Raw genomic sequence first — 227265 nt, forward strand, 5'->3', positions numbered from 1 at the left:
AACCACTTTCAGCGGCTCTGACGATCCTGATTCCGCAGAAGGAGTGTTGGATCTGAGAGTTCGACAGGCAACTAAGCTGACGCTGACAACCAGCAGAGCAAACCAAGAAGCAGAGCGCGGCATTGCTGCATCATTTCACTTTTGTTTCATAATAATCTCATGATTGTTTCATGATGTGCGCCCATGTCCCAGGCTTCCGCTCCTAACCCGCCTACGCTGCAGGCGCATCATCTGAGTGCTAGCTATCGCGATCGCGAGGTGTTGCAGGACGTTAATCTCCAGTTGCGAGCTGGCCAAGTGGTCGGCATTGTGGGGCCGAATGGGGCTGGTAAGAGTACCTTTCTTAAGGCGTTGCTGGGACTTGTGCCTCACCAGGGTGAGGTTTTTTGGCGTGGGCTACCTCTCGCAAGTCGGCTACCACATGTCGCCTATGTTCCCCAGCGGGCTCAGGTGGATTTTGATTACCCAGCAACAGTCTGGGATGTGGTCCTCATGGGGCGAGTGGCTCAGACGGGCTGGCTCCGGCGGTTCTCTGCTGCCAGTCAACAAGCAGCTAAGGCTGCGTTAGATCGTGTGGAATTGTGGGATTTGCGATCGCGACCAATTGGGGAACTGTCTGGCGGTCAGCAGCAGCGGGTTTTTATCGCGCGATCGCTCGCTCAAGAGGCCGAGCTATTCCTGTTGGATGAGCCCTTCGCTGGCATCGATCGCCGGAGCGAGGGCTTACTCTATGAAATTTTGCGGGATTTGGCACAGCAAGGACATGGCGTTGTGGTCGTGCATCATGATTTAGGCCAAGCCATTCAGCAATTTGATGAACTGGTGCTGCTGAATCAGCGTGTGATTGCTCAGGGGCATCCGCGCTTGGTCTTGCAGCCTGACCATTTAGCTCGAGCCTATGGAGCGCGCTTGGATATAACTCGGTACGAGGCAGCCTAGATGGAGGTCTTGTTGGAACCGTTGCAATACGCTTTTATGCAGCGATCGCTCGCGGTTGCGCTGCTGATTGGCATTTTGGGAGCCATGGCAGGCAGTTATTTGATGGTGCAGCGTTTGGCGTTGCTCGGTGATGCAATCAGTCATTCTGTCTTAGCCGGTTTAGCAGCTGCCTTTGCTATGGGATTACCGCTCGCTTTTGGCGCATTCGTTGCAGGGCTATTGAGTGCTGCTTCGATTGATCTAATTCGGACACGATCGCCACTCAAAGCAGATGCTGCAATGGGGATTGTGCTCTCAGCTTTCTTTGCCTTGGGTGTGACTTTAATCACCCTAATTCAGAAGCAAAACAAGATTGATCTCAACCATTTCCTGTTTGGCAACTTACTGGCAGTTAGTCCGGCGGATCTCCGTGATACTGCTATCGTGGCTGGACTAGTAGCGATCGCGATTGTGCTCTTTCATAAGGAGCTGCAGTTCTATTGCTTCGATCGGCTAGCTGCCCAAGCAGCAGGTCTGCCTGTGCGCTGGTTTGACTTAGGCCTCACGGTGATTTTGGCAATGACCATTGTGGTCGCCATGAAAGCAGTTGGAGTTCTGCTCGTCATTGCGATGCTGATTACTCCACCGGCGACGGCTTACCTGTGGGTGCGGCGCTTTGTGCCAATGATGCTGTTGGCGATCGCGATCGGGAGTGGTTCCAGTCTCGTCGGTCTTTACCTCAGCTTCTTCTGGGATTTGCCCTCGGGGCCAGCCATTGTTCTGGTGGCTTCCGTCGTCTTTGTGGTCACCCTCCTCATCAATCCTCGCCGCAATTCGCGCAAGCAACGATAGGAGCCTCTGCGCTTAAACTGGAGTACGGACTGAAGTACGGAAACCCCTCCCCAGCTTGCATTGAAGGCGTGAAAACGGGTGTCTTAAAATGCACCCAAGCAACCCCTTTAGTTGCCTTGTTGCATTCTGCCGATCGCTATGGGATTCTTCGACTCCGAAATTGTCCAAGTAGAAGCGCGGCAGTTGTTTGAAGACTATCAGTCGCTGATTCAATTAGGCAGCGACTACGGTAAGTTTGACCGTGAAGGTAAGCGTCTTTATATCAACCAAATGGAAGCGATCATGGATCGCTATCGGATCTTTATGAAGCGATTTGAGTTGTCCGACGATTTTTCAGCCAAGATGACGGTTGAACAACTCAAAACCCAACTAAGTCAGTTTGGAATGACGCCGCAGATGATGTTTGAGCAGATGAATCAAACTCTAGAGCGAATGAAAGCTCAAATTGAGCCCTAGAAGATTGATTTTGCTGCGATTCCCTCAGCCTATTAAGCATTCTTTAGGCTGGAACAGTGGCTCATTCAAGAGCTTTTGGTTTAGGGCTTTGGAAACGACTCAACTGGCTGTTGGGCGAGGGCTTGTTGCATAAATTCTCGCCAAATCGGTGCGGCGATCGCGCCGCCGGTTGCCCCGCCCCCAATTTTGCTGTTGTCATCGTTGCCCAACCAAACAGAAGCCGCAAGATCTGGGGTGTAGCCCACAAACCAGATATCCCGTTCATCAGATGTTGTGCCAGTTTTGCCAGCCACGGGGCGATTGAACTGAGCCGCTCTGCCCGTACCGCTAGTGACCACGGCCTGCATCATCTGATTGAGCTGGGCCACTGCCTTCGACTGCAGTTCTGGCTGAGGCCGAGGCGTATGGTCCAGTAAGCGTCGACCTTGGCTATCGCGCACTTGCAGGATGAGGGTCGGTGGCGCGTACCAACCCCCGCTAGCCAGCGTTGCATAAGCGTTCGTCAGTTCTAGCGGCGTGACCCCGATCGCCCCGAGGGGCAGAGAGACGACTGGCTGCATCGGGCTACTAATGCCAATACGGCGACAAATTTCGATGACGCGATCAAGGCCGACTGTTTGACCGAGGCGCACAGCGGGAATATTGCGGGACTGCGCCAGAGCACTGGTCAGACTCATGTTGCCGGCAAAACTGCGATCGTAGTTCTGAGGGGAATAGGTTTCTGCCCCTAGCTGATAGGTGACAGGGGTATCTGCGATCGAGCTATTGGGCCTATATTTGCCTGTGGCGAGGGCTGCGTAGAAGACAAAAGGCTTAAAGGCAGAACCGGGCTGACGACGCGCTTGGGTCACACGGTTGTACTGACTGGTGCGGTAGTCCACGCCACCCACCATGGCTTTGATGAAGTGGGTACGTGGATCGATCGCGACAAGAGCCATTTCGTCAGCCCGTAAGCCTGCACGGCGATTGCGCTGATAGTTTTCCTGAATGACCTTTTCGGCCAGTCGCTGCATCCGCAGGTCGATCGTGGTTTGGACACGCAGGCCTCCTTGAACCACTGCACTGCGGCCAAACTGTTGGGCGAGTTCCTGAATCACTGCATCGCTGACGTAGGGAGCGCTGCTCGGTCGAAAAGAGCTGATTTCACCAAATTTCAGGGGTTCAGCAGCTGCAGCACTAGCGGCACTGGGGCTGAGCTGGCCGATCTCAACCAGTCGCTGCAACACCAGCCGTTGTCGCTCTTTGGCCCGTTCGAGTCGCTGGGGACTGAGGCGATCGCGCTCATCAAAGGGGGTGTAGAACTCTGGAGCCGCAATCAAACCGGCTAAGAAGCTCGCCTCTGCCCAATCCAAGTTGGCGGCAGACTTATTGAAATAGCTGCGGGATGCCATCTCCACCCCGTAAAGGTTGCGCCCCCAGTAAACCTGGTTGAGATAGAGTTCCAGGATCCGGTCTTTGCTGATGACTTGCTCGAGGCGCAGCGCTAATACCGCTTCACTGAGCTTGCGGCCAAAGTTGCGATCGGGCGTTAGAAACAGGTTTTTGACCAACTGCATGGTTAAGGTTGAACCGCCCTCGACCACGCCCCCAGAACTAAAGTTGGCGACGATCGCGCGGCCAATGCCGATCGGGTTAATGCCGGGATGGTCATAGAAATTACTGTCTTCGATCGCGAGAACCGACTGCTGCAACTTCGGCGAAATTTGGTTGAGTGGGACTGTCTCCCGATTGGCTTCGTCGTGGAGCGCAGCGATCAACTCACCGTTGATGTCGTAGATGTAGGTGGTCTGGCTGGGCACGTAGCGCCGCAGCAGCCGTACGTCAGGCAAGTTCCGAAAGCTGAGGGCTAGTCCCAGTACAGCCCCGATCGCGATCGCACTGCTGCCATAGACAAGGCGCAGCGGCCATTTTCGCCGCGATCGCGGTCGGGGTAATTGTGGTGTTGTCAGGCTGCTCATCGCCCGTCAAACATTTTCCTTTCAGGATAAGCCCCGCCGTATAATCACGGAGTTCAGCAGACTGGAACCGTGACCGATTCTTGGACTTGGCTGCAGCGCGGCACACACGAAATATTCCCTGATCAACCGGAGAGTGCCGATCCGGATGTGTCGTTGTTGGCACGCCTGCAACAGGGCGATCGCCCGCTGCGGATCAAGCTGGGTATTGACCCGACCGGCAGCGATATTCATCTCGGTCACAGCATCATTTTTCGGAAACTGCGTCAGTTTCAAGATGCCGGTCATACAGCGGTTTTGATCATCGGGGATTTCACGGCGCGGATTGGCGACCCCACCGGCAAATCGGAGGTGCGGCGACAGTTGACCGCCGAGGATGTGCAGCGTAATGCCGAGACCTACCTCGATCAACTGCGCCCGATCCTCGACTTCGAGACGCCGGGACGCCTGGAGATTCGCTACAACTCTGAGTGGTTGGCTGGCCTTGATCTAGCGAAAATCCTAGAGCTACTAGGCACCATGACCGTCGGTCAAATGTTGGCCAAAGAAGGATTTTCAGAGCGCTACGACAAAGGAACACCGGTTTACCTGCATGAGTTTCTCTATCCGCTGATGCAGGGCTACGATTCTGTGGCGGTGCAATCGGATGTAGAACTGGGTGGCACAGACCAAAAGTTCAACATTGCTGTGGGAAGAGACTTGCAGCGTCACTTTGGTCTACAGCCTCAATTCGGCTTACTGCTGCCCATTTTGATTGGCTTAGATGGCAGTCAAAAAATGTCCAAATCCTTGGGCAATTATGTCGGCCTTAACGAAGATGCCTTGAGCATGTACTCCAAACTGGAGAAAGTGCCAGATGCTTTAGTGGCTGACTACTTTGAGTTGCTAACTAGCCAAGATTTAGCAGCTCTACCGGAGAATCCTCGCGATCGCCAAAAACTGCTGGCACTTGATGTTGTTAGCCAATACCACGGGGCTGAAGCAGCGGCAGCGGCTCAAAAAGCAGCGCAAGAGCTCGTTCAAGGCAGTGCGGTGCAGGCAGAAGCCGTGCCGGAGTTTCCGCTCAGTCAAGTTAACTTTCCTGCTAAGGCTTTTTACTTAGTCAGTGCTGTGGGCTTGGGGCTGACCAGTTCGGAAGCGCGTCGGCAAATTCAAGGCGGAGCCGTGCGTCTTGATGGCCAAAAATTAGATGATCCAAACCATATTTTCGAAGCCCCTACCGCACTGAAGGGTCGGGTCATTCAAGTTGGCAAGAAAAAGTTCGTCCGTTTGGTGCTGTAATAAATGACTGATTTGGCAGCTCGCGATCGCATCATTGTACCACTGGACGTACCGGACGTTGAAGCTGCGATTACTCTGATTGATCGCTTGCCAGAAGCTCAGTTCTTTAAGGTTGGACTCGAACTGTTTGTGGCAACCGGATCAACGGTTCTAACGATTTTAAAAGAGCGACAGAAAAAGATTTTTCTCGACCTTAAGCTACACGACATTCCCAACACGATGGCCGGAGCTTGTCGCAGTGCGGCTCGCTATGGCGTGGACTTGCTGACCATCCATGCGACTGCTGGTAAACCCGCGCTGGAAGCGGCGCAGGCAGGTGCGATCGCTGGTGCAGCAGCAGCGGGCGTTCAGCCTCCTACCCTGCTGGCCGTCACGGTCTTGACTAGTTTGAGCCAACAGCAACTCACGGAAGAGCTGCATGTGCCGGAAGCAGTCCCCAACTACGTCCAGCATTTGGCCCGTCAAGCCGAAGCCTGTGGCATTGGCGGCTGTGTCTGTTCACCACAGGAACTCGTAGTACTCAAGACCGCCTGCAGTGATGACTTTGTCCGTGTGACCCCGGGGGTGCGGCCCACCTGGGCGGCGGCGGGCGATCAACAACGGGTAATGACGCCTCAGCAAGCGATCGCAGCAGGGGCCACCTACCTTGTGGTTGGCCGGCCGATCACGGCTGCCGATGATCCGGCGGCAGCTTTCCAGCGGGTCTGCGAGGAACTGACCCCATGATCGTCGCTGGGATCGTCGTGGCCACCGTGCCCTGCCAAGCCCCTCTGACTACGATCGCGCCCCAGCTCTTGCAAGACTTACCCGCCTACGCCAACCGCAGCATTCCCCTGCGAGCCGATCAACAACTGCCAGGATCGGTGTTGACGGCGGGACAACTCGATCTAAACTCGTTACCGCTGCCCCTCGGGTCGCCTCCTCCGAGCCAGACCCAGCAGCTGTTTTTTACGACGCTAGAGCGGAGCTTTCTGGGGCAACAGAGCAGTCTCGCTCAAGGATTTCACTGGCTATTTGTGACCCCGAGCGATCGCGGTTGGCAATTTGTCAGCCTCTATTCCCAGTGGGGGCCTTATCCGTTGGCCGATCGCCCTATCACCCCGCCCCAAGAGAGTAGTGGTGGCCGGATTGGGCAAGCGGTTCAGGCTTGGCTACGAGACTGCCGTGCCAATTTTTTGAGTTCAGGATTGCTCTGAAGCTTACATCTTCAATGGGTTGTGAAATGCTGAAAGCCGCGATCGAGACTCAAAATTTCCGTGCGATCGCTCAGTCTTAGCTGAACAACTGGTTTCTCGGTAATCTGGCCGATTACCTGTGCCTGCTCGCCTAGAAGCTCAAGCAGCGCCTGCGCCCAATCTGGCGAGAGGCAGAGCACTAGCTCAAAATCCTCGCCGCCGTAGAGTGCGGCCTGAATCAGGCGATCGCGATCAAAACTCGTTGTGGCTGGCAGCGGTAAAGCCTCGATCACTGCTCCAACCTGACTGGCGCGGCAAATTTGTAAAACAGCATCCGCCAACCCATCACTGCTGTCCATTCCAGCGACTCGCCAAACAGTGCCCGCTGGTTGCGATCGCGCTAGTAGCGGCACCACATCCAAGCGTGGTTTCGGCGCTTGATGGGCGGCGATCGCTTGATCTCGCAGCGGTTCTGCCAGCGTCCATTCTCCTAGTAGATGCCCGAGGCCAAGTCGGGACAGACCATGGGTTCCTGTTGCCATAATCCAATCACCGACTTGAGCTGTCGATCGCCGAATCACGCGATTGGGATTGACCCAACCGAGTGCCGTGACGGCCAGCGTTGCAGTTGGCGATCGACTTAGATCACCGCCAATCAACGGACAGTCGTATTGCTTCAGGCAGCGATCGAGCCCTTGATAAATCTGCTGGAGCCAACTCAGCCGGCGATCGCTCGGGAGTGCCAAGGCTAAGGTGATCCCTGCAGGCGTGGCACCCATGGCTGCTAAATCTGAGAGATTCGCGGCCGCCGCTCGCCAACCGATCGCTGCTGGCGGTGTGGTGGCCTCACTGAAATGGATGCCTTCCACCAAGACATCACTGCTGACGACCAATTGTTGCCCCGCCGGTGGCGTCAGAATGGCTGCATCATCACCGCGCTGTTCGGCTGGGCAAAACGCTTGCAGAAGTGGTAGCAAGCCCTGCTCACCTAGCTCTGAAAGGCTGCGATCGCTCACTCGGAGGCAAGTCCTAGCTGGGCTGAATCAGGTTCTCGGCACCGGAGACTACGGTTGCCTTGAGGATTTTGTCTTCGGGACGCAGTTTTTCCAGCACATCCTTGCCGTCAACCAAATAACCAAAGGCGGCATAGCGACCATCGATCAGGTTGAGGCCAGCTGGCGTCAGCTCAGGCTCAAACAGGAAGAAGAAGAACTGCGAGGAACCACCGTTAAGGTTGTCGCTGGGACGAGCCCAACCCAAAGTGCCAAAAGCGGAGAATGGCAAGACCGGGTTATCGGTATAGCGGCCGAGTTCCTCCAGGGTGGAACCGTAGACCGGCTCGCGATCGCCCTCCACGAGGATTTCCAATGGAATTTGGCGCTCTTGCTTGGTCTTAGGATCGATGAAGCCCGTCTCAGGGCCAACGGGATCACCAATTTGCAGCACGTAAAAATCTTCAGCACGGGTGAAAGGCAGGCCGTTGTAGAAGCCCCGCTGCACTAAATCAACAAAGTTACCGGCAGTGATCGGAGCGCTGTAGCCGTCGACCACAAGGGTCAAGTCACCTTGGGTCGTTTCAACCGCGATCGTGGCCCGACCTTCGAGGCGAGGTAGATTGCGATATTCCTCGGGCACCTCAAAGGGGAAGCGCTCGACCATCAATTCTTCAATCTCACCCACCACTGCAAGGAAGTGGTTGCGAGCTGCTTGAACGTCAGGCTTATTCTTCGCAGCGGTAGCTTCTTCCAGCTTGCTGAGGTCTGTTTTCAGCTCGGCCAAGAGCTCTTCTGCTTGCGATCGCCGCTCTTCTGGCACAGCCGCCAAAATATTTTTCGGGCGCAGATTCAGCACCTTCGACACATGCTTGAGGTTGCGCTCAATCGGTGCCCAGCGCTTAGCGCGGAGGTTATCCGACAGCCCCTCGATGTCTTTTTGGATCTCGCGAATGTCTGGGCTATCGATCGGCAGGGAATAGCGCAGTAAGGCCCGTCCATCGGTGATCGCGTTGCCCGGCGGCAAACCCGCGATCGCGGCGGGGGCGACAGCCAGCATCGGCAACAGCAAAGCGAGGCTGAGAGCCAACAACCCGGGTAGCCAAGCCGCAACGCGACGTGCCAAAGACAGCATGATAGAGCCAGCGAAAGCGTCCAATTCTCTCACTATGCCACAGGGCCTTCGGCCTCCTGCGTCAGAAGCGATCGCCCTGAGCAGTAGAATGTGTTGCGTTCGTTCTCCGCTCTTTCACAGCCGCACGTCATGATCTCTAGCAACGACTTTCGGACCGGAACCACGATCGAAATCGACGGCGCGGTGTGGCGGGTGGTGGAGTTCTTGCACGTCAAACCGGGTAAGGGTTCAGCCTTTGTCCGAACCAAGCTGAAAAATGCCAAAACCGGCAACGTCGTCGAGAAAACCTTCCGCGCTGGCGAAACCGTACCCCAGGCAGTCCTAGAAAAAAGTACGCTGCAGTACACCTACAAAGACGGCGACGATTTTGTGTTCATGGACATGGAGACCTACGAAGAGGGTCGCCTGACTGCAGCCACCATTGGCGATCGCGTCAAGTACCTGAAAGAAGGCATGGAAGCCAACGTAATCACTTGGAATGGTCAAGTGATCGAGGTAGAACTGCCCAACTCGGTGGTCTTGGAAGTAATCGAAACTGATCCAGGTGTCAAAGGTGACACGGCGACCGGCGGTACCAAACCTGCCAAAGTTGAGACTGGTGCTCAGGTGATGGTGCCCTTGTTCATCTCGGTGGGTGAGCGGATCAAAATCGACACTCGCAACGATTCCTACCTCGGTCGGGAGTAAGGACCGATCGCTGTCATCCGAACTGAGAAGGGAGTATCACTGTGCAACTGAACTTCAGCCAACTGCAAGAGCTGCTGACCGTGCTGAGTGACTCAGACATCGCTGAGTTTGACCTCAAAGGTACGGATTTTGAGTTGCACGTGAAGCGCGGCTCGACCGGCGACCCGATCGTCATTGCGGCTCCCACCACGCCCGTTGCTGTCGCTCCCGTGCCCGCTCCCTTACCCGCTCCAACCCCTGCGGCAGCACCGCCTGCTGGACCTCTGGGTGGCGAGAAGTTCCTTGAGATTACGGCGCCGATGGTGGGCACCTTCTATCGCGCTCCAGCACCGGAAGAACCGCCCTTCGTCAATGTTGGCGATCGCATTCAGGTGGGACAGACCGTCTGCATCCTCGAAGCGATGAAGCTGATGAACGAGTTGGAGTCGGAGGTGACGGGGGAAGTCGTCGAGATTCTGGTCCAGAACGGCGAACCGGTGGAGTTTAATCAGCCCCTGTTCCGGTTGCGGCCTCTCTGAGTGCTGTGAGCTGCGACTCCTGGTTCTGTAAAACCACGTGCCAGGTGTCGGCCGCGATCGCCTTCACGCTACTGTCTGCCTCACAAATTAGTCCCTGATCTAGTTCTTCCGTCAGCGCTGCGGTCAGGGCGTTTTTTTGTTGCGGATTAAGCGAACTAAACGGGGCATCAAGGATCAGTAACCTGCTGGAACGATCGGGCTGCTGAGCCAAGAGCTGCACTAAGCTGAGCCGAATGGCGAGATCCAGAAGCACGGCTTCTCCGTCTGCACAGGTGTTGATGCTGCGATCGCCCTGATCGGTCTGGAGGCGAAGCTGCACGCCCGGTGCGCCGCTGGCAGGACTGACGACTTGCCAGAGCAGCTGGCCTTGCTCCCAGCCCCAGCGATCGAGCCAATGCTGGCAGCGCAGTTGGAGATGCCTCAGCCATTGGCGCATCAAGGGAACCGTGAAATCAGCGCGATCGACGAGTGTGGCGAGCTGTTGGGCGGGCTGTTGTTCCTGCTGAATCTGTTGCAACTGCTCGTCTAGACGGGCAATTTGGGCGTGGATCGCCTCAAGATTGCGGCTGGGCGGTAGTTGGGCGATTGCCTGCTCCAGGTTTGTCTGTGCCGCTTGGATTGCTTGTAGCTGGGCTTGGCAGTCTGCGATCGCTTGCTGCAACGGCTGGCGATCCTCGGCAGTGGCGATCGCAGCTTGTTGGGCCAGACTGGCGGTCAAGATTTTCTGCAGTTGCTGAACCTGCGCCTCTAAATCAGCTTGTTCTGCTTGAAGGCGAGGCATGGCCTGTTCAGCTTGCAGGAGTGCTTGGTAGCGTTCGGCAACCTCAGCTTGAGGTGGGGCGGCTTGCGGATCGGTCAGGCCACGTAGACTGGCCTCCACCTGCTGGAGCTGACGCTGTAGTTGCTGGCGGTGCTGGCCGAGGGGACTGTCTGAGAGATGGTTCAAGGCTTGTTGCAGGTCCCGCAGTTGCGTTTCGAGGCGAGGGCGCTCCTGATCCCAGCGCTGCTGCTGGGCCTGGGCCGCTTGCAAGGCGGCATAGCGCTCGGCAATTGCCTGCCACTGGTCAACGGTCTGCTGCGCCAAATTGAGGTCGCGATCGCGGTAGCCTAGCTCCTGAATCTGGCGATCGAGCTGCCGCACCCGCCGTTGCAGATCTGGTGCAAAATCGCCGGCGGCGAGGCTCCGTTCTAGCGTTTGAATCTGCTGATCGAGTTGCTGCAGCTGTTGGGTTTGTTCATCGTGGGCGACTAGCTGAGCTTGCAGTTTGCCTCGTTCTTCGAGGGCTTGGCTGTAGGGCTCCAGATCGACGGCGCGATCGCGATATTCCTGCCGCAGGACCTGAATTTCCCGCTCGGAAACGGCAAATTGTTCGCAGATCACCCAGATCAGGTTTTGAATCTCAGTCTGCTGTTGTTGGTAGCGCTGCTGCAGGTGTTGCCAATGGTCGGGATCGAGGGCCTGATCGCAGAGTGGACAAGTACCGTGGGGGGCGATCGCGCGGGCTTGGGATTCCAGTTCCGCCAGCTGTGCCTCATAGTCCCGTTGTCGAGCTTGCAGCCGCGCCAGAAAATTGCTGCGCTCCTGTTGCTTCTCCTGCACTTGATTGCGGTAATGCTGGTGCTGCTCGAGTTGGGTGATCGTCTGGCTAACGCTAGCCAGTGCCTGTTCCAGTTCGCCGCGATCGCGGTGCTGTTGCCGCAGTTGCAGGCGTTGTCCCTGCAGGTCTTCGAGGTGGGCTTGCAGCCGCAGGCGCGCTTGTCCTAGCTGGGTTTGCACCTGTTGCCGCTGGGCCAGCAGGGGTTGAGCCGCGGTGTGTCGTTGCTGGGCTTGGGCCAATTCTTGCCGAGCTTGTTGTAGTTGTTGGTAGCCTGCCGCGATCGCGGTGGCCTGCTGGAGCAGCGGCTCGAACTGCACTAGCGCCTCCTGTCCAGCTTGAAGCTGTTGCTGAACGGTAGCGATCGCCTGCTGGTGCTGCCGGACGGCGGCATCGTACTGACGTTGGACCTGCTGCAGTTGTTCACTCAGGGCTTGCTGAGCCTCAGTCTGCTGTGCCCAGCGGCTAGCCTGTTGCTGGCTCTGCTGCCACTGTTGCCATTCGGCTCGGATGCTGAGGGCGCGGCTCAAAATGTGCTGGGCTTGGGCCTGTCGCTGTTGATTTTCGGCTAGGAGGCGTTGCTGATCGCCTAGCTGCGTTTGGAGCTGCTGAATCTGCTGGGCGAGGGCTTGGCGATCGCGCTGCTGGTGTTCGGCCGCTTGCCAGCGTTGTTCTAGAGTTTGCTGCTGTTGATCGATTGCGGCTCGCTGCTGCTGCAGTGCGGCCAATTGTTGCTGGTATTGCGATCGCGTTTCAGCCAGTTGTTGTTGCTGGTCTGCTTGCTGCTGGAGCTGCTGCCGCTGAGCGAAGAACCACTCCTCTTCAGCCTGCAAACTCCGATCGCGATCGCGGGCGGCCAAGGCTAAGGGCCGGAGACGATCGAGCTGGAAGAGGTGGGCGAGTTGTTGATAGCGATCGCTGGCTGAACGCTGCACCCAAGGTGATGGCTGCCCTTGGGGTACATAGACCGTGTGACAGAAGTGGGTGTAATCCCAGCCCAGCACCTGAGTCAGCTGCGCTTGCGTGGCGATCGCCGTCGATTGACTGATCTCAGCCCAGGGCTCATCCGGGTGCGATCGCTGCCAGAGCTGGAGCTGGGTGCCCGTTTGGCGATCGTGGCGGCGCTGGACTTGAAACTGCTGATGGCTCTGCTGAAACTCCAGCGTCACTGCCATCCAGTCCGCAGAGTCTTGGATCAAGTCTTGACTGTCTCCGCGCAGACTCTGACCCCACAGCGCCCATGCAATTGCCTCGAGTAGAGCGGTTTTGCCTGATCCCGACACCCCGCTTACAACCACAAGCTGCTGCCCGAGCGCGAGATCAGCCTCCCGGTAACTGAGAAAGTGGTGCAGCTGAAGACGCAGCAGAATCATGCCAACGGCAGTAGGCGAGTCTTGACCTGTAGTCTAGCGATCGCCTTCAAGCGGGACCGATCGCCGCGATCGCGGCTTCGAGTGCGATCGCCACCTGTGCATGGTGGCTGCCCCCTTGGCAAAAGACGGTGTAGGGTTCACGCAGCGGCCCATCGGCAGAAAACTCAGAAGTGCTGCCGTCGATAAATGTGCCGCCGGCCATCACGAGATCACTCTCGTAGCCTGGCATCGGTGCGGGAACGGGGTCGAGGTAAGCGCCGATCGGGGAATGTTGCTGAATCGCCCGACAGAAGGCCACTAGCTTTTCCGCGCTGCCCAAACGGACTGCCTGAATCACATCGCGGCGGGGCTCCCATGGGTCGGGTTGCACGGGATAGCCGAGGCGATCGCAGACCCAAGCAATGAGATGGCTCCCCTTCATGGCCTCAGCGACCATCTGTGGTGCTAGGAACAGCCCCTGAAACAGCAGTCGATTTTGGTCAAAGGTGGCGCCGCCACTGCTGCCAATGCCAGGAGCGGTCAAGCGGCAGGCGGCTGCTTCCACTAAGTCAGCACGCCCCGCCACATAGCCACCGGCTGGTGCGATCGTGCCACCCGGATTTTTAATTAGCGAGCCTGCCATCAGATCCGCACCGACCATCGTCGGCTCGCGGGTCTCGATAAATTCGCCGTAGCAGTTATCAACAAAGCAAACCGTGTCAGGGTTTTGTGACTTGACCAGCGCCACAATCCGAGCGATGTCATCAATACTGAGGCTGCGTCGCCAAGAATAGCCACAGGAGCGCTGAATTAAGGCAAGGCGGGTGTTGGGGCGAATCGCTGTTGTCAACGCCTGCCAATCGACCTCACCAGACTCAGTCAGGGCTAGCTCGCGATAGCTCACCCCAAAATCTTTGAGGGATCCCTGGCCTTCACCGCGAGTGCCAATCACTTCTTCCAGGGTGTCGTAAGGAGCACCCGCGATCGCCAGAAGCTCATCCCCAGGCCGTAAAACGCCGAATAGGGCGGCTGCAATCGCGTGGGTTCCAGAGACAAACTGGATCCTGACCGCTGCAGCTTCGGCTCCGAATACGCGAGCATAGAGACGGTCGAGGGTTTCCCGCCCGAGATCATCGTGGCCATAGCCACTAACCCCTGCGAAGTGATGAACTCCGACCCGCTCGGCCCGAAACGCTTCCAAAACCCGTCCTAGGTTTTCCTTGACCTGAACGTCAAGACCGACAAAAATCTGTAGCAGCTCTGCTTCTGCTTCAGAAACAAGCTGGGGAGTGATCATTTCCATGCCTCAGCGGTTTAACTTCAAAGTGCGATTGACGGACGAAAAGCAGCTCAAAGGCTGAATTGATTTAGAACTCGACACCGCTGAATGACCCTTGCTATCCGACCCAAGCTTGCCTTCAACTGGCCGACCGCCCTGTTCATGGTCGCCATTCACATTGGAGCACTGTTAGCGTTCCTGCCGGCCAACTTTAACTGGCCCGCTGTGGGCGTGATGGTTGCGCTGTATTACATTACCGGTTGTTTTGGCATCACCCTAGGCTGGCACCGGCTAATTTCGCACCGTAGCTTTGAAGTTCCCAAATGGCTGGAATACGTGCTGGTGTTCTGTGGCACCTTGGCCATGCAGCACGGCCCGATCGAATGGATCGGTCTGCACCGCCACCATCACCTCCACTCTGACCAAGATGTCGATCACCACGACTCCAACAAGGGTTTCCTCTGGAGTCACTTCCTGTGGATGATCTACGAAATTCCGGCCCGTACGGAAGTAGACAAGTTCACGCGCGATATCGCTGGCGACCCTGTCTATCGCTTCTTTAACAAATATTTCTTCGGTGTCCAAGTCCTACTGGGGGTACTTTTGTACGCCTGGGGCGAGGCTTGGGTTGGCAATGGCTGGTCTTTCGTCGTTTGGGGGATCTTCGCCCGCTTGGTGGTGGTCTACCACGTCACTTGGCTGGTGAACAGTGCTACCCACAAGTTTGGCTACCGCTCCCATGAGTCTGGCGACCAGTCCACCAACTGCTGGTGGGTTGCCCTTCTGGCCTTTGGTGAAGGCTGGCACAACAACCACCACGCCTACCAGTACTCGGCACGTCATGGCCTGCAGTGGTGGGAATTTGACTTGACTTGGTTGATCATCTGCGGCCTGAAGAAGGTGGGTCTGGCTCGCAAGATCAAAGTGGCGTCTCCAAACAACTAATCGCGCTCAAACCGTTGATTTAAACCACCCCTGATGAAGTTTCATCAGGGGTTTTTTCTGATCTGATGGTTTTGGAAACAGGAGCTTTGATCTAGATAGGGAGCCTGCCTTAGAGAGGTTTGGAGAGAAACAGCCGCCAAGAGCCACCAGTCATCCAAGCCTGCCAAGTGCGATCGCGTTTTTGCAGGCTGTAGCCCTGCTTGGTATAGAGCGATCGCGCCCGATAGTTGCTCTCCAAAACATGGAGGTAGACCTGCGAACTGCCCCGCGATTGGGCGGTTTGCTCAGCCTGACGGAGAAGTTGGCTGGCAAGTCCTTGGCGACGCCAAGCCTCAGCAACGGCCAGATTGGAGCAGTAGGGATAGGCGGTTTGCCGGGGCCAATCCTGTTTAAGTTCCAGCTCAATCACACCAGCGATCGCACCATCGGCGATCGCGATCCAGCAGTCGTAACCAGACTTGCGGCGCTGTAGCCGCTGCTTGAGGTCGGATTGAATACTGAGATAGAGCAGCCAGTAGAGCCAGCTATCCGTGCCGAGATGGCGATGAAAACTCGCCGAGAGCAATTTTGCGATCGCTTCTCGGTCATCAAGCTGAGCGGGACGAAATTCAATCTGGGCAGGCAAAGGACGGTGGTGAAAGCCCTTCTGATTGTAGAGACCTGACTCCACAGAAACCGTTCAATTCGTGCGATCGCTCTCGAAAACCGAGCGACTTTGCGTCATAATATGCGTTTGCGGGTTCACTACCGCTCTCAATCAGTGTGTGTTGCTGAGTGCTGTGATGCAGCCATCAGTAACAGTATTCACATTCAGACAGAAACCGTTCTGCGGTTTCTTTGCTCGCCGAGGGAACCACTCACACTCCCGACGAAGCGAGAGTCTCCGGACTAAGGCTTCATCACAGAAAGCGACAGGCCGGGAAGTGTCCAGAAGGATTAGCCCACGGAATTGCAGTCATGGCCAAGCGAGTTCAAGTCGTTCTCAGTCAAGATGTCTACAAATTGGGGCGCGATGGCGACCTCGTGGAAGTTGCACCGGGCTATGCTCGCAACTTCTTGCTGCCCCAAGGCTTAGCGCAACCGGTGACCCGTGGTGTGCTCAAGCAGGTTGAATTCCGCCGTGCTCGTGAAGCGGCTCGCTTGGTGGCTGAGAAAGAAGCTGCCGTCGCTCGCAAAACAGCGTTGGAAACCATCGGCCGCTTTGTGATTAAGAAGCAAGCTGGTGAAGGTGAGTCGATCTTCGGGACGGTCACCAATGGTGATGTGGCCGAAGCAATCCAAGTGGCGACAACCCAAGAAGTCGATCGCCGCGAAATTACCTTGCCGGAAATCCACAAGCTGGGCTTCTACAAAGTGCAAGTCAAGCTGCACGCTGATGTGACTGCTGAAGTCGAAATCCAGGTTGCAGCGCTCTAGTCTCGACTGAGTTGCTAACTTGCAGTGGGGCTGACTCAAATCGGGTCAGCCTTTTTTATGGCGGGTGAGGCGCGATCGCTCGGCTTGAATGGCTGCGATCAAAATTTCTAGCGTGCGGTCGATCTCCTCGGCAATCGTGAAACGGCCTAGACCAATCCGCAGCGAGGCATGAGCGAGGTCTGGCGATCGCCCGATCGCAGTCAGTACGTGAGACGGCTCAGCATTGCCAGAACTACAAGCTGAACCAGAGGAAACTGCGATCGCCCCTCGGATCCGCTGGATCAGACGACTGGGATCGATTCCTTCGATGCTGAAGTTGAGGTTGCTAGGCAGACGTTGCTGTGGGTCGCCGTTGAGATGGAGACCGCCGATCGCTTGCAGTCCTTGCCAGAGGCGATCGCGCAGGGTCTGCAGTCGCAGGGTTTCAGTGGGTTGTTCAGCGATCGCGAGCTCTGTGGCTTGGGCAAAACCAACGATCAAAGCTGGCGCAAGTGTTCCAGCTCGCAGTCCTTGTTCCTGACTTCCACCGTGCAGTTGCGGCGCGATCGCCACCCCCGATCGCCGGTAGAGCAACCCAATTCCCTTGGGGCCATAGACCTTATGGCCGCTGAGGGAGAGCAGATCGACGTTCAGATCGCTGACATTGAACGGAATTCGTCCGAGGGCTTGAGCGGCATCACAGTGGAACACCACCCCGCGATCGCGACAGAGTGCCCCAATTGCTGCGATCGGTTGCAACACCCCAATCTCGTTGTTGGCGGCCATGACGGAGACCAAAATCGTGTCGGGACGCAGGGCAGCCGCCACTTGCTCAACGCTGATCAAGCCTTGAGAATTGACGGGCAAGACGGTCAGTTGAAAGCCCAATGATTCCAGATAGCGACAGGGAGACAACACGGCTTGATGCTCCGTCGCCACTGTGATCAGGTGTTGGCCTTTGCGGTGCTGGGTCTCGGCCACACCTTTGATCGCTAGATTGTTGGCTTCCGTCGCGCCGCTACAAAAAATGAGCTCTTCAGGTTGTGCCGCGATCGCCGTTGCCAGAGTTTCTCGAGCGACTTGTACGGCGGCGGCGGCTTCGAGTCCATAGCGATGGCTGCGGCTAGCGGGATTGCCAAACTGCTCACCCCAAAACGGCTGCATGGCTGTGACCACCCGCGAATCAACCGGTGTGGTGGCGTGGTAGTCCAAATAAATCGGATCTTTTGACATCCGTTCTGCTCGGCCTCTAGCCCTGATCTCTAGTCTGCAAGCTGGCTTTGCGATCGCGAATCTAAAGCCTCTGGTGTAGTTTTGGGCATGGCCCAAGCGTGCTAGCCAGGATAAAGGCGACTGACCTGCAATGGGTCAGCAGATCCCTGTGGTGACTCCGTCGATGTCTGTCGTCACCTTACAAATTGATGATCAAGAGCTGGCTGCCAACGTAGGCCAAACGGTGCTGCAGGTGGCTCGCGAGGCGAGCATTCCGATTCCGACCCTCTGCCATCTTCAAGGGGTGAGTGATGTAGGAGCCTGTCGTCTCTGCGTCGTGGAAGTGGCGGGATCGCCTAAGCTGCAACCGGCTTGTTTACTGACGGTCAGTGAAGGTTTGGTGGTGCAAACGCGATCGCCCCGCCTTGAGCGCTACCGCCGCCAGATTGTCGAACTCTTTTTTGCGGAAGGCAATCACGTTTGTGCGATCTGTGTGGCCAATGGCAATTGCGAACTGCAGGATGCCGCGATCGCCGTCGGCATGGATCACAGCCGCTACCCTTACCGTTTCCCGAAACGGGACGTCGATCTATCGCACCGCTTCTTTGGGCTGGATCACAATCGCTGCATTCTCTGTACGCGCTGTGTGCGGGTTTGTGACGAAATCGAAGGGGCGCATGTCTGGGATGTGGCGATGAGGGGCGAGCACTGTCGGATTGTTGCCGGCATGGATCAGCCTTGGGGCGCAGTCGATGCCTGCACCAACTGCGGCAAATGTATCGATGCCTGCCCGACCGGAGCGCTGTTCCACAAGGGCGAAACTACGGGCGAAATTGAGCGCGATCGCGACAAGTTAGCGTTCTTGGCCGAAGCACGAGGACAGCGGCGATGGACAAGATAAAGCTGGCAACCGTTTGGCTGGCGGGCTGTTCGGGTTGCCACATGTCCTTTTTAGATTTGGATGAATGGCTGATCGATTTGGCGGAGCGCGTCGAGGTCGTCTTCAGTCCTGTTGCTTGCGATCGCAAGGACTATCCCGAAGGCGTCGATCTCTGCCTGATTGAAGGAGCGGTTGCCAATCTCGATAATTTGGAGCTGCTCCACCAAGTCCGCGATCGCACCCGCATTTTGGTGTCCTTTGGCGACTGCGCGATTCATGCCAATGTGCCAGGGATGCGCAATCTCTGGGGGGCTGAATCTGCCGCTGCTGTTCTGGAACGGGGCTATCTGGAGCTGGCCGATACGACGCCGCAATTGCCGAATGAGCCCGGAATTGTGCCGCCGCTGCTCAATCGCGTTACACCGATTCACGAACTGGTGGCGATTGAGCATTATCTGCCGGGCTGTCCGCCGCCCGCCGATCGCATTCGCAGTCTGCTGCAAGCGCTGCTCGACCAGCAAACCCCGCCCCACTCCGGTCGGGACTTGCTGAAATTTGGTTGAGGCTGGATTATGACGCGCACGATTGTCATTGATCCAGTAACGCGGATTGAAGGCCACGCCAAGATCTCCGTGTTTTTGGATGATCAGGGCAATGCCGAGGCAGCGCGGTTTCACGTCGTTGAATATCGCGGCTTTGAAAAGTTCTGCGAGGGCCGCCCCTTTACCGAAATGGCGGGGATCACGGCGCGGATCTGCGGCATTTGTCCGGTCAGCCACCTACTGGCCGCCGCGAAAACCGGCGACAAAATTCTGGCGGTGCAGATCCCGCCAGCCGCGGAAAACCTGCGTCGATTGATCAATCTGGCCCAGATCATCCAGTCCCACGCCCTCAGCTTTTTTCATCTCAGTAGCCCCGATTTTCTGCTGGGCTGGGATAGTGATCCGGCAAGGCGTAATCTCTTCGGCTTGATTGCTGCTGATCCAGAAAGCGCTCGCGCCGGCATCCGACTCCGGCAGTTTGGACAGCAGCTGATCGAGTGGTTGGGGGGGCGCAAAATTCATGCAGCTTGGGCGGTACCGGGCGGGGTGCGGAGTCTTCTCAGTCAGGAAGGCATGGTTTGGATCCGCGATCGCCTACCCGCTGAGCTAGCGACAGTACGGGCCACGCTCGATCGCTTCAAACGGCTGCTCGATCGCGAGTTCCGAGAAGAAACAGCCGTCTTTGGCGACTTCCCCAGCTTGTTCATGGGGCTGGTGGCCGATAACGGCGACTGGGAGCACTACGGCGGTCATCTCCGCTTTGTTGATAGCCAAGGACGGATCATTGCCGATCGCCTCAGGGAGGATGACTATGCCAGCTTTTTGGGTGAAGCGGTCGAACCGTGGTCCTATCTCAAATTTCCCTACTACAAGCCGTGGGGCTACCCTGAGGGGATGTATCGGGTTGGGCCGCTGGCGCGTCTCAATGTCTGCGATCGCATCGGTACGGGCAGGGGCGGAAGCAGAGCGACAGGAACTGCGCGATCGCGTGGTGGCACAGTCACCAGCAGCTTCCTCTATCACTACGCTCGGCTAGTCGAAATTTTGGCGAGCCTCGAGAAGATTGCGGAGATGGTTGAAGACCCCAACCTGCAAACAGGATTCCTGCGATCGCAGGCTGGGGTCAATTGTCTGGAGGCGATTGGTGTCAGTGAGGCACCTCGTGGGACGTTATTCCACCACTACCGCGTCGATTCCCACGGCAAAATCGAGCGCGTCAACCTGATCATTGCCACGGGCCAAAACAATCTGGCGATGAATCGCACTGTTACCCAAATTGCCCAACACTACATTCGCCATGGGGAGGTGCAGGAGTCTTTTCTGAACCGAGTGGAGGCGGGTATTCGCTGCTTTGATCCCTGCCTTTCCTGCTCAACCCATACAGCCGGACAAATGCCCCTCAAAATCGAGATTTTTGACAGTCGGGGGGAACTCTACCAATGCCTATGTCGTGATCTCTAATCCCAGCAATGTGCCTTGTAATCGGCTATGGCAATGCACTGCGGAGTGATGATGGCGCCGGGATCGCTGTTGCTGAAGCGATCGCTCGCTGGCCCGGAACGACGTTTCGAGCGATCGCCTGTCATCAAGTCCTGCCGGAGCTAGCCGCAGAATTAGCCACGGTACCCACGGTCATTTTTGTCGATGCCTATCCCGCCGCCGATTGCACGGATGGTGGAGTGGAAATGCGGCGATTGTCTCCGGATATCGAAGCATCCATGCTCAGTCCTCACGACCTAACGCCTGCAGCTTTACTGGGGTTGTGTGAGCGACTCTACGGCCATTGCCCCACGGCTTACTGGGTACTGATTCCAGGTCATGACTGGCATTTTTCAGAACAGCTGTCGCCGGCTACCCAGTCGGGGGTGCAGCAAGCCCTCTGGCTGATTCGCCATTGGAACGACCAAGAGGTGCTGTGCACGAATTAAGTCTGGCGACTGCCTTGGTAGAGACTGCGCTCTGGCAGGCAGTTCAAGCCGAGGCGCAGCAAATCGTCAGTCTGAAGCTGCGATTGGGAACTTGGGCAGGCGTGGATGCGGAGGCGCTGCGATTTGCCTTTTCCCTTGTGCAGCAAGACACGATCGCTGCCTCGGCGCAATTAGTGATTGAGTCAGTGCCTGCTCAATTTCGCTGTCAGACCTGTGGCCAGCAAACCCCACCGCCGCTGTTAGCTGCCTGTTCCCACTGTGGAAGCGATCGCTGGCAGTTGCAGCAGGGGCGAGAGTTGCAGTTGCAATCGATGGAGGTGGTTTAGATGTGTGGTGTTTGTGGCTGCCAAAGTCCCGATCCGGTCGTGATTGCTACGCCGGAGCCACGCCAGATTTCTTTGGCAGAAGCGATTTTGCATCGTAATGATCATGCGGCAGCGCATAATCGCGAGCATTTTCAGCGGGCTGGCGTGCTAGCGCTTAACCTATTGTCGTCGCCCGGTTCCGGCAAAACGGCGCTGCTAGAACGGACGTTGCGCGAGTTGCCGCCTACCCTGCGACCGGCTGCGATCGTGGGTGATCTGGCGACCGATCGCGATGCCCAGCGTCTGCAAGCAACGGGTGCGCCGGCGATTCAGATTGAAACGGGCGAACTCTGCCATCTGGAAGCGGATCTCGTTCATCGTGCCTGCCATCAGCTCGACCTGAGCGCGATCGATATTCTCTTCATCGAAAATGTTGGCAATTTGGTTTGTCCTGCTGCGTTTGACCTTGGGGAAGAGCGGCGGGTGTTGCTGCTGTCGGTGACGGAGGGCGAGGATAAGCCGCTCAAGTATCCCAGTGCCTTTAGTCGTGCTGATCTGGTGCTGATTACTAAAGTCGATTTAGCCGAGGCAGTGGAGTTTGATCAGGCGGCGGCGATCGCCAATCTGCGGGCAGTCAATCCCACGGCGACGATTCTGCCGGTCAGCAGTCGGGGCGGACAGGGTTGGAGCGACTGGCTGGATTGGTTGCAGGTGCAGCGATCTCATCTTCTAGCGCCGGTCAAAGCTTAAATTGCAGGGGCGATCGCGCTCCAAAACTCGATGGGTCGTCACACTGAAGCCACTGTCCGATTGCTCTCGGTATGACAGGAGTCCTCACGGCAAAACAGGAGCGCTGGCGGCTGCGCGTCCAAGGCGTGGTGCAGGGCATCGGCTTCCGACCTTTTGTCTGGCGTTTGGCTCGCGAACTGGGACTGACCGGCTGGGTGAACAATGATGCGGCTGGCGCTCAGATTGAAGTGGAAGGAGCGATCGCCCAACTCCAGCAGTTTCAGCAGCGCTTGCTGGTTGAACTCCCTGCGGCAGGTCGCTGTGATCGCCTGCAACAAGAACGGCTGACTCTTCAAGGCGATCGCGAGTTTGTGATTGCAACTTCAATGGCTTCGGAGCAGAGCACCGCGCAACTACCGCCCGATCGCGCTCCTTGCTCTGCCTGTCTGCGAGAACTGTGGGATCTGCGCGATCGCCGCTATCGCTATCCCTTTCTGAATTGCACCGTCTGCGGCCCGCGCGCCAGCATTGTTCGGCAACTTCCCTACGATCGCAATCGCACCACGCTGGCGACGTTTCCGCTCTGCCCCGACTGTCAGCGGGAGTATCAAGATCCGAGCGATCGCCGGTTTCATGCCCAGCCGATCGCCTGCCCCACCTGTGGCCCACAACTGCAACTTTGGGATGCTCAAGGTCAAGTTTTAGCCGATCGCGATCGCTCTTTGACTGAGGCGATCGCCGCACTTCAACAAGGCAAAATTCTGGCATTGAAAGGACTGGGCGGCTTTCAACTGCTGGTAGATGCCTGCCAGACTGACGCGGTGCAACGACTGCGCGATCGCAAAAGCCGACCTCATAAACCGCTAGCGTTACTCCTGCCGGATCTGGAGGCGGTGCGACAGCTTTGCCAAATCTCTGCCGCTGAAGCAGAACTCTTGCAGTCGCCTGCTGCACCGATCGTGTTGCTGCGGGCGATCGCTTCGGAACCTTGGCTGGCGGCGATCGCACCAGACTGCTGTGAACTCGGCCTGATGCTACCGGCGACACCGCTCCATCATTTGCTCAGTCGTGATTTTGGTCAGCCGTTGGTCGCCACCAGTGGCAACCGTAGCGGCGATCCGCTCTGCTGGGATGAAGTAGATGCGCTGGAGAGCTTGAGTGCAATCGCCGATCTTTGGCTCGTCCACGATCGTCCGATCGCCCTACCAATGGATGATTCCGTCACGCGGATTATTGATGGACAGATTCAAGTTCTGCGCCGAGCAAGGGGCTACGTTCCGACGCCGATCGCGATCGCAACGCCCGCTGAACCCCTCCTCATTCTGGGTAGTTGGCAGAAGAACACGCCCGCGATCGCGGCTGATGGACAACTGCAACTCGCGCCCTATGTTGGTGACCTCGAAAGTCTTGCCGCCCGCGATCGCCGCCAACAAGTAATTGAGCATCTACAAACTGTGATGGGATTGCAGCCAACCGCTTGGGTTGCCGATGCTCATCCGGATGCGCCTTTGCTGGCGCCAACCGAAACGCGATCGGGCTGGCATGTTCAGCATCACTTGGCGCATGTGTTGGCCGTAGCAGCCGAACATCAACTGCAACCACCTTTTCTCGGGCTGGCTTGGGATGGCAGTGGCTGGGGACTCGATCAAACCGTTTGGGGCAGTGAAGCCTTGATTTGCCAGACGGAGGGCTGGCAACGCTGGAGGCATCTCCAGCTGTGGCCACTGTTGGGGGGCGATCGCGCTGCAAAAGAACCGCGCCGGTCTGCTCTGGCCCTGCTCTGGCAGCTCGAAGGCGATCGCTGCTGGGATTTGCCGGAGTTACAAACGGTGTTCAGCCCGACGGAGCGATCGCTGTTACAGGCGTGGTTAAGTCGCGATCGCGGCCTGAAAACCTCCAGCATGGGGCGATTATTTGAGGCGATCGCTTGGATCTGTCGTTGGCAGGGTGATCAAACCTACGAAGGGCAGGTGGCGACTTGGCTAGAAAATCAGTGCGATCCTCAGATTGTCGGCGATTATCCGCTGTCCCTGACTGAAACAGGTATTGACTGGCGATCGCTTCTGCAAGCGGTTTGGTGCGATCGCCAAGCAGATCTATCCACGGCGATCCTCGCAACTCGTTTTCATCGCAGCCTGATTCAGTTGGTTGTGGCACTTGCCCAGCAAGCAGGGCTAGAGCCAGTGATTTTGAGTGGTGGTTGCTTCCAGAATCGTTTCTTATTGGAAGGCGCGATCGCGGCTTTGCGATCGGCGGGCTTCCAGCCCTATTGGGCACAGCAACTACCGCCCAATGATGGTGGCATTGCAGCTGGACAGGTCTTAGCCGTTCATTGGTATGGAGGATCCAAGCATGTGCTTAGCGGTTCCGGGACAACTGCTCAGTATTCACACGCAGCCGGATGATCCGGACGGTCTGTTTCGTAGTGGACGTGTCAGCTTTGGCGGTGCCATTCGTGCAGTCAGCCTTGCCTGTGTGCCTGAGGCGCGAGTGGGCGACTACGTGATTGTCCATGCGGGCTTGGCTCTCACGGTTCTGGATGCGGAAGAAGCAGAGCGAACCTTGGTGATAACGGCCGCGATCGCGGCTGAGAATTAGCCGACTCGCCGTTGTAGCCATTGCCCAAACAGCGGCAGCGCTAAGCGATACCCTGACTCAGGACCATAGATCAGGCCCTTCTGCATCAAGCTGTTCAAGGCACCTTGCAAACCACCACCCCGAGAGAGTTGGTGTTTTTGGATGTAGTGACCGGCCTGGGGACTAGAGGTTGGGTCGATCGCCAAACTCTCCAGGAGTCGCACCTGACTCGTGGGTAGCAGCAGCAATAGCGACTCGAAGGTCAGCGCCAGATCTTCCAAGAGTGAAGCGATCGCCACCTCCACCTGCGATCGCTCGATAGTCGGGCTGGGTTGCAGCAGCCAGAGTCGCCGCGCTAGGGTTTCTGTCTCTCCCGGATGGCCTTGGGTTGCTGCCCAAAATGCTTGAATGGCGTCTGGACTAAAGCTGCGACCCCAATCGGCAAATTGCTGATTGAGCCACTGCTCGACAGTCGCTTGACTGAGGGGATGGAGCGTAATAATTTCCAGTCCACTGGCGATCGCCCAAGGTTCAGCCGCCGTGGCAATCAAGGCATAGCAAACCTGTGTCTGCCGAGCAATTTCGCTGCGGAGCTGCGTCTCCCAATGCCCCTTCCGGTCCCAAGTCTGGAGATGGCTAAAGTTGCGGAACATCACCACCACGCGCTGCTCAAAGCGCTCAGCCAAGAGTTGCGGTAACGCCAAAATGGCATGACTAAGCTGCCGTTCGCGGCTACTAGCCCCCAGTTCAAATTTGAATGTGGTGGCGCTCTCTTGAATACCCACCCGATGCTCAGCGGCCCACTCCCGTAGCTGGTCGCGCTCTGGTGGAGCCGTAAAGGCAGTGGCGATCGCATCAAGATAGAGGGCTAGGAAGCGAGGATTATTGGTTGCTCGTAGGCAATCGACTTCGAGGCAATAACCGCCCAGTACCTGGGTCACTGCTCGTACGAGGGCAGTACGACCACTGCGGGGCACACCGGCAATCAGACAATCACCATCCTGTTCCAGACAGTGCTGAAGCCGCTCAGCTTCCGTTGCTCGGCCAAGGGGTAGCCCCTGCTCAAACAGGGCAAATTTGGGAATAGACATGCTCTCCAGCCTAAAAGATGCCTGCTGCTTGGGAACTAGAAGGCTCGTTTAAGGACCGCAGAAATGAGCAGCGATCGCTCAGCTGGGGATGCCTCAGCTAGGACACACTACGCCTGTGAAATCCTGCTATGACCGCTTCTGGAGAGCGCATCAGCCGCTTTGAAGCCGAGATCGCTGCTTCCTTGCAGCGCATCGACCAGCTCCGCGAAGACTACCAACGCGACCAAGCTAGAGCGCAAGAGCAGTTTGAGTCGTATCAGAAGGCTGCACAGGCGCGCTTTGATCTTTACCAGCAGACGACGCAATCCTTGGTCAATCTAGCCTTTGGTTTGATTGTCTCCGCCACGATCGCAGTCGTTGTTTCGGTCATCTTCAAGTCCTAGCGATCGCCCAACACAAAACCGATCGCGGCAGGCACCAACGATCGGTCTAACCTCGAGCAACAAGGTCAAATGCTAGCTGGCTGCGATCGCTTGCCAGCCCACGTAAGGAAGATTGGCGGCAGTTTGAGCGATCGCTTCTGCATTGGCGACTAGTTGACCGGTTGCATCCCACTGACCGCTACGCAGCATTTGGAGTGGCCCAGGAGCGAGTGTCAGCTCTGCGCTCCAAGCTCCGCGTCGAACTTGCAGTTCTTCTAGATCGACTGTGACAGGCTGGCTAGGGTCAGATGCGATCGCTGCTTGCAATTCAGCCACTGCTGCCGCCCCAGCTGTCACGCAGGGAATCCCCAGACTGAGGCAGTTGCCAAAGAAAATCTCCGCAAAACTTTCGCCCACAATCGCCTGAATGCCCCATTTAGCGATCGCCTGAGGAGCGTGCTCTCGGCTAGAACCACAGCCAAAGTTACGGTTGACCACCAGAACCGTCGCGCCCTGATACTGTGCTTGGTCAAAGGGATGTTGGCCCTGCAGTTGCTGGCGATCATCGATAAAGACGTTGGCACCCAGACCGTCAAAGGTGACACTGCGCAGGAATCGGGCTGGGATGATGCGATCGGTGTCGATATCGTTGCCCACCAACGGCACAGCCCGACCGGTTACTTCCAGGATTTCGCTACCCATGTGACTCGCGCATGCAAACAGTGCTCCCTAGATCATGCCTGATTGCTGAGCGATGCTGACGAAAGAGGGAGGAGCGATCGCCTCAATCTGGTCACGATCAGTCTGCTTGGGCCGCAATATCCTCGTCACCAGCCTCATCTAGCAGTGCATCCGCCACATACTCGATGATCCGCAGACAGGCATGCCGACAGCCATCCCGGCAATCATCAAACATTTCCGTGATGTGCTCGCCCGGTAGCCCAGCATCCTGCAGCAACTTGACTACGCGCAGGTTCGCTTCCCAGTCTTCGCCAAAAACAGCTTCATTGACGAGCTCCTCTGCTACCGCAAAGGCATTACAGAGATAAACGCCCGCTTCCTCTGTCGGCTCGGCTGCAGCCAAGGGATGGAGGAATTGCGGTGTTTCTTGTTCTGACATCAGGGCCTGGGGCAGACAGCAGGTTGGTTGCAGTGTAGCGGAGGGGGGTCACAAATGGGTGACACGGGTTCTGACGCTGGCGATTTCAGCAGCCAAACTGGGCTGGTACAGCAACTGTTGTAAGGGTGCCCAAGCTTGCACCTCTTCGTATATGGCGCGATAACCACTGACATTCGGATGAAGCCCATCGGGACCGAGGCAAGACTGCCACCATTCTTCGCCCCGTTCCCACCAGCGGCTGAACAGATCGAGATAGGGCAGATTCAGTTCTTCACAAGCCTGCTGCGTAATTGCCGTATATTCACGCTGATCCGCATGGTTGAACCAGAGGCAATCGGCGAACGGCATCTGCGCTTCGGACACTGGCACCATGCCGATCACGAGGGTCGGCGCAAGCGATTTTGATTCCTGCAGCAAGGCTTGGATCGCTTCCGTAAAGCGATCGCGTGGACACATTTGTCGTCCTTTCAAAGAACCAATGCGGGCGGAATCATTAATACCGACCGAGAGCAGGATGACATCGGGTTGTTGGCGCCGCAATTCACCCCGACAGCGAAATTCGGCCTCTAGGCGTTGCTGAACTTGCTCTACCCCATCCCCACGGACGCCGAGGTTGTAGAGCACTGGGCCGGGGCGATCGGGGTGCATCCACTGACGTCGTAGCCGCTCCACCCAGCCACCGCCCTCTGGATCACCGTAGCCATAAATTGTGCTGTCCCCAATCGCGATCCAACGCTGCGGAACCAGCGGCCGAACTGTCGAACCCATCGCTTACTAAGCAAAAGTGCTGATCAAGATAGCACCTTGTCTCCAGTCACGGTGGACAAGGACGACTAATGCAGCCTCAAACCGAGACACCAAGCAGGCTGTTTTGGAAGAGCTGTAACCGTTCCAGACCCTTTTCAATCGTTTGGCAGTCAGTGGCGTAGGAGAGCCGGATGCTGCGATCGTCGCCAAAGGCAATGCCGGGAATGGCTGCAACTTGATGTTGATCCAACAGTTGACGGCAATAGGTCATCGAGTCGAGACCTGTTTTGCTGATGTCCACGAAGACGTAGAACGCCCCTTCCGGTATTGGACAGGAGAGCCCCGCGATTTGATTCAGTCCGTTCAAGATCAACTGACGCCGCTCCGTAAAGGCAGCCAGCATTTCTGCCACACAATCCTGTGGACCTTGCAGAGCTGCGATCGCGCCGTACTGGGCAAAGGTGCAGACGTTTGAGGTGCTGTGGCTTTGCAGCGATGCAGCAGCAGCAATTAGCTCGCTCGGACCCGCGAGGTAGCCAACCCGCCATCCTGTCATCGAGTAGGCTTTGGCGAAGCCGTTGCTGATCAGCGTTCGTTCAAAACAGGCGGGGCTCAAGCTGCCAATGCTGTGGTGATCGGCTCCGTCGTAAAGGATCTTTTCGTAAATTTCATCAGAAACGACCCAAAAGTCATGGGCTTCAATGATCGGCGCGATCGCTTCCAGTTCTTGCCGGCTATAGACCATCCCCGTGGGATTGGAGGGGGAATTCAGCACTAGCAGCCGTGTCCGAGGCGTAATCGCCCCTGCCAATTGCTGCGGCTGGAGTTTAAAGCCGTCGCTGGCGAAAGTTTCAACGATGACGGGCACACCGCCCGCCAACTTGACCATTTCGGGATAGCTCAACCAGTAAGGTGCGGGGATAATCACCTCATCGCCCGGATCGAGCAGCACCTGCATCAGGTTGTAGAGTGACTGCTTACCGCCATTGGTGACGAGAATGTTGGCGGCTTGGTAATCGAGTCCGTTGTCGGCGCGCAATTTTTGGGCGATCGCTTCGCGCAGATCAGGTTCACCGGCTGCAGGACCGTAGCGAGTTTTGCCCTCTGCTAGCGCTTGAGCTGCTGCATTGCGAATGTGCAAAGGTGTTTCAAAGTCGGGCTCCCCGGCGCTGAAGCTGCAGACATCCAAGCCCTCAGCTTTCATCGCTTTGGCTTGGGCAGCGATCGCGAGAGTCAACGATGGTGACACTCGCCCCACACGCTCGGATAGTTTCATGAAAGCGGCTGGCGGCGCAGGTGGCAAAAAGGCAATCTTTCGATCTTAAAGTCTTGGCTCACTCCACGACGCATCAATTTTTGAAGAATTTGCAGTTGTGACTGACAGAATCCATGCTCACTCTTGAAATGACCTTGGCCGTACAGAATCTAGCGGTGATGCAGGCGTTCTATACAGCTCTGCTGGGCAGCGGGCCAGGGGTGGTTTGGGGCGATCGCTACGCGGGTTTTCAGATTCACGGGCAACGACTAGGATTGTTCCGCCCCCGCGCTGAGGAGCGCGATCGCTGGCGATCGGCGGCTGGTGCTTGGAGTCTCTGCCTTTACGTGCCGGATCTGGAAATGGCTTGTCAGACGGTGCTGGCAGCCGGTGGATGGATTGAATCCGCGGCGATCGCCGAAACCTACGGACGCGAATGTTACGCCCAAGATCCCGAAGGGAATCGACTCCTGCTCTGTCAGGGTGAGCCTCCGGTTACGATTCCAGATCCCCAGCCCGCTTAAGATCGAGCCAGCGATCGCAATCTGGGGCTATGAGCGAGGATCAAATTAGTCTGTTCGACTTCGGTGCTGCAGCGGAACCGGTGGCCGACGCCCCAGCCACGGTCGATCGCGCCGCAATTCCGACGAGCGCCAGTATTCCGATTCCTGCAGGAACTTTCAGCACTGTCGAAGAGCTGCTAGAGCCCTGTAATGCTTGCCAGCGCTGTGGATTGGGGCAAACCCGCACCCATGCGGTGGTGGGGCGCGGTAATCCTCAAGCCAAGCTGATGGTGATTGGCGAAGGCCCTGGCGAGAACGAGGATCTACAAGGCCTGCCGTTTGTTGGTAAAGCGGGTCAATTGCTCGATCGCATTCTGGCGGCGGTCAGCCTCGATAGCAATCGCGACGTCTACATCGCCAACATCGTCAAATGTCGGCCGCCGGGGAACCGCAAGCCCACGCCCGAGGAAATGGCGGCCTGTGTGCCCTACTTGCAAGAGCAGGTGCGCCTGGTCCAACCCAAGATCATTCTTTTGGCGGGCGCGACGGCGGTGCAAGGGCTGCTGGGTGACAAGCGCGGCATCACCAAAATTCGCGGCCTCTGGATGGAATGGCAAGGCATTGCCTGTATGCCCGTCTTTCACCCGGCCTATCTGCTGCGCAACCCGTCCAAAGAGCAGGGCAGTCCCAAATGGCTGATGTGGCAGGACATCCAAGAAGTCAAACGGCGCCTCGACGAATTGTCCGCAACCCCCTAAGCCCTCGAGAACTGTCATGAACCGTCTGTTGCGATCGCTCCTCATGGCTTTTTGCCTGCTGATTTGTGGGCTGACTATCGCTCCAATTTCCACTCAGGCTGCACCGGCAACTGGAGCAGCGCTCTTCGAGGCACAGTGCGTTGGTTGCCATATTGGCGGCGGCAATATTATTCGCCGGGGCAAAACCCTACAACTCAAAGCCCTGAAAAAAAATGGTTACGACACTGCTGAAGCGATCGCGACGATCGTCAGCCAGGGCAAAAACAACATGTCCGCCTACAGCGATCGCCTCAGCCCCGAGGAAATTGCGATCGTTTCCGCCTATGTGCTGGAACAAGCCAACGCGGGCTGGCCTCGGTCATAATCCCTGTCGCTAAGCGGAACGATTCAGAAGCTTTGGACAGGACTCGCCCTGAATTCCGAGGATTCTTGCTGCGTCGGGAGTCCAGTGAATCGGTCTGCTGCGGGTGTGAACCGAGTGCCCTTAACAATGTGCGATTGAGTCAGATCAGAGTGCTTCAAAAGCCAGCAAACCTCTACTCAAGCTAGCTAGCCTTTTAAGTTGTTGAAGTTAGAACGGGACTGACGGGGCTCGAACCCGCAACTTCCGCCGTGACAGGGCGGTGCTCTAACCGATTGAACTACAGTCCCAGTTGCAACTCATTACTGAGCGCATGAATAATCATGCCTGTCTGTCCAGCCTGTGTCAAGCCTTTCCGACAAAGTTTTTGTGCGGTTCCAGTGAATTGCTTTCCGATCGCTTGCTAATCGCCATCAGTGAAAGCTGTGATCATCGCTGCTGATCAAAACTCACTCAAAACAAAACCCTCAGTCCTGTGACTGAAGGTTGTTTAAAACGCGCCCTGGAGGACTTGAACCCCCGACATCAGGTTTTGGAGACCTGCGTTCTACCAACTGAACTAAGAGCGCAAGAGCAGAGGCCGAAACCTCTTGCATTGTATCGGATGCCGATCCTTAGATCGAGCGATCGAAGCGCTGTTTGACGCGGGTTGCTTTGCCGACGCGATCGCGCAGGTAGTACAGCTTCGCCCGACGCACTCGACCGCGACGGAGAACTTGCACACTAGCGACGGCCGGCGAGTGAAGCAGGAAGACCCGTTCAACGCCTACACCTTGGAAGATGCGGCGAACGGTAATGCTCTCGTTGATGCCACCGCCACTGTTGGCGATTACAACCCCTTCATACGGCTGTACGCGCTCTTTGCCACCCTCTTGGATGCGAACGCCCACTTTGACCGTGTCACCGACGTAGATCGTCGGCAAGTCCGACTTGGTGTATTCCGCTTCAATTGAGCGGATGATTTCTTGGGCGCCCATAGACCCGCTGTAAAACTCACAGTCCACTAGCTTAGCGAAGTTGATTGTCACTTGTCTAGAGGGGAATGCTAAAAATGCCCCCGATCGCTGCTTGAGGATTGCGCTATGGCTCATCTCTCATCTCTATGGAAACCGCAAGGGCTGCGCCACTGGCTGCTATGGTTGGCGATCGTGCTCTGGGCTGCTTGGTGCTGCTGGCCGAGACCAGTGATCGCGGCCACCGTTCGGCAAAGCATTAGCATCGATCTCGGGAATGCAGCAGGCGAGCTGCGCTTTTTCCCCAGTCAACTCCGGCTCAAAGCGGGCCAGCCCTACGAATTGGCCTTACATAATCCCAGCCCACTCAAGCACTACTTCACCGCCAAAGACTTTAGCGATGCTATCTGGACTCGCAAAGTCGATGCCGGTGGTGTCGAAGTCAAGGGCAGCATTCGGGAGCTGGAGCTGCGGCCTGGCAGTGAAGCCGTGTGGCAATTTACCCCGGAACGGCCCGGACAATATGACCTACGCTGTCGCATTGCGGGGCATACCGATGCGGGCATGACAGGACAGTTAATCGTCGAGTAACTCGCTGAGATTTCTAAGGGTGAAGCCTGTCTAGCGGTCGGGCGATCGCGGTGGATTCACGCCGGGCTATCTCAGTGGGGAGTCTTGGTGCTCTGTTGTCTGCTCAATCGCTTGCCCTCTGCAGCTTTCATTTCAGCGCGATCGGTATCTGAGGGAGAATAAAGACCCGCCGCTGTCTATGTGCTGGTTATGCGTCGTTTTGTTCTCTGCTGCCTGACCGTCCTGATCTTGGGAATGAGCTGCTTGTGGTCACCCGCAGCGCAGGCCAGCCTGCAAGACGATCGCTTTGACGGCAACATTTTTGCGCTCTATGCAGGCAATGGATCGCTGGTGCCGCCTCGGATGCCTTTGAGTCAGGCGATCGCAGAGCACCGCCCCTCGCTATTGGTCTTCTATTTAGATGACAGCCGCGATTGCAAGCAGTTCGCCAGTGTGGTTTCGCAGCTGCAAGCGCCCTTCGGTCGGGTAGTGGAGTTCATTCCCGTCAATGCTGATACGGTGCAGGGCGATCGCCCACAAGATCCGGCTGAAGCAGGTTTCTATTACCAAGGTGTGGTGCCCCAAGTCGTTGTCTTCGATCAGCAAGGCAAGGTTCGCCTCAATCAAACCGGATTGGTTGCCTACGATGCGATCGACGATGCGTTGCGGTCGGTGTTGGATCTGCCCGCGCGATCGCAGACGGAGACGACTCGTCCTCGCATCCTCAACGAAATCAACACCGAATTGGTGCAGTAGTCAGGGGACTGAGCTAGGGCGATCGCAGTCTGTAGTCTGTCGGACTTGATCCCGATACGGGGTTAACCCTCAGCACACAGGGAGCGGCAGGCAAAGCGAGCGCTAGACTGAAGAAACGTCGCTCAGCGGAACCGCTTGGCTATGCTCGAATCGATTCAAGCAGTGCAGGCACCTTATTACGGGGATGTGTCCTACCGGACGCCGCCACCGGATTTGCCCTCGTTGCTGCTCAAGGAGCGGATTATCTACCTCGGCATGCCGTTGTTCTCGTCTGACGATGTGAAGCGGCAAGTGGGTTTCGATGTGACGGAGCTGATCATTGCTCAGCTGCTCTATCTGGAATTCGATAATCCCGAGAAGCCGATTTACTTCTACATCAATTCCACCGGCACCTCTTGGTACACCGGCGATGCGATCGGCTACGAAACCGAAGCCTTCGCCATCTGCGACACGATGCGCTACATCAAGCCGCCGGTACACACCATCTGCATCGGTCAGGCAATGGGAACGGCGGCCATGATTCTCTCGGGTGGGACGCCGGGCAACCGCGCCAGCTTGCCCCACGCCACGATCGTGCTCAACCAGCCCCGTACTGGTGCTCAGGGTCAGGCCTCGGATATTCAAATCCGCGCCAAAGAGGTGCTGGCTAACAAGCGCACCATGCTGGAGATCTTTGCTCGCAACACAGGTCAAGATCCCGATCGCTTGGCCCGCGACACCGATCGCATGCTTTATATGACTCCGGCTCAGGCTGTGGAGTATGGCTTGATCGATCGCGTCCTCGACAGCCGCAAGGATTTGCCTGCGCCGTTGCCAAGCTTCTCCTAGTCTTCCGACCGTCTTTGTCCTGTCCTCCACCCATCCTGCGCTATGCCTATTGGAGTCCCGAGCGTTCCCTACCGTCTTCCGGGAAGCAGCTTTGAACGCTGGATCGATATCTACAACCGTCTAGCGATGGAGCGGATCATCTTCCTCGGGCAGGAAGTGACCGATGGCTTGGCCAATAGCATTGTGGCTCAGCTGCTCTATCTTGATTCGGAAGACTCCAGCAAGCCGATCTATCTCTACATCAACTCGCCCGGTGGCTCAGTCACGGCGGGGATGGCGATCTACGACACGATGCAATACATCAAGTCGCCGGTGATCACTATTTGCTTGGGTCTGGCGGCTTCGATGGGTGCGTTCCTGCTCTGCGCCGGCAGCAAAGGAAAACGGCTCGCATTGCCTCATTCGCGGATTATGATTCACCAACCGCTGGGGGGAACGGGTCGCCGTCAGGCTTCCGATATTGAAATCGAAGCCAAAGAGATTCTGCGAATCAAAAAACTGCTGAACCAAATCATGGCCGATCGCACCGGTCAGCCTCTTGAAAAAATCGAGAAGGACACCGATCGCGACTACTTCATGTCTGCTGAAGAAGCCCGTGAGTACGGCTTGATCGACCAAGTGATCGCGGAACGGCCTGTCTAGTTGCCATGAGTGCCGAGCGATCGCGATGGCTGCAGTGTTTGGGACTTCCTGCTACGGCTGACGCGATCGCGATCAAAACGGCTTACCGTCAGTTGGCGCGGCAGTGGCACCCCGATTGCAATCCCGATCCGCAAGCCACCGCTCGTTTTCAGGAGATCCAGATCGCCTACGAGCGGCTGTTAGTTCTGCAAGAATCCGCCACGGCTCAACCCGTTCCGCAAGCCCCCCCAGCGGATGCAGCTCTGATTGCCCTCAAACGTCAGTTCCAGCCACAACTACAAGATCTGCTGGCGGATGGACGCTGGGCGAAGGCGATCGCCTTAACTGAAGCACTGCAACAACGCTTACCCGACGATTGGGAAGTGCGTCAGTGGTTGGCAATCTGTTATCTCCGGCAAGGGCAAGCCTTGCTGGTTCAACAACAGCGACAGCAAGCGATCGTCTACTTTGAGAAAGCGCGCCGCACCGATCCGCACAATCCACGCCTCCAACAAGAAATTCAAGCCAGCCATAGGCTGGCCTCAGCTCGGCGAGCCTGACGGATCTGGATTAACCGCGATTGCAGAGTCATCAGCGCTCATCAATTCGAATTTGCGCCAGCTGGGTTGATGTACCACGACGCAGTTACGGCCTGCAGCTTTGGCTTGGTAAAGACTGGTGTCAGCTGACTTGATCAACGTATCGCTCGCTAGCCCCGATTCTGGGAATGCAGCCACCCCAATTGAGATCGTGAGAGAGGGCAGCGTTTGCTCGTGATAGCTGATGATTAATTGAGCGATCGCCTGTCGAATTTGATCAGCCTTGCGAGCGCTGACTTCAAGGCTGGCTCCCGGCATTAAAATCGCAATTTCTTCGCCACCAAAGCGACAGACCACATCTGAGGCACGAACTTGGTTAAGCAGGGCGCGAGCTACCTGTTTCAAGACCATATCGCCTGCATCGTGGCCAAACTCGTCGTTGAAACGCTTGAAGTAGTCAATATCCAGCATTAATATCCCGATGCTGTCACCACTGCGCTTGGCGCGGGCCAATTCCTGTTCAAAAAATTCCTGCAGATAGCGGCGATTGAACAACCCTGTAAGCGGATCGCGCAGGTTCTCTTGGCGCAGGGTTTCTCGCAGTTGGAGGTTGGCAATTGCTAATGCAAGTTGCTCAGCGATGGTTTCAGCTAGAGGTGGGGCCTTGCTGTCCACACAGCTATTGTCATGTGTAACCATTTGTTCAAACTGTAGGTGCCCCAAAATCTCGCCGAAAGCGGCGAGCGGCAAGCAAAAAATGCTTTCTCCCGAGGAGATCTTGCCCTTGACGTGGGGGCAAGCTGGACTAAGCACTTGGTCCGGATCATAGAGATAGGGCGTACCACGGCGTAGAGCCCAACAATCGCTGAGCAAAAAAGACGGCTGAGTATGAACGGGTTGGCCCCATTCAACAATGGCTTGGAGCATTTCGAGCTTTCCATCCCGCTGGAGCAAACTCAGCTGACCGCGACAGTTAGGAAAGAGTTGGGGGAGAAATCCGGCAATTACTTGTCCTGCTTCAGCAACCGTGGAACAAGCCTGTAGAAAATCATTCAGCTGTCCCAGCAGTTGCATCTCCCGATTACGTTGATCGAGTTCTTGAATGCGCTCCTGCAACGCCAAGCCCATTTCTTTGAGTGCTGTGATATCAATCGCTAGTCCTTGGACTAGCAGCGTTCCATCGACTGACAGCAACATCTCGCCTTGGTCGCGCACCCAAATGGTTTGGCCATCGCTGCGAATCATCCGATATTCAAAGCTGTAGGCTCGTTGTTCGGCGAGCGCGGCTTCAAACTGCTGTTGTATCTTGTCTAGGTCGTCTGGATGCACAAACTGTTGCCACGTGTTGGCAAAGCCTGCATGCCACTGGGATTGATCAACTCCGAGCAAGGTTTCAATCTGAGGGCTGACATACCCCTTGTCCTGTAGAGCATTCGGCGAGAAACGATAGACCACCCCCGGATTCTTCTCGATCAGAAGACGGGCTTGCTCTTCGGCCTGGGCTAAACGTAATTCTGTAGCTTTGCGATCGGTGATATCGATCGCACTGCCGATGAGTCGCACCACCTGACCTTCAGCATTACGAACGGCTTCGCCTTGTCCACTGACCCAGTGAATGCTGCCATCAGCCCAAGTCACACGAAAGTCGATGGAATAAGGAGTTCCTTGTTGGATGCATCTCTGCACATTTCTAAGCCAGTAGTCGCGATCGAGGGGATGAATTTGCTGTAGATGTTCCTCAAAGCTGGGTACGGGCTCACTGGGGTTCATCCCAAACAAACGAAACAGTTGAGGCGACCATTCAATTGTTTGGGTGACAACCTCAAAGGCCCAACTGCCAACCTTGGCGACGCGCTGAGCCGTTTCGAGCTGATCGCGAATCGACTCCAGTTCGGTGGTACGGATCTGCACTAAATGCTCAAGATTTTCGCTGAGATCCCGTAGCTGGCGATCAGTGTGTGCACGCTCGGTGACATCAATCACTGTACTTAAAACTAGTGATCGTCCTTCGGCGTCTGGCCCGAGAGCGGAGGAATAAAAATCCCAAGTCCGCAGCGCTCCCGAGCGAGTTTGAATGACAAATTCCCCATTCGCCTGCCGTTGACCGGGCGGCATCGCATAAACTTCCTCTGCGATGCGTAACACTTCTGCTACCTTCTCTGGGCCATAGACTTTTTCGAACCAACTTTCAACGGTGGGCGTGTCTTCAAGTTCATAACCACTTAATTCCCGCCAAGCTTCGTTGACCTCTAAGATGCAACCGTCACTGCGATAGAGCACCATCGGCTGAGGGGCTTGCATGACAATTTGTCGGAAACGCCGCTGGATCTCTTGGGCTGCTTGGAGTGCGGTCAACAGTTTTTCTTCTTGCTGATTGAGCGATCGCGCAACAACCCAAAGAAGTGCGACTAGCAGACTGGTCGTAATCGGTGCCACGAGGCCGTCACTGACCACGGGGGTGACCGATAAGTACTGTTGGCTCAAAAACTTGAGACCGCGTAACAGCAGCGGTAATACAAAGAGCCAAGGCAACAGAGTCCGACTCAGTCGCCCCCCAAGCGAAGGACTACTCAGAATTGCTAGCAATCCCCGTTGGGGGTGGAAGCTGAGAGCCCCAATGCTGAGCACTAAGAACCCCACAACCGTGTTAGAGGCGATCGCACTTTGGCGGTCGAGGAATAGATAAAAAGCATTGATGCCGAGTAAATAGCCAAAAAGGCCAAGCATTGCAATCCACCCGGCAATCAAAGCAAGACTCTGGCTACAGATCACTCGTGGTTCTCTCTGACTGCGAGCACAGCTGAGAGAAGCGGTCAGCAGTAAAAACGAGATTGCAGCTTGATCACTCATCCGACCCGGCAGGCCAGACCCCACTGGGGAAATGCGATCGCGAACCAGCAGTTCATCCAGCCCTAGATTCCAGCCCGTGACATATTGCAGCATGGTCAAGCTGGTGATCGTAGCGACTAGTAATAGACAAACGCGGTGCCATTGCTGCTGCCAACGCACCCTTGACTGCGCCCAGATCAATGCCCAACCGCTGAGGATAAAGCAGAAAGCCGTGTTGACCTTCATTGTGTTGGCACTGCCCGGCAGCAGCATCGTTAGTGCTGGACTACTGATTGCCCAGCCCAAGAGCACGATGAGCCCGAGGGTGATTGCCAAGAAGCCACAGAGTCGAGGGAGTGACAGCCAAACCCGTAATCGCATGAACTGCTCAAAGCCCAAAACAAAGGGGCTAGCACCTCCTCTTCTAGTATCTTGAGCTCCACCTTGATTGCTCGGCTTTTTTACAATGCCCAACAGAAATCCCAAGGCAGGTCTTAATCTATAGAGAGCAGCCCAAACTAGTTATTCCCTAGTGTGGTATCTGATTGTTTAATTTGTTGAGCTAACTGTTCTGTGCCACCCTCGCGCGACTCACGCCATCCTTGGCCGGCAGCTAGTCGATGGATGCTGGGACTGGCGGCAGGGCTCGTCGTCGCTTGCTTGCTCGCGATTTTGAAGCCCGGTTCTGGCTGGTTGTTTTTGGCCAGTGGACTTGCCTCTGTTAGCGTAGCGTCTTTCCTCCAGGCAGCCAGTGATCGGCGCTACCTCGACGATCTGAGCCATCGCTATGAGCAGTTGCATGATGAGAAAGAAATACTAGAGGAAAACTATCAGAAACAACTCGCCCAAGAGCGCATCCTACTAGACATTACCCTCAATATTCGTCAGTCGCTTAACCTCAGCCAAGTGATGGAGACCGCGGTCTCAGAAGTGCGATCGCTTCTGCGTGTCAATCGTGTCTTAATCTATCAATTTCAGCCTGACTGGCGTGGTCTGATCGTTGCTGAATCAGTATCTGAGCCGGAATTCTCGCTGATGGGAATTCAGATTGAAGATTATTGCTTTGCCAATAACTGGGACCAGCAGTATCGTGATGGTTATATCCATCAAATTGACCACGTTGCCATTGCTGGATTAGATGACTGCTATCGTCGGTTGTTGCAATCGATCAAGGTAAAAGCCAATTTGGTTTTGCCGATTCGCTACGGTGATAGCCTGTGGGGCTTATTAGCTGCTCATCACTGTATTCTGCCGCGGACTTGGCGTAATAGTGAAGTCGTATTGCTGACCCAAGTTGCCGAACAGCTGAGTATTGCGATCGCTCAATCGCAGTTGCTGAAAACCTTGCAAGTAACGAACCAGAGATTGCAGGATCAGGTGCGCATTGACGGCCTGACTCAAATTCCCAATCGCCGCCGCTTTGATGAGTATTTCAACGATGTTTGGCTATGGGGCTGTCGTGATCACACGCCTGTGGCCTTACTGCTGATCGATGTTGATTACTTCAAAACCTATAACGATTTTTACGGGCATTTGGCCGGTGATGAAGTCCTGCGAAAAATTGGTTTATTGCTGAATTCGGTCGTTTTGCGAGCTACAGATCTGGTCGCTCGCTACGGGGGCGAAGAATTTGTCGCTGTTCTGCCAAGCACGACTCTCGAGGGAGCCCAAGCGGTGGCACGACGGTTACAAGCAGATTTACAGCGGTTGCAGATCCCACACAATCATTCGCCAGTTGCCGCTTGGGTGACAGTCAGTATTGGTATTGCGGTCACCATTCCCACGATTGATGTTGCATTAACGGACCTGATTGATCAGGCAGATAAGGCTTTGTACGAGGCGAAATCAGCAGGCCGCAATTGCATTATGTGGGCGGAGTCTTTGGCTTGAATTGCTGATCTAGATGTCAGGGTTGCTCGGTCGACTGTCGACCGAGGGCATAGACCCCGCAGGCGATCGAAGCAACCATGCCAAGACTTAAACCCCAGCTGTGTCCTAGGCTCACCTCCACACCCCAATCGCAAACACCACCCAAGACCAACAGGGGAAGGGTACTGATAATTGAGGCATAGAGCAGATTGACCGATTCCCGGGCTTCCCGCGATCGCTCGTACTCGGTGGTCGATGTGTAGAGAGAGCGATCGGCTTCTCCTAGCCAATGGGCAAGCTGCTGACTGAGTCGGCGGGTGACTGGCGCTAGGGCAAAGTAGAGCGCAATTGCCCAGAGAGCGGCTGCGGCCACACTGACCGCATCAAAGGGAAACAGCGATCGCAGGAAGAGAAACATCGGAGTCAGGAGACGACATAGTCTCTACAGCCTGACACAGACTTTTGGGCAGAACCGTTCATGGTGCGATCGCTAGGATCAAATCAGCCATTGTGGAGTGAGGAGATCATGCCGATCGCAGCAGTACCCGGTCAGGTTTGGACTTGGCAGGGTCACCAGATCTATTACGTGCAAGCTGGGGAGACAGCAGGCGATCGCCCGCCTTTATTGTTGGTGCATGGCTTTGGTGCCTCAACCGACCACTGGTGGAAAAATATTGCAGACCTACAGGCAGACTTCCAAGTCTGGGCCATTGACCTGCTGGGCTTTGGTCGCTCCGCCAAACCGGCGATTGACTACAGCGGTCAACTCTGGCAACAGCAGCTCACGGATTTTATTCAAACCGTCATCGGTCAGCCTGCGATCGTGGCGGGTAACTCTCTGGGAGGATACGCTGCCCTCTGTGCGGCTGCCGCTGCTTCAGATTGGGTCAAGGGGGTTGTGTTGCTGAATAGTGCTGGCCCCTTCACGCCCGATGCGCCGCCCCCCGAGCCCTCGCCCTTGCAAAAATTCTGGCGATCGCTGCTGCGTGGCCTCACCCGCCAGCCCTGGGCCGTTTGGTTAGTCTTCAAGAATTTGCAGCGCCCCCAAACGATTCGCCGCACCCTCGAAAAGGTCTACTGCGATCGCAGTGCCGTCACCGATGATCTCGTTGAAGCGATTCGCCGTCCTTCCCTCGATCCGGGCGCCTTTGAGGTGTTTCGCTCGGTCTTCCGAACGCCCCAAGGTGAACCCGTTGATCAGCTCCTAGCACGACTCACCTGTCCGTTGCTCTTGATCTGGGGGAGCGGCGATCCCTGGATGAATTGCCAGCAGCGCAGTCAGCAGTTCCAGCGCTATGCTCGCAACCTGACAGAGCATTTTCTCGAAGCGGGCCATTGCCCCCACGATGAAGTACCTGACCAAGTCGATCGCTTGATTCGGGAGTGGGTAGAGCAGGCGATCACGCCGCAGTCACTGTGCTGTTAGCGATCGCGCAAAAAAAGAGGCAGAACCCGATCGGCTCTGCCCCTATATTTCTAACTCGTTCGAGTTGCTAGAATCAGCGGTTTTTAGCTTTGGGCAGCTGCTGCTTGAGCGGCCACTTCGGCAGCAAAATCGCTCTCAGCTTTCTCAATGCCTTCACCGAGGACAAAGCGGGTAAAGCGACGCACTTGGATGTTTTCACCCAATTCAGCGATCGACTGTTTCACCAGCTCAGCCACCGAGATGTTGGGGTCGCGGATGTAGGGCTGATCCAGCAGCGTCAACTCTTTCAGTCGTTTTTCAATCCGGCCCACCACGATTTTCTCGCGGATATTTTCCGGCTTGTTGGCCAAGTCGTCACGACCCATTTCGATCGCTTTTTCCCGCTCAGCAATTTCAGCCGGGATGTCTTCGACTTTGACAAATTCCACGTTCGGGCAAGCCGCAATTTGCATGGCAATGCTGCGGACGAGCTCTTGGAATTTATCGCCACGAGCCACGAAGTCGGTTTCGCAGTTGACTTCAACCAGCACGCCGACACGGCCGCCGGTGTGGATGTAGCTGCCAACCAACCCTTCAGCTGCGGTGCGGCCCGATTTCTTCTCAGCCGAAGCAATCCCTTTCTGACGCAGCCATTCGATCGCTTTTTGCAGGTCGCCGTCGTTTTCGTTCAGCGCCTTTTTGCAATCCATCATGCCAGCGCCGGTCTTTTCCCGGAGCTCCTTAACGAGCTTTGCACTAATTTCAGCCATGATCCAGGTGTGATGTGGGGGTCAAATTTTTGTCGATGAGGCGGTGGAGCCGCCGCAGGGCCACTGGGCCGCAGACTAGCCTACTCCACCGCGATCGCTTGCCTATGCTTCGTCGGCGTCGTCTTCGTACTCGTCTTCGGCGCCGTCGTAGTCATACTCTTCAGCAACCGGAGCTGCACCGTGACGAGCTTCGTAGATCGCGTCTGCCAGTTTGCTGACAATCAGCTTGACCGAGCGAATCGCGTCGTCGTTGCCCGGAATCGGCACATCGACCACGTCGGGGTCACAGTTGGTATCGAGCATCGCCACGATCGGAATGCCCAGCTTTTGGCATTCTTGGACCGCGTTGTACTCGCGTTTTTGGTCGATGATCACCACTGCGTCGGGCAGGCGGCGCATATTTTTGATGCCGCCCAAGTATTTCTGCAGCCGCTCCAGCTCACGCCGCAGCACTGCCGCTTCTTTCTTGGGACGCAGGGCCAAAGCGCCGGTTTCTCCCATCCGTTCCAGCTCTTTCAAGCGGTCAACCCGGCCTTTAATCGTGGCCCAGTTGGTAAGCATGCCGCCCAACCAACGTTGGTTGATGTAGTAGGAGCCGCAGCGGGTGGCTTCTTCAGCGATGATGCCAGCAGCTTGGCGTTTGGTGCCAACAAACAGGAAGCGCTTACCTTGCTCGGCGTTGGTGCGCACCCAGCGGTAGGCAGTTTCGACACATTGCGCTGTTTTGACAAGGTCAATGATGTGGACCCCATTGCGCGCCGTGTAGATGTAGGGCGCCATGCGGGGGTTCCAACGACGAGTCTGGTGTCCAAAGTGGACACCAGACTCCATCATTTCAGCGAGAGAAATGATTGCCATGATTATTTGACTCCAGGTCGGGTTTAAGCCTCCACCTCGACAGGATTCATTCCACCGGAATGAACACCCGAACGTCGAAGTGTGCGATTTGACACTTTTTCTAGGGTAGCACTTGGGCGCGATCGCAGGCGATGACCTGACTACAGCGATCGCGTGACAGATGGGACGGTATCTCCAGACAAGCGCTAGGAATGTGCTTCAGAAAACAGCCACAAATTCCGTAGCATTTGCTACAGTTTAAGGGCGAGGGTAATCGTTGGCCCAGTTTATCTGGGTGGAAGTAAGGTCTTTGGCCTGAAGCAACGCGCCTCTCAATGTCAAACAAAGTTGAGACGCGTACCCAAAATGGAACTGACATACCGCGGGATTAAATATCCCTACACCCCCCCGACCGTCGCTTCGGCACCGAGCAGCATCTATACCGAATACAAAGGTCTCGATCTGCGCTTCCGCTCTAAAGAAGAACCCGTGCAACCGCTGAAAGTTGAAATGGCTCAGGCCAAACCGGCAACTTCAGCAAATCCAACGGAAGAAAAACTGGTGAGTCATCTCTACCGCCACGCCCTGCGTAGCTTGCAGCGGCAACAGCAAAAATCGATGCGGGCCAAACAAGAGCTGCAGTTTGGCTAAAAATTCGCCAGGATTGGCTCCCTATCCTGTTTGACGACGCCTACAGATCGCCTGCTGGAGTTCCAGCAGGCTTTTTTATGGCAATCTGCAAGGTAGTTAGGACGATTGAACTTCGAATAGTTTGGTTGAGAGTCAACAGCCTCGGCTCGTGGGGGGTGATTACGCCCGCACCCGCGTACTGGGAAACTCAGTGAGAATGATCGGCTCAATCACGATCGCTACGGGTACCACTCGCTGGTTTAGCCACAGGTTTGAGGCTCATTCAGTTAGGTCAAAACCTCTTAATTTCCGACTCACTCAGTGCAATATGAGCGATCGCTGTCCGCTAGATCCGCGAGAGTAGTTGCCGTAATTCTGCCAGCTGCAGTTCTAGATTCTGCATTTGGCGCTTGAGGGGATAGCGCTTTTCGAGGGCGGCACGGGCGAGGTCTTCGCGATCGCGCTGCAGGGCGGTTTGGGCTGTTTTGTGCCAGGATTCGGCTTCTTGTCGGATCTGGGCCAGTTGTTGCTGGAGTTGGTTTCCGTCACCAAGAGGGAGGTCCGAGCTTCTTGTAGCAAGCGTTCGGCTTGGACAGGATCCGCAGACTGTTGAGCTTGACTGAGGAGATTCTGCACCCCTAGGGCACCGGCGGCTGCCAAGGCTGGCAGCACGAGCGGGCCACCGAGGAGTAGCCCACCAACGGCCCCGATTGCTAGCGATCGCTCAACTTGGCTGCTGTTTGCCCGACCCGTTTTGCACCAAGTGGCGAAGTGTTCGCAGTTGCTGAACAGGACGTTGTAGCGTTGTTCCCCCAGACGACTGAGGGCGCGTTCGATCGTGATGTCGGCAGGGTCGCAGTCGGCATAATCACGCAGCCGAATGGGCTCGCCCCGACGGAAGTATTCTTTGCTGGTGCGAACAATCGTTTCGCCTTCGAGGTAGTGCACGACGGTGCCATCCCCAATATCAATGCCGTGATGGGTGTACAGTCCGCCCCGTCGATCGACAACGAGATGATCGCCTTGTGCCATAGAACCGAGAAGAGTCCTCTTCGCTAGGGTAGCGAGCTGCGGGGGGCTTGGAGGAACGGTCGTGCGATCGCGGCAAAAGTGGTTGGATCCTCCAGCATCGGTAGGTGTCCAACTTGGGGAATAACCACCTGCCGACAGCGATTGCTGAGGGTTGCAGCCTGCTCAGCCAAGGCAACTGGTGCAATCTGATCAAACTGGCCCGAAATCAGTAGAGTCGGCACAGCGATCGATCGCCAAGCCTGACCGAGTTGCTCGATAGCATTGGCGCTGACAGCGTCTTGCAGGCTGCCGATCGCGGCTTCGGTATCCGCTTGCAGAAAGTCCGCCAGAAAGGATCGAGTGGTTGCTGGATCAAGCGGTCGATGACAGAAGCGACTGAGAATCAGGCGATCGAGGCCAGGAATTTGCTGCCAGAGCGGCGATCGCGAGCGCACAAGGAGCTGGCTGATCTGCTGAAAAATCGCAAAGGCGATCGGGGAGTAAGTAAACAGTCCGCTGGCGGTCAACAGCAGACGATCGCAGCGATCGGGATAAGCCTGGGCAAATAGGAGCGCGATGCTGCAGCCCCAAGAGTGAGCCACAATCCGGACTGGCGGTAACGCAAGCTGATCAAGTAGAGCGACTACATCCGCAACCGTTGCTTGCAAGCTGTAGTCCTGACCTGCTGGCTGCGATCGGGCTTCACCAAAGCCGCGCCAATCGAGAGCCAGTCCTGCTCCACAATCCTCCAGCGCTTGGGCCATTGGCTGCCAATTACGACGACTGCCCCCCCAACCATGGAGATAGAGAATGGGCGCTTGGCGATCGCCTGCTAAAGTCCATTCCGCTTGCAGTGACCCCCCTTGGGGTGAGGCGATCGCAATCAAGCGGATTCCGGTGTGGGCAAACTGGACGGGAGCAAGAGTACGTCTGCGCTAGAGCGTTTTTCAACCATCTCCCGCGTGATCGTGCAGTGGGTGACGTCCTGACGCGAGGGCAGTTCGTACATCACTTCCAGCATGATCTCTTCGACAATGCCGCGGAGTGCCCGCGCTCCGGTCTTACGGCGGAAGGCTTCACGAGCGATCGCTTCGATCGCATCTTGGCGAAACTCCAGCTCGACGCTGTCCATGTGCATCAGCTTCTGATACTGCTTGACCAGCGCATCCCGGGGTTCGGTCAGGATTTCCGTCAACGCCGTTTCGTCGAGCGGATCGAGGACCGCCGTGACGGGCATCCGGCCAATAAATTCGGGAATCAGGCCAAACTGGACCAGATCCTCGGGTTCCATGTGGCGCAGGATGGCCGCTGCCCGCTGCTCCTTGGTTTTGCTCTCTTCTGGGTGAACAAAGCCGATCGATTTTTTGCCAAGACGGCGATCGACTAGTTTCTCCAACCCGACAAAAGCACCACCACAGATAAACAGGATGTTGCGCGTATCGATTTGGATACAGTCCTGATAGGGATGCTTGCGACCGCCTTGGGGGGGGACATTGGCAATTGTGCCTTCCAGCATCTTCAGGAGTGCCTGCTGGACGCCTTCGCCCGAGACATCGCGCGTGATCGAAGGGTTTTCGCTCTTGCGCGCGATTTTGTCGATTTCGTCGATGTAGATGATGCCGCGTTGAGCTTCCTCGATATCGAGATCGGCCACTTGCAGGAGCCGCAGCAGAATGTTTTCGACGTCCTCACCGACGTAGCCGGCTTCGGTCAGGGTTGTCGCATCAGCGACGGCAAAAGGAACATCTAACAGCTTGGCAAGCGTCTGAGCCAGCAAGGTTTTACCGCAGCCCGTTGGTCCAATCAGCAGAATATTCGACTTCTGGATTTCAATCGTTTCGCCTGCTTCCTCCGCTGATTGCTGGTAGGCGAGCCGCTTGTAGTGGTTGTAAACCGCTACCGACAACATCTTTTTGGCTTCGTTTTGACCAATGACGTGGTGGTCAAGATAGCGCTTGATGTCGTGGGGCTTGGGAATCTGCGACAGCGTTAGCGATCGCTTCGGTTTGCGTGGGCCTTGGTGACTAGTGGTAGCAGCAGTGGCTGGTTTAGGGCTACCGGGCGGCGGTGCTGGGTTGGCATTACCGTCGAACAGCTCTTCGTCGAGGATTTCGTTGCAGAGGTCGACGCACTCATCACAAATGTAGACTCCAGGGCCGGCGATGAGTTTGCGCACCTGCTCCTGGGATTTTCCACAAAAAGAGCACTTCAGGTGAGAGTCGTATCTCGACATCACGCCTGCCCGCTACTGGAGAACAGCATCATTATGGTCGGTGATGGCCATGGTTGGCCGTGTAAGTACCTGATCAATTAATCCGTAAGCCTTGGCTTCTTCCGGCGACATGAAGAAGTCGCGATCGGTGTCGACTTCAATTTTTTCGAGGGGCTGGCCTGTGTGCTGGGCGAGCAAGTCGTTCAGCGTGCTCTTGTGATAGAGGATTTCTCTCGCTTGGATTTCAATATCCACGGCCTGACCCTGAGCACCGCCGAGGGGTTGGTGGATCATGATCCGAGCACTCGGAAGCGCCATCCGCTTGCCTTGGGCACCCCCCGAAAGCAGGAATGCCCCCATGCTGGCCGCTAGGCCAAAACAGATGGTGGCGACATCCGGCGCAACCTGCTGCATTGTGTCGTAGATCGCCATCCCTGCCGTGACGGAGCCGCCGGGGGAGTTGATATAGAGCTGAATGTCTTTCTCTGGATCTTCGGCTTCCAGAAAGAGCAGCTGGGCCACGATCGAATCGGCAACGGCATCATCAACGCCAGTCCCTAGGAAGACAATCCGTTCGCGTAGCAAGCGGGAATAGATGTCAAAGGCGCGTTCGCCCCGGCCGGACTGCTCTACCACCGTCGGCACAATGGCTTGGGAGCCTGCGATCGCTTGAATCTGCGGCTGCTGCCAGCGGCTGTCGAGACCAGCGGCCAGTCGTCGGCTGTGGATGGGCAGAGAAGCGTGGGACGAAAACATAGAGGAAGGCACTGGATACAGCAGCGGCAGCGAGAGAGTCCCGCTGCCGACAATTATGCCGCGCCGAACTGGTCGACTGTGAGCGAGCGGCTTAGGCTTTTTTCTTGCCTTTCTTCGCTTTGGGTGCTTCAGGGGCTTCTTCTGCAGTTTCCGTCGCGGTTGTTTCCACGGTCGCGGAGGCAGCATCGACTTCAGTTTCTGCTGCTTTGGGGGCGACGAAGGTCACGCTGTTGTTGGCCTCAAACCACTCCAGCAGTTTGTCCTCTAGTAATTCTTCGCGGACGACCGTGATGAGGCGATCGCGATCGACTTCTTGCGGGCGAGGATAGTTGCTCAGCAGTTCAGCTGCCCGAGCCTTCACGGCTTCGTCATCAACCTGAGTCTCGGTGACTTTTGCCAACTCACCCAGGGCGATCGTGCGGCGCAGACGTTGCTCGTCTTCGTCCTTGGAATTTTCGCGCAACCGTTCCAGTACTTCTTCGGTGAACAGCTTGCGGACATCCATGCCTTGTCCCGAGAGACGGCTGGCCGTCTCGTTGATCATGGCAGAGATTTCGCGCTGGAGCAGCGACTCGGGAATTTCCACATCCAGCTGATCGGCCAACGCAGTCAGGATCGCGTCACGCTTGCTGGCTTTGACTTCGCTCTCATGTTCCGCTTGGAAGCGCTCGGTCAAGGCTGTTTTCAGCTCTTCGATCGTTTCGTACTGGCTGGCTTCCTGAGCGAAGGCATCATCCAGTTCTGGCAGATCGCGGGTTTTCAGCTCTTTGAGCGTGATTGTGAACTGGGCAGCTTTGCCGGCGACTTCTTCCTGGGCATAGGTCTCGGGAAAGGTGGCATCAACGGTGCGGGTTTCTTCGATCGCCATGCCAACGATGCCGCTGATGAAGCCTGGGATAAAGCGATCTTCTTCAACTTCAATTTGGAAGTCGGTGCCGCTACCACCCGGAATTTCTTCGCCGCTCTCGACGAGGATGCCTTGGAAGTCGATCACGGCCACATCGCCGATCGCCGCATTGCGGCCTTCGACGGGGACCAAGGTCGCCATCTGTTTTTGTTGCTCGGCTAAAACATTGTCAACGCGGTTGGCATCAAAGGGCACCTCAGCCACTTCGACCGTCAAGCCGGTGTACTGCGCTAGGGTTGCCGTCGGCTGCACGTCGACACTGGCTTCAAAGCTGAAAGACTTGCCGGGTTGAAAGGCAGCAACGAGCGTCTCAAAGTCGCTGCTCAACTGGTAGTTGCCGATCGCTGGAATCGATTCTTGGGCGATCGCCGATTCCAAGCTTTGCTGAACCAAGTCCTCAATAGCGTTGGCCTTGAGAGCGGTTTCACCCAAACGCTGAATCAGAACTGGACGGGGGACTTTCCCAGGACGAAAGCCGGGGAAACGAACTTCGCGACTGAGGCGGGTGAGGGTACGCTCGTAGACTTGGCGCGACTGTTCGCCACTGACTTCAATCTGCAGACCAACGCGACTGGCCGGCAGCTTCTCCTGGGTAACTTTTATCGACATCCGAGTTCAGATTATTTGAGGGAGCTGGTTGCAGCGTGGGCAATGATCCAGTGGCCTTGCCATAGGCCAATGATCGCGCTCGAGATCTCAGGGGGATGGCGATCGCGGATCGAGGCTTCTTTTTTCTGCAGTCTTTGATCGTATCTGATGGACATGGCTCCTGACCAGAATCGATCGAATTGCTCCCAGTCACGCTTCAGCCTTGTGGCGATCGCCCGCATCAGGAACAATGCCATGCTGAAACAGGCATAGCGATGTTGTGAGGCCATGCAAGAGGCAAAAGTTGCGGCAATTTTGGGAGCCGGTGCTTGGGGAACGACCCTGGCTCAGCTCTTGCGCAGCAATGGCCTTGAGGTGCGGCAATGGTCTCGCCGAAGTGAGACCTCTTTGGCAGCAACATTGGCAGAGGCCGATCTCTGGATTATGGCGGTCTCCATGGCCGGCTTGGCTTCCGTGGCGGATCAAGTGGCAGCCCTCCAACTGGGCGATCGCGCGATTTGGGTGAGTGCAACTAAAGGACTGGCGGATCTGGGCTGGCGGACTCCCTCTCAGGTTCTCAGCGATCGCTTCCCGCTGCAGCCGATTACGGTGCTCTCAGGGCCCAATCTTTCCAAGGAAATTAGCCAGGGATTACCCGCAGCGACCGTGATTGCCAGTCGCGATCGCCATGCAGCGGCCGTGGTTCAGCAGGCGTTTGCCAGCGATCGCTTTCGGGTCTATACCAATCGCGATCCCCTCGGAACCGAGCTGGGCGGGGCTCTCAAAAATGTGATTGCGATCGCTGTCGGGGTCTGTGATGGTCTCTGTCTGGGTGCCAATGCGCGATCGGCCTTGGTAACGCGAGCCTTGGCAGAAATTCTGCGCGTGGGGGCCTATTTCGGTGCCCGCACGGAAACGTTCTTTGGACTGTCAGGGCTAGGTGATTTACTGGCGACCTGCACCAGTCCGCTCAGTCGCAACTATCAAGTTGGATTCCGGCTCGCGCAAGGTGAGAGCTTGGCTGCGGCACTAACGGCGATCGCAGCCACGGCTGAAGGCGTATCTACCGCTCGAGTGCTGGCCCAGCTGGCCAGCCGTGAGGGACTAGAGTTGCCGATCGCGGCCTGTGTGGCGGAGTTGTTAGATAACCGGATTTCGCCAACAACCGCCATTGAGCGGCTGATGGCTCGCGATCTGAAAGCGGAATTGGTCCGAGAGAATCAGAACGTAGCCAGCAATACCTTACCCCTGGCGATCGCAGAGCCTCTGGCGATGAAAAAAACCTACGTCCTCGATACGAACGTGCTTTTGCACGATCCAATGGCACTGTTTCGCTTTGAGGATAACGATCTCGTGATTCCAATCACGGTGATCGAAGAGATTGATCGCTTCAAGAAGGATCTCAATGAACGGGGCCGCAATGCCCGCCAGATTTCTCGACTGTTAGATGGCTTTCGGAGCAAAGGGCATCTGATTGAGGGCATCACGCTTGACCACGGCGGCAAGCTGCGGGTTGTCATGCTTGAAAAAACCTTTCTTGAGCAACTGCCTAGCGGCTTGATTGCCAATGCAAATGACAACGCAATTCTGGCTGTAGCGCTGGCACTGCAACAACAAAATGGTCAGCCGACAATTCTAGTCACTAAAGATACAAATCTTCGGATTAAAGCTGATGCAACAGGGCTCTGTGCTGAAGATTATGAGTCTGACAAAATTGATTTTTCGGAACTCTACAGCGGCACAGCTGAGGTCTATCTTGCTCCCGACCAACTCCAAGTTTTTCGACGGGAGGGTGGCTTGGATCTCAGCGGAGAATTTTTTCCGAATCAAGCCCTGACACTCGTTGATGAAACAAATCTCTCCCATACGCTCCTCGGGCGCTATCGAGCTAGCGATCGCCGCGTTGTGCCTTTGATTCAGCCGCCCAAAATGGGCATCAGCCGCATTCATGCCCGTAATCGTGAGCAGCAGTTTGCCCTTGATCTGCTACTGGACGACAACATTCAGCTCGTGACGCTGGTTGGAAAGGCTGGAACGGGGAAAACGCTCTTAGCAGTGGCGGCAGGTCTGCATAAAGTAGCGGATGAGCGCCACTTTAGCCGCCTTTTAGTTTCGCGGCCAATTTTCCCAATGGGACGAGATTTAGGGTTCTTGCCAGGCGATTTACAGGAAAAGCTCGCGCCTTGGATGCAGCCAATTATTGATAATCTCGACTTTATTTTGGGTGGTGCTAACAACAATGGCGATCGCCCCAGTAATAAGCAGCAAAACTATCAAGATTTGATGGGAATGAATCTACTCCAAATTGAACCACTGACTTATATTCGCGGTCGTTCAATCCCACGCCAGTTCATGATTGTTGACGAAGCCCAGAATCTGACGCCCCATGAGATTAAAACGATTCTGACCCGTGCCGGTGAAGGGACGAAAATCGTTCTCACTGGAGATGCTTACCAGATTGATAATCCCTACGTTGATGCTTCGAGTAACGGACTGACCTACGTTGTTGAGAAATTTAAGAACGAAGCAATTGCGGGGCATATCACCCTCGAGCGGGGCGAGCGATCGCCTCTCGCTGAACTGTCCGCTAATCTGCTTTAATCACTGGGATGTCTGCTCCCGACTGTAACCCCCACAAAGACCTGCTCGAACGCGTACTGCGCGACAGTGTTTTTGATCTCTGGGCCATGATCGATCGCATCCTGATGCTGCCACGGTTGCCCCACGATCGCTTTTGTGTGTGTATTTTTGGCTCGGCACGGCTCATGGCCGATAATCCGGTCTATCAGGATGTGCAATGGCTTGCTCAGGAGCTGACCTACCTAGGCTGCGACATTGTCACAGGTGGTGGGCCCGGTTTGATGGAAGCGGCGAATGCTGGCAGTGTCAGTGCAGACCCTGAAAATCGAACGCGATCGGTGGGGCTCCGCATTGACCTTCCCCACGAACAGGGCAGTAATCCCTACGTTGAAGAGCTGTACGAACACAGCAACTTTTTCTCAAGACTCCATCACTTTGTTTTAGAGGCAGATACTTTCGTGGTGATGCCTGGTGGAATTGGCACGCTGCTAGAGCTGGTGACTATCTGGCAACTCCTACAAGTGTCTAAGCTGCCCCCAACACCCCTGATTTTGGTGGGCTCGATGTGGCGTGACTTCTTGATCTGGGCCAATGCTGCCATGGCTAAAGGGCAACCAGCTCCCGCCAGTGAAGTGGATTTAGAAATTCCAATTGCGGTTGAGCAGGTATCCGAAGTTTTACCTTTGTTACGACAAGCGCAAACTCGCTGGCAACAAAGCTGCCCAATCATCACTAATTAGCAGTTCTGCCATTACCTTGGGTAGCAGGACGATAATCCTGGCTTAGTTCATTCATGCACTCCTGCATGATCCCTCACCCAGAATGCTGTCATTTTTTTCCTGGATACCTCTTCCCAGACTGAGGGACTGGCCTGCCATTACCCTGGCAGCTGGAGTTCATATCCTGATCTCTCAGTTTGCCTATTCCTATATCAGTTTTACTGATGCAAAAGTCACCCCTATTTGGCCCTCAGCGGGAGTACTGCTAGCAGCTCTTTTTTGGCGGGCCCACAGGTGTGGCCTGGCATCTTCATCGGCGATTTTTTACTGAAGCTGATGACAGGTTTGGGCGTTGGAGTGAGCCTGAGTGGCGCAGTTGCTAATGCCAGTTCTCGCTTGGTCGCCTATGCGGTCGCAAAACGAGCCATTAGTCGTTCAAGTCGCTTGCAAACACTTGATGAAGTTTGGACACTTTTAGCGGCAGCAGTAGCTCAAGCAACGGTATCTGCCCTAATAGGAGCAACTGGGAATTGCCTATTTGGCGCGGCTAGTTGGAATCGCTTCTTCACAATTGGCTGGACTTGGTGGACCGGCAATGCCAGCAGTGCGATTTTATTTTTTCCGGTTGTCTTGCTATGGTGCAATCAATGGCGTCAGTCGCTGCAACTTTCTGCTAAGCGTTGGCTAGAGCTCTTCATTATTAGTGCAATCATTCTTGCGATCGCAACCTTAGCATTTGCGAGTAAACCCTATCCAGTATCTTCACTAGTTATTCCAGTCTTCGTCTGGCTGGCGCTACGTTTTAACAGCACTTGGGTATCAACAGGGATTACTTTTATTACCCTGTTTGCTTTTATTTCGACTGCTAATGGCAAAGGGCAATTTAGTGTCTTGGCGGTGAATGAAGCACTGATCCTTTTGCAAAGCTACAACAGCAGTATTGCTGTGATGAGTTTTAGTCTCAATGCAGTGATTAGCCAAGCTAGAAATAGTCAGACATACTTGCGACAAATTCTTGATCATCTTCCGATTGGTGTTGCTGTTCATGAGCTGACAGGTCGAATGACTTATGTGAATGCAGTTGGTCGAGAGATTTTAAGAGGCAAGTATAAGAGTGCCACACTTGAGGAAATGGCTAAGTTTTTTAATATTTATCAGGCAAGTAAAAACAGACTCACCCCGATTGAAGAGCTACCCCTGGCGATGGCTCTTCAAGGCCAGTTAAGCCATACTGAAGATCTTGAATTACGCTGGCCTGATCGCACTATACCTTTAGAGGTTTGGGGAATTCCTATCCATGATGAAACCGGCCATATCAAAGAAGGAATGACTGTTTTTCAAGATATTCATGAACGCCTTGAAAATGCTCGTCTGATTCAACAAGCAAATGAACAGCTATCCCTTACAGTTCAAGAATTAGAAGCTGCTAATCATAAGTTAGAGCAGGAGGCCTCGGAACGACAGCAAGCCCAAGCTCAACTCTGGCATTTGGCTCACTTTGACACACTGACTCAACTTCCTAATCGAGCCTATTTTGTTGAGCAATTACATGCTTGGTTCAATCGTTATAAGGCTGATCATCAATATCCGTTTGCTGTTCTCTTCTTAGACTGCGATCGCTTCAAAATTGTCAATGACTCCCTCGGTCATAGTGCGGGTGATGTTCTGCTCACGCAAGTTGCACAACGCCTGCAAAGCTGTATTGCTTCGCCAGTGATCTTCGCGCGCCTCGGTGGCGATGAGTTTGGGGTGTTAGTCCCAGCTCAAGACCCCGGCTATCCTCAGGATCTCGCGGAGCAACTGCATGAGTTAATTGTCCATCCGTTTGAAATTCAAGGACAGCGTATCTACATCGGTGTCAGCATCGGCATCAGTTTTGTCTCTGCCCAGATCGATGCTGCTGAAGAGTTGCTCCGCAGCGCGGATACAGCAATGTATGCTGCCAAACGCAATCCCCTCAGTCGTGGCATTCAGATCTTCTCGGCTAAACTCTCTGCCAATTCCCTCAAGAACCTTGCTCTAGAAACAGCCCTACGGGAGGCAATTAAGCAAGCAGATATTGATCTTTTCTACCAGCCCATCGTCGATCTTGAGACCGGCGCTCTCGTCGGGGCGGAAGCATTAGCCCGCTGGTTTCATCCTGAGCTGGGCAACATTCCCCCCTTGGAATTTGTGACCCTCGCTGAGCGATCGAAACTAATTTTCAGTCTCGGTAATTTTATTCTTGAAAAGGCCTGCCTGCAGATTCACCTCTGGCAACAGGATCACTTGATTACTCCTGGCGACTTCATCTTGCACGTCAATATCTCGGCCCAGCAGATTTGTCACGAAGACTTTGAGGACTGGATCAAAGATATTCTGCAAAGAACGGAAATATCCGCTCAGAATCTCATGCTAGAAATTACTGAGTCCAGTGTTGCTGAAGATATTGACCAGCAGTTGCTCAAGCTGCTCGATGAGCTGAAATCGATGGGAGTCCAGCTGAGCATCGATGACTTTGGAACAGGGTATTCTTCGCTGAGCTACTTGCAAAGGCTGCCGGTTAATTCCCTCAAAATCGATCGCTCCTTCATCCATCAAATCAACTTGGCTGGGGATAACCGCCAGGTCGCCCAAGCCACGATCGCGCTGGCCCATAGCTTTGGCTTGGAGGTTGTTGCCGAAGGCATTGAAGAAGAGTCTCAGCTCTACTGGTTGCGGCAGCTAGGCTGCGATATGGGGCAGGGCTATTACTTCTCGAAGCCCCTATCAGCTGCTGATATGACCGAGTTTCTGCGCTGCCACGGCTCTGCTAGCCAAACCCGGTAAGGCGCAGGCGTATAGTGGAGGGCGTTGCCCCCTGAGGTCTGCATGCGGATTCTGTTCGTGGCTGCCGAATGTGCTCCCTTCGCCAAAGTGGGAGGCATGGGAGATGTGGTTGGTTCCCTGCCCAAAGTGCTGAAAGCTCTGGGCCATGATGTCCGAATCTTCATGCCGTACTACGGCTTTCTGAACAGTAAGCTCGATATTCCCGCTGAACCGATCTGGTGGGGCTACGCGATGTTTAATCACTTCGCGGTTTACGAAACGCAGCTGCCCGGTTCAGATGTGCCGCTCTACTTAATGGGGCATCCAGCTTTTGATCCGCATCGCATCTACTCAGGAGAAGACGAAGACTGGCGCTTCACGTTTTTTGCCAATGGGGCTGCTGAATTTTCTTGGAACTACTGGAAACCACAAGTCATTCACTGCCACGATTGGCACACTGGGATGATTCCGGTTTGGATGCACCAGTCCCCGGATATCTCGACTGTCTTCACCATTCATAACTTGGCCTACCAAGGGCCGTGGCGCTGGAAGCTCGAGAAGATCACCTGGTGCCCTTGGTACATGCAGGGCGACAGCACCATGGCGGCGGCCTTGCTCTATGCCGATCGCGTCAACACGGTATCGCCCACCTATGCCCAGCAGATTCAAACACCGACCTACGGTGAAAAGCTGGAGGGTCTTCTCTCATTTATCAGTGGCAAGCTAAGCGGCATCCTTAACGGGATTGATGTTGATAGCTACAACCCTGCAACGGATACGCGGATTGTGGCCAACTGCGATCGCGACACTCTTGATAAACGACTGAACAATAAGCTGGCGCTCCAAAAGGAGATGGGGCTTGAGGTCAATCCCGATCGCTTCCTGATTGGCTTTGTGGCTCGTCTAGTCGAGCAGAAGGGCATTGACTTGCTGCTGCAAATTCTTGATCGCTTTCTGTCTTACAGCGATGCCCAATTTGTTGTCTTAGGAACGGGCGAGCGCTACTACGAAACCCAGCTCTGGGAGTTGGCGACCCGCTATCCGGGCCGGATGTCCACTTATCTGATGTACGACGAGGGGCTGTCGCGACGCATTTATGCCGGTAGCGACGCCTTCTTGGTGCCCTCTCGTTTTGAACCTTGCGGTATCACGCAAATGCTGGCACTGCGCTACGGCAGTGTGCCGATTGTGCGCCGTACGGGGGGGTTGGTCGATACGGTCTTCCACCACGATCCGCGTCATGCCGAGGGCAATGGCTATTGCTTCGATCGCTACGAGCCGCTGGACCTCTATACCTGTCTGGTGCGGGCTTGGGAGAGTTACCAGTACCAGCCCCAATGGCAAAAGCTACAGCAACGGGGTATGGCCGTTGATCTGAGCTGGAAACAATCGGCGATCGCCTACGAACAGCTCTACGCTGAAGCGATTGGGCTACCGATCGATGTCTTACAGGAGGCCTAGGGTCGGAGGAGGCGATCACTTATGGGGTTTTGGCAGCGGCTGCAAGGGTCATGGCGCGCGAGTCAGGTGGCCGTTTGGTCGCGGCTCAATCGCTGGAGTCGGCAACAACTGGTGGCACTGCAAGCTGCAGAAGCAGCGATCGGCAGCGATCGTCCTGAACTCGATCGGCGTTTGCAAGGGCGCGACTGGCTGGGTCTAGTCGGCGCAGGCTTGGCGATCGCGATCGCAGTCTGGCTGAGCCAACAACCGCTATCTTGGCCCAAACTGCAAGTGCGGCTGCCAGAACCTGTGGTGACGCCCGTCGAACCGCAGCCCGCTCCTGATTTATTGCCGCCGCCGAAAGCCCTTCCCGTTACGCCGCCCCCCGCACCAAAACCAGCACCGGAACCGCCACGTCCCTCGCGGCCAACGGAAATTGATCCCAATGCCCGCCTGATTGAGGCGATCCAGTCGGAAGTCTCAGCGATTAGCGATCGCTATAGTGAGGCGCTGATCTTGGGCGTGGAGGCCAACTTTGTCGGTAGCCGCCTCCGTCTGCGCTTGAGTGACGGCTGGGGCAGCCTTGCGGCTAGTCAGCAGGATCAACTGGCGCAAGAGGTCTTTCAGCAGGTGCGGGAACTAGGCTTCCGCCGCCTCGAAATCGTAGATGAGCGCGATCGCCTCTTGGCTCGCAGTCCGGTGATTGGCGCTGAGATGCTAATTGTCAGTCGCGAATCTTGACCATTGATAGGTCTGATGGGAGGCGTACCCAACAACAGGCTATGGTGATCCCAGACTTGAACTCTCGTTGCTATGCCTCGCCCTCTGACTCGCCAGCAAATCATCCAACGGGATCTGCGCTTGATTCGGCGGCGGCTGCAGCGACTTTTGACAGCATTTCCACAGGCAACCCAACAGTTTTTGGGTCGTGTCGTTGCTGTGGGTAATGTCCGCAGCGATCGTGAGGTTGATCAGCTAGTGGATCAGGTCAAAACCAATCTCAACCAAGGCATCAGCCAAGCCTTTGAAACCGAGGAGCCAGAGTCTCGCTAATCTGCGATCGTCAAGCTTCAACTCAGTCCTCAGCTGAAGTGGCCTGTTTAGCTTAAATGGAGTGGAGCTAACCGGACTCGAACCGGTGACCCCTTGCATGCCATGCAAGTGCTCTACCAACTGAGCTATAGCCCCATTTAGCGATATTAATGTTTTCGTATTTGCCAGCGATTGTCAAGCCAGTGCTTCAGAGCCGGTGCAGTCTAGCGGGGGCTTTGCAGCATGAAGCAGCAGTGCTTGGCCCACAGGATGAACTGCGATGATTGCCACTCCTAGCTTGGCCGATCGCCTCCAGAAGATGCGGGCGCAACTGCGAGCCGGGCAGCAGCAGCTCGCGGCTTGGCAGGCCGGTAGCCTAGCTGTCTCGGCAGTACCCGGCGCAGGTAAATCAACGGGGATGGCGGTAGCAGCCGCGATCGCTCTTGCCCAGCGCCCTCAACGCGATCGTCGACAGCTCTACCTTGTTACGGTGACGCGATCGGCCGCCCTCAACCTGCGTCAAAAAGTCCGCGAAACCCTGCAGCAACTGGGACTTTCGGCTGTTGGCTTTACGGTGCAAACCCTACACAGCCTGTCGTTGCAGATTGCCAGCACCGCGCCTGACTTGTCCAATCTCTACTGGGATCAGGTTAGTTTGGTCTCCGATCGCCGCAAAGCCCAGCTACTCCGCCAAGCAATCGACCAGTGGATTGAGGCAAACCCCACGCTGTTTCAGCAGTTGTTGAGGGGGACGGGCTTCGATGGCGAACTGGCAGAACAACTGCGCCGCAGCAGTGTGTTGCGCAACGAGTTCCTGTTCGAACTCGCCAAGACTCTGATTCCTGAAATTAAAAGTTCTGGTCTGTCACCCGCAGACTTTGCCGATCGCCTCTCCCCGTGGCCAGTGCTGGGCGACTACCCCCTGCTGGTGATCGCTCAGGGACTCTACGAGTTCTATCAAGTCGGCCTCCAGCAAGCCAGTTTGATCGACTTTGATGACATGGTGCTTTCAGCAGTGCGGGTGCTGGATAACCCTCAGGCTCGCAGAACATGGCAGTCCTCGATTCTGGCATTGTTTGAAGATGAAGCTCAGGACTCGTCGCCGTTGCAGATGCAATTGTTGGAACGGCTGGCCCCCGTCACAACCGATCAGCAACTGCAGCTAGTACGCGTCGGCGACCCCAATCAGGCAATTAACTCCACCTTCACCTCGGCGGATCCACTCTTTTTCCGCCAGTTTTGTGAGCAGTGCGATCGCCGTCAGCAGCTAGTGATGTTCGATCAAGCCGGTCGCAGTAGCCCCACAATTTTCCGAGCGGCTAACTTTGTCCTGCAGTGGGTCAATCGGCACTGGGCTCATTCAGACTCGCTCCGACCCTTCCGCGAACAAGCGATCCAGCCTGTTGATGCCGAGGATCCGCAACTGAATGCCAATCCTGAGCCGTTGGGTTTAGGACTGGAACTCCTACAAACCGAGACTACGATCGCTACGGTCGAACGTCTCCAGCAGCGTTTGATTGATCTGTATGCTGCCAATGCTGAGACCCAGGCAGCGATTCTAGTCCGTGAAAACCGGCAGGCTCACTATCTGCGCGATCGCCTGACCGAACCTTTGGCCAAAGCCGGAATCCACCTCTGGGAAGCCAGCGATCGCGATCGCAATCGGCGCATCCCCGAAGAAATGCTGGCGCTGCTCCAGTTCATTGAACGGCCCCACCAGCCCGATCGCCTGCGGGCGGCGCTGCAGGTGCTAGTCAACCGCGATCGCCTGCCTGCACTGCCTTGGGAAGCTTTGCCCGCGCCGGAAATCTTCCTGGGCGATCGCCTCTTCTGGCCGGATGCAAATCCCCGGTTGCTGCCTGCCCAACGGCTTTGTCAGCAGTTACTCAAGGCGCGATCGGAGTTGCCGCCCGAGCAACTGATTCCTTTTCTGGCGCTGACGCTGCACTACGACGGCAGTGAATTGGCGACAGCCGATCAGCTAGCAGATCAACTGGGTCGCCAAGCTTGGAGTAATTTATCGCTGGGGCAATTGCTAGCGGATTTGCAGAATCTCCTGGAGAGCGATCGCCTGACCAGTGTCGAAACGGAAGATCCGGGCCTTGCCTTGACGCGATCTGGGCAGGTCACGATTCTGACCATGCATCGCTCCAAAGGGCTGGACTGGGACTGCGTTTTTCTGCCTTTTCTAGAAGCCTCGCAGATCCCCGGTGGGCGATCGCCCAAGCAAAGTGAGGCATTTTTAGGTCCCCAACCTTGGATTGCGATCGCGCGGCTGCAACTACGACGCGCTTTACAAGCTGAGACAGGCGCAGGCGTTGAACCTTTCACCGATCTAGCCGCCGCAGTCTCTGAGGCTCAAGCCCTGCGAGAAGCTGAGGAATATCGTCTGCTCTACGTCGCCATGACCCGCGCCAAGCGACTGCTCTGGATGGCCTCGGCTCAACAAGCGCCTCGTAACTGGACGTTTCCCCAGTCCCTCATCGATCAAACTCCTTGTCCGGCGCTCGCTGCGCTCTATCGCCAGTTTCCCCAACACCGCTGCTGAGGCTCGTTCAGGTTGCTGCAACTGTGATCAGAACTAGATAGCGCCAAGTAGTAAGGCGAGCACTGCTTTCTGGGCATGGAGGCGGTTTTCAGCCTGATCCCAGACGCGGGACTGCGATCCTTCTAGTACTTCCGCCGTGATCTCTTCTTCGCGGTGAGCCGGCAGACAATGCAGCACGATCGCGGCGGGATCGGCTTTTTCTAGCAGGGCTTGGTTGAGTTGGTAGGGCGTAAAGGCTTTGACCCGCGCTTGGGCTTCTTCCTCTTGCCCCATGCTGGCCCAAACATCGGTGTAGAGCACATGAGCCCCTTGGGAGGCTGCGATCGGATCGTGGAGGATTTCTACCTTGGCGCGATCGCCAGCAATCTGCTGCGCTTTGGCAACAATCCGCTCCTGCGGCTGATAGTCAGGCGGGCAAGCAATCCGCACATTCATCCCGACTTGGGCGCACCCTAGCAGCAGCGAATGGGCGACATTATTGCCATCCCCGAGGTAGGTCAGCGTTAGGTCTTGCCACTGACCAAAGTTTTCTTGAATCGTCTGCAAGTCCGCCAGAATTTGGCAGGGATGGTAGTCATCTGTCAGGGCATTGATGACGGGAATATCGGCGTAGTGGGCGTATTCTTCTAGGTCTTGCTGGGCGAAGGTACGAATCGCTAGCGCATCCAAATAGCGGCTGAGAACCCGTGCTGTATCTGCGATCGGTTCACCCCGCCCCACTTGGGTGACGTTGGGGTTGAGATCCAAGACTTGGCCGCCCATCTGCATGATGGCTGCCGAAAAGCTGACGCGGGTGCGAGTGGAGGACTTACTGAAAATCAGTCCTAGTGTCTTAGGACAATGGACAGTCGTTTGACCCGACTTGAGAGTGGCGGCCAGTTCCAAAATTTCGAGAACTTCTGCACTCGAAAGGTCCGCTAGCGTCAGTAGGTCGCGTCCTGCCAGTCCCATCGATCGCCTCCCCTGCAGAAACCTCTCATTCTACAGAGGCGATCGCCGCAATGCGCACCAGTCCGTCTGCTTTACCGCGAGAGACTTGCGCTATTGGTGTTGACTGCTTGGGGAGTGGCAACAGTTTGGAGACGTTGTTGGCAAGCCCGCACCGTGTCGACAAAGCGACCAACGCGCACGGGATCGATCGATTGCTCGCGTTTGCCTTGACGCTTCAGCGAAGAGGAAACAATCACACCATCGGCTGCTTGCAGCAGTTGGCCAATGTTCTCAATCGAAGCCCCGCTACCGATGAACACGGGAACATCGCCCGCAGCCGCTTTTGCCAGCTCCAAATCTTCTAGCGACGGTGGGCTGCCGGTTGCCCAACCGGAAAGAATGACGCCATCCGCCAACCCGCGCTCGATCGTGTCTTGCACCGCCACGGTCAGATTGGGGGTTCCCAGCGGTCGGGCATGCTTGACCAAGACATCGGCCAAAATCTGCACGGAACTGCCCAACTCGCGCCGATAGCGCAGTAGTTGATGCGCTTCGCCTTCAATCAAGCCCTGATCTGTGGCCATCACACCCGTCAGGACGTTGACGCGGATGAAAGCTGCACCCGTGCAGCTAGCGATCGCCAAAGCACTGTGGGCATCGTTGCGCAGGACATTCAGCCCTAAGGGAATGGTCACGAGGTTTTGGAGCCGCTCGACCACCAGGGTCATCGCGCTAACAACGGCAGGATCAACGCGATTCTTAGGGAACGGTGCGTCGAAAAAATTCTCAACAATAATGCCGTTAACGCCGCCGGCCGCCAGCGCCGTAGCTTCCTGTTCCGCACGCTCAATCACAGCGCGGAGATTGCCACCCCAGCGAGCCGCTGTGGGCAGCGGTTGCAGGTGCACCACGCCAATGACGGGGGTTGTGGTTCCAAAAATGCGATGCAAATCCACGTCAGAATCGAGTCGCTGCAATCAATCGCGGGTCTGTAACAAGCATCATACTCTCTGGCAGGGATCCCGCTGAATCAGACTGCAAAGCAGTGCGATAGGATCGACAAGCTATTCGACTTTCAGTTGTCGCTTGATCCTCACTGAAAGCGATCGCCTTTCCTTCATTCCGTTTGCGCGCTGCCATGACGGCCAAACCAACGATCGCGTTCTCGCACCTCGGGTGTGAGAAAAACCGCATCGACACTGAACACATGATTGGTTTGCTCGCTGAGGCAGGCTACGGCATCGATGCCAACGAAGCGTTAGCCGATGTAGTGGTGGTCAACACCTGCAGCTTCATCCAAGCCGCTCGCGAAGAATCGGTACGGACGCTTGTAGAGCTGGCGGAGTCGGGCAAAAAAATTGTGATCGCGGGCTGCCTCGCCCAGCACTTCCAAGATCAACTGCTGGCAGAGTTGCCAGAAGCGATCGCCCTCGTTGGGACAGGAGACTATCACCGCATTGTCGATGTGCTGCAACGCACGGAAAGCGGCGAGCGCGTCAATGCCATTTCCCAAGAGCCGAGCTTTATTGCCGACGAAAATCTACCGCGCTACCGTACGACCACTTCAGCCGTGGCTTATCTGCGCGTTGCCGAAGGCTGTGACTATCGCTGCGCCTTCTGCATCATTCCGCATCTGCGCGGCAAGCGGCGATCGCGATCAATCGAGTCGATCGTGGCGGAAGCGAAGCAACTGGCTGCTGAAGGCGTGCAAGAGCTGGTGCTGATCTCGCAGATCACCACCAACTACGGCCTCGATCGCTACGGCAAACCAATGCTGGCGGAACTGCTGCGCCAACTGGGTCAAGTCGATGTGCCCTGGATTCGTATTCACTACGCCTATCCGACCGGTCTGACGCCGGAGGTGATTGCAGCGATTCGAGAAACCCACAACGTGCTGCCCTATCTCGATCTGCCGTTGCAGCATTCCCACCCCGAGATCCTCAAGGCAATGAACCGGCCATGGCAGGGCAATGTCAACGATCGCATCATCGAGAAGCTTAAAGAAGCGCTGCCAGATGCGGTGCTGCGCACCACGTTCATTGCAGGCTTCCCCGGGGAAACGGAGGAGCATTTCCGTCACCTGCAGCAATTTATTCAACGCCACGAGTTCGATCATGTTGGCGTCTTCGCTTTCTCACCGGAAGAGGGAACTGCTGCGATCGACCTCCCCAATCCGGTGCCCGATGACGTTAAGGAAGCACGGCGCGATGCCTTGATGGCCACGCAGCAACCGATCGCAGAACGTCGCAATCGCGCTCAAATCGGTCGCCTCGTCGATGTGCTGATCGAGCAAGAGCATCCCAGCACCGGCCTCAAGATTGGGCGATCGGCACGCTTTGCCCCTGAAGTGGATGGAGTGGTTTACGTCCAAGGAGACGCCGCTTTGGGTCAGCTCGTGACTGTGCGGATTACCGATGCCGATATCTACGATCTGCATGGCGAAGTGGCTAGTGCCGCCGATCTGTTCCAAGTTAGTCGTCAGCCGAGCCTCGCCTAGCTGTCATGCGCCGATTCCAGCGATCGACCGTCATTGATGCCCCGCGCGAACTCGTCTGGGCGTTCCACGAGCAAGCGGATGTTCTGGAGCAACTAACGCCGCCTTGGTTGCCGGTGGAAGTGGTACGGCGTGAAGGTGGTCTGGGTCCTGGCGCTGTCTCAGAGTTTCGACTCTGGTTAGGCCCAGTGCCGATTCGCTGGGTTGCCACCCACAATGATGACTATGAGCCGGGGCGTTGTTTCTGCGATCGCCAGAGCCAAGGGCCGTTTGCTGATTGGCTACACCGGCACATCTTTAGCCGCGAGGGCGATCGCACTCGCCTGATTGATGAAGTCGAATATGCACTGCCCGGTGGCTGGTTGCCGGAGTTGAGCGTTTGCCCCGTGGTCGATGCGCAGCTGGAGCGGCTATTTGCCTACCGCCAACAGGTTACCAAGCAATGGTGCGAGAGTCGCCGCGATGCTTTCCTGCAGTCTAATCGCACAACAAAAGGGCTGCAATCGCTCTAGATTCAGCCCTTGATTGTGTATTGATGCTGAGGCCTCCAGTCGGGTTCAGTAAGGATTCCTTGACCTGCTCTGCTGGGTGATCGCCTATTTGCGGTGGCGGAAGGTGATGCGACCGCGGCCCAAATCGTAAGGGCTGACTTCAACGGTCACTTTGTCACCAGCCAAGACTTTAATTTTGTTCTTGGTCAACTTGCCTGCAGCACGGCACAGGCACTGGTGTCCTGGGGGTTGATCGAGGACTACGAGATAAAAACCATTGCCTTGTTCGCGTTCAACGACGCCAGACGTCTCAATCATGCAAGCTCTGTGGACTTCCAATTGTCCACTCTAGCAGTCCGACCGGACGGGCGATCGCTTCCTGGTTTGAATCAGGCTTCGCGCTTCAGCCAAATTGGCTGTAGACCCGCTGCTTGCGAACCCCGTACGTCTTCCCGAAAACTGTCGCCAATGTGCCAAGCCTCGTGCGGCTGACACTGTTGTTGCGCTAAAGCCATCGCAAAGATCAGGCGATCGGGTTTGGCAGCACCCACTTCCGGCGAAATCGTGATGCTGCTGAAGTAATTCGTCAGCCCCAAGCTGTCGAGTACTGGATAAATGCGGCTATCGAAGTTAGAAATAATTCCCAAGGCAACGCCGCGATCGCGCCAATAGTCCAGTAGCGGCCAGACATCGTCGTAGACAAACCAAGGCTCCGGCCCTTGGAAGTGACGATAGAGGTTGTCAAAGAAATCGGCAAAACTCTGATCAGAAAACTGGACTAAATCCCCCGATCGCTCGAAGGTGCGTCGCGCGATCGCCTGCCACCACTGATATTCCAAGGCGGGAACTTGCTCCGGCGGTGCCTCGGGAAAGGCCAGCGGTGGTGCTTCTTGAAAAGCCGCGTAGAAGGCATCGTTCAAACGCCGTGCGTTGGCATCGACGCCAAACTCCAACGCTAGCTGTCGATAGGCCAGTCCCACACTGCCTTTGACGCCAAACAGCGTGCCGACTGCATCAAAGAAAATTACCTGGGGAAGAGCCATAGCCAGCGATTAGGAATGCAGCAGCGAGTCCAACGGTTGCAGGAGCCAATTCAGACCTACGCGACATTGTTGCGTTGGAGTGGGCATCCGGTAAAGGTAGGCCAAGCGGCGGGCGACTGCCGCTAGGGGGCCTTCCAAAGTCAACCCGAGTCCTGTCAATGTGGCGTTGCCGGAACCCAGCGCCAGCATTTCACCCAAGGCTTGGTATTGGAAATCGCTCAAAGGTTGCTCACGGCGTTGAGCGATCAAATTCGCAGCCAGACAGTTTGCCTGCTGGAACGCTGCCTGAGCGGTGGCCGGAATCGCTTTGCCATCCACCAGTGGTAGCTCTGCCAAGTCACCCAGCGCGAAAAGGTTATTGTGACCGCTGATTTGTAGGGTCAGCGCGGTTTGTAGTTGACCTCGAGCATTTTTGGGTAAATCCAGAGCGGCAACGGCTGCGGGCACTCGGTTGCCAACCGTCCACAAGACCAGATCGATGTTGCTGAGTCGTTCCGTTTGCTCCCCGCGCTGCAGCACGATCGCATCAGCTTCGACGGCAGCCACACCGGTTTTCAGATCCAAGAGAATCTGGCGCTGCTGTAAAGCTCGTTCTGCCGCTTCACGGTTAAATTCTGGCGAGTTGCGCAGAATGTCTTCACCCAGCTCAATCAGGCGAATCCAGGCGCGATCGCCCAAGCGATCGGCCAGTTTGCAGGCCAGCTCGACCCCACTGGGACCCGCTCCCACGATCGCAATGCGGATCTGGCGATCGGGCTGATGTTCCAGCTCACTCAAGCGAGTATTGAGGGCGATCGCGTCGTCCAAACTGCGGAACGGTAGGGCGTGAGTTTCTGCACCGGGGGCGAGATCACGAGGCGTTTCACCCCCCAAAGCCAACACGAGCTGACCAAACTCAAAAACTTGTCCCGACTCCAATACGACAAGCTGTTGCTGGAGATCGACCTCGCTAACAACCCCCCGATGGAATTGCACCGGCGTATTTGCCAGCAGATCGCGGTAGCGGGGCGCGACTTCCCAGCCTTGGAGTTCACCCGTGATCAGTTCGTAGAGCAGCGGCAAAAAAACAAAGCGATCGCCACGGTCAATCAAATGAATCGGCGGCCGACTGGCCCCCTGCCAAGACTGCTGAGCCAGCGCTAGCGCGGTATAGAGACCACCAAAGCCACCGCCGAGGATACAGATTGCTGAGTTGGCGCTGACCATGATGCGCGAGCCTACTGTAATGTTTTGTCTCTTTTGCAGGATAACGATTCACTGCGATCGCCGCCGGTTGTGTGGCTGACGTGGTCAGCTCTGGCGCTTTCCCAATCTTCCTCGGACTGGCTTCTTTGCTGAAACCAGCTGTTGCAGCGATCTTAAAAGGTGCGGCAAACCGCCCAAGCTCACCGAAGGGGAATGCCAAACTGAGAATATTCCTGCTCTCTTCTATTCCTATGGCCAAACATGATCAGGCCCATATGTCGCGCCGTGTCAGCAAGTTTAAGCCCGGTGGTTTGAGCGCGATGACCCGCAAGCAGATGGAATATTACATGGGGGCTAAGCTGCTGGAGCTCGGCGTTGAACCGAAGTCGGCCATCTACCGCTGGAGTACGACGGAAGAAGGTAATGATGCCGTTTACACCTACAGTGCTTATTGGGGCGAGGCCCGGCAGCAGGTGGAACAAGGTTTAGAGCCTGCCGCTCCGACGGCCTAACGCTTTTGACGAACTGTTGCGATCGCTCAAACGAAGTCCATGCCTGCTTTGCTGCCCAGCCTGACCGAAATCAATGCCCAGCTTGCTGATCAAGCAGCAACGCAGATCATTCAGTGGGCAGCAACTGAATTTGGATCGGGGCTGGTGCTCAGCACGAGTTTTGGCATTCAGTCGGCGGTGATGCTGCACTTGGCGACTCAGGTGCAGCCGGATATTCCGGTGATCTGGATCGACACGGGTTATCTGCCTACGGAAACCTATCGGTTTGCGGCAGAGCTGACGGAACGGCTCAAGCTGAATCTGAAGGTCTATCAATCGGAGATCAGCCCGGCGCGGATGGAAGCGCTCTATGGCCGGCTCTGGGAAAGCGAGTCGGTGGAAGACTTCAACCGCTATGACCAAATGCGCAAGGTGGAGCCGATGAATCGTGCCCTGCAAGAACTGGGTGCAACGGCTTGGTTGTCGGGCGTACGACGGCAGCAAACGGCGCATCGCCAGTCAATGGAAATTGTCGAACTCAAACGCGATCGCTATGCGATTCGGCCGATTCTTGGTTGGCACTCCCGCGACGTTTATCAGTACCTGACTGCTCACGATCTGCCCTACCATCCGCTCTTTGATCAGGGCTACGTCACCGTTGGTGACTGGCATTCCAGCCGCCCCCTGCAAGCAGATGACAGTGATGAGCGCAGCACCCGGTTCCGGGGCTTGAAGCAAGAGTGTGGCCTGCACTTGTAACTTGCGATCGCCTTAGTCGCAGGTTCGAATCAGGGTGATCCCGTCTCCGAGCGGCAGCAGACTGACCTGAAGGTTTGGATCAGCCGCGATCGCGGCATTGAAGTTGCGCAGGGCTTGAGTGCGGCGATCGCCATCCTCAGGATCAGCAACTCGACCAGACCAGAGCACGTTATCGACGGCGATCAATCCCTTGGGAGTAAGGAGCGATCGCGCTGTTTGGAAATAGTCAGCGGTGGCGCGCTTATCGGCATCAATCCAAATAAAGTCGAAGCGATCGCCCTGTTGTTGCAACTGCTGGAGGGCGGGACGAATTTCGCCTTGCAACAGTTGAATGCGATCGCCAAAGCCAAGCGATTCCCAATATTGCCTTGCCAAGTCTGTGGTTTGGCGATCGCGATCGAGAGTCAGAATCGAGCCGGTTGGTGGCAGGGCGATCGCCATTGCAAGGGCGCTGTAGCCCAAGCCCGTGCCCAGCTCTAAGACCCGTTGATAGCCACCAATCTGCACAAGCAAGGCTAAAAATTGCGATTGGGTCGGCGTAATTCCCAACTTAGCGGCGGCATGAGTCGCGGTTTGTTGCCGCCACATCTGCAAAACTGCTGGTTCCGGCGGCGTCATTGCCTGCAGATAGTCCGCGATCGCTGCCGTGACAAAGACTTGTTGCCCCATGAAATCGGGTGGAATGCCGTTCCGTACAATAGCGGCTGTTGTGAACGGGCGATCGCGGTGCGCTGGCTGGCTCTAGTTCTCGTCTTGGTGCTTTCGGCCTGTACTGCCTTTGGCCTGCCCGATCGCGCGGTCATTCGCGCTGGCCTGACGCTCCAACTCCAACAAACGGAAACCCAGCTCAGTGATCAGCTGCGTTTGGCCACCCCGATCATTCGGGTGCAGAAGTTGAAGATCCGCGATCGCAAGCCCCTCGACATTGGGGGGCGTCCTGCTTTTCAAGTCCTTGGACAAGCGACTTGGCAACTGCAGCAATCCGGCCAGAAGCAACAGATTAAAGCCCAGCCGTTTGAGTTGTACCTCCAGCGGCAGCCCCAAGCCCGCACCTGGCGGCTCGCCATTCCTCAGCCGTCATCCCAGAGCGATCGCCAAGAGTGGTCAACCTACGCCATCCCCTTGGCTTGAAGGAGCCAGAGCCCGATCGCCGATTGTCAATTAGTTCTGAGAATCACGCGCTTGATCTCTGAGAGCGCAAGCTAAAACTGTTGCAAATTTGCAAGCTTTCTCAATCTTTCCATAGCTTTAGAATCCTTTACCCGCGCGGTTTCTGGCGCTTAGCGTGGGAGACTCAAACAAGATTCGCGGTGCATTGCATTTAGGAGTCTGAGCGAGATGAGCGAGACGCAGCAACCCACTGTCATCATTACGGGCGCTTCCTCGGGCGTGGGTCTCTACGGTGCGAAGGCGCTGGCAGCCCGTGGCTGGCACGTGGTGATGGCTTGCCGCAACCTGCAGAAAGCAGCTGAGGCCGCCAAGTCCTTGGGAATTAACCCCGAGAACTACAGCCTGATGGAAATTGATCTCGGTTCGCTGGCAAGTGTGCGTCGCTTTGTCGATCAGTTTCGTGCCACAGGTCGCAGCCTTGATGCATTGGTCTGCAATGCCGCTGTCTATCTGCCGCGCTTAAAAGAGCCGCAACGCAGTCCCGAAGGCTACGAAATTTCCGTGGCAACCAATCACTTCGGTCACTTCTTGCTCTGCAATCTCCTGCTGGATGATTTGAAGCGATCGCCCGCTCCTGAAAAACGCTTGGTGATCCTTGGCACTGTGACGGCTAACTCCAAGGAACTGGGTGGCAAAATTCCGATTCCGGCACCGGCGGATCTCGGTAACCTTGAGGGACTAGAAGCTGGTTTCAAAGCCCCGATCGCGATGATCGACGGCAAGAAATTCAAGCCGGGCAAGGCCTACAAAGACAGCAAGCTCTGCAACATGATCACGACGCGGGAGCTACATCGCCGCTTCCACGACAGCACCGGCATCGTCTTCGGCTCGCTCTATCCGGGCTGCGTTGCTGATACACCGCTGTTCCGCAACACGCCTAAGCTGTTCCAAAAAATCTTCCCGTGGTTCCAGAAGAACATCACGGGCGGCTACTTCACCCAAGAACTGGCCGGTGAACGGGTTGCACAAGTCGTTGCTGATCCAGAATTCAAAACCTCTGGCGTCCACTGGAGCTGGGGTAACCGCCAGCAAAAGGATCGCCAGTCCTTTGTCCAGGAACTTTCTGATAAAGCCAGCGACGATCGCACAGCACAACGCCTCTGGGATTTGAGCGCCAAACTCGTCGGTCTCTAGGCCAGTTGCACTCAAGGCGGTACGGGGATGATTGTTATCCCCATGGACAGAAAGGGTGACTCTCTAGCTCAGCTCCAATCGTCCTAGAGAACTTGAAGGTTTCTATGGCTTGCCAGCTCTGGCTGCTTCAGTCGAGGTCATTTCGTCTTTAGCCTAGACAGCAGGCCTTTCGATCGCGCTTGTGACTGATTTCAAAATCATTGTTCTGGATGACGATCCTACGGGATCGCAGACCGTGCACAGTTGCCCATTGCTGTTGCGCTGGGATGTCGAGACGCTTGTAACTGGACTGCGTCATCCATCGTTGCTCTGTTTCATTCTGGCGAACACACGATCGCTCAGCACTGAGGCCGCCGCTGCCCGAACTCGCGAGATCTGCCGCAACTTACAGCAAGCGATCGCTCAGCTCAGGCTCCAGCATTGGCTGATTATCAGTCGCGGTGACTCGACTCTGCGCGGTCATTTCTGGACGGAACCCCAAGCGATCGCGGCTGAACTAGGCCCATTTCAAGCGCAATTTCTCGTTCCTGCTTTTCTGGAGGGTGGCCGGATCACGCGGCAAGGCTGGCACCTCCTGCGAACTCCTAGGGGCGATCGCCCCTTGCATGAAACAGAATTTGCCCAAGATCCGCTGTTTGGCTATCGCACCAGTTATCTACCCACTTTTCTGGCGACTCAAGCCGAGGATCCCAGTCTGAGCGATCGCATTCCGGTCTTGACTGCCGACAATCTAGAAACTGCTTTTACAACTGCATCTGCAACGAGCGATCGCTGGTTTGTGGTCGATGCAGAAACCCCTGATCAACTGCAACAGTTTGCCAATCGCCTCAAAGCCGCAGTTCTCAACCACGGTCACTACCTCTGTCGCAGTGCTGCCAGCCTACTCAGTGCTTTGGCGCAACTGCCGCTGCAACCGATCGCACCCCAGCAATTCGGCCAACTCAATCCGCAGCATCGTACTGGTGTTGTGGTTGTTGGCTCTTGGACGACAATCAGCACAGGGCAACTCGAAGCTTTATTGGAACAACCGCAGGTTGCCGCGATCGCAGTTCCGATTGAGCCATTTGTCGAGTCTGACGGTCGCGATCGCCCCCCGCTCGCGGAGGATCTCGATCGCCAGATTCAGCAAGCTTTGCAGCAAGGTCAAACGCCTGTGATCTTCACTGAGCGGCAATTTCACGCCTGCGCCAGCCCAGAGCAGCAACAGCAACTGAGTCGAGCGATCGCGGATTTTCTGGCTGAGCGCGTCTGTGCTTTACCCGCAGAGATTGGCTATCTGATCTGTAAGGGCGGGATCACGACCAACACGATTCTGGCGAACTTGGATGCCGCGATCGTGGAGTTGCGCGGACAAATTCGGACTGGCGTCAATTTGGTGCAGCTTCCCGCCAGCCATCAAAAATTCCCCAGTCTGCCGATTGTCAGCTTCCCGGGGAATATTGGCGATCGCCACGATTTGGTGACGATTCAGCAGATTCTCAGTAGCGCTAGTTAAGCCAAGGACGGGACTAAGCCGCGCTGGGCTCGGGCTAGCTCCCGCAGCATTTTCTCTGTGGTCGGAAAGTCGACGCAGGGATCGGTGATGCTTTGGCCGTAGCGCAACTCTGACAAGTCGGCTGGGATGGGTTGATTGCCTTCAACCAGGTGGCTTTCAATCATCACGCCCATCAGGTGACGCGATCCCTCAGCAACCTGTTCGGCCAGATCTGAGAGCACCACTGACTGACGGCGATAGTCCTTGTTGGAGTTGCCGTGGCTGCAGTCCACCATCACTCGTGCATGGAGGCCCATGCTAGCCAGTTGATAGGCTGCTTCTTCAATGTCCGCTGCTGCGTAATTTGGACCTTTGCTGCCGCCGCGCAGCACTAAATGACCGTCTGGATTGCCGGTGGTCGAGACAATGCTGGCCAGACCGTCATGGTTAATTCCCAGGAAATGGTGGGGCTGGCTGGCGGAAAGCATGGCATTGGCTGCGATATGGAAGCTACCATCGGTGCCATTTTTGAAGCCGATCGGCATCGACAGGCCCGAAGCCATTTCGCGGTGAGTTTGACTTTCGGTGGTTCGCGCCCCAATCGCCGTCCAAGCAATTACATCAGCGATGTACTGCGGAATAATCGGGTCGAGCAGTTCTGTCGCGGCGGGCAAGCCCATATCTGCCAAACCGAGCAATAACTTGCGAGCCCGCTGGATGCCGGTATTGATGTCGTAGCTGCCGTCGAGGTGGGGATCGTTGATCAATCCTTTCCAGCCGACCGTCGTGCGGGGCTTTTCAAAGTAGACCCGCATCACGATTTCAAGTTCATCCGCCAGCTCTTCGCGCAGTGGCAAGAGCTTTTGGCCGTAGTCGTAAGCTGCGTTGACGTCGTGAATGGAGCAGGGCCCGACAATCACCAACAGGCGGCGATCGCTATTGCGCAAAATGCTACGAACGCGATCGCGGGTAGAAGCCACCAAGTCTGCTGCTGTCTCGGAAAGGGGCAGCTTCTGGTGAATTTCCGCAGGACTGATCAAGGAACGCGTCTCGACGACGTGGAGATCGGAAGTCTGTTTCATGGGCGGCTGAGAAAGCAAGCGCTGCGGCCGCCGCAACGCCTTCCCATATTAGCGCCGCCGATCGAGGCATCGGGATCCTCCTGCAGAAACGTGACTGAGCTTAAACAACTGGCGATCGCTTAAGCATGGCCCGAAGACTGCAAAACATTAAGGGCGGAGCGGCTTTTATTGATCGCCCGCAACCCTTGGTGCTTAATAGGGGCGTATTCGGCTGGATCACGAATGATCAGCGTCTATTGGTTTTGCTTTTTATTCGGTGGCATTTTTGTGGCACTTGCCGCTGTCGGAGGGCTGGACCACGATTTCGGTCATGACTTCGACTCTGACTTTGACCACAGTTTTGACGCTGAAGCAGCGGTTGAGCCCGATGTAGCCGCTGATGTCGATCTGCCAGAGCCTCCAAGTTCAGGGCGGCGGCTGTGGTTGCCGATTACCAGCTTTAAGTTTTGGACCTTTGGCCTTTGTTTCTTTGGCATGACGGGTCTGCTGCTGGGCTGGCTCAATCCGAACTTGCCGGGCTCTCTGCAGTTGGGCCTTGCGATCGCGATGGGTCTGCTGCTGGGTACGGGCATGGCTGGTCTGCTGCGGCAGTTGCGCAATCGCCAGGTCGATAGTCTGGTGCGGAGTACGGATCTGGTTGGTGCCCGCGGCATCGTTGTCTTGCCTTTCAATGCCCAAAGCCGCGGCAAGGTGCAGCTGGAAGTCAAAAACAGTGTGATTGAGCTCAGTGCTTGTACCGATTCGCCCTTGGATTTTCAGCGGGGCGATGAAGTGGTGGTGCTGCGATCGGAAGGGCAACGACTGTGGGTGATTGGTCGCACGGAATTAGATCTGCAACCTTGAACCGCTGCTGTCTGAGAGCTTGTTTCCTAGGAGAGTCTGTATGTCCCTGCTCCCGCAATATTCCCCGCTGGTGCTAGCGCAATTTGAATCTCAGCCGTCCAGCCGTAATACCGGACAAGAAAGTGACTGGGTGGGCGGCACCCTCGGCTTTGGGATTGTTGGATTCCTTGTCCTGTTTGTCATCCTCAAATCCTGCCTGCGCATTTGTAACCCCAACGAAATTCTGATTGTGTCGGGGCGAAAGCATCGCAATCCCAAAGGGGAGATGGTGGGCTACCGTGTGCTGTTTGGTGGACGGACGCTGACGATCCCGGTGATCGAAACTGTCAAGCGCATGGACGTGACTACGATGCCCGTACCGGTTGAGGTGACTAATGCCTACGCCAAGGGCGGCACACCGATCAATATCCAAGCGATCGCCAACGTCAAAGTTTCAACGGATCCCCGCTTGGTCGGCAATGCGATCGAACGCTTCCTCGATCGCAATCGCTCTGAAATTGCCCGCGTCGCCCGCGAAACCCTAGAGGGCAACTTACGAGGGGTGGTCGCGACCCTCACTCCTGAAGAGGTCAATGAAGACCGGCTGCGGTTCGCGGAACGGATTGCTGAGGATGTCAGCCACGATCTCTCGAAATTAGGGCTGCGGTTGGACACGCTCAAAATTCAAAGTGTGGCCGACGATGTGGACTACCTCAAGTCAATTGGTCGTCGTCGCATTGCCCAGATCACTCGCGATGCAGAGATTGCTGAGGCCGAAGCCCTAGGGGAAGCCGATCGCCGCGAGGCCGATGCCCAGCAGCAGGCAGAAGTTGCTCGCGCCCAGGCGGCAACGGTGGTGCAGCAGCGCCAGAACGAACTGCGCAAAATCAAGGCGCAACTCGATCAGCAAGTCCGCTCCGAGGAAGAACGGACAACCGCCGCCGCTAAGGAAGCTCGTGCTCGGGCGGAGCAGCGCCTCCAATCGCTACGGGCGGAGCTCGAAAAACTCCGGCTAGAAGCCGATGAGGTCTTACCTGCCGAAGCTCAACGGGTGGCCAAGACCCTGCAAGCCCGCGGTAGTGCGGCGGTGCTGGCTGAGAATGCCAAAGCGGCTGCAGAAGTGAGCGATCGCCTCAGTCAAGTCTGGCGATCAGCAGGCCCCGAAGCGGCGGAACTCTTCTTGATTCAACAGATTGAAATGGTGCTGCGAGAAGCGGCGCAAATTCCCGGACGGCTGCACCTCCACAAGGTTCGGGTCGTCGATGGCGGCGATGGCCAAGCCCTAGCCCGCTTGATTAATGCCTATCCAGAAATTGTCCAGCAGTTCCTACAGAGGGTGGACTCCACCTTGGGGCTGGATGTGATCGGAACCCTGAGCCGTCGTCCTGGAGGTGAAGTCTAATGTTTGAAACGATTTTTGCGCTGCTGATTGTTCTAGGCGCTGGCGCCGGGGCTGGCAGCTTAGTCCTGCGCAATCTCTACTACATCTGCCAACCCAGTGAAATTTTGATCTTTGCTGGCAGTAGTCGCCGCAGTAGTGATGGCCGCCGAGTTGGCTATCGCTTGGTCAAGGGCGGCAGCAGCCTGCGGGTACCTCTGCTGGAAAAAGCGCTCCGCATGGATCTGACCAACATGATCATTGAGTTGCGCGTTTCCAATGCCTTCTCCAAGGGCGGCATTCCCCTGACTGTTGAAGGCGTTGCCAATATCAAGATTGCTGGGGAAGAACCGACCATCCACAACGCGATCGAGCGGCTGCTTGGCAAAAACCGTAAGGAAATCGAGCAAATTGCCAAGGAGACCCTCGAAGGCAACTTGCGTGGTGTTTTAGCCAGCCTCACGCCGGAGCAGATCAACGAGGACAAAATTGCCTTTGCCAAAAGTCTGCTGGAAGAGGCGGAGGATGACCTTGAGCAGCTGGGTCTAGTCCTCGATACGCTGCAAGTCCAGAACATTTCCGATGAGGTCGGTTATCTCTCGGCTAGTGGACGCAAGCAGCGGGCTGATCTGCAGCGAGATGCCCGAATTGCTGAAGCCGATGCCCAGGCTGCCTCTGCGATCCAAACGGCCGAAAATGACAAGATCACGGCCCTGCGTCGGATCGATCGCGATGTAGCGATCGCCCAAGCCGAGGCCGAGCGCCGGATTCAGGATGCGTTGACGCGGCGCGAAGCGGTGGTGGCCGAAGCTGAAGCGGACATTGCTACCGAAGTCGCTCGTAGCCAAGCAGAACTCCCTGTGCAGCAGGAGCGGATCAAACAGGTGCAGCAGCAACTTCAAGCCGATGTGATCGCCCCAGCTGAGGCAGCTTGTAAACGGGCGATCGCGGAAGCGCGGGGGGCCGCCGCCCGTATCGTCGAAGATGGAAAAGCTCAAGCGGAAGGGACCCAACGGCTGGCGGAGGCTTGGCAGACCGCTGGTGCTAATGCCCGCGACATCTTCCTGCTCCAGAAGCTCGAGTCCCTGCTCGTCACGCTTTCAGGCACCGTGCCAGATATCGACGTGGAGTCGATCACTGTGATTGGCGAAGGGGAAGGCAGCGCTACCCAAATCGCTAGCTTGCTGGAGAAGCTGAAACAAACCACGGGCATTGATCTGGCGAAATCCCTACCGGGTCAATCCGACTCGCCCGCTGCGAAGTCCTAAGAGATAGCGATGTGACCGCGATCGCTTGTCAAGAATCCCAGTGATCCCGAACCATAGGAAGGCAAGCTCAATGCTTGCCTCGTCTTGAGGACTATCTAGATGTCTGTGGAACGCACATTTATTGCCATCAAGCCCGATGGCGTTCAGCGGGGTTTGGTCGGTACGATCATCGGCCGCTTTGAGCAAAAAGGCTTCAAACTGGTGGGCCTAAAGCAGCTGAAGCCCAGTCGCGAGCTGGCCGAACAGCACTATGCTGTCCACCGCGAGCGCCCCTTCTTCAATGGCCTCGTCGAGTTCATCACCTCTGGGCCGATCGTGGCGATCGTCTTGGAAGGCGAAGGCGTTGTGGCGGCTGCTCGCAAGTTGATCGGCGCTACCAATCCGCTGACGGCAGAACCGGGCACCATCCGTGGTGATTTTGGTGTCAATATTGGCCGCAACATCATCCATGGCTCGGATGCAATCGAAACAGCACAACAGGAAATTGCTCTCTGGTTTAGCCCAGCAGAGCTAAGTGATTGGACCCCCACGATTCAACCCTGGCTGTACGAATAAGGTCTGCATTCCTTCAGAGAGACATTGCCATGCCCGTGCTGCGATCGCCCTTCCAAGCTGCCTTGCCCCGCTGTTTCGGGCTGGCAGCCCTGGCGTTGGGGCTGGCGACCGCTTGCCAAGAAAGCAGCGCTCCGCCGGCTGCCGGATCCCAGCCCTTGGGCTTGGCGATCGCTCAAACCGGCAATGCCTCTCTGTTTGGTCAGGAACAGTTGGCGGGTCTTCAGATTGCCAAAGCAGTCTTTGAACGACCTGCTACTGGTGTTCCGATTGACTTTCGCTTGCAGGACAGTGGCAGTGATGAAGCCAGTGCAATCAATGCCTTCCAGACGTTGATCAACGTCAATGAAGTGGTCGCGATCATTGGTCCGACCCTGTCGCAGCAAGCCTTTGGAGCCGATCCAATCGCTGAACGCGCCGGTGTGCCTGTCCTAGCCGCCTCGAATACCGCCAAGGGAATTCCAGAACTCGGCCAATTTATCGTCCGCCTCTCGGCTCCGGCCGCCGTCGTTGCGCCCCAAGCGATCGCGGCAGCCCGCAAGCTCAATCCTCAAGCGCAACGGGTGGTGGTTGTCTACGCCCAAGATGATGCTTACTCGCGCTCGGAGACAGAAGTTTTTCAAAAAGCGGTCAAAGACGCTGGCTTGAATCTGACGCTGGTGCAGCGCTACCAAGTCAGTGACAGCGACTTTCAAGGCTTGATCAGTCAAGCACTCCAGCAGAAGCCCGATATCATCGTGCTCTCGTCGCTAGCAGCCGATGGTGGCAACCTCGTGCGGCAACTGCGAGAGCTAGGCTATGGCGGTCTGATCGTCGGCGGCAACGGCTTCAATACGCCGAATGTGTTCCCCGTCTGCCAGCAGCGCTGCGACGGTATCATCGTCGCCCAAACCTACAGTCCCAACTTCGATAGCCCCGTCAACAAGGACTTTCGCCAGCGATACGAGGCCCAGTTTGGTAAACAGCCCTCGCAGTTTAGTGCCCAGATTTTTTCAGCAGTACAGGTGATTGCAGAATCACTGAACCGCGTCAACCAAAAGCAACCGGTGGTAGACCTTCCCCTACCGGAGCGCCGTAAAGCTTTGCTGCAAGCGATGCTGACGGGCACCTATGACACGCCGTTAGGGCGTCTCTCGTTTACACCTGGCGGTGAAGTCAACCAAGAGCAGTTCTACGTGGCGCGGATTCGCATGAAGCCCGACGGTCAAGGCGACTTTGAGTTGTTGCCCTAATGGATTGGTTGCAACCGCTGATCAATGGTCTGGCCATCGGGGGCGTCTATGCCCTGTTTGCCTTGGGGTATACCTTGGTCTTTTCGATCCTGGGGGTCATTAACTTTGCCCATGGTGCCGTTTTTACCCTCGGTGCCTACCTGACTTACGCTCTAGTGGGTGGGCGTTTCAGCTTCAACGGGTTGCTCGCCAATGCCGCGCTGCCCTTCAGTTTGCCGTTCGCCTTGGCTCTGCTGCTCGGCAGTTTGCTGGCCGGCGGTGCCAGCCTCTTGATTGAGCAAGTGGCCTTTCGTCCCCTGCGCCGCCGCCAAGCGGATCCCCTCCTAACCCTGATCTCCAGCCTTGGCGTGGCGGTGTTTATCGTCAATTTGATTCAAATCTTGGTGGGAGCCGAGATTTACACCTTCCCAAGCAACATCTACGGCGACCTACCCAGTGCCATCAACTTAGGCAGCAGCGATCGCCCGATCCAGATCCGCACGGTGCAAATCATCCTGTTTGTCGTGGCGATCGCGATGTTCAGTCTGCTGACTTGGCTGATCAACGGCACCCGCGTTGGCCATGCCCTGAAAGCTGTTGCCGAAGATGCCACCACCGCTAGCCTGCTGGGCATCGATCCCGATCGCTACATCCGGCTGACCTTCTTCCTGAGTGGCGTCCTTGGTGGTTTGGCGGGCACCTTGGTCGGTACCAGTGTCAGTATCACCGGCCCCTATTTCGGGATTGCCTACGGGCTGAAAGGCCTGAGTGTGATGGTCTTAGGTGGACTCGGCAATATTCCCGGCACGATTGCGGGCGGCTTGTTGTTGGGTCTGGCGGAAGCTTGGGTGCCGCCACAATGGTCGGGCTATCGCGATGCCGTTGCCTTTGCGCTGCTATTTGCCATGCTCTTGATCCGTCCCCAGGGCTTGTTTAGTCGTGCTCGGACAGAGAAGGTGTAGAGCATGGGCAATGTGGTCGCCACCTACGGGTTTCTGTTGGTTTCGATGCTGCTGGGCGCGACGCTGGGTCTGTCAGTCTATCTGCCGCTGATGGCAGGACAACTATCCTTGGCATCGCCCGCTTTCTATGCTCTGGGCGGCTATCTGGCGGCCATCCTCTCGACGAAAGGTCTGACTGCCAGCCCTGAATACAGTGTTGGGGCTTTGCTGCTAGAGATGGGTCTTGCAGCGATCGCGGCGGCGGTTCTCGCCTTTCTGGTCGGCTATCCGGTGCTGCGGCTGCGCGGCATTTATCTGGCAATCGCCACGATCGCGCTCGTGGAAATTGTGCGGGTTGTCGCACTGAATCTCTCGATCACGGGCGGTGCCGTCGGCATTTTTGGGATTCCCCAGCCCTTTAGCTCGGCGGTTGGCTACCTCTGGATTGCCTTGCCGCTGCTGCTGATCGCAGTTGCTGCCTGCTGGCGCCTGCAACAGGTGCGGACTGGCCTAGTGCTGGCCGCAATCCGTGAAGATGAACTCGCAGCCAGTGCGATCGCGGTCAACACAACCCGCTACAAGGTGCTGGCCTTTGTGCTGGGGGCGGTTCTGGCCAGCCTTGTCGGAGCGGTTAGCGCCCACTTCCTCAATACCTGGAACCCGCGCCAAGGCACCTTTGATGCCAGCATCACCTTTCTGGCCTTTGTGCTGATCGGCGGATCGCGCAGTGCCTTTGGCCCTGTGTTGGGCGGGATGGTGCTGACTGCCTTGCCAGAACTATTGCGGGCGATCGGTTCGGTGCCGGGCTTGTGGCCGGGACTGAGTCGCCTCTTGCAGGACGGTCGCCTGTTGATTTTTGGGCTGCTGCTGGTCTTGGGCAGCATCTATTTCCCGCAGGGATTGATCAAGCCCCGCGCCAGCCAGCCACGCCGACGGAGGACCTCATGAGCCTCCTGCAGCTCGAGCAAGTGACGCGCCGCTTTGGTGGCCTTGTTGCGGTCAATCAAGTCTCCTTCAAGGTCGAAGTGGGTGAGATCTTTGGACTGATTGGCCCCAATGGTGCGGGCAAGACAACGCTCTTCAACTTGATCACCGGCTTACAACCGTTAAGCGGCGGTGAGATTTGCTTTCAGGGCGATCGTCTCGATCGCCAGCGACCGGATCAGATCGCGCAGCGGGGCATTGCCCGAACATTTCAGAACCTGAGGCTGTTCAATCAGCTATCAGTGTTCGAGAACGTGCTGGTGGCGCGTCATCGGCAAGCTCGTACTTCTCTGTGGGATGAGCTGATCGGGTCGAGCCGAGCGACCCGTCAAAGTCGAGGCGATCGCCGCCGTGTGCAGGAATTGCTGGAGTTGCTCGAGCTGAGCGATCAAGCGGATCAGCCCGCTGCCAGTTTGGCCTATGGCGATCGCCGCCGTTTGGAAATTGCCCGTGCGCTAGCGCTAGAGCCGCAACTCTTGCTGTTGGATGAGCCTGCAGCTGGACTCAACCCTCGGGAAAAACAGGATTTAAGCGATCGCATTCGGGCGATTCGGGAGCAATTCCAGCTGACGGTGGTTTTGATTGAGCACCATGTGCCGCTGGTGATGGGTCTGTGCGATCGCATTGCGGTATTGGATTTTGGGCAATTGATTGCCCTTGGCGATCCGGCCACGGTTCGCCAGGATCCGGCTGTGATTGAGGCATACCTAGGCGATGAGTGAGCCCCTGCTGCAACTGAGTCAGATCGCAGTGAACTATGGGGCTGTGGTCGCCCTGACTGACTTGACGCTCGAGATTTTTCCGGGCGAGATCGTGGCGCTAATCGGGGCGAATGGCGCCGGCAAAAGCACGACCCTACGGGCAATTTCTCGCCTTGTGCCGCTTCAACAAGGCCGGATCTACTACGACCAGCAGGATCTGGGTTTGATCCCAGCGCCGCAACTGGTGGGACGAGGACTAGCGCATTGTCCTGAGGGTCGCCGTGTCTTGGCTCGTCAGAGTGTGCGGATCAATCTGGAACTTGGAGCTTACTGTCGGCGCGATCGCATTGGAATTCAAACGGATCTAGAGCTGCAATTCGATCGCTTTCCGCGCCTGCGGGAACGACAGAATCAACCGGCTGGTACCCTCAGTGGCGGCGAGCAACAGATGCTGGCGATCGCCCGAGCGTTGATGAGTCGTCCTCGCTTGCTGCTGTTAGATGAACCGAGCTTGGGCCTAGCTCCTCAGATCGTCCAAGAGATTTTTAGCGTCATCCGCAGCTTGCGTGAGCAAGGTATGACGATTCTCTTGGTTGAGCAGAATGCTACTTTGGCGCTCCAGACTGCCGATCGCGGCTACGTTCTGGAGGCAGGACAACTGCTCTTCTCAGGGCCAGCAGCGGATCTGCTGATTGATCCCCGCGTCAAGCAAGCCTATCTGGGCTAGGAGCAGCCGGCGCTCCAACGAGTTGGCTGTATTGCATTTAGCAAGAAAATCAGGACTTTTGTGTCTAAGCTGCCTAGTCTCCAACCCGTGGTCACCACCGGCAAGTTTTACCCGCCGCGATCGCGATCCAGCCGATCAGTCGCACCCGAAATCTTGTTGCGGGGGGCTGGGGGAGTCGAGTCCCCCAGTGCGTGGGTGTGGGGGTGCGCAATCACCCCCACGGACAGAGGCTGTTGAATCCAAACCAACCAACTCAAAAATCGTCCTAACCTTCCTGCAGAATGCTATGGGCACCAACAAACGCCGCATTGACCGGCACTAGGATGCCTTAGCCGACTGCTGTTTGCTGAAGACTCGTTATGGCGGCAGAGCAAGACTGATGAGGAATTGCGACGGGCTGGGACTCTAAATATCCAAGGCTGCCATGCTGAGCTGAGGGCCGTAGGTTTCGATGAATTCGCGGCGGGGCTGAACGCGATCGCCCATCAAAATTGTGAAAATGCGATCGGCTTCAGCGGCGTCTTCAATTTCCACACGCTTCATCGTGCGGGTCTCGGGATCCATGGTTGTCTCCCAGAGCTGCTGAGGCATCATTTCGCCCAAGCCTTTAAAGCGCTGAATCGTATAGTTGGCGTTTTCAGGGAACGTCGCAATCCGTTCCTGCAGTTCGCGTTCGTTGTAGCAATAGTAGTGATTACGTCCCCGCTCCAACTTGTACAGCGGCGGGCAGGCAATGTAGATGTAGCCCTGCTCCAGCAGCGATCGCTGATAGCGATAGAAGAAGGTGAGCAAGAGGGTACGGATGTGCGCACCATCGACGTCCGCGTCAGTCATGATCACAATACGGTGGTAGCGCAGTTGGGAAGCATCAAATTCCTCCCCTTTAATTCCGAGGCCCAGCGCTGTAATCAGGGCTTGGATCTCAGTGTTTTTGTAGATTTTGGCATCGTCCGTTTTCTCGATGTTGAGGATTTTGCCGCGCAGAGGCAGGATGGCTTGGAAGCGGCGATCGCGCCCCTGTTTAGCACTGCCACCTGCCGAATCCCCTTCCACGATGAAGATTTCAGATTCACCGGGATCGCGACTGGAACAGTCTGCTAATTTACCGGGCAATGTCGAAGATTCCAGCACTGATTTGCGACGCACCAATTCCCGTGCCCGTCGCGCTGCCTCAGCCGCATTAAAGGCTTGAATCGCTTTTTCGAGGATCAAATCGGCAACGCTGGGATGGAATTCCAGATATTCCGTCAACGTTTCGCCCACGAGCGTATCGACGATGCCGCGAACTTCGGTATTGCCGAGCTTTGTTTTGGTTTGCCCTTCAAATTCCGGATCCGGAACTTTGACCGAAACGATCGCTGTTAACCCTTCGCGAATATTCTCGCCCGACAGGTTATTGTCGGCATCCTTGCGTTTATTCCGTTTGCGGGCGATCGTGTTCATCGTCCGCGTCAGAACAGTTTTGAGCCCCTCAATATGGGTGCCGCCGTCAATCGTGCGGATGTTGTTGGCAAAGCCCAGAATGTTGTCGCTGTAGGCGTCAACGCACCATTGCAATGCAGCTTCAACTTGGACGCCATCTTTTTCGGATTGCACAAAGATAATCTCTGAGTGCAGCGCCTGTTTATCGGTATTCATGTAGGCGACGTATTCGCGAATACCGCCTTCAAAGTAATAGGTTTCTTGATGGGGCTCGTGATTCTTGGTGAGCTGCAGCCGCTCATCGGTAAAGTCGATGCGGACGCCCGCATTCAGATAGGCTAGCTCCTTCAATCGGCTTGCTAGGGTGCCGTAATCGAACTCGGTTGTTTCAGAAAAGATCGTGGCGTCTGGTTTGAAACGAACTTGTGTCCCGCGGCGATCGTCGGCATCCGGGGCAACTTGCAACTCCCCGATCGGGTTGCCCTGTTCAAAGCGCTGTTGGTGGGTTTTGCCTTCCCGCCACACGGTGACTTCGACATATTCTGAGAGGGCGTTGACGACAGACACACCGACGCCGTGCAGACCCCCCGACACCTTATAACCGCCACCGCCAAACTTGCCGCCCGCGTGCAGAATCGTCAGCACGGTTTCGAGAGCAGACTTCCCGGTTTGGGGGTGAATATCTGTGGGAATGCCGCGACCGTTATCGGTGACTTGGCAGGAGCCGTCTTCGAGCAGACGAACATCAATGGTATTGCAGTAGCCCGCCAAGGCTTCGTCGACGGCGTTGTCCACCACCTCGTACACTAGGTGATGCAAGCCCTTGGGCCCGGTGCTCCCGATGTACATCCCGGGACGCTTACGAACCGGCTCGAGTCCTTCGAGAACCTGAATCTGACTCGCGCCATACTCGTTGGCCATGAATGCCGCGCCCCTGTTCCTGAAAAACCGGCCTTGCTGAGCTTTTAAGCCCAAAAAGTATCAAAATACTAGCACAAAAGCCTTAAAGCCGCTTCTGGATGGCTCTCAAGGCGCGATCGCAGTGGAGATGGAATCGCGTTTGAAACCAGGTTTGATTGTCCTCTGTGGGCCAACGGCGGCAGGAAAATCGAGTTTGGCGATCGCGATCGCCCAGCGTTTGGGCAGCCCAATTTTGAGTGCTGATTCGCGGCTGGTTTATCGCGACTTTAATATTGGCACCGCCAAGCCCACCCCTGCCGAGCAGCAGCAGGTGCCCCACTATTTAATGGATCTCTGTGATCCCCGCCAAGTTTTTACCGTTGGGGATTATCAAGATTGTGCAGTGCCACTGATTCAGCAACTCCAGGAAAAAGGAATGCTGCCCTTGTTGGTAGGGGGTACAGGTCTCTACATCAAAGCGATCGTCAACGGTTTACGCTTTCCCCGCATTGCACCGCAGCCTAAGCTGCGATCGCAACTTCAAGCGTTAGGTCAGCCACTCTGTCATGCCCTATTACAGCGGGTTGATCCGGTGGCTGGCGACCGAATTCATGTCAATGATCGCGTTCGGACCTTGCGAGCCTTAGAAGTCTTCTATGTCAGTGGCGATCGCCTGACGGATCTGCAGCAGGAGCAACCGCCGAGCTATCCAATTCTGCAGATTGGCTTGGATAGCGATCGCTTAGAAGCCAGGATTCAGCAGCGCACCCAGCAGATGTTAACGTCGGGCTTCGTTGAGGAAGTGCAAGGATTGTGCGATCGCTACGGTAGCGATCTGCCGCTGCTCAATACCCTGGGCTATCGCCAGGTTTGTGCTTTTCTACAGGGAAGTTTGAGTCGGTCAGAGTTGCCAGAGCAAATCGTCCTGCAGACGCGCCAGTATGCCAAACAGCAGCGCACTTGGTTCCGGGCCGATTCATCGATTCAGTGGATTGATGCCGAAGCCGGCAATCGCCTGGAGCGGGCGCTAGACCTGATTGAGCGCTTCCGAAAGAGTGAGGGCGTTTGAGCTAAGCTTCAGTCCCTACATCAAGCTCGGGGTCGAAGAGTGCTGAGAGCATAAGCACAAGCTTCGAGAAACGTGGCAAGGGGGAAACAGCTGCTCAGCGACCGTATTTGTAGCCAGCCGCGAGAGCCTCCTCGAAGCACGACTTCAGGCTAGGACTCTCATCCAAGAGCTGTCCAACCACCAAGTGTGGATTTGCGATTGTAATCCGCTCATTGCGACTGCGACGATCGGACTGATATTGCCATTTCAGATGGTGCAGGCCGAGCTGCTGGAAAGCAGACCCTAAAGCGCAGTACTCGCTTGTGCCCCAGTCTTCGATCTCCACAATCACAGTGGCCCAAGCTACCTGCTCGTAGCGGCACAGCCGCAACAGTTAGGCTGCAGAGCAAGCTGAACTGCGAAGATCTTGATCGCAGCAATTGAGAGGCAGGGGATTTTGCAGTGCCAAGAACCTACGGCTGGCGGGGTTTGAGTCGTGAGGGCTTGCTTGGTGCTGGCTGAGAAGCTGGCGTCTGCAGCTCTGAGACTTTGCAGTCCTTCTTCAGGAATAAGTCAGTCAAATGTTCGCGGCGGGCGGTCGCCGTCCCTAGTTCACCGCCAAGCTTCATCAACTCTCCTTGGCTGGTCTCGAGTTCAGCTATTTGGGCTTCCAAAGCACTGAATTCGGCGGCTTGGGCTGCAGAGCTGGCAAGGCTGCCGACAGTACTAGTAATCAGGCCCGCACCTGGAATCAAACCTGCGAGGCCACTAAGCGTACTGATGGCGCTGGATGCCCCCCCAATACCACCAGCAGAGGAAGTCATGGCGCGGCTCGTGCGACTGACTTTGTCCATCAGAGCTTCGTACTGGGTTTGGCGATCGCGGATCGTTGTTTCCAGATCCTGCACTTCGGTGTAGAGCTGGGCACAGGTCAGCTCGCCATCGCCGAGTTTTTTGACTGGGCCGGTGGGAAATACCCCTTCGGAATCGAGCAGAGGGTCAAAAGTTTGAGCAAAGGCAGCACCGATACTCGAACTCAAGAGCATGGGGACGAGCAAAAGCTGACTCAGGAGCCAACGCATAGTGGTGTCTCTCGGAAAGGTTAGGACTGCTGGAGACTGGGGCGATCGCTGCCTTCGCAGTGAACCCCAAGTTATGCAGCGGATTGCAGTTGATCGAGTCGCAACCAGACATTGGGCGTTGGGCGCGAGAAGCGAACAAGGGCATAGTCGCCTTTGATATCCAAGATCTCGCCGTTGGTTTCGAGCACATAGCTGGGAATGCGACCGTCACTGGCCAACAGTTCGACGCTGCCTTGAAGTTGCTCGGCGATCGCACGAACCAAAGATCCTTTCTTGAGGGCTGCAGCCATGGGGCTTATCCGAGGAGCAATACGCCCCTCATTGTAGGCAGAGTTGGCGATCGCAACAGTTCAGGGACCTGATCAGAGATTGATGAAAATCATAAATTTAGGAATGATGACCTGACAGAACAGCCTTAGTTCTTATTTATTTAATAATCCTGAAGACTGGCAGCAAAGCTTCATTGAGACTTGACCTAGCGCTTTGGTAAACGCCGTGTTTGAACAAGGTTTGTATCCCGTGTAGCTAGTTACGGATCAGGTTGACTAAAGTCCGGCAGAATAGAATTAGATTTAAGAGAAGAGGGCCAGACGGTCTATGGCTCGACGATGGGTCCACAAAAAACGCAACAGCAGCGATCGCGGCTATATCCTAGGCATCGTAATTGTCCTTGCCTTAGTTCTAGGGGTTAGTGTCGCTGCCCTAGCGCTCCGGAGTGCTGGTGAAAAAGCTGGGTCGAGCCAGCGGAATAGTGTTGATCTGAGCCTTTCAGCAGCAGAAATCGGTCAAGACCGCCTCTTTGCTAATCTCAATGGAGTTTTTGGACCTTATGCCTCAGCGGCGTTCCCTGATACAACGACAGGAGTTGCAACGACCGCAACTCGTTCTTGGGCACAACTCAGAACAGTTCTGACTTCGGGAGGGACAGCTAACGCTAATCCCTGCTCAACTCCAACTCCAGACTTTAATATCCTCACGACAGTTGGAACGAGTACTTTAGGAAATAGTGGTCAGCTGAGTTGGCAGTTGGTTAGCTATAAGCCTCAGGCTAACAATACAGCCCGGGTCGTCATGCGGGGTTTCCAAGGTACAAGTAGCTCAAACATACGAACAGAAGTTGAGCGAACCTACGCCACACGTCGAGTAACAGCCTTTAATACTGCTTCTACGTTTCCTGCACTGCTGACGGGCAGTGTGACACTAGGGAACAACGATGTAATTTCTGTCGTAGATCCAAATACAGGACAATCTGTTTGTAACGCTAATGTTTACTGTCTAACTTGTACCGGTATTAATAATTTTGGCCAGAACCCTCAAAGTGTTGTTGATGGTGACTTGGTTTATCGTGCAACAACACCCGACGCCGATGGGAACTCTCTACTAAGTAATGGCATTGACTGGAATCAGAATACTAATTTTCCAGCTCCTAAGGTATGGCCAGGTTATCCAACAATCCCTATTCCTTTTTCTGCAGTAACTAACTTGCAAATTGCAGCTCTTTTTGCGGCACCTTCTTCTACTCTAAATCCTGGGTTCTACAATGACTTAGGGGGTAGGCTAAGCCCAAGTAACCCGCTAGATTTACGGCTGAATCCAGATATCACAGGAAGTATCACTCTTCCGCGCTCAACTGATGTTATTGGAGCAAATGGAGCCTACAACTATTTAGTCCGGGATGTAACAACCAACGGTAATGAGTTTATTCGCGTCAATACGCCTGGCTGCGAAGGTGTAACCCCCGTCCCAACTTCAACCTGTAAGCCAGTTTATCTATATGTCGTGGGTGACGTGAATGCTGATTTCTTGCATACAAACTCGCCCACTGGGACTACAACGGTTAATGAGCCGGAAGACTTTGTGATTTTTGGTCGGCCTGGTGACTACACTGCCTCTGGCATTGATCAGACCATTACTATCAATGGTGGCTCGCGAGTAACCAGTGCTTTAGTGGTCGCTCCCCGCGCACGAGTAGGCGTCAACGGGGGGTCTAACAACCCAGACTTTTACGGTGCTGTCTGGTCAAAGGAATGGAATGGCTCTAGTAGTAATAACGTTGAGATTGTTGTTCCCCTCGACATTGCTGAGAGAGCAAGAGAATTCTACAATTCACCCCGTCCAACGGTCCTTCGCCTGAACTTCCTAGATATTTGGAGAGCAGGGGGTACGTTTAATCCATGAAGAGAATTCATAAACGATCGCGCCGGTCGCAGTTAGGCTTCTCACTGGTCGAGATCCTAGTCGCTGCTATTCTGACTGTCCTCTTAGCTCAAGCAACTGCGGCTGCTTTAAGAATTTCAGTCCAAACTCAAAATCGGGCCAGCACTGAAAACTCTTTTGAAAATGCCATTGTTGCTGATTTAGAGCAAGTTAGAGCTATCAATCGAAATCTTTGCCGTAATCCTAACTTTGATCGCACTGCAACAACTTCTCCTAACAACCTGAGCTATGGTCCTTTTGGTGACTGTGCTGGAACTATCTTTCAGGAAAGATGCCGGGCAACGGGCACCACACCCGGATTTGGTAATCTTCTCCAAGCGCAAGTCCCTAATTTTACGAGCCAGACTGTGATTGTGAATGGACAGACTTGGACTATATCTCGACAAACTCTTGTTCCCGATCGTCCTCTCAACTCAGGAGATGCCGGCTATGCAGAATCGAGTCAGTCAGTATTGAAGGTTAGATATGACTTGACTAGAGGAAGTACAACAATTGCACCGGCTTTTGTCACCGAGTTTGTTCCTGATGCAGTAGGCTCGTGTCAAGGATAAGTTAATTAACCCTAGTATTAAACTTTCTACTAGATTAAAGGTTTGCCCTTTCTAGCATGTCCATAGCATTCGTTTAATTCATTCTTTCATCCTGAAACTCAGTAGTCAGTATGACTCGTAGCCTAGCAACAGGAGAACTATCGAGATGAGTACGCAACGCCTCTTTTGGCGATGGTTTTTACAGCGTCATGGTGAAGCTGGTATCACTCTAGTCGAGGTTCTAGTTGCGGGTATTATTGGCGTGTTGGTTGTTTTGGCGGGCGGTTATGCGTTAGTGACCAACCTCCGAGTCGATCGCGAACTGTCATCAGCCGCAATTCAACGCAATCTTCAAACGAGAGCTTTGGAGTACATCAGTAGTGAAGTCCGTCAAGCCAACTTAATCTACGCGCCGAATAACACACCGAACCTGTGCAGTAGCTATACGAGAGTCTTGGGGCTGCAAACAACGGTGAATGGTAGCAATCGCAATATTGTTTATGCGGTTGGCAATGCCAACAACCCATGGCGGGGCGATCGCGTGCTATATCGCTGTGGCCCGCCAATCGATACCTCCACTGGACGTTACAGCTCAGGTAGCGACGTTGAAGAAGTGATTTTGGATGGCTTGAGCAGCGCTACCCTGGTGGCTAATAGCAATGGATGTGGTGCTGTCCCGACGGCCTACGCTGTTAGCAGCAGCAATACAGCAGGCCTGCGTGCTTTTTTCCGTACTGCCAGTAACGTCGTGAACACTAATTCCGCACAAATTCTGCTGGGGATGCAAATTGATCGAGGTATTCAAGGAAATGCAACGAGTTGTGCAAGCATTGTTGCTTCCAATCGTTCGACCCCTTGATAAATGAGTAATGCTAAGTATTTAGCGATTTTTGATCGCCTAGAGAATCTAGTGAACTGTACTTGTCTACCGCTAGCAGCAAAAATTCACTAAGATTTGGGTATATTCGTCTCTGGTGCTTAGGCTGCAGTGATGGTGAGACCTATCCAACTTGTGCGGGCGTGGTTGATCAGGCGATCGCCTAAGGCACGGTACCGTAAGCCCGGTGGGTACATTTTGGCGACCGTCATTGGTTTGAGCCTTATTTTGGCGGTTGGCATCACCTCAGTCAGCATCCGAGCTGCTGCCGAGCGAGCAGGTAGTTTGCAGACAACGACGATAAATCTTTCTCAATCCGCAGCCGAAATTGGGATCGAGCGCTTGTATGCCGTTCTCAACAACGGACCTTATCAGTCATTAGCAAGCAAAAGATTTGATAGAGATTCAGACACAACTACTTGGACAACAGAGATCAGTAATATCAACTCGGCAGCCAATCAGAACAGTAACAACGTAAGAGGGTGTGGTATTACCCCAGCAGTTACCACCCAGCAGCAGCTAAATGACTTGACAGCCGGGACTACAACAATTGCTTCTACTTCAAACAATATCTGGTGGAGACTGAAGAGCTATTCCCCACCGGATCTAACAACTAATCCAAAAACCCCTGCAACTATCGTGATGCAAGGTGGAACAGGTACTAGCTCTGGTGATACCTCAGGTCGAAGAACCGAAATTGAGAAAAAGTTTTTCCCTGAGAATGGAACCCCCATTCTTCGCAATGCACTAGGAAATGCTGCACTCTTTGCCGGGTCAATTGACCTTGGCAACAATGATGTCCTCTCCAGTGATGCTACTCAGGGCTGCGCCAACGTCTATTGCCGGGATTGCCAAACTGGGCAAGGTCCAAACAGTACTGTTGAAGGGGCCGTTATTACCTTGCCAGCTTCAGTTCCATTCCCGGAACCAAAAGTCTGGCCATCTTCTGGAGCAACCCAAGCGAATGGTTTCTACGACCGTAAAGGTCAAGCGCAACCTTTTGGAACTCCCCCACTCTTACGAGTTGCAGATTTTCCTAATACAGATGCCAATAAGTTTATCAACATTCGAGTTGATGATATTCCTGCCAATTTAAAAGTCATTAATGACAGTTGTGGGGGAGCTATCAGCACTCCTGATCGATTGCCTGTCAATACCAATTCCGGCTGTAAGCGAGTTGCAATTTACTTTGAAGGCAATATCACTGGACCTATTACTCAACTTTATGCAGACCTTCCTACGGCTACCTTTCTTCCTTACCCAGAAAATCTAGTTCTTTATGGCTTGCCTTCCACTGCCACCGGCAATCAAAACATTACCTTAAGTGGCAACAGTGACAAAATTCAAGGAGCAGTTATCGTAGCTCCCAAAGCCCGTGCTGGGATTAACGGTGGTCCGCCGAAAAGTCGTACTAACCCAGATGTTTATGGGCCACTCTATGTGGGAATTTGGGATCGCTCTAACAGTAATAACGCAGAAATTGTCGTTCCTTATGATATGTTTGCCCGAATTGATGGCTTAATTCCCAATCTCAATGAGATCACGACTTTAGTTTCACTGCGGAGTGCAACATCATGGCAAAAGGGAGGCAATCTCTAGTGGGATTGAGTTTTCTTACCAAGCCTTACAAATCCCTTGGCCGGCGGCGTCGCTCTCAACGAGGCTTTAGCATAACTGAAGTTATCGTTGCTGCCATCCTGACCATTTTGATCGCTCAGGCAACAACTGCTGCTTTAGTGGTTAATGCTCGAACTCAGGGCACCTCTGTCGAAGAGTCGCAATTTCTGAGGATTGTTAACCAAGATGTTGAGCGAGTCCGAGATGTTGCTAGTGCACTGTGTAGAAGCTCAACTTCTCCCTTGAGCTACAACGGTTGCAATCCTCCAACTAATCCCAGCTTGAAACAACGCTGTGACAGTACAAGTTCTAATGCTGGGCTGGCACAATTACTTTCAAGTAGCCTACCCGCTTTCTCTGACAATATATTTACAAGTAAAAATCGTTCGACTGTGACGATCACTAGAACTTCCTCTATCCCGACTGTCCCGGGTGCCTCATCTTTCTCTGTGTTACGTCTGGCCTATACTTCATCTGGTCTATCACCGAATTTATCGTATGTGACGGAAGTGGTGCCGGACGTCGTCGGTTGGTGCTCAACTGCCATTTAAAAACCTTCATTCAACTGATCACTAGTTTTTACAGGCATATCCATGAAGAGCGATAACTTAAGTGCCTTGCTAAGAATCTATTGGGCTCTAGTACCCAAGGATGAAGCGCGATCGCAGCAAGGGTTTACGATTACCGAGTTATTGGTCGCCAGTACCATTGGTATCATTGTGATTTTGGGCGGAGGCTATCTGCTTAAGACTAATCTCGATGTCGATCGTGTTAGCTCTACCAACTCAGCTCAAAGGAATATTCAAAATCGAGCCTTAGATTTTATTAGTAATGAAATTAGGCGGGCCAATGCTGTTGTGAGTTCAAGCTCTCGTTCCTGTAACGGAGTAACGCCAGTCCTCAGTATTCGAGTACCTGATCCGAGCAACTCTACGAGCACTTCCGCAGTCAGAATTATCGACTACGCCGTTGCTACTCCAGCTGCTCCTTGGCAAACGACTAGTAATGCTCGGGCGATTTATCGATGTGGCCCAGAGATTAACAGTTCTGGTCAATATGATTTCACTTCTTCCACAACCGTGACTGACCTGCTCGTTGATCGAGTTGCAAATGCTAACCCTACGGCAAGCGGTGTTTGTAGCAATCTTAATGCCAATGCAATTACTTCACCTTTTTCGGGCTCAGCAACAACTAGTGGAACAAACGGTTTAGTTGTTCGCTACGAAGCAAGTGATCCGCGATCGGCTCAAGTCTTGATTGCCTTCTTGCGAAACGTAGGGAATGGAGGTTCTCCAGGTACCGACTGCGTCACGAATATTGTTGCTGCTCGCGCGATTGATCCTGCCAATATTGCGTCTAGCCCATCGCCTAGCCCTACGCCGACACCCACGCCTACGCCGAGCCCATCTCCTACTCCGTCACCTAGCCCTACGCCGACACCCACGCCTACGCCGAGCCCATCTCCCACTCCGTCACCTAGCCCTACGCCGACACCCACGCCCACGCCAAGCCCATCACCTGCGCCGACTCCCGTTTCTATCTCAATTGCCTCAATTTCTGGTGGAGGTAATAACTCAACTGTTGGGCTTAACCTTGGTAGCCTTAGTTTGCTCGCAGGTGTAACCGGTTTCAGGATTTTTGGTTGCACACAAAACAATAGTACCTGTACACCTTCCACGGGCGGTACGCCGACCTTAACTACTTCATCCACTACCCCTACTATTCCAAATATCGACTTGCAAGGTAATAGGAGAGCTTGTTTTACTGCTCAAGCAGTTGGACCTCTCAATATTGTTTTAGGAACTTCTACTGTGTGCACAAATTAAGTTCTATTCTTGTGAATTTTGACTTGAAGCCTCTAAATTTGATAAAAACTATTTATGATTTCAGTCGACAAGAGGTTCTTTTAACTGAAACTGAGTTGTTTCAGTTACTCCAAAGCTTTGAGGACTGTCCACCTCGTGAGAGTCTACAAAGTTCCTCTTTTCAGTGGAGGAACCTGTTGTTTTCTCAGGTGTCAGCGGGTAATACGACTTACTGGTATTCCCAACAAATACCGATTCAAATCAATTCAAATTTAAGTGGTATTGCCAACCATCTAGCTGTAGAGTCTTCAACAGGGAAGCCAGATATTTTATATTGGCGAATCCTTGATTTTTTAAGCCCTGAAAAGCTACAACAGCTTTGGAATTATTTACTAACTGCCCGATCGCAATTTAATCCGGCTCACAACTCCGCAGGTTTGAATAACTATCGACAATCTCTTTTTACTGCTCCTCCTCCTGAAATTTATTCCGAGATCAGTGAAAAGATTTTAGGTGCTTTGATACCAATTGCCGATGAGCTGCCCAATTCCTCACAAGAAATTGGCGAGATAGAGATGCAAATAACAGCTCACAACGATGGTCATTATTACAAAATTCATAATGATAACGGCAGTCCTGATACAGCTACACGTTTTCTCACTTACGTTTACTACTTCTATCGACAACCCAAACCATTTACTGGTGGCGAGCTGCGACTGTATGAACTTGCTATCAAAGATGGCTTTTACGTTGCAGGCGATCGCTATCAAGACATTGAACCGCTACACAATAGCCTGATTGTTTTCCCAAGCCACTACATGCACGAAGTTCTACCGATTCGATGTCCTTCTCAGCGATTTGAGGATAGCCGCTTTACAGTTAATGGTTGGATTCGAGTTGCTATTGACTGATTTTCTAGCTTGAAGTTCGACAGCTACCGCTTTGCACAGTACCAGTTCTGACTAGCCCTAGGGGTCGTGCAAGAACGACACAGCGTTGTACTGGCGTTAATGTACTACTCAAGCGAATTTCTTGGGTTGCATTACCTGTCCAGTAAACATTGCCGCTGGGATATGCGAGTACGTTTGAACTTAGATTCTGAGCTACTGTGATTTGATTTCTAGCAAAGCTACGACTACGTAAAAGACAATTCCCCGTGGGTGCTGCTGTTGTATCACGGTTAATTCCACCAGCAACAAGATCAGTGGCTTTCAAGGTACAGGTTCGATTTAACCGCTGAGCTTCACGTTGCATCTCTAGAATGGCTGACTGTACTTCTGAAGTAGCTTGATCTAGCTCTTGCTGACCCAAAAAACCAGCCACGCTAGGTCCTGCGATCGCGGCTAGAATCCCTGCCACAATTAAAACGACTAAGATCTCAGTGATTGTAAAACCTTGCGATCGCACTGCTCGGCGTAAATGAGCATAAAGTAAACGCTGCTCTAAGACGAGTTTTAATCGTGACATTGCTAACCTTTCCATCCCAACGCGATCGCAGCTTACCTCTATTCTCGCAAACGATGCAGGGATTAGCTTGCCCTAGGCGAGCGATCTTGTGCCAAAGACCGATCGCCTGGCCTTTCCTGATCAATACTCAGTGACTCTCTAACTATAGTCAGCGCATGATCAACAGAGGCTACCTAGTAAAAAAGATAGGACTGGTGTAGTCGAATAAGGATCAGCTTATCTTCAACAACAACTCACTACGCTCAAACATTGCTTAGCTACTCTCTGAGACTGTCGCGATCGCCTTCAACCCCTGCCAGAGTAGTACTGCCAATGTCTGAATTCTTGTTGTGTCTACCGCTTCTCCTGCGCAGAGAGTAGATCAGTGATCGACCCCAAGAACTCTCTGGTATTCCAAAGAAACCAGTAATCTCCTATCCATTAGTGATAGCGATCGCTGTTGGGGCGGATTTCTCGCCTGCCAGCATCAAGGCCCGAGTGTCAGAGTAGAAGGAGAACCCTTCAGAGGCAGACTGATGACCGACGTACTGCCCACGATCGAACTGTTTGATGGCATCGCTGAAGAACTCGATAACGTCAGCTTGCGGCGCGATCGCCAATCCGGCACCCGCAATGTCTTGCTCCGCTTCCGTGCCCTCAAAGCCCTTGATCGCTTCAATAGTTTCCGAAGCCGCTTTTCCAAAGCGATTCGCCTCACCGATAGTGAAGGGGCAATCGAACTTTGGCCCGACTCCTCCAAGTTGGTGTTTGGCGGTGATGACGGCGATGAACTGGACCGCGTCGAGTTTGTCGTCCCGATCGACAATGAAGACCACTGGCAACGCTTCATGCGATTTATGGAGCGCTACGCTGCGGCCAATGACATGACCTACGGCGATCGCCAGGCATAACGACGGGAGATAGGTGTGAAGATTGCGATTACGGGTGCGACAGGCTTCGTTGGGCAGCGCTTAGTCGAACGACTGCAGGCCGAGGGTCACGAACTGCGCATTCTCAGTCAGCGACCGACTGTGGCGCAGCAACTGACGGGCTGCCAAGTCTTCGATACTGCGACTGAAACGAGCTGGTTAGCAGCGCTAGAAGGTGCTGATGCAGTCGTCAATTTAGCGGGGGAACCGATCGCAGAACAACGCTGGACACCAGCCCAAAAACAACGCCTTAAAAACAGTCGTGTTCAAACCACTCGGGCCTTGGTGACTGCGATCACGGCCGCAACCCAGAAACCCCAAGTCCTCGTCACTGCCTCTGCGATCGGCTACTACGGCACCAGCGAAACGGCGCAATTTACGGAGGAGAGTGCTGCTGGACAGGATTACCTCGCGGAAATTTGCCAAGCCTGGGAACAGGAGGCGCAAGCGGTAACAGTGAGTGGGACCCGTTTGGTGACCCTGCGAATTGGAATTGTTGTTGGCCCAGGTGGCGCGATCGGCAAAATGCTTGGTCCCTTCAAGCTGTTTGCTGGTGGCCCGATCGGCAGCGGTCGGCAGTGGGTCTCTTGGATTCAACGAGAAGACTTGGTCTCGCTGATTCTGGAAGCGATCGCTAATCCCAGCTATCAAGGGACTTACAACGCCACAGCGCCACAGGCAGTGCGAATGGCTGACCTCAGTGCCACCCTTGGTGAAGTCCTACAGCGGCCATCTTGGTTGCCAGTGCCGGCGTTTGCCCTCGAAGCACTCCTGGGTGAAGGGGCGCTACTAGTTCTGGAAGGTCAGCAAGTGCTGCCCAAACGCTTGGAAGCCGCGGGTTTTCAATTCCGCTATCCCGATCTGAAATCAGCGCTGCAGCAATTCCTGCCCTAGCTGACAACCGCCATCGGAGCGATCGCCGCAGGCGTGAGCGATCGCTTCAGGATGACAAGTTGAATCAGGCCGCAAATCACCGTCAAGCCACAGAGGATAAAGGTGGGAGCGGCAACCACACCCACTGCCCACCAGCTATAGACATGGAGCACCATCAAGATCGCTGGCAGCGCTCCAGCCAGGGCGAGGCTGCGTTGCCAAATGCGAGGGGCTTCCGCCAATACCAGCAAAATCGCACTGAAGGTCAGCAGAATCGTCAGCGGTACCAAGGCGCCACAAAGGGCGATACAGTGCTCACGCGAAAACATCGACAGACTGCACAACCAAGACACGCGATCGCAAACTCCTACCGAAACAGAGACCGGCGATAGCACGGCTCGCTGATCAGCCTAACGCTGATACCAGAGAAAAACCGCGAACCGTAACGATCGGTGAGTATTTGCTCAGATTCGCAGCATCGAGCGATCGGCTTTAACAAGTGGCTTCCAAGCGTTGCCGCACAGAGGCCAAGGCTGATCGTACTTGCTCAAAACCCGTGCCACCCAAGCTGTTGCGGGCTGCAACAACCTGTTGCGGTGCGATCGCTGTGTAGATGTCGGCTTCAAACTGCGGGTGTAGAGCCTGCCATTCAGCCAAGCTCAAATCCTTCAGGAGTTTGCCTTGCTCCAAACAGGTGCGCACCACGCGACCGACGAGGTTGTAGGCTTCTCGGAAAGGCACACCCCGCGCTGCCAAGTAGTCTGCGACATCTGTAGCATTGGAAAAATCGGCTTCGACCGCTGCCGCTAGGCGATCGGGCTGGAAGCTCAGACCTTCTGCAAACAAAATCGTCATGGCTTCGAGGCAGCTTTCCACGGTTTGCACTGCGTCAAACAAGCCTTCTTTGTCTTCCTGCAAGTCCTTGTTGTAGGCCAACGGTAAGCCTTTCAAAACGACGAGCAGCGCTTGCAGATGCCCAAACACCCGTCCCGTCTTGCCCCGCACTAGCTCTGGCACATCAGGATTTTTCTTCTGCGGCGTGATACTGGAGCCAGTGGCGCAGCGATCGCTGAGGCGAACAAAGCGAAACTCCTCCGAAGCCCAGAGGATCACTTCCTCAGCCAAGCGGCTGAGGTGCACCATGATCAAGCTGGCGGCTGCCAGAAATTCCACGAGACTATCGCGATCGCTGACGGCATCCAAGCTGTTGGCGTAGATGCGTTCAAAGCCGAGTAATGCCGCCGTGCGCTGGCGATCGATTGGGAAAGTTGTCCCCGCCAAGGCCCCTGCGCCCAAAGGAGAGGTATTCAGGCGCTTGCGCAGGTCGCCTAATCGTTCCCAATCACGCTCTGCCATCTCTAAGTAGGCATGGAGATGATGTGCCAAGCTCAAGGGCTGGGCGCGTTGCAGGTGGGTATAGCCCGGAATTAATGTCTCAAGGTGTTGCTCGGCTTGGCTCAGTAGAACACGCTGATAGTCACGCAATTGCTGACGAATGTGATCGACGCGGTCGCGCAGATAGAGCCGCGTATCTGTACCCACTTGGTCATTGCGCGATCGGGCGGTGTGGAGCTTTTTACCAACATCGCCGAGGAGTTCTGTCAGTCGCCGTTCCACCGCAAAGTGGACATCCTCAGCATCCAATCCTGGCTGGAATTGACCGGTGCGATATTCACTGCGAATCTGCTCAAGCCCAGCGACGATCGCCTCACCTTCCTCGCGGCTGATGATGTCTTGCTCTGCCAGCATTTGCGCATGCGCCTGGGACCCCGTGAGGTCATATTCGATCAGCGCCAGATCAAAACCGATACTGGCATTGAAAACCACGATCGCTGGATGGAGCGCTGTCTCGAAGCGATCGCTCCAGGGTTGTGGGGCAGCAGCTTGGGTCACCAGAATCTTTGTGCGGAAGGCCAAAGGCGATCATAGTCCCGACTGGCCTGTTAGGGGCAGCCAGACTGCAGCCCGGCCAAAGGCGCGATCGCCTCGGGGACTCACAATCAGCCGTAGCTGGTGAACTTGGCAACAAAATAACCAAACGCCATCCCAAACAGCGCTGCCCAAGCCTGACCAGAACTGACAAAGCCCTCCCAAGCCTGGCGCATATTTTGAAGGACATCGCTATTGCTGACGTCAATGGCAAACCGGACCGCTTCTAGCATTGTTGCGTTTCCACAAAAGGGTCTACAGCAGATCGCTCACCGATCCATCGTCTCGTCAAACGGCCCGCAGGACTACGAGGGTCATGTCATCTTCATTGTGGCGATCGGGCCCAATGAAGCGCTGGACTCGGTTGAATAGGTCGGCTAGGAGGGCTTCTGCTGACAGTCGTCGCCGGCAAGCCTCACGGAAGGCGATCGCGACGTTCTCCTCATCGAAGCGGTTACCCCGCGGATCAGCCGCATCGGTCAAACCATCGGTGTAGTAGAGAACCACATCGCCCGGCTGAAGCTGCACGTGCTGTTCGGCGTAGGCATTATCGGCTTCGAGGCCAATCATCATGCCAAAGGTGTCGAGGCGCTTGAGGGTGCCCGTTGCCTGTTGCCAGAGCAGGGGTGGATTGTGGGCCGCATTGCTAAAGGTCAGCAAGCGCGAGCTGGGATCGTATTCCGAGTAAAACAGCGTGGCGAAGCGATTGGAATGCTCGAGGTCCGCGTAGATCACCTGATTGAGGTGTGCCAAGACCCGACTGGGCCGGTGCCGGTTCAGCACCTCTGCCCGCAGCATGCCGCGCAGCATCGTCATGATCAAGCCAGCGGGGACGCCTTTGCCCATGATGTCGCCGATTGCGATCGCCCAGGGCGAGCCTGCATCGGGCTGCAAGCGTCCCTGTTCATCGCTGTGGGTGCGGGTAGGAATGAAGTCGTAGTAATCCCCGCCCACGCGGCTCGCTGTTCGACAGGCCGCCGCAATTTCTAAGCCTTCAATCGCCGGGCACTGACTCGGCAGTAATTGCAACTGAATTTCAGCACCAATTTCTAATTCGCGATCGAGGCGTTCTTTTTGGCGTAGCTCGGTGGTCAGCGCATCATTTTCTATCGCAACAGCAGTTTGATCCGCCACTAAGCGAACCAGTTTTTGACGCGATTCATTCCAGCTGTACTGGCCATCTAAGCTGAAGACGTACAGCCGTCCACGGGCTTGGTTCCGCACCAAAACGGCGGTGGCAAATAACTGCGCGTTGCGGCCTAGACAGCGTTGCACTTGGCGATCGATCTCAGCGATTGCTTCCGTTGGGGAACCACTGGGAGCCGTCCCAACCGGCAAGCTTGCGGGAATTCGATTCAGGGTCTCCGCAAGGCGGGGATCAGTGCAGTGTAGTTGCGCCTGCCAAAAGCGACCGTCGGGCCGAAAGGTCAATAACAGACTGCCTTCAGTGTCGGTGACTCGACTGGCAATGAGTGGGATCAGTTCTAGGAACTGGCCCAAATTGGTGAAGCTGCGGAGCGCGAACCCTAGGGAGGCCAACAATTCCTGAGCTTTGCGCTGTTCGCGATCGAGGCGCGCGACCAGATCCTTGAGGGCAATGACTGGTGAAAGGCTAGCTGAACCTTCCCCCGCCGAAGCCGGCGAAGCCGCGGGTTGGAAATAGGGGAGCGTCGTCATAAGAGGACGGGCAGCTACGCTAAAAGCGATGGGAGAAAAGTTCCCAACGGTTATAGCACCTTATTTCTGGATTCGTGCAAATCCCCATCTAAATTGAGGTTCCTTGCAGTGATTGCCCAAAACAACCGTCAGGCATGGTCAATCTAGTGCGAATCAATGTCGATTCAGTTCAAAAAAACTTAGCCATCCAACAGCGCTTGGATGAATTCATAGCTGGAGAAAGGCCGCAGATCTTGAATCCGTTCACCTGCTCCCAAGAATCGAATCGGTAGCTGGAGATCCTGGGCGATCGCGAGGGCGACACCGCCTTTGGCTGTGCTGTCCAGTTTGGTCAGGGCAACCCCGCTCAGTTGGGCTGCTTCGGCAAAGACTTGGGCTTGGCGCAGCCCGTTTTGCCCTTGGGTGGCATCGAGGACAAGCAGGGATTCAACGATCGCATCTGGAGCTTTGCGATCGATAATGCGGCGGACCTTAGCCAGTTCGTCCATCAAATTCTTTTTGTTCTGGAGGCGACCGGCTGTATCTACTAGCAGTAGCTCAGTGCCCCGCGCTTGCGCTGCCGCGATCGCATCAAACACGACGGCAGCCGGGTCGGTGTTCTGGCCGGGGTTAGCAATCACATCCACCTCACTGCGATCGCCCCAGACTTTCACCTGCTCAACAGCAGCGGCCCGGAAAGTGTCAGCGGCGGCAATCAGACAGCGATAGCCCGACTTAGTGGCCAGATGGGCGAGTTTGCCAATCGTCGTCGTCTTACCGACGCCATTAACGCCGCAGACCAGCCAGACGTTGAGGCGACCCTTTTCAGGAGCCAGAATGTAGCGCCCCGAGGTTTCTAGGGGTTGATCCAACAACTGCTGCAGCAATTGCTTGAGATAGGCGATCGCCTGTTCTGGTGGCAGGGCTTCTTGGCGAAGCTTGGCTTGCAGCTGCGTCAGGATGCGATCAGTGGCTTCGACCCCCACATCCGCCTGTAGCAACAGTGCCTCGATTGTCTCAACTGCATCGGCGCTGAGGGGGCCTTGGCCCACCGCAGACTTCAGTTGGTTGACGAGGCTGCGGCGGGTTTTATCCAGACCGCGCCGCAGGCTACTCAGCCAGTCGATCTCTTCGATCGAAATTTCTTCAGGACGCCGCCCTTGAGCTGCTAGCACTTCAGACGACCAGACAAAGTCATCGTCAAAGGTTAGCCCTTGGGGGGCTGAGGGTTCTGCGATCGCAGGGGGCTGGGGCTTCGGTTCTGGCTCCGGCTCCGCGATCGCTTCAGCAGTTAATTGTTCGAGGCGGGCTTCCCGCTCGCTGGCGGCGAGGTCAAAGAAAGAAGGGGGCTCAGCCGGAGCTGCAGGTTCTGGTTCTAGCTCGGGAGTGGCCTCAGCGATCGTCTGAGGTGCACTGGTCGTAACGGCTGTGTCGTCGGTTGTTGGCTCAACCGTAGCGGCTAGGTCGTCAGAGACCGCCCCAGGATCTTCCTCAACGGCAGCAGGATGATCTTGCTGCTTCAGATTCTGATAAGCCGCCTTCGCCCAAGCCAAATAATCAGGGTTGATTGTGGGAGTGGGCGCAGGAGGGCTTGCCGGTGCAGCTTCGGCTTCGGCTGGTTGTTGCTCCGTCGGTGGTTCTACGGGAGTGCGATCGGCCTCACCAGTCGGCTCGCTAGCCTCCGGGGCAGCCTCGCTGGGCGCCTCAGTTAGGGACTCGGGTTGATTGAACTGACGGCGAAACCAATCGAAAACCATAGGAACAGCAGAAGTTAGGAAGACGGACGGGCCGCACGGGCTGCTTTGCCTAGCATGGTGCTGAGGCGGCGCAACACGCCATTGATGAAGCGGCGACCTTCTTCATCACTGTACCGGTTGGCCAATTCCACTGCTTCGTTGATCGCCACTTGCTCGGGGGTACCTAAGAACAGAATTTCTGCGGCGGCTAACCGCAAAATGTCTTGGTCGAGGCGGGGCACGCGGTGCAGTTGCCAGTCCACCATCACATCATTCAAGGTGCGATCGATGCGTTCGCGGTTGTTGCTGACTTGCAGCACTAGCCGGCCGCCAAATTTGCGTACTTCTTCGCGATCGGTTAGTTGCACCCACTCGGGCAAGTCCAGGGCATTGCCGGTGCGGTTAATTGCAGCCTGGGCCATTTCGATCACCTCTTGGAGCATCGCCCGTGAGCTTTCCAGATCGGCAGAGCCCAAGGTGCTCAATAGCAAGCGATCGCTGCTCTGCTTCAATTCTGCGGAAGCGGCTTCTAGGTGATCGCGGGCTTCTGCGGCGAGGGTGCGGGTTGCCGCCAACAACAGCTCCGAGAGCATTTGGTCGGAGGGTGGCTCGGCTTTCGCTGGAAGCTGGCTCAAACTGAGCAAAGCCAGTTCACGAGCAATACGGCGGGGTTGCATAGGTCGGCGGGAGGCAAAAGGCCAATCCTCACTCTAACTTGTTGGCCTGCTCCCAAGTCTGAGCAAATCCTGTCTGTAGGCGATCGCCTCGCAGGAATCACCAGTCCATAACGCTGTGCGATCGCCTCGAATGCCTGAGATTAGCCTTAGCGACCGCTCTCGTCTTCGCCCTTGCCACTGCTGCTGGCGGCCTCAACCAGCACTTTCTCTACCGCTTCCGGCAGGCTATTCAAGGGAGCGGCTGGCGAATTGCCTTTGGGCGAGACGATGCCACCGGAAATCAGAATTTTGAAGGCATCCTCAACAGACATATCTAGGGTTAGCTCCTCCTCTTCGCAGACCACTGCATACCAGCCCGTGGTGGGATTGGGCGTCGAAGGGATAAAGACACTGACGAGGGCAGCATCTGGGCGCTTGGCCTGAATCGCATCGCTGACGATGCCAGTGACGAATCCGACTGACCAAAGGCCCTTGCGCGGATATTCCACTAACACTACGCGCCGAAAGCGGTTGCCGTTGTCCTTCAGGACCGTTTCGAGCAGTTGCTTGAGGGTTTTGTAGACCGATCCTGCGAGGGGAATCGCCTGCAGGGTGCGCTCGCCAAAATCCAGCAGGAAGCGACCGACGATGTTGCGCGCCATCAGCCCGATCACCAAGATGGCGGTCAGGGGGACGGTCAGACCCACCCCTAGGTTGATTAGGTTGGTGAGCAGAGGATCGAGGTCATTGAAGGGATTGACCTGTTTGGGAATTCCTGTCAGCAGGTTGACAACCCAGCGGGAGACCACTGCCGTCAGCCAGATTGTGGTTGCTAGGGGAATGACCACCAGCAAACCGGCGATCAAATCATTTTTGAAATCCTGCCGCAGCCGTTGCCAAAAACTAAGAGAGCTGTGATTGGGGGCGTCAGACATGGTCTTCGGGGAGTGAGGCAAAGGGTCACAGCGCAGCACCTTGGGCTGGCTCAGCGCTAAGTTTCCAGTCTCAGCAAGCGATCGCTAGCAGCTAGGGCCTGCTTCACTGTGACACAATCCGACTCCTCCGCGGGGGGGCAGGGGATCAAGGGCGATCGCAGCGAGTGTTAGATCCGACAACTGCGAGGCTAAAGCGCCGCTAGAGGAGGGCGCAGCTCAGCGATCAGTTGTGGTTCGGACTTTGGCGCAGGATGCCCCAGCTGATGCCGCCATAGCCAATGACGAGCAGGATCCCAAGCAGCGAAGTTCGGATCGTATTGCCGGTGACTTCGCGGCGAATGAGGTTAGATTGCTTCTCTTGGTTCGCTTTGATTTCAGCTTCTTGGGTTTGCTTAGCTTCTGCCGCACGCTGATCGACAAAGCGATCGATTTCGGCTTCCGGTTTGCCTACTAGCTTTTCGAGCTCGCCAACTTGATCGGCCGGAATTTGGCCGCTGGCCTTGACTTGCTCAAACAGGCCGGGGGTGCCAAATAGCTGCTTCAGTTGCTGTTTCTGCTGAGCGATCGCCCCTTGAAACTGCAGATCGAGGGCTTGTCGCTGTTGCTGCACCTGCTGCTGAACTTCTTCCAGCCGTTGGGCTTGGCTGGTGAAGGCATTGCTGAGGTGAATCGGGACCGCCAGGATAAAAATGACTGTGAGCACCAAGGGCAAAATCCGCGCGATCGCCCGGATCAGTTTTTGTTGCGTGACGGACAAAGGATCGAGTTGTTGGGCGAGCCAATCGCCACTAAACCAGAACGTCAGGCCCACCAGCGGCACAACCCCGCGATCGATCCATTGGCTGCTGGTGGCCACGTACCAACGTGGTTCGCTCCAGTTGGCACCGACCAAACTGGCAACATAGTCAACGAGCACAGAGAGAACAAGGACGAGACCTACTAACCGCAAGGCTCGTGCAGCCAACGGTGCCACGGAACTCGGTGCAGCAGCCATCGATGATCTTTCACAGGAACAGGCTCAGTGTATCCCTTGGATGGGACGCTCGAACCGCGATCGTGTTGGGAAAGTGAGCTGCGCTTCAGCCGGGCGATCGCAGAAATGAATCGAGGCTGAAGCATAAAAAAGCCGGACCTTGCGGCCCGGCGATTCATTCCCAAACTGCCTAGGTGATTACTTCGACTCAGAGAACTCTGCGTCAATCACATCATCATCGCCAGAGCTGCTGCTCGAGGACGAGGAAGGACCGGCTTGGGCGTTGGCCGAAGCTTCAGCGCTAGCCTGCTGGTAGACGCTGCTGCCAGCGGCGTAGAGAGCTTGCTGCAGTTGCTCGATGATCGACCTGATCTTGTCGTAGTCTTCGGCAGCCAAGGCATCTTTCAGCTCTTGGATAAAGCCTTCGACTTTGCTTTTCTCATCAGCCGAGATCTTGTCACCCAGCTCGCTGAGTTGTTTCTCAGACTGATAGACCAGCGTGTCGGCTTGGTTCTTCAGGTCGATACGTTCGCGCCGTTCTTTGTCCGCTGCTGCATTCGCTTCGGCGTCTTTGACCATGCGATCGACTTCGTTGTCAGACAAGGTCGAAGCGCCGGTGATGCTGATCGACTGCTCTTTGCCCGACCCTTTGTCTTTGGCCGTGACATTGAGGATGCCGTTAGCGTCGATGACGAAGATCACTTCGATTTGGGGCACGCCACGGGGAGCCGGCGGAATGCCATCCAGCCGGAAGGTTCCTAAGCTCTTGTTGTCGCTGGCCATTTCGCGCTCGCCTTGGAGCACGTGGATTTCGACGTTGGTTTGACCGTCCGCCGCCGTCGAGAAGGTTTCCGACTTCTTGGTGGGGATAGTGGTGTTGCGTGGGATCAACTTAGTCATCACGCCACCAAGGGTTTCTACCCCCAAGGATAGTGGCGTCACGTCGAGCAGCAGGATGTCTTTGACTTCCCCAGCCAAGACGCCACCTTGAATCGCCGCACCGATCGCCACCACCTCATCGGGGTTGACACTTTGGTTGGGCTCTTTGCCCGTCATTTGCTTGACGATCGCCTGCACCGCAGGAATCCGGGTCGAACCACCGACCAAGACGATTTCGTCAATTTCGCTCAGGGCCAACTTGGCATCTTTGATCGCTTGCTCCACCGGAATCCGGCAGCGATCGATCAGATCCGAAGCCAATTCTTCAAACTTGGCGCGGGTTAAGGTCAGGTCGAGGTGCTTCGGCCCGTCTTGGGTTGCCGTGATGAAGGGCAGGTTGATTTCAGTTTGAGTGGCGCTGGACAGCTCGATTTTGGCTTTCTCAGCGGCTTCCGTCAGACGCTGCAGAGCCTGCTTGTCTTTGCGCAGATCGATGCCTTCGTTCTTCTGGAATTCACCAGCCAGGAAGTCAACGATTTTTTTGTCGAAGTCGTCGCCACCGAGGTGGGTATCACCCGAGGTCGCCAGCACTTCAAAAACGCCGTCGCCCACTTCCAAGACCGAGACGTCGAAAGTACCGCCGCCCAAGTCAAAGACAAGGATGCGTTCGTTGCTCTTCTTATCAAGACCGTAGGCCAGCGCGGCTGCCGTCGGCTCGTTGATGATCCGCAGCACTTCTAGGCCGGCGATTTTGCCAGCGTCTTTGGTCGCTTGGCGCTGGGAGTCATTGAAGTAGGCCGGAACCGGGATCACGGCTTGGGTGACGGTTTCACCCAGGTATTTGCTGGCGTCTTCGGCCAGTTTGCGCAGCACCTGCGCCGAAATTTCTTCAGGAGCGAACTGCTTGCCAGCATTGGAGCTATCCAGCTTGACGGCATTGCCCGAAGTATCGACTTTGTAGGCCACTTCGGTCAGTTCGTTCGTGACTTCATCCGGACGACGGCCGATGAAGCGCTTAACCGAGTAGAAGGTGTTCTCGGGGTTCATCACCGCCTGGCGTTTGGCGATTTGACCCACGAGGCGGTCTTGGTTTTTCGCAAAAGCAACGACTGAAGGAGTGGTGCGAAAACCTTCCGCATTAGCGATCACAGTGGGCTTGCCGCCCTCCATGACAGCCACGCAAGAGTTGGTGGTTCCGAGGTCGATTCCGACAACTTTGGCCATAGTGCAGCTTGGGAGGGATTACATCTGCTGACGGCCAACCGCCAACAGGGGTGAACTCTTTTGAGTTTCGACTATCTTGCCGGTGAGCCGCCCCCTCTTCCAAGGCGGGGTTCCCGAACCTCGGGGGACGGTGGCCGATCGCCCCTAAGCTGAAAAAACGCTGTCCACTGGCTCTGTTATGTCTGCTCTCACCGGTCGTACTCGCTTGCTCGGCATTATTGGCGACCCGATCGAACATTCCCTATCGCCGTTGATCCAAAATGCCGCGATCGCAGAGCTGGGCTTGGACTACTGCTATGTGCCCTTTCCGGTTAAGGGTGCAGATCTGGCGACGGCTCTGGCGGGCTTGGCTGCGATCGGGGTGCAGGGCTTCAACGTCACCATCCCCCATAAGCAAGCCGTGATGCCGCTCCTCAGCCAAGTTTCAGAACTGGCGCAGTCGGTGGGTTCGGTCAACACCGTTTGGCAGACTGAGCAGGGCTGGGTGGGCACTAATACAGATGTGCTGGGATTCCTTGCGCCGCTACAAACCCTGCGCAGCGATTGGTCCGGCTGTCGAGTCGTACTGCTGGGCTGCGGTGGTGCGGCTCGGGCGGTCGTTGCCGGTTGCCTCCAACTGGGGTGCAGTGCGATCGCAACGGTGGTTCGGGACGCCCAGAAAGGAGACGCTTTTCAGCAGAGCTGGGGTGATCGCGCTGATTCTCTGACGATCCATGACTGGTCAGACATTCCAGATGTACTCAGCACTGCGGACTTAGTCGTCAACACCACACCGCTAGGCATGGACCCGCACATTGAGCGATCGCCCCTTGATAATTCAGCCGCTCAGCAATTGCGGCCAGAAACGATCGCCTACGACCTGATTTACACGCCCAGCCCGACCCGCTTTTTGCAACAGGCGATCGCCCAAGGCTGCCACGCGATCGATGGGCTAGAAATGCTGGTTCAGCAGGGTGCAGCTGGCCTCAAAATTTGGACAGGTGCAGAAGCGGTTCCCGTCGATACGATGCGATCGGTGCTCAACGCCCATCTGGGTTTGGCCTAAGTCGTGTGGCTGAGCGATGCTAAGAGACCGCCAAACGGGTGGCCATTGCCTCGGGCGTAAAGCGATAGCCGACGTTGCGCACGGTTTGCAAAAGTTGTGGCGCCTGCGGGTTCTGTTCCAGCTTCTTGCGCAGCGACAGGATGTGCGTATCCACGGTGCGCGGGTTATCGATCGCATTCGGCCAAGCCCGCTGCAACAGATCGGAGCGACTCAAGGGTTGTCCTTGGGCTTGCACCAAAACGTAAAGCAAGCTGAACTCCTGGGGCGTCAAATCGATCGCGCGGCCGTGATGTTCCACTCGCCGCTGCACGAGGTCAACGACCAAATCTCCAAATTCAAGGCGGCTCAGCGGTTGGGGTCGCTGACGACGCAATAGGGCTTGAACCCGAGCCAGAAACTCTTGCAGGCCAAAGGGCTTTTTCAGGTAGTCATCAGCGCCCGCTTGCAGCCCAGCCACTACATCGGCTTCGCTCGATCGCGCCGAAATCATTAAAATCAATGCCGCCAAGTCCTGAGCTTGCAGCCAGCGACAGTATTCTAGACCGCTACCATCGGGTAGGTCGATCGCCAAGACAATCAAGCTAGGACATTGCGATCGCAGCAGTTGCCGCGCTTCACTCAACCCTGCCGCTAGCCCCACTTCCAACCCTAATTGGCTCAGGTGCCAGCGCAGGAGCGATCGCAGTTGGGGATTGCCTTCGATGACATGGACGATCGCGGTCGTCACACTGAACGCGCTCTTGGGAGTTGTGACTTTAACCTAGCAAGCTGTCCATTGTGGCTTCTGTATTCGCCTTTACGAGCGCGACTTCGAGCACCCGTTGTCTTCCTCGGAACCGCGATCGCGGTCGAAGCTGTCTATGATCGAAAAGTGATCTTTAACCTCTTCTTCCAAATCTGAGCTGCTAACTTTTGGCAAGCTCAAGAAAAGATGAGAGGCCTGACCACGCAAGGTCCGATACTCTATCGACGGTGCAGGGGGGGAGCACAATGTTGCAGGATACAGATACCGTTCGCCACTATCAGCGGCTGACCGACGCCATGGTGCAATTGTGGGAGCGTGGTTATCGGCCTGATGACATTCGCCTCTACATCGAAGGCTACTTGGCCGCCCTGCGCCAAAACGGCAGCATTGAAGCCTTTTGGCTGCACCGCCTCGAAGAGCAGGTGATTCGTTTCCTTTACGATCCCTCCAACTTTGAGGTCTATCCCTACCCGCAAGCCCAACGCGATCGCTACTAAATTCAGCTGCGCTGATCGACACGAATGTTGCCCATCTTCTAGAGCTGGCTTGAAGGCGGAAACAGTGCCTATTGCTATTCAGCTCGTGGGGGTCAGTCTTTGGTCACTGCTGCATCGGGACGAATTCCTATCGATAATGCAAGGGCAGGGTCTGGATTTAGGTTGCGCATGGATCGACAGCAACAGCTTCGTCGCCTTCAGGGAGGTCTGATTGTTTCCTGTCAGGCACCTGCGGATTCTCCCCTGCATCAGCCAGAGATCATTGCCGCGATCGCAGTCGCAGCAGTTCAGCGTGGAGCTGTGGGCATTCGCTTGGATACGCCTGAACATGTGCGTGCCGTGCGCGATCGCCTACCGGAAACACCAATTATTGGCCTCTGGAAACGTACCTTTCCCGATAGCTCGGTCTACATTACGCCCCGCTACGTCGAAGCAGAAGCGATCGCGGCGGCCGGAGCCGACATTGTTGCCTTGGATTGCACCCTGCGCCCCCGCCCGGATGGCGAGGATTTTTGCCAAATCATTCCGCGCCTTCAGCAAGAACTCGGCTGTGCCGTGATGGCCGACATCGACACTCTAGAAGCAGCGATCGCGGCTGCCAAGGCAGGAGCTGATTTAGTCGGAACCACGCTCTACGGCTACACGGAAGCTACTCAGGGGCAAACCCCGCCGGGCTGGGATCTGTTAGAGACCGCCGCTCAACAATTGCCCAATACACCCGTGATCTGCGAAGGGGGAATTGCCAGTGCTCAAGCTGCCCGCCAAGCCTGCGATCGCGGCGCGTTTGCGGTTGTTGTCGGAACGGCGATTACAGGCATTGATCTGCAGGTCCAAGCCTACGTGACAGCTCTCAATGCAAGGCCCTAGATTGTCACTCAGATTATCTTCAAGGGGGACCCCCCCGCGCTAGGATGCTTTAGCCCTTGGTTGTTGGGCAAGCTTTTTCGGTAAGAGGATCCGTCGTTGACTCGTCGATATCTGTTCACCTCGGAATCGGTGACCGAGGGCCATCCTGACAAAATTTGTGACCAAATCTCGGATACGATTCTCGACGCTCTGCTGACGGAAGACCCCAGTAGCCGCGTTGCTGCTGAGGTAGTCGTCAACACCGGCTTGGTCTTGATTACAGGTGAAGTATCGACCCAAGCGCAGACCAACCTGATTGACCTTGCCCGTCGCAAAATTGCTGAGACTGGCTACACCGGCGAAGACAGTGGCTTTGGCGCCAATAACTGTACGGTCTTGATTGCTCTCGATAAGCAGTCGCCTGACATCGCTCAAGGCGTCGATACGGCCCAAGAACAGCGTCAGGCTTCGAGCGATGAACGCTTTGACAGCATTGGAGCCGGTGACCAAGGCATCATGTTTGGCTATGCCTGCAACGAAGCGCCGGAGCTGATGCCGCTGCCGATCAGCCTTTCGCACCGTTTGGCACGTCAGTTGGCGGTGGTTCGCCACAATGGCCAGCTCGACTATCTGCGACCGGACGGCAAAACCCAAGTCACGATCGCTTATGAAGATGGCAAGCCCGTCGCGATCGACACGATCTTGATCTCAACCCAGCACAAAGCGGCGATCGGTGACATCAGCGACGACAACGCAGTCCAAGAGCGGATCAAGAGCGATCTGTGGGAACAAGTGGTACTGCCGGTGTTCAGCGACTTGGTGATCCAGCCGGACAGCGCAACCCGCTTTTTGGTCAACCCGACCGGCAAGTTTGTGATTGGGGGTCCTCAAGGCGATGCTGGTTTGACCGGCCGCAAAATCATTGTCGATACCTATGGCGGTTATTCTCGCCATGGTGGTGGTGCCTTCTCGGGCAAAGACCCTACTAAGGTCGATCGCAGCGCTGCCTACGCTTGCCGCTACGTCGCCAAAAATATTGTGGCTGCTGGCTTGGCTGAAAAGTGCGAAGTGCAGCTCAGCTATGCGATCGGGGTGGCGCGTCCCGTTAGCGTACTGGTGGAAACCTTCGGTACCGGCAAGGTAGCTGACGAAGTCTTGCTCGACTTGGTGCGCAAACACTTTGAGCTCCATCCTGCCGGCATCATCGAGCACTTCAACCTGCAACGACTGCCCGGTGAGCGGGGTGGACGCTTCTATCAAGAAGTCGCAGCCTACGGTCACTTTGGCCGCAATGACCTCGATTTGCCTTGGGAACAAACTGACAAAGCTGACACCCTGCGCCAAGAAGCCTTAGCTACGACCCAAGCCTAGGATTCTCTGCCGTGGTCGTTGCACTTGGCCTCGACTTCGGCACCTCTGGAGCCCGAGCGATCGCCTGTGATTTTGACAGCGATCGCTCGGTTTCTGTATCGGTCACTTTTCCCAAGACCAGTCAGAACTGGCCGCAAGTTTGGCGTGAAGCGCTCTGGCAGCTCCTCACACAAATTCCTGCTGACTGGCGATCGCGGATCGAGCGAATTGCGATTGATGGTACGTCCGGCACCGTCTTGCTCTGTGATCGCGAGGGTCAGCCCCAGACTGAGCCGCTGCTCTACAACCAAGCTTGTCCCATTGGTCTTGCGGATTTAGCAGATTGGGTTCCGGCCGATCATGCAGCGCTGAGTTCGACTTCTTCGCTGGCAAAACTCTGGTTTTGGCAACAGCAGTTTGGTGCGTTGCCTCCAGACTGGCAAATTCTGGCTCAGGCGGATTGGCTGTCGCTCCAACTGCATGGATGCAGTCAGCAAAGCGACTATCACAATGCCCTCAAGCTGGGGTATTCGCCCGATCGCGAGCGCTTCAGTAAAAATTTGCTGGATTCAGAGCTAGGCGCGCTCTTACCAGTTGTCCATGAACCAGGAGTTGCGATCGGTCCGATTCTGCCCGCGATCGCTCAAGAGTTTGGCCTGTCGCCTGACTGTCAGATTTGTGCCGGTACAACGGATAGCATTGCTGCTTTTCTCGCGAGTGGTGCCCACCAACCCGGTGTAGCTGTGACTTCCCTCGGTTCCACAATTGTTCTGAAACTGCTGAGTCAGGTCGCAGTCAGCGATCGCCTGACCGGCGTTTACAGTCATAAACTCGGCGGCTATTGGCTCACGGGCGGTGCTTCCAACTGCGGTGGCGCGACCCTGCGGCAGTTTTTTCCGGATACAGAACTCGAAAGTCTCAGTTGCCAAATCGATCCCACCAAAAAAAGCGGACTTGATTACTATCCGCTGCCTAGTCGAGGTGAACGGTTCCCGATCGCTGATCCTGATCGGCTGCCTCAGCTTGAACCTCGGCCTGAGAATCCAGTCCAGTTTTTGCAAGGGCTGCTGGAAGGACTGGCGCAAGTGGAAACCTTGGGCTATCAGCGTTTGCAAGACCTCGGCGCAACGCCCCTAAAACGGATTTGGACAGCGGGTGGTGGGGCTAAAAATGCCGTTTGGCAACAACTCCGTCAACAAGCGATCGGTGTTCCAATTGCGATCGCCCCCAATACAGAAGCAGCTTTTGGGACAGCTCGACTCGCCGCCTTTGGCTTGGCTGCATTTCACTCGGCGGGGTTAAAGAGAACCTGAATACTCCTCTGAGTGAGCCCTCCTGCCTGCAAGCTGAAGTGAACAGTCTTGGCACTGTTCAGCCAAATTGAAGAGGCGATCGCGGCGCATGAATCAGAAGCTGAGTCGGTACCCTAAATCCTCTTGGGCTTATGTGGTGATCGCTTGTCCGATCGCGATCGCGCTAATTTTCAGCAGCCCTGTCAAAGCGAAGCTACCGCTGGGCGATCGCCTGACCTGGGGAAATGCCGTCACAGAAACTAGCCCTGCTTACCGACAGGCACTCAACCAAGCGAAGACCTTTCGGATGCCGGCTGAATTTGAACCGATCACCTCAATTTGGATGGCCTATCCAACCTACGAAAACCAGGCGGGTTATCCTTCTCAGACTGTTCAGAAGGCGATGGTAAAAGCGATCGCACCAACAGTCAAAATTGACTTTCTTCTGAATGAACCTGAAGAAAAAGTGATCATCAATGGTTGGCTCAAAACCGCAGGGATTCCAGCTAGTCAAGTCCGCTATCATTTGGTTCCCCATGAGGATCTCTGGATTCGAGATATGGGGCCAATCTTTGCGGTAAATGCTGATCAAACTCAAGTCGTTGATTTTGGTTTTAATGCTTGGAGTTATCTCGCAGCAACTGATCCAGCAGCAATGACAGATGAACAGGTTGATCGCAAGGTCGCTGGTGATCTTGATCTTCCTATCTTGCGATCGAGCTTGATTAGTGAGGGTGGTAATCGGGAATTTAATGGTAAAGGCACATTGATGCTGACCGAAGCCGTTGAGCTACAGCGCAATCCAGGACTAACTAAGGAGAAGATTGAAACTGAACTCAAACGAGTCTTCAATCTCAAGAAAGTGATTTGGCTTCAGGAAGGTGTAATTGACGATGAACTGTCTTATCGTGGCAAGTTGCCAGATGGGAGCCTGACAGTGCTTGCAACGGGTGGTCATATTGATGAGTATGCGCGGTTTGTTGATTCAAATACAATTTTATTGGCGGAAGTGACCGCAGAAGAAAGAGCTTCCGATCCGCTAGCAGCTATTAATTATCAACGGCTCGAGGAGAACTTAAAAATTCTGCAGGCTGCGACCGATCAGGATGGCAAGCCCTTCCGAATTGTTCGGATTCCTGCAGCTAAACCCATTTACGTGAACATGACTAAAGAGGATGCTGTCTTTCAAGCTCTGCAAGAACTCACCTTTGAAGATGGAACAGTCATTCAAGATGACGATCAGATCAAAACAATTTTGGCGGCTAGCTATCTCAACTTTGTGATCGCCAATGATGTTGTGATTGTCCCAAGATACTGGCAGCCCGATCGCAATTTGGAATATCAGCAAAAAGACCAAGCTGCCTTAGCTGCTTTTCAGTCGGTATTCCCCAACAAAAAGATCGTGGCGATCAATCCGGAAAATATCAATGCTGGGGGTGGGGGTATGCATTGCATCGTTCAGCAGCAAGCCGTGGTGGATGCAGTAGCTCGATCCCTCAGCACTGGGGCTGGCGATCGATCCAAGAGTAGAAGCAACCTATAAGAACGCCCATCTAGCCCTCAGAAGCTTAAGCCGCAACAAGCTTTCGTCATAAACCTTACTCAATATGGGAAGATGACAGGCAGATATTGTGCTTTTTAGTCCCAGCGAAGCTGGATCTGTCAATGAACCTAAACCTCAGCACTCCGAGTGACGTTATTGTGGCTGAGGCTCTCAAGCGCTTCTCTAAACGAGAACTAGCTAAGCACCTCGGGAAAGATCCCCGTATCATCACTGCTTTTCAGAGAGACGGAGTGGATGAGACTTACAAAATGGCTCTGCTTTACCTTCTGCAGAGCAACACTCCTCGTCCTAATCAAGGTAAAAAGCATGACTTTACTTTCATAGATCTGTTTGCTGGTATTGGCGGAACTCGGATGGGTTTCGAACGTGCCGGTGGAAAATGTGTATTCACGTCAGAGTGGGATACCTCTGCCCAAAAAACCTATCGAGCTAATTTCTCAGTTGATGAGCATCCCATCATCGGTGATATTCACGAGATTACAGTCGAAGGAAAATGGGATCTCTTACCAGAGCATGACGTTCTTGTAGCTGGATTCCCTTGTCAGCCGTTTTCTATCGCCGGTGTCAGCAAGAAAAACTCGCTTGGAAGGGCTCATGGCTTTGCATGTGATGCTCAAGGCACACTCTTTTTTGATATCGCAACCATTATTGAAAGAAGACGACCCAAGGCCTTTTTGTTAGAAAATGTCAAAAACCTAATGAGTCATGACAAGGGAAACACTTTTCGTGTTATCAAGAATGTTCTTGAGGATGAGCTTGGCTATAAGATTTACCCAAAAATAATTGATGCAAAAGGGTTTGTCCCTCAACATAGAGAACGTATCTATATTGTTGGCTTCCGAGAAGAGGTTGGCTTCAACTGGGATTCTTTCTCGCAGCCGCCTACTGATACAAAATGCATGGCCGACATCCTTCATCCTAATGATGGCAGCGAGGAAGTTGAGGAACCTTATACAGTTGGGATAGAGGCTAAAGTTAATGACAAATATACCCTAAGCGATAAGCTCTGGAATTACTTGCAAAACTATGCGAATAAACATCGAGCGGCTGGCAACGGCTTTGGTTTTGGTCTTGTCAACAAGGACAGTATTGCCCGGACTCTTTCTGCTAGGTACTACAAGGATGGATCTGAGATCTTGGTTGATCAAGGCAAGGATAAGAATCCGCGACGCCTAACCCCTCGAGAATGCGCCCGTTTAATGGGCTTTGATAGTTCTGAGCATAAGTTCAACATCGTTGTTGCTGACACACCAGCCTACAAACAATTTGGAAACTCAGTTGTAGTACCGGTCATTACTGAAATTGCTCACACCATGAAGCCGAGCATAATACAACTAAAGGAGAGATATATTCGGCAAATTTCATTAGCCATCTAAAAGCTTGATTGTTTATGGCGTTTTGATATCTGTTGAGCCAAATACTACCATTCAGTTAGTGCGAAAGCATTTTACTGTATACAGACTTGAAAGCTATGTAAAGAAAGTGCCAAAATAAGCCCAGCAACAATCTAAACGAAATACAAATAACTTCATTGAATAATCATGACCAAAAAGCTTTTGGCAATTTAAACCTCTAATTCTCATGACGTTGTAGGTACCTAGGTAGATTTCCACTGCGAGAGAAGTTACACATGTCGTCAATGAATCTAGATAAAGGACGATAAAGCATATCTTGCCTCCGTGTTGTCTGTATTATGCTGTTAGCAGATAATGCTTCATAAGTTACATCTGGCATGTATATTGCCAGCGGACCAGCTGCTAGAAGTGTCTGTGTTCGATCTGGATTAAACTCATCGGGATCCAAGAAAAAGCCGACTGCAACCTTATCTGGATGGGGAATGTCCTGAATACCTCTTAGCAGTCTTTCTCGAGCCGCATAACTTTTCACTTCGCAGTAAAGAATTTTTGTAGAATTTTGTGCTCGACATTCTACTTGGAGGTCACCTTCACTGTTATTTCCTGTCTTTTTGAAATTCTGACCCAGAACCATCCCAGCGTTTTCTAGACCGCGAATGAGTATTTTTTCGTTTATCCCTCCAGCTCTGGAGATAATGCCATTGTCAGACTCATGTACAAAGTCGACATAATTCTCGTAGAGGGAATTGATTAGTTGATTTTTGGAAACCCTAATCGTTTGCCCATCTTCTTCAAGATAACTCTGAAGAAGCCCCTCGATAAACTTATAGTGCTTCGGCTTCGTAATAGCATCTATAGTCCGCTTACAATGAGCATTGATTTCGAATAAGTTTTCTCCGGTCACCAAACCAATTTCTGTCTCTGCCAAAGCAACGACTGTCTCTGCTTTAGGATAAAAGCCAATTATCCTAGGAATATCATTAGGATATTGGTGAAGGTGTTCTCTTAGATAATTATCAACTGTTCCAGGCGTTACCTTGAAGAGGTTATAGATATCCTCGACATCTATTGCTCCAATATTTTCCGCTAAAAAGCTAGAAATTTCCTCAGAATAATTAACTGGATATACTCCAGTCACTTTGGCTTTTGCATTCGGATTCGCATCGAGATAGTTCTTTAGATGCTTCCTTACTGTTCCTTGGCTGACATTAAAAAGTTCATAGATATCCTTAGCATGAACAGGTTCATCATGTGTTCTTAGAAACGTGGCAATTTTTTGTGCATAGTCATAACGAGTTCTAGACATATCTGAGCATTAAAACGTTTGGAAGAGTCTAGGCGCCAAAAACGGACTTGTCAATGGCTAAGCTAGAACTATTTGAATAGATATCGATTGTCCACTTCACACAACACGAAAGTGCTTGTGGCTTTATCCAATTTAAGAACGGAGAGGGTGGGATTCGAACCCACGTCGGCTGTTACCCCGAACCTCATTTCGAGTGAGGCGCATTCGACCACTCTGCCACCTCTCCAGGTGCTTAGCCATCTTACAACCGAACCCCCTCAGAATCAAAGCAGTCCGGGGCGAGCCTGTTGGGCGATCGCTGGTTGTAAGGATCCCCTAAGACTCCAACGCCAAGCTTGGTGGCGTGTGCGTCCATTGGGCTGCAGGGCTGGGGTGTCGCTTGTATGCATGCCGGTTGGAGCACTACTGCTGCTGATCCAGCCTTGAATCTGGCCGGACTGTAACCAGCCCTGAGGGAGGCGATCGCTGGCTGACCAAAGCCAAGTTTGAGGCGGTAACGGCGGCAAATCCTGCGAACTCCAGCGATCGCTGCCGCGTTGAAATAGCCAGAGCCACTGCTCGCCCTGCCAGCTCAGTTGCCAGAGGTTGGGCGTGCGACTTAGCCACTCTAATTTCAGGTTGGGCCATTGGATCGTTTGCCCTGGTTGCAGGCTTTGGCTACTGAAAATCTGACGAATCGGCCATTGCTCCTGAACGGTACAGCGATCGCTCAGCTGCAAGACCCAGTCCAGTTGATTGATGCCCTGTTGTTCTAGGTAAGGCTGGAGATCCCAACGTAAGCTGCGATCGCTCGCTCCGCAGACTAAACCCACCTGACCGCGATCGCGCACGACAGCCAAGGGTCCATCACTGTTCAAAAACAGAATTTCCTGCTGGGTCGCTGCTTGCGCCAGTCCTGGCAGCAAGACGATCGCAATCAACGCCACGGCCAGCGATCGCCAGCGGCGGCGCAGTCGAGGCCAAGTCAGCAGCAGTGCATAACTGAGATAGCAGAGCAGCACAACAATCAGCGCAATCTGTCCAGTTGCCCAAGTTGCCCCAGGCAGATTGGCGATCGTACTGACTAGGCTAATCAGCAGCCAGAGTGGCGCGCTAAGCAGCCAAGCTGCGACACTCCCAAGTGGCAGCCAAATCAGCGAGAGCAGACCGGCCCATACGCCGCCCATCCCCAAACTTGCTAAGAGCGGTGTGACCAGCACATTCGCGGGAATCGCGTAGGGCGAGAGGGTGCCAAAGGCGTGCAGTTGTAGCGGTAGCGTCCAGAGTGTGGCGGCCAGTGGCACGGCAATCAGGATGGCCAGTCGAGGGGGTAGCCAGTCCAAGCGATCAGTAATAGGACGAACACTGACGACCAGCCCCAAGGTCGCCAGAAAGCTGAACTGAAAGCCGAGATCCTCAATCCAGAGTGGTTGCCAGAGCAGCAGCGCGGTCGCGACCAGTAACAAGGTCGGTAAGGTCTGGGGCGATCGCTGACGCAACAGTGCCCAGAGCTGAATTTCGCCCATCAAGAACGCCCGCAACAGCGATGCAGAACTGCCTGCAATGCCGAGAAAACTGATCAGCGTGAGGGTACCGATCGCGGCTTGCCAACGGGGCGAGAGGCCCCGGCAACAGGCCAAGGTCAATCCCAGGAGCAAGGCTACCTGAAAGCCAGAAGCAGCCGTCGCATGAGCCAAACCACAACGCAGAAAATCCTCAGGAAGGTTGCCTGGTAGTCGTGCCAAGCCGTTGCCAAAGCTCAGGGCGGCCAGCGCTGAGCCTTGATCGGAACCTAAGCCTTGCTGAAAGGCAGCCAAAATACGGCGACGCACCGGCTCGAGGCTCCAGAGCGGCGGATTGTCTTCCTTGAGCAGTTGCCCCCGAAATTCACTAAAAATCGACTGACGTTGGAGATAGCGTTGGCGATCGAAACCGGCAGGATTGCGCGGCGCTTGGAGCGATCGCAATTCCCCTTCCAACACCACGGTCTGACCGGGTTGTAATCCTGTGACAGCTTGGGTCAAGCGAACCGCAACCTGTCCTTGCAGCCCTTGGCTGGGGGGCAACCTCAGCTCAGTTTCGGCAGGATTGGGCGACCAGGTTTGCGCCGTCAGCGTGAAGGATTGGCCGTTGGTTTGTAGACGTGGGCGATCGCTGATCGTTCCGACTAAAACACCTGACCCTTGATCAGCCCAGCGGCTAATGTCTGTGGCACTCGGTGTCGGTAAGCGTAGGTAAAACCAAAAGCCGGCGGCGTAAAGCGCGATCGCTGCCCAAAGCCAGAAGCGCAAGGGGATGCGGCGCTGACTTTTGCGGGGCAAGCAGGGATAGCCACCGATCGCGATCGCGGCCCAGAGGAGGCCAGCAAAGACCCAGCCGACGGGCAAAGGCGACTGGCTGGCGAGAAAGAAGCCCGCGATCGCAAAAGCACAGCAGAGATAGACTGCCGTGGGTGCCATGGATCCATCCACAAACGCTGTTGTTTAGGAAGCCCACGCCAGTGCAAAGAGTTGCGATCGCGAATCTAGGCTGTCACTTTTTGCAGCAGTGGAAAGCCCAACTGCTCGCGCTGTTCCAGATAGAGCTTGGCAACTTGCCGCGCCATATTCCGAATCCGGCCGATGTAGCGCGTTCGCTCCGTCACCGAAATCAGACCGCGAGCATCTAGCAGGTTGAAGCTGTGGGAACACTTGAGCACGTAATCCAAGCTGGGATGCACCAGCCCCTTCTCAATTAGTTGGGTGGCTTCCTGCTCGTAAAGACCAAATAACTGGAAGAGCAACTCCGGCGTCGAAGCTTCGAAGTTGTAGGTGCATTGCTCAATCTCGCTTTGCAGATGCACGTCGCCATAGCTGAGGCGATCGGTCCACTTGATCTCGGTGAAGGCTTCGACGTTTTGCAAATACATCGCCAGCCGTTCCAGACCGTAGGTGATCTCAATCGACACAGGTCGACAGTCGATGCCGCCGCACTGCTGGAAGTAGGTGAACTGAGCCACCTCCATGCCATCCAGCCAAACTTCCCAGCCGACACCCCAGGCCCCAAGCGTTGGCGACTCCCAGTTATCTTCGACAAAGCGGATGTCATGTTCCTCGGGCTGAATCCCCAAGGCCCTCAGTGAGTCAAGATAGGTTTCCTGAATCCCTTCTGGTGAGGGCTTGATCAGCACTTGGTACTGGTAGTAGTGCTGATAGCGATTGGGATTTTCGCCGTAGCGACCATCAGTAGGACGACGACAAGGCTCCACATAAGCCACAGCCCAAGGCTCAGGCCCGATCGCCCGCAGAAAAGTGTGCGGATTCATGGTGCCGGCCCCTTTTTCGGTGTCGTAGGGCTGGGCAATCAGGCAACCGCGATCGGCCCAAAATTGGTTGAGCGTGGCAATGACGGATTGAAAGTTCACGCCGTCCTCGATTCGATGGGTGAAGTGCTACAGCTTTTCACCGTAGCAGGATTGCAGGGGCTTCCCTAGCGATCGCGAGTTGAGGCGATCATCGGTGTGCCAAAAGACCGAGATCTAGCGCACGGAGCCCCAGCCGTCCCAAGGGCTGACCTCGACTACGCCACTGGGCTGAAAGACGATGCGGAGATCCGCTAGGGGTTGGCGATCGCCTGCAGGCAATGGCTTCAAGAGTGAAGCGAGCGGTGTTTGCTGAATGTCAGATTGGCTATCTTCGGCGCGATAACCCACAATTTGACCTGTGGCCGTTGCGCTGACGCGATATTGCTCAGCTTCCGCAGGTTCGTACTCGGGTTTGCGATCCCAAGCACTGCCGATCGCTGCTCGACTGGCCACCACAACAGCTTCCAGCGTTCCTGCATCCGCCAAACTTGGGCTACTGGCAGGAGGCTCTGTCGCAGGTGGATTGCTGTTCGCCCCTGAGGTCGTCTGCTCAGTCTGGGGTAGGTTCTCGCGCGGCGGCTTCACCTCAGGAATTGGCAGGGCAAAGAGAGCTGCAGCAGCGATCGCGAGTCCAGCTAGACCGACAGCGGGTGCGGCGGCCCGTTGTGGCAACGGCACCAGAGCTGGGACATGGCGACGCGGTAGGGGGGCCAAGCCAATCTGGAGATCGGGCAGCGTTAAGGGGTCTGCGATGAGTTGATCGATCGCATCGACCAGATCAAAGAGCTGCAGGCTGTTTAGTTCCAGTGCAACTTCGCTACCGTTATCGTTACTGGTCAGCTGATGGCGATCGCGATCGAGCGATCGCAACTGGATCAAGTCGCTACTGATGGCAGTCTGGGGGCGAGGCAAACCACTGATCACCCCTTGGGCGTAGGCACTCGCGACTGTGGCAAGCTGAACCAGAAAATCTTTACCACCCCGTAGAGCCGGTTGTAGGCCGGGGAAGCCACACTCCACCCGCGTCACAATTGTCAGGCATTGACTGTTATCCAAGCTGGCATCGGCAAGGCCTTGCACGAGCAAACTGCAATTGGGCAGCTGATAGAGCCGTTGAAGTTGCATCGCTGACTAAACCTCACCATCAAACAGACTGGCCCAGAGGCGCTTGGCTCCAGCCACACCAGTACAGAACAGCAGTTGTTCCACGAGGGTCAACGCCAACTGGTCGAGGCTATCGCCTTCGGCCAAGCGAATGACCGCCGCCCGGCGCGGGTTCATGCGGGACTGGAAGTGCGATCGAAAGCGATCGAGATAAAAGGCAATTAAGGCATCGCTGCGGTAGTCTGCCCCCTGCTGTTCCAGTTGGCTTCGAGTCAGCAGAATCTGCCGGATCGGCACGGTCAGTCGCTGGGCGAGGTTACTGATCAACACTGCGATCGCCTGGATTTCAGCCTGACTGAGGGGTTGGCGCTGGGTGAGGCGACGCAGGGGATTGGTGCTCCGTAGTCGCCAGACTTGGACGCGATCGCGCAAGACCGATTCAAGCCCCAACTCACGGCTGACCCAGAGAATGGCTTCTGGGGCTCCTAAGTCCAATGCTTCGAGAGCTAAAAGCAAAAGGTCGAGATGCTGTCGGGCGCGCCGTGGACAGTCTTCGGGAATCCCCGCTAGCTTGGGCAACTGCAGCAAGGCCGCCGGCAAGCTTGCTTCGGCTGGCATGGGAGTTGGAGAAATACTGGCAGAGGCGTTCATGCAATCCATCGAGCCCTGAGCGCCCGCACCGCGATCGCCCTTCGCTGCCGATGGTACCAGCGCCAGAAACGGGTTTGCGGGCAGACAGTGTTTCAATTTAGCATTTCTGGGCTTGCCATCCCGCGAGTGGCAGATGCCACAATGCTGGGGAATGTTGGCGTCCCCTCTGCATGGATCTCAAAACCCTGATTCGGGAAATTCCGGATTTTCCCAAACCCGGCATCCTGTTCCGAGACTACACAACGGTGTTGAAGGACCCCCAGGGTTGGCGCTACAGCATCGATCGTTTGACTGAGTTGATCAAGCCCTTGGAACCGACGGCGATCGTGGGGATTGAGTCGCGGGGTTTCATCCTAGGTGCGCCCTTGGCCTACCAACTCGGCTTGGGTTTTGTGCCGGTGCGGAAGCCGGGCAAACTGCCTGCTGACACCCACAGCGTCGAGTATGAGCTGGAATACGGTAGCGATCGCCTCGAAATCCACCAAGATGCTTTGGCTCCGGGCGATCGGGTTGTCGTTGTCGATGACTTAATTGCCACGGGCGGGACTGCCAGTGCTACCGCCACGTTGATCGATCGCTGCAGCGCGACCTTGGCCGGCTTTGCCTTTGTGATCGAGCTGGAAGGGCTGAATGGCCGCGATCGCCTGCCCGAGGTACCAATCATCAGCCTCGTGAGCTACGACTAAGTCGACATGAGTCGCCGTGCCACCACCCAGTTTTTGCTGCAACGGTTGCTCCAAGCCCTGTTGACGTTGCTGCTAGCTTCGTTCCTCAGCTTTTGTCTGATCCAGCTGGCACCCGGCGACTATCTCAGTAACCTGCAGCAAAACCCCCAACTGTCTGCTGAACGGATTCAAGAACTACGGCAACAATTTGGCCTCGATCGTCCTTGGCTTGAGCAGTATGGACGCTGGCTCTGGCAAGTGGTTCGCTACGGCAACTTTGGCAGCAGTTTTGTCTATCAACGACCTGTCGCCGATCTGCTCTGGGAGCGCGTGCCCAACACCTTGCTCTTGGCTATCTGTTCTCTGATCACGACTTGGGCGATCGCCTTGCCGCTGGGCATTCAGGCCGCCGTTGCTCAAAATCAGCGGAGCGATCGCATCCTGCAACTGATCAGCTATCTTGGGCAGGGAACTCCGAGTTTTATTACAGCGCTGCTGCTGCTCTTCCTCGCGCAGTTTCTGACGCCGCTGCTGCCGATCGGCGGCATGACTAGCCTCGATTTTGAAGACCTCACGCCCCTGCAACAAATGGCGGATTTGGGTCGCCATCTCATCCTGCCGGTCTTAGCGCTTACTCTCTCGGGCTTTGCTAGCCTGCAGCGGATCAGCCGTGGTGAAATGCTCGAGGTGCTGCGCCAAGACTACATCCGCACCGCCCGTGCCAAAGGCTTGCCGGAGCAGCGCGTCATCTACGTCCACGCTCTACGCAATGCGATCAATCCCCTGATTACGCTCTTGGGCTTTGAGTTCGCGACCCTGCTCAGCGGCGCTTTTATTGCTGAATATTTCTTTAACTGGCCGGGGCTAGGCCGCTTAATTTTGCAAGCCGTTTTTGCGCAGGATCTCTACTTGGTAATGGCCAGCTTGATGATGGGTGCTGTGATGCTGATTCTGGGCAATCTGCTCGCAGATCTGCTGCTGCGCTGGGTCGATCCCCGCATTCGCCTGGATGATCTGAACTAAATTGTTCACGCTTCTGGCTTGAGTCCTGTAGTGCGCTCAGGCAGTCTTGGGCTGCGATCGTGCAGACGCCTAGTTTTTTGGCAAACCATTGGCTAACATTCAGGTGCTTTGACTCTCTGTGCAAATAAAAAGGCGCTTCTCGTGGTCGGCATTTTTTCTAAGTTTCTTGGTGGCGATCAATCGCGCCTTGGGGTGGAAATTACCCCAGAGCGGATCAATCTTGCCCACATTGGCCGCAAGGGGAATCGCCTGCAGCTTCAGGATTTTGTTTCCGTGGAGCTACCGGATGGGTTGTTTCAAGACGGGCGCGTGCTAGATAGCTTCAGCCTGTCCGATCTGCTCCGCACCGCCATCAACGACAACCGCATCAGAACCAAAAGAGTCTCCACTGCGGTGCCAGGACGAGAGGTGATCACCCGGCTGCTGCCCATGCCCGCGGAGCTCGATGATGCCGAATTGCGCGAGACACTGATCAATCAAGAAGCTGCTCTGTTCCTGCCCTTCCCGCGTGAAGAGGCCGACATCGACTATCTGAAACTGGACTATTTTCTGGACGCGGATGAGGTCGAAAAGTTGCACGTCCTGCTCGTGGCGACTCGTCGGCAGGTGACCGATGTCTACCTTGATCTCTTTGCCCAAGCTGGCCTGACGCCTGACATTGTGGAAGTTGGGAGCTTTGCGCTAATCCGAACGATTCGCGAAGCGCTGCGCCAGTACGGATTGCAAGAAGCGGTCATTCTCCTCAACGTGGAATATGACCTCACAGAAATCGTGATTATCGTTGGGGGCGTGCCTCGGTTTAGCCGCACGATCGCCATGGGTACTCAGCAGTGGCAGCGGGCTGCAGCCCAAGCTGGTATCGACAATACAGGACGGGGTATTGATTTCCTGCAGGGGCGATCGTTCACATTGCTCGAACCCCCGGCTGATCTCCTCTCTCAAGCTCTGGCACGATCGGTCACCGAGCTCTGTGATGAAGTACGGCGATCGGCTGACTTCTACCTCAGCCAAGAGACCGATATTGAAGTAGCCAAGCTCTACGTTGCAGGTCCAGGCTCAGCCTTGCCAACACTACCCGAGTTTCTGGGGCAACGCCTAGGGCTCCCTGTAGAACTCGTCGATCCTGTCGAGGGGTTGGGGCTCGAGGTGGCGGAGAACCTTTATTTGCCAAATCGCGCTGATGTGGGCGTGGTGTTGGGCTTAGCCACGCGAGGAGTATAGCGGTGTACAGCTTAGACATTAACTTTCTCAAAGAACGGACAACCACAGCGCCGCCAGTTACCACCTTCGGGACTGCAGCCGTTGCCACTAATCCCTCGGAGCGGCTCCCGCTCTGGATTGGGGTGGGTATCGGCTTGCTTTTGCCTGGGCTGGCACTCGTGGTTACGGCCTTGGCTAACAATCGGGTTTCGACCCTGACTGCTGACAAGGCCGAACTCGAACAACAAATTCAGCTGGGGCAGCCAGCAGAAGCCCGCCTCAAGAGCATTCAGGCTGAGATTGAGCAAATCAATACCGACACCACGTCCTTAATTCAGGTCTTCCCGCAGGTCAAATCCTAGTCTGCTATCCTCACCGACCTGAGTCGACGGACCCCGGTGGCAGTTCAGATCAGCAAGATTGAGCAGGCGGGCAAGAAGGTCACCCTACAGGGCAGTTCTTCTAACTACGACTCGGTCAATGACCTGCTGCTGACCTTGCAGCAGTCGCGTTTCTTTACAGCTAGCAGCCTGCGGATTGAAGAGGCGAAATTAGGCGCTACCCCTACTCAAAATACAGGGGAGAACAGTCCTAAGCTGTCGAATGTGAACTATCGCATTGTCGGTGAGCTCAGCGACGTTCCCACGACGGATCTCTTGCAAAATCTCCGTCAGCTCGATGCTCAAGGTCTTGCTGCTCGCCTGCAGGGATTAGTGAACCAAGGGGTACTGAAGCCATGACTGTCTCGCTGAGTAAATTCCCGGATGATGAACCCGAGGTTCTCGCATCCAATTACCCAACGGTTTTTGGGCTGACAATTACACCCCTCGTGGGTGGAATTCTAGCGGCGATCGCAGGGTTGGCAGGCGCTGGCTGGATTTTTCTCAATCTTGTTCAGCCAACTCAAGAGCAGGCTAATCAGCTGACCCAGGAAGTTAATGACCTCCGCGCTCGGGCTGAACAGCAAGCCGCTAGCCTGCGCCAAATTGGCGCTCAGCAGCAACAGTTAGCCAATGCTCGAGCCCAACAGCGTGTGGTGCAAAGCTTCTTTGCATCGCCCGCCACCTTAGATACGCTGTTGCTCGACATCGATGGCCAAGTAAGGCGGGTGGCTGGCTTGCAGCTGCAGTCCTACTTGCCGAAGGAGTCGGCGATTGTGACCGATGGGTCGCTCGGTGAAGGCGTCAACAACAAACTGAAGCAAACCCCCGTGTTTGTCGAGGTGAGTGGCAGTTTCAACCAAACTGTGTCCCTACTGCGGGGACTCGAACAGTTGCAACCGCTGTTATTGGTGCGAGACATTGTCGTGACGGCAGAGCCGGTGCCGGTCACGGTCACGCCGAGGGGGCAAATCTTGGCGCGGCCAGCCCCCAAGCTGACGACACAGTTCAATATTGTGGCGCTGAGTCCCTTGACGCCCGAAGAACAGAAGCAGGTTGAAGAGGCTGCTGCTGCCGCTGCGAAAAATAATCCAGGAGGAGGTGCGAACCCAGGAGGAGGAACGGGCAACGCAGGTCAGTCGGGTCAGTAACGAGGCAAGTGGTAGGAATCGCCCTTGAAGCGATCGCGAGTGAGTGAATTTACGGTGTGGGTGTGAGGTTTCGAACAATGCAAGCTTGGAAAATTTTGGGGAGTGGATTGGTTCTTGGAACTGCCGCGATCGCGGGGCAGCCATCACCAGTCTGGGCCCAAGCCGCATCGACCATCGCGGCAAATCCGTCGGCAACGGAAGTCAATCGGGTTTTGGTGACGCCGACAACGAATGGCATTAGCCTGTCTTTGAGTACAACGGGTACTCAGGCACCACAAGCCTTTTCAACTAATCTCGATAAGGTCTGGGTGACGGATCTGATCGGCGCTCGCCTCAATCTGCCGGAGGGTAAGAGCTTTACTCAGCCGAACCCGGTACCTGGGATCGAGTCGATCGCAGTTTCCCAAGTGAGTGAAAACGGCGTTCGGATCGTTGTGACCGGTAGCGATCGCCCGCCGATTGTGACTAACAGCAGTCGGAATGGTGGGAGCTTGCAGTTTGAACTCAGTACTCAGACTGCGATCGCAGCCGCACCTAGCCCCAGTGCTCCACTAGTCGGTGCTGCTCCCCGACCCAACCTGCGTCCCCCTGCGGCCCCGGCCCCGCAGCGGACTGCCCAAGCGACGCCCCCGACGCCAATTCCAGTCAGCCCAGCACCACAGCCGCCGGTCCAACCCCTAGACCCTCGGCAAGTACTGCAACCGACGCCATCCCCTGCGCCAGGACAACTCCCTCCCCTCCAGCCTCGGGCCGTTGCACCGCCTTTGGGTGATATTGCGATCTCCAACACAGTGCCCCAAGGCACTGCTGTCACCTTCCCGAATGCGCGTCCCGTCCCTCGCATTGCCTTGCGTAATGCTTCCGCGCGGGAAGTACTCAGCATCATTGCAACGTCTGCTGGGTTAAACCTTGTCTATCTTGATAGCAACGGCCAGCCAACTGCTGCGGCCCCAGTGGTTAGTAATGAGCCGAAAGTGAGTGTTGATCTGCAAAATATTGATGCTCAGTCAGCCTTTAACTACGTTCTTCAGATTGCTGGGTTGCAGGCTAGCCGTCGCGATAATGTCATTCTGGTCGGGAGAAACCTGCCGCCCTCTGCTGGTGGGTTAGTTTCCCGGACTTTCCGCCTCAACCAAGCAGTCGCTCAAAACGTAGCGGGCTATCTCACGACTTTAGGGGCTAACTCAGTCGTTTCCTTTACTAAAAAAGTCTGTGTCTCGACTGGTGTGCAGGATACAACTGCAACAGGTGGCGGCGCGGGCACTGGCGCAGGACAAGGTCAGATTCAAACCCTCAGTCAGACTTCGGCTCAATGTTTTGATGAGCCGGAAGTCAAGGAGCTCAAAGTTCCTGGCACTCCAGCCGGCCCATTACCCCTCAAAAACATTTCAATCACCGCAGATATTCGAACGAACAGCCTCTCAATCGTGGGCGATCCCCAAGCAATCAACTTTGCGACAGGTTTAATTCAACAGCTTGACCTTCGAAAAAGACAAGCTTCAGTCAATGTTAAGGTTATTGACCTTGACTTGAATGACCTCAATGCGATCGCGACTAGTTTCTCCTTTGGAATTGGCAACACCCTATTCTCGGGAAGTGGCGGTCTGAGAACGACCGTAATTGATAATGCGGGCTCAGTGATCCAGCCCCCAAATGACAGTGTCTTTAACCCCAGTAACTTACCAGCAGGGATTAACCCAGCGAATCCCTTGTTGGCCTTGCCGAATCAATTGACCAATAATTTCCTTGGTGCTTTATCTGCATCAATTATCAACAACAAAACTAAGTTGCTGACTGACCCCACCTTAATCATTCAGGAAGGAGAAAGAAGCGAAGTCAAACTGACTAGTCAGGTTGTTCAAAAGATTGAATCAGAGACTACAACCAACGGCAGTGGCCCGCCAACCGTTAGCCGAACCATTGACCTTGCAGATGTTGGTCTACAGTTAACCATCAACATTGAACGAATTGATGACAATGGCTTCATTACTCTCACAGTCTTGCCAGCCATTTCATCGCCACAAGATGTTGTGACTTTTGGTGATCCCAACACCAATGGTGTCTTGACAACCCTGATTAAGAAGCGGGAGGTTTCATCGGGCAAAATTCGCTTGAGAGACAGTCAAACGCTCATTCTGTCGGGGATCATCCAAGATGAAGAGCGGGAGCGAGTTGCTAAGATTCCTCTCCTGGGAGATTTGCCACTGATCGGTTCCCTCTTTCGCACCTCTTATACCGATCGCCAGCGGCGAGAAGTTGTGGTGGTGATTACACCGAAGATTTTGGCCGATACGGATGCCACGGTCTTCGGCTATGGCTATCAGCCCAGCCCCCCTGCTCAATCAGTGCTGAACAACACGTTGCAAACTCCCACGGTCGCTCCGCTGCCCTAGTTGTTGCACGCGATCGCTACCTGCATGACCTCTCCTTCTCGAGAGATGGATGTAGGTAGCGATCCTTCAGCACTGGCTACCCGATTCATTCGACACTAAAAATCCCTCCCACAGGAAACTCTGGCGAGGGATTTTTGATGCAGAAGAAGAGCCTATCAGGACTCTTGAAATCTAGCGGTTGGGTTGCGGGGTCAAACGCAGGTAAGGCTTCACTTCCGTGACACCTTTGGGGAATTGCTCACGCGCTTGTTCCGTAGGAATCGACGGCACAACAACAACGTCATCGCCATCGTTCCAGTTAGCCGGCGTCGCAACGCTGTAGTTGTCGGTCAGTTGCAGCGAGTCGATGACTCGCAGCAACTCATCGAAGTTACGGCCAGCGCTGGCAGGATAGGTCAGAGTCAACCGCAGCTTTTTGTTGGGGTCGATGATGAACACCGATCGCACTGTCAGGGTGTTATTTGCGTTGGGGTGGATCATGTCGTACAGATCCGACACCTTGCGATCGGGATCTGCCAAGATCGGGTAGTTGACTTGGGTGCCTTGGGTTTCGTTGATATCGCCAATCCAGCCTTTGTGCGATTCGACGTCATCGACGCTCAGTGCGATCGGCTTGACGTTGCGCTTGGCAAATTCCTCTTCGAGCTTAGCGACGGTGCCCAACTCAGTCGTGCAAACGGGAGTGTAGTCGGCAGGGTGCGAGAACAGGATGACCCAGCTATCTCCGGCCCAATCGTAGGAGTTGATTTCGCCTTCACTGGACTGCTGAGTAAAGTTGGGGACGGTATCGCCGAGACGAAGAGACATAGAAGCTCCTGGCAGAACAATCAGACAGTCTGTCTGTATCCAATTATGCCATCAATACTCCGGTAATTCCTGGGGGAATCTGAACATTCCTTAATGATTAGTGAGTGCGGGCATAATGAACCAGTTGTCCTAATCGCTGTCGAAGGGTTTCGAGTCCCAAGCCCCGAGAAGCTGAGAGAAAAACGGCCTGCGGATATTCGGCTTGAGCGATTGCCAAGGTTTCACTGGTTGCTGCGTCGATTTTATTAAAGGCCAACAAAATTGGGCCTGGCGTCACCGGCATTTCTCGCAAAATGCTCATGACTGACTGGATTTGGGCGTACCAAGCCGGGTGAGACAGATCAACAAGGTGCAGCAGCGCATCCGCTTCTGTGACTTCTTCGAGGGTGGCACGGAAGGCGTCGACCAAGGGGGGCGGCAGCTCGTGAATAAAGCCCACCGTATCGGTCAGCAGGACCACGTCTGGTTCTGACCCTGGGTTGGCATTGAGTACCAGCCGTCGGGTGGTCGGGTCAAGGGTCGCAAACAGCTGGTCGGCTGCGTAGACCTCTGCTTGGGTGAGGATGTTGAGCAGCGTTGACTTGCCAGCATTGGTGTAGCCCACGATCGCGATCGAAGGTAGGGTCTGGCGATGTTGCCGCAGCCGCGATCGGTGCGCTTGCAGCTCTATGACTTGACGTTGCAGCCGCGTGATCCGGCGCTGAATCGCGCGGCGTTCCGTCTCCAGTTTGGTCTCGCCCGGCCCCCGGGTGCCGATGCCGCCGCCTAGGCGCGACAGCGCTTGGCCTTGCCCGGTCAGGCGTGGCAGTTTGTATTCCAACTGGGCTAGTTCGACCTGTAGTTTGCCTGCACCCGATTGGGCGCGCTGCGCAAAAATATCAAGAATCACCTCGGTACGATCGACGACCCGCAGGCCAATTTCCCGCTCAAGATTTCGAGCTTGGGCTGGGGAGAGATCGCGATCGAAAGCAACTAGATTGACCCCGAGGGTTTGAGCCGCCAGCGCCACTTCGGCGACTTTTCCCTCACCCACTACCGTTTGGGGATGGGGCCGCAGGCGTTTTTGCTGGAGGATGGAGGCAACTTCGCCACCCGCTGTTTCGACCAGTCGCTGCAGTTCCAACAACCCTTCTTGGAACCGGCAATCGCTAATGCCTTGCGTCTTGACACCAACGAGGAGAACGCGATCGCGTCCTTCGGCAACGGCTTGGCTAGTGAGTCCCCGCTGCAGCTCTCCCTCCAGCGCCTCGACAAATTCAACGCAGGGCTGCTGCGTGAGATCTTCTAAATCCAGCTCCGGCGACACCGTCCAGCGCTGGTCGGGGTGAGCCAGTAAATGAGCCAGATAGGTTTGAGCAACATAGCCAGTCGCTCCACCGCCTCGTCGGGTTTTGCCTTGGCGAGTCACGCAGAGCCAAATCAGGGCATCCAACCGCTGCAGCGCCATGGTGGTCAGTGCACCTTCATCCGGTGGCTCTGGACTGAGGCTCGTAGTTAGACAGCGTAACCCGCAGAGACGACCCGCCCCATAGCGCGGCAGTTCGACTGGCGGAATTCGGGTTTGGCGGACATTGCCGACGCCAACGCGGGTGACATGACCGCGGCGATCGAGGTAGACCGTGATGGGTTGTTCTATATCTGCACTGATCGCAGCCAGCCGTTCTGCAAATTCTGGAGTCGCCAAGCAATCGAGGCTGAGGCGCACTTTGTACAGGCGATCGAGTTGCTTGAGCTGGCTGGGCTTGAGGCCTTTGAGGTTGCCGTAAATCGTCTCGATAGGACTGAAATCCGTTATAAAGCTACTCCAATTCTAGGAACTGGGGCGATCGCCTGTCGAATTCTTTTGCAAGAGATTAAGCCGCCTCGGGGGTCGACTCATCGACAAACTCAAATTCGGCAAAGACTTCAGGGTCAACGTGACTCAGGCGACTTTGACCGGCAACACGGTCTAATACAAACCCGCGATCGGCCATTTGTCGCAGCAGTTGCGCCGCTTCTTCCAAGCGCTCCGCCATTTGCACAATGCTTTGTGTATCTGCAGTTAGCGCCCGTTCTTCCCAGGTAAAGTACGGCATGGCGATCGCCCTCTGGCAGGATTTGCCGTCAGTGTAGCGATTGGAATCTGAGTCTGCGGGCGATCGTGCAGATTCTGACCAAACTGCTCCGATCGCTCGGTTTTTCAATTCATGTTCCTGCGATCGCAAGAGTCAATCTGTTAGCGTTAGGGGAGTTTTCGCCCAGCCTGCGCAATGAATCTCCTGACCAATTTGCTTGCGCCCGTTGAATCCCCCTCGGGGCCGCGCATCAAAAAACAGCGCCGGGGTGTTGAGATCAAGTCCAGCCGCGAAATTGACATCATGCGGCAGGCAGGCCGGATTGTGGCAACGGTGCTCAAGGAAGTGTCAGAGCGCGTTGAGCCGGGCATGACCACAGCAGACATTGATGCCTATGCCGAGCAACGCATTCGCGAGATGGGCGCAACGCCCAGTTTCAAGGGTTACCACGGGTTTCCCGCCTCGATCTGCGCCAGCGTCAACGACGAAGTGGTGCATGGCATTCCCAATTCGCGCAAAGTGATCCGCGAAGGCGATTTGCTGAAAGTGGATACAGGGGCCTTTTTCCAAGGCTTCCACGGAGACTCTTGCATCACGATCGCGGTGGGTAGAGTCTCGGCAGAAGCAGAAAAATTGCAGCGAGTGGCTGAAGAAGCGCTGTTCAAAGGGATTGAACAAGTCAAAGCAGGGGCGTATCTCCTCGATTTGGCCGGAGCCATTCAGGATCACGTCGAGGCGAATGGCTTCAGCATCGTCGAAGACTACACCGGCCATGGTGTCGGTCGGAACCTTCACGAAGAACCGTCCGTCTTCAACTACCGGACCCGCAGCCTGCCGAATGTGAAATTGCGGGCTGGTATGACCCTCGCGATCGAGCCGATTCTCAATGCGGGCTCCAAGCAGACTCGTACTCTACGCGATAAGTGGACGGTTGTTACCATCGACCGCTCATGGTCGGCTCAATGGGAACACACCGTGCTCGTAACCGAAGACGGCTACGAAATTCTTACCGATCGCACCAAAGTCTAACCCTCTATCTTCTGCGAATCTGCAGCCCCAGCCCTTTTGGCTGGGGCAAAAGAAATTAACCAGACCTTACACAGAGCTTAGGGTCGCCTTAATAGGCTGTTAAACTTGCCTGCCTAGGATAAGCGTTGTGCCTTCCTCAAAGTAAGTTTTTCATGACGACCCTCAAGCCTGCACTGCGTCGTGCTGCTGTACTCCTGCCGATCGCTGCTGTCGCTTCGTCCCTTTTCCCTATCCAAGAGGCAAGCGCTCAGCGTGCACTAGTGACTGCTGACGGTTCTAGCACTGTTTTCCCAATCTCCGAAGCAGTGGCTGAAGAGTTCCAAAAACGCAATAAAAACATCAACGTCACTGTCGGCGTCTCTGGTACTGGTGGTGGCTTTAAGCGTTTCTGCAACGGTGAAATTGACATCGCCAACGCTTCTCGCCCCATCAAGAAAGAAGAAGTTGAAGCTTGCCGTAAAAAGGGCATTCGCTACATCGAGCTGCCCGTCGCTTTTGATGCGTTGACGGTTGTAGTCAACAAGTCCAATCCAGTCAACAGCATCACCACTGCTGAGTTGGCGAAGATCTTTGGCCGCGATGCCGAGAAAAAAACAACCAACTGGCGTCAAGTCAAATCCAGCTTCCCCAATCTGCCTTTGAGAGTCTACGCACCGGGTACTGACTCGGGCACTTACGATTACTTCAACGAGGCAATCCTCAATAAGAAAGGAACTCGGGGCGACCTAACTGCCAGTGAGGATGACAACATTCTGGTGCAAGGGGTGTCGCGCGATCGCGGTGGTATTGGCTTCTTTGGTTTCTCCTACTACGAAGAGAACAAAGGTAAGCTCAAAGCACTTGCTGTTGTTAACAGCAACGGCAAGGCTGTGATGCCTTCTGTCCAAAACGTGCTGAATGGCACTTACGACCCGCTGGCTCGCCCTGTCTTCATCTATGTCAGCGAGCAGGCAGCCAAAAAAGCAAACGTCAGATCGTTTGTGAACTTCTACCTGCAGAATGCAGGCAAGTTGTCGCGGGAAGTAGGATTTGTGCCGTTGCCAGCCAAAGCTTACACCGCTGCCACCCAGCGCTTCAGAAGCAACAAAACTGGCACGGTTTTTGCAGGCAAGAGCCTTGTCGGTGGTTCGATCGAAGACCTACTCAAAGCTGAAGGCATCAACTGAATCTTGATGATTCCGATTTAGTTGTTGAGGCTAGTAGGTTGAGAAACTTCTCGATTTGCTAGCCTTTCCTCTGTCTAGAGAAGTGCTGTTCAACTTATTATCGAAGCACTTTATTTCTAAAGTTAATGAGAAAATATTGAGGTAACAAGATTTATTTAAAGAGTATTAGAGAGTATTAAAAGTGTTGAGTTCTTGACCTTAACCGGATCTTTACTTGGGTAATGCGGAATCCAGCTATGCTTTCCTAGTGTGAGCTTTAGGTAATCAACGGTTAACGTCATGGCTTCCCTAAAATTCCGACTGCTTGGCCTTGCAACGCTGGCAGTCTTGGCAACTACCGCTTGCAGCTCTGGTGAGCAACAATCAAGCGCTGGCGGTGGTTCTGCCCTCAGCGGAGACGTCAAAGTCGACGGCTCCAGCACCGTGTTTCCAATCGGGGAAGCTATGGCTGAAGAGTTCCAGAAAAGCAATGGTGATGTGCGTGTCACTGTAGGAGTTTCTGGTACTGGCGGCGGCTTCAAAAAGTTCTGTGCTGGCGAGACGGATATCTCCAATGCTTCTCGCCCCATCAAATCTTCCGAGATGGAGCTTTGCCAGAAAAATGGAATTGAATACGTCGAGTTGCCGGTTGCCTACGATGCTCTAAGTGTTGTTGTCAACAACGAAAATAACTTTGCGACCTGCTTGACCCCGGCTCAACTCAAGACGGCATGGGATGAGGCCGCAGAAGGGAAAATTTCGAATTGGAATCAGATCGATCCGAGCTTCCCTGATACGCCATTGGTTCTCTATGGCCCTGGCACTGACTCTGGTACCTACGACTACTTCAAAGAAGCCGTCATCGGCGAAGATGGCACTCGCGGCGACTTCACTGCTTCTGAAGACGACAACATCATCGTTCAAGGGGTCGAGCGGAGTCCCGGTGCCATGGGCTTCTTTGGTTTGGCTTACCTCGAAGAAAATGCTGGCAAGCTGAAAGCCCTCAATATCCAAAACTCGAAAGGCGACTGCGTTGCCCCCAGTGTTGAAACCACGCGGGATGGTAGCTACGAGCCCCTCTCGCGGCCGCTCTTTGTCTACATCGCCAAATCGGCTCTAGAGAAACCCCAAGTCCAAGCATTTGCCGAATACTTGGTGAACCCGGCCAACGGTAAGCTGGTAGCAGAAGCTGGCTACATTCAGTTGCCAGACGCTCTCTTACCCAAGGTGGTTGATCGTCTAAAGAATCAAACTACCGGTACCGTTTTTGGTGGCGGTAGCGATGTGGGTGTCAACCTTGCCGAAAAGCTCTAAATAATGAGCCTTGACGAGAAAGCTCGGGTTCCCGAGCTTTCTCGTTTGGATTGTGCGATCGCTAAATCCTTTGTTCCTCTGACTTATGTCTGCTGCGGCCCCACCCTCAAGAGCCTCTTTGTTCAAGCCCAACCGTGAGCGCAACCGGCGCAACGAGTTGATCGTCAAGGCAATCTTTGGCATTTTCGCCTTTGTCTCAGTCTTGACGACATTGGGCATCGTTTTCACGCTGATCTTTGAAACCTACGAGTTTTTCAAAGAAATTCCGCTAATTCGTTTTCTGACAGAAACCCGCTGGACGCCTCTTTTCCCAAGCGCTCAGTTTGGAATTGTAGTGCTCCTATCAGGAACCTTCTCGACTACTCTGATTGCTCTGCTGGTGGCAGTCCCCTTGGGGCTGCTGAGCGCTATCTGCCTAAGTGAGTACGCCACACCTCGGGCACGAAACCTGCTCAAGCCAGCCTTAGAAGTGATTGCTGGTGTCCCTAGCGTTGTCTTTGGCTACTTTGCTCTTCTCTTTGTGACGCCCTTGCTGCAATCCTTTATTCCTGGGTTGCAGGGGTTTAATACCCTCTCCGCTGGGATGGTTTTGGGGATTGCAATCACCCCGCTGGTCGCTTCACTCAGCGAGGACGCCATTTTTGCAGTGCCTAGCAGCATGCGCGAAGGGGCCTATGCCTTGGGTGCAACAAAGCGCGAAACCATTGTCTCCGTCGTTCTACCTGCTGCTTTGTCGGGAATTGTCGCCTCGATTGTCTTGGCGATCTCGCGCGCTGTCGGTGAGACGATGATTGTGGCGATCGCGGCGGGCTTAACCCCAAATCTAACCCTCAACCCCCTAGAACCGGCCCAGACCATGACCTCCTTTATTGTGCAGGTCAGTTTGGGAGACACCCCAACAGGTTCACTGGCCTACAAAACCATTTTTGCCGTGGGGATGACCCTGTTCTTGCTGACGCTCGTGCTCAACATCTTTAGCTACTGGTTCGTGCGTCGCTTCCAGGAGAAATACGAATAATGGCTGCCACAGTTCCCAACCAACCCGCAGCAGCGCCGGCTCGTCCCTTTCGGCCTCGCCTCGCCCATCGTTATCGTCTCGACGCAGTGATGATGACGGCTGCTTGGACGGGTGTTGCGATCGCGCTGCTCGTCTTGCTGGCGTTGATCAGCGATGTCTTCCGCAGCGGCATTCCCTACCTCAATTGGGATTTCTTGACCAGCTTCCCCTCGCGTCGCCCCAGTAGTGCTGGGATTCTTTCCGCTTGGGTCGGAACCGTCTACTCGATCTTTTTGGTTGGCTTGATTGGTTTCCCCTTGGGTGTGGGTGCAGGGATTTACCTCGAGGAGTTTGCGCCAGACAACTGGTTTACCCGTCTGGTAGAAATCAACGTCAACAATTTGGCTGGCGTTCCTGCCATCATCTACGGTCTGCTGGGTCTAGAGCTGTTTGTGCGGATTGCCTCGCCGGTTACAGGCGGTCGCAGCTTGCTATCGGGTTCTTTGACGCTGGCGCTGCTGATCCTTCCGATTGTGATCGTTTCGACTCGGGAGTCACTGCGGGCTGTTCCTGACAGTACCCGTCAGGCAGGCTTTGCCCTTGGTGCTACCCGTTGGCAAGTCGTTCGTACGATCATCGTCCCAGAAGCGGCTTCGGGGATCTTGACCGGTACGATTCTGGGCATTTCCCGTGCGATCGGTGAAGCAGCTCCCCTGATTACGATTGGGGCGTTGACCTTCATTTCCTTCCTGCCCGACAACCTCCAAAGTCCCTTTACCGTCCTGCCAATTCAAATCTTTAACTGGGTCTCTCGTCCCCAGGCTGAGTTCCAGAATTTGGCGGCGGCCGCGATCATCGTGTTGCTAGCGATTTTGCTAACCATGAACTCGATCGCGATCGTGATTCGCAACAAGTTGCAAGTCAAACGCTAAAGCTGTCTGTTCCACTGCCCCTAATTCTGTTGAATTCTTGCTGACTTATGAGCCCCACTGCTGGTGAGAACATTCTGCTAAAGGCCGAAGCCCTCTCGGTTTATTACGGCAATTCGCTTGCGGTCAAAGACGTCTACTTGGAAGTTCTCAAGAACAAGATCGTTGCCTTTATCGGTCCATCGGGTTGCGGCAAGAGCACTATCCTTCGCTGCTTTAACCGGATGAACGACCTGATCAATGGCTGCCGTGTTCAGGGCCGAATCACCTTCCACGATCAGGAAATCAACGACGGTCGTGTCGATGCTGTGGAACTGCGCAGCCGCATCGGCATGGTGTTCCAGAAACCCAACCCCTTCCCCAAGAGCATCTACGAAAACATCGCTTATGGTGCCCGGATTAACGGCTACCAAGGCGATATGGATGAGCTGGTCGAAAAGTCGCTGCGTCAAGCGGCACTCTGGGATGAGGTCAAGGATAAGCTGAAAGATAGTGGTCTTGCCCTCTCGGGTGGTCAGCAGCAGCGGCTTTGCATTGCTCGTACCGTTGCTGTGCAGCCTGAGGTGATCTTGATGGATGAGCCTTGCTCGGCACTCGACCCCATCTCGACCTTGGCGATCGAGGAGTTGATGCAGACTCTGAAAGAGCAGTACACGATCATCATCGTGACTCACAACATGCAGCAGGCTTCTCGAACTTCGGACTACACCGCATTCTTCAATGCGCGGGCAACCGAAGGCGGCGGCAAGATGGGCTACCTGGTGGAATTCGACACCACCGAGAAAATCTTTGATAGCCCAGACCAAGAAGCGACGGCCGACTACGTCAGTGGCCGTTTCGGCTAAACCCCTGAAGCCATCACCCTTTCTGTAACCCGAGGCCAGTCCCAAGCGTCTCGGGTTTTGCTTTGCTGAGCTTGCATTTGGACTATCTGCGATCGCAATCAGTTGCCGTCTGCCGCTGCAGAGTGTCAGGATCGAAGACAGAAAAGACAAGGAAACACATAATGCCACAACTCAGCAAGTCGTTGTCCTTTGATGGACGCGATATTCGGCTGGAGCTGGGCCTGTTCGCCCCACAGGCTGGAGGTTCCGTTCTGATTAGCTCAGGGGACACCGCCGTTTTGGTGGCTGCGACCCGTTCGACGGCACGGGAAGGGATTGATTTTCTGCCGTTGACTGTCGATTACGAAGAGCGGATGTATGCAGCCGGTCGCATTCCGGGCGGCTTTCTCCGCCGTGAAGGGCGTCCTCCTGAACGCGCAACCCTGACTAGCCGCTTGATCGATCGCCCGCTGCGTCCGCTGTTCCCCAGTTGGCTGCGGGATGATCTGCAGGTCGTGGCAACCACACTCTCGATGGACGAGACAGTTCCCCCCGACGTTCTGGCGGCGACTGGCGCTTCGATCGCTACCTTAGTTGCCAAAATTCCCTTCTACGGGCCAATGGCAGCGGTACGAGTAGGCTTAGTTGGCGATGATTTCATCATCAACCCCACCTACCGCGAGATTGAAAAAGGCGACCTTGACCTCGTAGTGGCTGGTACCCCCGCTGGGGTGATCATGGTCGAGGCTGGAGCTAACCAGCTGCCAGAAGCCGACGTGATCGAAGCGATCGACTTTGGCTATGAAGCCGTTCAAGAGTTGATTAAGGCTCAGCAGAGTCTGCTGGCGGAGTTGGGCATCGAGCAGATCCTGCCGGAAGCACCCAACGCCGACAATACCCTCGAGAACTTCGTCCGCGATCGCGCCAGTAGCGGTGTTCAGCAAGTGCTGCAGCACTTTAGCTTCACCAAGTCGGAGCGCGATGCAGCCTTAGATGAGGTTAAAGCCAGCGTCGTTGAAGCGATCGCTGCTCTGCCAGAAGAGGATCCGGTTCGTAGCGTCACTGCCGCAGAACCCAAAGCGCTGGGCAACACCTTCAAAGCCCTGACCAAAACCTTGATGCGTCAGCAAATCCTGCGCGATGGTGTTCGGGTCGATGGTCGGAAACTCGATCAGGTGCGGCCGATCTCCAGTCAGGTTGGCTTGCTGCCGCCGCGAGTCCATGGTTCTGGCCTGTTTCAGCGGGGTCTGACGCAGGTGCTGTCGATCGCGACTCTCGGCACGCCTGGGGATGCGCAAGAACTGGATGATCTGCATCCCGACACCCAGAAGCGCTACCTGCATCACTACAACATGCCCCCCTATTCCGTTGGCGAAACGCGGCCGATGCGATCGCCCGGTCGGCGGGAAATTGGCCATGGCGCTTTGGCAGAGCGCGCGTTGCTTCCCGTGTTGCCGTCCAAGGAAGAATTCCCCTACGTGATTCGGGTGGTTTCCGAGGTGCTGTCCTCCAACGGCTCCACCTCGATGGGCTCCGTCTGCGGCTCGACGCTGGCGCTGATGGATGCTGGCGTCCCCATCAAAAAGCCGGTCAGCGGCGCAGCCATGGGGCTGATCCGCGAAGGCGATGAGTACCGTGTCCTGACCGACATCCAAGGGATTGAAGACTTCTTGGGTGACATGGACTTTAAGGTAGCGGGCACCGATCAGGGCATTACGGCTCTGCAGATGGATATGAAAATCCATGGTCTGCCCTTAGAGATCATTGCGGATGCCATCAACCAGGCGAAGCCGGCGCGTTTGCACATCCTCAACAAGATGCTGGAAGCGATCGCCACGCCTCGGGCTGACCTTTCGACCTATGCGCCCCGCCTGTTCCGGATTCAAATCAATCCTGAGCAAATTGGCTTGGTCATTGGTCCTGGTGGCAAAACAATCCGCTCTATCACTGAGCAAACTGGTGCCAAGATCGACATCGAAGATACGGGAGCCGTGACCATCTCGGCAGTCGATGCTGATTCGGCGCTGCGAGCGAAGTCGATCATCGAAGGCATGACCCGCACAATCACTGCCGGCGATGTCTACATCGGCAAAGTGACCCGCATCATCCCGATTGGAGCCTTTGTGGAGTTCCTGCCGGGCAAAGAAGGCATGATTCACATCTCGCAAATTGCCGATTATCGGGTGGCTCGTGTTGAAGATGAGCTGACGGTGGGCGATGAGGTCGTGGTCAAAGTCCGCGAGATTGACCAAAAGGGTCGGGTTAACCTCACCCGTAAAGGGATTGATCCGGAGGAAGTCTCAGCAGCACGGGCGGCTGTCGAAGCGTCTTAGGTCCCTGAGGGCCACTCAGACTCCTTGAGCTGAGGCTCTTTCAAGCTTTCAGATAACAAGCGGTAGGGGATTCGTCTCGTACCGCTTGTTAGTTCGAATTTTCGTGAGCTTTGGCTGAATCTAAGTCACTCAACCTCTGTCGGCAAAGACAGTGAGACCTGCAAGTTGCCGCGATCGCCCGTGCTGGATTGACCTCAATTACTCAGACCTATAAGAAAAAACCCAGCCCTACCAGGACCGGGTTGAACGAGTCATCAATTCGGAGCGGTCAGCTACTTCGTCAAGGCTGGCTCACGAGAGTCTTCTGTGGCAGACATCGGAGCTTTTGCGAGAACGGCTGATTCACTCGACTTCGTTTCAGGAACGACGGAGCTCTGCGGCTCAGCCTCGTGCGATTGGTGAATGCGGATGCCGATGAAAACGTCGTAGATAAAGTTCCAGAAATCTTTTTTGCTGGAGAGAATCCCGAGCGTTTGCGGCGACTGGCGTAGGTCCAACAACGGCTTGGTAGCGTGGTAGGCCGGTCGGTAGAGATACCAGGGGATCGATGGCCAGAGGTGATGGATCAGGTGATAGTTCTGACCCATGATCAGGATGTTCATCACCTGACCGGGATAGACCCGTGCATTGCGCCAGCGGTTGCGCTCTTGGAAGGGGCGGTGGGGTAAATAGTCGAAGAAGAGTCCTAGGGCAATGCCAACGACCAAGGCTGGAGCCAGCCAGTAGTTCATCAGGAAGCCCAGGAAGCCAAACTTGACGCCGCAGGCAAAGATGCCGATGACCACAGCGCGACTGAGGAACCATTCGAGTAATTCAAATTTCTTCCAAAGGCGGCGCTGGAAGAAATAGATCTCGTGATAGAAGAAGCGCGGTGCGATCAACCACAGCGGCCCAAAGGTGGAAACGATGTGGTCGGGATCGTTCTTGGGATCGTTGACGTGGGCGTGATGTTGCAGGTGAACCCGCGTAAACACCGGAAAAGTAAAGCCCAGCAATAGTGCACTGCCATGTCCCAAAATCGCATTCAGAATGCGACTGGCGTGAGCCACATTATGAGAGGCATCGTGAATGACGGTGCCTACCAAATGTAAGGCTGTGACACTCAGAAGGAAAGATAGCCAGTGGGGCCAACTCCAGCACCAGTACCCCAAAACTGAGAGCGCCGCGCAGGTATAACCTGCCAAGAAGAGTGCGACGGTGGGGTTGAAGCCTCCTGGAGCACCAAGAAACTTCTTCGGTACTGTCAGGGGCGTTTGAGCCTCTGACATGCCTGCCAGACTCCGTTGAATGGTTCTCGCGTAGTATACGACACCGCTTTTGAAAGGTGAAATTTTATGAAGCCTTTCTCAGGATTGGTACGGATGGTGAATCCAGCACGCCAGTGTCAATTAATACGTTAGCCAGAGAATAACTAGTTCAGTCAAGAAGTCAATCGCTTTGGGCGCAATCGCTAGAAGAATCTATCAGTTTTGAGCAATTTTGAGGATGCGGACGAAAGGACTTGAACCTTCACACCTTGCGGTACCAGAACCTAAATCTGGCGCGTCTGCCAATTCCGCCACGTCCGCGAACCGGAGGCTATCCTAGCACGAGGCCAGAGCGATCGCTGTGACCAGCGAATTTCCATCTGTCCCTGACAATAGGTTGCAGACTCGCAGGAGAGGAAGACGATGCTGGCGCTGCTACTGGCGATCGCGGTGGCGATCGCAGCTCTGGGACTGTTTTTGGCTGCAGTGCTCTTGCCGCCCTTGACCCGTCGCAGTGACTTGATTTGGAGCGGCGTTGCGGGTCTGTACGCCCTGATCCTCTGGAATGCTCACAGCCAATTTCGCGGGGCGCTGTTGCTGAGTCAAATTGCCGCGATCGCACTCTTGGGGTGGTTGGGTCAGCAAGCGATCCAAAGCCGCTGGTTGGCACTCAGTCCTGAAGATCAAGCGGCTTGGCAACAGGGCTTACTCTGGCAGCAAGGTTGGCAGCGTTTTCAGAAATTAGATTGGAAAGCGGTTTGGTCCACACCCAGCCGTGAAACCTCAGCCAGTTCGGGCCCTGGGCTGCTTGGTGGACTGCGCAATCGTCTTCAAGGCCGTAAGACTCACGGCAAAAAATTTGTCCGCCCTGAAGAGTCAACTCCGGCTGCTCCTGTCACTGAGGAAGCCGTTGCAGAACTGCAAGAACCAGTTGTCACCGAACCTGCAGAGCAAACAGAAGTCGCGATCGCAGCGGCCACGACCCAACAAGCCATTGCTGAAGTCGTAACGGAAGCTGTCGAGACGGTAACGGATCAAGTGGAATCAGCGATCGCAGCGGTCACTGAACCAGTTGTGGATGCCGCGACTGACCTGACCGAGGGAGTCGAGGAAACTATCGCTGAAGTTAGCGAAGTCGCTGAAACGGTCACCGAATCAGTCACAGAAGTGGTAGAGCCAGTTGCAGACACGGCGATCGAAGAAACTTCTGTTGCTGTGGAATCTGTTGAAACAGCAGTTACAGAGACGATCGAGCAGTCCACTGAGGTTGTTGAAGACTTCGTTGAAGCACAAGCTGCTGAGGCAGTGGTCGAAGTGGCAGTAGAAGAATCGGTAGAGGCCAGTGAACCTGCGCTAGAAGTCACGACTGAAGTTGTTGAGACTGAACCGGCAGCGATCGCAACCCCTGAAGTCTCAGACCAGCTAGAGGTCGATCGCGAGGAAGTCACCGAAGCGGTTGCGGATGTAGAAGCTCCAGTCGCAACAGCGAGCGCCCCTGAGGCAGAAGCGGCGACGGCAGAGAGCTCTCTCAGCCCAGTCGAAGCGATTGTCGAAACGGCAGAGGCAGCCGAGATCGCGTCTGAGAGGGCAGACGGTCCTGAATCAGAGCCCACACCTGAGGCGGTGACGGAAGCTGAGTCCGAAGCGATCGTTGTAGTTGAGGACAGTCCTGCTGCTGAACGGGAGGAAGAGGCGATCGCGCCGGATGTGGTCAAGCCTGATGTGGAAGCCGTTGCGATCGTTGTGGATCCTGAGGTGTCTGCTACACCTGTGGAATTGCAGCCGGTGATTATCGGCAGTCTGGATGAATTGCGCAATCCTGACCCTGATCTAGCCGAACGTTTGGGCTTGTCTTAGTGCCCTCAGTTGAAGCGCTAGGAGTCTGTCAAGGATAATGGGATGACTGCCCGTCGACCCCGGATTCCAGCGTGGCTGAAGTTTCTGCCTACAAAGACACCCTCAATCTGCTCCAAACACCGTTCAACATGCGCGCCAACGCGCCGGTGCGGGAGCCAGAAATTCAGCAGTTCTGGGCCGATCGGCAGATTTACGAAACCCTGTCTCGACAGAATCCGGGCGCACCGTTTGTGCTGCACGATGGCCCGCCCTACGCCAACGGGGCGCTGCACATGGGACACGCCCTCAACAAAACCCTGAAGGACATCATCAACAAGTACCAACTGCTACAAGGGCGGAAGGTGCGCTACGTGCCGGGTTGGGACTGCCACGGCCTGCCGATCGAGCTGAAAGTCTTGCAGGAGCTGTCTTCGGAGGAGCGTCGCAATCTCACACCTTTGACGCTGCGGCAAAAGGCTAAGGCCTACGCCTTGGCGCAAGTGGAGCAACAAAGCCAAAGTTTTCAGCGCTACGGCGTTTGGGCCGATTGGGATGCGCCCTATTTGACGCTGACGCCGGAATACGAAGCGGCACAAATTGATGTCTTTGGACAGATGGTCCTGAAGGGCTACATCTATCGCGGCCTCAAGCCCGTCCATTGGAGCCCCAGTTCACGCACGGCGCTGGCGGAAGCTGAGCTGGAATATCCAGACGGCCACACCTCGCGCAGCATCTACGTGGCGATGCCGATCGTGCAGCTCTCAGAAGCGGCGCAGCCGTTGCTGGGGAATTACGCCAATCTGGCGCTGGCGATCTGGACGACGACACCTTGGACAATTCCGGCCAACCTCGCCGTGGCGGTCAATGGTGAGCTGACCTACGCGGTGGTGCAAGCGGGCGATTGCCATTTGATTGTGGCTGCGGAACTGGCGGAGAGTCTGAGCAAGACCTTTGCCACCGAGCTAACTGTTCTGGCGACCTTCCCGGGATCGGTTCTGGAACATAGCCGCTATCGCCACCCGCTCTACGATCGCGAAAGTCCCGTGGTGATTGGCGGCGACTACATCACGACCGAATCCGGTACCGGCTTGGTACATACGGCACCCGGCCATGGTCAGGATGACTTTATCGTCGGCAACCGTTACGGGCTGGAGGTCTTCTGCCCTGTTGATGACAAGGGCGACTTTACGGCGGCTGTGGGCGATCGCCTCGTGGGCAAAAATGTCCTCAAGGATGCCAATGCAGCGGTCATCGAGTGGCTGACCGAAGTCGGCGCGCTGCTGAAGGAAGAGAGCTACGCCCACCGCTATCCCTACGATTGGCGCACCAAAAAGCCGACGATTTTCCGTGCGACCGAGCAGTGGTTTGCCTCGGTGGAAGGCTTCCGCGAGCAGGCTCTGCAGGCGATCGCTGAAGTGGACTGGATTCCGGCGCAGGGCGAAAACCGAATCACCTCAATGGTCAGTGAGCGTAGTGATTGGTGCATCTCGCGGCAGCGGACCTGGGGTGTGCCGATTCCTGTTTTCTACGATGAAGAAAGCGGCGAAGCACTGCTGAATGCCGAGACAATCGCCCATGTGCGCGCGATCGTGGCAGAACGCGGCTCCGATGCTTGGTGGGAACTCGACGTTGCTGACCTGCTGCCTGAGCCCTACCGCAGCAATGGCCGGCGCTATCGCAAAGGCACCGACACAATGGATGTCTGGTTTGACTCCGGTTCCTCGTGGGCGGCGGTTGCCTCGCAGCGCGAAGGCTTGCACTACCCTGCCGATCTCTATCTGGAAGGATCGGATCAGCATCGCGGCTGGTTCCAATCCAGTCTGCTGACCAGCGTGGCTTGCAACGGCCATGCGCCCTATCGGCGCGTCTTGACCCATGGCTTCGCGCTGGATGAAAAGGGTCGGAAGATGAGCAAATCGCTGGGCAATGTGGTTGACCCTGCGATCGTAATTAACGGTGGCAAGGATCAAAAACAGGAGCCGCCCTACGGTGCTGATGTGTTGCGTCTTTGGGTGTCATCGGTTGACTATTCCTCCGATGTGCCGATTGGCAAAAACATCCTCAAGCAGATGGCGGATGTCTACCGTAAGATTCGCAATACGGCACGATTCTTGTTAGGTAATCTGCACGACTTTGATCCGGCTAAAGATGCGCTGCCTTGGGAAAAACTACCGGAACTCGATCGCTATCTCCTGCATCGACTGCGCGAAGTTATTCTTGAAATTCAAGATGCTTTTGAGAGCTTCCAGTTTTTCCGATTCTTCCAGACGGTTCAGAACTTCTGTGTCGTTGATCTGTCTAACTTCTATTTAGACATCGGCAAGGATCGCCTCTACATCAGTGCGCCGGATAGTCTGCGGCGGCGCAGTTGCCAAACGGTACTGGCAATTTGTGTGGAAGCGTTAGCGACTGCGATCGCGCCTGTGCTCTCGCACATGGCCGAGGACATTTGGCAAAGCTTGCCCTATCCAGCTCGGACAAAATCAGTTTTCCAAGCCGGTTGGGTTCAGCTTCAGGATGACTGGAATCAACCAGAACTTGCGGCCAAGTGGCAACAACTGCGCGACCTGCGGAGTGAAGTCAACAAGGTGTTGGAGCAAGCCCGACGCGATCAGGCGATCGGATCTTCCCTAGAAGCGAAACTCCAGCTGTGGGTGGCAGATTCGGATTGGCGGGCTGCCTTGGCCGATCGCAATCCGGCTGACAGTCTCTCGGGAACGGCGGTCGATGATCTGCGCTATCTCTTCTTGGTATCGCAAGTGGAATTGCGTGATCAACCCACGGGCTTAACCGAGGCGAAGTATCACGCTCAGACGGAAGATTGGGCGATCGCGGTGGTTGATGCCGAAGGGCAAAAATGCGATCGCTGCTGGAACTATTCGACCACTGTTGGCCAGAGTTCTGAGCATCCCGATCTTTGCGATCGCTGTGTCTCGGCACTGCAAGGCACGTTCTAGCGATCACGATTCTGAAGTTAGATCAGCAGCTTAAAAGTTCTGGGAGAGTCGAGTCACGATGAAACGGCTGTTAGTTTTGGGGCTGCTGATCGCCAGCTTTTGGTTCCCGAATACCGCTGCATGGGCTGCCACTGCAGAAGCCATTTTTGCCGGTGGTTGCTTCTGGTGTGTCGAGGCTGATTTCGACAAAGTTACTGGTGTCACTGAAACGATTTCGGGCTACAGCGGCGGCACTGTAAAAAAACCGACTTATAAACAGGTTTCTGCAGGTAAAACGGGGCATTACGAGTCGGTCAAAATCATCTACGATCCCGATCAAGTCAGCTATGACCAGCTTGTCAGTTACTTCCTGCAACACATCGATCCGCTCGATGGTGGCGGTCAATTCTGCGATCGCGGCGATCAATATCGATCGGCAATTTTCGTGACACCAGAGCAACAGCCGATTGCGGAAGCTGCGATCGCAGCCGCAGCTCAAGAACTTGGCCAACCGATTCAAACGAAAATCCAACCAGCGAAAGAATTCTGGGAAGCTGAGAACTATCACCAGAACTACTATCAAAAACAAGCTCTGCTCTATAAATACTATCGAGCCCGCTGCGGTCGCGATGCCCAAATCGCCAAGGTTTGGGGCGAGTATGAGCAACAATCCTAAGGACAGCCCTGTAGACGTAGCGATCGCTCTAATCAGTCAGAGATCAGGCGATCGCGCGAAAACAAACCGAGAGATTATTGCTAGGCATTTCGACAATGCGATCGAGACGAAATTGCTCAGCTTCAGCAACAGCAGTCACATCCTCAAGATTACGCGCACCCCAAGCTGGATTGCGAGCTTGTAAGGAAGCATCAAAAGCTTCATTACTCGGTGCCGTATGTTGACCGCCCCGCTTGTAAGCGCCGTAGAGATAGATCAAGCCGTCGACTGAAAGTAATTGCTTTGCACCGGCAAATAACCCCAGCGTGGCTTCCCACGGCGAGATGTGGATCAGATTAATGGCCGCGATCGCGACAACTGGCTGCGGGAATTCAGGCACAGATTCAACCCAGTCAGACCGAGTGACATCGATCGCGATCGCCTCACCCAAGTTAGGAGCATTGACGTGCGATCGCCAAGCAGCAATGCTGCGACGACTTTCCTCGTTGGGATCGCTGGGTTGCCAAAAATAATCCGGCAATTGCGGTGCAAAATAAGCCCCATGCTCACCCGTCCCGCTGGCAATCTCTAAAACCGTACCGGGCGATCGCAACTCATCCTTCAAGACAGCAAGAATCGCATCCCGATTCCGTTCGGTTGCGGGCGCATAGAGGCGATCGTCCACGCTCTAGACCCGCGCTTCCAAAGCTTTGAGAAACTCCGTGTTGACGCCGGATTCACGGGTCAGTGCCACCTTGCCGGTGCGTGAAATTTCCCGGATGCCGAAGCGTTGCAGCACCTGCACGATCGCGACCATCTTGCCGGGGTCGCCCACAACTTCAACGATCAGTGAGTCTTCAGCCACATCGACAACGCGGGCGCGGAAGATTTGCACCAGCTCCAAAATTTCCGAGCGATTGCTGCTGTTGGCATTGACCTTAATCAGCATCAGCTCGCGTTCAACACAGGGCACTTCCGAAATGTCCTGAACCTTGAGCACGTTGATCAGCTTGTAGAGCTGCTTGGTGATTTGCTCAATTTCGCGATCGTCGCCCTGTACCACCATCGTGATCCGCGAGATGCCGACCTGCTCAGCGGGGCCGACGGCCAGACTTTCGATGTTGAAGCTCCGACGGGCAAATAACCCGGCAATGCGAGTCAGGACGCCCGCTTCGTCTTCAACCAACACTGAGAGGGTGCGCTTCATGGGGACAGGCAGCAAGCTAAGCCTTGATCTTAACGTCGCCTGGGTCGTGCTGCGATAACCAATTGTTGAGGCTTTGATTGACGAAAGCCGGTCGATCGTCGTGGGGACAATGGCCTGTGGCAGGCATTGGCAACCAATCCAGTTGGGGATTGAGCTGCTGACAACGCTTCGCCAAACTGAAGGGCACGAGGCGATCGCTCTCCCCCCAGATCAACAAAATCGGCTGACTCAACTGCGGCAAGACGCGATCGGCCCGCCAGTCGCGGGGAACTTCTGCATTGAAGCGAGTCATCGCCCGCAAGGCTGGGCCTGCCTCCTCCGATCGCGCTGGACGGGCAATCAGATCGAGTAAATCTGCATCAATGCGATCGCGATCGCTGTAGGCCAACGCCAACCAAGGTTTGAGTCGTTTGGGCGATCGCAACCAGAGCAGCAAAGGCTCGATCAGCCAGGGTGGGGTCAGTGCCCAGAGCAGTGCTTGCCGGAGGCTCTTGAAGCGATCGTGAGCAGCAGGCGATCGCAGCAGGCTGGTATCTGGCAGATTCAGCAGAATTAAGCCATGAACTTGCTCGGGAAAGCGATGCGCCGTCACCATCGCCACTACGGAACCGAGAGAATTGCCGATTAAAACAGCGGCGCTGCCCACAAACTGCTGGCAAAAATCCCGCACCAGCTCCGACCAGAAAGCAGGGCCGTAGTGCAAATAGCCCTTTTCGGAGTCCCCAAAGCCGACCAGATCGATCGCGTAGACGTCGCGCTCCTCTGCCAGCGCTGGAATGTTGTCACGCCAGTGCCGCCAACCCGCTCCAAAGCCGTGCAGGAAAATCACGGGTACCGCGCCCGTTGGCTGGGGCGATCGCCGGAAAGCATAGCGAACCCGTAAGCCCCGCCAGATCCAGTCTTGGCTAGTCGCCACCGTCAGCGATCGCAAACTCATCTCGATCCTTCCAATGACTCAGGGATCGACGGAGGTGCAGGCAGCGTCACATCTTCATAGAGATCGCTCAGCCGCACTTCCAGGCCAATACTCCGCAGAGGCAAAACTTCAGCGTTCGGTAAATAGAACTGCAACGTCCAGACTCCCTCGAGGCTCCGCCGGAAGCAGTCCACCCGCTGGCGGCTGGTGCTAATCAGAACATATTCCTCTAGCGTTTCAAGCGTTTGATAATCAGCAAATTTATCGCCGCGATCGAAGGCTTCGGTACTAGGCGACAGCACTTCGACAATCAATTTCGGAAAACGTTTGTAGTTGACTGTCTCTTGATCGCGAGGATCACAGGTCACCAACAGATCGGGGTAGTAGATGCAGTTAGCCTGCTGTAACCAAACTTGCATGGCTGAGCAGTAGACCCGATCGCTGCTACCGCAAACATGACTCCGAATCAAGGCGACCCAATTGCCGACAATTGTGTTGTGAACGTCGGTGATATCGGCCATCGCGTAGACTTCACCAGCCCGATATTCGTGCTTGATCTCACTCGCTGCTTCGAACTGGAGATATTCAGCGACTGACAAAGGATGCGCCTGCGGAACAGCCACCATGGTTGGGGTCTCCTGCTTGGCCTGATCTTGGCATAGGCAAAACGTGATCGCGGTCCGTTCTCTTTGTCGAGATTCAGACTGGACGTTTGTAAATCCTTCCTAAGGCTGCTGCCACAAATCAAAACGGCTGTTGATGACGTGGGCAATCCGTTGCGATCGCCCGCTATGCTACCCCTTCCGTTGGATCTTCGCGTTGATCCAGATGATCCTCGGGTTCTGGAGGGTTTAGACGCGCTGCTCCAGCTCCAATTAATTGATCATGACCAGGTTTTACAGGTGGCGCGGCGCTACCTCAGCAGTCCTCTGCCAGTTCCCAAGGTTGCCCCAGTCGCTGCGATTACCCCTGCTTCGGTGCGGCAGCCGGTTCCCCAAGCTCGCTCACGCCCCAAGCAACCTTCACGCTGGCAACGGGTTTGGGCTAGCTTTGCTGATGAGCTCAGCGTGCGCTGGCTCCTTTTCCTTGGCGTTTTTCTCGTTGTGCTCTCGTCTGGGGTTTTAGTCGCAACCCAGTGGACTTACTTTCCCGCGATCGCCCAATACCTAGTGCTGTGGAGCTACACCCTGCTGTTTTGGGGTTGCAGTCGCTGGGCGGCACGACAGTCGAATCTGACGCTGACAGCCACCAGTCTCGAAGCCGTTGCGCTGTTGCTCTTGCCCTTCAACTTCTGGGCGATCGATGGCTTGGTCATTCGTAGTGAAGGCCCAGGGCTTGCCCTGCTTTCCAGTGCACTCGCCATTCTCGCTGCTGGGATTCTGCTAGCGATCGCCCATCGCACCTATCGCCAAAGTGATTATGCACCCCCATTGTTTTGGAGTTTGATCGGTCTGCTGCTCTGTCAACTGGGTTGGCAAACGGTCTGGCCCGCACAGTGGGCGGTTTATGGCGCTGTGCTGCTCTGTCTCGGCTTACTACCTAACTGGGCTGGAAAGAGTAGTGAGGGATTACCTCGGTCAGGGCAAGTCTGGAGTCTATTTGCCCTCGGCGTGATTCTTTTGAGGGCGATCGCAGCGGAATCGGTGCCGATTTCTAGCTTGGGCATTGCGATCGCTCTGCTGGGCTGGTTGCTCTGGAGCGAACCCCGGCGAGCAGGATTGGGCAAAGACAGCTTGGAGCGGCTGGGGGCAGGACTGATTCTGCTGGCTTGGTGGGTCACTATCGGCTGGGATGCTTGGCAGGCTTTGGGTGTCACGGCGATCGCGGAAATCTGTCTGGTTCAACGCCTGAAATTAACTCGTCGTAGTTGGACACTCATTGTGCTGTTTGGCATCGGACTACTGGGCTGCTTGCTGCTCGAACCCGTCATTCCTGAGACTTGGCGACAGGGATTTGTTCTGATGGTGGCGCAAGATCCCGAAATTCCCCTCACGGTCTACAGCCTGACGCTACTGCCCTACGTCTTGATCTGGCTGGGAGTTGCGCTGAGCTTGGGGTGGCGTTGGCAACAGTCCCGCCTTTCCCGAGTTGCTGAACAACTGGCTTTTGGGCTGGGTGTAGTGCTGGCGTTGCTCAGTCTGTTTGACCCTTGGCTGCGATCGCTGGTTTGGACGACGGACGCCCTACTACTGGCCGGATTCACCTACGGCAGTCGGCCGCAATGGCGACCGCGCCTGCTGACCTTGACCTATTGGACGGGATTGATTGCGATCGTCTTTTGGGTCAGCACACTCACTAATTGGTCGACCCTCTTGCCTTGGGGCGTCTTCACCGGAGCGATCGCCCTGAGCCAGCTGGGGCTGATGGCTTGGCGGCCCCGCTCTGCTCATCATCAGCACTGGTGGCGGCAATTTCAAGCCGGGGCGCTGCTGCTGTCTGTCAGTAGTGCCCTGCTGTTAGGCCTCAACTTTGAGACGCCTCTGGCGATCGTCCTGCTTTGGTTCCTCTTGCCGTTGGGCTGGACGGGACTGGCTGCACGCTTCCCGAAACCGCGATCGCGACGACGACGGCTGGCGTTGACTAGCAGTCTCTTGCTGGGCTTGGGCTGTCTGCTGGCAGCGGTCATCACACTGGAGTCAAGCAACCCCTTACGGGTGCTCCAGCTGGCATTCTTGCTGGCCAGCCTAATTCAGGTCGCCAATGTCAGGTTTTTCCCTGTTCTGCCGCAGGCGGTCTATCACGGGGGGTTACTGCTCTGCCTAGAAGGGCTAATCCTGCTGCGCTGGCCGATCGCCCAGCACTGGTGGACAGTCGGAGCATTCACCGTTGGGGTGCTCTGGCTCCTGCGAACTCAAGTTCAGCGTCTCCGTAATCTTTTGGGGCGCATCTACAGTCGCGCGGCGGCTGGCTGGGGATTGGCGATCGCGATTGCCCTACTGGTCAGCTACCTCCCGCTTTATGTTCTGGGGCGATTCAGTCTGGTGGCGACTGCAACCTCTGCAGCGGCAAGTACGGCTTTTTGGATTTTGAGTGCAGTCACGATCGCTCGCTACTGGCGACGACCGACGTCCGTGGGTGTGGTTCTCTGGGCAGTCACGACGCAATGGGCGATTGCCGCTACGGCGCAGTCCTTGGTCAGCTCTGGCTCTGAGGTTGCTTGGTCCCTCGCAATCGCCAACCTACTGCTGGCGGGGGTCAGTGTTGGATCGATCCCGTTCCTGCCCCCTCGCTTCAGCCGCATAAGTCTGGTGCGTTGGTTGCCCCTGCTGGCCGTTGGCCTCGGATTAGTCTGGCGACTTGGGCTCTTTAATGCCTACAGCGGTGCCACTGAATTACTGGCGGCAACAGTGATCTTCACTCAGCATCGTCAAGAAATCCAACGGCAGGCCCGTCATTGGAGCTCGAGGCTGCTGCGGCTACTGGGTTTTGTGCTGATTTCCTGCGGACTCTACGAGCTTCTGATCTATGCCCTGTTGCAAAGCCAAGGCGGAAATCCAATCGATGGTCTGCTCCTGCTCTCGCTCTTGGGCATTGCGATCGCGATTGTTTATCGCAGCCTTGTTGCTTGGCGATCGCGATCGGCACCTAGCTTCTACGCCATCCCGCTCCCAAACTGGCGGCTAGCGGCCCACTTGCATTGGGGGCTGGCGAGCTTCATCCAACTGTTGACGCTGCCTGTCTTTCTGTTTTCGCAACCGGTAGGGTCAACGCTGAATCTGGCCGTTTGTCTCCTGTTGGCCAGTTATGCCTGGTTGCAAGCTCGGTTCTCTCCTGAGCGATCGCCCAGTCACTGGAGTCAGCTCTGGGTCTACGTTGGTTGCCTAGAAGCGATCGGCAGTGCTGTGCAACTCCGTTTGCTCTGGCCTGAGCTGGCAGTGCTAGATCCCATTCGCGTTTTGCTGATCGCGCTGCTGAGCCTAGCGATGTTGCAGTTCCCTTGGGCGCGCTTTGGCTGGCAGGCGGCTCCTTGGCATCGGGTTGCTGTTTGCCTGCCGATTGTGGCTTTGCTGGCCGATGCTCTCAACAGTACCTATCTGGGTTTGATTGCTGTTGGTCTGTTTTATGTTCGAGTGGCATTCCTCTACGATGCGATCCGCTGGACTTACATCAGCTTGTTGGTCGTCAATTGGATTTTCGGGAAGCTCTCATCGGATTTGGTGACCAATGAGCCCCTGATTCCAGCGATGCATCTTGGCTTGTCCATCCTCTACATCGCGCAAGTAGATCCGGCTCTGGTGAAACCTCAGGCGCGATCGCTCCGCCATTTCATTCGCATCCTCGGTAGCGGTCTAATCTGTCTGACCGCGTTGCTGTTCTACCGTGAGACTGGTTTCACGCCGATTCTGGTCAGCCTCCTGACGGTGCTGTTGGGGTTGGGGTTGCAAATTCGCGCCCTCCTCTACGTCGGCACCAGCACATTTGTGTTGACTGGGGCCTATCACCTAACCTGTGGATGACGAGTGATGCCTTTGCCAAATGGGTGGCGGGGTTAGTGATTGGCATTGTCCTGATTAGTCTGGCCGCCAACTTCGAGCGACATCGCTTGCAAATCACCAAAACCACACAATCTCTGAAAGAGCGGCTTACCTCTTGGGAATAGCAGGTCGCGATCGCCCCATGCTTTGATCCAGAGATGGACACAGCAGCAGATTGGCAGCAAGAGGGTGCTGCACGATTTCAGCAGAAAACTGCTTTTTTTCGCCCTCAAGCCCGTCCAGCGCGGGATTTGGGTGTTTTGGCGGCTGCGATCGAGCGGCGGCGTCTGGGATCGCTCAACTTATTGGAAACGATGGCAGGCTGTGGGGTGCGGAGCCTGCGCTATGCCCTGGAAGCCAAAGTCGATCGCCTAGTGGTCAGTGATGCCGACCCAGAGTTGCAACCATTGCTCCAGCAGAATCTGGCCCCGATCGCGAGCGATCGCATCGATCTGCGCTGTGATTCCGCTCGTCGTCTCTTTGCCGAAGCCTTTGCCCAGCAGCAGTTCTATGACTTTGTTGATGTCGATGCCTTCGGAACCGCCAGCGAGCATCTAGCCAGTGCATGGGATGCGGTCAAAGTCGGTGGCTGTCTTTATTTCACGGCCACTGATGGGCGATCGCTCAGCGGCCACGATTGCGATTTGGCCTTTCGTGCCTACGGCGTTTGGGCGCGTAGCCACCCCAGCATTCCTGAGCAAGGACTGCGCCTCCTGATTGCGGCGCTACAGCAGCAAGCTTGGCAGCGGGGCTTTGGGATTCAACCACTGTTTTCCTATTTTTCTGGACAAGCCTTTCGCCTATTGATTCGTCTTCTGCCCAGCACCGGCAAAGTTAATCAACAAGGCTGGCTCGGCTATTGCCACTATTGCGGCCAATACCAAGTACGTCCTTGGCGACAACTCAGCCCGGCTGCTCTGCAATGCCCAGAGGACGGACAGCCTCTCGCTCTGACAGGCCCGCTTTGGATTGGCCCCGTGCATAACGTGACCTATCTACAATCCCTGCAGCAGCAAGCGATCGCCTGGAATTGGACAGCGATCGCGGACTTATTAGCGCAATTCCAAGCCGAAGCAACCCTGCCGCCCTACTGCTACACCCTCGGGGAAATCGGGCGGCGTGGCCGACAGGATCCTCCTGCGCGATCGCGGCTGATTCAATCGCTGCAAACAGCAGGCTTTGCGGCAGCCGGTAGTCACACCCAACCCCAAGCCTTTAAGACCGATGCCCCATGGGCGACCTGTCTAGCGCTGTCTCGATCGCTCGTAATCGGCGATGCAAACAGCGGTGAATCTGCGTGCTAGGTTGATCGTCAAATGATTCCCATCCCCCTGCCTCGCTCGTGAATATTCTGACGCTGTTCCAAAAAGGCGGCCTTGCGATGCTGCCGCTGACTGGCCTGTCGATCTTGGCATTGGGTACCATCTTTGAGCGGGCTTGGTTCTGGTACGCCCTCCTCAAGCAAGAGAGCCAGATCGTCCATCGGGTCTTGGATGCTGCTGACCAAGATTGGGACTTAGCGGCAGAAGTTGCCAGTCGGGCTAAGAATTCACCGATCGGGCGTTTCCTCGCGGCTCCGTTGCAGTTACAGCAGCCCGATCCAGAGCTCTTCCGGCTTGCCCTAGAGGCCTCCGCTGAAGAAGAACTTGCCAACATGCGGCGTGGCGACAAGCTGCTAGAGGCAGTGATCGCAATTTCGCCGCTCTTGGGACTGTTGGGAACCGTCTTGGGTCTGATTCAAACCCTCGGCAACCTGCGGATTGGTGATTTGGGCAGTTCCTCGACTGCTGGCGTGAGCGCTGGGATCGGAGAAGCCTTGATCACTACAGCCACTGGCTTGATCGTGGCGATCGTCGCTTTGGCCGCCTATCGAGTCTTCCAAGGACTCATTGTTCAGCAAATGAAAGTCTTCCGGCGGGCGGGCAATCAACTCGAACTGATGTATCGCCAAGCTTGGGCACGGCGTGGCCTCCCCAGCCAGCCGCTCCGCTAGTCAGTGACCGGTCATTCTTCACGAGTCAGACGGATGAAAATTCCTGCCGAAAATGCCGAGTCAGAAGCTCGGATTGAGATGTTGCCACTGATCGACGTGGTCTTCTGCATCCTGATCTTCTTCATCTTGGCGACCCTACAACTGACCCGACAATCTGCTCTCGACATCACCCTGCCCCAGTCCAGCACCAGTCGACTGCAGGAACGACAGACCCTCCTGATCAGCTTGGATGCCGCTGGGCAACCCTACGTCGATTCCCAGCCTGTGACGCCGGAGCAACTGCGGCTGGTGCTTGTTGGCTTCAACCGCACCAATCCCAATGGTTCGATGCTGCTTTACGCCGATGGCAGTGCTGCCTATCGTGACATCGTGACTGTCTTGGATGCGATGCGGGCTGTCGGAGGCGATCGCGTTGCCCTTGCAACGGAACCGGCCGATTTGCAGCGATCGCCCCAACTGGTTCCTACTCCTCTCCCGTAGCGATCGCATTCTCGGGATCACTGCACCAGTCACTCCAGCTACCGGCATAGAGTTGAGCAGGCGATCGCCCGGCCAGTTCCCAAGAGAGCAGGTTGACGCAGGCGGTGACGCCGGAGCCACAGTAGATGATCGGTTGCACAGCAGTGGAGAGATGCTGCCAGCGCTGCTGTTGCTCACTGGGCAATCGCCAGTAACCCTTCTCATCCAGCGCCTCTTTCCAAACGGCGAGCTGCGCCCCGGGAATGTGACCCGCCACGGGATCAATCGGCTCCCGGTCACCTCGGTAGCGGTCGGCTTCGCGAGAATCAATCAGAACCTGTCCCCTCGCTTGAGCGACTTTTAGACCTACCGCATCAACGACCCAGCCAGTCTGAGGATGCGGCTGGAATTTTGCTGGGGCGATCGCTGGAATATCGGTTACTAGTTCACCCCCGATCGCTTGCCAAGCCGCCAATCCGCCATCTAAAACCGCGACACGCTCATGACCGAGGTAGCGCAGTAGCCACCAAAGCCGGCTGGCAAAGGCTGAGAAGCTGGCATCGTAGGCGACAACTAAGGTTGCTGGATCCGAGCTGATGCCGATCGCCCCTAAGCGTGCTGCCAAAGCCTCAATGTCTGGCAGAGGATGACGACCGCCGCGATCGCCCTTGGGAGCGGAGAGATCTTGCTCCAAATCTAGATAGACTGCGCCGGGTAGATGACCTTGCTGGTACTGGTCACGACCCTGCTGAGGCTGCATCAGGTCGAAGCGGCAGTCGACAAGACAGAGATCGTTATCGTGGAGATGCGCTTGCAGCCATTCAGCGGAGACCAAGGGCGAAGACATGGGCGGTGAGGGCAGAAATCTGGCATAGAATACCCAGAGATTGATTGCGCAGCGTCACTAAAAGGAGCAGGGGTCCACATGGCCGGAGAAATCTTTGGAACCGCGTTTCTCTTCATCGTGTTGGTGCCCGTAGGCTTGGCACTGGGAGCCTTCCTGCTGAAAGTGCAAGGCGTTCAAAAAGCCGAAAAATAAGTCCCAGCGCTCCTAAGCTGAGGCCGGCCCCTCCTAATCAGAGGGGCTTTCTGCTGTGTGGGTGCGATCGCAATTCTGATAACATCTTAAGAACTGTTAACAATCTTGCCCTGATCCCATGGATGTCCTCGTTGTTGGTGCTACGGGTACTCTCGGTCGGCAGATTGCCCGCCGAGCCCTCGACGAAGGCCACCGGGTTCGTTGCCTCGTCCGCAGCCCTAAGCGCGGCAACTTTCTGCGGGAATGGGGCTGTGATCTGGTGCGGGGCGATCTGACCCAGCCAGAAAGTCTTACTTTTGCCCTAGAGGGGATAGAGGCCGTCATCGATGCGGCCACCACGCGATCTACAGATTCCCTCAGCTGCTATGACGTCGATTGGCAGGGCAAAGTCAACCTGATCAAGGCGGCTACAGAAGCCGGTGTGCAGCGGTTTGTCTTCTGCTCGATCATTGACGCTGAGAAGCACCGCGATGTGCCGCTAATGGACATCAAGTACTGCACTGAGGAATTCCTGAGGCAGTCGGGGCTTAATTACACAATCCTGCGGCTGGCGGGCTTTATGCAGGGTTTGATTGCCGAGTTTGCGATCCCCGTGCTGGAAGGTCGCACCGCCCTTATCACCCAAGATTCCGACCCGATCGCCTACCTCAGTACTCTTGATATCGCCCGCTTTGCCGTTGCTGCATTGACCACGCCCGCCACTGAGAAGCAAACCCTGCCGGTTGTGGGTCCTAAAGCTTGGAGCGGACTTGAAATTTTCCGACTCTGCGAACGGCTGAGCGGCAAGGAAACGAAGATTGCCCGTCTGCCCTTGGCAACGGTGAGTGCAATGAAGCGCTTCTTCCGCTTCTTCCAGTGGGGCTGGAATATCGCCGATCGCTTGGCCTTTAGTGAAGTGATGGCTTGCGGCCGCCCCTTCACGGCAGACATGGCAGCCACATACACCGCTTTCGGCATTGATCCTGCTGAGATCACAGGCTTGGAGAGCTACCTGAACGACTACTTCTCGGTGATGCTGCGCCGCTTGAAAGAGCTGGAGTTCGACCAGAAAAAAGACAAGAAAAAGAAAGTGCCGTTCTAAATCGATCGCGGCGATCGCCAAATCAACACTCCTGGGGCACCCTGTAAAAATCTTCCTCAGAGAAAAAGGTGATGGTTTCCCCTCAGCCGATTGGCCGCGATCGCCCTTTTGAAATTGGTCTCTACTTAGAACGCGGCTGGCAACTGTTTCGCCAAAACTGGCAGCTCTACGTTCCCTTTGGCCTAATTCTGTTTGCCTTTGGCTTCATCTTGGGCATGGCCTCAAGCCTGCTTCAGATTGCCGTGTGTCTGTCGCTAGCGGTCTCGATTGACGAGTGCCCAGAGTGGGTGCCTCAACTGGTTGATCTGCCCTTCAATCTGATCTCTTGGCTGGTGGGAACGCCCTTAGGGGCAGGACCTGTAGTTGCTGCCCTCCTGCAGCTTCAGCACCAAACCCCAGAGTTCAGTGATTTCTTCAAGGGCTTTCGGCGCTTTTGGCCCTTGGTCCTGACCAGCTTTTTGATCGGCTTCATTATCTTTATCGTCGTCTTCGTGATCGCGCTCGTGTTCGGTGCAGTCGCCTTTTTGCTCAATCAAGCTGGAACGCCAGTGGAAGGATTGGTGGGCATTGCGATCGTGGGTGTTTTGCTGGCGATCGCAGCTGCAACCTACATCGGTGTGGGCTATTTGTTCGTGACCCCGATCGTCCTCGATCGCCGGATTGGGGTTTGGCAAGCACTGGAACTGAGTCGACAGGTGGTTGCCCCTCGCTGGTGGTCAGCTTTCGGCTTCCTGATTTTGCTCGGTCTAATCAATGGCTTAGGCTTTCTTGCCTGCTGTGTTGGTTTGCTGGTCACCATTCCTGTGACGCTCTGTGCGATCGCGGTCGCCTATTCTGATCAGATTGGCCTCGAAACGGCTGAGACTGCGGTCTAGTTCCAGCAGCCTTCTTAGAATGAGAAAGCTGACTTCTGTTGCGATCGCGTGCCCCACACTGAAGAATTCGACGTCATTGTCATTGGCGCGGGCCATGCCGGTTGTGAGGCAGCCTTGGCAGCCGCTCGACTGGGCTGTCAAACCCTATTGCTGACTCTCAACCTCGATCGCATTGGCTGGCAACCCTGTAATCCGGCAGTGGGTGGGCCAGCCAAATCTCAACTCGCCCACGAAGTCGATGCCTTGGGCGGCGAAATCGGCAAAATGGCCGATCGCACCTATCTGCAAAAGCGGGTGCTGAATGCTTCGCGAGGTCCTGCTGTTTGGGCATTACGGGCGCAGACCGACAAGCGTGAATATGCGGCTGTCATCAAGCAAGTGCTGGAGCAGCAACCAAACTTACGCCTGCGGGAAGGCATGGTTACCGATCTGCTGATTGGGCCAAATGACGAAGTTCAAGGCGTGACAACCTACTTCGGCTCCAGCTTCCGTGCCAAAGCAGTGATTTTGACCACAGGCACGTTCCTCGGGGGCTGCATCTGGGTGGGCAATAAGTCGATGCCTGCCGGTCGTGCCGGAGAATTTGCTGCTGTTGGCCTGACGGAAACCCTGCAACGACTGGGCTTTGAAACCGATCGCCTCAAAACGGGAACCCCGGCCCGCGTCGATAAGCGATCGGTGGACTACAGCCGCTTGGAACCCCAGCCCGGCGATCCAGAGGTGCGTTGGTTCAGCTTTGATCCCGAAGCGTGGGTGGAACGCGAACAACTACCCTGCTATCTGACGCGCACGACGGCCGAAACGCACAAACTAATCCGCGACAACCTGTACCTGACGCCGGTTTATGGCGGCTACATCGACGCCAAAGGGCCGCGCTACTGCCCCAGCATTGAGGACAAAATTGTTCGCTTTGCCGATAAGGAATCCCATCAAATTTTCATTGAGCCGGAAGGTCGCGACATTCCCGAGCTCTACATCCAAGGCTTCTCGACGGGACTGCCAGAGGATTTGCAGCTAGCGTTGCTGCAGACGCTGCCCGGTCTAGAAGACTGCGTGATGCTGCGTCCTGCTTATGCGGTTGAATATGACTATTTGCCCGCCACGCAATGCTTGCCGACGTTGATGACGCGGCGCGTTGAAGGACTGTTCAGCGCGGGGCAACTCAACGGCACCACCGGCTACGAAGAGGCTGCCGCCCAAGGCATCGTTGCGGGGATTAATGCCGCTCGCTTTGTCCAAGGTCAGGATGCGATCGTCTTCCCTCGCGAAGGCAGCTACATTGGCACCCTGATCGATGACCTCTGCACCAAGGATCTGCGCGAACCCTATCGGGTGCTGACCAGTCGCAGCGAATATCGCCTCCTCTTGCGAGCCGATAATGCCGATCAGCGCATGACACCGTTGGGTCGTGAAATTGGCCTGATTGACGATCGCCGCTGGGCATTGTTTGAGCAAAAGCAAGCTCGGATTGCTGCCGAGCAAACGCGCCTCACGCAACAGCGGGTTAAGGAACACGATCCAGTCGGACAGGCGATCGCGCAGCAAACCCAAGCCCCAATCAAAGGCTCAGCTACCTTAGCTGACCTGTTGCGGCGTCCGAATTTCCACTACATCGATTTGGAGGCGCATGGACTCGGAGATCCGAGTTTGGCGATCGCGGAAAAAGAAGGGGCTGAAATCGCGATCAAATACGCGGGCTATCTGCAACGCCAACAGGCGCAAGTCGATCAGGTGGTGCGCCAGAGCCAACGGCCACTGCCAGTCGATTTGGACTACAGCGCCATCACCTCCATGCGTTTGGAAGCACGAGAAAAACTGGCGCGCTTCCGGCCGCTGACCTTGGGGCAAGCCAGTCGAATTGGTGGCGTCAACCCAGCCGATATCAATGCGCTCTTGATTTGGCTCGAAGTTCAAGAGCGTCAGCGCAGCCAAGTTGAGACAGCCTTGGTACGATAAGGCCGACTTGATTGCAGAGTGCCATGACTGCTGGGCAGCCAACAGAACCAACAGAGGCCAAAACGGTCACTGCCGTACCGGTGCTGCCGACTGATCTCGAGGCGACGGTTGACCAGACGATCGATGCAGTTTTTGATCGGCTGGGTCTCAACAGTGAACAGCGCAGTCTTTGGCTGGCATCTCGGGCTACCAGTCCAACCTTGGTCGTCTACGCGCCCCCGCCGGCGCCCCCTGCACCTGTCATCGCCACAGTGGAAACGGATCCCAATCGCGATCGCTGGCGGCTGGTTTTTGCGGCGATCGCTCTCGTGCTGGCAGCTGGCTTGGGATTTTGGAATCTGCGGCAATGGCAACAACAGACGGCCCTCGCCAGCTCAGCTGAAAACCAGGAATTTGCCAGCTACCTCAGTCGCAGTTTGGATTTACTGGAAGCGGATCCGACTGCTGAAACTGCGATCGCTTCCAATCCCACTGCCGTGATGCCGCCCTTGGCTGGGTTAATTCCGCCGCCCCCACCTAACGGCAACACTGGCACCCTGCCGCCTCCGGCCCCGATCACGGTTGCGCCAACTTCAGTTGGGACGCTCCCGCCGCCTCCCCCACTGTTGCCTGCTCCACCCGTCAGTAGTGGGGGGAGCACGGTCAGTCAGCCGCCTGCCCCGCCGGTCACTGCGGCCCCAACTCCGGTGGCCGCCAGCCGTACCCTCAATGGCGTGATTGATCTAGGCGATCGCTCGACTGCCCTGTTCACAATCAATGGTGCTAGTCAACAGGTCGGCGTTGGTCAAAGCCTTGGGGATGGTTACGTCGTCAAGCAAATCACCAGCCAGAGCGTGACGCTGGGACGCGGTGGTAGTCAGCAGACCATCCCGATCGGCGGGTCGTTCTAGGGCAGCATTTTGCGAACACCTCGGGCGATCGCGCAGGAGTGCTACCCTGCGATCGCTGTCTGTGCTGCCCCCTGCAAGTCATGAATTGGACGACTGCGCTGCCAAGCTTCTTGATTACCCTGCGCGAGGGATTTGAAGCCGCACTCGTGGTGGGCATTGTCCTCGCTTGCTTGGCCAAAGCCGATCGCCCTGACCTAAAGCGCTGGGTTTACCTCGGACTTTTGGCCGGACTCCTGGCCAGTCTGTTACTGGGGCTGCTCCTTGGTAATGCCCTCGGAACGCTGAGCGCCGCGCAGTTTTACTATGCTCCTGCCCTACGCCTACTCCTAGAAGCCCTGCTCTGTGCGATCGCTGTCGGGTTACTCAGCTGGATGCTGATCTGGATGACCCAGCAATCGCGATCGCTGAAATCGGAGGTGGAGCAAGGAATTCAGCAAGCAATTCGAGCAGGGAGCGATCGCGCCGTCTTTGGCATTGTTTTTGCGGCGGTCTTGCGCGAAGGCTTTGAAACCGTGATCTTCCTGCTAACCCAAGGGCAACGTGGTTGGTTGCCGAGTCTAGGGGCAATCGCGGGTCTAAGTGGCGCTGGCCTGTTGGGTTGGGCAATCTTTCGAGGCAGCATCCGGCTCAATCTGCGGCGTTTTTTCCAAGTTATGGGCGTCCTCCTGCTGGTGATTACGGGTGGACTGCTACTGACCGCGCTACGGAAGCTCGACGGCGGACTCGGCCTGCTCAATCAACTCAGCCAAGGCCGTTGGGGACTCTGCCAGAGTGCAGCATCTTGTGTGCTAGGGCCACAACTCTGGGATCTGCAAGCCGTCCTACCCGATCGCCAATTCCCAGGACTGTTCCTCAAATTAATTGCAGGCTACAGCGATCGCCTCTTCCTCATTCCTGCTATTGCCTACATCATCTTCTGGATTGGAGTGGGTGGCCTTTACTTCCGCAGCCTGCGATCGCCCCAACCCACCAAAACACCTGCTCCGCAGGAGTCCTGATAATCCTGACTAGGTCGAAGTGACTGGGGATTAGATGCCCGCGCCGTCTAAAAATTCTTCAATCGTGCGATCGCGTAGTTGACAGCGATCGCCCACGGGAGCCAAGGTGACATCGATGGCTTCTTCGGCAGGTGGAAGATTGAGCCCTTCCAGTTGATCCTCAAGCGCTTCGATGCGATCGAGCAGCATCCGAATCACCCGCGCTTCCGAGTCGGGCATCTGGCTGTGATCCAGTGGATCGACGCGCACGCCAGAACGATAGATGACGCGGCCGGGAATACCAACCACCGTGCAGTCTGAGGGCACATCTCGCAGCACCACCGAACCAGCACCAATGCGGACATTCTCGCCGATCTGGATATTGCCGAGTACCTTCGCTCCAGCGCCAACCACGACGTTGTTAGCTAGCGTTGGGTGGCGTTTTCCGCTTTGCTTACCCGTACCGCCGAGGGTTACACCCTGATAAATCAGGCAGTAGTCGCCAACGATCGCCGTTTCACCAATCACCACGCCCATGCCGTGGTCGATGAAAATGCCTTGACCGAGGCGAGCCCCGGGGTGAATTTCCACTCCCGTCAGTAGACGGCTGAGATGCGACAACAGGCGCGGAATCACTGGCAAGCGCTGCTGATAGAGCCAATGAGCAACCCGATGGCAAACTAGCGCCTGAAATCCGGGGTAGCACAGCAGGACTTCCAGCCCGTTGCGGGCAGCGGGGTCCCGTTCAAAGATGATGCGGAAATCGGCAGCCAGCGTTTTAAACACGGGTGGCAGCAGGGTAAACAGTTCCCTCTATGCTGACATAGGCTGTTCTGGACGGTTGGATTAAGCAGCAAAGTACTGGGTATGACTGTGCAGCTCGGTTACTTCTGCGCGAGGTGCGATCGCGGGGGCCGTTTCTTCGGGCTGCTGAACTTGGGCGAGCAAGCGCTGCAAGCGAGGAATAGTGCCGCTGTTGTAGACACGGAACTCGCTAGCGATATTGCCTCGCTCTGTGCGAACGCCTTGGTTCAAAACCAGTGAGCCATCGGGGTCGGAAACAGAGCGATGGAAGGTTCCTGGCGGTAGGCGCAGGATCTCTTTGCCGGCTTCGAGGCGTACAACGTGAAACGGCTGTTCCCAAGCAAAGTTGACGAGGAAAAAGGTGCGGCCGCCGGTCAGGGCCAAGAGATTGTCCTCTTGGTTGGGATGTAGATAAAACTGCCAGTTGCCATCCTCGTCATTATTCGGGCTGACGGCAGGCCCTTCATGGAAGACTAAGTCACGAATATTCGAGGTTGCGATCGTGACATCAAAGAAGCGCACACTCGGCGTATTGCGGAATTTTTCGTAGCCAATTAGCTCATACATGACAGTAATCTCGAAGCCCCTGAGTGGATAAACAGCACCTTAGAAGGGGCAACAAGGGGAATCAAAACGGCTTCAACAGGCTATCCATTCGCAAACTGCATAGATTCTCACTATGAACATTACGCAATTGCAGATTTTGGCGGCCGTCGTTGAAACGGGTAATTTTTCGGCGGCAGCGCTGCAGCTCGATCTCTCTCAATCGGCTGTCAGCCGAGCGATCGCGGCGCTGGAGGATGAGCTGGGTGTGGTGTTGCTATCGCGTGGGCGGTTTGGGGCTAGGCCGACTCGGGTCGGTGAGCGGGTTCTGCAACTAGCGCAGCGAATGTTGCAGCTACACGACAGCATTGTGCACGAGGTCAATCTTGAAAAAGGGCTGCAAGGTGGCCATTTGCGGATTGCTTCCTTCCGTAGTGCTGCCACCCATGTGCTGCCACCGCGCTTGGCGCTGTTTCGACAGCGTTGTCCCGGCGTCAGTGTCAGCATCATTGAAACTGATCCGCAGGGGGTTGAGCAGGCATTGCGGGAGGGCAAGGTCGATATTGGCCTGCTGCCGCTACCGCGATCGGAGGAGTTTGATACTTGGGAAATCACGCGCGATGAATACGTGGTGCTCCTGCCCAGCACTGCGCATCCCTTGGGGCAGCCACTCACTTGGGCGCAGCTCTCGCGCTATGAGTTCATCCTCTACAACTATGCAGAATGCACCACGGCCGTTCGCCAGCATTGGGCGACGGCTCGCCAGGAGCTCAAGGTGGCTTACGAAATCAAGGAGGATTCCACGATCGTCAGCATGGTTGCCCAAGGGTTAGGAGCAGCGATCTTGCCCCGTTTGGCTGCCGTGCCGATTCCTCCAGAAGTCGCTGCCCACTCCCTACCCATTCCGTTGGAGCGAGTGATCGGGGCGGCGATTTTAGCGAGTGCCCTGCAGGTGCCGTCCGTTTTTGCCTTTCTGGATGTCCTGCGCCAAACTGCGCCAGAGGTTCGCGCCACAGGCTAGCCTGAGAAGTCGAATCGCGATCGCTCATCTGCTGGGCTCAAGGACTGTTCTGCATGATTCGCTCTTGGCGTCGCTGCTGCCTTGCATTGGTCTTGGTTGGGATGCTGTTCGGCTGTGCTCGCCAGAGCCAGAGCGATGGGGAAATTGTTTTCTGGACGATGCAGCTGCAGCCCAAGTTCATTCCCTACTTCACAGCACTCATCGATCGCTTTGAGCAAGAGAATCCCGGCACCAAAGTGCGCTGGGTTGATATTCCTTGGTCAGCGATGGAGAGCAAAATTCTGACGGCAGTCTCGGCGGGCACGGCGCCAGATGTGGTCAACCTCAATCCAGTTTTTGCCTCGCAGTTAGCGTCGCGGGGCGCTCTCCTCGATCTCAGTCGGGCAGTGACACCAGAGCAGCGCGATCGCTATCTGCCCAACATCTGGCAGGCCAGTAGTTTGCAGGGTCAGGCGTTTGGGCTGCCGTGGTACCTGACGACGCGGATTACGATCTTCAACCGTAATTTGATGCAGCAGGCCGGCCTACAGAAGCCACCAGCGACCTATGCGGAACTAGCGAGCGCTGCGAAACAAATCCGCGATCGCACCGGCAAGTATGCTTTTTTCGTCACCTTTGTGCCCGAGGATTCCGGCGAAGTGCTGGAGTCGATGGTGCAGATGGGCGTGAAGTTGGTCGATGACCAAGGCAAAGCGGCTTTCAATACTCCTGAAGGGATCGCGGCCTTCCGCTATTGGGTCGATCTCTACCAACAGGGCTTGCTACCCCAGGAAAGCCTGACCCAAGGCCACCGCCGTGCCGTCGAACTCTACCAATCCGGTGAGATTGCGCTGCTGCAAACGGGCCCCGAGTTTTTGAATGCGATCGCCACCAATGCCCCCGCGATCGCAGCCGTTTCAGCTCCTGCTCCCCAACTGACTGGTGAGACGGGCAAGCGCAACGTCGCCGTGATGAATGTTGTGGTGCCGCAAGATGCCAGCGATCGCGAGATTGGCCTCAAGTTCGCGCTCTACGTCACTGACAGCGCCAATCAATTGGCTTTTGCGAAAGAAGCGAACGTCCTCCCTTCGACCACCGCTTCGCTACGGGACTACCGCCAACAACTGCGCGATCGCGCCGATATCAGTTCCACCTTGGCCCAGGCCCGCTCGATCAGCGCCGCCCAAATGGATCAAGCTCAGGTTCTAGTTCCTGCCGCCGCCGAGATGAAAGAGCTGCAACGGCTGATTTATGAGAATCTCCAAGCTGCGATGCTACAGCGCAAAACTGTGGAACAAGCCGTCGCCGATGCTGCTGCTGCCTGGAATCAAAGCCGCTAGTCTGCTGCTTCTACCTTGCTGACGGGGCTTGGATTGCAAGCGATCGCCGCAGAGCTTGTTACAGTTGATCACATAAATAAACTTTTTGTCATAAACCGGCATTGCCATGCGATCGCTTAAAGCTGTCGAAGCTCCGAGCCTCAAGGAAAAAATTTTAGTCGTAGACGACGAAGCTGCGGTCCGTCGCATTTTGACTATGCGCCTCTCGATGGCTGGCTATCAGGTGGTGGTCGCCAGCGATGGCCATGAAGCCTTGGCGATGTTTGAGCAAGAAGCGCCCGATTTGATCGTGTTGGATGTGATGCTACCCAAACTCGATGGCTACGGCGTTTGCCGTGAGTTGCGGAAGCTCTCCGATGTACCAATCATCATGCTCTCTGCCCTGGGGGATATCGCCGATCGCATTACAGGGCTCGACTTGGGTGCTGACGACTATCTGCCCAAGCCCTTCTCTCCCAAGGAACTGGAAGCGCGGATCGCCACAATTCTGCGCCGGCTGGATGACTCTCCCAATGCGCTATCCGCCCCTTCCTCCCCAGGGGTGTTGCGCATCAGTGATGTAGAAATCGATACCAACCGCCGCCAAGTCTTTCAGCGGGGCGAGCGGGTTCCCCTGACTTACACCGAATTCAGCCTGCTGGAACTATTGTTCCGGCAGCCCGGTCGGGTCGTACCGCGCGCCGAAATCTTGGAAGAACTCTGGGGCTATCCGCCGCGGCGCAATGCCGACCTGCGAGTCGTCGATGTCTATGTCGCCCGTCTGCGATCAAAGCTCGAAGCCGACCCCCGCAATCCTGAGCTGATCATCACAGTCCGCGGAACAGGCTATACCTCCCAGCGCCTCAAAGATTTACCGGAAGCGGCTGGAGCCTAGGGCGATCGCCGGTTAGCAAATCACGGATGATGGAACAGTACTGCTGTCCGATCGCCGGTTTCGTCCTCCATGTCTGATTTGCGCGCCACCCGCCTCGAAAAAGCCCTGCAATTGCGAGAGCTGGGATTTGAGCCCTACGCCTACCGTTGGGACTGTAGCCATAGTGCCGCGCAGCTCCAAGCGCTCTATGCTGACTTGCCAGCCGGGGAGGAAGTGGCGGTTGAGGTCGCGATCGCGGGCCGAATTATGGCGCGGCGCGTCTTCGGGAAGCTGGCCTTCTTCACGCTGCAGGATGAAAGCGGCCAAATTCAGCTCTACCTCGAGAAGCAGCGGCTCAGTGAATCGATGGCCGCGATCGATGCCGAAGCTTTCAGTCACCTCAAAGCCCTGACAGATGTGGGCGACATTCTTGGTGTCAAAGGTAGTGTGCGCCGCACGGAGAAAGGCGAACTCTCGATCGCAGTGGATCAGTACGCCATTCTCACTAAGTCCCTGCAACCCCTGCCGGATAAATGGCATGGACTGACGGATGTGGAGAAGCGCTACCGCCAGCGCTACGTGGACCTGATCGTCAACCCAGAAGTACGGGAGACGTTTCGGCGTCGCGCCAAAATCACCGCTGCCATTCGTCGCCACCTCGAAGATCAGGGCTTCATCGAAATCGAAACGCCAGTGCTGCAAGCGGAGGCAGGCGGTGCAGAAGCTCGGCCTTTCATCACTTACCACAACACCTTAGAACTCGACCTTTATCTGCGAATTGCAACCGAGTTGCACCTCAAGCGCCTAATTGTCGGCGGCTTCGAGAAAGTGTTTGAACTAGGGCGCATTTTCCGCAACGAGGGCATTTCAACCCGCCACAACCCTGAGTTCACCTCGATCGAGGTCTATCAGGCCTATGCCGACTACGAAGACATGATGCGGCTAACGGAAACCTTGATTGCCCAAGTTGCTGAGCAGGTGGTGGGGTCGCTGCAAGTGCCCTACCAAGGTCAGACGATCGATCTGGCGCCACCGTGGAAACGGGCAACGATGGCGGAACTGGTGTTGGCAGCGACGGGGATCGACTTCGAGTCCCTGAAAGACCTAGAAGCAGGAATTGCAGCCGTGAAAGCAGCAGGTATTCCGGTGCCTGAGGACTGCCCCAACCTCGGCAAACTGCTCAACCACTGCTTCGAAGAAAAAGTGGAAGCAACGCTGATTCAGCCGACGTTTGTGATCGACTATCCGGTGGAGATTTCGCCGCTGGCGAAGCCGCACCGCAGCAAACCAGGGTTAGTGGAACGCTTTGAGCTATTTATTGTCGGCCGAGAAACTGCTAACAGCTTCTCGGAGTTAACCGATCCGGTGGATCAGCGACAACGGTTGGAAGCGCAAGCGGCAGACAAAGCAGCAGGCAATGTCGAAGCGAACGACGTCGACGAAGACTTCTTGCTGGCGCTGGAGCATGGCATGCCACCGACCGGTGGCCTCGGAATTGGCATCGATCGCCTCGTGATGTTGCTGACCGATAGCCCCAGCATCCGTGACGTGATTGCCTTCCCACTGCTACGCCCCGAAGCGAGCTCGGAAGAGGCCGAAGCCTAAATTTGCCAGTCACAGCCTCGGGGTGCGATCGCGCCCCAAGGTTGAGTCTTAGCGCCGTTAGCCTAGCTGGCAGCGATCGCTTTGACTGGCTGGTTGCTGGGACCCCAAATGGGATCCTGTCGGAGGACTGGCCAGAGCTGCCTGCGATCGCAAATAAGGAGTGTCAAAATGAAGAAATGTTGCGTTTCTGATCGCTCCAGCAGTCATGGCGGATCCCATCACTAAGTTTGCCTACCAGACCTTTCAGCAGAGCAAAAGCCTGCTGGGGCTGACTCACAAGAACCTCAGCACGCAACTGATGCGGTTGCTCGCACCCACGAATGGTGAGCGAGAAGGTATCTCGCCAGCTCTGATGAGCCAACTGCAGGCGTCGATGCAAGTGTTGCTCGACGAAGACTATGCAGATGCTGAGGCCGGCGTCTATCCGCTGTCGCAGCTGTTCGATACGCCGTGGCAGGACATCGTGCAGCAATATCCCCGCCTCTGGCTGGATATGCCATCAACTTGGCAGCGCGCCCGCGAGAAGCGCTATCAAGACTTTGATGAAACCGTCGAAACCGATCGCTATCCCAGCTACTACGTCCAAAACTTTCATCACCAGACGGGCGGCTACCTGACCGAGGAATCGGCAGAGCTCTACGATCTGCAGGTCGAGATTCTCTTTAACGGCACCGCCGATCCGATGCGGCGGCGAATTCTGCGCCCCCTCAAGCAGGGACTGCAAGCCTTGGCTCGCCCTGAAAAAGATCTACGTGTGCTGGATGTGGCTTGCGGCACGGGTCGGACCCTGCGCCATTTGCGATCGGCACTGCCCAGCGCCAACCTCTACGGCACCGACCTATCGCCCGCCTATCTCCGTAAAGCCAACCAACTCCTCTCAGAACGGCCGGGAGAACTACCGCAACTGCTGCAGGCTAACGCGGAAGAACTGCCCTATCAAGATGGCTTCTTCCAAGGCGTGACTTCTGTTTTCCTCTTCCATGAATTGCCGCCGCAAGCTCGGCAAAACGTGATCAATGAATGCTTCCGCGTGCTTGAAGCGGGCGGCACCGTTGTCCTCAATGATTCGATTCAGGCGATCGACTCACCGGAATTCCGCCCTCTGATGGATGGCTTCTATCAGATGTTCCACGAGCCCTACTACCGTCATTACATGGAAGATGATCTCTGCGATCGCCTTGGCCAAGCGGGGTTTGTCGATATCCAAACCAGCAACCACTTTATGAGCAAAATCTGGGTGGCCCGCAAGCCGATCGCCTAATCGCTGCTGCGATCGCCACAGAGGAGCGATCGCAGCAGGCTTTTACAACGAAATAAGTCAGTCAACTTTGCTGTTCAGCGATAACCAGACGAAGTCACTGCCCAAATTCAAGGTTGGTAGTGATGGCATTGCAGTCTCTAATCTAGTTAGAACGCTGAATTTAGCTGACAATCGTCCAAGACCAGGGGCAAGAGCCTCTGGCTCCCCTATCTTGAGACTATCTCAACTGAAACAAGGGCTATCACAGCCAATTTTAGTCAATCTTTGTGATGCGAAACTGAGAAAAACTGACCAAGAAACTCAAGAGCCAGCATAATTTGATTAACTCTTTTGAGTGACTGCCATGGGCTACTCTCTTGTTCTGATTGTACTGGTCCTCTATTTCTTATTGGCAGGCTTGAAAATCGATCGAGAATATCAACGCGGTATCATTTATCGGCTTGGTCGAGTCCGACGATTGAGAGGGCCGGGACTATACTGGATCTTTCCCGGAATTGAACAAAAAGTACAAGTTGATTTAAGACTGCGAACAGTTAATATTGAGCCTCAAGAAACTGTCACTGCAGACAGCGTCACGATTCGAGTAAATGCGGTGCTTTACTACCGGATGATTGACCCTGTCAAAGCCATTAACTCGGTTGAAAGTTATCGAGATGCTGTTTATCAGATTGCTCTCACAACTTTGCGGAATGTGATTGGTCAAAATCTGCTAGATGATGTTCTGCAGAACCGCGATCGTATCAATTTCAATGTTCAACAAATTGTAGATGAAGTCACCGAACCTTGGGGGATTGTGATCGAGCGGGTTGAGATGAAGGATGTCGAAATCCCGCTGAGTATGCAGCGAGCGATGGCTAAGGAAGCAGAAGCAGTTCGTGAAAAACGGGCTCGACGGATTAAAGCTGAGGCAGAACTAGAAGCATCTGAGAAGTTGACTGCGGCGTCTCGAATGATTAGTTCTAGTCCTGCTGCGCTGGAACTTCGTCGCTTACAAATGCTGGCAGAAATTGGTACAGAAAATAACACAACTACCGTCTTGATGTTGCCTTCTGACTTTCCAGTCTTGGCAAATCGACTGGCAGATTATTTAGGTCAACTACCAGTTACTTCATCACCCGTAGAAAGATCAAATGCGGGTGTCTCCGATCAAGAATAGCTTCCTGAAACATACCTTTAGCTCAAGAGCATCATATTGAGGGCCGTAATTGCTGGATCCATGTTGCTGGTGGGCCGAATGATTCTGATTTTTAAGGCACCGAGAACTGAAATAAAGATCTTAATTTCGGAATCCAGATCGATTGTGCCAGCAGTTTCATAGGAAAATGCTTGAATGCGAGAGATAGGAATTGAGAGATATTCCTGTTTCTTGCCAGTGATGCCTTGCTTGTCGATCAGTAGAATGCGCCGAGTCGTAAAGAACAAGAGATCTCGCGCTCCTTTGTAGGCACAGTAGATCATCTCGTCCTTTACAAAGACTCCTGCTCGTACCGAACAAGACTGAGGATCAACAGGCGCTAAACCAATCGCAGATTTAAATTCCTGCATCTCTTGGGCTCAAGCTGAAGGTTCTTAGGCGATCGCAGGGGCTGAAGGCTGGCGGAGCCAATCTTGTAAAACCTGACTGGGTGGTTGGGCGTGGGGCCAAGCAAAGGCATGACGGAAAGATGCCGTTTGGCAGGCTTGTAGTTGCTGAAAGTCAATGACATCAGCAGTCAGTAGGGCTTCATATTCTGCCGGCAGCCGCACATTGTGAAGACCGGCATTGTCGGTACAGATGACGATATCAACGCCTGCTTCAAAGCAGCGATCGAAGACTGTCCTCAGTGCTGCGATCTCCGTCAGAGTACCGGTTTGAATATAGGTGGTAGGGCAGACTTCTAGGCATTGCCCCCGTGCCGCTAGCTCTGGCAACAATTCGGGATAGTGCAGCGGAATTTGGATGCCGTGGCCAATCCGCATCAAGTACGGCAATAGGTCGGGATAGCAGCCATCGCGGGTTTCAAATAGGTGGCCTGTCGTCTTCAGGCCCAGTTCCCGCGCCCAGTTGAAGAGCTCAATGAACTCTGGTAGCCGCTCTGCGTAGGCGCGATCGCCCCCTGCTACATCGATCGCACAAACTGTCGGCACACAGTCCGCGGCCAGTTGCACCATTGCCCGATTGACTTCGTAGGGCAAATGGGTGTGTAGGCAGAGGATTTGGGGCATCAGCAAGGGATAGCCCGGCACTTGGCTGGCGGCGGCAACACATTGCACCACTGCGGGCATCAAGTCCAAACGCTCAGTTTGGGACAGTGTTGCTGGAGTCCGCAGATAGGGGGTGTAGCGCAGTTCCAGATAAGCCAAGTTCTCGAAGGTGTAGGCACCCCGCACCAACCGTTGGATGAAGTAGGGCAGCGTGCCAGTCGTTTGAGTTGACTCCACCAACTTGTGAATTTCGAGATATTCCGCCAACGAGGCCTTGGGGGCGGTGTAGAACTGCTCGAAATCGCCGTAGTGGGCAAAGCGATCGATAATTTCGGACTGCGATCGCTGCAAAAAGCGCCAGAGAATGCGAGGCACAACTGCGCCGCCCAAGTGGCGATGCAAATCGGCAAAAAGCGCCATAATCCTGCTCCCATCCCAGGGGCGGCACGCGCCCAATTGTTAAGCTTTGTGAGTCATTCAAGCCTAACGCAGCCTGATTGGAGCGTCATTTTCGATACGTCGCATTGATCAGGACGGTTTGACAGGCGCCAAAGCGGCGTCGGATAATCCCCTTTTGTGCAAATTTCGAGCGCAGTCGAAAGACCTTGGCGAACGTAGTCGTAATCGGGGCCCAGTGGGGCGACGAGGGCAAAGGCAAAATCACTGACCTGCTCAGCCGGTCAGCAGATGTCGTTGTCCGCTATCAGGGGGGCGTCAACGCGGGTCATACCGTGGTGGTGGGCGAGCAAACCCTGAAGCTGCATCTGATCCCCTCAGGCATTCTTTACCCCGACACCCAATGCATCATTGGTTCGGGCACCGTCATTGACCCCAAGGTCCTTCTGGGCGAGGTCGAGATGCTGGAGCAGCTAGGGATCTCCACCGATCACCTGCTGATTTCCCAAACCGCCCATGTGACGATGCCCTACCATCGCTTGATCGATCAAGCATCGGAGCAACAACGGGGCAGTCATAAGATCGGCACCACCGGCCGGGGCATTGGGCCTACCTATGCCGACAAATCGGAGCGAACCGGCATTCGCATTCTGGACCTGATGGATCCCGAAGGCTTGCGGGAACAGCTTACTTGGACGATCGCCCAGAAAAACGTCATTCTCGACAAGCTCTACGGCCTACCGCCGCTCGATGCTGAGAGCGTTATCGAAGAATATTCGGGCTATGCAGAGCGGCTGCGCCCTCACGTCGTCGACAGCTCGTTGACGATCGATGAAGCGTGGCGCAAGCGCAAAAACATTCTGTTTGAAGGCGCGCAAGGTACCCTGCTCGACCTCGACCACGGCACCTATCCCTACGTCACCTCCTCCAATCCCGTGGCGGGAGGTGCTTGTATTGGCGCGGGCGTTGGCCCCACGATTATTGACCGTGTGATTGGGGTGGCGAAAGCCTACACGACCCGCGTTGGGGAAGGCCCTTTCCCGACAGAACTCCACGGCGACATCGGCGAATTGCTCTGTCAGCGCGGGGCTGAATTTGGGACGACCACCGGTCGTCGACGCCGCTGCGGCTGGTTTGATGCGGTGATCGGTCGTTACGCGGTGCGGATTAACGGTATTGACTGTCTGGCGATCACCAAGCTCGATGTCTTGGATGATCTGGATGAAATTCAGGTCTGTGTTGCTTACGACATCGATGGCGAGCGCTGCGACCATTTCCCCAGTAGTGCCCGTAGTTTTGCCAACTGCCAGCCGATCTACAAAACGGTGCCGGGTTGGAAGCAATCGACGTCTCACTGCCGTAACTTGGAAGACCTGCCCAAAGCTGCCCTGGATTATCTGAAGTTCCTGGCGGAATTGATGGAAGTCCCGATCGCGATCGTCTCCTTGGGCGCTAGCCGTGACCAGACGATCATCGTCGAAGACCCCATCCATGGGCCGAAGCGTGCTTTGCTCCACACCAACGGCGACAGCAGCGCGAGCTAGGCGATCGGCTGCCGGTAAGAGAGACAACAGGCAAGGAGTCAATCCTCCTTGTCAAAAATCAATTTGAGTAAAATCATGACCCGCCAAAATATTTCCTCCGGTTCCGCCTGGGAGCCTGTGCTGGGCTATTCCCGCGCCGTCAAGGTCGGACCCTACGTCCATGTCTCTGGCACTACGGCCAGCACCCCGGACGGCGTTGTTGGTCTGGGTGATCCCTACGAGCAAACCAAAGCAGCGCTAAAGACGATCGCACAAGCACTGACAGAGGCGGGTGCCCAACTCTCTGATGTAGTGCGGACGCGGCTCTACGTCACGGATATTTCACGCTGGGAAGAAATCGGGAAAGCCCATGGCGAGGTGTTTGGGGAAATTCGTCCCGCCATGGCGATCGTGGAAGTGAGCCAATTGATCTCGCCGGAATTGCTCGTCGAAATTGGGGCGGATGCCTACATCGGCGAATAGCTGCTCTCATCAATTCCCACAGCCCCTCAGGTTGCTTAACGCAATGGCCTGAGGGGTTTTTTGTCATTTTCTAGGGCACTGACGCTGTGGATGGGGTTGGCAGGTTGTCCAAAAAACTAAGCGGCCGATTCATGGTGGCAGAAAAGCCAAGGATGCCGTGATCGCGATGCTCGTAAATTAACTGGCGATCGCGATCGAACAGGAAAGTACCGCCGCGTTGGGTCATGTAGCTGGTATCAGGGACGTAAGTACGCCAATGACCGAGGGATTCCGCCATGTTGCGGAGGCGTAGCGTTGCCAATTCCATCGGTCGCTGGAAGCCAGAGCCGCCCGCAAGGTTAAAAAAGTTGCCTTTGATGGGTGGTAGCGGTGCAGCCTGTACCGTTTCTTCGGCGGCAATGAGTTGGGGTGCACTGCGATCGCCGCGATAGCCCCGAAGCACTTCCGCCAACGTGCCGGGGCTACCAATGCCAGCACACATCAACAGCAGATTCAGCCAAGCCTTGGCAGCGGGGGAAAAGCCAGGAATTGACAGTTGTAGTCCCGGATAGAGCTCTAGTTCTTGATGCAAGCTAGCTGTGGGATCAACAAAGAGCTGATCGGCGGGAAAGCCGGTGAACTCGCAGAAGCGCTGGCCTGAGTCACGATCGCCAATGCCGACTGCGCGAATCGTCAGCCCAAGTTGCTGGATCTGATCCTGTTCTCGCTGCAACCACTGGGCATATTCCAAGCTGTCGAAGTCGCCCAACTGCGGCCAAATCAAGACCAGCAGGCGATCGCTGCTTTCAGTGCCAGCAAGGACTGGCGCGATCGCCCCATCACTGACCCGTTGACGCTGACAAGCCTGCAAGAGCGGGTAAGGGTTGATGGGTGCTGGAGTCATGGCTGGAGAAGCGGTCGTAACGGAAGGCATGAAGCAGTTGATCCGTGCAGTGGTCGAGAATTTGGTCAGCGAGTAGCTGAGCGGTAATTGGGGCGAGCAGCATACCGTTGCGGTAGTGGCCGGTCGCCAAGAATAAGTTCTCAGCGGGGCCTTGCCCCAGGATCGGCCATTCATCTGGTGTCGCGGGACGGTATCCCCACCAAGTTTCAACCAGTGGACAGTCCGCCAGAGCCGGAACGAGGGCGATCGCCTCGGCCATCAAGCTCTGTAAGGGGCCAGCGGTGTTGCCAGTCCTGAATCCCGCCGTCGCTTCCATGGTGGCACCGACCACAATCAGACCATCTCGGCGCGGCACAATATACACCCGCTCACCAAACAAAACGTGGTTCAGCAAACGCGGGTCAGCTTGCAGCGAGAACATTTGGCCTTTAACGGGATAGACCGGCAGTTGTAGCCAGTCGCCGGACCAAGCGCCGGTTGCCAGAACGTAGGCGTCAGCTTGAACTGGCCCGCGATCGGTCATCGCGGATTGCAGGCGATCGCCTGTTACAGATAACTCCCGCAGCGCCACGCTTTCATGGATCGTGACGCCACTGGCGATCGCGGCGGCTCGCAGCGCTGGATACAGGGCACGGCGACTATCAACTTGCCCTTCTTGGGAAAACCACCAGCCACCGATTAGGTCAGAGCATAGTGCGGGCTGAAAGTCTCGTAAGTCCGCTGCCGAGAGCCATTGCCCCGGAGATTCTGCTGGATGAGGATAGCGATCGCGATTTTTGGCCTCACTCAGGGGCACCAAAATGCCGCAGGGCCAGTAGCCACTGTCTTGACCGCTGAGTTGTTCGAGTTGCTGGGTCCAGCGGGCGTAGAGCGATCGGCTGCGCAGCCCCAGATCCAGCATGGGCCCGACTTCGATGCCTTCCGACTGGGGCGCCAACATCCCTGCTGCCACACGACCTGCCGCCGCCTGAGTGTTTTGACTGTAGACCTGCACCATCGCGCCTCGCGATCGCAGTTCTAGCGCGATCGCCAAGCCAATGACGCCGCCCCCAAAGACGGCTACCTCGAACGCCATGTCGCTTTCCGTATCCTCAATCTCCTAGTATGACGGCGGTTCCCAAGAAGTCAGGCAATGGAGATTGCCGTTTTGCGTTTGCGACCGGGTCAGGATCTCAAACAAGCCCTGTGGGATTGGACACAGGAACACCAACCCAGTGCGGCTTGCTTGCTTAGTGCGGTCGGCAGTCTGGATGCGGTTTGCCTGCGACTGGCCGGCGGCGATCGCCAATTCCAGCGACAAGAGCCTCACGAAATTCTGAGTCTGAGCGGCACCTTCTGTCTGGATGGACTGCACCTTCATCTCGCGATCGCGGATGCCACGGGCTAGGTCTGGGGCGGTCATCTGCTGGACGGTTGCCGTATCTTCACCACAGCAGAACTGGTGCTTGGGATCTTGCCCGACTGGCAGTTTGAGCGCCAACGCGATGCGCAGACGAGATACCCAGAGTTAGAGGCTAAACGTTTATGAAATTTTTAAAAGTGCCAGGAACCGGACTTGAACCGGTGACACGAGGATTTTCAGTCCTCTGCTCTACCAACTGAGCTATCCCGGCAGGGATGTCGCTGTTTTTTCAGCTTCAGTATCGTAGCAGAGCCCTTGTCCGCGTTCAAGCCCTCCAGCGCAGGAGTTTGTGAGAGGAGCAACCACCCTCGGACGCGATCGCCATTGGCTCGAATCGTCTGGGTTGCTTCGCGCAAGGTCGCGCCAGTGGTCAGAATATCGTCAACCAGCCAGATCTCGCCCGACTGACGGCTGGCTTGCCAGTCAAAAACGCCGGCTACTTCCTGGCGTCGGGCCTCTGCACTGAGACCGTGCAGCGCTTGAGTTGCTTGCAGACGCCGCAACGATCGCCGGTTGCAGGGCCAGCCTTGAGCAGCGGCTACCGCCGAGGCAATCACCTCCCCCTGGTTGAAGCCCCGCTGCTGGTAGCGATCGCGGGCGATCGGAATCGGTACAAGTTGTAATTGTGGCGATCGCGGCCAATCGATCAAGCTATCCGCTAGACATTGACCGAGGGCTTGCGCTAATTCGCGATCGCGATCGAACTTGACCTGTTGCAATGCTCGCCGCAGCAAGCCCGCATAATCGCCCCAAGCCCAGACGGTGACGCCGTAGCTTTGCCACTGACGCGGTTGGGCACAGGCTTGCAACTGTCGTCCGCAATCCAAACAAAGGATTTCAGTGGCAGGACGCTGACAGAGCCGACAAGCCGATCGCAACAAGAGGCGATCGCAAAATTGTTGAAGTGGAGTAAACATCGCCTCCCCTACAGACTTGCGGGGAGGATGCCCTAAATTCGCCGATGGGCAACAGGACCTAAGCTTTACTGGCTCGCGCCGATCGCAGCATTGCAATCAAGGTCTGGTGCGCGTCTTCGGAGTCCTGTAGCTCGTGGTCGAAGCTAACTTGCAGCGATCGCGATCCCGTGGCTTCCACCACATCCAAAACCATGGCTGCTGGCGTAATGCCCGTCAGAGTCGCCGCCGTCGCTTCCGTTGCGCCGCCATAGACTTTGGCATAAACCAAGACCGCATCCGCATGGTCTTCATTCATGTGGCGACAGATGCGATCGCTAACTGCTGAAGTGAGTGGATCAGCCATCGTTTTTTCCTCTGCTCAGGTCATTTAGAAGCGATCTTAGACCGGTCACTCGGCTGCTCTGCCTCTAGTCCTAGAAAGAGCTGCAGCGATCGCTAGGAAAGAACGTGGGCTTTGAGGAGCAGCGCACTGATCAGGCGATAGCCACTGAAGCTGACAAAGCCTAGCAAGACAACAAAGAGAGCGACATTGAAGACATCGCGCAGGCGATCCATAGACAAATCCAGCTGAAATGCGCCCTCACTCTATCAAGCGATCGCGCTCTCACTCGGGTCGAGCAGCAATCCGTTATAAAGCTTGCGCTGAAGCCGTTAGCGACTGAGAAGTCCAGCAGGCAGTTGCATCGTGATGCAATGCAGTGAGCCATGTTGCTCCAGGAGTGGCCGACAGTTGATGCCGATCGCGAGGCGATCGGGGAAAGCAGCGGCGATTGCCGCGATCGCCGCCTCATCTGCCGGATCGTTGTAAGTCGGTACTAAGACTGCGCCATTGATGACTAAGTAATTGGCGTAGGTTGTCGGCAAGCGCTGACCATCCGCATCGAAGCAGGGTTGCGGCCAAGGCAAGGGAATCAAGTGGTAGGGCTGTCCGTCCGCCGCGCGCAAGGCTTTGAGTTCTGCTTCAAGGGCTGTTAGTTCTGCCGCATGACTGTCACTGGGATCGTCGCAGGCAACGTAAATCAGCGTGTCATTCGGTGCGATCCGCACCAGCGTGTCGATGTGGGCGTCCGTGTCATCGCCTTCCAAATGGCCATGCTCCAACCAGAGCAGGCGATCGCCCCCCAGTTGTCGCTGGATGATCTGCGCGATCGCCTCGCGGCTCAAGCCCGGATTACGATTCGCTTCCAGCAAACACTGACTCGTGGTGAGTAGGGTGCCGCGTCCATCACTTTCGATACTGCCCCCTTCAAAAATCAGCGGCACAGTTTCCAGCGGCGTGGTGCCAAAAATTCCTTGCTGCCAAAGTCGCCGTGTCACTTGGTTGTCGTGGTTGGCGGCAAACTTTAGGCCCCAGCCATTGAAGCCCCAATCCAGCAGTCGCAGCCCTGCTGGGGTTTCCACCGTCAGCGGCCCAAAATCGCGGCTCCAAGTGTCATTGGTGGGCAGTTCAACAATCTGAATGCGATCGCAATTCGCAGTGGTCTGCGCCAGTTGTTCTGCCACGCGATCGGGCTCTGGCGTCACGATCAGCAACTGCTCAAAGCGCGTCACTGCTTCCGCTAGGTCACGGTAGACGCGATCGACCTGATCCAACAGCGATCGCCAATCACTGTCCGCATGGGGCCAAGCAATCAAAACACCGTCCTGCGCTTCCCATTCCGCTGGAAAACGGCGATCGCTCTGTTGCCCCTGACTCATGATTTGACTAGCAAAAAGACCCTTGTTCAGCCTAGCGGCTTCGGTTGTTTGGGTACGGTCGTTCGGTGCGAAATCCCCCCTCATCTCGTTCCTAAAACCGAACCATGCTCAAGCGATCGCCTCCCTAGAGTGAGTGTGTCGAGAGCAGTCCGTTAGGGAGACCTCAAAATGGCACTCGTTCGATTCAGTCCGCTCTACGAATTTGATCGTGAATTGGGCACCCTCCAACGGCAGATGAGCCGCTTCTTACAGCCGTGGCCTTGGACCGAAGCAGAACTGAAAGAGTTGAGTTTTGCACCAGCGGTTGAGGTCAAGGAAACGGATGCAGCGATCGAACTTCGGGTTGAGTTGCCAGGGATTGATCCGAAGGATCTCGACCTGCAAGTCACTGCTGAAGCCGTTGTTCTCAAAGGCGAACGCCGCAGCGAAGACCGGAGCGAAGCTGAAGGTGTGCTGCGCACTGAGTTCCGCTATGGCGCCTTTGAACGGGTGATTCCATTGCCCGCTCAGGTCAAAAACACCGAAGCACAAGCCGATTATCAAAACGGCATCTTGGTGCTGACGCTACCGAAACGCGACGAAGAGTTGCACAAAGTCGTCAAGGTCGATCTGGGCCACCTCGCCGCAGCGCCGGTTGCTGCTGAAGCTTGCGAGCGATAGCGCCATCCACGTTGAGTCCTGCAATTCGTCATCTTCTGGGGCTTTGGGTTAAAGCCCCAGTTTTTTTGTTGGTTTCCCGTCCCGAACTGCCGTAGATTGACCTTGACATCGCAGCAAGTTCAAGAGGGTGCCGTGCCACTGCTGGAAGGACTGATTGGAGTCGGAATCGCGATCGCCGCGATCGGGGTTGGCCTCGAAGTGCAGTACCAACGGCGTGAGGGCAACAAACTCGAAGTCACCAACGGTCAGTGGCAGACCGATCGCAGTCCGGGTCGCTTGCAGTTGACCGGCCGGATTGAGCTGATCAACCGCACTCGCAAGCTGGAAATTATGGTGCCGGAGCTGGTTGCCAAAGCGAAGTTACTGTCCAAGCAAAGTCTGGAAGGGATTCGTTGGCAAACGCGGGTTGTGCCGGAGCACGAAGATGCGGCAGCCCGTGCCAATGACTACTGGTTTGCCTACATCGTCAAAAAACGCACCACAATTCGTGTCGAACTAGACATTGAAGGGCCAGAAGACGCGATCGCAGCCTTGGAATCGGCTTGGCTGCAACTGCGCTACGTCACCTATGGCCCCCAGGGGCGAATTCCGCGCCGTAAACACATCGTCTTGGCGCTGAAAGAACTGGAACTCGATACCGCGCCAACTTGGCGATCGCTCTCCCAAACTGATCGTCTGCCGATTAAAACCCATCTGCTGACGCCGCAGGACGATCCAGTTGAGGTCGTCAAACGCTACGTCTTGCCCTACAGTCAGCCCGGCGACCTGCTGGCGATCGGCGAAACACCGCTGGCGATTATGCAGGAGCGCTTCCGTCATCCCCGCGATATCAAACCCGGCTGGGTGGCGCGCCACGTCTGCTACTACTTCCAACCGACATCCAGCTTGGCGACGGCAGTGGGACTGCAAACGCTGGTCGATGCGGTCGGACCGTGGCGGGTGTTCGGGGCGTTCCTCGGTGGCGTCTTGCTGCGGTTGGTTGGCAAACGTGGCGGCTTCTACATCCTTGCCGGTGAACAAGCGCGGCTGATTGATGATGTGACTGGCAGCTTGCCGCCCTACGATCAATTTGTGGTGCTGGGACCACAAGATCCGCAAGCGGTTGTCGATCGAATTGAACGAGAAACTGGCCTGAAAACAGCGATCGTCGATGTCAATGACCTGAAAGCGGTGAAGATTTTGGCGGCGAGTGCTGGGTTACCAACCGCTGTTCTGGAATCCGCTTTGCGCGACAATCCGGCTGGCAATGCCGATGAGCAAACGCCGATTGTGTTGGTGCGGCCTCGCTAGCGATCGCCCCGGATCCGCAAGCTAAGATCAAGGTCACGCCGCGCTGTCAAACCACTGATGTCAACTCTGATCAACAACGCTGAATCAGTGCAAATTCGGCCGCTCCAATACCGTGATCTAACCTGGCTAGAACCCTACTGGCAGAGCGATTGCAGTGGTGGCATCAGTTGGGATACGCTGCAGCGCTGGTTCCCGCGGCTCAAGCTTCTCAGCACCTTCCCCAATCCGGCCCGTCATCTGGCGGCGATCGCCGTTGCGGAATCGGGCCAAAAACCCTGCGGCGCGATTCAAATCAGTCCGTTTAACCACAGCCGCAGCACTTGGCGGATCGATCGCGTCTTGGCACTCCTCCCAAGCCTCAGCGAGGGCCAGTCGCTCACTCTGGCCCAAGATGTAGGCATTCGCCTACTGCGTCACTGCCTCGAAACGGTGTGGGAAGCCCGCACTTGGGTGGGTGAGGTTGACAGCAGCGATCAATCGCTGATTGCTCTCTATCGCCAAACCGGATTTCAGCCCCTCGCTCAGCTCAACCACTGGAGCTTGTCGCCTGCGCAGTTAGCAACCTTGGCGCAGCGTGAGCCGGATCTCCCCAATCTGTTGCCCGTCAGCAATGTCGATGCGGGGCTGCTCTACCAGCTCGACACGGTATCGATGCCACCGCTGTTGCGGCAAACCTTCGATCGCCACGTCGATGACTTCCGGATTAGTTTGCTGCGCCGCTGGAGTATTGGCTTTTGGCAGTGGCTGAATGGCCACCATCGTTGCAGTGGCTATGTGTTTGAACCGCAGCGCAAAGCCGCGATCGCCTATTTCCATCTGCAGATTGCCGAAGACAGCAGCCAGAATCACGTGGCTCGTTTGACGGTGCATCCGGCCTACACCTGGCTCTATCCCGAGTTGATTGCCCACATGGCCCGCCTGTTGGCCTCCTGTCCGGCTGCTGACTTGCACCTCTCCTCGGCGGACTACCAGCCGGAGCGGGAGGAATACCTCAAACAAATTGGTGCGGAACATCAAGGCCAACGCTTACTGATGGCGCGATCGGTTTGGCACAAGCTGCGGGAAACGCGCTTCGTCTCGCTAGAAGGCCTGCAGCTAGCCGATGTCTTCAATGGCTTACAGCCAGGACGTGCTCCTGCCCCCGGTCGGATTGGCAGCACCGCTCCCGTTCCGATTCGGACTCGCAATGCAGAACCGCTGCTGAGCACGGGTTGGGATCTACCGCCCGTCCTGTAAAAACCGATGCCTTACTACGCTGCCTTGGGCCTCGATGTGGGTCGCCGCCGCATTGGGGTGGCGGGTTGCGATCGCCTCGGGATTACTGTGCAAGGACTGACCACGATCGTCCGGCGCGATTTTGCCAGTGATGTCGCCGCGATCAGTGCGATCGCCAAAGAACGGCAGGTGGAACTGCTGGTGATTGGTTTGCCCTACTCGATGGATGGCAGCCTCGGTTCGCAAGCCAAGCAGACGCAACGCTTTGCCACCCGTTTGAGTAAGGCGCTGCAACTGCCGATTACGTACGTCGATGAGCGGCTGACCTCCTTTGAAGCCGAAGAGATGATCAAGGCTGTAGGGCGATCGCCCTCTCGTGATAAAGGCGCGATCGATCGCAAGGCAGCTGCGCTGATTCTGCAACAATGGTTGGACGAGCAGCGGGAGCCCCGCCGCTTCGGTTCCACTCAACACTGAGTCCCATGGAAGACGTCCCCACGCTCTTAGTTCAGGATGACGCTGGCCGAACGCTGCTCTGCGATCTAGAGCATCTCGTGCCGATCGATGGGCAAGAGTACGCCTTGCTCATGCCAGTTGACACGCCGGTTTCCCTGTTCGCTTGGGATGGCGAAGATGAGGACGAGCCACCTCGTTTGGTAGAAGACGAATCAGAAGTTGAGGCGGTTTGGCCAACGGCCAGCGCTGTTTTGCAAGAGCAGAACCTGACGCTGATTAACTCTGCAGTCACCCTCACCGTCGAAGGTGAACTTCCCGATCTCGAAGATGAAGACGAAGAGTCAGACTTCGAAGAAGACGAGGAAGTGGAAGAAGAATTCATCCATTTAGTCAGCTTCTACCACGAGGAGCAGGAGTATTCCTTCTTCGTGCCCCTTGAGCCGATCTACGTCGTGGCACGGCTAGTTGATGGCGAAGCGAAGCTGCTGACGCCGGAAGAGTTTGAGGCGATCGAGGAACGCCTAACCGCCGAACTCGATGAGCGGATGGCTTAACCCATGACCCGAGATCATCTCCTTCAGCCCGACTTGGTCGTGCCCGGTTCGATTTTGCAGTTGCAGGCTGAGCCGCTGCTGGCCGCAGGTCTGCAGGGGTTGATCTTGGATGTCGATGAAACGCTGGTACCGACGATGAGCCGCGAGATCTCTGAGGAGCTGCGGCACTGGATTGCGGAAATGAAGCAGTCCTTCTCGCTCTGGTTAGTCAGCAACAACCTGAGTCAGTCGCGGATTGGCGCGATCGCTGCCGCTTTGGACTTGCCTTACTTTCTGGCCGCTCGCAAGCCCTCTCGCCGCAAGATTCGTCAGGCGGCAGAAGAAATGGGACTGGATCTCGAACGCGTTGGCGTCGTGGGCGATCGCCTGTTCACCGACGTTTTGGCGGGCAACCGCCTCGGGGTGTTTACCGTACTGGTGGAGCCGATGGTCTTGCCCTCATCGCTGCCCCGGAGTCATTGGTGGCGCAACCTTGAGGTGCAGATTTCACGGGTACTCGGGGCCAAACTCCATCCCAGCCCTCTGCCGACTCGCGGGATGTTAAGTAAATCTTAGAAAGGTTTCCCATAGACAAAAAGTTTGAGATCGTTGATCACGATTGAAATGGGGCAATGCAAGATAAATGCCCTAACCGATAAGAAACCGAGGTGTTGTCCCTAGGGCAGCACCTCTTTTAACAGCGAGCTGCTGCTGAGCCAAGCCGCGATCGCAGTAAATTCCAGCCTGCAGCCCCTGTCAAAGCCCCGTCACAGGCCATACTTTTATTGACGCAGACTTTCTCAGAGCGCCAAGTATGCCGAGAACGCCGAACGAGTACGCTATCCACCTGCTCTTTGAAGGCGGTCACCGCGAAGAAATCCGTTTCCACAATCTGCAAGAGTTTCAGCGCTGGTATAGCAACGACTTTCTGCCGAAGCATGAGTCCAAGGAACTGATCAATATCCCGATCAAGAACATCCAAGGCGAGTACATGGTGGCGCGCCCCAGCAGCATCATGGCGATGCGGGTAGAGCCGATCTTTAACTCCAGCGTTGAGCGCTTCTAAGGCTGAGGAGATCGCGTCAGGGCTAGGCTGTTAGCACTGTCTGCCCTGTTTGCATGGATTCTGGACTCGACACCACCCTCCTGCTGATTGTGACCGTGGCTGCGGGTATTGCCGCGCAGGTCTTGGCCAGTTGGGCGAAGTTGCCGGGAATTGTCTTCCTGTTGCTGACTGGCTTGCTGCTCGGCCCCGATGGCTTGAACTGGGTGCAGCCTGAGCAGTTGGGGGAAGGGCTAGAGACCCTAGTCAGCCTCAGTGTGGCGCTGATCCTGTTTGAAGGTGGACTTAGCCTTGATCTGCGCAACCTCCTACAGGTATCGGGTAGCCTGCGCAATCTGATCACGCTGGGCGCGGGTATCACGATTCTGGGCGGTGCGATCGCAGCTCATCGCTTCAGTGAGTTTCCTTGGCCGCTGGCCTTCCTCTACGGCGCGATCGTCGTTGTGACTGGCCCGACGGTGACGACACCGCTGCTGCGGCAAGTGCAAGCAGACCCCAAGGTCTCGACCCTGCTAGAAGGCGAAGGCGTCCTGATCGATCCGATCGGCGCGATCGTGGCTGTGGTGGTTCTCAACTTTGTCCTGAGCGGCAGTCAGGATGTGGGGTTGGTGCTGGAAGGACTGATCCTGCGGCTCGTCGTTGGGGCGATCGCGGGCAGTGTGGGTGGCGGACTGCTGGCACTGTTCCTCCGCCAAGTCCGTTTTCTCTCCGAGGAATTACGAACCCTCGTCGTCTTAGCCGCACTCTGGGCGATCTTTGGGGCAGCTCAAGCCGTTGTCAGTGAGGCGGGATTGCTGGCGGTGGTGATTGCGGGTTTGTTGCTGCGGGCTGTGGCGATTCCCGACTTGGAGGCGATTAAGACCTTCAAGGGACAGCTAACGACCCTAGCGATCTCGATTCTGTTTGTCTTGCTGGCAGCGGATCTCTCGATCGCGAGTCTATTTGCCTTGGGGTGGGGCGGCCCTTTGACTGTGTTGGCGCTGATGTTGCTGGTGCGCCCGCTCAGCATTGGCCTCTGCACTTGGGGCAGCGATCTGAATTGGGCGCAAAAGGCGTTTCTGAGCTGGATTGCGCCGCGTGGGATTATTTCCGCTTCGGTGGCCTCGCTGTTTGCGATTCTACTGACCGATCGCGGCTTAGCCGGTGGCGCAGCGATTAAGGCGCAGGTCTTTTTAACGATTTTGATGACGGTCTTCTTGCAAGGACTTTCAGCCAAGACCGTGGCGAAAAAGCTCGGTGTTTTGGATCGACCCGAGCAAATTGTTCTGGTTGGCGATGACCTCGAGCTACGACTGCTCGCCATCTTGTTGGAGCAAAACAAGCAGCCTCACCAAGCGATCGCTACCGTCCCAGAGGAACCTGACTGGGAGAGCGAGAGCATCACGCTGCTACTCGGTCGCGATCAGTCCACTCCTGCGGAGCAGACAGGGCTGACCGTGGTGGATCTCTGCCCACTCGACGATCGCGCCCATCTCTACAGCACCCAGATCAGTGCTGACCTTTGGCAGCAACGGTTACAGGAGCAGCGCTGTGAACTATTCCAAATTGAGCTGAGCGATCGCCAAGCCGTGCAGCAGTGGCAACAGGCGCTGGAAGCTGATCGGATTTTGCCCTTGCTGCACCAACGGGGGGAAGGCTGGGAACTCGCCCTTTTACCCGCCGTGGCGGAAACCGGCGATCGCTTTTGGGGATTGAGTCGCGATCGCCAGTTAGCGCTGGACGAGATTGAGTGGCAGGACTGGCCTGCCGATTGGTCGTCTAGCCCTGAGCCGCCGCGATCGCAGCCTGAAGACGCGGTTGAGCTTGCCCCGCCTGATGCAGCAACACCCAGCTCGTAAGCAGATCGGGCCCCTGCATCGAACCCATCAGGGCTGCCCGCAGCGATCGCATACCGATGCCTTTTTTGACACCGGCGGCTTTGACCGCTTGATCGATCAGCCCTTTCGCAACTTCGAGGGTCAGGGCTTCGCTGGGGAGTGCCTCAAGGATTTGCTGGAGCACTGCTTTACTGCCTGCTTGACCCAGTTGGGCGATCGCATCTTCTTGCAGTTCGATCCCCTGACTGAAGAAGAGCTGGCTTTGGCCGACGATATCCGTCAAGGTCACGAGGCTGGGACCCAAGAGAGTCGCCAATTCTTCCAGCCAAGCCGCAGGATAGGCTGCTGTATCGACCCCGGCCTTGCTCCAGAACGGTTGCAGCAGTGCCACCAACTCACTCGCGGATTTCTCCTTGATCACCTGACTGTTGAGCCAGTTGAGTTTGTCCCAGTCGAATTTGGCACCGGCTTTGTTGACGCGATCGAAGTCAAAGACGGTCGCTGCCTCCGCCAGACTAAAGCGCTCATCCATGCCTTCCACGGGCGACCAGCCCAACAGGGTCATGTAGTTGGCGATCGCCTCGGGCAGATAGCCCAAGTTTTGGAAGTCGGAGATGGAGGTGACGCCATCACGCTTCGAGAGTTTGCGGCCTTCCTTGTTGAGGATCAGTGGCGTGTGCGCAAACTCGGGCACCGCAGCACCCAGCGCTTCGTAGAGCAGGATTTGCTTGGCGGTGTTAGCGATGTGGTCTTCGCCGCGAATGACGTGGCTGATCGTCATGTCGATGTCATCGACCACGACCGCGAGGTTGTAGAGCGGCTGACCGATCGTGCCAGCGGGACTGCGGCGGGCAATCACCATGTCGCCCCCGAGGTCACTGCCTTTCCAGACGACGCGATCGCGCACTAAGTCTGTCCAAGCGATTTCGCGATCGTCATCAATGCGGAAGCGAATCACCGCCTCGCGGCCTTCGGCTTGAAATGCGGCTTCTTGCTCCGGCGTCAGGTCGCGGTGGCGGTTGTCGTAGCGCGGGGCTTCATTGCGGGCGCGTTGCGACTCGCGCAGGGCTTCCAGTTCGGCTTCGGTGCAGTAGCAGCGATAGGCTTTGCCACTGTCGAGCAATTGCTGCACGGCGGCTTTGTAGAGGTCGAGCCGCTGGGTTTGGTAGAACGGGCCTTCGTCCCAGTTCAAGCCCAGCCACTGGAGGCCGGTCAGGATGTTGTCGGTGTATTCCGATCGCGATCGCTCGAGGTCTGTATCTTCGATGCGCAGGATGAACTGGCCCTGATGCCGCCGCGCAAACAACCAGTTGAAGACGGCAGTGCGGGCCGTGCCAATGTGGAGGTTGCCGGTGGGGCTAGGAGCAATGCGAACGCGAACTGACACAGTGATTTCCAACAACGGGCTTCAGTTCTCGATCGTACGGTGTTGCGGCAGCTGCTTGTAAAGTCATCAACAAAAGGACTACCACTAGTAGCCATGCTTTTAAAAATAGCTAAATCGCAACTATTTTATGATACTTTTTCCTCTTCAGGATTGACAGATATATACAATAGTCTCGAAGCAATTTAATTGTGATTGTCTAATTCCTTTTCAATAGCATCAATCAAATAATCAAAATTGTTATTGACATGTTTAAGATACTCTTCAATCGCTGAAGTCTGAATTACACTCTCATCTGAAGCAATTTCAGAAGCAATACACTTAGCATAGTAATGATGATCAGAAACGTTCTTATATTGAAAAAACCATTCAACATCTAAATCATACTTTGACTTAAAAAAGGCCTTAACCGCAGAATGCTCAAAAACCTCTTTTTCCGGAGGCTTATTACCTGGAAAGGAATATAAGCCTTCTTTCTCTGAAGGCCCAATATCTGCATCTCTAACAGCAATTGCTTTCTTTCCTGTTTTTTTAAGAATACGTACAGCTTCGCGAACTGCATCTGTGCTTCCAATAGCATGAATTTCTACTATTTTGAGCAGAGCTTTTCGTTTCATGCGTATAACTTCTATCAATAAAACCTTTGCAAAATTATCTTCGACACATATATCCAGTGATCGCACGTGACCAGAAGACAAGATAGATCGTAATTGACCTGAGGAAATCTTGTTTCTAATATCAACGCCACCCTCATCTCTGATCATCAATTTTCTCGACTCAGGAGGTAGAGCATTAACAATCACACTAGAATGAGTTGAAAGTATTATTTGATGATGTCGCCTATTACATACGTCCAGAAGATACTTTGCAAATTCATGCTGAGCGCTTTCATGAAGTGAGGTTTCTGGCTCTTCAAGGATAAAAAGACTTTGCTCTGGCGAACTCTCAAGCTTATCTATAGTATATAGAATACGTCCTTCGCCCAAACCCATATTATTTTCTGAGTAAGAATATCCAAGTCTGTAAGCTATACCTACTTCTGACTCTTTACCGTTGTGGGATACTCCTTGGAATGCTACATTTTCATATTTATGACCTATGATTCTGGCCATTTTTTTTACAACTTCTGCTTCAATATCTCGTTTTTCAGTAAATTGAAGATTGACGCCTGCATAAACACTTAAATCTCTACGTTCTACTTTTGGCAAATAAACGGTAAATCCGATATAGTAACAATACCTTTCAGGCTGTCTTTTATAGCCCGACCAAGATGATTTTACTCGGGATACTGTAACTTCCTTAGGCTTTTGGTAATCGTCAGTCTCGTAGAAATAAACTACTTTTGCACTGTCAGATATTGGTTTTGGATCAGCTGGAGAAACTGGAAAAAAATCCTTAATATAAAGCCTTTTGTAGGTCATAGATTTATCTGGCTTCTTATATGCACAAATTGCTAGTTGACCAACAGTACTCTTCCCCGATCCATTAAGCCCAGAAATAGCAGTTATGGGGAATTCAAGTTCAAGATCAGCCGACTGAACTCCTCGAAAGCCCTCAATATGTACCTTTCTAAGGCAAGGCCCAAAGTTCTTGTGGCGATTTTTGGAATTGTATTTATTCCTTAATTCTTTAGTTTTGTCACTCATCTTGAAAGCTTGACTAAGTTAGTGGTTTTTTCAACAATTTTTACAGCTTAAATAATCTTGCTATCAGGTTATGCCTTAGTCTGCTTGGCAGCCTCATATTTGTAGCCAGTTATAGAAAAGACAGTTTTCAAATTTTAGCATTCTAGACTCTTTTTTGTGAAGCTCCTCTTAAGAAGAAAGTTGGTATATCAATTTCTTAGATACGGGTTGCTCGCGCTAAAGAAAGAACACAGTCAAGAATCGCTAGAAGATCACTCAGGGGAATCGCCTCACCACCTGTCAGATTAGCTGCTGCGAGATCCGCTAACACTTCTGGGGTACCCACATTTCCCGGATTAATCACCGTGACCCCAATCTGCTGCGATCGCAATTCTTCCCGTAAGGCGTGAACAACTCCCCGCAGCCCAAACTTCGACGCACTGTTAGCAACCTCTCTTGCAGGAAAATTATCTCGACCCGAGAGAGCGCCCATAAAAACGATTTTGGGATTATGCGATCGCCGCAGTGCAGGCAGTAAGACTTTCACCAAGCGAATCGGCGCAACAAGATTGACCGCAATTACCCGCGCAATATCCTCATCCGAACAGCTTTCAAAGTCATATTGCGGTGTAAAAGCATGGGTTTCCCAAGTTCCGCCCATGTACAGCAGTGCATCGAGGCAATCCTCCCCGATCGCTCGAGCTACCGTTTCAACTCCGGCCAACTCCGATAAATCCGCTTGAATCCATTCCCCCAACTGGAGCCGCTGTCCGCGACACCGCCACAAGGCGATCGCACTGGTTAATAAAATGTTCTGCAACAGCAAGACCAATGCCACGACTGGCTCCGGCCACGAGAACTGTCTTAAAAGACATGGCTGAATGCCCGCCGACTCAGGATTGCAAACCAATCTTGACACCAACACCTTGAAGGTCAATCAGGATCAACCAGTGCCGTAGCCGCCACCACCGGGCGTAAGGATTTCAAGGCGATCGCCCGCTGAGAGGGTTACTTCCACGGTGCTTGGCAGAATTTCTTGGCTGCCATCAGCCCGAATCAAGCGATTTTCACCCGTTTGGCCAGCGCCTCCCCCCGCTAAACCAAAAGGCGCGACTTGGCGACGACTGCTGAGAATCGTGGCAGTCATCGGCTCCAAGAACTGCAGACGACGAGTTGCGCCATCGCCACCGGCATAGTGACCCGCGCCACCACTACCGCGCCGAATCGAAAACTCCTCCAGCAGCACTGGAAAACGCGACTCCAGCACCTCGGGATCGGTGAGGCGAGAGTTGGTCATGTGGGTTTGTACTACCGACGCACCTGCCCCTTCTTTGCCTGCCCCCGCACCGCCCGCGATCGTCTCGTAATACTGATAGCGATCGCTGCCAAAACTGAAGTTATTCATCGTGCCTTGGCTAGCAGCCAGCACCCCCAACGCGCCCCACAGCGCATCCGCGATCGCCTGCGAGGTTTCAACATTACCGGCAACCACGGCAGCCGGAGCTTGCGGATTGAGCAGACTGCGATCGGGGATCTGAATCGTCAGGGGTCGCAGACAACCGGCATTAAGCGGAATCGGATGATCGACAAGACAGCGAAAAACGTAGAGCACGACGGCACGGGCGATCGCTGCTGGGGCATTGAAATTATTCGGTTGCTGAGGTGAGGTGCCCGTGAGATCGAGTTGGGCTTCGCCGCGATCGCGATCGAGCGTCACGGTGACTTGAATCTGGCAACCATCATCGAGGGGGCAAACACAGGTCGCTTGACCCGGATGTTCCGCCGCCAGTTGACGGATGGCTTGACGCACCGCTTGCTCAGCGTTGTCTTGCACATGCTGCATATAGGCCAAAACAGTAGGCAGCGTGAACTGCTCAACGGCTTGGATTAGGAGTTGTTGACCCGTGGCATTGGCAGCAATTTGCGCCTGAAGATCCGCCAAATTCTGGTCAGGATTCCGCGCCGGATAGGGCGACTGGCTGAGGCGATCGCGAATGGTCGTTTCGCGAAATTGCCCTTGCCGCACTAACAGCAAGCCATCGAACAAAATGCCTTCCTGATCGATCGATTGACTCTGTGCCGGCATTGATCCCGGCGTCAAACCACCGATATCGGCATGGTGCCCGCGACTGGCGACAAAAAACTGGGGCTTAGTCTGACCCGCTAGAAAAACCGGCGTAATCACCGTGATATCCGGTAGGTGAGTGCCGCCCGCGTAGGGATTATTGAGGGCATAGACATCGCCAGGCTGAAGATCAGTGCCGACGCGATCGATCAAACTGCGGACGCTATCGCCCATCGAGCCGAGATGCACCGGAATGTGGGGCGCATTGGCAATCAGTTCGCCTGCTGCGTTGAAAAGTGCGCAGGAAAAGTCGAGGCGTTCCTTGATGTTGACGGAGCTAGCGGTGCTTTGTAGGGTCACACCCATTTGCTCGGCGATCGCCTGAAACAGATTGTTGAAAATCTCCAGCAGTGCTGGATCGACAGGAGCGGTTGCGGCGGCTGACCAATCGCGCTGCGGCAGTTCCACCGCCTCCAATAGCAGATCACCAAAGGAATTGAGGCTGGCAGCCCATCCGTGTTCGATCACGTTGGTGCCGGTTGGCTCCAGAATCAGCGCTGGCCCCAGAATGCGATCGCCCGTTTGCAACGTCTGCCGGTCATACACTGGCGTGTCGTGCCAGCGATCGCCGCTGAACATGGGCACCGTGGCTTTGATCGGCGGTAGTCCCGATCGCGTCGGCTGAGACTCGGGTAATGCCGCCGCTGGCATTCGTCCGATCGCTTCTCCTTGCAGGGCGGCAATCACCAAAGGGCGATCGGGTTGCACAAAGCCGTAGCGTTGCTGATAGGCCTGCTCAAACAGAGCGGTAATTGCTGCGGCATCCTCCGCCCAAGACACCAGTAGCGCCGAATCCGTGCCCTGATAGCGCAACTGCAGCGATCGCAGCAGAGTCACTTCCGTCAGATCCGCATCGCCATCTGCCTTGAGTTGCTCCAGAGCGCGTTGACTGAGGGCGATCGCCTGATTCTCCAGGGTGGCTAAGGTTTCCTCACTCAAAATTTGCTCGATGCTCACCTGCTGCAAGGCTCGGCGATCGGCCAAGCCCATGCCGTAGGCGGAGAGGACGCCCGCAAAGGGATGGATCAGAATCCGCCGCAGTCCCAACAATTCCGCCAAGCGGCAAGCGTGCTGACCTCCGGCTGCCCCAAAGCAGCAGAGCCAGTAATCGCTAAGATCGCGCCCGCGCTGCCACGACACTTTTTTGATGGCGTTGGCCATGTTGTCGAGAGCGATCGCCAGAAACTGCTCAGCCAACTGTTCAGGCTGGTAGGAGCGGCCTGTCTGCTGGGCGATCGTGGTGGCCAACTCCTGAAACGCCAGATTGACAGCTTCTGCATCCAAGGAGCGATCGCCAGTTGCACCAAAAACGGCTGGGAAAAATTGCGGCTGTAGTTTTCCGACTTGGATGTTGGCATCAGTGATGGTTAACGGCCCACCCTGTCCGTAGCCCTTCGGACCGGGATGCGCCCCTGCTGACTCTGGCCCCACCTGCAAGCGACCATCTTGAAAACGCAAAATCGAGCCGCCGCCCGCCGCCACGGTGTGAATATCCAGTAGCGGCACCTGAAGACGGACGCCGGCAATTTCAGTCTGATAAACCCGCTCCAGTTCACCCGCGTAGTGGGCCACATCCGTGGAGGTGCCGCCCATGTCAAAGCTGATCAGGCGATCGCAACCAGCTCGCTGACTGACCGCGATCGCGCCGACCATACCGCCCGCTGGCCCTGAGAGAATGCTGTCTTTGCCACTGAAGGCAGAAGCTGTGGCTAGCCCACCGTTCGACTGCATGAATAGCAGTTGTGGCCCTTGCCCATTTGGACATAGCGCCTGACCAATGCGACCGACATAGCGACGCAGCACCGGCGAAAGATAGGCATCGGCTACAGTCGTATCACCCCGCGCAATCAACCGCTGCAGGGGGCTGACTTGGTGCGAGACGGAAATTTGTGTAAACCCCAATTCTGTCGCGATCGCAGCCAGTTGTTGTTCGTGCTGGGGATAGCGGTAGCCATGCATCAAGGCGATCGCGCAGGCGGTGCAGCCTTGGTCTTTTGCCTGTTGGAGTTGCTGACGGATGATCTCCAGCTCCGTCAACGGTTGCAGAATCTCACCGCTGGCACTGACCCGCTCCGACACTTCAATCACGCGATCGTAGAGTGGCTCCGGTTGCTGGATGATCCGCGCAAAAATGTTGGGCCGATTCTGGTAGCCAATTCGCAGCGCATCGCCAAAACCCTGGGTGATCAGCAGCACGGTGCGATCGCCCTTCCGTTCCAGCAGCGCATTGGTGGCGACGGTCGTGCCCATCTTGACTGCGGCGATCGCCTCGATGGGAAGTGGATCTTCAGCCTGCAATCCCAAACAATCCCGAATGCCTTGCAGCACGGCATCCTCGTAGCGATCGGGGTTCTCAGACAGCAGTTTGTGCGCCGTTAACCTGCCATCAGGATGCTGGGCCACAATGTCAGTGAAGGTGCCGCCGCGATCGATCCAAAACTGCCATTGACTGCCATTGGCGACCGGAGCGGGCATAGTGAAGGAGAGACTGAAGACGAGCCTCTCCATTGTTGAGGATGCTGAGCTTGGCTCGCCACCTTTGGTTCTGCCCCGCCGTCCTGCCGTGAAGCGAGTGACCGATCCCAGCCGAGTCGAAGCCCTGCTGGCCGAATTGCGGCAGGAATTTGACCGCCTCCGCCAAGAACAGGAGCGCGGTCGCGATTTGCGATCGCTGTTGCGGGCAGTCTCAGTCGACGATCTGGCGCAGACGCTCTATCAGTCGCTTGATCCGCAGCAACTAAAGCGACTGCAGCGCCGACTCGAAAGCTATCAATGTCAAGAAGAGGGATGGGACGAGCTAGAGCGAGACATTGAAAAGTTAGTGCCGCTGCCTTGGACGCTGATTCGGCAGTTCATTTTGGGGCTGGCTCAGCAAAAGTTTTCGATGGTGCATACACCCGAGGAGCTAGCAGCTTGCTTGGCCGATGAGTATGCAGTACGGCTTGATTTGCGCCAAAAGACCGATTGGTTTCGGGCTTGGGCACTCCTTCGCTACGGCCTCAGTGCGGGTACGGCGCTGAACAATCCGCCCCACAGCATCCACCAGTTTGTCGAGCAGGCGATGCAGTTTGGGGCGCAGCAACGGCGATCGCGATCGCAGCAAACCCAACAGCAGTATCAACCTCCTCGCGATCGCCAAGCTGCTAAGCAGCCCTCATCCAACGCTGAGATTCCAGCGGCAGCCACGGTTCTAGGCTTGCCTTGGCCGACTACCCTGCAAGAACTAAAAGCCTCCTATCGCCGCCTAGCCAAAGCAAATCACCCGGATCTGGGAGGTGATCCCGATCGCTTCCAACAAATTCAGTTGGCCTACGAAGAACTGCGATCGGTAATGCAGTAGGGCCGACGAGATATTGAGACAAGCCAGCTGATTGGCTTCATCAGTGGATTGAGAACTGTTGGCAAAAGTAAAAATTTAAGTGTTCAAAATCGTCTGAAATTGCTCGGTAGCGGCTGCAAGGCTTGATCAGCGTAAATCGAACAAATTTTTTATGGCAGTGAAAATTTGCAAAAAGAATTGGAGTTCCAAAATTCCTCAGTTACTTTCTGCTTAAGGCAGGTCGGCAGAACTTTCCTGTAAACCCGCTTGACTGAACTCACTTACTGACGATGCAAAAAAAGTCTAAGTTTTTTCTGGGTTTGTTAGGCGTCATCACCTGTTTTGTCCTGATAGGTAGTTTCTGTTTGCCCTCATTGGCACAAACACAAACTTGGCGATCGCTTTCCAATGTTGTCTGGGGAAAAGACCTCCCTGCCTTTAGCTACCCATTCAGCAAGACGCCACTTGTGGACTACGACGGTGGCGTGACTAAACAAGTGGGAACCTATAACTTTCCTGTTAGCAAAGGAATGGCTGGGGTCTACATGACTCTGAAGCCTGGAGCGATCCGAGAATTACATTGGCATGCCAATGCTGCAGAGTGGGCCTACGTCATTGAAGGACGAACACGAGTCACACTGACAAATCCAGACGGACAAGTTCAGATCGCCGATGTTGATCAAGGGGGGCTCTGGTATTTTCCCCGCGGCTGGGGTCATAGTATCGAGGGAATAGGCCCTGGTACTGCCAAGTTTCTGTTGGTTTTTAACGACGGCACTTTCTCAGAAGGAGCGACTTTCAGCATCACAGACTGGCTCTCCCACACACCGATTTCTTGGGTTCAGCAAAACTTTGGCTGGAGTCAAGATGAAGTTGAAAAACTTCCCAAAAAACAAGTTTATATCTCTCGCTATAACCCAGAGGTTAAGCCACTGGATAAAACACAATCTAGAAACCCTAAAGTTTCTAGGATCGTTCTCCCTTATACCCATAATCTTTTGGCTGAAAAGCCACGCACAAGTCAGGCTGGTAATACACTCAAGCTGGCAAGTGCTAAAGAGTTTCCTGCGAGCTTCAACATGGCAGGAGCTCTATTGCGATTAGAGCCCGGTGCAATGCGCCAATTGCACTGGCATCCGAATGCCGATGAATGGCAATACGTCCTCAATGGATCGATGGATCTAGCCGTTTTTGCCTCTGAAGGAAAAGCGAGTATGAGCCGTCTACAGAAGGGTGATGTCGGCTACGTTCCTAAAGGCTATGGGCACGCGCTGCGCAATAGCTCTGATCAACCGCTAGATGTTCTCATTGTCTTTAATGATGGCGACTATCAAAGTATTGATCTCAACGACTGGATTATGAGTAATCCCAATACTGTGCTGGATGATGTCTTTCAGCTTTCTCCGCAGTTGTTAGATAAGCTGCCTAAAGAAAGTGAGATTCTGATTCCTCGTAGCTAAGTGATTGAGCAGGTTGAATGAAGCATTGAACCCAAAGATCAAAATGTCAAAACAAAAATGGGCCGTTCGTCTAGCTGTTATTGCTCTGGTTTTGGCCTTTTGGCAGGTTTTATCGCTATCATCCCCTGCTCGATCCCGTGAACTAAAAACGCTCAGCCTTGCTCCAGTTTGTTCAGTCAAACTGCAAGATCCTAAAGTCACGTGGCAACTGCCAGAAGACGTCGAAGGAGGCTTGTTACAGAAAAACTTTAATGTTGTTCAGCGAGCTGTGGATCTCTTTGCTTGGCAAGAGTTTATTGCTCTAAATTGGCCTGCAAAGGTAGGCGATCGCGGTCAACCGGATATTGCAGCAATCCTTGCGAAGGCTGGCCCTCGCGTTTGGGAGACTTGGAAAGAAGCCAGCGAAGTCTACCTGCCCAATAGCGCACTCCCTCAAGCCTGGAATCGCGGGCCAGCTCTGCCTGATGAAGTGGCCCCATCTGGAGCAACAAAGGTTCTCTTTAGGACTAGTAAGGTTGACGAGGTGTTGAGTGATCAATTCCAACCAACTAAAGCTGATGGTGCTTTGCCTGGAACTTTAACGGATCAAAGAGGAAATCTTGTTCGCTACGAGATTCGTATGAACAAGACTCTATTTGATTATGTTGTTGACAACAAACTCTATCAGGCAGAACAGCAGGCGAACTTCCCTAATCTCTCTGCTCCGGTAGGATCGATTCTTCTCAAAGCAGCTTGGCGAGAAGTCTTGCCGAAAGAGCGCGATCGCTTCTATACAGTGCCAGCCTACGTGAAAGATATCGAGGGTGATCGCTACCAAGAAAAGCTCATGGGTTTGGTAGGCTTTCATCTCATGACGAAGACGGCCAGTGCTCCCCAGTGGATTTGGAGTACCTATGAACAGATCGATAACGTGGAGGGTTTGCATCCTTCCTTCTTTAACCCTGATTGCCCCAACTGCCTCAAAAATCAGCAAACGCAGCCACAAGTACCCAATCAAATTACTCGTGAAACTCCTATCCCTGCGGTTGACCCTGACTGCAGTCAAAAATCAGTCGCGATCGATAACATTGCTGCCCTGAACCGAGCCATGCAAAAGGGTCTAGGTGATTCAGTTTGGCGGCACTATCAGTTGATTAATACGCAATGGCCTGTCCCTTCACCGCAACCCTCTAGCCCTCCAACCGTCTTTAAGGTATTGCCGCCTATTTTGGCAAACACAACGATGGAGAGCTATATCCAGAAAAGTTCCTCTTGCATGGGTTGCCATGCGATCGCTCGAACGACTAATACGCAGCAATATCGATCTGCAGATTTTAGTTTTACCTTTGCTGAAGCACGGCCAGTCCTCAAAAACCCTCAAATTATTGCTCCTCCTAAGTCTCCCAACACAAAATGGGATCGGGAGAACTGGAATAGCATTTTGCGAGGCTATCTAATTGCGAATAAAACCTATGAAACACTGCCCCAGTATGTTCCTCAGGCGAAACTTCACTGTGCTAGCTGCCATCTCAATGTTGGGGCAAATCCTACGGCCTCCTCTTGGTTTGGGATGATCAAAAAGTATCAATATCCAGAAACAGATGATTTGCAGAAGAGAATTAATTCCTGCTTTGAGCATAGCCTCAACGGCTTGCCGCTACCGTTGGAGAAATATAATCCAGAAGCTCAAGCTCTGATTACATATATGCAGTGGCTAGATCAGCAAGCTGCTCAGTCTAAAATTACGCTGCCTAAAACAGCTTATCCAGATATTCAGAAGCTCGCTGGAAATCCAAAGCAGGGTCAAGAAATTTTTCAGCAGAAGTGTGCGTTTTGTCATGAGTTGAATGGTGCAGGCCGCTATGGAAGTAACACCTACTATCGACCTGCGCTGTGGGGTGATCAATCCTTTAATCGCTTGGCTGGGTTAGCACAGCCGGAGACTTTGGCAAAATTCCTGAAGTCGAATATGCCCTATCAGTTTGGGGGAAACTTGACAGATCAGGAAGCCTGGGATTTAGCCACTTTTATCGATCGTCAGCCTCGCCCACAAGGCCCCTACAAAGCGCCGAAGACTTAAATCAATTCATGACTTGAGTGCGGCGATAGCGATAGTATGCAGCGCAAGCTCCCTCGCTGGAAACCATTGGCGCACCTAGAGGTTTTTCTGGAGTACAAGTGCGACCAAAAGCCGGACAGTCACAGGGTTGTTTCTGGCCTTGAAGAACCAAACCGCTGATGCAGTCATTGACTGATGTGAGCGCGATCGCGCCAGTGATTGCAAAACGACAATGGGCATCAAACGACTTAAATTCAGGCTGGAATTCCAGCCCTCCCTCGGGAATTGTGCCCAGGCTGCGCCAGTCTTGATCGGCGATCGCAAACACCCGTTCTACCCACTGCTGAGCGGCTAAATTTCCAGCTTCTTGAACAGCGCGACCGTAGCAATTCACGACTTCAGAGCGGCCGGATTCTAGTTGATCCAGACAGGCGTAAATGCCCTGCAAAATATCGACTGGTTCAAAGCCAGTAATCGCGATCGGGACATGATAGCGATTAGCGATCGCCGGATATTCCGCTAAACCAGCGACTGTACAAACATGACCCGCCGCCAGAAAGCCTTGAATCCGGCAATCTGGATCAGCGAGTAACTGTGTCATCGCCGGAGCCACGCGGACATGAGACAGCAACACCGAAAAGTTGGTGAGCTGTTGTTGCTGGGCTTGGGCGATCGCGAGAGCAGTTGCGGGAGCTGTTGTTTCAAAGCCGACCGCGAGAAAAACCACTTGGCGATCGGGGTTTTTAGCTGCGATCGCAACAGCATCCAGTGGACTATAGACAATCTGCACCTGAGCACCAGCGGCACGGGCTTGCTGTAAACTCTGCTGGCGTTCGCCGGGAACCCGTACCATATCGCCGAAGCTACAGATTATGACTTGCGGATCTTGGGCGATCGCGATTGCCTGATCAATCACCGAGCCGGGCGTCACACAGACCGGACAACCGGGGCCATGCAGCAGCGTCACCCCCTCGGGCAGCAAAGTATCGAGGCCATAGCGAACGATGCTGTGGGTCTGGCCGCCGCAAACTTCCATCAGCGTCCAAGGTCGCGTTACCCGTTGCGCGATCGCTTCTACCCACGCTTGCACGGCTGCCGCCTGCCGAAACTCCTGGACGTAGCGCACCTCAACCCCCCGGGAAGACTTCCGGCACCGCCCAAGTGCCACTCTGCAGCGATCGCAGATACTGCACCCGTTCAAAGCGATCGGGCGCCGGACAGGACTGCTGACTCATGCAACCTTGCAGCAGCGACAACGCGGGGCAATCATGCTCCGCCAGCCACGTTTTTAAGTCTGCTTCAATCCGCTGCAAGACGTCGGGGCCATGGCGTAACAGTGCCCCCACAATTTGCGTGGTGGCTGCTCCCGCCATCACCATGCGGATCACATCATCAGCGCGTTGAATGCCACCCGTCGCCGCAAAATCCACCGGCACCTGTCCGTAGAGCAGCGCAATCCAATGCAGCGGCAGCCGTTGATCCTGTGGGTTACTCAAGATCAGGCGCGGCACGACGTCCAAACTCTCAATGTCGATATCCGGCTGATAAAAGCGGTTAAACAGCACGATCGCCTGAGCCCCCGCTTGGGCAAACTGCCGGATCATGTGGCCGGGACTGCTGAAAAAAGGGCTGAGCTTAACCGCCAGCGGTAACTGCGTCGCCGCCCGCACTTGCTCAACCACCCGCAGATATTGGGCTTCGACTTCCGCTCCGCTCTGATTCGGATCGACCGGCAGCGCGTACAAGTTCAGCTCCAGTGCATCCGCGCCAGCACCTTCAATTCGGCGGGCGTAATCAACCCAGCCGTTATCACTGGTGCCATTCAAACTGGCGATGATCGGGATTTGAACTTGAGCTTTAGCCTTCTCAATCTGCCGGAGATAATGCACCGGCCCGATCGGGAACCAAGCGGGCTCCGGCGCATAGGTCAGGGATTCTGCATAGTGATGACTGCCGACTTCCAACTGCTGCCAAACGGCCTGATGCTCGGCTTCTACCTGCTCCTCAAATAGGGAATGGAGCACGATCGCACTCGCTCCCGCTGCTTCTAAGGCGGGGAGTTGTTCCGTCCGCTCACTCAGGGGAGCAGCAGCCCCAACCACCAAGGGCGATCGCAACTTCAGCCCCAGGTAATCCATGCTCAGGTCCATTACTGAGGCCCTCCTGCCGTGGGTTTCGGGGTTGGTTTCGCCAGTGCTTGATAGAACTGCCAGCGCTGATCCACATCGGCCTGTGCTTGGTCGAGTAGTTGTTGCGCGGCTTCTGGCTGACTGAGACGCAGCATCTGGAAGCGATTTTCGGAATAGAGCGCTTGCGACAGCGGTAGATGGGGCGATCGCGAATCGAGTTGCAGTGTGTTATCACCGCGATCGCGGCGGCGCGGATCGTAGCGATAGAGCAACCAGCGACCGGAATCGACGGCTCGTTTCTGCGCATCCAAGCCTTTGGTCATGTCGATGCCGTGGGCGATGCAATGGGAGTAGGCAATGATCAGCGACGGCCCCGGATAGGACTCGGCTTCGATGAAGGTGCGAATCGTGTGCTCGTCCCGTGCCCCGAGTGCCACGCTGGCCACATAAGCCGAGCCGTAGGTCATCGCGATTAAGCCGAGGTCTTTCTTGGCGCTGGGTTTGCCACCTGCCGCAAATTTAGCGACCGCCGCCCGTGGCGTTGACTTCGACATTTGGCCGCCGGTGTTGGAGTAAACCTCCGTATCCAGCACGAGGATATTGACGTTGCGGCCGCTGGCGAGGACGTGATCGAGTCCGCCAAAGCCGATGTCGTAGGCCCAGCCATCGCCACCCACCAGCCAGACACTCTTGCGCACCAATGTGTCCGCCAGATCCAGCCAGCGATTGAGGCGATCGCTCACGGATGCGTCCGGTTCCTGACTGAGCCAGTCTTGCACTTGCTGTTTGAGCTGTTGAACGCGATCGCGCTGCTCGAAAATACCGGCTTCACTGCTTTGATCAGCATTGAGTGTCTGCTGCACCAGTTCTGGCGAGAGAGGACTGCCCGCGATCGCCGCCAGATGGCTGAGCAACTGCTGCGCCATGGCTTCCTGTTGATCAAGCGCGACACGGAAACCCAGCCCAAACTCGGCGTTGTCTTCAAACAGCGAATTCGACCAAGCGGGGCCGCGCCCCTCGGCGTTGTGCGTCCAAGGCGTCGTTGGCAAATTGCCGCTGTAAATTGAGGAGCAACCCGTGGCGTTAGCGACCAACAGGCGATCGCCAAACAGTTGCGTCATCAGCTTCAGGTAGGGCGTTTCGCCGCAGCCCGCGCAGGCGCCCGAAAATTCAAACAGCGGTTGCTGCAACTGCTGCTGGCCAATTTTGTGCAAATTCAAGGCGCTGCGATCAACTTCCGGCAGGCTCAAGAAAAAGTCCCAGTTGTGCCGCTCAGCCTCGCGCAACGGCGCCTGCGCCGCCATATTCAGGGCTTTGCGGCGCGGTTGCTGGCGATCGCGAGCGGGGCAGACTTCCACGCAGAGCTGGCAGCCAGTGCAATCTTCGGTCGAAACCTGAATCGTGAAGGGGCGATCGCTCCAAGTGGCATCCCGAGCGGGAGCGTGCTTGAACGTCTCCGGTGCTGCCTCCAGTACCTCGGATTCGTAGACTTTGGCGCGAATCACACCGTGCGGGCAGACCAGCAGGCATTTGCCGCACTGCACACAGAGGTCGGGCTCCCAAACCGGCACGGTGTCGCTGATATTGCGTTTTTCGTAGCAGCTGGTGCCGCTGGGATAGGTGCCATCGACCGGCAGCGCACTAACCGGCAGTTGATCACCTTTGCGAGCCAGCATCGCGCCCAGCACATCGCGGACAAAGGGCGGAGCGGATGCGATCGCGGGAGTCTCCGTTACACCCACGGCAACGGGTATGCCGATCGGTAAGGGCTTGAGGGCCGCTAAGGTCGGCTCAATGATCGCGAGATTGGCATCAACAACGGCTTGCCCTTTCTTACCGTAGGTTTTCTGGACAGCGCGGCGGTAGGCTGCGATCGCAGTGTCTTGGGGCAACACACCCGACAACGCAAAGAAGGCAACCTGCATCACCGTGTTGATGTGGCGACCCAGTCCTTGCTCCGCCGCTAAAGCATCCGCGTTGATCACCCAAGGCTGCAGTTGCTTGTCGAGGATGCCCTGCTGCACTTTTTCTGGGAGTTGCTGCCAGGTCTCCTCGGGGCTGTAGGGGCTGTTGATCAGCAGCGTGGCATGGGGAGCGGCGCTGTCGATTAGGTCGAAGCTGTGCAGGAATTGCCATTGGTGGCAGGCGACAAAGTTGGCCTGCCTAATCAGGTAGGGTGCTGCGATCGCGCGAGGTCCAAAGCGCAGGTGCGAGACCGTGACCGAACCGGATTTCTTCGAGTCGTAGACGAAGTAGCCCTGCGCCCAGTTGTCGGTGTCCTCGCCAATGATCTTGATCGAGTTTTTATTCGCCCCGACGGTGCCATCCGAGCCGAGACCGTAGAAAATCGCCCGCACTGTGTCGGCGGCTTCGATCGACCAACTGGGATCCCACGGCAGCGAGAGATGGGTCACATCGTCCTCAATCCCGATCGTGAAGGGATGCTGCAATCGCGTTTGGCTGAGGTGATCAAAGATTGCCTTGGTCATCGCTGGCGTAAATTCTTTCGATGAGAGGCCATAGCGACCGCCGATAACGCGGGGCGGTTGTTCCAGCCGTGACAGCGCTTCGACGACATCCAGATAGAGCGGTTCGCCACTGGCGCCAGGTTCCTTGCAGCGATCGAGGACGGCGATCGCCTTGACTGTTGCGGGTAAAGCCTGCCGCAATTCCGCTGCTGGGAATGGTCGATAGAGCCGCAGCTTCAGCACCCCGACTTTTTCGCCTTGGGCTTGCAGTGCAAGGACGGTCTGCTCAGCGACTTCTGCGCCGGAACCCATCACCACGATCGCCCGCTCCGCATCGGGAGCACCAACGTAGTCCACCAGTTCGTAAGCGCGACCCGTCAGCTGCGCGAACTCATCCATCGCCGCTTGGACGAGGGCAGGAGCTGCGTTGTAGTAGCGATTGACCGTCTCGCGGGCTTGGAAATAGACATCGGGATTCTGAGCGGTGCCGCGAATCACCGGATGGTCAGGGCTGAGAGCACGGTGACGATGCTCACGAATCGCCTCAGCGGGAATGTATTGCTGCAGCACCTCATCTGGTAGCAGCGCAATCTTCTGGATTTCGTGGGAGGTGCGGAATCCGTCGAAAAAGTGCAGGAAAGGAATCCGGCTTTGCAGACTGGCCCGCAGGGCGATCGCGGCAAAATCTTGCGCCTCTTGCACGGAGGCTGAACAGAGCAACGCACAGCCTGTCCCCCGCACCGCCATCACATCGCTGTGGTCGCCAAAGATCGAAAGCCCCTGCGCCGCCAGCGATCGCGCCGCAATATGTAACGCCATCGGCGTCAGTTCGCCCGCAATCTTGTAGAGATTGGGGATCATCAACAGCAAGCCCTGGGACGCCGTGAAAGTCGTCGTCAGTGCCCCGACTTGCAGCGCTCCATGCACCGCTCCGGCTGCTCCAGCCTCACTCTGCATTTCGACAATGCTGGGCACGTCGCCCCAAAGATTCGGTCGGTGAGTGGCTGCCCAAGCATCAGCCCATTCGCCCATGGGTGAAGCGGGCGTAATCGGATAGATGGCGATAACTTCGCTGAGGCGATAGGCAACCCTTGCCACCGCTTCATTGCCGTCTAAGGTGGCGTAGACAGGAGAGGAGGCCATTTTTCTCCGCAGAAAGCGGTATCTGCCCCTATCGTGGGCACCGCGATCGCTGAAGCCACCAGATTGTGCCGTTTTTTTAGCTTTCGCTCACGCTCCGTTACGCAAGGGAGTGAGTTGAAGGATCTAGGCGGGCATCAGCGAAACAGGCTTAGCAAAGATCAGACGACCGGCAGAAGTTTGCAAGGCACCGGTCACCATCACCGCAATTTCACTGCCGATGAAGGGGCGGCCTCCTTCGACAACAACCATCGTGCCGTCTTCGAGATAGCCCACGCCTTGAGCGGCTTCTTTGCCTTCCTTGAGGATCCGTAGGTCGAAGCGATCGCCCGGTAGATAGGTGGGGCGTAGCGTTTTCGCGAGGTCATTGATATTCAGGACCGTGACCTCTTGAATGCTGGCAACCCGATTGAGGTTGTAGTCCACCGTTAACAGCGGTGCTTGCAAATCCTGGGCTAAACGGACGAGCTTGGCATCTACCGTACCGATGTCATCGTAGTCAGCACTGTTGATTGAGATGCGGGGCGCATAGGTTTCGCGTAGCCGGTTCAGGACGTCCAAACCCCGCCGTCCCCACGATCGCTTTTGGTCATTACTGGCATCTGCGAGTTGCTGCAGTTCTTGCAAGACAAACTGCGGCACAATCAGCCGCCCTTCCAAAAAGCCAGTCTCGATCAGGGCTTCAATCCGGCCATCGATGATGCAGCTGGTATCGATCACCTTGCTGATTGCAGGCTTGAGCGTTCCTTCGGCTAGCAGCGCCGACTCAACGGAGCCGGGATTGACCAGCCGAATCAGGGTGCGCCCGTGGGTATCGGCCAAGGTGATTCCCGACATGCCGAAAGCGATACTGCCGATTACTGCAGCCAAGGGTTTGAGAAAGACAAACTCCGTCGGAATGGGGAGCAAGAAAATGGGCGTCAGGATCAGGTTGGCGATCACCAACCCAAGAATGAGCCCCACCGCTCGGCTAATCAACTGATCCGTGGGCATTTGCCGTGCTTGCAACTGCAGCCGTCGAACTGCGGCTTGTGCCAAGAGGCCGAACAAACCACCAAACAAAGCAGTGAATCCGGCGACCACAAAGCGCAGCCCCTCCAGATCCGTTACCTGTTGCAGAGCACGTTCCGGCAGCAGATCAACTCCCAGGAAACCGGTTACCGCGCCGGTGATCAAAAAAAGCAGAATAATCAAAGCGTCTAACATAGTCGCGAACCGAAGCGGCGCAAACTCTGTGGCTGCACGGGATCGCGCCAGCCTCGGGGCAGGGAGCCCCATTATATCCACCCATCAGTATGGGCCTGCTGGCAACAGCACATGATCAATTTGCCGATTGCTGCTTACCTACACATCCCCTTTTGTCGTCGTCGCTGCTTTTACTGTGACTTCCCGATTAGCGTCGTGGGCGATCGCCTGCGCGGGGATCAGTCCGGCATGATCCGCCAGTATGTGGACGCGATCTGCCAAGAAATTGCTGCGACGCCTGTGCTTGGGCCAGCACTGCAAACGGTCTTTTTCGGTGGGGGAACGCCCTCCCTGCTGAGTCCCAATCAGCTCGATCGCATTCTGCAGACCCTCGATCGCCGTTTTGGGATTGCAGCGACGGCTGAAATTTCAATCGAAATGGATCCCGCTAGCTTTGACCGATCGCAAGCGATCGCAACGCGACAGCTAGGCTTTAACCGCGTCAGTATTGGCGCTCAGGCGTTTCAAGATGGCCTGTTGGAACGGTGTGGTCGTACCCATCGGCGGGCCGATATCGATCGCGCTGTGGCGGATTTGCGGGCTGCTGGTTTCGAGAATCTCAGTCTGGATTTGATCTCGGGTCTACCGGAACAGACGCTGGCGGATTGGCAGGCTTCATTAGAAGCCGCGATCGCCCTAGAACCGACTCACCTCTCGGCCTACGATCTGGTGCTAGAACCAGAGACGGTGTTTGGCAAGCGCTATCAACCGGGCGATCGCCCCTTGCCAGCCGATGAGCAAACCGCTGTCATGTATCGACTGGCGCATAGGACCTTGGAAGCGGCGGGCTTTGAGCACTATGAAATCTCGAACTATGCGCGATCGGGATTTCAGTGTCGCCACAATCGCGTCTACTGGCAGGATCAGTCCTTCTATGGCTTTGGGGTCGGTGCGACGAGTGCCCTGCAAGGCCAGCGGTTTGGCCGTCCGCGCCGCCGAGCTGATTACTTTATCTGGCTCGAGACGCCGGGTGCGATCGCGGCAGCTTGTGCACCGGTTACCTCTGATCCGGCTGATGCCTTAGCGGAAACGCTGATGTTGGGGCTGCGGCTGGCGGAAGGGTTGGATTGGACCGCATTAGAGCAGCCGTTTGGGGCAGAAATCCTGCGATCGCTGCAACCTGTGATTCAGCGCTACCAACAGGCGGGCTGGTTGCAATGGCAGGGCGATCGCCTCAGCTTGACCCAGCCGGAGGGCATGCTCTTCTCGAATCAGGTCTTAGCCAGTTTGTTTGAACGACTCGAGGCGATCGCGACTGTCTAGGAGAGTGGTTCCTGTTCAGCTGGCTGAGACTGGAGGAACTGGCGATCGCGCACTTCTCGGGCGTAACGCTGCACGGCAGATCCGATCGCTTGCCGCAGGTTGAGATAAGCCGGCGCAAAGGGCGGCTGGCTAGGGGTCAGTCCTAGCAGATCGGCGGTCACCAAAATTTGCCCATCACAATTAGGGCCAGCCCCAATCCCGATCGTTGGAATCGAGAGTTTCGCCGTGATCATGGCTGCAAGGCGATCGGGAATGTGTTCCAAGACGATCGCGAACGCGCCAGCAGCCTCCAGCGCGAGAGCCTGATCCAAAATCTGCTGCTGCGCTTCGGGCGTTTGTCCCTGCTGGCGATAGCCGAGCTGGCGCACGGATTGCGGAGTCAGCCCCACATGCCCCATCACCGGAATGCCGACTTCCACCAGTCGTTGCACCGTTTCTAAGAGGCGCGGATAGCCCCCCTCTAATTTGACGGCTTGAGCCTCCGTCACCTTCAGCAGTTGTCCTGCTGCGAGAATCGCGTCTTCTGGGCTGGTTTGGTAGGACAAAAACGGCAAGTCGCTGACGATCAGGGCATTGCGGCAACCACGCTGCACGGCCTGCACATGGTGAATCATGTCTTCTAGGCTTAGGGGCAGCGTCGTGGGATGCCCGAGGGCAACCATTGCCAAGGAATCGCCAACAAGAACCAGATCGATGCCTGCCTCATCCAAAATGCTGGCGATCGCAAAATCCCAAGCGGTCAGCGCCACAATCGGGCGACCCTGTTGCTTCCACTGACGCAGGTGACGAGGCGTGATCGGCATGGTCGCAACTGAGACGCGCTTCCTCACGCTATCAGACCGGCGCGATCGCTCGATAGGGGAGCAATGCTATGCTGAGATCGACTCGGACCTATGTGGTCAGAACGCCCAAATCCTGTCAGGACCGGAAGGTAGCAGCAGTACGGGATGCTTTTGACAGGCGTAGACTCCGGGTCACTTTTTTTGCGCATGAGTCTGCGCGATCGCGGCGAATGTGGCCCGAGTCACTTCCCAGAGCGGCCTCACTGCCCTCAACACTCCAAGTGGCAAGGCTATGCTGAAGCAAGACGCCCCAGAGCTGCTGGCATGAGCACTGTTACTGATCTTCTCCAAAAAGCGGTCTACCTTGGCATCGGGCTGGCTTCCTATGTGCCCGAGTTGGCGAAAAGCGAAAATCTCTCGGATCTGAGCGATCGCGTCCAAAAATTAGTCGATGACTTGGTCGCTCGGGGTGAAATGACCACGGAAGAAGCCAAGCATGCGGTTGAAGACTTGGTGAGACAAGCGCAAGGCTCTGTCAATGGTCCCGCTGGATCGCCCCCGCCTATCCCTCAGCCCATTCAGATCACGGTTGAGGAAGTCGAACCCGAGGCCAGTTCGAGCGCGGCCTCAACGCCTGCCGACAGTGCGCCATCTAACAATCCAGCTTCTGCTGCTGACGATCTGGAAAGTCTGCGTCAGCAAGTCAGTCAACTGCGAGAAGAATTGAACCGCCTCAATCAGAACAAAGGATAAAAATGCCCAAGCGGGCCTTGTCCTTGACCGATCGCGAGGCTGTGGCGGAGTGCTTTGGTGACGTAGTGTTTTGCGGCTTGGGCAGCTGCTAGAATCTCAAGCCCCAGCGCAGCATTGGCGGCGATCGCGGCGGCTAAAGTGCAGCCACTGCCGTGGGTATGGGGTGTGGCGATCGCTTCCGTCTTTAGGATGTGGGATCGTTGGCCATCCCACCACCAATCGACGCCGTGCCAGTCGCCGGTCGCTGCTCCACCTTTGATCAGCACGGCTTGCGGTCCAAGGTCTCGGATGATCCGTGCGGCGCGATCGAGATCAGCAGCGTCTTGGATGTCCATCCCGGCTAGTAGCTGAGCTTCGTAGCGATTAGGGGTCAAGACGGTTGCCAGCGGCAAGAGGTGATCGCGGAGGACAGCGATCGCAGCCTGATCGATCAGCACTGCACCCGTGCGCGACACCATGACGGGATCGATGATCCGAGGAATGAAGAGTGGTGCGATTGTCCCAGCAACCACTTCCATAATTTCGGCATTGAGCAGCATGCCGGTTTTCAAGGCTTGGGGCGGCAAATCAGAAAGCACCGCATCGAGCTGCGCCGCCACACCTGCCGGTGCGATCGCATCGACTCGAGTCACGCCTAGCGTGTTCTGGGCCGTCACACAGGTAATCGCACAGGTGCCGTGCACTTGATGGAAGGCAAAAGTCCGTAGATCGGCTTGAATGCCAGCTCCACCGCCGCTATCAGATCCGGCAATGGTCAGGGCGATCGGAACAGCCACTAGGGTCGGTTTTGAATTTTCCGTTGTAGGAAGGCCGGAATGTCGAGGCCGCCGCCGCTCGCCGGTGGGGCACTAGCTGGGTTGGGACTCACGCTGGGTTGGCTGGTCGGCTGGGACGTGCTGGTGGAAATCGTGTTGAGGTTGGGGCGATCGGTGCTGAAGCCCGTGGCGATCACGGTGATCCGCAGCTCTCCTTCCAATCGATCGTCAATCACGGCGCCGAAAATGATATTGGCTTCAGGATCGACGACTTCGTAAATCGCATCCGCTGCTGCGTTGACCTCATGCAGGGTCATATCGCGGCCGCCTGTGATGTTGAAGACAACGCCGCGCGCCCCTTCGATCGAAGACTCCAGCAGCGGTGAGCTAATGGCTGCATGAGCGGCTTCCCGAGCGCGGGACTTGCCAGAGCCGCTACCGATGCCCATCAGGGCTGATCCAGCATCGGCCATGACGGCGCGAACGTCGGCAAAGTCGACGTTGACCAGACCTGGGATCGTGATGATGTCAGAAATCCCTTGCACACCCTGCCGGAGAATATCGTCGGCGACCCGGAAAGCTTCTTGAATCGGCGTCTGCTCAGATATGGCGTGGAGTAGGCGGTCATTAGGAATAGTGATCAAAGTGTCGACTGAGCTTTGCAGTGCGGCTGTTCCTTCTTCCGCCTGCTTCATTCGGCGACGCCCTTCGAAGGTGAAGGGTTTGGTGACAATCCCAACCGTCAGCGCACCCACTTCTTTGGCGACTTCTGCCACGATCGGGGCAGCTCCAGTGCCGGTTCCACCGCCCATCCCCGCCGTGATAAAGACGAGGTCAGCCCCTTCCAAGGCGGCGATTAGTTCTTCCCGCGATTCTTCAGCGGCTTTCATGCCGATCGCAGGGTTGCCACCTGCGCCTAGCCCTCGCGTTAGTTTCTGTCCCAACTGCATCCGCTTGGGGGCTGCAGAGTGGAGCAAAGCTTGAGCATCAGTGTTGAGGGCCCAAAATTCAACCCCGCTGACATCGCTGCTAATCATGCGGTTGACCCCGTTGCTGCCGCCACCGCCAACGCCAATTACCTTGATGCGGGCAACGCTGCTGGGGATGATTAGTTCTTCTGGCTGCCCTAGTGCATCGAACCCCGACAGAGAGCCGTCACGGTTGAAGCCATAGGAATTGTTGATCGGCATAGGGTCGGTCATGGGGGTGAGTAGTAGCAGCCAACCATGGGCTTGGACAAGCTCGGTTGAACGCTAGTTTAGGGCAGCAAACTAAAAACAAGAGAATTATTGACGCACTCTGTCGGGAAAGGCAACTACAACCAATGGTTAGCGATCGCAAAATGCCGTTCCAAGTCGCAAAATTTGAGCGATTGCGGCTCATCCAAAAATACTAATTGCGGAACTAAAAACTCGATTGTCTTAGCGAGGGTTGGTTTGGAGCGATCGCGGTGGGGCTGAAGGCTTCATTTGCACGCGGGGTGTTGAAGGTTGGCGCAGATCGATGTAGGCGATCGCAGAGCGACTGGTTTTATCTGGAAGTTGTCGCAGGCGATCGAGCATGGCAATTTGCTGGGGAAGTAACTCGGGATTGTAGGGGCCACAGTAAACCGGCCCAAGCTCGGTTTCCAAAATGATGTTGGCAGGATCGCGCCAATCGAGCCCTTGGATGCCAACCGGGCTGGTGCGCAACAGAGAATAGAGCCCAGGCCACAGCCGTTGATAGGGTTCGCGGTAGCCACGCACTTTGAGGGTGGTGGTGGGCAGGGTTGCCCCCAGCCGTTCGTAGGCGCTGAGCGGATGCCAAACGCCTTGGCGATCGAGAATGCCCCAGCGCTCCTGTGGCGGCTGATTGGGTTCGACGACCACCCGCGAAGCCTGGGCAGTAGCGGTAATTTCTTGGACGGTGATGATTAGGCTGGCTGGCAGGAGACGGCGCTGAATTTGAACCGCTTGCAGAGGGGCGGCTTTCAGTAATTGTTGTTCTAAGCGTTGGGGCTGCAGCTGGAGCAGATTGAGGGGCATCTGCAGATTGAGGGTGGCCAAGAGGCGATCGCGGTTGAGGGTTTGCTGGCCTTGGATTTGAATGCGCCGTGGATCTTGGATGATCCAGAGCGGACGGGCCAGCACCCAGACCAAACCTGCGGCGATCGCTGTCACCCCCACAAAACGCCAGAAGCGCTGCAGCCGTTGTCGCCGTCTTTCCCAACGCTTTTGGCGACGGCGAGCGGCTAACGAAGCCGGAGAAGCAACTTCGGGCAAGTCGGCCATCACCACACTACGGACAAAGGACGGTTAGGCGCTGAGGCCCAGACGTTGATTCAGAAATTGACGCCACTTCAGTGCGAGACTCGCCTCGGTAAAGGGAATGGCAATTTGGCGATCGCGCAGTTCCAGCAAGAGATCCGCCGAGCCATTGACCGATGCCTCAGGATCAGACAACAACTGATTTTGCTGTTGCACCTGAATCCGTTGCAGCGTTCCCAAATCGATCGTTTCCAGAAAGACGGGCCCTTGTCGGCTGGGTTTACCCCAGACCAAATCGGAACCACGAACTCCTAGAACAGCACGCACATCATACTTGGCGGTTTCAAAGTCGGCAGCCCAAACTTTGTAGGACTCCAGCTTCTGATATTCATTCCAACCGGCCCAAGCCAAGCCGGTGAACAGCACTAGCAGCGGCAACCAGAGCAACCCATGCAGCATGGCCTAGCGCTCCAGAGCCAGTTGAATCAGCCGATGGACAAGATCGGGGAAGGCCACGCCACTCGCTGCCCAGAGCTGGGGATACATACTCAAAGCTGTGAAGCCCGGCAGAGTGTTGATTTCGTTGATGAAAATTTGACCTTGGCTATCCAAGAAAAAATCCAAGCGACTGAGGCCAGATGCATCGACGGCTTGGAAGGCGGCGATCGCGAGTTCTTGCAGTTTCTGCTGCAATTCCGCCGAAAGTTGCGCGGGGATCAACAGTTGCGCCTTGCCATCGGTGTACTTGGTTTCGTAGTCGTAGAAATCGCTGTCGTAGGTGATTTCGCCCAGAATTGAGGCTTGGGGATAGTCGTTGCCGAGCACAGCGCATTCGACTTCGCGAGGATTGTCGATCGCAGCTTCGATAATTAAACGGCGATCGAGGGCAGCAGCTTGATCGAGGGCGGCTTCCAGTTCAGCGCGATCGCGGACTTTGGCGATCCCAACCGACGATCCCAGGTTGGCGGGCTTCACAAAACAGGGATAGCCCAGCTCCGTTTCAATCTGCTCCAGCAAACTTGTGTAGCGGCAGGGATCCGAGAAGACTTGACTGCGATTGACGGCAACGTAGGCGACTTGCGGCAAACTCGCTTGGGCAAAAGCCTGTTTCATAGCGATCTTGTCCATGCCCAAGGCTGACCCGAGAACGCCAGATCCGACAAAGGGACGCTGCATCAGGGTCAGCAGCCCTTGAATCGTGCCATCTTCACCGTTGGGGCCGTGCAGGATCGGGAACCAGACTTCGACGTCGCGGCAGTCTGCTGGAAATTGCCAGCGATCGCTCGGTTCCTCAACGAAGAGTGGCTTTTGGTTGGCTAAGACTTGGGCTGCGGTTTCACCACTGTGCCAGCCGCCTTCTTTGTCGATGTAGAAGGGCAGGACTTGGTAGCGATCGCGATTGCTGGGATCAGCCAGAGCAGAGGCGATCGCCGCCGCCGAGCGGATCGAGACTTCATGTTCGCCTGATCGCCCGCCAAACAATAACCCGACCTTTTGTGCTGCCACGCTGGGCGTCCTCCCTGATCGCAGCGTTACTTTAGCACCCAGCCGCCACGGGGCTGAGAATCTGTCCAGTCAGGCTAAAGGCGCGGGTTTCCGTGATCCGTACCGGCACCAGTTGCCCTTCGAGTTGCGCGATCGTGCCATCGCAGAAGACAAGGCGATTGGTGCGCGTCCGACCCATCACCTGCTGAGGATTGCGGGGATTGGTCGCCTCGATCAGCACTTCTTCGGTGCGACCCAAATAGCGCTGCGAGCGATCGGCAGCCATTTGCGCCACTAAGTGATTGAGGCGTTGCAGGCGATCCTGTTTGACCTCTTCCGACAGTTGATTGGGCGCATTGGCTGCTGGCGTGCCAGGACGGGGCGAATAAGCCGCCGTGTTGACCAGATCAAAACCAACCTGCTCAACCAGTTTCAGCGTGTTCTCAAATTGTTCTTCTGTTTCACCTGGGAAGGCCACGATCGCATCCGCACTGATCGCCGCATCGGGGATGATGTCGCGGATCTGCTCCACGATCCGCAGGTAGCGCTCAACGGTATAGCCCCGTGCCATCGCCTTCAGCACGTCGTTGTCGCCTGACTGGAAGGGAATGTGGAAGTATTCGCAGACTTTCGGTAACTCGGCACAGGCGCGAATCAGTCGCTCCGTGAAATAGCGCGGGTGGCTAGTAGCAAAGCGAATCCGCTCGATCCCCGGCACATCGTGGATGGTGTAGAGCAAGTCCGTCAGGGTGTGCAGGTGGCGACCTTCGGGAGTACTGCCCGGCAGATCACGGCCGTAGGCATCAATGTTTTGACCGAGCAGCGTAATTTCGCGGTAGCCCTGCGCGGCTAGCTGCTCAATTTCAGCGCGGATCGCCGCCGGTTCCCGCGATTGCTCGCGACCGCGAACGTTGGGCACCACGCAGTAGGTGCAGCGTTCGTTGCAGCCGTAGATGACGTTCACCCAAGCGGTGATGGTGCTATCGCGGCGCGGCTGGGTAATATCTTCAGCAATTTCCACTTCTTCCGTGGCGACGACTTGACTGCCCGCTTCCACCTGAGCTAGCAAATCGGCGAGGCGATTGGCATGTTGCGGCCCCATCACCAAGTCCAGTTCTGGCACCCGCCGCAGTAGCGACTCGCCCTCTTGCTGCGCCACACAGCCCGCCACAATCAGCGTTAGATCCGGCTGCTGGCGTTTGCGTTCGGCCTGGCGACCGAGGTAGGAGTAGACCTTTTGCTCGGCGTTGTCGCGAATCGTGCAGGTGTTGTAGAGCACCAGGTCCGCGTCGTTGGCCTCCTCGCTCCAGATGTAGCCCAAATCCTCGAGGATGCCAGCCATCCGCTCCGAGTCGGCTTTGTTCATTTGGCAGCCGAAGGTGGTGATGTGGTAGCGCCGAGGCGTGGACATGGCAGTGACGGCCGCAGGAAACAAACCTTTATTCTAAAGGTCACCTTTCGACCCCGCGCAGTCGGGCGATCGCGTGCAACTTTCGTTTGAGCCGTTCACTGTTCACAAACGCTTTGCGCTGCGAATTAGTCGTGGCAGTACGCAGGCGACGACCAATCTCTGGGTGCGCCTCCAGCAGGATGGCCTTGAAGGCTGGGGTGAAGCCTCGCCCTTTTCGACTGGTCAGCAGTCACAGACCACGGAATTGCTCAGTGAAGCGCTGACTACGATCGCTCCGGCTCTGGTGCATCTCGATCCCTGGAATCATCAGCAGTTTGAGGATCTGACGCGATCGCTGCCTTCCGCCGCTAGAGCTGCTCTCGATTTAGCGATATGGGATTGGCGCGGTAAAGCGCTGGGGCAGCCACTCTGGAAACTGTGGGGACTCGCTCGCGATCGCTGTCCGGTCACGTCCGTCACGATCGGTATTAGTTCACCGCAAGCAGGACAGGAACGTCTTGCCGCTTGGCGAGAACTATTCGAGCCAGCGCTAATCAAGGTTAAGCTGGGTAGTCCCGAAGGCGTTGAAGCCGATCGCGTCCTGCTCAATGCTCTGAAAGAAGTGGCGCCGACCACACCTTTTAGTGTCGATGCTAATGGCGGCTGGGATGTGGCAACCACGCGATCGCTGGCGGATTGGTTAGTTGAGTCCGGTGTTATTTACTTGGAGCAACCGCTCGCAAAGGGTCAGGAAGCGGATCTGCTACAGCTGCGCGATCTACCACTGCCGGTCTTCGTCGATGAAAGTGCTTGGACGAGTCAGGATGTGGCGGCCTTGAGCGATCGCGTTGATGGGATCAATCTCAAATTGTTGAAAACTGGCGGCCTCACAGAAGCGCTGCGAGCCATTCATACAGCGCGCGCACATGGCCTGCAGTTGATGCTGGGCTGCTATTCCGACAGCAGTTTGCTCAATAGTGCGGCGGCGCAGTTGGGGCCGCTGGTCGATTACCTCGACCTCGACAGTCACCTGAATTTACTGGACGATCCGTTCAACGGTGCCACAATCGCAGCGGGGCGGTTAGTCCCTAGCGATCGCCCCGGTCTGGGTGTCCTTCGGCAAGAGTAACCATGCTGCAACCCGAGCATCGACTAGCAGTGCTGCTACATGGCGGCATTCTGGGGGACAGTGGTAAAACGGGGCTGACCCTGCTGCGCTACCGTCAGGGCGCGATCGCAGCGGTGATTGATCACGAGACGGCGGGACAGGATTTCCAACAACTGACGGGTATTGCGCGATCGCTGCCGATCTATGGATCTGTGGCAGAGGCGATCGCAGCGACGGAAATTGATGTCCTCGCGATCGGGATTGCCCCATCCGGTGGCAAGCTTCCAGAGGCCTGGCTGGCAGAAATTGATCAGGCCGTACAAGCCGGTCTATCGATCGCCAATGGACTACATACGCCACTACTGCTGCGCTATCAAGCACAACTGCAGCCCCAGCAATGGATTTGGGACATTCGCCAAGAACCAGCAGGGCTGGCGATCGGTGGCGGAAGAGCGCGATCGCTAACCGCTCAGCGCATTCTGACGGTTGGGACTGATATGAGCGTCGGTAAGATGTCCGCCACGCTCGAACTCGATCGCGCGGCTCAAGCAAAAGGACTGCGATCGGCTTTTGTTGGCACCGGACAAGCGGGCATTTTGATCAGCGGCCAAGGCGTGCCACTGGATGCGGTGCGTGTCGATTTTGCCTCTGGCGCGGTCGAGCAAGCAGTCCTGACAGCAGCAGAACAGGTGGATTATGTCTGGATAGAAGGCCAAGGCTCACTGCTCCATCCGGGTTCAACGGCAACGCTGCCCTTACTGCGTGGCAGTCAGCCAACTCATCTGGTGCTGGTGCATCGGCTGGGACAGACCCACAATCGCCACTTTCCCGAGTTCATAATTCCGCCTCTAACTGAAGTGATTCAGCTCTACGAATCGCTGGCGGCCGCATCTGGTATCTTCGGCAGACCCAAGGTTGCGGCGATCGCGCTCAATGGGGGTCAGGCTAGTGATGAGACTGTTGCAGACGCTGCCGACCAGATCAGCCAAGAAACTGGCTTGCCCTGTACAGATGTGGTGCGGTTTGGTGCCGCAAACTTGTTGACGACAATCCTGGAGGCTCGTGACTCCTGACCCGTACAATGACGCTGCAACATCAACCCCAATCTGATTGATGGGCATTCATCCCACCGCAGTTATTGATCCCCAAGCCAAGCTGGGTCAGGACGTTGAAATTGGTCCCTATGCGGTGGTGCAGGGCCCTGTCGAAGTGGGCGATCGCTGTTGGCTGGGTCCCCACTCGGTGGTAATGGGCAACCTGCAGCTCGGGACTGACTGCCGAGTTCACAGTGGTGCTGTTCTGGGCGATTGGCCGCAGGATTTATCCTTTCAGGGAGCGGAAAGTCATGTGGTGATCGGCGATCGCAATGTCTTTCGAGAAGGGGTCACAGTTCACCGCGGTACGAAAGAGGGTAGTGTCACCACGATTGGCAATGATTGCCTGCTGATGGCCAACAGCCATGTTGCCCACAATGCCAGCCTAGGCAATAACGTGATTTTGGCGAACGGGGCATTGATTGCAGGCTATGCCCAAGTCGGCGATCGCGCCTTTATTAGCGGCAACTGTCTTGTTCATCAATTCACTCGCGTCGGGCGTTTGGCGATGATGAGTGGCGGCTCAGCTGTCCAGAAAGACCTGCCGCCCTTCTGTATGACCCGCAGCTCCACCAGCAACATTGTTATGGGCCTGAATGTGGTTGGTTTACGGCGGGCGGGTGTCTCCGATCGCGATCGCCTTGAACTGAAGCGAGCCTTTAGCATCCTCTACCGTGAGCGGCTGTCCTTTTCAGAAGCGATCGCTCGCCTCTCGGCGGACTTTCATTCACCACTGGTGACAGAATTACAGGCTTTCGTCAGCAGCTCAGAACGGGGAATCTGCCGCTTCCTGCGATCGGATCTGGATGCCTAGGCCTCAGTCGTCAGCGTCCTTCTTTGGCTTGGCGAATCATTTCGATCAGCATGCCTGAACCCGCTCCCAACAGGCCCCAGAAGTAGGGCATGTAGGATACAAGCTGACGATAGGCGCTGGAAGCATAGACCTCAAATTCTACGGAAGACAGCGTCTTCCCGAAGATGTAGCCACAGATGCCGCAGAGCATTCCAGAGTAAAGGACCGAACTCCAGCGCATCAGCTCACTCCCAATTGCTACTAAGAGGTCAATTCAGGCTGACCAGTCTCCGGGTCATGCCGCTTCTTGCTAAAGAAACGTCGGGTGATCGACTTCAGAATCACATAGTTCGCCGGCACGATCAGCAAGCTGAGAACTGTTGCAACCAAGAGCCCACCAAAGACGACGGTCCCCAGCGACCAACGACTAGCGGCGCCTGCCCCCTGGGCAATGACCAAGGGAAAGAAGCCAATCAAGCTGGAAATAGCTGTCATTACAATCGGGCGGAACCGTAGCTTCGCCGCTTCCAGCGCCGCTTCGGTATAGCCCATACCCTTGGCAACCGCCTCATTGGCGTAGTCAACAATCAAAATCGCGTTCTTAGAAGCCAAGCCAATCAGCATCACCAAGCCGACCTGAGCATAGACGTCCAAGGGGATGCCCCGCAGGTTGAGGAAGACGAGGGCGCCCAAGATTGCCAAGGGAACGGTCAGCAGAATGATCAGTGGGTCGACGTAGCTCTCGTAGAGCGCCGCCAAGACGAGGAAGACGACCACCACCCCAAGGCCAAAGATCAGGGGTGCCAACGTTCCTGCAGAGACTTCTTCGCGGGCCAGACCAACCAGGCCGTTTCCAAACCGCTGGAAGTTTGCTTTCTGGAAGGCATCTTTCAGACCTTCAATGACCTGACCGGTACTGGTGCCGGGAGCCGCAAAGCTATCGACTTCGATCGAACGGAAAAGGTTGTAGTGAGTGATGTACAGTGGCCCAACCTGCTGCCGAATCGTCAGAAATTCAGAGAGGGGAACTGTGGCTCCATCTCGCGACTTCACATAAATCTGAGTCAGGGCTTGAGGTGTTGCTCGGAAGCCGTTATCCGCTTGGATATAGACCTGATAGGAGCGGCCGAACTGGGTGATCTGGTTGACATACTGACCGCCCATGTAGCTGCCCAAGGTCTGGAGCGCTTCACCGAAGTCGATGTTGAGGGCTGCCAGTCTGTCGCGATCGACGTCAATTTCGATCTGGGGCGAGTTGGCCGTGAAGGGTGTAAAGGTTTGGCGGGTGATCGGATTCTCGCGAGCGAGTCCAATGATTTTGTTGACAGACTCTAAAAACTGGCTGACAGAGAGCGCGCCGCCCGTTTGGTCTGTGATGAGGAACTGCACCCCGCCGTAGGCTGCAAAGCCGGGAATTGCAGGTGGCAACAGAGTCCGAACTTGAGCTTCAGAAATCCCTTCAAATAACTTTTGGTTGATTCGACCCACGATCGCTTCTGCAGATTGATCGGCAGCCTTGCGCTCATCCCAGGGCTTGAGCGATGCGAAATAGATTCCGAGGTTATTGCCCTGTCCAATGAAGCTAAAGCCGCTGATCACAGCCGTTGAGGTGACAGAAGGCTCAGTCTCCAGAATGCTTTGAATTTTTTGGCCGACTTTCTGGGTGTAGTTAAGGGGGGCTCCTTCGGGGCCAATGATCAAACCGAGGAAGTAACCCTGGTCTTCTGTGGGAACAAAGCCGGTGGGGGTTGTCGTAAACAACCATCCCGTCAGGGCCAGACCAGCGGCGAATAGGCCGATGACCAGAAATTTGAGGCGATCGATAATAGCCAAGGCTTTGGAGTAACCGATTCGCACCCGATCAAAGCCTGCATTGAATAGGTTGAAAAACTTACCCAACCAACCCTGCTGCTGTTTGGCCGGCCGGAGCAGCAAAGCGCTCATCGCGGGCGAGAAGGTCAGGGCGTTGAAGGTTGAAATCAGGATCGTAAACGTGAGCGTCAGTGCGAACTGCTGATAGATCCGTCCAGTTGCCCCCGGGAAAAAAGCCACAGGAATGAAGACAGCAAACAGAACGACTGACGTGGCAATGACGGCACCAAAGAGGATATCCATGGCCTCAATGGAGGCCTGCAACGGTGTTTTGCCCTCTTCTATTTTTTCTGTGATTGCTTCAACCACCACGATCGCGTCGTCCACCACCAAGCCCGTGGCCAACACCAAGCCAAAGAGGGTCAGCAAGTTGATCGAAAACCCAAAGGCTTGAATAAAAGCCAAGGTACCAACCAGCGAGACAGGAATTGCGATCGCTGGAATGAGCGTGGTGCGCCAGTCTTGCAAAAAGATAAAGATGACGAGAATAACCAGTGCGATCGCCTGAACCAGGGTGATCAGCACTTCCGACAGTGAAGCGTTAACGAAGTCAGTGACGTCGAAGACTAGCTTCCCTTCCAAGCCTGGTGGGAACTGCTGCTCTAGAATGGCAAGCTGCTCACGAATGCCGTTGGCGACATCAATAGCGTTACTGCCTGGCAGCTGATAAATACCGAGACCGACGCCCGGGCGACCATCTGCAGCCAGAGTCACGGAATAGCTTTGGGCACCTTCCTCGGCTCGACCGACATCCTTGACTCGAACGAGAGTGCCGTCCTCACCGGTTTTTAAAACGACGTTATTGAATTGCTCAACCGTAGAGAGTTGCCCTTGCCCCTGCAGTCGCAAAATGAATGTGTAAGCCTGATCGCTATTGACTGGCGGACCGCCAACTTGCCCAACCGGAATGATTTGGTTTTGGCTCTGTAAAGCACTGGCGACATCTTCTGCGGTCAAGCCATAGCTCGCCAAGCGATTTGGGTCGAGCCAGAGTCGCATAGAGTACTCTAAGTTACCAAACAGGTTTGCTTGACCAACCCCTTTTACACGGGCGAGTGCTGGCTGAACATAGAGACTGAGATAGTTACTAATAAACTGGGCATCAAATTCGCCTGTAGGCGAAGAAAACGTATAGAACTGGAGAATTGAAGGGGATGACTGCGTGACTGCAATCCCCTGCTGTTGTACTGCTTGGGGCAGTTGTGGGATCGCAACACTGACTAAGTTATTAACGTCGACCTGAGCGAGGTCAGGCGATCGCGTCGGATCAAAATAGACTTGGATGGAGCTTTGACCGATCGCACTCGTTGAGGTGATGTATTCCATCCCCTCAACCCCGTTGATTTGGTTCTCAAGGATTGAAGTGACAGTGTTTTCAACTGTTTCAGCATCGGCCCCAACATAGGTTGCTGAGACTTGGATTTGGGGTGGGGCAATATCTGGGAGTTGCTCAATAGGCAAAATGGGTAAGCAAACAAGGCCGCCCAGAGTAATCAGAATCGAGCAGACCGTTGTTAACACTGGCCGCTTGATAAAGATATTTGCGATCGAAAGCAACATGATCGTGTCCTAGGGCAGTGTTAGCGAGAAGCGTTGGGCGTTTGAGGTTTAACAGTTGCCTTATCTGTCAGGCTGAGCAGGTTGGTCGTAGCGACAGTTTCGCCCGGCTTTAGTCCTGAGCGAATTTGATAGCGATTATTGAAAATGGAACCCAGCTCAACCTTTTGTTGTCGAACCTGAAATTGATCAGGGCTGTTGGGCTTAGGCTCTACAACATAGACAAAGTTGGCACCGGCTAAGGGAGTGACTGCTTGAGTCGGCACCAAAACAGCCTCCTTGCGGTCCCAAACAATCTCGGATTGAACGATTTGACCGTTACGGATTAAGCCATCAGCATTGGGAACAACAACTTTCACTAAGACCGTTTGTAAGTTTTGCTGCACAACCGGGGAGACAAAGTCGACAGCTCCAGTTGCCAGAATATTCTTGGAAAATGGGTCTAAAAGCTTGACTGGTTGACCCTTGCGAAGCTGTGGAATGCGAACCGTTGGAACTGGAATATTAATGAACAGCTGATTGTTGCGGGTGATCGTTGTCAGCTCTGCCCCAGTGTCGACAAAGTCACCGATTTTGAGCCGGATATCGCCGACCAACCCATTGATCGGGGCCCGCACAGTTTTGTACTGGACATTAACCGATTTGGCGACTGCATTCTGTTGCGCTGCTTTAAGCTGCGCTTGAGCTGTCTGGAGCTCTCGTCGAGCGTTATCTAGGTTCTGTAGGGGAACGACCCCTTGATCCGCCAGAAACTTTTGCCGCTCAAAAGTAATCTTGGCATCTCGAAGTTGGGCTTCTTGACGAGCGACCTCTGCATTGGCAGCTGCCACATCTGCTTCAACTTGCTCCGAGTCCAGCACAAACATCGGCTGACCGACCGACACAATTTGTCCAGGCTGCACAGCCACACTGACAATTCGGCCCTGAATTTGAGGACGCAGGATAGTTTGCTCCGTCGCTTCTAGAGCCCCCAAGTACTCGGTCAGGTCATTGACTGTCTCGACGGTGGCCTTGGTGACGTCGACCGGTAGCGCTGGTGGCCCTTGAAAGGCTGCGGGTTGCCGACCTTGGCAGCTGGCAACGCCCATCAGCACGACGCTGGCGACCCCCCAGCCCGTCAAACGCTGGAGACGATGGGTTCTGGGTACAGCCATGACTCACTCTTTAGGTTGCACAACAGGAGCGGTGCCATCACTGTAGCCAAGCCAACTGCGGACTTCCAGTTGCTTACACCGATTCTGATGGATTCTAGCAGTCAGAAATCGTCTGATCCGTAGACTGCACATGGGTTGTAGATTTTGTGTGCTGCGATCGCAGATCCCATCACTGTTCCAGACGGATCAGCCAGAGAGATAAGTTTTCAATCTCTGGGTTTCACTGTGATCGAGAACACCTGATAGGAATGTCGGTTGCTTTTAGGAGATACGACAAAGTCGCTTCACAATTCTCCCGAAAGAGAAGTTTTGATCTACGCTTAGGGCGAACGAGGGGACTCGAACCCCCGAATGGCGGAACCACAATCCGCTGCCTTAACCACTTGGCTACGCTCGCCATCGATTGATGATTCTAGCACTTTACCGTGAGGAATAATGCGCGGCAAGCTCCTAAAACCGCCATCGGCCCCAGTCGTTTCATCCCAGTGTTCCTGCTGGCGATGTGCTTGGTGGTTGGCTGGGAGCTCCGTAGCTCTGGGTGCGATCGCCTTGGCCTTGACCAATCCCTCGTCTAGTCAGTACGGGCAATTTGCGGCGGCAACGAGTCAGAAGCTTGTTCAGCAAGAGATTTGTGCCCGCTTAGAGCCCCTCAATCTGCAACGTCTACAGCAACTTTGCAATCGCATGGGGCAGCAAGCTGGGTCCCAAATGGAAGAGTGGGTGTTGCAATCCAGCGATCGCCAGAACTTTGGCTTGCTGAGCCTCTATGAGACTCGCCTGTCAGTGCGATCGCTGCTCCAGACTTCTGACGTGCCCGACTGGAGCTTAGAGCTGAAGAGTGTGGGTGCTCTCTCTGGCTTTAGCCTATTGCAAGTTAATTGGAAAACTGATCCTGAAGTGAGGGCTGATCCCGCCTCGGAGGGCGAGCTAAGACAGTAGCGCACTCTCGATGGCGAGATAGCTGCTGCGGAGAGTGTTAGTTACGTCAATGCTAAGAGCATTCAGTGGGTATGTCGTCTGAGCAAGTCCTACGGTTTTTGGAAGACGCTGCGATTTCCAAAGAACTTCGCGATAAGTTTGCTGCTGTCAGCGATGTCAGTGACTTCTTGCTAGTTGCTCAGCGATCGGGGTATACCTTCACCAGCGAAGAGTTTATCCACACGATCACCGAACTCAGCCACGCAACCCCTGTGCGTCGCCCGACTGGCGTTTGGCGCTGGCTACGCACGATTCCCAATCCTATGGAACTTGAGCGACAACGTCGGGCTCAAGAATCGGCTGCTGAGTAGCACGATGGTTAGGGAATCGTCATTCCTCCACTAGCGATCGCGCCGTGAGTGCTGGGGATCAGCGGTGATCCCCTCATCCTTTAGGCAGTCCCTAGACTTCAATTGGCTTTTGGCCTGCAGCGACGGGGGCAACTGATCGCAGTTGCAGTTCTGGGTGATCAGCCTCGATCTGTCGCAGATTCCACTCGTTCTTAAAGAGCAGGACCGGACGACCCCAGGTGTCTTTCACCGTTGTCGTGTTGAACAGTCGCCCAACCTTCTCGAGAACATCCCAGCCGCCTTCCACCCAGCGAGCCACGCTGAAGGGCAGGGGCTCTAGGAGGGTTTCAACGCCGTACTCATTCTCCAAGCGGTATTGCACGACTTCGAGTTGCAGTTGACCAACGGCCGCCAGAATCGAGTCACGCTTGGCACTATCGGCCGAATACATAATCTGCACGGCGCCTTCTTCCCGCAGCTCCGAAACGCCTTTACGGAAGGGCTTGAACTTCGAGGGGTTGGGGTTGCGCAGATAGGCAAAAATCTCGGGTGAGAAGCAAGGGATGCCGTCGTACTCCAGCCGTTTGCCGGTGTAGATCGTGTCGCCGATCGCAAACATTCCGGGGTTATTGAGGCCGATCATATCGCCGGGATATGCATCATCGAGAACTTCCCGATCCTGACCGAACAGTTTTTGTGGCCGCGACAGGCGTAAGGTACGACCACTGCGGGCATGTTGCACGGTCATGTCCTTCTCAAACTTGCCGGTACAAACCCGCACAAAGGCAATGCGATCGCGGTGGCGCGGATCCATGTTGGCCTGCAGCTTGAAGACAAAGCCACTGAACTCGGGATAGTCCGGCGCCATGTCGCCGACGCTGCTGCGGCGTGCCCCTGGCTTGAGGGCGTAGTCCAAGAAAGCTTCAAGAAAGAGTTCCACGCCAAAGTTGGTCATGGCGCTGCCCCAGAATACCGGCGTCAGTTGACCGGCGTGAATCGCCTCAAGGTCAAACTCGGTGCCGACTCCTTCCAAGAGCTCCAGTTCATCCTGCAGCTGCTGCAACAGATCTGGCTCGATCAAGTCCGCGAGCTGTGGATCGCCCCACTCCAAGGTGGTGTCTTTCGCCTGACGCTTGCCATGAACGCTGCGCTCGAACAGGTGGACTTGTTGCTTGCGGCGATCGAAAACCCCTCGGAAGCGATCGCCGGAGCCAATTGGCCAGTTGACTGCATAGGTCTGCAGACCCAACTCTTGCTCGATTTCATCCAGCAGTTCCAACGGCTCCCGCCCCGGCCGATCCATCTTGTTGAAGAAGGTGAAGATCGGGATGTTGCGCATCCGGCAGACTTCAAACAGCTTGCGCGTCTGCGGCTCCAAGCCCTTGGCTGCGTCCTCAAGCATCACTGCGTTATCAGCAGCAGCAAGGGTGCGATAGGTGTCTTCGCTAAAGTCTTGGTGACCGGGCGTGTCGAGCAGGTTGATCGTGCAGTCGTGGTAGTTGAACTGCAGCACGGTTGAGGTGATCGAAATTCCCCGCTGTTTCTCCAGCTCCATCCAGTCCGAGGTTGCGGCTCGCTGACTCCGTTTTGCTTTGACAGCGCCGGCTTCCTGAATGGCTCCCCCGTACAGCAACAATTTTTCGGTCAGCGTGGTTTTGCCTGCATCAGGGTGCGAAATAATCGCAAAGTTGCGGCGCTGCTGAACGGCTTCTTGAATCTCTTTCTGAAGGTCAGTGACCATGCGGAACCAGGGGGAGGAGCAGAGGAAGGAATGAACTCCCATTTTGACATTCGGTCTGCTCCCTAGGGGATTCGCTAGGCTGAAGCGAGCCCCGTCATGAGGCGCTTCTGACTATGGTGTTTCCGCCTCTCGATCGCGCTTTGAAAGAATGGCCTGCCGCGATCGCAGCCCTCGCCAACGGAGACTCGATTCTGCTCCTGCGTAAGGGTGGCATTCAGGAACCTCAAGGTCAATTTTGGCCTGCCACGACAGCTGTTTGGTTATTGCCCAGCATTGAGCATCAGCAACCCGAAGCATTGCGAGTTCCCGCAGAAGCGATCGCTCATGAAGTACCGGAGCAATTAGAACTGTCGGTCTGGGCAGAAATCAGCCAAGCAATTCCTCTACCCGCTCACTTCCCTCTGACTGACTTGAGTGCTAGCACGGTCTGGACGACGGCGTTCCTCGAGCAGCGGCGGCACTGGAAACCAGAACAACCGCTGTGGCTTTTGGTGCTACGAACCTATCGCGTGCCAGAATCGCGATCGCTGGCTTGGCAAGCGTCCTACCGTGGCTGTCGCTCTTGGATTACGTTGGCAGAACCCTTGTCGCGGCAAGATTCAGAGCCAGTGTTGAGCGATCGCGCTTTTGCTGACCAGTGGCAGGCGATCGCCGAAATTCTGCAGCGTGGAGGACTAACGCTCGATGGACTACCAACAGCAGCTCACGCAGCTGATTGAGCAGCAAACCGATCCGGAGTTGCAGCTTCGCCTCAGTGCCTTGGCTCCTCTATTGCTGGCTACGGCTGAGGCCCTGGGGCAATATCACTTTTACGTCCCTACCAGTACAGCGGGCGACTGGGTGGTGACGACCTACCGCCGGGAGGACGAAAGCAAGCGGGTGCTGGAGGTGTTTAGTCGGCGTCAAATGGCCAGCGATCGCTGCCAATCCGCAACCGAAACGGTAACCGCAATCGGGGCGATCGAGCTGATCCTCAGCCTGCTCGTCGAGGACCTTGATTCCGTCGTTGCTTATCGGTCTGACGACAATACAGGGCGGGAATTGACGAAAACCGGACTAATTACACGAATTCAGGCCTTTACCAACCAGAGTTCTGGATTGTTTGCCTAGGCGAAGGCACGGGGCACTAAGAGAGGCGGCTGAGGACATAGCTGGTCAGGCTGATCAAGGTTTCCTTGCAGTCGGAAGCGGGCAGCACATCCAAGGCTTGAACGGCCTTCTGGGCATGTTCTGCGGCCAAGGCGCGAGTCCGGGCTAGACCCTGACTGTTGTGGACCAAAGCGATCGCCTGTTCAAAATCCTGAGCCTGCGAAAACTCTCGTTCAATCAAAGGCACTAAGGCCGGATGCTCTTCGATCGCGTAGAGGGCTGGAGCCGTCAGGTTACCGCTGGCCAAGTCCGAACCAGCAGGTTTGCCAAGCACTTCTTCTGAGCCGGTGAAATCTAAGATGTCATCGACGATTTGGAAGGCGAGACCGAGCGATCGGCCGTAGTCATAGAGCGCGTCGCAGACGGTTTCTGAGGAACCACTCAGAACGCTCGCCGCTCGAGCACTGTTGGCGAGGAGAGAGGCAGTTTTGTAGTAGCTCTTGTCGAGGTAGACCTCAATGGAGAGGCTGCTATCAAAGCGATTCAGCCCTTGCAGAATCTCGCCTTCAGCCAAATCCATGATCACTTGAGACAGGAGCTTGACGACCGTCAGACTGTCGAGATGCGCCAAATGCCAAGAAGCTTGGGCGAACAGGAAGTCACCGGCGAGGACTGCAACGCGATTACTAAAGCTGCTGTGAACTGTGGGAATGCCGCGGCGTAGGGAGGATTCATCGACCACGTCATCGTGGACCAAACTGGCCGTGTGGATCATCTCGGTGATCTCGGCCAAGCGCCGATGGCGTGGCGTAATTTCTTGGCCGGGCATCGTGGCTCGCGAGAGCAGCAACACGACCGCAGGACGAAGTCGCTTGCCACCGGCTCCGAAGAGATGGTCAGCGGCGGCGTAGAGAATAGGATGTCTCGCCCCGATCAACTGCTTGAGCGTGTCAGTCAGCAGTTGCAGATCCGCCTCGACGGGGGCAAAGAGCGAGGTCACCGAAGTCATGGGCGGCGTCGTCGTTACGATTTTTTACAATCTGGCTCTTATTCTAAGCTACGCCTTCCGCTTCCGAAGCAAAGTGGGCAGAAGGAAGCGATCGCGTCGGTAGTTGAATCAGGTCGACAGGAGCTTGAAACCCTAGCCACCGCTCGATCGCCAGACTGAAATGCTGAGGATCGTGGCTGACACAAAATCGCACCGTACTGGCCTTAGAGGTGTGACTGAGTCCTAAGACTTCCAGCTCCATTTGCACCGATCGGGTCACGGCTTCTGCCGGATCCAGTAGGTGCGTGCTGCTGGGCAGCAGCTGTTGAATCACCGGCGCTAAATGCGGGTAGTGGGTACAACCATAGATCAACGTATCCACCTGCGCCTCGATCAATGGAGCAAGGTATTGAGCTGCCACCTGCAGCGTCTGGGGATCATGAATCCGTTGCTGCTCTACCAAAGGGACGAACTCAGGGCAGCCAATTTCCCAGACTTGAACGTTGGGGTTGGCCTCGCGTAGAGCCTGGCGATAGGCACGACTTTGGGCAGTGGCAGCCGTGGCAATCACGCCAATCCGCTGGCCCCGTTGGACGGCAACCCGCGCAGCAGGCTGAATGAGGCCAATGAGCGGCATGGTGTAGTCTCCACGCAGCGCTTCGAGGGCTAGGGCCGAGCTGGTGTTGCAGGCCATAACGACTAACTTGCAACCCTCGGCCTGCATCCAGTCCAAGATCTCGCGCACGAACTGGCGAATCTCCGCCGGCGATCGCGTGCCGTAGGGCAGCCGTGCCGTGTCGCCAAAGTAGAGAAAACTTTCGTGGGGGAGCTGACGCTGCAGCTCGCGCAGGACGGTGAGTCCCCCAACACCGCTGTCAAACACACCGATCGGGGCAGCAGTTGAAGAATGCAAAAAAATAGCCCCCGGCGGCATGGAGCAACGGCCTCAGTTTTGACGGACGTACTGTAGGATACCGCGGGCGATCGCTTCTGCCATTTTGCGCCGGTGATTGGGGTTGGCTAGGTTGCGGCTGTCCTCACTGCCCGTCACGAAGCCGGTTTCCACCAGAACGGCAGGCATGGTGGTACGCCGAATCACGTAAAACCGTGCCTGACGCACACCGCGATCGCGAATCGATACGCTGGACAGAATTGACTGATGGATAGTGCGAGCCAGTCGTTCTCCCGCTTGGGAAGCGTAGTAGTAGGTCTCGAGTCCATTGACTTCGGGGCGATCGAGACTGAGGGCATTGGCATGGATGCTGACAAAAATATCGGCACGGGCCTGCTCTGCAATTTGTACCCGTGGCTCGAGATCAAGGTCGATGTCCGCGGTGCGAGTCATGCGGACATCGAGACCGCTGTTGCGGAGAATCGCGGCGACTTGCTGGGAAATGTCGAGAACCAGCTCCGCTTCTTGCAGGCCGTTGATCCCGATCGCACCTGGATCGGGACCGCCATGACCTGGGTCAATTACGACAATCTGGCGGCCCACCTGAGGCGATCGCGGTGGGGGTAGCTGGGGCTGTCGAGAGGGCGGGG

The 227265-nt window shown here is 55.6% G+C and carries 216 protein-coding genes, 7 tRNA genes, 1 other RNA gene, 2 pseudogenes and 1 riboswitch (2 of these 227 running past the window's edge); of the genes and pseudogenes, 127 read left to right on the forward strand and 99 right to left on the reverse strand.

Annotated features, from left to right (window positions below):
- On the reverse strand, window positions 1–6 hold the beginning of the coding sequence (locus tag SYC_RS08170) for a metal ABC transporter solute-binding protein, Zn/Mn family (RefSeq protein WP_231621376.1). 819 nt of this gene lie to the left of the window's left edge; the window shows 6 of its 825 coding nt (coding positions 1–6); the start codon lies at window positions 4–6; its stop codon lies off the left edge, out of view.
- Between the two features lie 177 nt (window positions 7–183).
- On the opposite strand from SYC_RS08170, the gene SYC_RS08175 reads away from it, so the two are divergent.
- The 3 genes from SYC_RS08175 to SYC_RS08185 all read left to right on the forward strand — a co-directional run bounded on the left by SYC_RS08175 (window position 184) and on the right by SYC_RS08185 (window position 2226).
- A complete protein-coding gene (locus SYC_RS08175) occupies window positions 184–939 on the forward strand; it encodes a metal ABC transporter ATP-binding protein (protein WP_011243846.1) in 756 nt (251 codons plus the stop codon).
- Window positions 940–1770 carry a metal ABC transporter permease gene (locus SYC_RS08180; protein WP_011243847.1) on the forward strand — a complete coding sequence of 277 codons (831 nt, stop codon included), beginning with the start codon at window positions 940–942 and terminating at the stop codon, window positions 1768–1770.
- 138 nt (window positions 1771–1908) lie between these two features.
- Entirely contained in the window at window positions 1909–2226 is a 318-nt protein-coding gene (locus SYC_RS08185) for a DUF1825 family protein (RefSeq protein ID WP_011243848.1), read from the forward strand.
- An 80-nt stretch (window positions 2227–2306) separates the two neighbouring features.
- Here SYC_RS08185 and SYC_RS08190 read toward each other — a convergent pair whose 3' ends face one another.
- Entirely contained in the window at window positions 2307–4184 is a 1878-nt protein-coding gene (locus tag SYC_RS08190; RefSeq protein ID WP_011243849.1) for a transglycosylase domain-containing protein, read from the reverse strand.
- Window positions 4185–4253: 69 nt separating this feature from the next.
- Here SYC_RS08190 and tyrS point away from each other — a divergent pair, with 69 nt between their 5' ends.
- From tyrS to SYC_RS08205, 3 genes are read left to right on the forward strand one after another with little or no spacing between them, the layout of a single operon-like run.
- Window positions 4254–5462 (forward strand): tyrosine--tRNA ligase, encoded by a 1209-nt coding sequence (gene tyrS / locus SYC_RS08195; protein ID WP_011243850.1) that lies wholly within the window; start codon window positions 4254–4256, stop codon window positions 5460–5462.
- Between the two features lie 3 nt (window positions 5463–5465).
- Complete coding sequence (pyrF, locus tag SYC_RS08200) at window positions 5466–6188, forward strand: orotidine-5'-phosphate decarboxylase (RefSeq protein ID WP_011243851.1); 723 nt, start codon at window positions 5466–5468, stop codon at window positions 6186–6188.
- Window positions 6185–6658 carry a hypothetical protein gene (locus tag SYC_RS08205; RefSeq protein WP_011243852.1) on the forward strand — a complete coding sequence of 158 codons (474 nt, stop codon included), beginning with the start codon at window positions 6185–6187 and terminating at the stop codon, window positions 6656–6658. The genes pyrF and SYC_RS08205 overlap by 4 nt, the downstream gene beginning before the upstream one ends.
- 11 nt (window positions 6659–6669) lie before the next feature.
- Here SYC_RS08205 and thiL read toward each other — a convergent pair whose 3' ends face one another.
- Window positions 6670–7653, reverse strand: coding sequence for a thiamine-phosphate kinase (gene thiL, locus SYC_RS08210; protein ID WP_011243853.1), 984 nt, complete (start codon window positions 7651–7653; stop codon window positions 6670–6672).
- Between the two features lie 13 nt (window positions 7654–7666).
- Complete coding sequence (psbQ, locus tag SYC_RS08215) at window positions 7667–8764, reverse strand: photosystem II protein PsbQ (RefSeq protein ID WP_011378520.1); 1098 nt, start codon at window positions 8762–8764, stop codon at window positions 7667–7669.
- Between the two features lie 129 nt (window positions 8765–8893).
- Between psbQ and efp the strand changes: the two genes are divergently transcribed.
- Together efp and accB are read left to right on the forward strand one after the other, a co-directional pair.
- The gene (efp, locus tag SYC_RS08220; protein WP_011243855.1) at window positions 8894–9451 is read left to right on the forward strand and encodes an elongation factor P; all 558 of its coding nucleotides are present in this window, start codon (window positions 8894–8896) and stop codon (window positions 9449–9451) included.
- Window positions 9452–9492: 41 nt separating this feature from the next.
- Window positions 9493–9969 (forward strand): acetyl-CoA carboxylase biotin carboxyl carrier protein, encoded by a 477-nt coding sequence (gene accB / locus SYC_RS08225; RefSeq protein WP_011243856.1) that lies wholly within the window; start codon window positions 9493–9495, stop codon window positions 9967–9969.
- On the opposite strand, the gene SYC_RS08230 is transcribed toward accB, so the two are convergent.
- Together SYC_RS08230 and SYC_RS08235 are read right to left on the reverse strand one after the other, a co-directional pair.
- A complete protein-coding gene (locus SYC_RS08230) occupies window positions 9935–12937 on the reverse strand; it encodes an AAA family ATPase (protein WP_011243857.1) in 3003 nt (1000 codons plus the stop codon). The two genes, accB and SYC_RS08230, sit on opposite strands and share 35 nt — an antisense overlap.
- A gap of 46 nt (window positions 12938–12983) precedes the next feature.
- Window positions 12984–14213: an aminotransferase class I/II-fold pyridoxal phosphate-dependent enzyme gene (locus SYC_RS08235; protein ID WP_011378519.1), complete on the reverse strand. Its 1230-nt coding sequence runs from the start codon at window positions 14211–14213 to the stop codon at window positions 12984–12986.
- Window positions 14214–14303: 90 nt separating this feature from the next.
- On the opposite strand from SYC_RS08235, the gene SYC_RS08240 reads away from it, so the two are divergent.
- Complete coding sequence (locus SYC_RS08240; RefSeq protein WP_011243859.1) at window positions 14304–15140, forward strand: acyl-CoA desaturase; 837 nt, start codon at window positions 14304–14306, stop codon at window positions 15138–15140.
- A 109-nt stretch (window positions 15141–15249) separates the two neighbouring features.
- On the opposite strand, the gene SYC_RS08245 is transcribed toward SYC_RS08240, so the two are convergent.
- On the reverse strand, window positions 15250–15765 hold the full coding sequence (locus tag SYC_RS08245) for a GNAT family N-acetyltransferase (protein WP_234701760.1): 516 nt from the start codon (window positions 15763–15765) through the stop codon (window positions 15250–15252).
- Between the two features lie 332 nt (window positions 15766–16097).
- Between SYC_RS08245 and rplI the strand changes: the two genes are divergently transcribed.
- Window positions 16098–16556: a 50S ribosomal protein L9 gene (gene rplI, locus SYC_RS08250; protein WP_011243861.1), complete on the forward strand. Its 459-nt coding sequence runs from the start codon at window positions 16098–16100 to the stop codon at window positions 16554–16556.
- A 45-nt stretch (window positions 16557–16601) separates the two neighbouring features.
- Here the strand turns inward: rplI and SYC_RS08255 are convergent, their stop codons facing one another.
- Window positions 16602–17768 (reverse strand): cysteine desulfurase family protein, encoded by a 1167-nt coding sequence (locus SYC_RS08255; RefSeq protein WP_011243862.1) that lies wholly within the window; start codon window positions 17766–17768, stop codon window positions 16602–16604.
- 163 nt (window positions 17769–17931) lie between these two features.
- Here SYC_RS08255 and hoxU point away from each other — a divergent pair, with 163 nt between their 5' ends.
- The 8 genes from hoxU to SYC_RS08295 all read left to right on the forward strand — a co-directional run bounded on the left by hoxU (window position 17932) and on the right by SYC_RS08295 (window position 24729).
- Window positions 17932–18648: a bidirectional hydrogenase complex protein HoxU gene (hoxU, locus tag SYC_RS08260; protein ID WP_011378517.1), complete on the forward strand. Its 717-nt coding sequence runs from the start codon at window positions 17932–17934 to the stop codon at window positions 18646–18648.
- Window positions 18636–19190, forward strand: coding sequence for an oxidoreductase (locus SYC_RS08265; RefSeq protein ID WP_011243864.1), 555 nt, complete (start codon window positions 18636–18638; stop codon window positions 19188–19190). The genes hoxU and SYC_RS08265 overlap by 13 nt, the downstream gene beginning before the upstream one ends.
- Window positions 19191–19199: 9 nt before the next feature.
- Window positions 19200–20630: a Ni/Fe hydrogenase subunit alpha gene (locus SYC_RS08270; RefSeq protein ID WP_011243865.1), complete on the forward strand. Its 1431-nt coding sequence runs from the start codon at window positions 19200–19202 to the stop codon at window positions 20628–20630.
- Window positions 20631–20638: 8 nt separating this feature from the next.
- Entirely contained in the window at window positions 20639–21097 is a 459-nt protein-coding gene (locus SYC_RS08275; protein ID WP_011243866.1) for a hydrogenase maturation protease, read from the forward strand.
- On the forward strand, window positions 21085–21423 hold the full coding sequence (gene hypA / locus SYC_RS08280) for a hydrogenase maturation nickel metallochaperone HypA (protein WP_011243867.1): 339 nt from the start codon (window positions 21085–21087) through the stop codon (window positions 21421–21423). The genes SYC_RS08275 and hypA overlap by 13 nt, the downstream gene beginning before the upstream one ends.
- Window positions 21424–22152 (forward strand): hydrogenase nickel incorporation protein HypB, encoded by a 729-nt coding sequence (gene hypB, locus SYC_RS08285; RefSeq protein ID WP_011243868.1) that lies wholly within the window; start codon window positions 21424–21426, stop codon window positions 22150–22152.
- A gap of 71 nt (window positions 22153–22223) precedes the next feature.
- Entirely contained in the window at window positions 22224–24536 is a 2313-nt protein-coding gene (hypF, locus tag SYC_RS08290; protein WP_011243869.1) for a carbamoyltransferase HypF, read from the forward strand.
- Window positions 24484–24729: a HypC/HybG/HupF family hydrogenase formation chaperone gene (locus SYC_RS08295; protein WP_011243870.1), complete on the forward strand. Its 246-nt coding sequence runs from the start codon at window positions 24484–24486 to the stop codon at window positions 24727–24729. The genes hypF and SYC_RS08295 overlap by 53 nt, the downstream gene beginning before the upstream one ends.
- Here SYC_RS08295 and SYC_RS08300 read toward each other — a convergent pair.
- Window positions 24726–25799 carry an ATP-binding protein gene (locus SYC_RS08300; RefSeq protein WP_011243871.1) on the reverse strand — a complete coding sequence of 358 codons (1074 nt, stop codon included), beginning with the start codon at window positions 25797–25799 and terminating at the stop codon, window positions 24726–24728. The genes SYC_RS08295 and SYC_RS08300 overlap by 4 nt on opposite strands.
- Window positions 25800–25927: 128 nt before the next feature.
- On the opposite strand from SYC_RS08300, the gene SYC_RS08305 reads away from it, so the two are divergent.
- On the forward strand, window positions 25928–26182 hold the full coding sequence (locus SYC_RS08305; protein WP_011378515.1) for a hypothetical protein: 255 nt from the start codon (window positions 25928–25930) through the stop codon (window positions 26180–26182).
- A gap of 72 nt (window positions 26183–26254) precedes the next feature.
- Here SYC_RS08305 and leuD read toward each other — a convergent pair whose 3' ends face one another.
- The 4 genes from leuD to SYC_RS08325 form a co-directional block, all read right to left on the reverse strand.
- Window positions 26255–26863 (reverse strand): 3-isopropylmalate dehydratase small subunit, encoded by a 609-nt coding sequence (gene leuD / locus SYC_RS08310; RefSeq protein WP_011243872.1) that lies wholly within the window; start codon window positions 26861–26863, stop codon window positions 26255–26257.
- 97 nt (window positions 26864–26960) lie between these two features.
- Window positions 26961–27281, reverse strand: coding sequence for a hypothetical protein (locus tag SYC_RS08315; RefSeq protein WP_011243873.1), 321 nt, complete (start codon window positions 27279–27281; stop codon window positions 26961–26963).
- A gap of 48 nt (window positions 27282–27329) precedes the next feature.
- A complete protein-coding gene (locus tag SYC_RS08320; RefSeq protein ID WP_011243874.1) occupies window positions 27330–28049 on the reverse strand; it encodes a GDSL-type esterase/lipase family protein in 720 nt (239 codons plus the stop codon).
- Window positions 28050–28125: 76 nt separating this feature from the next.
- Window positions 28126–29304, reverse strand: coding sequence for a pyridoxal phosphate-dependent aminotransferase (locus SYC_RS08325; protein ID WP_011243875.1), 1179 nt, complete (start codon window positions 29302–29304; stop codon window positions 28126–28128).
- Window positions 29305–29417: 113 nt separating this feature from the next.
- Here SYC_RS08325 and SYC_RS08330 point away from each other — a divergent pair, with 113 nt between their 5' ends.
- The 3 genes from SYC_RS08330 to SYC_RS08340 are packed head-to-tail and all read left to right on the forward strand — an operon-like array spanning window position 29418 to window position 30908.
- Window positions 29418–29807, forward strand: a complete 390-nt coding sequence (locus tag SYC_RS08330; protein WP_011243876.1) for a VOC family protein — start codon at window positions 29418–29420, stop codon at window positions 29805–29807.
- A gap of 29 nt (window positions 29808–29836) precedes the next feature.
- The gene (locus SYC_RS08335; protein ID WP_011243877.1) at window positions 29837–30544 is read left to right on the forward strand and encodes a uracil-DNA glycosylase; all 708 of its coding nucleotides are present in this window, start codon (window positions 29837–29839) and stop codon (window positions 30542–30544) included.
- 16 nt (window positions 30545–30560) lie between these two features.
- Window positions 30561–30908: a c-type cytochrome gene (locus tag SYC_RS08340; protein ID WP_011243878.1), complete on the forward strand. Its 348-nt coding sequence runs from the start codon at window positions 30561–30563 to the stop codon at window positions 30906–30908.
- A gap of 213 nt (window positions 30909–31121) precedes the next feature.
- Here SYC_RS08340 and SYC_RS08345 read toward each other — a convergent pair.
- The 3 genes from SYC_RS08345 to rplS all read right to left on the reverse strand — a co-directional run bounded on the left by SYC_RS08345 (window position 31122) and on the right by rplS (window position 31882).
- A tRNA-Asp gene (locus tag SYC_RS08345) sits at window positions 31122–31195 on the reverse strand.
- Between the two features lie 206 nt (window positions 31196–31401).
- A tRNA-Trp gene (locus SYC_RS08350) sits at window positions 31402–31474 on the reverse strand.
- Window positions 31475–31519: 45 nt separating this feature from the next.
- On the reverse strand, window positions 31520–31882 hold the full coding sequence (gene rplS / locus SYC_RS08355; RefSeq protein WP_039755904.1) for a 50S ribosomal protein L19: 363 nt from the start codon (window positions 31880–31882) through the stop codon (window positions 31520–31522).
- Between the two features lie 105 nt (window positions 31883–31987).
- Here rplS and SYC_RS08360 point away from each other — a divergent pair, with 105 nt between their 5' ends.
- The 5 genes from SYC_RS08360 to SYC_RS08380 all read left to right on the forward strand — a co-directional run bounded on the left by SYC_RS08360 (window position 31988) and on the right by SYC_RS08380 (window position 35193).
- Entirely contained in the window at window positions 31988–32449 is a 462-nt protein-coding gene (locus tag SYC_RS08360) for a cupredoxin domain-containing protein (RefSeq protein WP_011243880.1), read from the forward strand.
- A gap of 189 nt (window positions 32450–32638) precedes the next feature.
- A complete protein-coding gene (locus SYC_RS08365; RefSeq protein ID WP_041677005.1) occupies window positions 32639–33184 on the forward strand; it encodes a thylakoid membrane photosystem I accumulation factor in 546 nt (181 codons plus the stop codon).
- A 141-nt stretch (window positions 33185–33325) separates the two neighbouring features.
- Window positions 33326–34012, forward strand: a complete 687-nt coding sequence (locus tag SYC_RS08370; RefSeq protein ID WP_011243882.1) for an ATP-dependent Clp protease proteolytic subunit — start codon at window positions 33326–33328, stop codon at window positions 34010–34012.
- A gap of 42 nt (window positions 34013–34054) precedes the next feature.
- Window positions 34055–34654, forward strand: a complete 600-nt coding sequence (locus SYC_RS08375) for an ATP-dependent Clp protease proteolytic subunit (RefSeq protein WP_011243883.1) — start codon at window positions 34055–34057, stop codon at window positions 34652–34654.
- Window positions 34655–34659: 5 nt separating this feature from the next.
- The gene (locus tag SYC_RS08380; protein ID WP_011243884.1) at window positions 34660–35193 is read left to right on the forward strand and encodes a J domain-containing protein; all 534 of its coding nucleotides are present in this window, start codon (window positions 34660–34662) and stop codon (window positions 35191–35193) included.
- Here the strand turns inward: SYC_RS08380 and SYC_RS08385 are convergent.
- Window positions 35176–38382 (reverse strand): diguanylate cyclase, encoded by a 3207-nt coding sequence (locus SYC_RS08385; protein WP_011243885.1) that lies wholly within the window; start codon window positions 38380–38382, stop codon window positions 35176–35178. The genes SYC_RS08380 and SYC_RS08385 overlap by 18 nt on opposite strands.
- Before the next feature lie 192 nt (window positions 38383–38574).
- Here SYC_RS08385 and SYC_RS08390 point away from each other — a divergent pair, with 192 nt between their 5' ends.
- Complete coding sequence (locus SYC_RS08390; RefSeq protein ID WP_011243886.1) at window positions 38575–39891, forward strand: GGDEF domain-containing protein; 1317 nt, start codon at window positions 38575–38577, stop codon at window positions 39889–39891.
- Window positions 39892–39907: 16 nt separating this feature from the next.
- Here the strand turns inward: SYC_RS08390 and SYC_RS08395 are convergent, their stop codons facing one another.
- Window positions 39908–40288, reverse strand: a complete 381-nt coding sequence (locus SYC_RS08395) for a hypothetical protein (protein WP_011243887.1) — start codon at window positions 40286–40288, stop codon at window positions 39908–39910.
- A gap of 108 nt (window positions 40289–40396) precedes the next feature.
- Between SYC_RS08395 and SYC_RS08400 the strand changes: the two genes are divergently transcribed.
- Entirely contained in the window at window positions 40397–41296 is a 900-nt protein-coding gene (locus SYC_RS08400; protein WP_011378509.1) for an alpha/beta fold hydrolase, read from the forward strand.
- An 83-nt stretch (window positions 41297–41379) separates the two neighbouring features.
- On the opposite strand, the gene tsf is transcribed toward SYC_RS08400, so the two are convergent.
- Complete coding sequence (gene tsf, locus SYC_RS08405) at window positions 41380–42045, reverse strand: translation elongation factor Ts (protein WP_011243889.1); 666 nt, start codon at window positions 42043–42045, stop codon at window positions 41380–41382.
- A gap of 102 nt (window positions 42046–42147) precedes the next feature.
- On the reverse strand, window positions 42148–42903 hold the full coding sequence (rpsB, locus tag SYC_RS08410) for a 30S ribosomal protein S2 (protein WP_011243890.1): 756 nt from the start codon (window positions 42901–42903) through the stop codon (window positions 42148–42150).
- 252 nt (window positions 42904–43155) lie between these two features.
- A riboswitch (Glutamine riboswitch) is annotated at window positions 43156–43212 on the forward strand.
- A gap of 36 nt (window positions 43213–43248) precedes the next feature.
- On the opposite strand from rpsB, the gene SYC_RS08415 reads away from it, so the two are divergent.
- Window positions 43249–43533, forward strand: a complete 285-nt coding sequence (locus SYC_RS08415) for a DUF4278 domain-containing protein (protein WP_011378507.1) — start codon at window positions 43249–43251, stop codon at window positions 43531–43533.
- 325 nt (window positions 43534–43858) lie between these two features.
- Here SYC_RS08415 and SYC_RS14230 read toward each other — a convergent pair whose 3' ends face one another.
- From SYC_RS14230 to SYC_RS08445, 7 genes and pseudogenes are all read right to left on the reverse strand, one after another.
- Complete coding sequence (locus SYC_RS14230) at window positions 43859–44233, reverse strand: PspA/IM30 family protein (RefSeq protein WP_419756856.1); 375 nt, start codon at window positions 44231–44233, stop codon at window positions 43859–43861.
- Between the two features lie 80 nt (window positions 44234–44313).
- Window positions 44314–44544 (reverse strand): annotated as a pseudogene (locus SYC_RS14235) (lecithin retinol acyltransferase family protein); the annotation flags it as partial.
- A 23-nt stretch (window positions 44545–44567) separates the two neighbouring features.
- Window positions 44568–45410 (reverse strand): alpha/beta fold hydrolase, encoded by an 843-nt coding sequence (locus SYC_RS08425; protein WP_011243892.1) that lies wholly within the window; start codon window positions 45408–45410, stop codon window positions 44568–44570.
- On the reverse strand, window positions 45407–46756 hold the full coding sequence (clpX, locus tag SYC_RS08430; protein ID WP_011243893.1) for an ATP-dependent protease ATP-binding subunit ClpX: 1350 nt from the start codon (window positions 46754–46756) through the stop codon (window positions 45407–45409). Before clpX ends, SYC_RS08425 begins: the two co-directional genes overlap by 4 nt.
- A 12-nt stretch (window positions 46757–46768) precedes the next feature.
- Window positions 46769–47491: an ATP-dependent Clp endopeptidase proteolytic subunit ClpP gene (gene clpP, locus SYC_RS08435; RefSeq protein WP_011243894.1), complete on the reverse strand. Its 723-nt coding sequence runs from the start codon at window positions 47489–47491 to the stop codon at window positions 46769–46771.
- Window positions 47492–47582: 91 nt separating this feature from the next.
- The gene (tig, locus tag SYC_RS08440) at window positions 47583–49007 is read right to left on the reverse strand and encodes a trigger factor (protein WP_011243895.1); all 1425 of its coding nucleotides are present in this window, start codon (window positions 49005–49007) and stop codon (window positions 47583–47585) included.
- An 11-nt stretch (window positions 49008–49018) separates the two neighbouring features.
- Window positions 49019–49276: a hypothetical protein gene (locus SYC_RS08445; RefSeq protein WP_011378503.1), complete on the reverse strand. Its 258-nt coding sequence runs from the start codon at window positions 49274–49276 to the stop codon at window positions 49019–49021.
- Here SYC_RS08445 and SYC_RS08450 point away from each other — a divergent pair.
- The 7 genes and pseudogenes from SYC_RS08450 to SYC_RS08480 all read left to right on the forward strand — a co-directional run.
- Window positions 49275–50192: pseudogene (locus tag SYC_RS08450) on the forward strand (NAD(P)H-dependent glycerol-3-phosphate dehydrogenase); the annotation flags it as partial. The gene SYC_RS08445 and the pseudogene SYC_RS08450 overlap by 2 nt on opposite strands.
- Window positions 50193–50306: 114 nt before the next feature.
- The gene (locus tag SYC_RS08455) at window positions 50307–51587 is read left to right on the forward strand and encodes a PhoH family protein (protein WP_336884511.1); all 1281 of its coding nucleotides are present in this window, start codon (window positions 50307–50309) and stop codon (window positions 51585–51587) included.
- Window positions 51588–51595: 8 nt separating this feature from the next.
- The gene (locus tag SYC_RS08460; RefSeq protein ID WP_011243897.1) at window positions 51596–52306 is read left to right on the forward strand and encodes an LOG family protein; all 711 of its coding nucleotides are present in this window, start codon (window positions 51596–51598) and stop codon (window positions 52304–52306) included.
- Window positions 52307–52579: 273 nt separating this feature from the next.
- Window positions 52580–55093, forward strand: coding sequence for a bifunctional diguanylate cyclase/phosphodiesterase (locus SYC_RS08465; RefSeq protein ID WP_011243898.1), 2514 nt, complete (start codon window positions 52580–52582; stop codon window positions 55091–55093).
- A gap of 42 nt (window positions 55094–55135) precedes the next feature.
- On the forward strand, window positions 55136–56533 hold the full coding sequence (gene glgA / locus SYC_RS08470) for a glycogen synthase GlgA (RefSeq protein ID WP_011243899.1): 1398 nt from the start codon (window positions 55136–55138) through the stop codon (window positions 56531–56533).
- Between the two features lie 21 nt (window positions 56534–56554).
- On the forward strand, window positions 56555–57253 hold the full coding sequence (locus SYC_RS08475) for a hypothetical protein (protein WP_011243900.1): 699 nt from the start codon (window positions 56555–56557) through the stop codon (window positions 57251–57253).
- A gap of 72 nt (window positions 57254–57325) precedes the next feature.
- Window positions 57326–57565, forward strand: a complete 240-nt coding sequence (locus tag SYC_RS08480; RefSeq protein ID WP_011378497.1) for a hypothetical protein — start codon at window positions 57326–57328, stop codon at window positions 57563–57565.
- A 62-nt stretch (window positions 57566–57627) separates the two neighbouring features.
- Here the strand turns inward: SYC_RS08480 and SYC_RS08485 are convergent.
- Window positions 57628–57700 (reverse strand) — tRNA-Ala (locus SYC_RS08485).
- 124 nt (window positions 57701–57824) lie between these two features.
- On the opposite strand from SYC_RS08485, the gene SYC_RS08490 reads away from it, so the two are divergent.
- On the forward strand, window positions 57825–60092 hold the full coding sequence (locus SYC_RS08490) for an ATP-dependent helicase (RefSeq protein WP_011243901.1): 2268 nt from the start codon (window positions 57825–57827) through the stop codon (window positions 60090–60092).
- 33 nt (window positions 60093–60125) lie between these two features.
- Here SYC_RS08490 and argF read toward each other — a convergent pair whose 3' ends face one another.
- Both argF and btpA read right to left on the reverse strand, forming a co-directional pair.
- Window positions 60126–61043, reverse strand: coding sequence for an ornithine carbamoyltransferase (argF, locus tag SYC_RS08495; protein WP_011243902.1), 918 nt, complete (start codon window positions 61041–61043; stop codon window positions 60126–60128).
- A 71-nt stretch (window positions 61044–61114) separates the two neighbouring features.
- A complete protein-coding gene (gene btpA, locus SYC_RS08500; RefSeq protein WP_011243903.1) occupies window positions 61115–61978 on the reverse strand; it encodes a photosystem I biogenesis protein BtpA in 864 nt (287 codons plus the stop codon).
- A gap of 182 nt (window positions 61979–62160) precedes the next feature.
- Here btpA and rimO point away from each other — a divergent pair, with 182 nt between their 5' ends.
- Complete coding sequence (gene rimO, locus SYC_RS08510) at window positions 62161–63519, forward strand: 30S ribosomal protein S12 methylthiotransferase RimO (protein ID WP_041677008.1); 1359 nt, start codon at window positions 62161–62163, stop codon at window positions 63517–63519.
- A 5-nt stretch (window positions 63520–63524) separates the two neighbouring features.
- Window positions 63525–64028 carry an SRPBCC family protein gene (locus SYC_RS08515; RefSeq protein WP_011243905.1) on the forward strand — a complete coding sequence of 168 codons (504 nt, stop codon included), beginning with the start codon at window positions 63525–63527 and terminating at the stop codon, window positions 64026–64028.
- 84 nt (window positions 64029–64112) lie between these two features.
- Here SYC_RS08515 and infA read toward each other — a convergent pair whose 3' ends face one another.
- The 3 genes from infA to SYC_RS08530 all read right to left on the reverse strand — a co-directional run bounded on the left by infA (window position 64113) and on the right by SYC_RS08530 (window position 66256).
- On the reverse strand, window positions 64113–64325 hold the full coding sequence (gene infA, locus SYC_RS08520; RefSeq protein ID WP_011243906.1) for a translation initiation factor IF-1: 213 nt from the start codon (window positions 64323–64325) through the stop codon (window positions 64113–64115).
- Window positions 64326–64396: 71 nt separating this feature from the next.
- Window positions 64397–65050, reverse strand: a complete 654-nt coding sequence (locus SYC_RS08525; RefSeq protein WP_011243907.1) for an HAD-IA family hydrolase — start codon at window positions 65048–65050, stop codon at window positions 64397–64399.
- 9 nt (window positions 65051–65059) lie between these two features.
- On the reverse strand, window positions 65060–66256 hold the full coding sequence (locus tag SYC_RS08530; protein ID WP_011243908.1) for an NAD(P)/FAD-dependent oxidoreductase: 1197 nt from the start codon (window positions 66254–66256) through the stop codon (window positions 65060–65062).
- Window positions 66257–66327: 71 nt separating this feature from the next.
- Between SYC_RS08530 and SYC_RS14100 the strand changes: the two genes are divergently transcribed.
- Together SYC_RS14100 and SYC_RS08540 are read left to right on the forward strand one after the other, a co-directional pair.
- Window positions 66328–66747 carry a hypothetical protein gene (locus SYC_RS14100; RefSeq protein WP_011243909.1) on the forward strand — a complete coding sequence of 140 codons (420 nt, stop codon included), beginning with the start codon at window positions 66328–66330 and terminating at the stop codon, window positions 66745–66747.
- Between the two features lie 39 nt (window positions 66748–66786).
- Window positions 66787–67485 (forward strand): phosphoadenylyl-sulfate reductase, encoded by a 699-nt coding sequence (locus tag SYC_RS08540; RefSeq protein ID WP_011243910.1) that lies wholly within the window; start codon window positions 66787–66789, stop codon window positions 67483–67485.
- Window positions 67486–67497: 12 nt separating this feature from the next.
- Here SYC_RS08540 and SYC_RS08545 read toward each other — a convergent pair whose 3' ends face one another.
- Window positions 67498–68154 (reverse strand): O-methyltransferase, encoded by a 657-nt coding sequence (locus SYC_RS08545; protein ID WP_011243911.1) that lies wholly within the window; start codon window positions 68152–68154, stop codon window positions 67498–67500.
- On the opposite strand from SYC_RS08545, the gene SYC_RS08550 reads away from it, so the two are divergent.
- The 3 genes from SYC_RS08550 (at window position 68143) to SYC_RS08560 (ending at window position 71284) form a co-directional block, all read left to right on the forward strand.
- Window positions 68143–68616 carry a hypothetical protein gene (locus tag SYC_RS08550; RefSeq protein ID WP_011243912.1) on the forward strand — a complete coding sequence of 158 codons (474 nt, stop codon included), beginning with the start codon at window positions 68143–68145 and terminating at the stop codon, window positions 68614–68616. The genes SYC_RS08545 and SYC_RS08550 overlap by 12 nt on opposite strands.
- 207 nt (window positions 68617–68823) lie before the next feature.
- Window positions 68824–69789, forward strand: a complete 966-nt coding sequence (locus SYC_RS08555) for a protochlorophyllide reductase (RefSeq protein ID WP_011243913.1) — start codon at window positions 68824–68826, stop codon at window positions 69787–69789.
- Window positions 69790–69970: 181 nt separating this feature from the next.
- Window positions 69971–71284 carry a four-carbon acid sugar kinase family protein gene (locus tag SYC_RS08560; RefSeq protein ID WP_011378490.1) on the forward strand — a complete coding sequence of 438 codons (1314 nt, stop codon included), beginning with the start codon at window positions 69971–69973 and terminating at the stop codon, window positions 71282–71284.
- On the opposite strand, the gene SYC_RS08565 is transcribed toward SYC_RS08560, so the two are convergent.
- Window positions 71281–72345, reverse strand: coding sequence for a 3-deoxy-7-phosphoheptulonate synthase (locus SYC_RS08565; protein ID WP_011243915.1), 1065 nt, complete (start codon window positions 72343–72345; stop codon window positions 71281–71283). The genes SYC_RS08560 and SYC_RS08565 overlap by 4 nt on opposite strands.
- Window positions 72346–72567: 222 nt before the next feature.
- On the opposite strand from SYC_RS08565, the gene SYC_RS08570 reads away from it, so the two are divergent.
- The 9 genes from SYC_RS08570 to SYC_RS08610 all read left to right on the forward strand — a co-directional run bounded on the left by SYC_RS08570 (window position 72568) and on the right by SYC_RS08610 (window position 80929).
- Window positions 72568–73188: an NfeD family protein gene (locus SYC_RS08570; RefSeq protein WP_011243916.1), complete on the forward strand. Its 621-nt coding sequence runs from the start codon at window positions 72568–72570 to the stop codon at window positions 73186–73188.
- 40 nt (window positions 73189–73228) lie between these two features.
- Window positions 73229–74569 carry a flotillin family protein gene (locus SYC_RS08575; protein ID WP_011243917.1) on the forward strand — a complete coding sequence of 447 codons (1341 nt, stop codon included), beginning with the start codon at window positions 73229–73231 and terminating at the stop codon, window positions 74567–74569.
- Window positions 74569–75813 (forward strand): flotillin family protein, encoded by a 1245-nt coding sequence (locus SYC_RS08580; protein WP_011243918.1) that lies wholly within the window; start codon window positions 74569–74571, stop codon window positions 75811–75813. Before SYC_RS08575 ends, SYC_RS08580 begins: the two co-directional genes overlap by 1 nt.
- Before the next feature lie 99 nt (window positions 75814–75912).
- Window positions 75913–76368, forward strand: a complete 456-nt coding sequence (gene ndk / locus SYC_RS08585) for a nucleoside-diphosphate kinase (RefSeq protein WP_011243919.1) — start codon at window positions 75913–75915, stop codon at window positions 76366–76368.
- Between the two features lie 29 nt (window positions 76369–76397).
- Window positions 76398–77597: an ABC transporter substrate-binding protein gene (locus SYC_RS08590; protein ID WP_011243920.1), complete on the forward strand. Its 1200-nt coding sequence runs from the start codon at window positions 76398–76400 to the stop codon at window positions 77595–77597.
- The gene (locus tag SYC_RS08595; RefSeq protein WP_011243921.1) at window positions 77597–78538 is read left to right on the forward strand and encodes a branched-chain amino acid ABC transporter permease; all 942 of its coding nucleotides are present in this window, start codon (window positions 77597–77599) and stop codon (window positions 78536–78538) included. Before SYC_RS08590 ends, SYC_RS08595 begins: the two co-directional genes overlap by 1 nt.
- A gap of 3 nt (window positions 78539–78541) precedes the next feature.
- Complete coding sequence (locus SYC_RS08600; protein WP_011243922.1) at window positions 78542–79465, forward strand: branched-chain amino acid ABC transporter permease; 924 nt, start codon at window positions 78542–78544, stop codon at window positions 79463–79465.
- A complete protein-coding gene (locus tag SYC_RS08605) occupies window positions 79462–80223 on the forward strand; it encodes an ABC transporter ATP-binding protein (protein ID WP_011243923.1) in 762 nt (253 codons plus the stop codon). The genes SYC_RS08600 and SYC_RS08605 overlap by 4 nt, the downstream gene beginning before the upstream one ends.
- A 4-nt stretch (window positions 80224–80227) precedes the next feature.
- Window positions 80228–80929: an ABC transporter ATP-binding protein gene (locus SYC_RS08610; RefSeq protein ID WP_173282575.1), complete on the forward strand. Its 702-nt coding sequence runs from the start codon at window positions 80228–80230 to the stop codon at window positions 80927–80929.
- A gap of 405 nt (window positions 80930–81334) precedes the next feature.
- On the opposite strand, the gene gyrB is transcribed toward SYC_RS08610, so the two are convergent.
- Complete coding sequence (gene gyrB, locus SYC_RS08615; RefSeq protein ID WP_011243925.1) at window positions 81335–83272, reverse strand: DNA topoisomerase (ATP-hydrolyzing) subunit B; 1938 nt, start codon at window positions 83270–83272, stop codon at window positions 81335–81337.
- A gap of 127 nt (window positions 83273–83399) precedes the next feature.
- Between gyrB and miaA the strand changes: the two genes are divergently transcribed.
- Window positions 83400–84320 (forward strand): tRNA (adenosine(37)-N6)-dimethylallyltransferase MiaA, encoded by a 921-nt coding sequence (gene miaA / locus SYC_RS08620; protein ID WP_011243926.1) that lies wholly within the window; start codon window positions 83400–83402, stop codon window positions 84318–84320.
- 94 nt (window positions 84321–84414) lie between these two features.
- Here the strand turns inward: miaA and SYC_RS08625 are convergent, their stop codons facing one another.
- The 3 genes from SYC_RS08625 to SYC_RS08635 all read right to left on the reverse strand — a co-directional run bounded on the left by SYC_RS08625 (window position 84415) and on the right by SYC_RS08635 (window position 85671).
- Window positions 84415–84690 (reverse strand): DUF29 family protein, encoded by a 276-nt coding sequence (locus tag SYC_RS08625; protein WP_011378488.1) that lies wholly within the window; start codon window positions 84688–84690, stop codon window positions 84415–84417.
- A gap of 82 nt (window positions 84691–84772) precedes the next feature.
- Complete coding sequence (locus SYC_RS08630) at window positions 84773–85381, reverse strand: hypothetical protein (protein WP_011243928.1); 609 nt, start codon at window positions 85379–85381, stop codon at window positions 84773–84775.
- A 71-nt stretch (window positions 85382–85452) separates the two neighbouring features.
- Entirely contained in the window at window positions 85453–85671 is a 219-nt protein-coding gene (locus tag SYC_RS08635; protein ID WP_011243929.1) for an NAD(P)H-quinone oxidoreductase subunit O, read from the reverse strand.
- Between the two features lie 307 nt (window positions 85672–85978).
- Between SYC_RS08635 and SYC_RS13605 the strand changes: the two genes are divergently transcribed.
- The 5 genes from SYC_RS13605 to SYC_RS08655 all read left to right on the forward strand — a co-directional run bounded on the left by SYC_RS13605 (window position 85979) and on the right by SYC_RS08655 (window position 93338).
- Window positions 85979–87559: a hypothetical protein gene (locus SYC_RS13605; RefSeq protein WP_011243930.1), complete on the forward strand. Its 1581-nt coding sequence runs from the start codon at window positions 85979–85981 to the stop codon at window positions 87557–87559.
- Entirely contained in the window at window positions 87556–88149 is a 594-nt protein-coding gene (locus SYC_RS13835) for a type IV pilus modification PilV family protein (RefSeq protein WP_011378486.1), read from the forward strand. Before SYC_RS13605 ends, SYC_RS13835 begins: the two co-directional genes overlap by 4 nt.
- Window positions 88150–88294: 145 nt before the next feature.
- Complete coding sequence (locus SYC_RS08640; RefSeq protein WP_011243931.1) at window positions 88295–88987, forward strand: PilW family protein; 693 nt, start codon at window positions 88295–88297, stop codon at window positions 88985–88987.
- A 216-nt stretch (window positions 88988–89203) separates the two neighbouring features.
- Window positions 89204–90604 (forward strand): hypothetical protein, encoded by a 1401-nt coding sequence (locus SYC_RS08645; protein WP_011243932.1) that lies wholly within the window; start codon window positions 89204–89206, stop codon window positions 90602–90604.
- Window positions 90605–92624: 2020 nt separating this feature from the next.
- The gene (locus tag SYC_RS08655) at window positions 92625–93338 is read left to right on the forward strand and encodes a 2OG-Fe(II) oxygenase (protein WP_231621377.1); all 714 of its coding nucleotides are present in this window, start codon (window positions 92625–92627) and stop codon (window positions 93336–93338) included.
- 4 nt (window positions 93339–93342) lie between these two features.
- Here SYC_RS08655 and SYC_RS14240 read toward each other — a convergent pair whose 3' ends face one another.
- On the reverse strand, window positions 93343–93909 hold the full coding sequence (locus SYC_RS14240; protein WP_011378483.1) for a pilus assembly FimT family protein: 567 nt from the start codon (window positions 93907–93909) through the stop codon (window positions 93343–93345).
- A gap of 500 nt (window positions 93910–94409) precedes the next feature.
- Here SYC_RS14240 and psb28 point away from each other — a divergent pair, with 500 nt between their 5' ends.
- Both psb28 and SYC_RS08670 read left to right on the forward strand, forming a co-directional pair.
- Window positions 94410–94784 (forward strand): photosystem II reaction center protein Psb28, encoded by a 375-nt coding sequence (gene psb28, locus SYC_RS08665; RefSeq protein WP_011243936.1) that lies wholly within the window; start codon window positions 94410–94412, stop codon window positions 94782–94784.
- Window positions 94785–94799: 15 nt separating this feature from the next.
- Window positions 94800–95696 carry a thylakoid membrane protein ThyD gene (locus SYC_RS08670; RefSeq protein WP_011243937.1) on the forward strand — a complete coding sequence of 299 codons (897 nt, stop codon included), beginning with the start codon at window positions 94800–94802 and terminating at the stop codon, window positions 95694–95696.
- Here SYC_RS08670 and SYC_RS08675 read toward each other — a convergent pair.
- The 9 genes from SYC_RS08675 to dnaK all read right to left on the reverse strand — a co-directional run bounded on the left by SYC_RS08675 (window position 95693) and on the right by dnaK (window position 105663).
- Window positions 95693–96004, reverse strand: a complete 312-nt coding sequence (locus tag SYC_RS08675) for a hypothetical protein (RefSeq protein WP_039755541.1) — start codon at window positions 96002–96004, stop codon at window positions 95693–95695. The genes SYC_RS08670 and SYC_RS08675 overlap by 4 nt on opposite strands.
- A gap of 163 nt (window positions 96005–96167) precedes the next feature.
- Entirely contained in the window at window positions 96168–97568 is a 1401-nt protein-coding gene (gene argH, locus SYC_RS08680) for an argininosuccinate lyase (RefSeq protein WP_011243939.1), read from the reverse strand.
- A gap of 107 nt (window positions 97569–97675) precedes the next feature.
- Window positions 97676–97837: a hypothetical protein gene (locus SYC_RS14000; protein ID WP_011243940.1), complete on the reverse strand. Its 162-nt coding sequence runs from the start codon at window positions 97835–97837 to the stop codon at window positions 97676–97678.
- Window positions 97838–97892: 55 nt separating this feature from the next.
- Entirely contained in the window at window positions 97893–99281 is a 1389-nt protein-coding gene (locus SYC_RS08685) for a PP2C family protein-serine/threonine phosphatase (protein WP_011243941.1), read from the reverse strand.
- Between the two features lie 179 nt (window positions 99282–99460).
- A complete protein-coding gene (gene ftsY, locus SYC_RS08690; RefSeq protein WP_011243942.1) occupies window positions 99461–101017 on the reverse strand; it encodes a signal recognition particle-docking protein FtsY in 1557 nt (518 codons plus the stop codon).
- A gap of 14 nt (window positions 101018–101031) precedes the next feature.
- A complete protein-coding gene (gene nusB / locus SYC_RS08695) occupies window positions 101032–101673 on the reverse strand; it encodes a transcription antitermination factor NusB (RefSeq protein ID WP_011243943.1) in 642 nt (213 codons plus the stop codon).
- Between the two features lie 146 nt (window positions 101674–101819).
- Complete coding sequence (locus SYC_RS08700) at window positions 101820–102587, reverse strand: DUF502 domain-containing protein (RefSeq protein ID WP_050738289.1); 768 nt, start codon at window positions 102585–102587, stop codon at window positions 101820–101822.
- A 223-nt stretch (window positions 102588–102810) separates the two neighbouring features.
- Window positions 102811–103581: an HpsJ family protein gene (locus tag SYC_RS08705; protein WP_011243945.1), complete on the reverse strand. Its 771-nt coding sequence runs from the start codon at window positions 103579–103581 to the stop codon at window positions 102811–102813.
- Between the two features lie 177 nt (window positions 103582–103758).
- On the reverse strand, window positions 103759–105663 hold the full coding sequence (dnaK, locus tag SYC_RS08710; RefSeq protein ID WP_011243946.1) for a molecular chaperone DnaK: 1905 nt from the start codon (window positions 105661–105663) through the stop codon (window positions 103759–103761).
- 178 nt (window positions 105664–105841) lie between these two features.
- On the opposite strand from dnaK, the gene SYC_RS08715 reads away from it, so the two are divergent.
- The gene (locus SYC_RS08715) at window positions 105842–106708 is read left to right on the forward strand and encodes a shikimate dehydrogenase (protein ID WP_011243947.1); all 867 of its coding nucleotides are present in this window, start codon (window positions 105842–105844) and stop codon (window positions 106706–106708) included.
- A 19-nt stretch (window positions 106709–106727) separates the two neighbouring features.
- Here SYC_RS08715 and SYC_RS08720 read toward each other — a convergent pair whose 3' ends face one another.
- Window positions 106728–107435, reverse strand: coding sequence for a response regulator transcription factor (locus SYC_RS08720; RefSeq protein WP_011378478.1), 708 nt, complete (start codon window positions 107433–107435; stop codon window positions 106728–106730).
- A gap of 263 nt (window positions 107436–107698) precedes the next feature.
- Between SYC_RS08720 and SYC_RS08725 the strand changes: the two genes are divergently transcribed.
- From SYC_RS08725 to dcm, 6 genes are all read left to right on the forward strand, one after another.
- Complete coding sequence (locus tag SYC_RS08725) at window positions 107699–107950, forward strand: DUF6761 family protein (protein WP_011378477.1); 252 nt, start codon at window positions 107699–107701, stop codon at window positions 107948–107950.
- Window positions 107951–108118: 168 nt separating this feature from the next.
- Window positions 108119–108817, forward strand: a complete 699-nt coding sequence (locus tag SYC_RS08730) for an N-acetylmannosamine-6-phosphate 2-epimerase (RefSeq protein WP_011243950.1) — start codon at window positions 108119–108121, stop codon at window positions 108815–108817.
- Window positions 108818–108913: 96 nt separating this feature from the next.
- Window positions 108914–110167: a methionine adenosyltransferase gene (metK, locus tag SYC_RS08735; RefSeq protein WP_011243951.1), complete on the forward strand. Its 1254-nt coding sequence runs from the start codon at window positions 108914–108916 to the stop codon at window positions 110165–110167.
- A gap of 11 nt (window positions 110168–110178) precedes the next feature.
- Window positions 110179–111459 (forward strand): FGGY-family carbohydrate kinase, encoded by a 1281-nt coding sequence (locus SYC_RS08740; protein WP_011243952.1) that lies wholly within the window; start codon window positions 110179–110181, stop codon window positions 111457–111459.
- 88 nt (window positions 111460–111547) lie between these two features.
- Window positions 111548–112981 carry an agmatine deiminase family protein gene (locus SYC_RS08745; RefSeq protein ID WP_011243953.1) on the forward strand — a complete coding sequence of 478 codons (1434 nt, stop codon included), beginning with the start codon at window positions 111548–111550 and terminating at the stop codon, window positions 112979–112981.
- 158 nt (window positions 112982–113139) lie between these two features.
- A complete protein-coding gene (gene dcm, locus SYC_RS08750) occupies window positions 113140–114378 on the forward strand; it encodes a DNA (cytosine-5-)-methyltransferase (protein WP_272912061.1) in 1239 nt (412 codons plus the stop codon).
- Window positions 114379–114574: 196 nt separating this feature from the next.
- On the opposite strand, the gene SYC_RS08755 is transcribed toward dcm, so the two are convergent.
- The 6 genes from SYC_RS08755 to SYC_RS08780 all read right to left on the reverse strand — a co-directional run bounded on the left by SYC_RS08755 (window position 114575) and on the right by SYC_RS08780 (window position 120836).
- Window positions 114575–115663 carry a hypothetical protein gene (locus tag SYC_RS08755; RefSeq protein ID WP_011243955.1) on the reverse strand — a complete coding sequence of 363 codons (1089 nt, stop codon included), beginning with the start codon at window positions 115661–115663 and terminating at the stop codon, window positions 114575–114577.
- 139 nt (window positions 115664–115802) lie between these two features.
- Window positions 115803–115889 (reverse strand) — tRNA-Ser (locus tag SYC_RS08760).
- 37 nt (window positions 115890–115926) lie between these two features.
- Window positions 115927–118101, reverse strand: a complete 2175-nt coding sequence (locus SYC_RS08765) for a ComEC/Rec2 family competence protein (protein WP_011378473.1) — start codon at window positions 118099–118101, stop codon at window positions 115927–115929.
- A 65-nt stretch (window positions 118102–118166) separates the two neighbouring features.
- Window positions 118167–119045 carry a glycine--tRNA ligase subunit alpha gene (gene glyQ / locus SYC_RS08770; protein ID WP_011243957.1) on the reverse strand — a complete coding sequence of 293 codons (879 nt, stop codon included), beginning with the start codon at window positions 119043–119045 and terminating at the stop codon, window positions 118167–118169.
- A 114-nt stretch (window positions 119046–119159) separates the two neighbouring features.
- Window positions 119160–120110, reverse strand: coding sequence for a DUF4335 domain-containing protein (locus SYC_RS08775; protein ID WP_011243958.1), 951 nt, complete (start codon window positions 120108–120110; stop codon window positions 119160–119162).
- Window positions 120111–120116: 6 nt separating this feature from the next.
- Window positions 120117–120836 carry a DUF3038 domain-containing protein gene (locus SYC_RS08780; protein WP_234701761.1) on the reverse strand — a complete coding sequence of 240 codons (720 nt, stop codon included), beginning with the start codon at window positions 120834–120836 and terminating at the stop codon, window positions 120117–120119.
- 74 nt (window positions 120837–120910) lie between these two features.
- Here SYC_RS08780 and SYC_RS08785 point away from each other — a divergent pair, with 74 nt between their 5' ends.
- The 7 genes from SYC_RS08785 (at window position 120911) to SYC_RS08815 (ending at window position 127552) form a co-directional block, all read left to right on the forward strand.
- On the forward strand, window positions 120911–121426 hold the full coding sequence (locus SYC_RS08785) for an adenine phosphoribosyltransferase (protein ID WP_011243960.1): 516 nt from the start codon (window positions 120911–120913) through the stop codon (window positions 121424–121426).
- A 6-nt stretch (window positions 121427–121432) separates the two neighbouring features.
- Entirely contained in the window at window positions 121433–122428 is a 996-nt protein-coding gene (locus SYC_RS08790) for an ABC transporter permease (RefSeq protein ID WP_039755550.1), read from the forward strand.
- A 141-nt stretch (window positions 122429–122569) separates the two neighbouring features.
- Window positions 122570–123649, forward strand: a complete 1080-nt coding sequence (gene pilM, locus SYC_RS08795; RefSeq protein ID WP_011243962.1) for a type IV pilus biogenesis protein PilM — start codon at window positions 122570–122572, stop codon at window positions 123647–123649.
- 2 nt (window positions 123650–123651) lie between these two features.
- Window positions 123652–123990, forward strand: a complete 339-nt coding sequence (locus SYC_RS08800; protein ID WP_011243963.1) for a hypothetical protein — start codon at window positions 123652–123654, stop codon at window positions 123988–123990.
- A 36-nt stretch (window positions 123991–124026) separates the two neighbouring features.
- Window positions 124027–124368, forward strand: a complete 342-nt coding sequence (locus SYC_RS08805; protein WP_011243964.1) for a PilN domain-containing protein — start codon at window positions 124027–124029, stop codon at window positions 124366–124368.
- Window positions 124365–125159 carry a hypothetical protein gene (locus SYC_RS08810; RefSeq protein ID WP_011243965.1) on the forward strand — a complete coding sequence of 265 codons (795 nt, stop codon included), beginning with the start codon at window positions 124365–124367 and terminating at the stop codon, window positions 125157–125159. The genes SYC_RS08805 and SYC_RS08810 overlap by 4 nt, the downstream gene beginning before the upstream one ends.
- Before the next feature lie 77 nt (window positions 125160–125236).
- Window positions 125237–127552, forward strand: a complete 2316-nt coding sequence (locus tag SYC_RS08815) for a secretin N-terminal domain-containing protein (protein WP_011378468.1) — start codon at window positions 125237–125239, stop codon at window positions 127550–127552.
- Window positions 127553–127723: 171 nt separating this feature from the next.
- Here the strand turns inward: SYC_RS08815 and SYC_RS08820 are convergent, their stop codons facing one another.
- The 3 genes from SYC_RS08820 to SYC_RS08830 form a co-directional block, all read right to left on the reverse strand.
- Entirely contained in the window at window positions 127724–128359 is a 636-nt protein-coding gene (locus SYC_RS08820) for a peroxiredoxin (protein ID WP_011243967.1), read from the reverse strand.
- 97 nt (window positions 128360–128456) lie between these two features.
- The gene (hflX, locus tag SYC_RS08825) at window positions 128457–130064 is read right to left on the reverse strand and encodes a GTPase HflX (protein WP_011243968.1); all 1608 of its coding nucleotides are present in this window, start codon (window positions 130062–130064) and stop codon (window positions 128457–128459) included.
- Window positions 130065–130212: 148 nt separating this feature from the next.
- The gene (locus tag SYC_RS08830; RefSeq protein WP_011243969.1) at window positions 130213–130434 is read right to left on the reverse strand and encodes a hypothetical protein; all 222 of its coding nucleotides are present in this window, start codon (window positions 130432–130434) and stop codon (window positions 130213–130215) included.
- Window positions 130435–130608: 174 nt separating this feature from the next.
- On the opposite strand from SYC_RS08830, the gene map reads away from it, so the two are divergent.
- The 7 genes from map to pnp all read left to right on the forward strand — a co-directional run bounded on the left by map (window position 130609) and on the right by pnp (window position 138984).
- Window positions 130609–131442: a type I methionyl aminopeptidase gene (gene map, locus SYC_RS08835; RefSeq protein WP_011243970.1), complete on the forward strand. Its 834-nt coding sequence runs from the start codon at window positions 130609–130611 to the stop codon at window positions 131440–131442.
- A gap of 152 nt (window positions 131443–131594) precedes the next feature.
- A complete protein-coding gene (locus SYC_RS08840) occupies window positions 131595–132608 on the forward strand; it encodes a PstS family phosphate ABC transporter substrate-binding protein (RefSeq protein WP_011243971.1) in 1014 nt (337 codons plus the stop codon).
- A 279-nt stretch (window positions 132609–132887) separates the two neighbouring features.
- The gene (locus tag SYC_RS08845) at window positions 132888–133901 is read left to right on the forward strand and encodes a PstS family phosphate ABC transporter substrate-binding protein (RefSeq protein WP_011243972.1); all 1014 of its coding nucleotides are present in this window, start codon (window positions 132888–132890) and stop codon (window positions 133899–133901) included.
- Window positions 133902–133986: 85 nt separating this feature from the next.
- A complete protein-coding gene (pstC, locus tag SYC_RS08850; protein WP_011378465.1) occupies window positions 133987–134919 on the forward strand; it encodes a phosphate ABC transporter permease subunit PstC in 933 nt (310 codons plus the stop codon).
- Window positions 134919–135830 carry a phosphate ABC transporter permease PstA gene (pstA, locus tag SYC_RS08855; protein WP_011243974.1) on the forward strand — a complete coding sequence of 304 codons (912 nt, stop codon included), beginning with the start codon at window positions 134919–134921 and terminating at the stop codon, window positions 135828–135830. Before pstC ends, pstA begins: the two co-directional genes overlap by 1 nt.
- A 47-nt stretch (window positions 135831–135877) precedes the next feature.
- Complete coding sequence (pstB, locus tag SYC_RS08860; protein WP_011243975.1) at window positions 135878–136672, forward strand: phosphate ABC transporter ATP-binding protein PstB; 795 nt, start codon at window positions 135878–135880, stop codon at window positions 136670–136672.
- 161 nt (window positions 136673–136833) lie between these two features.
- Window positions 136834–138984 carry a polyribonucleotide nucleotidyltransferase gene (pnp, locus tag SYC_RS08865; RefSeq protein WP_011243976.1) on the forward strand — a complete coding sequence of 717 codons (2151 nt, stop codon included), beginning with the start codon at window positions 136834–136836 and terminating at the stop codon, window positions 138982–138984.
- 272 nt (window positions 138985–139256) lie between these two features.
- Here pnp and crtR read toward each other — a convergent pair whose 3' ends face one another.
- Together crtR and SYC_RS08875 are read right to left on the reverse strand one after the other, a co-directional pair.
- The gene (gene crtR / locus SYC_RS08870; protein ID WP_011243977.1) at window positions 139257–140252 is read right to left on the reverse strand and encodes a beta-carotene hydroxylase; all 996 of its coding nucleotides are present in this window, start codon (window positions 140250–140252) and stop codon (window positions 139257–139259) included.
- A gap of 218 nt (window positions 140253–140470) precedes the next feature.
- Window positions 140471–140552: transfer RNA gene (locus SYC_RS08875), tRNA-Leu, on the reverse strand.
- Window positions 140553–140654: 102 nt separating this feature from the next.
- Between SYC_RS08875 and SYC_RS08880 the strand changes: the two genes are divergently transcribed.
- From SYC_RS08880 to msrA, 3 genes are all read left to right on the forward strand, one after another.
- Window positions 140655–142088, forward strand: coding sequence for a Ycf66 family protein (locus SYC_RS08880; RefSeq protein ID WP_011243978.1), 1434 nt, complete (start codon window positions 140655–140657; stop codon window positions 142086–142088).
- A 71-nt stretch (window positions 142089–142159) separates the two neighbouring features.
- On the forward strand, window positions 142160–145024 hold the full coding sequence (gene ileS, locus SYC_RS08885) for an isoleucine--tRNA ligase (protein ID WP_011243979.1): 2865 nt from the start codon (window positions 142160–142162) through the stop codon (window positions 145022–145024).
- A gap of 58 nt (window positions 145025–145082) precedes the next feature.
- Window positions 145083–145679, forward strand: coding sequence for a peptide-methionine (S)-S-oxide reductase MsrA (gene msrA, locus SYC_RS08890; protein ID WP_011243980.1), 597 nt, complete (start codon window positions 145083–145085; stop codon window positions 145677–145679).
- 43 nt (window positions 145680–145722) lie between these two features.
- Here msrA and SYC_RS08895 read toward each other — a convergent pair whose 3' ends face one another.
- Genes SYC_RS08895 through SYC_RS08910 form a run of 4 tightly spaced genes read right to left on the reverse strand, consistent with a single transcriptional unit; the run spans window position 145723 to window position 148407 of the window.
- A complete protein-coding gene (locus SYC_RS08895; protein ID WP_011243981.1) occupies window positions 145723–146343 on the reverse strand; it encodes a DUF938 domain-containing protein in 621 nt (206 codons plus the stop codon).
- 3 nt (window positions 146344–146346) lie between these two features.
- On the reverse strand, window positions 146347–146865 hold the full coding sequence (gene ilvN / locus SYC_RS08900; protein WP_011243982.1) for an acetolactate synthase small subunit: 519 nt from the start codon (window positions 146863–146865) through the stop codon (window positions 146347–146349).
- A gap of 16 nt (window positions 146866–146881) precedes the next feature.
- Window positions 146882–147802 carry an alpha/beta fold hydrolase gene (locus SYC_RS08905; RefSeq protein WP_011243983.1) on the reverse strand — a complete coding sequence of 307 codons (921 nt, stop codon included), beginning with the start codon at window positions 147800–147802 and terminating at the stop codon, window positions 146882–146884.
- Window positions 147799–148407 carry a Uma2 family endonuclease gene (locus SYC_RS08910; protein WP_011243984.1) on the reverse strand — a complete coding sequence of 203 codons (609 nt, stop codon included), beginning with the start codon at window positions 148405–148407 and terminating at the stop codon, window positions 147799–147801. The genes SYC_RS08905 and SYC_RS08910 overlap by 4 nt, the downstream gene beginning before the upstream one ends.
- Before the next feature lie 165 nt (window positions 148408–148572).
- On the opposite strand from SYC_RS08910, the gene SYC_RS08915 reads away from it, so the two are divergent.
- From SYC_RS08915 to SYC_RS08930, 5 genes are read left to right on the forward strand one after another with little or no spacing between them, the layout of a single operon-like run.
- A complete protein-coding gene (locus SYC_RS08915) occupies window positions 148573–152238 on the forward strand; it encodes a hypothetical protein (RefSeq protein WP_162010029.1) in 3666 nt (1221 codons plus the stop codon).
- Window positions 152235–152381: a hypothetical protein gene (locus SYC_RS13840; protein WP_155813912.1), complete on the forward strand. Its 147-nt coding sequence runs from the start codon at window positions 152235–152237 to the stop codon at window positions 152379–152381. The genes SYC_RS08915 and SYC_RS13840 overlap by 4 nt, the downstream gene beginning before the upstream one ends.
- A 33-nt stretch (window positions 152382–152414) precedes the next feature.
- Complete coding sequence (locus SYC_RS08920; RefSeq protein ID WP_011243986.1) at window positions 152415–153560, forward strand: SAM-dependent methyltransferase; 1146 nt, start codon at window positions 152415–152417, stop codon at window positions 153558–153560.
- A 38-nt stretch (window positions 153561–153598) separates the two neighbouring features.
- Complete coding sequence (locus SYC_RS08925) at window positions 153599–154249, forward strand: MotA/TolQ/ExbB proton channel family protein (protein WP_011243987.1); 651 nt, start codon at window positions 153599–153601, stop codon at window positions 154247–154249.
- 33 nt (window positions 154250–154282) lie between these two features.
- The gene (locus SYC_RS08930; RefSeq protein ID WP_011243988.1) at window positions 154283–154729 is read left to right on the forward strand and encodes an ExbD/TolR family protein; all 447 of its coding nucleotides are present in this window, start codon (window positions 154283–154285) and stop codon (window positions 154727–154729) included.
- Here the strand turns inward: SYC_RS08930 and SYC_RS08935 are convergent.
- On the reverse strand, window positions 154713–155555 hold the full coding sequence (locus tag SYC_RS08935) for a sulfurtransferase (RefSeq protein WP_011243989.1): 843 nt from the start codon (window positions 155553–155555) through the stop codon (window positions 154713–154715). The genes SYC_RS08930 and SYC_RS08935 overlap by 17 nt on opposite strands.
- A gap of 78 nt (window positions 155556–155633) precedes the next feature.
- On the opposite strand from SYC_RS08935, the gene petM reads away from it, so the two are divergent.
- The 6 genes from petM (at window position 155634) to SYC_RS08965 (ending at window position 161547) form a co-directional block, all read left to right on the forward strand.
- Window positions 155634–155747, forward strand: a complete 114-nt coding sequence (gene petM / locus SYC_RS08940) for a cytochrome b6-f complex subunit PetM (RefSeq protein ID WP_011243990.1) — start codon at window positions 155634–155636, stop codon at window positions 155745–155747.
- A gap of 118 nt (window positions 155748–155865) precedes the next feature.
- Window positions 155866–156828 carry an NmrA family NAD(P)-binding protein gene (locus SYC_RS08945; RefSeq protein WP_011243991.1) on the forward strand — a complete coding sequence of 321 codons (963 nt, stop codon included), beginning with the start codon at window positions 155866–155868 and terminating at the stop codon, window positions 156826–156828.
- Between the two features lie 71 nt (window positions 156829–156899).
- Entirely contained in the window at window positions 156900–157703 is an 804-nt protein-coding gene (locus SYC_RS08950; protein ID WP_011378456.1) for a DUF975 family protein, read from the forward strand.
- Between the two features lie 48 nt (window positions 157704–157751).
- Window positions 157752–159659 carry a tRNA uridine-5-carboxymethylaminomethyl(34) synthesis enzyme MnmG gene (mnmG, locus tag SYC_RS08955; RefSeq protein WP_011243993.1) on the forward strand — a complete coding sequence of 636 codons (1908 nt, stop codon included), beginning with the start codon at window positions 157752–157754 and terminating at the stop codon, window positions 159657–159659.
- 23 nt (window positions 159660–159682) lie between these two features.
- Window positions 159683–160549: a hypothetical protein gene (locus tag SYC_RS08960; protein WP_011243994.1), complete on the forward strand. Its 867-nt coding sequence runs from the start codon at window positions 159683–159685 to the stop codon at window positions 160547–160549.
- Between the two features lie 80 nt (window positions 160550–160629).
- Window positions 160630–161547, forward strand: coding sequence for an FTR1 family iron permease (locus SYC_RS08965; RefSeq protein ID WP_011243995.1), 918 nt, complete (start codon window positions 160630–160632; stop codon window positions 161545–161547).
- 30 nt (window positions 161548–161577) lie between these two features.
- On the opposite strand, the gene cysE is transcribed toward SYC_RS08965, so the two are convergent.
- Both cysE and SYC_RS08975 read right to left on the reverse strand, forming a co-directional pair.
- Window positions 161578–162312 carry a serine O-acetyltransferase gene (cysE, locus tag SYC_RS08970; protein WP_011243996.1) on the reverse strand — a complete coding sequence of 245 codons (735 nt, stop codon included), beginning with the start codon at window positions 162310–162312 and terminating at the stop codon, window positions 161578–161580.
- 60 nt (window positions 162313–162372) lie between these two features.
- Window positions 162373–162897, reverse strand: coding sequence for a hypothetical protein (locus tag SYC_RS08975; protein ID WP_011243997.1), 525 nt, complete (start codon window positions 162895–162897; stop codon window positions 162373–162375).
- A gap of 112 nt (window positions 162898–163009) precedes the next feature.
- Between SYC_RS08975 and SYC_RS08980 the strand changes: the two genes are divergently transcribed.
- The 6 genes from SYC_RS08980 to SYC_RS09005 all read left to right on the forward strand — a co-directional run bounded on the left by SYC_RS08980 (window position 163010) and on the right by SYC_RS09005 (window position 170088).
- Window positions 163010–163894 (forward strand): LysR family transcriptional regulator, encoded by an 885-nt coding sequence (locus SYC_RS08980; protein WP_011243998.1) that lies wholly within the window; start codon window positions 163010–163012, stop codon window positions 163892–163894.
- A 53-nt stretch (window positions 163895–163947) separates the two neighbouring features.
- Entirely contained in the window at window positions 163948–165213 is a 1266-nt protein-coding gene (locus tag SYC_RS08985; RefSeq protein WP_011243999.1) for an ABC transporter substrate-binding protein, read from the forward strand.
- A gap of 106 nt (window positions 165214–165319) precedes the next feature.
- Complete coding sequence (rpaB, locus tag SYC_RS08990; RefSeq protein WP_011244000.1) at window positions 165320–166087, forward strand: response regulator transcription factor RpaB; 768 nt, start codon at window positions 165320–165322, stop codon at window positions 166085–166087.
- Window positions 166088–166156: 69 nt separating this feature from the next.
- Window positions 166157–167671 (forward strand): lysine--tRNA ligase, encoded by a 1515-nt coding sequence (lysS, locus tag SYC_RS08995; RefSeq protein ID WP_011244001.1) that lies wholly within the window; start codon window positions 166157–166159, stop codon window positions 167669–167671.
- A gap of 205 nt (window positions 167672–167876) precedes the next feature.
- Window positions 167877–168932 (forward strand): class I SAM-dependent methyltransferase, encoded by a 1056-nt coding sequence (locus SYC_RS09000; RefSeq protein ID WP_011244002.1) that lies wholly within the window; start codon window positions 167877–167879, stop codon window positions 168930–168932.
- 343 nt (window positions 168933–169275) lie between these two features.
- On the forward strand, window positions 169276–170088 hold the full coding sequence (locus SYC_RS09005) for a slipin family protein (protein ID WP_011378453.1): 813 nt from the start codon (window positions 169276–169278) through the stop codon (window positions 170086–170088).
- A 17-nt stretch (window positions 170089–170105) separates the two neighbouring features.
- Here SYC_RS09005 and SYC_RS09010 read toward each other — a convergent pair whose 3' ends face one another.
- Together SYC_RS09010 and SYC_RS09015 are read right to left on the reverse strand one after the other, a co-directional pair.
- On the reverse strand, window positions 170106–170390 hold the full coding sequence (locus tag SYC_RS09010; RefSeq protein WP_011378452.1) for a PH domain-containing protein: 285 nt from the start codon (window positions 170388–170390) through the stop codon (window positions 170106–170108).
- 111 nt (window positions 170391–170501) lie between these two features.
- Window positions 170502–171536, reverse strand: coding sequence for an adenosine deaminase (locus SYC_RS09015; RefSeq protein ID WP_011244005.1), 1035 nt, complete (start codon window positions 171534–171536; stop codon window positions 170502–170504).
- Window positions 171537–171721: 185 nt separating this feature from the next.
- On the opposite strand from SYC_RS09015, the gene SYC_RS09020 reads away from it, so the two are divergent.
- Window positions 171722–173056, forward strand: a complete 1335-nt coding sequence (locus tag SYC_RS09020; protein WP_011244006.1) for an adenylosuccinate synthase — start codon at window positions 171722–171724, stop codon at window positions 173054–173056.
- Window positions 173057–173131: 75 nt separating this feature from the next.
- On the forward strand, window positions 173132–173518 hold the full coding sequence (locus SYC_RS09025; RefSeq protein WP_011244007.1) for a RidA family protein: 387 nt from the start codon (window positions 173132–173134) through the stop codon (window positions 173516–173518).
- 70 nt (window positions 173519–173588) lie between these two features.
- On the opposite strand, the gene SYC_RS09030 is transcribed toward SYC_RS09025, so the two are convergent.
- Together SYC_RS09030 and thiO are read right to left on the reverse strand one after the other, a co-directional pair.
- Window positions 173589–174401 (reverse strand): peroxiredoxin-like family protein, encoded by an 813-nt coding sequence (locus SYC_RS09030; protein WP_011244008.1) that lies wholly within the window; start codon window positions 174399–174401, stop codon window positions 173589–173591.
- Complete coding sequence (thiO, locus tag SYC_RS09035; protein ID WP_011244009.1) at window positions 174337–175476, reverse strand: glycine oxidase ThiO; 1140 nt, start codon at window positions 175474–175476, stop codon at window positions 174337–174339. The genes SYC_RS09030 and thiO overlap by 65 nt, the downstream gene beginning before the upstream one ends.
- Before the next feature lie 57 nt (window positions 175477–175533).
- Between thiO and SYC_RS09040 the strand changes: the two genes are divergently transcribed.
- Window positions 175534–175788 carry a PPC domain-containing DNA-binding protein gene (locus SYC_RS09040; protein WP_011244010.1) on the forward strand — a complete coding sequence of 85 codons (255 nt, stop codon included), beginning with the start codon at window positions 175534–175536 and terminating at the stop codon, window positions 175786–175788.
- A 153-nt stretch (window positions 175789–175941) separates the two neighbouring features.
- On the opposite strand, the gene SYC_RS09045 is transcribed toward SYC_RS09040, so the two are convergent.
- The 4 genes from SYC_RS09045 to SYC_RS09060 all read right to left on the reverse strand — a co-directional run bounded on the left by SYC_RS09045 (window position 175942) and on the right by SYC_RS09060 (window position 178418).
- A tRNA-Phe gene (locus tag SYC_RS09045) sits at window positions 175942–176014 on the reverse strand.
- A complete protein-coding gene (locus SYC_RS13620) occupies window positions 175980–176720 on the reverse strand; it encodes a ComF family protein (RefSeq protein WP_011244011.1) in 741 nt (246 codons plus the stop codon). Before SYC_RS13620 ends, SYC_RS09045 begins: the two co-directional genes overlap by 35 nt.
- 58 nt (window positions 176721–176778) lie before the next feature.
- The gene (locus SYC_RS09055; RefSeq protein ID WP_011244012.1) at window positions 176779–177063 is read right to left on the reverse strand and encodes a DUF2470 domain-containing protein; all 285 of its coding nucleotides are present in this window, start codon (window positions 177061–177063) and stop codon (window positions 176779–176781) included.
- Window positions 177064–177371: 308 nt separating this feature from the next.
- Window positions 177372–178418 carry an agmatine deiminase family protein gene (locus tag SYC_RS09060; RefSeq protein WP_231621378.1) on the reverse strand — a complete coding sequence of 349 codons (1047 nt, stop codon included), beginning with the start codon at window positions 178416–178418 and terminating at the stop codon, window positions 177372–177374.
- Between the two features lie 168 nt (window positions 178419–178586).
- Here SYC_RS09060 and SYC_RS09065 point away from each other — a divergent pair, with 168 nt between their 5' ends.
- The 8 genes from SYC_RS09065 to SYC_RS09100 all read left to right on the forward strand — a co-directional run bounded on the left by SYC_RS09065 (window position 178587) and on the right by SYC_RS09100 (window position 185473).
- On the forward strand, window positions 178587–179078 hold the full coding sequence (locus SYC_RS09065) for an Hsp20/alpha crystallin family protein (RefSeq protein ID WP_011244014.1): 492 nt from the start codon (window positions 178587–178589) through the stop codon (window positions 179076–179078).
- Between the two features lie 102 nt (window positions 179079–179180).
- On the forward strand, window positions 179181–180368 hold the full coding sequence (locus tag SYC_RS09070; RefSeq protein ID WP_234701762.1) for a F420-0:Gamma-glutamyl ligase: 1188 nt from the start codon (window positions 179181–179183) through the stop codon (window positions 180366–180368).
- Window positions 180369–180425: 57 nt separating this feature from the next.
- Window positions 180426–181604: a GNAT family N-acetyltransferase gene (locus SYC_RS09075; protein WP_011244016.1), complete on the forward strand. Its 1179-nt coding sequence runs from the start codon at window positions 180426–180428 to the stop codon at window positions 181602–181604.
- A 6-nt stretch (window positions 181605–181610) separates the two neighbouring features.
- On the forward strand, window positions 181611–182060 hold the full coding sequence (ruvX, locus tag SYC_RS09080; RefSeq protein ID WP_011244017.1) for a Holliday junction resolvase RuvX: 450 nt from the start codon (window positions 181611–181613) through the stop codon (window positions 182058–182060).
- 5 nt (window positions 182061–182065) lie between these two features.
- Window positions 182066–182593, forward strand: a complete 528-nt coding sequence (locus SYC_RS09085; protein ID WP_011244018.1) for a DUF3727 domain-containing protein — start codon at window positions 182066–182068, stop codon at window positions 182591–182593.
- A gap of 3 nt (window positions 182594–182596) precedes the next feature.
- Window positions 182597–183148 (forward strand): YqeG family HAD IIIA-type phosphatase, encoded by a 552-nt coding sequence (locus SYC_RS09090; protein ID WP_011244019.1) that lies wholly within the window; start codon window positions 182597–182599, stop codon window positions 183146–183148.
- A 238-nt stretch (window positions 183149–183386) separates the two neighbouring features.
- Window positions 183387–183638, forward strand: coding sequence for a hypothetical protein (locus tag SYC_RS09095; protein ID WP_011244020.1), 252 nt, complete (start codon window positions 183387–183389; stop codon window positions 183636–183638).
- A gap of 53 nt (window positions 183639–183691) precedes the next feature.
- The gene (locus SYC_RS09100) at window positions 183692–185473 is read left to right on the forward strand and encodes a cation:proton antiporter (protein WP_011244021.1); all 1782 of its coding nucleotides are present in this window, start codon (window positions 183692–183694) and stop codon (window positions 185471–185473) included.
- On the opposite strand, the gene gltX is transcribed toward SYC_RS09100, so the two are convergent.
- From gltX to SYC_RS09120, 4 genes are all read right to left on the reverse strand, one after another.
- On the reverse strand, window positions 185394–186839 hold the full coding sequence (gltX, locus tag SYC_RS09105) for a glutamate--tRNA ligase (RefSeq protein WP_011244022.1): 1446 nt from the start codon (window positions 186837–186839) through the stop codon (window positions 185394–185396). The two genes, SYC_RS09100 and gltX, sit on opposite strands and share 80 nt — an antisense overlap.
- Window positions 186840–187021: 182 nt before the next feature.
- Window positions 187022–188482, reverse strand: coding sequence for an ATP-dependent nuclease (locus SYC_RS09110; RefSeq protein WP_011244023.1), 1461 nt, complete (start codon window positions 188480–188482; stop codon window positions 187022–187024).
- Between the two features lie 196 nt (window positions 188483–188678).
- Window positions 188679–189299 (reverse strand): SDR family NAD(P)-dependent oxidoreductase, encoded by a 621-nt coding sequence (locus tag SYC_RS09115; RefSeq protein ID WP_011378442.1) that lies wholly within the window; start codon window positions 189297–189299, stop codon window positions 188679–188681.
- A gap of 105 nt (window positions 189300–189404) precedes the next feature.
- Window positions 189405–193061, reverse strand: coding sequence for a hydantoinase B/oxoprolinase family protein (locus SYC_RS09120; protein WP_011244025.1), 3657 nt, complete (start codon window positions 193059–193061; stop codon window positions 189405–189407).
- A gap of 88 nt (window positions 193062–193149) precedes the next feature.
- On the opposite strand from SYC_RS09120, the gene SYC_RS09125 reads away from it, so the two are divergent.
- The 3 genes from SYC_RS09125 (at window position 193150) to SYC_RS09135 (ending at window position 197424) form a co-directional block, all read left to right on the forward strand.
- Window positions 193150–193926 (forward strand): J domain-containing protein, encoded by a 777-nt coding sequence (locus tag SYC_RS09125; RefSeq protein WP_234701763.1) that lies wholly within the window; start codon window positions 193150–193152, stop codon window positions 193924–193926.
- A gap of 269 nt (window positions 193927–194195) precedes the next feature.
- On the forward strand, window positions 194196–195365 hold the full coding sequence (locus SYC_RS09130; protein ID WP_011244027.1) for a cupin domain-containing protein: 1170 nt from the start codon (window positions 194196–194198) through the stop codon (window positions 195363–195365).
- A 13-nt stretch (window positions 195366–195378) separates the two neighbouring features.
- Window positions 195379–197424, forward strand: a complete 2046-nt coding sequence (locus SYC_RS09135) for a c-type cytochrome (protein ID WP_234701764.1) — start codon at window positions 195379–195381, stop codon at window positions 197422–197424.
- A 1-nt stretch (window position 197425) separates the two neighbouring features.
- Here SYC_RS09135 and hypD read toward each other — a convergent pair whose 3' ends face one another.
- From hypD to SYC_RS09155, 4 genes are all read right to left on the reverse strand, one after another.
- Window positions 197426–198529 carry a hydrogenase formation protein HypD gene (gene hypD / locus SYC_RS09140; RefSeq protein ID WP_011244029.1) on the reverse strand — a complete coding sequence of 368 codons (1104 nt, stop codon included), beginning with the start codon at window positions 198527–198529 and terminating at the stop codon, window positions 197426–197428.
- A 1-nt stretch (window position 198530) separates the two neighbouring features.
- Window positions 198531–199553, reverse strand: a complete 1023-nt coding sequence (locus SYC_RS09145; protein WP_011244030.1) for a dihydroorotate dehydrogenase-like protein — start codon at window positions 199551–199553, stop codon at window positions 198531–198533.
- Entirely contained in the window at window positions 199553–203143 is a 3591-nt protein-coding gene (nifJ, locus tag SYC_RS09150) for a pyruvate:ferredoxin (flavodoxin) oxidoreductase (protein WP_011244031.1), read from the reverse strand. The genes SYC_RS09145 and nifJ overlap by 1 nt, the downstream gene beginning before the upstream one ends.
- 123 nt (window positions 203144–203266) lie before the next feature.
- Complete coding sequence (locus SYC_RS09155; RefSeq protein ID WP_173282530.1) at window positions 203267–204346, reverse strand: PIN/TRAM domain-containing protein; 1080 nt, start codon at window positions 204344–204346, stop codon at window positions 203267–203269.
- A gap of 111 nt (window positions 204347–204457) precedes the next feature.
- On the opposite strand from SYC_RS09155, the gene hemW reads away from it, so the two are divergent.
- The gene (gene hemW / locus SYC_RS09160) at window positions 204458–205648 is read left to right on the forward strand and encodes a radical SAM family heme chaperone HemW (RefSeq protein ID WP_011244033.1); all 1191 of its coding nucleotides are present in this window, start codon (window positions 204458–204460) and stop codon (window positions 205646–205648) included.
- Here the strand turns inward: hemW and panB are convergent.
- The gene (panB, locus tag SYC_RS09165; RefSeq protein WP_011244034.1) at window positions 205645–206451 is read right to left on the reverse strand and encodes a 3-methyl-2-oxobutanoate hydroxymethyltransferase; all 807 of its coding nucleotides are present in this window, start codon (window positions 206449–206451) and stop codon (window positions 205645–205647) included. The two genes, hemW and panB, sit on opposite strands and share 4 nt — an antisense overlap.
- Window positions 206452–206530: 79 nt before the next feature.
- On the opposite strand from panB, the gene ffs reads away from it, so the two are divergent.
- Both ffs and SYC_RS09170 read left to right on the forward strand, forming a co-directional pair.
- Window positions 206531–206627: signal recognition particle sRNA small type (gene ffs / locus SYC_RS13440), an RNA gene on the forward strand.
- A 127-nt stretch (window positions 206628–206754) separates the two neighbouring features.
- Entirely contained in the window at window positions 206755–207183 is a 429-nt protein-coding gene (locus tag SYC_RS09170; protein WP_011244035.1) for a phasin family protein, read from the forward strand.
- Here SYC_RS09170 and thiD read toward each other — a convergent pair.
- The 6 genes from thiD to miaB form a co-directional block, all read right to left on the reverse strand.
- A complete protein-coding gene (gene thiD / locus SYC_RS09175) occupies window positions 207168–207959 on the reverse strand; it encodes a bifunctional hydroxymethylpyrimidine kinase/phosphomethylpyrimidine kinase (protein WP_011244036.1) in 792 nt (263 codons plus the stop codon). The two genes, SYC_RS09170 and thiD, sit on opposite strands and share 16 nt — an antisense overlap.
- Entirely contained in the window at window positions 207959–209140 is a 1182-nt protein-coding gene (gene ftsZ, locus SYC_RS09180; RefSeq protein ID WP_011244037.1) for a cell division protein FtsZ, read from the reverse strand. The genes thiD and ftsZ overlap by 1 nt, the downstream gene beginning before the upstream one ends.
- A gap of 219 nt (window positions 209141–209359) precedes the next feature.
- On the reverse strand, window positions 209360–210208 hold the full coding sequence (locus SYC_RS09185) for a cell division protein FtsQ/DivIB (protein WP_011378434.1): 849 nt from the start codon (window positions 210206–210208) through the stop codon (window positions 209360–209362).
- A gap of 24 nt (window positions 210209–210232) precedes the next feature.
- Window positions 210233–210643 carry a hypothetical protein gene (locus tag SYC_RS09190; RefSeq protein ID WP_011244039.1) on the reverse strand — a complete coding sequence of 137 codons (411 nt, stop codon included), beginning with the start codon at window positions 210641–210643 and terminating at the stop codon, window positions 210233–210235.
- A 3-nt stretch (window positions 210644–210646) separates the two neighbouring features.
- Window positions 210647–211690, reverse strand: coding sequence for a D-alanine--D-alanine ligase family protein (locus SYC_RS09195; protein WP_011244040.1), 1044 nt, complete (start codon window positions 211688–211690; stop codon window positions 210647–210649).
- 31 nt (window positions 211691–211721) lie between these two features.
- Window positions 211722–213080, reverse strand: a complete 1359-nt coding sequence (gene miaB, locus SYC_RS09200; RefSeq protein WP_011244041.1) for a tRNA (N6-isopentenyl adenosine(37)-C2)-methylthiotransferase MiaB — start codon at window positions 213078–213080, stop codon at window positions 211722–211724.
- A gap of 73 nt (window positions 213081–213153) precedes the next feature.
- Between miaB and SYC_RS09205 the strand changes: the two genes are divergently transcribed.
- Genes SYC_RS09205 through lpxA form a run of 3 tightly spaced genes read left to right on the forward strand, consistent with a single transcriptional unit; the run spans window position 213154 to window position 216075 of the window.
- Window positions 213154–214188: a dipeptide epimerase gene (locus SYC_RS09205; RefSeq protein WP_011244042.1), complete on the forward strand. Its 1035-nt coding sequence runs from the start codon at window positions 213154–213156 to the stop codon at window positions 214186–214188.
- 2 nt (window positions 214189–214190) lie between these two features.
- Window positions 214191–215240 carry a DUF1611 domain-containing protein gene (locus SYC_RS09210; protein WP_011244043.1) on the forward strand — a complete coding sequence of 350 codons (1050 nt, stop codon included), beginning with the start codon at window positions 214191–214193 and terminating at the stop codon, window positions 215238–215240.
- A 40-nt stretch (window positions 215241–215280) separates the two neighbouring features.
- Window positions 215281–216075 carry an acyl-ACP--UDP-N-acetylglucosamine O-acyltransferase gene (lpxA, locus tag SYC_RS09215; protein WP_011244044.1) on the forward strand — a complete coding sequence of 265 codons (795 nt, stop codon included), beginning with the start codon at window positions 215281–215283 and terminating at the stop codon, window positions 216073–216075.
- A 10-nt stretch (window positions 216076–216085) separates the two neighbouring features.
- Here lpxA and SYC_RS09220 read toward each other — a convergent pair whose 3' ends face one another.
- From SYC_RS09220 to SYC_RS09235, 4 genes are all read right to left on the reverse strand, one after another.
- Window positions 216086–216295, reverse strand: coding sequence for a hypothetical protein (locus SYC_RS09220; RefSeq protein ID WP_011378432.1), 210 nt, complete (start codon window positions 216293–216295; stop codon window positions 216086–216088).
- A 20-nt stretch (window positions 216296–216315) separates the two neighbouring features.
- Entirely contained in the window at window positions 216316–219486 is a 3171-nt protein-coding gene (locus SYC_RS09225) for an efflux RND transporter permease subunit (RefSeq protein WP_011244045.1), read from the reverse strand.
- 20 nt (window positions 219487–219506) lie between these two features.
- The gene (locus SYC_RS09230) at window positions 219507–220637 is read right to left on the reverse strand and encodes an efflux RND transporter periplasmic adaptor subunit (RefSeq protein ID WP_011244046.1); all 1131 of its coding nucleotides are present in this window, start codon (window positions 220635–220637) and stop codon (window positions 219507–219509) included.
- A 324-nt stretch (window positions 220638–220961) separates the two neighbouring features.
- A tRNA-His gene (locus SYC_RS09235) sits at window positions 220962–221034 on the reverse strand.
- 116 nt (window positions 221035–221150) lie between these two features.
- Here SYC_RS09235 and SYC_RS09240 point away from each other — a divergent pair.
- Both SYC_RS09240 and SYC_RS09245 read left to right on the forward strand, forming a co-directional pair.
- On the forward strand, window positions 221151–221576 hold the full coding sequence (locus SYC_RS09240; RefSeq protein WP_234701765.1) for a DUF4359 domain-containing protein: 426 nt from the start codon (window positions 221151–221153) through the stop codon (window positions 221574–221576).
- Window positions 221577–221647: 71 nt separating this feature from the next.
- Window positions 221648–221926, forward strand: a complete 279-nt coding sequence (locus SYC_RS09245) for a Nif11-like leader peptide family natural product precursor (RefSeq protein WP_011378429.1) — start codon at window positions 221648–221650, stop codon at window positions 221924–221926.
- Window positions 221927–222017: 91 nt separating this feature from the next.
- Here SYC_RS09245 and prfC read toward each other — a convergent pair whose 3' ends face one another.
- Window positions 222018–223688, reverse strand: a complete 1671-nt coding sequence (gene prfC, locus SYC_RS09250) for a peptide chain release factor 3 (RefSeq protein WP_011244048.1) — start codon at window positions 223686–223688, stop codon at window positions 222018–222020.
- Between the two features lie 71 nt (window positions 223689–223759).
- On the opposite strand from prfC, the gene SYC_RS09255 reads away from it, so the two are divergent.
- Both SYC_RS09255 and SYC_RS09260 read left to right on the forward strand, forming a co-directional pair.
- A complete protein-coding gene (locus tag SYC_RS09255) occupies window positions 223760–224365 on the forward strand; it encodes a DUF1802 family protein (RefSeq protein WP_011244049.1) in 606 nt (201 codons plus the stop codon).
- Entirely contained in the window at window positions 224331–224756 is a 426-nt protein-coding gene (locus SYC_RS09260) for a hypothetical protein (protein ID WP_011244050.1), read from the forward strand. The genes SYC_RS09255 and SYC_RS09260 overlap by 35 nt, the downstream gene beginning before the upstream one ends.
- Before the next feature lie 16 nt (window positions 224757–224772).
- Here the strand turns inward: SYC_RS09260 and sds are convergent, their stop codons facing one another.
- The 3 genes in view from sds to SYC_RS09275 are tightly spaced (at most 43 nt apart) and all read right to left on the reverse strand, a layout consistent with a single transcriptional unit that may run on beyond the window.
- Window positions 224773–225744 (reverse strand): solanesyl diphosphate synthase, encoded by a 972-nt coding sequence (sds, locus tag SYC_RS09265; protein ID WP_011244051.1) that lies wholly within the window; start codon window positions 225742–225744, stop codon window positions 224773–224775.
- A gap of 43 nt (window positions 225745–225787) precedes the next feature.
- A complete protein-coding gene (gene murI, locus SYC_RS09270; RefSeq protein WP_407830092.1) occupies window positions 225788–226636 on the reverse strand; it encodes a glutamate racemase in 849 nt (282 codons plus the stop codon).
- Between the two features lie 33 nt (window positions 226637–226669).
- Window positions 226670–227265, reverse strand: the 3' portion of a protein-coding gene (locus tag SYC_RS09275; RefSeq protein ID WP_011244053.1) for an N-acetylmuramoyl-L-alanine amidase. The gene runs 439 nt beyond the window's last position; only the last 596 of its 1035 coding nucleotides appear in the window; its start codon lies off the right edge, out of view — the gene reads right to left on this strand; it ends in the stop codon at window positions 226670–226672.

The organism is Synechococcus elongatus PCC 6301 (assembly GCF_000010065.1).
Classification (GTDB): Bacteria; Cyanobacteriota; Cyanobacteriia; order Synechococcales; family Synechococcaceae; genus Synechococcus; species Synechococcus elongatus.

Bases quoted from the DNA above. Each gene is read 5' to 3' on its own strand.
- SYC_RS08175 (WP_011243846.1), top strand. From the start codon at position 184: ATGTCCCAGGCTTCCGCTCCTAACCCGCCTACGCTGCAGGCGCATCAT.
- SYC_RS08180 (WP_011243847.1), top strand. From the start codon at position 940: ATGGAGGTCTTGTTGGAACCGTTGCAATACGCTTTTATGCAGCGATCG.
- SYC_RS08185 (WP_011243848.1), top strand. From the start codon at position 1,909: ATGGGATTCTTCGACTCCGAAATTGTCCAAGTAGAAGCGCGGCAGTTG.
- SYC_RS08190 (WP_011243849.1), bottom strand. From the start codon at position 4,184: ATGAGCAGCCTGACAACACCACAATTACCCCGACCGCGATCGCGGCGA.
- pyrF (WP_011243851.1), top strand. From the start codon at position 5,466: ATGACTGATTTGGCAGCTCGCGATCGCATCATTGTACCACTGGACGTA.
- SYC_RS08205 (WP_011243852.1), top strand. From the start codon at position 6,185: ATGATCGTCGCTGGGATCGTCGTGGCCACCGTGCCCTGCCAAGCCCCT.
- psbQ (WP_011378520.1), bottom strand. From the start codon at position 8,764: ATGCTGTCTTTGGCACGTCGCGTTGCGGCTTGGCTACCCGGGTTGTTG.
- efp (WP_011243855.1), top strand. From the start codon at position 8,894: ATGATCTCTAGCAACGACTTTCGGACCGGAACCACGATCGAAATCGAC.
- SYC_RS08230 (WP_011243857.1), bottom strand. From the start codon at position 12,937: ATGATTCTGCTGCGTCTTCAGCTGCACCACTTTCTCAGTTACCGGGAG.
- SYC_RS08235 (WP_011378519.1), bottom strand. From the start codon at position 14,213: ATGATCACTCCCCAGCTTGTTTCTGAAGCAGAAGCAGAGCTGCTACAG.
- SYC_RS08240 (WP_011243859.1), top strand. From the start codon at position 14,304: ATGACCCTTGCTATCCGACCCAAGCTTGCCTTCAACTGGCCGACCGCC.
- rplI (WP_011243861.1), top strand. From the start codon at position 16,098: ATGGCCAAGCGAGTTCAAGTCGTTCTCAGTCAAGATGTCTACAAATTG.
- SYC_RS08255 (WP_011243862.1), bottom strand. From the start codon at position 17,768: ATGTCAAAAGATCCGATTTATTTGGACTACCACGCCACCACACCGGTT.
- hoxU (WP_011378517.1), top strand. From the start codon at position 17,932: ATGTCTGTCGTCACCTTACAAATTGATGATCAAGAGCTGGCTGCCAAC.
- SYC_RS08265 (WP_011243864.1), top strand. From the start codon at position 18,636: ATGGACAAGATAAAGCTGGCAACCGTTTGGCTGGCGGGCTGTTCGGGT.
- SYC_RS08270 (WP_011243865.1), top strand. From the start codon at position 19,200: ATGACGCGCACGATTGTCATTGATCCAGTAACGCGGATTGAAGGCCAC.
- SYC_RS08275 (WP_011243866.1), top strand. From the start codon at position 20,639: ATGTGCCTTGTAATCGGCTATGGCAATGCACTGCGGAGTGATGATGGC.
- hypB (WP_011243868.1), top strand. From the start codon at position 21,424: ATGTGTGGTGTTTGTGGCTGCCAAAGTCCCGATCCGGTCGTGATTGCT.
- hypF (WP_011243869.1), top strand. From the start codon at position 22,224: ATGACAGGAGTCCTCACGGCAAAACAGGAGCGCTGGCGGCTGCGCGTC.
- SYC_RS08295 (WP_011243870.1), top strand. From the start codon at position 24,484: ATGTGCTTAGCGGTTCCGGGACAACTGCTCAGTATTCACACGCAGCCG.
- SYC_RS08300 (WP_011243871.1), bottom strand. From the start codon at position 25,799: ATGTCTATTCCCAAATTTGCCCTGTTTGAGCAGGGGCTACCCCTTGGC.
- SYC_RS08305 (WP_011378515.1), top strand. From the start codon at position 25,928: ATGACCGCTTCTGGAGAGCGCATCAGCCGCTTTGAAGCCGAGATCGCT.
- leuD (WP_011243872.1), bottom strand. From the start codon at position 26,863: ATGGGTAGCGAAATCCTGGAAGTAACCGGTCGGGCTGTGCCGTTGGTG.
- SYC_RS08315 (WP_011243873.1), bottom strand. From the start codon at position 27,281: ATGTCAGAACAAGAAACACCGCAATTCCTCCATCCCTTGGCTGCAGCC.
- SYC_RS08320 (WP_011243874.1), bottom strand. From the start codon at position 28,049: ATGGGTTCGACAGTTCGGCCGCTGGTTCCGCAGCGTTGGATCGCGATT.
- SYC_RS08325 (WP_011243875.1), bottom strand. From the start codon at position 29,304: ATGAAACTATCCGAGCGTGTGGGGCGAGTGTCACCATCGTTGACTCTC.
- SYC_RS08330 (WP_011243876.1), top strand. From the start codon at position 29,418: ATGCTCACTCTTGAAATGACCTTGGCCGTACAGAATCTAGCGGTGATG.
- SYC_RS08335 (WP_011243877.1), top strand. From the start codon at position 29,837: ATGAGCGAGGATCAAATTAGTCTGTTCGACTTCGGTGCTGCAGCGGAA.
- SYC_RS08340 (WP_011243878.1), top strand. From the start codon at position 30,561: ATGAACCGTCTGTTGCGATCGCTCCTCATGGCTTTTTGCCTGCTGATT.
- rplS (WP_039755904.1), bottom strand. From the start codon at position 31,882: ATGGGCGCCCAAGAAATCATCCGCTCAATTGAAGCGGAATACACCAAG.
- SYC_RS08360 (WP_011243880.1), top strand. From the start codon at position 31,988: ATGGCTCATCTCTCATCTCTATGGAAACCGCAAGGGCTGCGCCACTGG.
- SYC_RS08365 (WP_041677005.1), top strand. From the start codon at position 32,639: ATGCGTCGTTTTGTTCTCTGCTGCCTGACCGTCCTGATCTTGGGAATG.
- SYC_RS08370 (WP_011243882.1), top strand. From the start codon at position 33,326: ATGCTCGAATCGATTCAAGCAGTGCAGGCACCTTATTACGGGGATGTG.
- SYC_RS08375 (WP_011243883.1), top strand. From the start codon at position 34,055: ATGCCTATTGGAGTCCCGAGCGTTCCCTACCGTCTTCCGGGAAGCAGC.
- SYC_RS08380 (WP_011243884.1), top strand. From the start codon at position 34,660: ATGAGTGCCGAGCGATCGCGATGGCTGCAGTGTTTGGGACTTCCTGCT.
- SYC_RS08385 (WP_011243885.1), bottom strand. From the start codon at position 38,382: ATGCGATTACGGGTTTGGCTGTCACTCCCTCGACTCTGTGGCTTCTTG.
- SYC_RS08395 (WP_011243887.1), bottom strand. From the start codon at position 40,288: ATGTTTCTCTTCCTGCGATCGCTGTTTCCCTTTGATGCGGTCAGTGTG.
- SYC_RS08400 (WP_011378509.1), top strand. From the start codon at position 40,397: ATGCCGATCGCAGCAGTACCCGGTCAGGTTTGGACTTGGCAGGGTCAC.
- tsf (WP_011243889.1), bottom strand. From the start codon at position 42,045: ATGGCTGAAATTAGTGCAAAGCTCGTTAAGGAGCTCCGGGAAAAGACC.
- rpsB (WP_011243890.1), bottom strand. From the start codon at position 42,903: ATGGCAATCATTTCTCTCGCTGAAATGATGGAGTCTGGTGTCCACTTT.
- SYC_RS08415 (WP_011378507.1), top strand. From the start codon at position 43,249: ATGGAACTGACATACCGCGGGATTAAATATCCCTACACCCCCCCGACC.
- clpX (WP_011243893.1), bottom strand. From the start codon at position 46,756: ATGTCGAGATACGACTCTCACCTGAAGTGCTCTTTTTGTGGAAAATCC.
- clpP (WP_011243894.1), bottom strand. From the start codon at position 47,491: ATGTTTTCGTCCCACGCTTCTCTGCCCATCCACAGCCGACGACTGGCC.
- tig (WP_011243895.1), bottom strand. From the start codon at position 49,007: ATGTCGATAAAAGTTACCCAGGAGAAGCTGCCGGCCAGTCGCGTTGGT.
- SYC_RS08445 (WP_011378503.1), bottom strand. From the start codon at position 49,276: ATGGCCTCACAACATCGCTATGCCTGTTTCAGCATGGCATTGTTCCTG.
- SYC_RS08455 (WP_336884511.1), top strand. From the start codon at position 50,307: ATGGCACTGTTTCGCTTTGAGGATAACGATCTCGTGATTCCAATCACG.
- SYC_RS08460 (WP_011243897.1), top strand. From the start codon at position 51,596: ATGTCTGCTCCCGACTGTAACCCCCACAAAGACCTGCTCGAACGCGTA.
- glgA (WP_011243899.1), top strand. From the start codon at position 55,136: ATGCGGATTCTGTTCGTGGCTGCCGAATGTGCTCCCTTCGCCAAAGTG.
- SYC_RS08475 (WP_011243900.1), top strand. From the start codon at position 56,555: ATGGGGTTTTGGCAGCGGCTGCAAGGGTCATGGCGCGCGAGTCAGGTG.
- SYC_RS08480 (WP_011378497.1), top strand. From the start codon at position 57,326: ATGCCTCGCCCTCTGACTCGCCAGCAAATCATCCAACGGGATCTGCGC.
- SYC_RS08490 (WP_011243901.1), top strand. From the start codon at position 57,825: ATGATTGCCACTCCTAGCTTGGCCGATCGCCTCCAGAAGATGCGGGCG.
- argF (WP_011243902.1), bottom strand. From the start codon at position 61,043: ATGGGACTGGCAGGACGCGACCTACTGACGCTAGCGGACCTTTCGAGT.
- rimO (WP_041677008.1), top strand. From the start codon at position 62,161: ATGACGGCCAAACCAACGATCGCGTTCTCGCACCTCGGGTGTGAGAAA.
- SYC_RS08515 (WP_011243905.1), top strand. From the start codon at position 63,525: ATGCGCCGATTCCAGCGATCGACCGTCATTGATGCCCCGCGCGAACTC.
- infA (WP_011243906.1), bottom strand. From the start codon at position 64,325: ATGATTGAGACGTCTGGCGTCGTTGAACGCGAACAAGGCAATGGTTTT.
- SYC_RS08525 (WP_011243907.1), bottom strand. From the start codon at position 65,050: ATGGCTCTTCCCCAGGTAATTTTCTTTGATGCAGTCGGCACGCTGTTT.
- SYC_RS08530 (WP_011243908.1), bottom strand. From the start codon at position 66,256: ATGGTCAGCGCCAACTCAGCAATCTGTATCCTCGGCGGTGGCTTTGGT.
- SYC_RS08540 (WP_011243910.1), top strand. From the start codon at position 66,787: ATGCCTGCTTTGCTGCCCAGCCTGACCGAAATCAATGCCCAGCTTGCT.
- SYC_RS08545 (WP_011243911.1), bottom strand. From the start codon at position 68,154: ATGGGGCAACAAGTCTTTGTCACGGCAGCGATCGCGGACTATCTGCAG.
- SYC_RS08555 (WP_011243913.1), top strand. From the start codon at position 68,824: ATGAGCGAGACGCAGCAACCCACTGTCATCATTACGGGCGCTTCCTCG.
- SYC_RS08565 (WP_011243915.1), bottom strand. From the start codon at position 72,345: ATGAAACAGACTTCCGATCTCCACGTCGTCGAGACGCGTTCCTTGATC.
- SYC_RS08570 (WP_011243916.1), top strand. From the start codon at position 72,568: ATGATCAGCGTCTATTGGTTTTGCTTTTTATTCGGTGGCATTTTTGTG.
- SYC_RS08575 (WP_011243917.1), top strand. From the start codon at position 73,229: ATGTCCCTGCTCCCGCAATATTCCCCGCTGGTGCTAGCGCAATTTGAA.
- SYC_RS08580 (WP_011243918.1), top strand. From the start codon at position 74,569: ATGTTTGAAACGATTTTTGCGCTGCTGATTGTTCTAGGCGCTGGCGCC.
- ndk (WP_011243919.1), top strand. From the start codon at position 75,913: ATGTCTGTGGAACGCACATTTATTGCCATCAAGCCCGATGGCGTTCAG.
- SYC_RS08590 (WP_011243920.1), top strand. From the start codon at position 76,398: ATGCCCGTGCTGCGATCGCCCTTCCAAGCTGCCTTGCCCCGCTGTTTC.
- SYC_RS08595 (WP_011243921.1), top strand. From the start codon at position 77,597: ATGGATTGGTTGCAACCGCTGATCAATGGTCTGGCCATCGGGGGCGTC.
- SYC_RS08600 (WP_011243922.1), top strand. From the start codon at position 78,542: ATGGGCAATGTGGTCGCCACCTACGGGTTTCTGTTGGTTTCGATGCTG.
- SYC_RS08605 (WP_011243923.1), top strand. From the start codon at position 79,462: ATGAGCCTCCTGCAGCTCGAGCAAGTGACGCGCCGCTTTGGTGGCCTT.
- gyrB (WP_011243925.1), bottom strand. From the start codon at position 83,272: ATGGCCAACGAGTATGGCGCGAGTCAGATTCAGGTTCTCGAAGGACTC.
- miaA (WP_011243926.1), top strand. From the start codon at position 83,400: ATGGAATCGCGTTTGAAACCAGGTTTGATTGTCCTCTGTGGGCCAACG.
- SYC_RS08630 (WP_011243928.1), bottom strand. From the start codon at position 85,381: ATGCGTTGGCTCCTGAGTCAGCTTTTGCTCGTCCCCATGCTCTTGAGT.
- SYC_RS08635 (WP_011243929.1), bottom strand. From the start codon at position 85,671: ATGGCTGCAGCCCTCAAGAAAGGATCTTTGGTTCGTGCGATCGCCGAG.
- SYC_RS13605 (WP_011243930.1), top strand. From the start codon at position 85,979: ATGGCTCGACGATGGGTCCACAAAAAACGCAACAGCAGCGATCGCGGC.
- SYC_RS13835 (WP_011378486.1), top strand. From the start codon at position 87,556: ATGAAGAGAATTCATAAACGATCGCGCCGGTCGCAGTTAGGCTTCTCA.
- SYC_RS08640 (WP_011243931.1), top strand. From the start codon at position 88,295: ATGAGTACGCAACGCCTCTTTTGGCGATGGTTTTTACAGCGTCATGGT.
- SYC_RS14240 (WP_011378483.1), bottom strand. From the start codon at position 93,909: ATGGAAAGGTTAGCAATGTCACGATTAAAACTCGTCTTAGAGCAGCGT.
- psb28 (WP_011243936.1), top strand. From the start codon at position 94,410: ATGACCGACGTACTGCCCACGATCGAACTGTTTGATGGCATCGCTGAA.
- SYC_RS08675 (WP_039755541.1), bottom strand. From the start codon at position 96,004: ATGTTTTCGCGTGAGCACTGTATCGCCCTTTGTGGCGCCTTGGTACCG.
- SYC_RS14000 (WP_011243940.1), bottom strand. From the start codon at position 97,837: ATGCTAGAAGCGGTCCGGTTTGCCATTGACGTCAGCAATAGCGATGTC.
- SYC_RS08685 (WP_011243941.1), bottom strand. From the start codon at position 99,281: ATGACGACGCTCCCCTATTTCCAACCCGCGGCTTCGCCGGCTTCGGCG.
- ftsY (WP_011243942.1), bottom strand. From the start codon at position 101,017: ATGGTTTTCGATTGGTTTCGCCGTCAGTTCAATCAACCCGAGTCCCTA.
- nusB (WP_011243943.1), bottom strand. From the start codon at position 101,673: ATGCAACCCCGCCGTATTGCTCGTGAACTGGCTTTGCTCAGTTTGAGC.
- SYC_RS08700 (WP_050738289.1), bottom strand. From the start codon at position 102,587: ATGTCTGACGCCCCCAATCACAGCTCTCTTAGTTTTTGGCAACGGCTG.
- SYC_RS08705 (WP_011243945.1), bottom strand. From the start codon at position 103,581: ATGGCTGCTGCACCGAGTTCCGTGGCACCGTTGGCTGCACGAGCCTTG.
- dnaK (WP_011243946.1), bottom strand. From the start codon at position 105,663: ATGGCCAAAGTTGTCGGAATCGACCTCGGAACCACCAACTCTTGCGTG.
- SYC_RS08715 (WP_011243947.1), top strand. From the start codon at position 105,842: ATGTCTGCTCTCACCGGTCGTACTCGCTTGCTCGGCATTATTGGCGAC.
- SYC_RS08725 (WP_011378477.1), top strand. From the start codon at position 107,699: ATGTTGCAGGATACAGATACCGTTCGCCACTATCAGCGGCTGACCGAC.
- SYC_RS08730 (WP_011243950.1), top strand. From the start codon at position 108,119: ATGGATCGACAGCAACAGCTTCGTCGCCTTCAGGGAGGTCTGATTGTT.
- SYC_RS08745 (WP_011243953.1), top strand. From the start codon at position 111,548: ATGAATCAGAAGCTGAGTCGGTACCCTAAATCCTCTTGGGCTTATGTG.
- SYC_RS08755 (WP_011243955.1), bottom strand. From the start codon at position 115,663: ATGTCTAGAACTCGTTATGACTATGCACAAAAAATTGCCACGTTTCTA.
- SYC_RS08765 (WP_011378473.1), bottom strand. From the start codon at position 118,101: ATGGCACCCACGGCAGTCTATCTCTGCTGTGCTTTTGCGATCGCGGGC.
- SYC_RS08775 (WP_011243958.1), bottom strand. From the start codon at position 120,110: ATGCAACTTCAACGGCTCTATCAGCTGCCCAATTGCAGTTTGCTCGTG.
- SYC_RS08785 (WP_011243960.1), top strand. From the start codon at position 120,911: ATGGATCTCAAAACCCTGATTCGGGAAATTCCGGATTTTCCCAAACCC.
- SYC_RS08790 (WP_039755550.1), top strand. From the start codon at position 121,433: ATGAGTCGCCGTGCCACCACCCAGTTTTTGCTGCAACGGTTGCTCCAA.
- SYC_RS08810 (WP_011243965.1), top strand. From the start codon at position 124,365: ATGACTGTCTCGCTGAGTAAATTCCCGGATGATGAACCCGAGGTTCTC.
- SYC_RS08815 (WP_011378468.1), top strand. From the start codon at position 125,237: ATGCAAGCTTGGAAAATTTTGGGGAGTGGATTGGTTCTTGGAACTGCC.
- SYC_RS08820 (WP_011243967.1), bottom strand. From the start codon at position 128,359: ATGTCTCTTCGTCTCGGCGATACCGTCCCCAACTTTACTCAGCAGTCC.
- SYC_RS08830 (WP_011243969.1), bottom strand. From the start codon at position 130,434: ATGCCGTACTTTACCTGGGAAGAACGGGCGCTAACTGCAGATACACAA.
- map (WP_011243970.1), top strand. From the start codon at position 130,609: ATGAATCTCCTGACCAATTTGCTTGCGCCCGTTGAATCCCCCTCGGGG.
- SYC_RS08840 (WP_011243971.1), top strand. From the start codon at position 131,595: ATGACGACCCTCAAGCCTGCACTGCGTCGTGCTGCTGTACTCCTGCCG.
- SYC_RS08845 (WP_011243972.1), top strand. From the start codon at position 132,888: ATGGCTTCCCTAAAATTCCGACTGCTTGGCCTTGCAACGCTGGCAGTC.
- pstC (WP_011378465.1), top strand. From the start codon at position 133,987: ATGTCTGCTGCGGCCCCACCCTCAAGAGCCTCTTTGTTCAAGCCCAAC.
- pstA (WP_011243974.1), top strand. From the start codon at position 134,919: ATGGCTGCCACAGTTCCCAACCAACCCGCAGCAGCGCCGGCTCGTCCC.
- pstB (WP_011243975.1), top strand. From the start codon at position 135,878: ATGAGCCCCACTGCTGGTGAGAACATTCTGCTAAAGGCCGAAGCCCTC.
- pnp (WP_011243976.1), top strand. From the start codon at position 136,834: ATGCCACAACTCAGCAAGTCGTTGTCCTTTGATGGACGCGATATTCGG.
- crtR (WP_011243977.1), bottom strand. From the start codon at position 140,252: ATGTCAGAGGCTCAAACGCCCCTGACAGTACCGAAGAAGTTTCTTGGT.
- SYC_RS08880 (WP_011243978.1), top strand. From the start codon at position 140,655: ATGCTGGCGCTGCTACTGGCGATCGCGGTGGCGATCGCAGCTCTGGGA.
- msrA (WP_011243980.1), top strand. From the start codon at position 145,083: ATGAAACGGCTGTTAGTTTTGGGGCTGCTGATCGCCAGCTTTTGGTTC.
- ilvN (WP_011243982.1), bottom strand. From the start codon at position 146,865: ATGAAGCGCACCCTCTCAGTGTTGGTTGAAGACGAAGCGGGCGTCCTG.
- SYC_RS08905 (WP_011243983.1), bottom strand. From the start codon at position 147,802: ATGAGTTTGCGATCGCTGACGGTGGCGACTAGCCAAGACTGGATCTGG.
- SYC_RS08910 (WP_011243984.1), bottom strand. From the start codon at position 148,407: ATGGTGGCTGTTCCGCAGGCGCATCCTTTGTCAGTCGCTGAATATCTC.
- SYC_RS08915 (WP_162010029.1), top strand. From the start codon at position 148,573: ATGCTACCCCTTCCGTTGGATCTTCGCGTTGATCCAGATGATCCTCGG.
- SYC_RS13840 (WP_155813912.1), top strand. From the start codon at position 152,235: ATGACGAGTGATGCCTTTGCCAAATGGGTGGCGGGGTTAGTGATTGGC.
- SYC_RS08920 (WP_011243986.1), top strand. From the start codon at position 152,415: ATGGACACAGCAGCAGATTGGCAGCAAGAGGGTGCTGCACGATTTCAG.
- SYC_RS08930 (WP_011243988.1), top strand. From the start codon at position 154,283: ATGAAAATTCCTGCCGAAAATGCCGAGTCAGAAGCTCGGATTGAGATG.
- SYC_RS08935 (WP_011243989.1), bottom strand. From the start codon at position 155,555: ATGTCTTCGCCCTTGGTCTCCGCTGAATGGCTGCAAGCGCATCTCCAC.
- petM (WP_011243990.1), top strand. From the start codon at position 155,634: ATGGCCGGAGAAATCTTTGGAACCGCGTTTCTCTTCATCGTGTTGGTG.
- SYC_RS08945 (WP_011243991.1), top strand. From the start codon at position 155,866: ATGGATGTCCTCGTTGTTGGTGCTACGGGTACTCTCGGTCGGCAGATT.
- SYC_RS08950 (WP_011378456.1), top strand. From the start codon at position 156,900: ATGGTTTCCCCTCAGCCGATTGGCCGCGATCGCCCTTTTGAAATTGGT.
- SYC_RS08960 (WP_011243994.1), top strand. From the start codon at position 159,683: ATGACTGCTGGGCAGCCAACAGAACCAACAGAGGCCAAAACGGTCACT.
- SYC_RS08965 (WP_011243995.1), top strand. From the start codon at position 160,630: ATGAATTGGACGACTGCGCTGCCAAGCTTCTTGATTACCCTGCGCGAG.
- SYC_RS08975 (WP_011243997.1), bottom strand. From the start codon at position 162,897: ATGTATGAGCTAATTGGCTACGAAAAATTCCGCAATACGCCGAGTGTG.
- SYC_RS08980 (WP_011243998.1), top strand. From the start codon at position 163,010: ATGAACATTACGCAATTGCAGATTTTGGCGGCCGTCGTTGAAACGGGT.
- SYC_RS08985 (WP_011243999.1), top strand. From the start codon at position 163,948: ATGATTCGCTCTTGGCGTCGCTGCTGCCTTGCATTGGTCTTGGTTGGG.
- rpaB (WP_011244000.1), top strand. From the start codon at position 165,320: ATGCGATCGCTTAAAGCTGTCGAAGCTCCGAGCCTCAAGGAAAAAATT.
- lysS (WP_011244001.1), top strand. From the start codon at position 166,157: ATGTCTGATTTGCGCGCCACCCGCCTCGAAAAAGCCCTGCAATTGCGA.
- SYC_RS09000 (WP_011244002.1), top strand. From the start codon at position 167,877: ATGGCGGATCCCATCACTAAGTTTGCCTACCAGACCTTTCAGCAGAGC.
- SYC_RS09005 (WP_011378453.1), top strand. From the start codon at position 169,276: ATGGGCTACTCTCTTGTTCTGATTGTACTGGTCCTCTATTTCTTATTG.
- SYC_RS09010 (WP_011378452.1), bottom strand. From the start codon at position 170,390: ATGATCTACTGTGCCTACAAAGGAGCGCGAGATCTCTTGTTCTTTACG.
- SYC_RS09015 (WP_011244005.1), bottom strand. From the start codon at position 171,536: ATGGCGCTTTTTGCCGATTTGCATCGCCACTTGGGCGGCGCAGTTGTG.
- SYC_RS09025 (WP_011244007.1), top strand. From the start codon at position 173,132: ATGACCCGCCAAAATATTTCCTCCGGTTCCGCCTGGGAGCCTGTGCTG.
- SYC_RS09030 (WP_011244008.1), bottom strand. From the start codon at position 174,401: ATGACTCCAGCACCCATCAACCCTTACCCGCTCTTGCAGGCTTGTCAG.
- thiO (WP_011244009.1), bottom strand. From the start codon at position 175,476: ATGGCGTTCGAGGTAGCCGTCTTTGGGGGCGGCGTCATTGGCTTGGCG.
- SYC_RS09040 (WP_011244010.1), top strand. From the start codon at position 175,534: ATGGAGATTGCCGTTTTGCGTTTGCGACCGGGTCAGGATCTCAAACAA.
- SYC_RS13620 (WP_011244011.1), bottom strand. From the start codon at position 176,720: ATGTTTACTCCACTTCAACAATTTTGCGATCGCCTCTTGTTGCGATCG.
- SYC_RS09055 (WP_011244012.1), bottom strand. From the start codon at position 177,063: ATGGCTGATCCACTCACTTCAGCAGTTAGCGATCGCATCTGTCGCCAC.
- SYC_RS09060 (WP_231621378.1), bottom strand. From the start codon at position 178,418: ATGAGTCAGGGGCAACAGAGCGATCGCCGTTTTCCAGCGGAATGGGAA.
- SYC_RS09065 (WP_011244014.1), top strand. From the start codon at position 178,587: ATGGCACTCGTTCGATTCAGTCCGCTCTACGAATTTGATCGTGAATTG.
- SYC_RS09075 (WP_011244016.1), top strand. From the start codon at position 180,426: ATGTCAACTCTGATCAACAACGCTGAATCAGTGCAAATTCGGCCGCTC.
- ruvX (WP_011244017.1), top strand. From the start codon at position 181,611: ATGCCTTACTACGCTGCCTTGGGCCTCGATGTGGGTCGCCGCCGCATT.
- SYC_RS09085 (WP_011244018.1), top strand. From the start codon at position 182,066: ATGGAAGACGTCCCCACGCTCTTAGTTCAGGATGACGCTGGCCGAACG.
- SYC_RS09090 (WP_011244019.1), top strand. From the start codon at position 182,597: ATGACCCGAGATCATCTCCTTCAGCCCGACTTGGTCGTGCCCGGTTCG.
- SYC_RS09095 (WP_011244020.1), top strand. From the start codon at position 183,387: ATGCCGAGAACGCCGAACGAGTACGCTATCCACCTGCTCTTTGAAGGC.
- SYC_RS09100 (WP_011244021.1), top strand. From the start codon at position 183,692: ATGGATTCTGGACTCGACACCACCCTCCTGCTGATTGTGACCGTGGCT.
- SYC_RS09110 (WP_011244023.1), bottom strand. From the start codon at position 188,482: ATGAGTGACAAAACTAAAGAATTAAGGAATAAATACAATTCCAAAAAT.
- SYC_RS09120 (WP_011244025.1), bottom strand. From the start codon at position 193,061: ATGCCCGCTCCGGTCGCCAATGGCAGTCAATGGCAGTTTTGGATCGAT.
- SYC_RS09130 (WP_011244027.1), top strand. From the start codon at position 194,196: ATGCAAAAAAAGTCTAAGTTTTTTCTGGGTTTGTTAGGCGTCATCACC.
- SYC_RS09145 (WP_011244030.1), bottom strand. From the start codon at position 199,553: ATGGACCTGAGCATGGATTACCTGGGGCTGAAGTTGCGATCGCCCTTG.
- nifJ (WP_011244031.1), bottom strand. From the start codon at position 203,143: ATGGCCTCCTCTCCTGTCTACGCCACCTTAGACGGCAATGAAGCGGTG.
- SYC_RS09155 (WP_173282530.1), bottom strand. From the start codon at position 204,346: ATGTTAGACGCTTTGATTATTCTGCTTTTTTTGATCACCGGCGCGGTA.
- hemW (WP_011244033.1), top strand. From the start codon at position 204,458: ATGATCAATTTGCCGATTGCTGCTTACCTACACATCCCCTTTTGTCGT.
- panB (WP_011244034.1), bottom strand. From the start codon at position 206,451: ATGCCGATCACGCCTCGTCACCTGCGTCAGTGGAAGCAACAGGGTCGC.
- SYC_RS09170 (WP_011244035.1), top strand. From the start codon at position 206,755: ATGAGCACTGTTACTGATCTTCTCCAAAAAGCGGTCTACCTTGGCATC.
- ftsZ (WP_011244037.1), bottom strand. From the start codon at position 209,140: ATGACCGACCCTATGCCGATCAACAATTCCTATGGCTTCAACCGTGAC.
- SYC_RS09185 (WP_011378434.1), bottom strand. From the start codon at position 210,208: ATGGCCGACTTGCCCGAAGTTGCTTCTCCGGCTTCGTTAGCCGCTCGC.
- SYC_RS09190 (WP_011244039.1), bottom strand. From the start codon at position 210,643: ATGCTGCATGGGTTGCTCTGGTTGCCGCTGCTAGTGCTGTTCACCGGC.
- miaB (WP_011244041.1), bottom strand. From the start codon at position 213,080: ATGTCCACGCCTCGGCGCTACCACATCACCACCTTCGGCTGCCAAATG.
- SYC_RS09210 (WP_011244043.1), top strand. From the start codon at position 214,191: ATGCTGCAACCCGAGCATCGACTAGCAGTGCTGCTACATGGCGGCATT.
- lpxA (WP_011244044.1), top strand. From the start codon at position 215,281: ATGGGCATTCATCCCACCGCAGTTATTGATCCCCAAGCCAAGCTGGGT.
- SYC_RS09220 (WP_011378432.1), bottom strand. From the start codon at position 216,295: ATGCGCTGGAGTTCGGTCCTTTACTCTGGAATGCTCTGCGGCATCTGT.
- SYC_RS09225 (WP_011244045.1), bottom strand. From the start codon at position 219,486: ATGTTGCTTTCGATCGCAAATATCTTTATCAAGCGGCCAGTGTTAACA.
- SYC_RS09230 (WP_011244046.1), bottom strand. From the start codon at position 220,637: ATGGCTGTACCCAGAACCCATCGTCTCCAGCGTTTGACGGGCTGGGGG.
- SYC_RS09245 (WP_011378429.1), top strand. From the start codon at position 221,648: ATGTCGTCTGAGCAAGTCCTACGGTTTTTGGAAGACGCTGCGATTTCC.
- prfC (WP_011244048.1), bottom strand. From the start codon at position 223,688: ATGGGAGTTCATTCCTTCCTCTGCTCCTCCCCCTGGTTCCGCATGGTC.
- SYC_RS09255 (WP_011244049.1), top strand. From the start codon at position 223,760: ATGGTGTTTCCGCCTCTCGATCGCGCTTTGAAAGAATGGCCTGCCGCG.
- SYC_RS09260 (WP_011244050.1), top strand. From the start codon at position 224,331: ATGGACTACCAACAGCAGCTCACGCAGCTGATTGAGCAGCAAACCGAT.
- sds (WP_011244051.1), bottom strand. From the start codon at position 225,744: ATGACTTCGGTGACCTCGCTCTTTGCCCCCGTCGAGGCGGATCTGCAA.